Source organism: Mesorhizobium sp. P3_A8, from assembly GCF_056402995.1.
In genome coordinates this window covers 171713-399708 of record NZ_JBFUGI010000001.1, presented here as the reverse complement: position 1 = coordinate 399708, position 227996 = coordinate 171713, and the positions used below count along the sequence as shown (strand labels likewise).

The following is a 227996-nucleotide window of genomic DNA, read 5'->3' as shown; positions in this document are numbered from 1 at the left end:
TACCGATCGCCAAAAGACATCTCGGTCATTTGTTTGGCGGTAAGCTCGATCGCTTCAATTGGATAGCCGTTGAAAACGCTTGGCCGGTCCGTCAGGACCGAAATTCCGGCTCCGGGCGCGTAGTGCAGCAGTCGAAGCGCGCTGAACAGCGCCCCGCGAGCATAAAGCTCATCCTTGCCGAACGCGATGTACCCAAACCTGTCCTCACCCATAAGCGGTCTATATTGGCGGCCGGATTCTGCGTCAACTCAACTGGGCAATGCCTGACGGCGCAAAAGCATCGCTAGATATTCTCGGGCAGATAGACGTCGAACGGCAGGAAGGTCTGTCCCGGCGCATTCGCGGCGCCCGTCTCGATCGCATGGGCCATCAGGTCGACCAGTTCGCGGCAAAGGGCCGCCAGCGGCGTCGAGATCACCATCGTCAGGATGCCGTCGGCCAGGGCCGAACGCGAGACCGCGTTGATCTCGTTGCAGATCACGGCCGGCATCTCGGCCGGCTTGGCTTGCCGCAGCGCCGCGACCGCGCCTTCCATGCCGCCGCCGGCGACATAGCAGCCGACCAGATCCGGATGGCGGCCGAGAAGATCGAGCAGCGTGTCTTGCGTGATCTGGTTGGCCTCGAGATTGACCAGCGTCTCAAGCAAGGTGAAGTCCGGCGCCTGCTCGCGAAAGAAAGAGCGGAAGCCGATCTCGCGCAGCTCATGCCCATGGAAGCGGTGGCTGCCGACGAACAGGGCAACCTTGCCCGGCCGCTTTGCCGCCTTCGAGATCATCCAGGCCGCGGTGCGGCCGACCTTGCGGTTGTCGAGGCCGACATAGCCCTCGCGAATGCCGGCGGCGAAATCGGACAGCAGGGAAAACACCGGCAATCCCTTTGCCTTCATCTCTTCGACAGCGACAGTCAGTGTCGGGTGATCCGGCCCGACCAGGGCCACGGCCCGGCACTTGGCCGCCAGTTTGCGCGCGCGCTCGACGATCTCGTCGGGCGCCAGCGAGTCGGCAAAGTCGATGATGGCGACGCCGCGAAAACGCGGTGATCGCGACATGGCCAGTTCAAGCTCGCGGGCGAACTCGCTGTAGAAGACATAATTGCCCCTCAGCAGCAGGAAGCCGAGCCGATATTCCGGCAATTCATGGCGCATCCGCTGCTTGATCAGACCGGCGGCGTGGTAGCCGATCTCGGTCGCTGCCTCGTAGACGCGGCGCGCCGTATCCTCGCGCACCGGCAGGCGGCTGTTGAGCACGCGGTCCACCGTGGCAACACTGACGCCGGAGATGCGCGCCAAATCGGTAATCGTCGGCCGTTTCGCCATGCTCGCCTCAATACGGTGTTCGAGCCTTCCTACATCATTCTGATAGGAAATGATAGAAACTATCTTTGTGATGTTGAGTCTATCATTCGCTCGCGCTATTTCTGAGCCTCAAGGTGAAGGGCTAGCGGGCATTTGCTCTGGCTGATGCTCTTGCCGAGGGAGGCAATCATGTCCACAACGCCGTCCCGGCGTGACTACAGCCTGATCGGTCGCGACGCCAAGCTCGCCGTGGAAAACGGCCTGTCGGCCGCCGAGTGGTATCACACCGACATTCCCCGCAAGCAGATGAAGGAGCTGATGCAGCGCTCCGACGGGCCGGCGATGCGCGACACGGCGACCTGGATTGCCGCGCTGGTCGTCAGCGGCGCCGGTGGCGCCTTGTTGTGGGGCAGCTGGTGGTGCGTGCCGTTCTTCTTCGTCTATGGCGTCCTCTATGGTTCATCCACGGATTCGCGCTGGCATGAATGCGGCCACGGCACGGCGTTCCGGACGCAGTGGATGAATGATGCGGTCTATCAGATCGCCTGCTTCATGATCATGCGCAATCCGGTGACTTGGCGCTGGAGCCACACGCGCCATCACACCGACACCATCATCGTCGGCCGCGACCCGGAAATCTCGGTTATGCGGCCACCGGACCTGGTTCGCGCCGCACTCGGCTTTGTCGGCGTGCTCGATGCCTGGCATGCGATGTCGGACATGCTGCGCAACGCCGCCGGCAACATCAGCGCGGCCGAACAGACCTTTATTCCCGAGCAGGAACAGAAGAAGGCGATCCGCATTGCCCGCATCTGGACCGCGATCTATGCCGCAACCATCGCGCTGGCGCTGTACTTCGGCTCGTTCCTGCCCTTGATGCTGGTCGGCCTGCCCAGGCTCTACGGCGCCTGGCATCACGTCATGGTCGGCCTGCTGCAGCATGGCGGCCTCGCCGACAACGTCACCGATCATCGGCTGAACAGCCGCACCGTCTACATGAACCCGATCAGCCGCTTCATCTACTGGAACATGAACTATCATGTGGAGCATCACATGTTCCCGATGGTGCCGTATCATGCGCTGCCGAAGCTGCACGCGCTGATCAAGCATGATTTGCCGGCGCCGACGCCGTCGATCCTGGCCGGTTACCGCGAGATGATCCCGGCCTTCCTGCGCCAGCTGCGCAACGAGGATTATTTCCTCAAGCGCGAACTGCCGCCGACCGCCAGGCCGTACCGCGAGGAATTCCACAACGACGCCGTCGCCGCCGCGGCCGAATGATCGTGCCATCCGATCTAGACTCTTTGTTTCAACGAAATTTCCTAGGGAAAGCACTACGCACTTTTCCTGGAATCGCTTTTGGGGAGGACTGAATGAGCGACTGGGTCGAGGCCTGTGCCACCGGTGACATCGACGAAGAGGATGTGATGCGCTTCGATCATGGGGGGCGCACCTTCGCCATCTATCGCAGCCCGGACGACGAATTTTTCGCCACGGACGGGCTCTGCACGCATGAAAAGGTGCATCTTGCCGACGGCCTGGTGATGGACGACATCATCGAATGCCCCAAGCACAATGGCCGCTTCAACTACAAGACGGGTGACGCCCGCGGCGCGCCGGTCTGCGTCAACCTGAAAACCTATCCGGTCAAGGTCGACGCCGGCAAAGTCCTCGTTCAGATCGGGTGATGGATATGGCGCGGGGCGTGGTCATCATCGGTGCCGGCGAGTGCGGCGGGCGGGCAGCACTCGCGTTGCGCGATCTCGGTTATGACGGGCCGGTTACACTGGTCGGCGACGAGCCGCATCTGCCCTACGAACGGCCGCCACTGTCCAAGGACGCAATGATCAGCGATACGCCTGAAATCAAGGCGATCGCCAGCGACGAGATGCTGGCCGAAAAATCGATCCGGCATATCCATTCCGTCCAGGCCGTGGCGATCGATCGCGCGGCGCATACAGTGCGCCTTTCGGACGGTTCGATGCTGCCATACGACAAGCTCCTGCTGGCCACCGGCTCGACGCCGCGCAAACTGCCGATGCCCGGCCTCGGCGCGCGTTGCGTCTATCTCAGGACCTTCGCCGATGCGCTCGCCATTCGCGCCCATCTCAGCGCCGGCAACCGCATTGCCGTCATCGGTGGCGGCTTCATCGGTCTCGAACTTGCCGCCGCGGCCCGCAAGCTCGGCGCCGCCGTCACCGTCATCGAGGCACAGCCGCGCATCCTGATGCGCGGCGTTCCGGCCGAGATCGCCGAAATCATCCATGAGGCGCATGTCGCCGAAGGTGTAGATATCCTGTGCGGCGACGGCATCGCGTCCATCGCCGACGATGGCAGGCAAGTGCGCGTGGCCCTTGCCGACGGACGCGAAATATCAGCCGATCTCGCCATTATCGGCATCGGCGCCGTGCCGGTGACCGGGCTCGCGGCCGAAGCCGGCCTGACCATCGAAAATGGCATATCAGTCGATGCCGAACTGCGCAGCAGCGATCCCGACATCTTTGCCGCCGGCGACTGCTGCTCGTTCCCGCTCGCCGTCTATGGCGGCCGCCGCGTGCGACTGGAGGCCTGGCGCAATGCGCAGGAACAGGGTGCGCTGGCGGCAAAAAACATGCTCGGCGCCGGCGAGGCGCATGCAGCGGTGCCGTGGTTCTGGTCGGATCAGTATGGGTTGAGCCTGCAGATCGCCGGACTTTCCGACGAAGGCCGCAGCACGGTTCGCCGCGATCTCGGCGACGGCGCCTTCATCCTTTTCCATCTGGCTGAGGACGGCAGGCTGGTGGCGGCCAGCGGCATCGGCCCGGGCAATGCGGTCGCCCGCGACATCAGGCTGGCCGAAATGCTGATCGGCAAGCAGGCGAAGCCGGCGCCGGAAGCGTTGGGATCGCAGGCCGTGAAGCTGAAGTCGTTGCTGGCGGCCTGAGACCGTCCTGAGCTTGCCTAAAACAGCGCCTTCAGCTCCGACAATTTGTCGTTGACCAGCCAGCCGTAATAATTCTCTTCCGGCAGCTTTTCCGGCTCGCCGGCGGCGCGGCGCTTGTCGTTTTCCGCCTTCAGCGCATAGGCGCGCTGCTCCGGATTACCGACATTGTAGAGCGTGGCAGTCAGTCCTGGATTGCCGGAAATATCGAAGCCAGCGATGCTCTTGTAGGCATCGATCGATTTCCTGATCGTCGCGGCGACATAGGGCAAGGTCAGGTCCGGATCCATGATGGTCTTGTAGACCGAATTGGGGTCGCCGACATCGAGCTTCGGCAGGCCCGACACCTTGTGCACGAGATCGCTCATCTGCAGGGCGGTGAGAGGGTTCAACTGGCCAAGTCCAAAAGTCTGGCCGGCATAGTAAGGCTGAAAGAAGGTGGCGCCGAAACGGTCATCGGGAAAGCTTGTCCCGCCGACGGACTTGCCGCGAAACAAATGGTTCCACACCTGTTCACGGCATTCCCACAGATCATAGCTGTCGGACATTCCTGCGCATTTCTTGAATTCCGGCCGCTGCACGAAATCGGTGATGTCCTCTCCGTCATAGGCGAAGGACAGCTTGCTGGAGAGATACGAGATCGCCTTGACGTAGTAGGTTTGCAGCCGGTCATAGGCGTCGACATTGTAGGTGTGTTCGCCGACGATGGCGCCGACAATGTGCATGGGGTCGATGCCGTATGCGGACGCGGCCTTCTTGATCTTGGCACGCAGGTCGGCGTCGTTCTGCAGCAAGGCATAGACCTTGCGGTACTTCGCCTGGAAGGTGGTGTTGGTCGCCTGCGTGCGCCGGCTCGAGGCGCCGGGAATGTCGGGCTGCTCGGCATTGCGGTTGCCAGCCGGCACCAACGTCGCCGCATCGGCCGCGAACAGCGTCGCCGCCAGCGTCAAGCCGAGAATGACCAGGATGAGTTTTTTCATGCGCCCGCCGCCCAAGCAATTCCAGGAGAAGTGTGAAACGGTTTTCCGTCCGGAATTGCGTCAAACCAGAGATAGAGAATTGCCGCGCAAACTAGGTAAAGCTCTTGGTTGAGTCGAGAGCGCCCCTGCACACGGCAAGACGAAAGGTGGCCGGTTGGTACCATCCGGCCACACATCGAACTGTTTGCCGGAAATTGTTGCCTGAACCGGCGCCGGACCAGCCGGCGCCGTTCTTTAAAGGATAAATCGCGACAAATCTGTGTTTCGCGACAGATCGCCGACATGCTTTTCCACATAGGCGGCGTCGATGGTGACTGACGTACCGTTGCGGTCGGGTGCATCATACGAAATTTCGTCCAGCACCCGCTCCATCACCGTCTGCAGCCGCCTGGCGCCGATGTTCTCGACACTGGCATTGAGGTCGACGGCGATGCCGGCGAGCGAATCGATGGCATCGTCGGTGAAGGTCAGGTCGACGCCCTCGGTCTTCATCAGCGCGATATACTGCTTGATCAGGCTGGCTTCCGTCTCGGTCAGGATGCGGACGAAATCGTCCTTCTCCAGGGCACGCAGCTCGACGCGGATCGGCAGGCGGCCCTGCAATTCCGGCAACAGGTCGGACGGCTTCGACACATGGAAGGCGCCGGAAGCGATGAACAGGATGTGATCCGTCTTCAACGGCCCGTATTTGGTCGCCACCGTGGTGCCTTCGATCAGCGGCAGCAGGTCGCGCTGCACGCCTTCGCGAGAAACGCCGGCGCCCATGCCGCCTTCACGCGACGCGATCTTGTCGATCTCGTCGAGGAAGACGATGCCGTCATTCTCCGTCGCATCGAGTGCCCGGCGCACCACCTCGTCCTGGTCGAGCAGCTTGTCGGACTCGTCGTTGACCAGCAGCGCGTAGGATTCCTTGACGGTCGTCTTGCGCGACTTGGTCTTCTTGCCGCCCATCGCCTTCGACAGCATGTCGTTGATGTTGAGCACGCCGATATTGGCGCCCGGCATGCCGGGAATCTCGAAGCCGGGCATGCCGCCAGTGCCGGTGTCGGCCACTTCGATCTCGATTTCCTTGTCGTCGAGTTCGCCGTCGCGCAGCTTCTTGCGGAAACTATCACGCGTCGCCGGGCTCGCCGTCTTGCCGACCAGCGCTTCCAGCACGCGCTCCTCGGCGTTGATGTGGGCGCGTGCCTTGACGTCCTCGCGCATCTTTTCGCGCACCAGGCCGATGGCGATCTCGACCAGATCCCGGATGATCTGCTCGACGTCACGGCCGACATAGCCGACCTCGGTGAACTTGGTTGCCTCGACCTTGACGAAAGGCGCACCGGCCAGCCGCGCCAGACGGCGCGAAATCTCGGTCTTGCCGACGCCCGTCGGCCCGATCATCAGGATGTTCTTCGGCATCACCTCTTCGCGCATCTGGCCTTCCAGCTGCTGGCGGCGCCAGCGGTTGCGGAGCGCAATGGCGACGGCGCGCTTGGCGTCCTTCTGGCCGATGATGAAGCGGTCGAGTTCCGAAACTATTTCGCGGGGAGAAAATGTCGTCATAATCTAAATTCCACTTTGCCACTGCTTGATGGCCTCGAACGGATGCAGCAGCATGATCACGTTGAGTGTCAGATTGTCCCGGATGAGATAGCCGGTACCCAGTTCGAAAAGGATGGCGAGGCTGACGATCACCCATATAGGTAGCCTTCGCGCCATCACAAATCCCAGCACCATGGCCAGTGTGTCGGACACCGAATTGATGATGCTGTCGCCATAATAATCGAGCGAGATGGTGCCGGCACGGTAACGCTCGATGATGAACGGGCTGTTTTCGAGCAATTCCCAGCCGCCCTCGATGAGGACGGCGAATGCCAGCCGCAAGCCGACCGGCGAACGTGGGAACAGGAACTTCGCCAAGGCATAGAACAGGAAGCCGTGGATGATGTGCGAGAACGTGTACCAGTCGGCAATGTGCTGGGAATTCTCCGAACTGTTCACCACGCCATGCCAGAGTTTGACATAGCCGCAGGTACAGATCGGCGTCCGGCCCATGCCGTAGAGGGCCCCGGCCTGGAAGATGAGCAGGCCAAGGACGAGCAGAAGACCCATGCGCCAGCTGTCTTCATAGGCCGAGTAGCTGTCGTCGCTTGGTGTCGTCATCTGGTCAGTCCCCCTGATCCTCGTCGTCTTCGGCCGCATCGACGGCCATCAGCACAACGTCGCCATATTCCGATTGCCTGCGGTCGATAGGCCGAAAACCGGCCTTTTCATAGGCGCGGATGGCCCTGATATTGGCAGGATCCGGGTCGATGATGACACGCGGCACGCCTTCCTCGAACAGTTGCTCGACGAACTGGCGCACGATTGCCGAGCCATGGCCGATCCCGACCAGCTCCGGCCGGCCGATCGACAAATCGATGCCGAGCGTGCCGAACGGCTGGTCGGCATAGGGATGGTCGTCTTCCAGATGCGGGTCGTAGCTCTGCAGATAGGCGATCGGCTTGCCGTCGAGTTCGACGATCAGCGGCTCGACCGAAATCGAGTCGATATGATCGCGAATCTCGGCGATTTCCGTCTCCGGATCGTCCCACCACTGAGCCACTTCAGGCTCGGCCAGCCAGCCGGCGATCATCGGCAGGTCTTTTTCTGTGACCGGCCGAAAATCATAGAGCGCCGCCTGTTCAGGCGGCATCGAGCGTTTCGATGACAAAGTTGTTGTTGGTGTAGACGCAGATGTCGGACGCGATCTGCATCGCCTTGCGGGCGATCTCCTCGGCATCCTTGTCGGTGTCCATCAGCGCGCGCGCAGCCGCCAGTGCGTAATTGCCACCCGATCCGATGGCCATGACGCCAAATTCGGGTTCGAGCACGTCACCGGTGCCGGTCAGCGCCAGCGAGATCGACTTGTCAGCCACCAGCATCATCGCTTCCAGCCGGCGCAGATAGCGGTCGGTGCGCCAGTCCTTGGCGAGCTCGACGCAGGCGCGCGTCAGCTGGTCGGGATATTGTTCGAGCTTGGCTTCCAGCCGCTCCAGCAGCGTGAAGGCGTCGGCGGTGGCGCCGGCGAAACCGGCGATCACATTACCGCCCTTGCCGATGCGGCGCACCTTGCGGGCATTGCCCTTCATGATGGTCTGGCCAAGGCTGACCTGGCCGTCGCCGGCGATCACCACCTTGTTGCCCTTGCGCACCGTCACGATGGTCGTGGCGTGCATGGTCAGTTCATTTGACATTCCTGGCTCCGATTCGCGCGATCCCAAAGAGGCGATTGGCGCGGTACGAGTAACTTTGATCGGCCATATGTATGCATGGGACCAATGATTGCAAACCGCTCGATAGCGGCCGGGATGGCAACTGGCAATCGCCGGATCATGCTGCTAGAAGGCTTTCGTTTTCAAGCCGGTGAATGCTCGAAGCTCGTCGCTTGAGCTTTGAAACCCTGAGACAAGGACAAGGTCATGGCGCCCCGTTCCGCCGAAGCCAGCCGCAAGACCAAGGAAACCGACATCTCGGTGTCGGTCCATGTCGACGGTTCGGGCAAATCCGATATCGCCACCGGCGTCGGCTTCTTCGACCACATGCTGGACCAGCTCTCGCGCCATTCGCTGATCGACATGACGGTCAGGGCCAAGGGCGACCTGCATATCGACGACCATCACACGGTCGAGGACACCGGCATCGCGCTTGGCCAGGCGCTGACCAAGGCGCTGGGCGAACGGCGCGGCATCATGCGCTATGCCTCGATCGACCTTGCCATGGACGAGACGCTGACGCGCGCCGCGATCGATGTCTCCGGCCGGCCGTTCCTGGTCTGGAACGTGTCCTTCTCGTCGCCCAAGATCGGCACCTTCGACACCGAACTGGTACGGGAATTCTTCCAGGCGCTGGCCCAAAATGCCGGCATCACGCTGCACGTCACCAACCATTACGGGGCCAACAACCACCACATCGCTGAAACCTGCTTCAAGGCGGTGGCGCGCGCGCTGCGTGCAGCACTCGAGCACGACCCGCGCCAGCCGGACGCGGTTCCCTCCACCAAGGGTTCGTTGAAGGGATAGCGCCATGGCCGCCTATGTCGTGATGGAACCGCCCGGCCGCAGCGAAAAGGTCGACAAGACGGCCTTTGTCCGCGACGGCTTCACCTGGCTCGGCCTGCTGGTGCCGCCGCTATGGTTCGCCTGGCACCGGTTGTGGATCGAAGCCGGGATCGCCTTCGTTGTCATGGCCGCGCTTTCGATGCTTGGCGAAAACCTTGGCCTTGGATTGGCCGGTTCGCTGCTGTCGCTGCTCGTCTCGCTCTATGTCGGCCTGGAAGGGCAGGGGTTGCGGATTGCGGCCCTTCGCCGGCGCGGCTGGCACGAATGGGGCGTGGTTCAGGCCGGCTCGCTCGACGACGCCGACATGCGCTATGCCCTGGAGGTAGAGGGGCATGCGGAGGAGGCGCCGCCCGCGCCGCGCATCGTCCCCGATGCAGCCCTGGCCCGCCCGGCGCAGCCCGGCATGGCGCTGGGGCTGACCCACATCCCGGGACGGCCCTGACATGCGGGTAGCAATCATCGACTACGGCTCGGGCAATCTGCGCTCGGCCACCAAGGCTTTCGAACGCGCGGCACGCGAAGCCGGCATATCGGCTGAGATCGACCTGACGGCCGATGCCGATCGGGTGCGCACGGCCGACCGCATCGTCCTGCCCGGCGTCGGCGCCTATGCCGATTGTGCGGCCGGCCTGCGTGCCGTCGACGGCATGTGGGAAGCGGTCGAGGATGTCGCCATTGCCAAGGGCCGGCCTTTCCTAGGCATCTGCGTCGGCATGCAGCTGATGTCGCAGCGCGGCCTGGAAAAGACCGTCACCAACGGTTTTGGCTGGATTTCGGGCGACGTCAAGGAGATCACGCCGACCGATCCGGCGCTGAAGATCCCGCAGATAGGCTGGAATACGATCGAGCTTCGGCGCCAGCATCCGCTGTTTGCCGGCATTCCGACCGGCCCAGACGGGCTGCACGCCTATTTCGTCCATTCCTACCATCTTGACGCGACGAAGCCGGACGAGGTTTTGGCCGAAGCCGACTATGGCGGCCCGGTCACGGCGACGGTCGCCCGCGACAATCTCGTCGGCACGCAGTTCCATCCGGAGAAGAGCCAGGCGCTGGGTCTGGCGCTGATCACCAATTTCCTGAAGTGGAGGCCCTAAATCATGAGCAAGAAGGGCTACTGGATGGCGATGATCGATGTCCGCGATCCCGAGGTTTATAAGCAGTACATCGAGGCCAATGCGGTGGCGTTTGCAAAGTATGGCGCGAAGTTCGCGGTGCGGGCCGGGCGCCATGAGAATCCGGAAGGGCCGACCGGCAACCGGCATGTGCTGGTTGAGTTCGATTCCTACGACAGGGCGGTCGAATGCTATCATTCACCGGAATATCAGCACGCCTCGAAGTTCCGGCTTGCCGCCTCCACGGGCCATTTCGTCATCGTTGAAGGCGCCTGAACCGTGATCCTTTTTCCAGCCATCGACCTCAAAGACGGCCAATGCGTGCGCCTGAAGCACGGCGACATGGCGACAGCGACCATCTACAATGATGATCCCGCCGCGCAGGCAAAAGCCTTCGAGGACCAGGGTTTCGAATGGCTGCATGTCGTCGACCTCAACGGCGCCTTCAAGGGCCAGAGTGTCAACAGCGCGGCGGTCGGCGCCATTCTCAAGGCGACGAAGAACCCGGTGCAGCTCGGCGGCGGCATCCGCACGCTGGCGCAGATCGAGGACTGGCTCGACCGTGGCCTCGCCCGCGTCATCCTTGGCACGGTCGCGGTGCGCGATCCCGATCTGGTCAAGCAGGCCTGCAAGGCTTTTCCGGGCAAGGTGGCCGTCGGTATCGACGCCAAGGGCGGCAAGGTGGCGGTCGAAGGCTGGGCCGAGGCATCGAGCCTCGGCGTTATCGAACTGGCGAGGAAATTCGAGGGCGCCGGCGTTGCGGCCATCATCTACACCGACATCGATCGCGACGGCGTGCTGACCGGCATCAACTGGGACGCCACCATCGACCTCGCCGACGCCGTATCGATCCCGGTCATCGCTTCGGGCGGCCTGGCCTCGATCGCCGACATCGTGCGCATGACCATGCCCGACGCACAGAAGCTCGAAGGCGCCATCTCGGGCCGCGCGCTCTATGACGGCCGCATCGATCCGACTGAGGCGCTGGCGATCCTGCAGGGCCGGCCGGTGGCGGAGGCGAAATCGTGAAAATCACCATCATCCTCGCCTCCTATGACAGCGGCCACTATCACGGCGGCATGGGTCAGGGTCCGGATGCGCTGATTGCAGGCGGTCTCGTCGACGCCCTGACCATGGCTGGCCACGACGTCGCGGTTGAGGATATCGGCAGGGTCGGTCCCGAACAGGAGCGCGAGATTGCCACCGGCTTTGCCGTCTGCAACGCCGTCTCGGGCGAGGTCCGCATTGCCATCGACAGGGGGCGGTTCCCCATCGTGCTGGCCGGAAACTGCCTGACGTCAGCCGGCGCGGTCGCCGGCGAGGGCGCCGATGCGATCATCTGGGCCGACCAGCATGGCGATCTCAACACGCCCGAGACATCGGTATACGGCTTTCTTGATGGCATGGCGCTGGCGACCGTGCTTGGCCTGTGCTGGCCCCCGATGGCAGGGGCCATTCCCGGCTTCAAGCCGATCGATCCGTCGCGTTGCGTGCTCATCAATGCACGCGATCTCGATCCGGCCGAGGAACAGCTCCTCAAGACCTTGCCGATCATCCGCACCGAATGTCCCGGCGTGGGAGCAGCAACCGCAAAGCTGAAAGCCGTAGGCGCCAAAAGCGTGCACATGCATCTCGATCTCGACGTGCATGACCCCAAGGAATTGCAGGCCAACCGCTATGTCACGTCAGGCGGGCCGAGCCCCGAACAGTTGCGCGACGCGGCCTGTGCCATGGCGCTTGCGGTGCCGGTCGTCGGCATCACCGTTTCCGCCTACGATCCGGCCTTCGACGCGCAGTCCGATGTTCCACCGCTGGTCGGCCAGTTGCTCAACGATCTCATCGCCACGATAGAGGGCCGCTGATGCTGAAAGCCCGCGTCATCCCGTGCCTCGACGTCAAGGACGGCCGTGTCGTCAAGGGCGTCAATTTCGTCGATCTCATCGATGCCGGCGATCCGGTCGAGGCGGCCAAGGCCTATGACGCCGCCGGGGCCGACGAGCTCTGCTTTCTCGACATCACGGCCTCGTCCGACAACCGTGAAACCATCTTCGATGTCATCGCCCGCACCGCAGAACAGTGTTTCATGCCGCTGACCGTCGGCGGCGGCGTGCGCCAGGTCGCCGACATCAGAAAGCTGCTTTTGGCCGGCGCCGACAAGGTGTCGATCAACACGGCGGCGGTGAAGAATCCGGATTTCGTCGCCGAAGCCGCCGACAAGTTCGGCAACCAGTGCATCGTCGTCGCCATCGACGCCAAGAAGGTGTCCGGTGCCGGCGAGACCGACCGCTGGGAGATCTTCACCCATGGCGGACGCGAGAAGACCGGCATCGACGCTATCGAATTCGCCCGCAAAATGGTCGATCTCGGCGCCGGCGAGATCCTGCTGACCTCGATGGACCGCGACGGCACCAAGGCCGGCTACGACATCGCGCTCACCCGCGCGATCGCAGACGCGGTACGCGCCCCGGTCATCGCTTCTGGCGGTGTCGGCACGCTGGATCATCTGGTCGAAGGCATTCGCGACGGCCATGCCGGCGCCGTGCTGGCGGCCTCCATCTTCCATTTCGGCACCTACACCATAGCCCAGGCCAAGGCGCATATGGCCGAGGCCGGCCTGCCGATGCGGCTGGACTCCACGAATAATCGGTCCTAAACGGCGCCATGACCGAGTTTTCGCTGTCCGATCTGGAAAAAATCGTCCACGAGCGCGCCCATTCCGGTGATCCGGACTCTTGGACAGCGAAACTGTTCGCGCGCGGTATCGACAAGGCAGCCCAGAAGCTCGGTGAAGAGGCCGTCGAGACCGTGATTGCCGCCGTCAAGGGCGACACACAGGGCCTCGTTTCCGAAAGTGCCGATCTTATGTATCATTGGCTCGTCGTTCTCGGCCTCTCGGGTGTGCCGTTGAGCGATGTGCTCAAGGAGCTCGAAAGCCGCACCGGGCGTTCGGGCATCGCCGAGAAGGCGTCACGGCCCAAGGGCTGACCGCGAGGAAGGGCAGGTATCTCGATGGATCAGCTCGCGCCAACCGAGAAATATTCCCCCTTTCGTTTCTTCTCCGCCGAGCAATGGTCGCGATTCCGCGCCGACACGCCGCTGACGCTGAGCGATGACGAATTCCGCCGCCTGCGTTCGCTCAACGACCCGGTCGACCTCGAAGAGGTCAAGCGTATCTATCTGTCGCTGTCGCGGCTTCTGTCGGCCCATGTCGAGGCGAGCCAGCTTCTGTTCCGGCAGCGTCAGGCCTTCTTCAACGCCGTCGATATCGTCAAGACGCCGTTCATCATCGGCATCGCCGGCTCCGTCGCGGTCGGCAAGTCGACCACCGCGCGCGTGCTGAAGGAACTTCTGGCGCGCTGGCCGTCGAGCCCCAAGGTCGATCTCATCACCACCGACGGTTTTCTGCTGCCCAACGAGGTGCTGCGCCGCGAAAACCTGATGGAACGCAAGGGCTTTCCCGACAGCTACGATGTCGGCGCGCTGCTGCGTTTCCTCTCGGGCATCAAGTCGGCGCTGCCCGATGTCCGCGCGCCGGTCTACTCGCATCTCACCTATGACGTCATTCCCGGCGAGTTCGTCACCATCGACCGGCCCGATATCCTGATCTTCGAAGGCATCAATGTCCTGCAGCCAGGCAAGCTGCCGCAGGACGGCAAGATCGTGCCCTTCCTGTCCGATTTTTTCGACTTCGCCATTTACATCGATGCCGACGAGAAGCTGATCCACCAGTGGTATATCTCGCGCTTCATGCGGCTGCGCGAGACGGCCTTCCGCAATCCGGACTCCTTCTTCCACCGCTATTCGCAGCTGTCGGAGGATTCGGCGCGCGCCATAGCCGAAGGCCTGTGGACCAACATCAACCTGAAGAATTTGCGCGAAAACATCCTGCCGACGCGTGCCCGCGCCGACTTGATCCTGCGCAAGGGCGCCGACCACCTGATCGAGGAAGTAGCACTGCGCAAGCTCTGAGGCTCAGGCTACGTTCAACTGCCAGTTAGAACGCTCTTAACTGCCTGTTTGCTAGATATCCTGCTCGACTGCTGCTTTGGTGGTGAGGATAGCTGGCATGGGCGCGCCATTCGTTGCTTCCGACGAACCGGCCGGGTTGCGTTCCGTTACGGCCGCAACTGCCGTTCGGCTCGGCTGGCCTGTGGCCGCGACGCTGCTGATTGCAGCCTATGCGATCATTGTCTCGTTGCTTGTCATGCCCGGCAATGTCGACGTGTCCTGGCTGCTGACGATCGGCGAACGCGTTCTCGACGGCGAGCGCCTCTCGGTCGACATCATCGAGGTCAATCCGGCCTTTTCCGCCTGGCTCTATCTGCCTTTCGTGCTGCTCGAGCGGCTGACCGGGCTTTCGGCGGAATTCTGGGTTAGCATTGGCGTGACCGCGCTGGCGATTGCGTCGGTCTGGTTTTCAGCCCGCATTGCCGCGCGGGCGGACGAAACACTGAAACGGCATCTCTGGATGCTGCCGGCCGCGGTATTCTTCGTGCTTTTCCTGTTTCCGATCGATTTCGGCCAGCGTGAACAGATAGGTGTCATCGTCCTGCTGCCATGGCTCGCCCTGTTTTCCGCACGCGACAGGACTGTCGATTTCAGGGCCGGCAGCGTGGCCGAGCGGATCATCGCCGGCGTCGGCGCCGGTATCTTCGTCATGATCAAACCGCCCTACAGCGTGCTCGCCCTGGCGGTGCCGGCCCTGGTCATTGCGCTGCAGCGGCGCTCGCTGCGCCCGCTGTTTACGACGGAGAATGTGATCGGCGCCACGCTCACCGTCTCCTATCTGATCGCGCTCGCCGTCTTCATGCAGCCGTTCTTCACCGACGTCATGCCCTTGCTGCGTCAGGTTTATCTGCCGATGCGCATGCCTGTGATTGACGTGCTGATGCTGTGGCAGGTGACGATGTTCGTGGCCATGGCGGTCGCCACGCTGGCGATGGCGTCTCCCGGCCGCCCCAGTCGCGACGCCAGCACGATGCTGCTGGCCGGGGCTGCCTACGTTCCGGCTTTCGTCATCATGGGCAAGGGCTGGACCTATCAGGCACTACCTTTCCTGACGCTCGGCGTCCTGGCGCTGATGCTGCAATATGTCAGGCTGAAGCCGCTCCGAAGCTTGCCGCTGCCGGTTAAGGCCGGTGCGGCGCTCGGCCTGTTTTCGATCGTGCTTTTGACGGCGTTGCAGCAAGGCATGGCCTTCGCCCAGTCGCGCCGCGACCTGGATGCCGCGACAGCCGCGATCGTGCGCGCCGTCGATCATCCGACGATGATGTCGATCGCGTCGCAATTGCAGTTCAGCAATCCGCTCGCCCGCATGACCGGCGCCCGTTTCGTGGCACGCCAGCAATCGGGCTGGATGGTCAATGATGCGGGCATATTGATGGGGCTCGAACAGGACCCCGCGCGACGCCAGGATTTGGCCGCCCTCAGGGAAAGATACACAGCGTCGATCACGGGCGAACTTGCCGCGAAACGACCTGACATCATTGTCGATGATGGCACAAACGGACCGCGCGCGCCGGTGTTGCTGAACGTCAAGGACCAGCACCCCATGCCGCCCCTGCACGATGCGCCTGGCATTGCCGAGGTGCTGCGCAACTACCGCATCCTGCATCAGGATGCTTCGGGGACGGTGCTCATCCGCGCCGATATCGTCGCCCGCGAATAAGGCGCTTCCGGAGCGGCCGGTCCGTCACCCCTGGTGACAGACCGGCCGCATCCACATTTTCATGCCCGCACGGCGTCTCAGCCGTTGGCGAACGGCACGGCGACATAGATCTGGCCGCCGTCGCGTTCAACCAGCAGCAGCACCGATTTGCGGCCCGACTTGCTGGCCTGGGCGATCGCCTGGGTGACCTGTTTGGCGCTCTTCACCGGAACCTGGTTGACGGCGGCGATGATATCGCCCGGCTGGATGCCGGCGGCGGCCGCCGCCTTGTCAGGATTGACGCGCGCAACCACCGCGCCATGCTCGTTGGCGGCGAGGTTCATCTGCTGGCGAATGTCTGGCGTAATGTCCATCAAGCCGAGGCCGATCGCCGGTGCGCGCGAGCCCTGTTCGGCGCTCGGCATGTCGGAGTCGTCCGTCGATGCCGTCTTCACATCGTCGCTGTTTTGCCCGACATCGACGGAAATCTGCATGGCCTTGCCCTTGCGCCACACATCAAGCGGTTCCTTGGCGCCCGGCGCGACATCGGCGACGGCCCGCGACAGGTCCTTGGGGTCCTTCACGTCCTGCCCGGCGAAGCCGGTGATGACGTCACCGGTCTCGACGCCAGCGCTGGCCGCGGGCGAGCTGTCATTGACCTTCGAAACCAGCGCGCCGCCGGGATGATCGAGTCCGATGGCGCTCGCCACGTCAGGCGTTACCGGTTGGATCTCGACGCCGAGATAGCCGTATTGGATGGAACCGTCCTTCATCAGCTTGGCGACGACCTTTTGGGCCTGGTCGGACGGGATGGCGAAGCCGACGCCGACGCTGCCGCCATTGGGCGAATAGATCGCCGCGTTGATGCCGACGACGTTGCCGTTCACATCGACCAGCGGGCCGCCGGAGTTACCGTGGTTGATCGGCGCGTCGATCTGGATGAAATCGTCGAACGGTCCGCTGTGCAGGTCGCGGCCGCGCGCCGAAACGATGCCGGCTGTAACGGTGGTGCCGATGCCGAACGGATTGCCGATCGCCAGCACCTGGTCGCCGGTCATCAACTTGTCGGAGTCGCCCCATTTGACCGTCGGCAAGGGCTTGTCGGCTTTGATCTTGAGCACTGCAAGGTCGTTCTTGGCGTCGCGGCCGACAAGTTTGGCGGGAAGTTCGGTGCCGTCATCGAGCGTCACCTTGATCGAGGAAGCGCCGTCAACAACGTGGTTGTTGGTGACGATGGTGCCGTCCGCATCGACGATGAAGCCGGAACCGAGTGCCTCGGCGCGTTGCGCCTGTTGCGGCGGTGTCTGCGGAGCCGGCATGCCCTGGTCACCGAAGAACTGGCGGAAGTATTGATCGAACGGCGAGTTGCCGAGAGGCATCCCGTCATCGGCGCTTGACGGCTGCGCCTTCATGACGGTGGTAATCGTCACCACCGCCGGCTTGTCAGCGGCCACGATCGGCGCAAAGGAGCCGTTGGGAGCGGTGATACCGGCGACAGGGGTCTGGGTCGTCGCGACAACGTTGCTCACGCCTGCATTGCCGGCACTTTGAGCAAACGAAACGACGAAGGGGGAGACGATGAGGGCGGCGCCCAGCAATGCGGCGACGCGATGTCTGCGAAGGATGTTTGGGGATGACATGGTCGTTGTCCGTGCGAGACATTGGGTTCGGCGCCGTGGCCTTGGGAGGGGGAGCGGCCCATTCGGCGTACCGGCCGTCGCGGCTGCCTGTCTCGCTTCATGCAGCAGCCGTTCAGGTCGATGAAACCGGAATCTAGGGTACGGATGCGGGCAAATTAGGTTTTTTCGGTTATATTACAAAGATTTAATTCTTTGTGAGCCGATGAGCACCGACCGTCTTGCGATCGTTCCTGCCAGTGCACGGTCTTCGTGAAGGTCAGATATCGCCGGTCTCTCTGATGTAAGCCGTTGCAATCTCACGCATCCGTCTGCCGTCGAAGCTTGGGCCGTGGCCGCCATGGCCGATGCGGATCGGCAGGTCGAGCAGGCGCTGCATGGTGCTGACATAGGCGGCGCGGTCGGAGTCCGGCAGCGAGTCGATCAGCGTGTCGTCGTAGATGGCATCGCCGCTGAAAAACAGGCCGTCGGCCTCGTCGAACAGCGCGATCGAATCCGGCGAATGCCCGGGCAGATGCAGGACGCGGAATTGCCGGTCGCCGAGATCGATCGCGTCGCCCTCATCGAGGGTCCGTGTCAACGGTGCCGATGGGATCTTGTAGTCGGCCGACTTCCAGCCCGGCATTGGCAGTTTCGAAACGGCGCCTTCGAGATCATGGAACATGTAGGCGTAGGTCGTCGCTTCGTCCATGCTCTCGAACTGCGCCGCGCTCATCTTCGGCCCCGCCCGCCAGGGAAATTCGTGCAGCGAGCCGACATGGTCGAGATGGATATGGGTGGCCACCACCAGCAGCGGCTTGCCATCAGAAATCTCGATCTCCGGCGCCAGCGGACAGATGCCCATGCCGGTGTCGACCAAAAGGTCGGCGTCGCGGCCGCGCAGATGCCAGATGTTGGCGCGCACATAGTCATGCACGAACGGTTCGGTCAGCATCGTCGTCTTGTCGTCGACGATGCTCTTGCTGAACCAGTGAGCCTGCATCAGACGAACGGCTTCCCGACCTTGTATTGTTCCGGCACCAGCCGCTTGAGATAGGCCATGCCGGCCTCGGACAGCTGGTTGACGTCGGGCTTCATGAAATTGTCCGGCATGTGGCGGGTCTTGCCGGCAACGTTCTTCAGCGGCACCTTCTTCAGCACGGTCTTTGAGCCATCATATTGCAGCGCCACCGAGCCGCCGCCCTGTTCGGCGACAGAGACCGCGAAGGCGCCGGCATCGAATGCCTCCTGCGCATCGACGGCACTGATGGCGCCGATATACCCGCGCGGCATGTAGCCCAGCGCGTCGACGCGCGCCCGCTTGCCCGGCAGACCTTCGGCCAGCGCGCGTTCGAGTGCGGCCGGCAGATCGCTTCCCGACAATTTGACGTTGCCATGCGCGTCGCGCTCCAGCTTGTCCGGCGGCACCAGGCTTTCGACCAGCGCCTTGCCATCGGCGGTGCTCACCCCTTCCGACACGGCGACGATGCAGCGCTTGTGGCGGTCGAGCGTGGCGCGGACATCATCGATGAAGCCAGCCGCGGAGAACGGCCGCTCCGGCACGTAAACCAGGTGCGGCCCGCTGTCGGGGTCGAGTTGCCAGGCAGCGGCGGCGGCGGTCAGGAAGCCGGCATGCCGGCCCATGACGATACCGACATAGATGCCAGGCAGCGCACGGAAATCGAGATCGACGGACAGGAAGGCGCCGGCGACGAACTCGGCCGCCGAAATGAAGCCCGGCGTATGGTCGTTCTCCTCCAGATCATTGTCGATGGTTTTTGGCGCATGGACGAAAGCGATGGAGCCGCCGGCGGCATCGGTCAGGATCTGTTGCGTGCCCGACGTGTCGTTGCCGCCAATATAGATGAAGGCATCGGCACCGGCCTTCTTCAAGCCGTTGAGGATCACGTCGCAATAGGCGGCATCCGGCTTGTCACGGGTCGAACCAAGGGCTGCACTGGGCGTTCCGGCAATCAGCCGCAGCCGATCCTCGGGTATGGCGGAAAGGTCGACATAATTGCCGTCACGAATGCCGCGCACGCCATGGATGGAGCCCAGCACCTTGGCGCCGGGATGCCGCTTGCGGATCTCCAGCGTGGCGCCGACCACGGTCTGGTTGATGACGGCGGTCGGACCGCCGCCCTGCGCGATAACAAAAGTTCCAGCCATTCCTGACGTCTCCCGAGGCGATGGTTTTCAAGGCACCTTGGCCTGTCTTGCCGCATCGCGCAACGGGAGAAACGGGAGGATAAACGATCACATGACGACGACCGGGTTTTTCTTCGAAACGCGGCTATAGAGGTCGATGATGTCCTGGTTGATCAGGCGCACGCAGCCCGACGACATCGCCTGGCCGATGCTCCACCACTCCGGCGAGCCGTGGATGCGGTAGCCGGTGTCCTTGCCGTCCTGGTAGATGTAGAGCGCGCGGGCACCGAGCGGGTTGGTGAGGCCGCCGGGCTGGCCGCCTTGCCACTTCACCAGTTCAGGCTTGCGCTGGATCATCTCCGGCGGCGGCGTCCAGACCGGCCATTCCCTTCCATACTGGATGTTGGCACGGCCGGACCAGCGGAAGCCGTCCTTGCCGATGCCGACGCCGTAGCGGATGGCGTCGCCGCCCGGCTGGACGAGATAAAGCATGCGCTCCTTGAGATGGACGACGATGGTGCCAGGCGCCTCGCCCGTTGTGTCGACGACGATCTGGCGGCGGAATTCCGGCTTGACCTTGAGATAGGGCACTTCCGGCACGTTGAAGCCGTTGTCGGTCAATGCGGCATACATGACATCGGCGCTGGTGATGTTCTTGTCGACGCTGATCGCGGGCCGCATCGGCGGCACGGAACCGGTAACCGTATTGTCGAGTTGGAGCATCGGCATACCGCCGTCGCCCGAGGTCGAACAGCCGGCGGCGCTGAGCAGTGCCAGCGCGCCTGCCCCGGACAGGATGGCGCGGCGGGAAATATGATGATCGGTTTCGATTGCGTCGCCGTTTCGTGGCGGCGTCAGACCTTGCGGCAACTCACGCATATACCCAAACCCTACGCTGTCGGCGGGAAGCACGGTCCGGCCGGATAGCGGGCATTTTCATCATTCATGGTTGATAAAGCGTGAATGCCTTGCGCTACCTGCATTTGCGCGGTTCCTGGCGGCATCAGGCCGTGCTGGCTGACCGCCAGACGAGCGTTCCTGCACAAAAAGACCCAGGTCGGGTCATAATCCCGGCACCGGCCTCTCCTACCCATCGGGCGATCAGCGAGGGGCCTCCATGTGCAAGACGTTAAAAACCGACATCAAGCTTTTCGGGGCTGCCATTGTCGCGGCCGCATTGGTTCTCGGTGCCGATGTAAGCCTCGCCGATATAGTGAGCACGCTGAGCGGCGCGAACTGACGCCGACCTGCCTTTGGCGCAATTGATAGCGCGGCAACTCCAGGAAAGGCGTGTGGCGGTCTTCCGCCCGCATTGCGTAAAAACGAAAATCAGACCTCTTTACATTCTCCCGGGCTTCAGGATTTATCCTTTTCCTTAACCCAAGGGAGAACAGACATGTCCTTCGAAAACTGGGCCGCTTTCGCCGCCGCTTCGACCATCCTCCTCATCATTCCGGGTCCGACCATCCTGCTGGTCGTGTCCTATGCGCTGGGCCAGGGCTGGCGCACCGCCTTGCCGATGGCGGTTGGCGTGGCGCTCGGCGACTTCACCGCCATGACCTTGTCGATGCTCGGCATCGGCGCGCTGCTCGCGGCTTCGGCTGGTGTCTTCACCGTCCTGAAGCTGATCGGCGCCGGCTATCTGATCTATCTCGGCGTAAAGCTGTTCCGCGCCGGCGGCGCGCTGAAGGCAGAACCCCGCACCGATGCGGTGTCCTCGGTCAAGATGATGGCGCATGCCTGGCTGGTCACCGCACTCAACCCGAAAAGCATCACCTTCTTCGTCGCCTTCCTGCCGCAGTTCCTCGACCGGCATGCCGATTTCTGGACGCAGATGCTGATCTTCGAGACGACCTTCCTGGCGCTCGCCTTCGCCAACGCCTTCGGCTACGCGCTGATCGCGGCGCGCGCCCGCAATGTCGTGCGCAATCCCAAGGCGATCCGCATCTTCAACCGCACCGGCGGCACGCTGCTGGTCGGCGCCGGCATCGCCACGATGGCGATGCGCTCGGGCAATTAGGCGGCCTGTTTTATTCGACCATCCGAAAGCCGGCTTCCGGTTTTCGGATCGGTCTGGTTCACCACTTGACGCTGAAACCCAGATTGCCCTCAAGGATGCGTCGATTGTCGCCGCCGAGATTGGTGGTGTAGTCGCCGGTGGCAAAGATGCTGACCTTGTCCGTCACCTCAGCGACGATACCGCTGCCGAACTCGAACGAGGTCGATCGGCCCTCGGTCGAGATGTCGGTGGTGTCGAAGCTGACCGTGTTGGTGCCGCCGAAATCATGCCAGATATTGGCTTTGAGGTAGGGCTGCAGCGCCATGCCGTTGATCGTTGTCTCGCCCTGCAGCCGCGCGCCCAGTCGGCCGGTCACGCTGCTGTCGGTGCCGAAGGAGACCGACGAGAAGCGGTCGTTGGTATCGTCGAGCGACAGATGCTGCCAGACCAGTTGCGCCTGCGGCTCAAGCGTCCAACCCTGCGCCAGCGCAATGGGATAGCCGCCTTCCAGCGATGCGGTGACGCCGGTGCCGCCGACATCGATGCCGATGTCGCGTGACGACGTCGCATTGCCGCCGAAGAAGGTGGCCATCAGGACGCTGTCCAGGTACCAGCCGCCCTGGCCGATGCGGGTCCAGTAGCCGCCGACGCTGGTGCCGTTGATGTCGAGCTTGCCGACGGACAGATCGTTCTGTCCCAGCGCCTGGCCGCGCAAATCGCCCTTCATGCTGGCATAGGCGACGAACAGCCCGGCGCGATCGATTCCGCCCGCGGCGGTCTCGCGCCCGAGCAGGTCGAAGCCGGCCTGGAGACCGAACAGCGTGCCGTCGAAGGAGGGCGACACCGTTCCCGACCAGCCCATTTTGGCGTCCTGGCCAAAAATGCGGCCCCAGACCGGTGACATCTCGTTGTCCGACAGCAGGCTCTGTTCGCCGCGCCGCTCATGGAAGGTGCCGAGCGTCGTCATCGCCAGGTGCTCGGCCACCGGCGGCAAGGCCGAATAGATCGGCACCTCGATGCGGTAGAGCAGGATCTGCTCACCGGGCGCCGGGGTCGGCAAATCCGGCACGGCGGTCGGCACCACTGGTGGCGGTGGCGGCGGGTCCGCGGGTGGCGCCGGCGGTGGTGGTGGGGGCGGCTCGGGTTGCGGGTCACTGGCTTGTACCGGCGGTGTCGGGTCGACCGGCGGATTGTTGATGTCGCCCTCGGTCGGCACCGGCACTGGCGGCAGCTCGGACGGTGGCGGTGGTGGTGGCTCGGCCGCGGGCGGTTCAGGTTCCGGCTGCGGGGTGGGTTCCAGCGCTGGCGGAGCGGCTGCCGGCGTCGCCGGCGTATTCAGCGTCGAGCGCAGATACCAGTTCTCGTCGCTGCCGGCGCTGACGCCGCCCTTGAACAGGTAATATTCGAAGGCACCCGCCGCAACCGGCGCGTCCAAGGCGAAGGCGCTCGCGCTGGACGTGGCGCCGTTGGTCGCCTGCACGACCATGATACCGTCAGCGGTGGTCTGTGCGCCGGCGCCACCCACATTCACCACCGCAATGCCGGTCGATCCGGAGGCGGTCCCGCCCGACAGCACGAGCCGGTCGGAATCGGAGTTGTCGTCGCCAAGTTCGGTCTGGATGAGCAGCAACCCGCCAAGCCCGGTGTAATTGCCTGATATGGTCAGCCGGTCAGTGGCGCCGGTTGTGCCGTTGGTCAGGTCGATGCGGCCGGCGTTCATCACTTCGGCCATCTGGCCTGCCGTAAAGGCGCGGATCTCGGCGTTGAAGCCGCCACCGCCATAGAGCGTGCTGGCAGAGTCGACATTGAGCGTACCCGTGCCGGTGCCGCTGTCGCCGAGCACGAGATTGCCGTCCAGCGTCAGTTCGGTGTCGTTGTTGGCGTCGATGGTTTCCCAGTTCTGGACCCGGCTGATCCCGTCGAGCTTGACGTTGTCGAAGGTGAGCGTGTCGGTGCCCGCGCCGCCGGTGATCGCGTTGGTGTCGCCGAGATTGGCATTGGTGAGGTTGCTGAGCTTGGCGGTGTCGTTGTCGCCGCCGAGATCGACGGAACCATAGATAATGCCGCCGTCGTTCCAGACGAAATTGTCGGCGCCGAAGCTCATCAGCACATCGCCGCCGACCGTGCCACCGGTGATGGTCACGCTGTCATTGCCGCCGCTGACGCTGATGTTGCCGCCGATCGTGCCACCCGAGAGGATGATCGTGTCCTTGTCGAAACCGGTGACGAGGTTGCGGTCGATGGTGCCGCCGGACATGTTGAAATAATTCTGGTCGAGCTTCATGTTGACGCGGCCGATGCGCCCGCCCGTCATCACGGCGTTATCGCCATCGTCGAAGAAATCGACGATGCGCCCATCGGTCATAGTGAACGTGTCCAGCCCGTCGCCCTGGTTGAGCGAACCGACCTGGCCGCCGCTGATGTTGAAGTCGTCGATGCCGGCGCCCTGCTGGACATTGCCGGCGACCGTGCCGCCGCTGATGGTGAAGAAATCCGTGCCGCCGCCCTGGTCGACCGCGCCGGTGATGGTGCCGGACTGCATGTTGATGCGGTCGGTGCCGATGTCAAAGGTGACGTTGCCCGATATCTGCCCGGTGCCGCTGGCGGGAAAATTCAGCGTGTTGTCGCCGTTGGTATCAGTGAGGTTGCCGCCCGAATCGCCACTGTCGCAGGTGTAGAGGGTATTCCCCGCGGTCGGCCCCAGCACGCATGCAGCGAAGGCTGCAGAATCGGGCAGCAACGCAAGCGTTGTAGTTGCAAGAAAGCTAATAAGCCATGGATGGATTTGCCGAGGCTTTCGCTGCACAAAAGCAACGGATCCACCAATGTGCTCCGAACGGCTGTTCGGAAGCTGTATTTCAAAATGCCGCATCGCGTCCCCTCTCAGATCGCGATTACAAGCCCTTCGCCGCGCCGCAATGAAGCCACAATTCATTCGCTTTTACAAAGCCTAATCTACCTATCATGGTTGATGAACTGCAAAATCTACTGAATTAGAGGCGCGAAGCTGCACGGTTGGCGCGGCTGTGGCCCATGCGTTAAGATCGCTTTGGACCGAGGGGCAGCGAGCCCATGACCGGCCGATCGAGGGATTTTGCATGGCGATCAGGGATGGATTCGGCCTGGCATTTTCAGGCGCTACGGAAGCGGGGTTCACGCCCTACGGCCAGGCGGTGTGGGAATTGCAGTGCTTCGTCGGCGATCCCGTGGCCTCGGTCGACCGCGCCATCGCGGAAAATCCCGATTTTGTCATGGCTCATGTCTTCAAGGGCTATCTCTTCGGCCTTGCCACCGAGCGGGAGGCGACGGCCGTGGCCAGGGCCTGCCATGAGGCGGCGCTGCCGCTTGCCGCGACAAGTCGCGAGCAGGCGCATGTCTCGGCTCTTGGCCACCTCGCCAATGGGCGCTGGCATGACGCCGCCAGGATCCTTGAGGATATCGCCATCGAGACGCCACTCGACGCGGTGGCGCTGCAGGTCGGGCACCAGATCGACTTCTTCACCGGCAATGCCCGCATGCTGCGTGATCGCATCGCCCGCGCTTTGCCGTCCTGGCAAAGCGGCATGCCGGGCTACCATGCCATGCTCGGCATGCAGGCCTTCGGGCTGGAAGAGATGGGCGACTATATCAGGGCCGAGAAGTTGGGCCGCACGGCGGTCGAGATCGAGCCGCGAGACGGCTGGGCACAGCACGCGGTCGCCCATGTCATGGAAATGCAAAGCCGGCAAAAGGACGGCATTGCCTGGATGCGCGCCAATCCCGAGGCCTGGACAAGGGAAAGCTTCCTGCAGGTGCACAATTGGTGGCATTTGGCGCTGTTTCACTACGATCTCGGCGAGATCGACCAGGTGTTGGCGCTCTATGACGGGCCGATCTACGGCACGCCATCGGCGATGGCGCTGAACATGGTCGATGCGTCGGCGCTCCTGTGGCGGCTGCATCTCGGCGGCGTCGATGTCGGCGACCGCTGGACCGCGCTCGCTGCCAACTGGCCCAAGGCCGGAGCCGGCGACTACGCCTTCAACGATGCGCACGCGATGATGGCGTTTGTCGGCGCCGGGCTCGACGCTCCTGTCCACACCTTGCTCGAGGCGCAGCGCGAGGCGATGCACGGCAGCGGCGATAATGCGGCTTTCACCCGGGATGTCGGCCATCCCTTGACGCTGGCGATCAAGGCATTCGCCGAGGGCAGCTACGCCGAGGCCGTGCGCCTGATCAGGCCGATCCGCGCGATCGCCCATCGTTTCGGCGGCAGCCACGCACAGCGCGATGTCATCGACCTGACGCTGATCGAAGCAGCACTGCGGGCTGGAGACGGCGCGCTGGCCAGGGCGCTCACCGCCGAGCGTTCGATGGCGCGGCCGGACAGTCCGCTGTCGGCACTGTTTTCGCGACGCGCGGCCGATTTGTCAGAGAATTGACCGCAAGCCGATCTTGCCTTAAAAACTGGCTCGGCCAGATTTTTTCGAGATCCGAAAAAAATATTGGCATGGGAGGATAATATGTATCTCGGCCTCGACCTGGGCACGTCGGGCGTCAAGGCGCTGCTGATCGATGCCGGACAGATTGTTGTCGGCTCCGGCCATGGCTCGCTTGACGTTTCGCGGCCGCATCCCGGCTGGTCCGAACAGGACCCGTCCCACTGGATACGCGCATGCGAAGACGCGATCGCCGAATTGAAGGCCTCCCATCCCAAGCAGTTCGCGGCAGTGAAAGGCATCGGCCTGTCCGGCCAGATGCATGGCGCGACGTTGCTCGATGCGGCCGATCATGTGCTGCGACCCTGCATCCTGTGGAACGACACGCGCAGCTATGTCGAGGCGGCAGCGCTCGACGCCGATCCGCGCTTCCGCGCACTGACCGGCAACATCGTGTTTCCCGGCTTCACCGCACCGAAACTCGCCTGGGTGAAGAGCAACGAGTCCGCTGTCTTCGCCAAGGTGGCGAAGGTGCTGCTGCCCAAGGACTTCCTGCGGCTCTGGTTGACCGGCGAGCACATTTCGGAAATGTCCGATTCGGCCGGCACGTCCTGGCTCGATGTCGGCAAGCGCCGCTGGTCGCCGGATCTGCTCGCTGTCACCTCCCTTGACGAGAGCCAAATGCCGTCGCTGGTCGAGGGCACTGAGAAGGCTGGCGGGCTGCGCGGCGAGCTGGCGTCGAAATGGGGCGTCGAGGCCGGCATCCCGATTGCCGGTGGCGCCGGCGACAACGCGGCCTCGGCCTGCGGCATGGGCACGGTCGGCGCCGGCCATGCCTTTGTCTCGCTCGGCACCTCGGGCGTGGTGTTTGCCGCCAACGCGTCCTATCTGCCAAACCCGGCAAGTGCTGTCCACACCTTCTGCCATGCACTCCCCAACACCTGGCACCAGATGGGCGTCATCCTGTCGGCGACCGATTCGCTCAACTGGTTGTCGGAGATCACCGGCAAAGACGCAGGCGAGTTGACATCGGAACTCGGCGACACGCTGAAGGCGCCGACCGGCGTGTCCTTCCTGCCCTATCTCTCGGGCGAACGCACGCCGCACAATGATTCCGCCATTCGCGGCTCCTTCACCGGGCTGGCGCACGAATCGAGCCGCGCGGTGCTGACCCAGGCGGTGCTCGAAGGCGTCGCCTTCGCCTTCCGCGACAGCCTCGAAGCCCTCAAGACGGCCGGCACGACATTGACGCGGGTGACCGCGATCGGCGGCGGCTCGCGCTCGCGCTACTGGCTGAAATCGATCGCCACCGCGCTGCAGGTGCCGGTGGATATTCCCGCCGACGGCGATTTCGGCGCCGCCTTCGGGGCGGCCCGGCTCGGACTGATCGCGGCGACCGGTGCCGATCCGCTGGCCGTGTGCACGGCGCCGAGGACGGATGCCACGATCGACCCGGATGCTGGGCTTGGTGGGGCGTATGCGGACGCCTATCACCGCTACCGGGCGCTCTACCCGGCGATCAGGGGCGTTACGGCGTGAGTAAGTGCGAGGCACCCCCCTCTAGCCTGCCGGCCATCTCCCCCGCAAGGGGGGAGATCAGCAGCTCGGGCGCCTCGCTCATTGTTGCGGCGTCGGAGATTGGCGAAAGCCTGAGCCTCAGCCAATCTCCCCCCTTGCGGGGGAGATGGCCGGCAGGCCAGAGGGGGGTGCCTCGCACCTCCCTTACCCAGCTAACCTCATTGCGCCGGCACCTTGTCGAGGAAGCCGGTGACGCTCTTCAGGCGGCCGTTCTCGATGATGCCGATGTCGGTGCCTTCGATGACCGAAGGGACACCTTCCGGGCCGAGGTTCCAGGAGAAGCGGATCCTGTCGGCAAAGCCGTCCGGCGTGCCCTTCAGCGAGAAGCGAAAGCCGGCAAAGCGTTGCTGCACCCCATCGATGAGCGCGGCGACGCCTTCATGGCCATCGCCCTGCATGAGCGGATCGCGATAGCTGATGTCTTCGGTGAAGGTGGCCTTCAGCAATTCGGCGCGGCGGCCGGCATCGCTTTCGTTCCAGGCGGTGATGTAGCCCTCGGCGATTTTGTTGAGGTCGGTCATGGTCTGTCTCCTTCGTTGAGTGGCTTTGACACGATCCTTTTCACCCCACGGCAGACCGAAACCAATTACGCCTGAGGTAATCAGGGCGAACTATTCGAGAGAGGACAGAAATCATGAGCAGTGGATTTTTCGGCGACATCCAGAAGATCAAGTATGAGGGACCGGATTCGACCAATCCGCTGGCCTACCGGTTCTACAATCCAGACGAGGTGGTGGCCGGCAAGCGGCTGGAAGACCATCTGCGCTTCGCCGTCGCCTACTGGCATTCCTTCGCCTGGCCGGGCGGCGATCCGTTCGGCGGCCAGACCTTCGACCGTCCCTGGTTCCCCAAGGCCGGTGGCACCGACACGATGGAACTGGCGAAACTGAAGGCCGATGTCGCCTTCGAGATGTTCTCGCTGCTTGGCGCACCCTATTTCTGCTTCCACGACGCCGACGTGCGGCCCGAGGGCAAGGATTTTTCAGAAAGCTCTGCCCGTCTCGACGAGATCGCCGACTACTTTGCCGGCAAGATGAAGCAGACCGGCGTCAAGCTTTTGTGGGGCACGGCGAACCTGTTCTCCAATCGCCGCTTCATGTCGGGTGCCGCCACCAATCCCGATCCGGACGTCTTTGCCTATGCGGCGGCGACGGTGAAGAGCTGCATCGACGTCACCAAGCGGCTGAAGGGCGAGAACTATGTGCTGTGGGGCGGGCGCGAGGGTTACGAGACGCTGCTCAACACCGACCTTGGCCGCGAGCAGGAACAGGCCGGTCGCTTCCTCAGCCTCGTCGTCGACTACAAGCACAAGATCGGCTTCAAGGGCACCATCCTGATCGAGCCGAAGCCGCAGGAGCCGACAAAGCACCAGTACGACTACGACGTCGCCACCGTCTACGGCTTCCTCAAGCGCTTCGGCTTGGAGAAGGAAGTAAAACTCAATATCGAGCAGGGCCATGCCATCCTGGCCGGCCATTCCTTCGAGCACGAGCTGGCGCTGGCCAACGCGCTCGGCGTCTTCGGCTCGATCGACATGAACCGCAACGACTATCAGTCGGGCTGGGACACCGACCAGTTCCCCAACAATGTGCCGGAAATGGCGCTGGCCTACTACCAGGTCCTGCAGGCCGGCGGCTTCAAGACCGGCGGCACCAATTTCGACGCCAAGCTGCGCCGCCAGTCGCTCGACCCGCAGGACCTGCTGATCGGCCATATCGGCGGCATGGACTCTTGTGCACGTGGTCTCAAGGCCGCGGCTCGCATGGTGGAGGACAAGGCGTTGTCCGCGCCGCTGGCTGAGCGCTATGCCGGCTGGAATACGGCAGAGGGCAAGGCAATGCTGTCCGGCAAGCGCACGCTGGAAGACATCGCCGAGCGCGTGGTGAAGAAGAAGATCGAGCCGCAGCCACGCTCCGGCCGCCAGGAATTACTGGAGAACATCGTCAACCGCTACGTCTGAGGGCGGAAAGCCGATTCGTATTGCTCGAGGGGCGGCGGGGAACACTCCTCCCGCCCTGGAACGGCCTTGCGCCAAAGCGCTCATCCGGCGACATGGTTTGCCCTTTGCCGCCCCTCAATGACCTCGCTCTTGCCTTCAAACTGCCGTCACGTATCTCGTATAAGAGGGACCTTGTGGCGGGTGAAAAGGAAGGAGGCGAACCGATATGCAGCACGAACGCGAAATCGACGCCCTACTGTCATCCGGCGAGACCGGATCGATCATCGACCGGCTGATGGCGCTGCCGCGGCCGACCGACAATGTGAAGAACGAATGGGATCGCGCTGTCAGCAGCCGATTTGAAGTCCGTCTGGCAAGGCAGATGCGCTCGCAGATGGACGCCGGCAGCGATCGACAGAACGCCGCGTAATCCCCTGGAGCAATTCCAGGAAAAGTGTGAGCGGTTTTCCGTCCGGAATTGCGACAATACAATAGACTGATTATCCTCGGCGCAGCCTGACCGGGGCTTCGCCAAAAGCTCTTGAAAACGCTCTGCAAAATGCCGCGGCGGACGAGAATCCGGTCCGCCCGGCAATATCCGCCATGGCCACACGCGTGTCGACCACCAGCCGGCGCGCCGCCCCCAGCCGCAGCCTCAGATAATAGGCGCCTGGCGTCTCGCCGATCGACTTGCGAAAAATGCTTTCCAGGGTGCGCGCCGTCACGCCGGCACGCTTTGCTATGGCTTCTATGGTCAGCGGCTGGTCGACATGCGCTTCCATCAGCCGGATGGCCTGCGCCAGGCGCGGATCGTAGCCGTCGAGCCGGCCAAGCGAGACCAGCGGCTGCGCATCGGTCGCCACGCGCGCCTGATCGTAGATGAACGCGCTTGCCACATCCAGCGCCACCGCCATGCCGAGCCGGGTGCGGATCAGGTGCAGCATCAGGTCCAGGGTCGGCGACGCTCCGCCCGTGGTGAACACCGGCCCATCGATGATGTATCGATCGGGGCGTACGTCGACGCCTGGAAAGGCCGACGAAAAATCCTCCATGTCCTCCCAATGGGTGGTGGCGCTGCGCCCTTCCAGCAAGCCGGCGCGCGCCACCAGCCATGTGCCTGCCTCGACGCCGCCGCAGGCGCGGGCCGACCGTGCCGCCCGGCGCAGGCCGGCGAGCAAGGCAGACGTGGCATAGTTCTGCGTGCCGAAGCCCGCGACCACGACAAGGACATCGGTAGGCTCCGTCGCATCGAAACGGCCGTTGACCGCCACGGGCAGGCCGCATGTCGTGACCGGCGCCTCGCCGGTCACCGAAACCAGTTTGAAGTCGAACAGGGTTTCGCCGGCGATGCGGTTGGCCGCACGCAGCGGATCGACGGCGCATGCCACGCACATGATGGATGCTCCCGAAAACACCAGCATCGTCACCTTGAGCGGCGACTGCTCGGCGCGAAAGATTGTCGCTTTTTCGTTTTTTATCATGACGCCTTCGTAAAACGTAAAGCAGTCTCCCGCAAGTCGCGCAATGCTGTGCTCTCTGTTTGATTGGGAGGAGAATTCCATGCCGCTTGCGATGAACCGGGAGGTCTTCATTACCTGTGCCGTGACCGGGTCCGGCGGTTCGCAGGATCGCAGCCCGCATGTGCCGCGCTCGCCCAAGCAGATCGCTGATTCGGCCATCGACGCGGCCAAGGCCGGTGCTGCCATCGTCCATTGCCATGTGCGTGACCCCGAGACCGGCAAACCGCGCCGCGACGTGCATCTCTACCGCGAGGTCACCGAGCGTATCCGTGACGCGAACGTCGATGTCATCCTGAACCTCACCGCTGGCATGGGCGGCGACATGGTGTTCGGCTCGCCCGAGGCGCCGCTGCCGCTCAACGAAAAAGCCACCGACATGGGCGGCGCCACCAACCGCATGGAACATGTGCGCCAGTGCCTGCCGGAAATCTGCACGCTCGACTGCGGCACCATGAACTTCGCCGAAGCCGACTACGTCATGACCAACACGCCCGGCATGCTGCGCGCCATGGGCGGCATGATGACGGCGCTCGGCGTCAAGCCGGAGATCGAGGCCTTCGACACCGGCCATCTCTGGTTCGCCAAGCAGCTGGTCGAGGAAAAGGTGCTCAACCCCGATGCGCTGGTGCAGCTCTGCATGGGCGTGCCGTGGGGTGCGCCTGATGACCTCAACACCTTCATGGCCATGGTCAACAACGTGCCGTCGACCTGGAACTGGTCGGCTTTCGCCATCGGCCGCAACCAGATGGCCTATGCCGCGGCCGCGGTGCTGGCCGGCGGCAATGTCCGCGTTGGGCTTGAAGACAATCTCTGGCTCGACAAGGGCGTGCTGGCCACCAATGCGCAGCTGGTCGAGCGTGCCGCCAGCATCGTCACCAATCTCGGCGCCCGGATCCTGGGACCGGAAGAAGTGCGCAAGAAGCTCAACCTGACCAAGCGGGCGCCAATCGCAGCCGCGGCGTAAGGCAGGATCTGGCGATGGCTACAACCGTCAAGTTCACCGCGATGAAGGATGGCGACAAGGACGACTACGAGTTCCTGACCGCCCATGAAATCGACTATGCCGCCAAGACCGGCGATCGTCTGCTCGACGCCCTGGTCCAACTCGACGAGGGTCTTTCCGGTTACAAGATCACCCGGCTCGGCCATTCGCTGCAGGCAGCGACGCGTGCCTGGCGCGATGGCGCCGACACCGACTGGATCGCCTGCGCGCTGCTGCATGACATCGGCGACATTTACGCGCCCTACAATCACGACGAATACGCCGCTTCGATCCTGAAGCCGTTCGTGCGCGAGCAATGCACCTGGGTGGTGGAGAAGCACGGCGACTTCCAGCGCCTCTATTACGCCCATCATCTTGGCGGCAACCGCCATGCCCGCGACCGCTTCGCCGATCACGCCTATTTCGACGATTGCGACCAGTTTTGCGAACGCTGGGACCAGTCGAGCTTCGACCCCGACTATGAGACGCTGTCGATCGCGTTCTTCCGGCCCTTCGTGCTCGAAGTCTTTGCCCGCAAGGCCTACGACCCAGCAGTCATCCGCGCCGGCGAGCGCGTGCCTCTCCTAGATCCCACTTTAGCCAAGACAAGAACCGGAGCTTCCGCATGAGCATCATCAACAAGGCAGCCGCCATCGGCGGCGGTGTCATCGGCGCCGGCTGGGTGGCGCGCCTGCTGCTCAACGGCATCGACGTGTCGATCTTCGATCCCGATCCCGAGGCCTCGCGCAAGGTCTCGGAAGTGATGAAGGGCGCGCGCCGCGCCTACAAGCAGATGGTGCCCGGCGGGCTGCCGAAAGAGGGGAAGCTGACCTTCGCCAAAACCATCGCCGAGGCGGTGGCCGATGCCGATTTCATCCAGGAAAGCGTGCCGGAGCGGCTCGACCTCAAGCACAAGGTGCTGGCCGAGATCGACGCCCATGCCCCGGCCAACGCCATTGTCGGCTCATCCACATCAGGCATCAAGCCGACCGATATGCAGGTGGCGATGAAGAACCATCCCGAGCGGCTGGTCGTCGGCCACCCGTTCAATCCGGTCTATCTCCTGCCGCTGGTCGAGATCGTCGGCGGCGAGCAGACTTTCCCGGAAGCCATCGAGGTCGCCAAGGAGATCTACGCGTCGATCGGCATGAAGCCGGTCGTCATCCGCAAGGAGATCGAGGCCTTCGTCGGCGACCGTCTGCTTGAGGCGGCATGGCGCGAGGCGCTGTGGTTGATCAAGGACGGCATCTGCACGGTCGAGGAACTCGACGACATCATGCGCTATGGCTTCGGCCTGCGCTGGGCGCAGATGGGCATGTTCCAGGTCTATCGCGTCGCCGGCGGCGAGGCCGGCATGCGCCACTTCATGGCGCAGTTCGGGCCGTGCCTGAAATGGCCGTGGACCAAGCTGATGGATGTGCCGGAATTCAACGACGAACTGGTCGACCTGATCGCCACCCAGTCGGACGACCAGGCGCACGGCCTGTCGATCCGCGAGCTGGAAAAGATCCGCGACGACAACCTGGTCGCGATCATGGATGCGCTGTCGAAGCAGAACAAGGGCAAGGGCTGGGGTGCCGGCGCGCTGCACAAGAACTATACCAAGCAGCTCGCCAAGCTGGCGGCGAAGAAGCCGGCGGCCTCAAAGGCGGCCGAGACGGCCAAGGCTTCGAAGCCGGTGAAGAAGGCGGAAAAGCCGAAGAAAAAGAAGAAGGGCTGAGACCATGGATTTCGGTCTTTCGGAAGAGCAGAAGCTTATTATCGAGACAACGCGCGCGTTCGTCGAGAATGAGCTTTACCCGCATGAGCGCGAGGTCGAGCGCACCGGCGTGCTGCGCCGCGAGCTGATCGAAGAGATCAAGGCCAAGGCCATCGAGGCCGGGCTCTATGCCGCCAACATGCCGGCGGATGTCGGTGGCGCCGGCTTGGATACGGTGACCTGGCTGCTTTACGAAAAGGAGCTTGGCCGCGCCAACTATGCGCTGCATTGGACCTGCGTGGCGCGTCCCTCCAACATCCTGTTGGCCGGAACGCCGGAGCAGCGCGAAAAATATCTGTTCCCTTGCATCCGTGGCGAGAAATGGGACTGCCTGGCGATGACCGAGCCCGGCGCCGGCTCCGACCTGCGCGGCATGAAGGCGACCGCGGTGCAGGATGGCGACGATTGGGTGCTCAACGGCACCAAGCATTTCATCAGCCACGCCGATCTCGCCGATTTCGCCATCGTCTTCATGGCTTCCGGCGAGGAGGATTCGCCGCGCGGAAAACGCAAGAAGATCACCGCCTTCTTCGTCGACAAGGGCACCAAAGGTTTCACGGTGCGCGACGGCTACCGCAACGTCTCGCATCGCGGCTACACCAACGCCATCCTCGAATTCGACGACTGTCGCTTGCCCGCAAGCCAGGTACTCGGTGAAGTGCACAAGGGTTTCGACGTCGCCAATTCCTGGCTGGGTGCCACGCGCCTGCAGGTTGGCGCCACCTGCCTCGGCCGTGCCGAGCGGGCGCTTGGCCATGCCATAGAGTATTCCGCGCAACGCCAGCAGTTTGGCCAGCAGATCGGCAAGTTCCAGGGCGTATCGTTCAAGCTCGCCGACATGGCGACGGAACTGAAGGCCGCCGACCTGATGGTGTTCGAAGCCGGCTGGAAGTACGATCAGGGCACCGTTACCGATCAGGACATGGCCATGGCCAAGCTGAAGGCCACCGAAATGCTCGCTTTCGTCGCCGATGAGGCCATCCAGGTTCATGGCGGTATGGGGCTGATGGACGACCTGCCGCTGGAGCGCATCTGGCGCGACGCCCGCGTCGAGCGCATTTGGGAAGGCACTTCGGAGATTCAGCGACATATTATTTCGCGGGCGCTGCTGCGTCCGTTCGGCGCTTAGAGCATGATCGCCCAAAGTCGGGATTCGGCTTTGTCGGACAAACGAGATCGTTTGTCCTGGAGATGATGCTCAAACGAAAAGATGACCATGCATAAACTCGAACGTCTCCTGCGCCCGAAATCGATCGCCGTGTTCGGTGGCGTGCAAGCGGCCGCCGTCGTTGCGCAGTCGATCAAGATGGGTTTTGCCGGCGAAATCTGGCCGGTGCACCCGACCAAGGACGAGGTCGCCGGACGCAAGGCCTATCGTTCGGTCGCCGATCTGCCCGGCGCGCCGGATGCCGCCTTTGTCGGGGTCAACCGGCATCTGACGATCGAGGTGATCAAGGCGCTGGCCGAACGTGGCGCCGGCGGCGCCGTCTGCTTTGCCGCAGGCTTCCTCGAAACCGAGGCCTATGATGACGACGGCGAACGGCTGCAGGGTGAACTGGTCGCCGCCGCCGGCGAGATGCCGATCATCGGGCCGAACTGCTACGGCCTGATCAACTATGCCGACGGCGCGCTTTTGTGGCCCGACCAGCATGGCGGCATCAGGCTGGAAGAAGGCGGCAAGGGCGTTGCCATCATCACCCAGTCCTCCAATATCGCCATCAACATGACGATGCAGAAGCGCGGCCTGCCGATCGCTTTCCTGATGACGGCCGGCAACCAGGCGCAGACCGGCCTTTCCGAAATGGCGCTCGGCCTGATCGAGGACGATCGGGTGACATCGCTCGGCTTGCACATCGAAGCGTTTGACTCCGTAGCCGGCTTCGAACGGTTGGCCGCCAGGGCGCGCGAGCTGAAAAAACCGATCATCGCCATGAAGGTCGGGCGTTCCGAGCAGGCCAGGCAAGCAACCGTCTCGCATACCGCCTCGCTGGCAGGTTCGGATGCGGCCTCGGGTGCCTTCCTGAGGCGGCTCGGCATTGCGCGCGTCGATTCCATTCCTGCCTTCATCGAGGCTCTGAAGCTGCTGCACATCACCGGCCCGCTGCCCGGGTACAGACTGTCGTCGATGAGCTGTTCGGGCGGCGAGGCTTCCGTCATGGCCGACAGCGCCGAAGGGCGCTGGGTCAACTTCCCGGTTCTGACGGAAAAACACCGCGCCCATGTCAAATCGACGCTCGGGCCGCTGGTCGCGGTCGCCAACCCGCTCGACTACCACACCTTCATCTGGAACAACGAGCCGGCAATGACCGCCACCTTCACCGCCATGGTGTCGGGTGGCTTCGACCTCAACATGCTGGTGCTCGACTTTCCGCGCCCGGACCGCTGCTCGGTCACCGACTGGTGGGCGACGCTGCGCGCTTTCGAATCGGCGCTGAAGACCAACAAGGCGCATGGCGCGATCGTTTCCTCGCTGCCGGAAAACCTGCCCGAGGAATACACCGCCGAACTGATGGCGCGGGGCATGGTGCCTCTGTTCGGTATTTCCGAGGCGATGGATGCCGCAGGCGCAGCAGCCTTCATCGGCTGGGCGTGGGCTGAACCGCAGGCGCAGCCGATCGACACCTCTGCTTCCGGCGCTGCCGGCGGCGATCATGTCACGCCTGATGAGGCCGAGGCCAAGGCGAGGCTGATCAAGGCCGGGCTTCCGGTGCCGAAAGGCGAGCGCGCCGGCAATGCGGTCGAGGCTGTGATCTCGTCGATGGCGCTCGGCTTTCCCGTTGCCCTGAAGGCGCTGGGCGTCGCCCACAAATCCGAGGTCGGCGCTGTCAGGCTCAACCTCAAGGACGCCGAATCCGTCAGCACGGCGGCGCATGATCTGCTGCCGCTCGGCACTGGGCTCTATGTCGAGCGCATGGTGCGCGATGGCGTCGCCGAATTGATCGTCGGCTTCACCAGGGATCCGATGTTCGGCGCGGTGATGACGCTGGGCACTGGCGGCGTGCTGGTCGAATTGCTGCGCGACAGCGTCACCTTGATGCTGCCGGCGACACGCGACGATATCGAGGCCGCACTGCGCGGCCTCAAACTGTTCCCGTTGCTCGAAGGCTATCGCGGCAGGCCCAAGGCCGACGTTGCGGCCGCCATCGACGCCATCGCGGGCATCGCCGGATTCGTGCAGAAAAATGCCGGCGAGATCGAGGAACTCGACATCAACCCGCTGATCGTCTGCGTCGAAGGCAAGGGCGCCTGGATCGCCGACGCGCTGCTGGTGCTGGGAGAGAACAAGAATGTCTGACGTCATTTCGACCCGCCGGGAAGGCTCGATCCTCGAGGTCACGCTCGACCGACCCAAGGCCAATGCCATCGACCTCAAGACCTCGCGGCTGATGGGCGAGACTTTCAAGGCGTTCCGCGACGATCCGGAATTGCGTGTCGCAATCGTCAAGACATCAGGCGACAAGTTCTTCTGCGCCGGCTGGGACCTGAAGGCCGCTGCCGGCGGCGACGCGGTCGATGGCGACTATGGCGTCGGCGGCTTCGCCGGCCTGCAGGAACTGCGTGACCTCAACAAGCCGGTCATCGCTTGCGTCAATGGCATGGCTGTCGGCGGCGGCTTCGAACTGGCGCTGTCCTGCGACCTCATCTACGCCTCCGATCACTCTTCCTTCGCACTGCCCGAAATCCGCGCTGGCACGCTGGCCGACGCCGCGACGATCAAGCTGCCGAAGCGCATCCCCTATCATGTCGCCATGGACCTGCTGCTCACCGGCCGCTGGATGGATGTCGCCGAGGCGCATCGCTGGGGCCTGGTCAACGAAGTGCTGCCCAAGGAAAAGCTCGAGGACCGCGTTTGGGAGATCGCCCGCCTGCTCGCCAGCGGCCCGCCGCTGGTGTTTGCGGCGATCAAGGAGACGGCGCGGGTGGCCGAAGCGCTGACCTTCCAGGATGCCATGAACCGGGTGACGCGCCGCCAGTTGGCGACGGTCGATGCGCTCTACGGTTCCGAGGACAATATGGAAGGTTTCCGCGCTTTCGCCGAAAAGCGTGATCCGGTGTGGAAGGGGAAGTGATTCTGCGGAAATGATAGCGCGAAGCACCCCCCTCTGCCCTGCCGGGCATCTCCCCCGGAAGGGGGGAGATCGGATGTCATCTCTGCTTTCGCCAATCACCAGCGCCGCAAGAACAGCGCCGCGACCAAAGTTGCCAATCTCCCCCCTTGCGGGGGAGATGTCCGGTAGGACAGAGGGGGGTGCCTCGGCTCAACCTGTGCAGTCGGCGCAGCCAGCATGACCGACTACAAAACCCTCATCGACACCGAGACCTGGGCTTTCATCGAGCGCACCAATTCCTATTATCCGCCCGACACGATCGATTACACGATCACCCAGCAGCGCGCGATCTACGACCGCATGTGCCGGGAATTCTTTGCCGGCTACCCCGAAGGTGTCGCGGTCGAAACCTCTTCGATAGCAACGGCTACGCACAAAATCCCGATCCGCATCTACCGTACCGCCCCGCAACCTGCAGCAACGGTGCTCTACATCCATGGCGGCGGCTTCATTCTCGGCGGGCTGGACAGCCATGACGATGTCTGCGCCGAACTTTGCGCGCGTACCGGCTACGAAGTGGTCTCGGTCGATTACCGGCTGGCGCCGGGACATCTGCATCCGGCCGCCTTCGACGATGCGATGACCGCCTTCGAATGGGCTGCGTCCACCCGCGATCGCCCCATCCTGCTCTGCGGCGACAGCGCCGGCGGCAATCTCTGCGCCGCCGTCAGCCACGCCACGCGCGGCCACGCGAAACGGCCGGTTGGCCAGGTGCTGATCTATCCCGGCCTCGGCGGTGACCGCTCGAAGGGTTCCTATCTCACGCATGCCGAAGCGCCGATGCTGACCATGCGCGATCTCGAATTCTACAAGCATATCCGCACCGGCGGCGCCGACCGGACCGGCGATGTAACGCTGTCGCCGCTGGCCGACACCGATTTCGCCAATCTGCCGCCGACGGTGCTGATCACCGCCGAATGCGACCCGCTGTCGTCCGACGGCGAGACCTATCGCGACCGGGTCATCGCGGCGGGCGGGCGAGCCACCTGGTTCGAGGAGCCGGGTTTGGTGCATGGCTATCTCAGGGCCCGGCACACGGTCGGCCGCGCCCGCGAAAGTTTCACGCGGATCGTCGACGCAGCCGCTGCGCTCGGACGAGGCGCCTGGGTGTGGTGAGCATTTTCCCTGTCCTGTGAGTTGGACATGATCGGACAGGGATGCGCAATGCAGGTGCAATGCAGGCGGTGCAGACCACGCTGGGTTTGACCGACAGCAGGACATCACAGACATGACCAGGCTTCGAAGCGCGTTGGCGCTTCTTCTTTGCGCCGCGACGCTCAGCGCATGCGGCGATACGGACGATTATCGCGACCGCCCCTGGCGCGACCACCACTGGCGCGACCGCGACCACCGACCCGACAGGCCGTGGAGGCCGGACAGACCCTGGCGCCCCGACAGACCTGATAGGCCGGATCGCCCCGACAGGCCCGACTGGCCGGGCAGGCCAGATCGCCCGGACCGGCCTGATCGACCAGATAGACCAGACCAGCCCGATAGGCCGGACCGCCCCGATTGCGGCGGACCTGCAATTGACTGCGCGCCACGGCCGGACATGCAACCCGGCGGCCCCGACTGCGCTGGCGGCTCGGCGACGACGCCGTCGCCCGACTGTATCGAGCCGCGCCGGCGCCGGCATCTCTGATCGCGGGCAGGCATATATCTTAGGCCAAAACCTGCTCTCGAATTTCTATGCAGCCAGCGACTATGCAATTCCGGGCCGCCGTTTGACTGGCGGCCCGACCGACAAAGCGCTCCGCACCGGTGAATGGATCGTCCAGCCGGGGCTGGCTTACGCCGTCGATGGCAACGCGCTTCCGTCAAAGCCGCCACGGCGTGGACGAGGCAAGCGCCGGCCCTGATTGCACGACGCCGGCACTACCGCCATTCAGCGTCAACATGGCCTCGCGTATCGCGACCGCGGTTTCAGGGCGAACAGCTGTCATCGGCAAACGGACATCCGGGCTCAGCCCCAGCGCCAGGCTCAGCGCATATTTGACCGGCACGGGATTGCTCTCCAGTTCAAGCGCCGCGATCAGCGGCCGCAGGCGATGATGGACGGCCCGGGCGGTGTGGTGGTCGCCCTGCCGGCAGGCATCATGCATCTCGACGCACAGTCGCGGCGCAACGTTGGAGACCACCGAGATCGTCCCGCGCCCGCCCATCGTGTTGAAGCCGAACGCCGTCGCGTCATGGCCGGAGAGGCAGATGAAGCGACGCCTGAGCACGGGCGGAAGCGTGGATAGCCGGCTTACCTCGCCTGTGGCGTCCTTGATGCCGACGATGGTCGGAATCTGCGCCAGGCGCTCGATCGTCTCCTCCGACAGGTCGACGCCGGTTCGTGCCGGCACATTGTAGACGATGATCGGTATCCTGACCTTGGCTGCGACCGCCTCGAAGTGGCGAAAGATTCCTTCCTGGCTCGGCCTGTTGTAGTAGGGCGTCACGATGAGGGCGGCGTCGGCGCCAAAGGCTTCGGCGGCGGTCGAAAAGGCGATCGTCGTCTCGGTGCTGTTCGTGCCGGTGCCGGCGATAACTGGCACCCTGCCGGCCGCGATTTTCACGCACAGCGCAATGATGTCCAGGCGCTCCTCCCACGACAGGGTCGGCACCTCACCTGTGGTGCCGCACGGCACCAGCCCGTTGATCCCTTGTTCGATCTGCCAGCGCAACAGCGCGGTCAGCTGCTTCAGATCGACCTCGCCGTCGGTGAACGGCGTCACCAGCGCGGTCATCGCTCCGGTCAGGCGTATTCGGGCTTGTTCTGGTGTCATGGCAATCAGAGTCTCCTGAGTGAATTCTTGGATGCACCGTCTCTTCGAGATGCGAGGAAAGCAGGGCCGACAGAAATGCGGCAGCCAGATCCACATGGTCTGCTTCGATTGTGGCGGCCCGAGCCGTTTTCCCTACGGATGTGATTTGAATGGAACAGAGCCAGCGCACGCCGATCTTGCTGATGGCCGACACCGAACGCTCCGGTTTCGACGCAGCGACCAGCAGTAGGACGGCGTCTAGGATGGCGCCGACCTCCATCAGGCCGGCAAACCGGCGGCCTTGCCGGGACGATCTGTCGAGCGACAGGGCGCGTGCCGCCTCCCAAAGCTGGTGCTCAAGCAGCCTGCCGACATGCGGCAGCCGATCAAGCAATCCGGTGAGATCGGCGCTGTTTGGCCCAGCAATGTCGTTGGAGTTGTCCATGGCCAGATCGTTCCGACCAGCGCGGAACCGGGCGCGGCTCAGTTGAACAGGGAAAGCCGCACGCTTGCCGGCGCGAAGCGTATTGCACCGGCGCGATGGCCGCTTTCCATCGTGGCGAAACGCACAGCGGAATTCCTGTCGGCAAAAACGCCGCCGGTCTGGCCTTCTTCGTCACGCGCGATCCAGTGGCCTTCGCCATCGCGCCCGACGACGAAGCGGTGAAGGGCATTTCCGTCAGGAGGAATAGGGGAGCTTTGCATGGTCATCTCATGCCTTTCAGGAAAGCTGGGCAGCGATCGCGGCGGCGGCCACCAAGGCGCCGACGACCAGAAGCCACCATGTCGGTGTGAAGGGCGCGACCAGGCTGACCTGCGGGCGATTGCTGTTCGCCGCGCGCCTGATCTGTTCGACCTGCGACGCCGGCAAAGGGCGATGAGTGGGCAGATAAAGCCCGTCTGAGAGGAACATCGAAGACTTCCTTCTTTCCGCCGCCACGAGGTGGCGGCTGCCTGCAGCGGCTCAGCACCGGCTACACTCAGAAAGATAAAAGCATCGGCATTTGTATTCGAGGCGGGCGAAATCTGAAAAATATAAAAAAGTCATATGTTTATCGCCCGAGCGTATAGGAGCCCAGGCAACAGCGATGGCGTCGTTTCACGCCACCGAGCGTGCCACCGCCCGGCCGGCGCTACGGCCGGAAAAGATACAGCCACCAAGGAACGTGCCTTCCAGCGCCGCGTAGCCATGCACGCCGCCGCCACCGAAACCGGCCGCTTCGCCCACCGCATAGAGCCCCGGCACCGGCTGGCCATCGGCGCCCAGCACGCGGCTGTCGAGATCGGTCTGCAGGCCGCCCAGCGTCTTGCGGGTTAGGATGTTGAGCCGCACCGCGATCAGCGGGCCATTTGCCGGGTCGAGCATCTTGTGCGGCTTGGCCGTGCGGATGAGCTTGTCGCCCAGATAGGCACGGGCGCCGCGTAGCGCGGTGATCTGCATGTCCTTGGAGAACGGATTGTCGAGTTGTCTGTCGCGGGCGCGGATCTCGCGCTCCACCTGGGTGAGATCGAGCAGCGGCTCGCCGCCGGCCAGTGCATTCATGCGGGCAACCAGCTTCGAAAGGTCGGCTTCGACGATGAAATCCTCGCCCTTCTCCATGAAGGCTTTCACCGGTCCTGGGATGCCTGAGGTGGCGCGGCCGAGCACCTGGCGCCAGCTCTTGCCGGTCAGGTCCGGGTTCTGTTCGGAGCCCGACAGCGCGAATTCCTTCTGGATGATCTTCTTGGTCAGGATGAACCAGGAATAGTCGAAGCCGGTGCTCATGATGTGGCTGAGCGTGCCCAGTGTGTCGAAGCCGGGATAGAGCGGCACCGGCAGTCGCTTTCCGCGCGCGTCGAGCCACAGCGACGACGGGCCGGGCAGGATGCGGATCGCATGCTCGGTCCAGATCGGCGCCCAGTTCTTGATGCCTTCGACATAGTGCCACATGCGGTCGCGGTTGATGATCGAACCGCCGGCGGCTTCCGTGATCGCCAACATGCGGCCGTCGACATGGTCGGGCACGCCGGTGATCATGCGTTTTGGTGCGGCACCCAGCCGCTTGGGCCAGTTTTCCCGCACCAGCTGATGATTGGCGCCGATGCCGCCGGAAGCGACGATCACCGCTTGCGCATGAAGTTCGAAATCGCCGGCGACATCGCGCGAACTCTTGCGGCCGCGCTCGACCGTGCTCGGCTGCAATATATCGCCGCGCACGCCGGTCACGACAGCGCCTGTTCGCGTCAGTTCATTGACGCGGTGACGGAATTTGAAGCTGATCAGTCCACGCTTCTGCGCTTCGCGCACGCGCAGGACAAAGGGCTCGAGCACGCCGGGGCCGGTGCCCCAGGTGATATGGAAGCGTGGCACCGAATTGCCGTGGCCGATGGCATTGCCGCCGCCGCGCTCGGCCCAGCCGACGACGGGAAAGAATTTCAGGCCGCGCTGCAGCAGCCAGGACCGTTTCTCGCCGGCGGCGAAGCCGACATAGGCTTCCGCCCATTTGCGCGGCCAGAAATCTTCCGGCCGGTCGAAGGCGGCGGTGCCCATCCAGTCATCGAGCGCTAGGTCGTGCGAATCGCGGATGCGCATGCGCCGCTGCTCGGGAGAATCGACGAGGAAAAGCCCGCCGAACGACCAGAACGCCTGGCCGCCCAGCGACTGCTCCGGCTCCTGGTCGACGATGATGATCTTCTTGCCGGCCTCGGCAAGCTCGGCAGCGGCAACCAGCCCGGCAAGGCCGGCGCCGACAATGATCACGTCCGCGTCGTCAGCCATTTTTCCTCCCAGAATTAGCCGGCTATTTTATTGCAGAGAGTTAGACGGCTTCCCATCCGTCCTTGCCGCCGGCGCGGAAGATGGCGTCGATGACCTTCTGGTTGAGCACGGACTCCTCCAGCGTGAAGACACGTTCCTTGCCGCCCTGTGCGGCGCGCGCAAAAGTCTCGACCTCCAGCCGGTACTGCTGCGTGCCGGGGAAGCGGAACACTTGCGCTTCGGTGTGGTTCTGGTTGTGCAGTTCGACGCGGTGATGGTCGTAGAGCCCGGCATTGAAGGGCGAAAAGACCTCGATGAAACCCTCCTCGCCGTGGAACACCATCACCTGCCGCGCCGCCATTTGCGTCGACAGGTAGAAGGACAGTTCGAAGTCGCCGAAATCGGCGCGGATCGAGGAGTAGATGTCGGTGCCGAATTTCTTGTCGCGCTCGATCGTCGCCTGGACACGGATAGGTTCCTTGCCGGTCGAAAAGCGCGTCGACACGGTCGGGTAGACGCCGATATCGGGCAGCGCGCCGCCGCCAAGGTCGAGCTGGTTGCGCATGTTGTTGGGGTCGACATTGTAGTAGGAGAACGCGCCCTGCACATGGCGCAGCCGGCCGATGGCATCGCTGGCAATGAGGTCGCGCACCTTGATCCATTGCGGGTGGTAGATGACCATGAAGGCTTCGCAGACCAGCACTTTCCTGGCGTCGCGCAGCTTGATCAGTGGCGCGATGTCCTTGGCGTCGAGCGCGAGCGGCTTCTCGACCAGCACATGTTTTCCGGCTTCGATGGCTTTCGCCGTCCATTCGACATGCTGCGATGTCGGCAGCGGGATATAGACGCCGTCGACTTCTTTGGAAGCGAGCAGTTCCTCGTAGGATCCGAAGGCGTGGCGGGCGCCAAACCGCTCACCCAACGCCTTGGCCTTCGACAGGTCGCGGCTGGCGATCGCCGACAGCACGCCGTTCTCCGCCTCGACGATTGCCGGCAACAACTGCTCGCGGCCGATCTTGGCCGTCGACAACACACCCCATCGGAACATCGCACTCTCTCCATGTCGATTATATCAGACGAGGTTTGCCCGAAATCGATGGAAAAGCCAATGCGGAGTGCCGTAGCAAACTAACCCCGCTTGCCCGTCAGCGTCATGTCGAAGTCGACGATGTTGGAATAGAGCGGCGTGCCGACATCCATGCCGTAGCGCGACCGCAGCACCTTGCCGGTGACATGGAATTTTATCGCGCCGCCCTTCAACCCATCGAGCTCGGCGGTAAACTTTTCCGGAAACGTCTTGCCGCGCGCCGTCAGCCTACCGGTGACAAGGGCCGATGTGTCGCCGGTGCGGGTCACGCTGGTCGAGCGGAACTGGATCTCCGGGCTGTTGGCCGCATCGAACACCGCGTCGGAGCGCAGGAACGCATCGATGCGGCCCTGGCCGGTGCCGACGCTTTCCGGATAGATGGTGAGGTCGACCTTCGAGCGCCCGACATCGCCATTGTCGATACGGATCGTGCCCTTGAAGCGGGCAAAGGCGCCGTCGAAGCCGCCACCGCCGGCCTTGCCTATGGTGAAACGGATGCTGGAGCCTGCCGTACTGACCGTGTAGCTGCCGGCGGCGTCGTTCAACGCTACTGCCGCGGCTGCGGGCACGGCAAGGCATGCGGCAAAAGCCGCGAATCCAAGGATGCGCGCATGCATGGGATGGTTCCTTTCCTGGAGACAACGCTTTTCGCGTCCTTACCCACCAACGAGCGTGGTCGCCGGTCTATTCCCCACCTGACGAAGGCGTGATCATGCGTGCTAGCACGCTGTCGCGCAGCAGGAAGTGGTGGCGGAGCGCGGCGCCGACATGCAGCGCGACCAGCGCGATGCCGGCATAGGCGAGATACCAGTGCGCTGCCGCCCAGAAGCTTTCGGCGGCATCGGATTCGGTGAGCGGCAGATTGGGCATCACGAACAGGTTGAACGGCATGGTGGGGATTTCCAGCATCGAAACCGAAACCAGCACCCAGCCCGACAAGGGCAAGGCGATCTGGAAGGCATAAAGCGCCAGATGCGCGAGCGGCGCTGAACGCCGCTCCAGGGCGCCGACCGAAGCCGGCAGCGGCGGCGGCGCATTGCCGAGCCGCCAACCGATGCGCAGGATGATGAGGCCAAGCAGCAGAAAGCCCAGCGATTTGTGAAGCTGGATCAGCTCGAAGGCCATGCGCTGGCTGGTCAGTCGCACCATAATGAAGCCGAGGGCGAACTGGCCGATGAAGATGACGCCGATCAGCCAGTGGAGGAGGATCGTCGCCCAACCGTAGCGGGTTGGGGTGTTGGTGATTGAGGTCTTCATAACGCGTTAACGAACGCCGGGTCAGCTTTCGTCCAGCGCCCTTCACCCCTCCCAAGGGAGGGTGAGGCGCGCGCTCTACACACTCACCTTGAAGAAATCGACAAACGCCCTCAGCGCTGGCCGCATCTGGCGGTGGCTGGGATAATAAACGAAGAACCCGTCGAAGGAGGGGCACCAGTCCTCCAGCACGCGGATCAGCCTGCCGTCGGCGAGCGGGGCGCGGACATAAGGCTCGAAGACGAAGGCAAGCCCGGCGCCGTCGACCGCCGCCTGCGCGATCAGATGGTCCTCGTCGAGGATCAGCGGCCCTTGCGTGGCGATCTCGATCTCCTCGCCGCCCTTGGCGAATTCCCAGCGGTAGAGAATGCCACTGGAAAAGCGGAAGCGGATGCAGCGATGGTCGGCAAGGTCGCGCGGGTGGTGCGGCTTGGGGCGCTCGGCGAAATAGGATGGCGCGCCGACCACCGCGCCGCGAAGGTCCGGCCCGATACGCACCGCGATCATGTCGCGCTGCAGGCTCTCGCCGAGCCGCACGCCGGCATCGAAACCGCCTTCCACCACATCGGTGAAGCGGTCCTCGATGCCGATCTCCAGCACGATGTCGGGATAGGCCGCGGCAAAGGCGCCGAGCCGCGGCGTCAGCACCAGATGCGCTGCCGTGCGCGGCACGCTGAGCCTGAGATTCCCGGTCGGCCGGTCGCGCGACTCGACCGCCGTCTCCAGCGCCAGGTCGATCTCGGAAAGCGCCGGCCGCAATCGCTCCAACAGCTGTGCGCCTTCTTCCGTCGGCGCGACGCTGCGCGTGCTGCGTGCCAGCAGTCGCACACCAAGCCGCGCCTCCAGGCTGGACACGGCGTGGCTGACCGCCGACGGCGCGATGGCCAATTCCCTGGCCGCGCCGCGAAAGCTGCCACATTGGGCAACGGTTGCCAGTACCGCCAGTTGCGAGAGATGCGCACGATTCATTGATCTATTTCTTGGAACAGCCCGTGCTAAGATGAGCCTATTATCGAACACAAGGCAAGGCGCTATCTCCTCGGCATCACAACAAGGAGACGCGTGATGCAAACCCGCAAACTAGGACCTGAACTCGAAGTCTTCCCGGTCGGCCTCGGCTGCATGGGCATGAGTTTCGTTTATGGCGGCCAGCCGGAGGCAGAGGCGATCGCCACGCTGCACCGCGCCGTCGAGATCGGCGTCAACTTCTTCGACACGGCCGAAGTCTACGGCCCTTACGAGAACGAGATCCTGCTCGGCAAGGCACTGAAGTCGGTGCGCAACAAAGTGACGATTGCGACGAAATTCGGCTTCAAGATTTTGGAGGAAGGCACCGGCCTCGACCGCATGGCCGGCGTCGACAGCCGCCCCGAGCACGTCAAGGCGGTGGCCGAGGCCTCGCTGAAGCGGCTCGGCACCGATGTCATCGACCTCTACTACCAGCACCGCGTCGACCCCAACGTGCCGATCGAGGACACGGTCGGCGCCATGGCCGAACTGGTGCGCGAGGGCAAGGTGCGCGCGCTTGGCCTGTCGGAGGCAAGTGCCGCGACCATCCGCCGGGCGCATGCCGTGCATCCGATCGCGGCCGTGCAGAGCGAATACTCGCTGTGGAGCCGCGACCCGGAAGAAGACGTCTTCGCCGTCTGCCGCGAACTCGGCATCGGCTTCGTCCCTTATAGCCCGCTCGGCCGTGGCCTGCTGACGGGCACCATCGCCAAGCCCGAAACGCTTGACGATGGCGACTGGCGCCGCACCTTGCCGCGCTTCCAGGCCGAGGCCATGGAAGCCAACGCAAAGGTAATCAAGACGCTGGAAAAGCTGGCGACGGAGAAGGGCGTCACCTCGGCGCAGCTGGCGCTGGCCTGGGTGCTGCACCAGGGCGATTTCATCGTGCCGATCCCCGGTGCACGAAAAATCCGTCATCTCGAGCAGAACACGGCGGCGGCTGGGGTTGAGCTGAGTGCTGCCGAGGTTGCGGCGATTGGTGAGGCGCTGTCGCCGGATAAGGTGATGGGCAAGCGCTACACCGAGGAGTTGCTGGCGCTGGTGAACGGGTGAGCAGTGGTCGGCGCGAAGAAGGGGCGCTTCAGCGCCCCTTCTTCAATGCTGCGCGATGCGAATGATTTTAAAAGGTCGGCGCGAGGCACCCCCCTCTGTCCTGCCGGACATCTCCCCCGCAAGGGGGGAGATCGGATGTCGTGGCTGCTTTCGCCAATTGCCAACGTTGAAGAAAGATCGCCGCCGATGAAGCTGCCAATCTCCCTCCTTGCGGGGGAGATGTCCGGCAGGACAGAGGGGGGTGCCTCGCGCCGACATTTCGGCATTCCTACCACGGCACGACTGATAACCCCGGCCAGCACTCCTGCGCCCGCTTACCCTTCGCCTCATGAGTCCGCTGGTTGTCCATCACCCGGTTCGGCGTGATGCGAAACGAGAAGACATCATCCAGCCCGAACGGCGCCACCAGCTCCAACTGCCCGCCAGCGTCGTAGCGCACCCCAACGGCATGCGTCTTCGAGGCGAAATAACTGATGGATTGGCTTGAACTGGTGTAGCGCGGGCAGGGCTGTCCGAACTTCTGCGGATACCACAGATGCACCCGCGCCTGGTTGCGCACCTCCACCGGCAGGGTCAGCCCCTCGAAATGCTTTGCGGCCCGGCGGATGACAGCGTCCTCGGCCTCATAGGACAGGTCGCTGTCATCGAAATAGAACAGGTCGACATCCCTAATGCCGTAGCCCGACGGCTTCCCGATCAGATGGTTCCAGACGGAATTGTAGAGCGCGCCGGAAACCACCAGCCAGCCCGGAAGGTCGAGCGTACAGGCACGCGCCAGCGCTTCGCGAACCAGCGGGTCTGCCGACACGATGTCGAGAAACGCTTCGCGTTGTGCTTCGAACGGCAGCCCGGAATAGCGCAGATGGTCCATCGCCCTTTGGAGGACGATTCGCCATCTGCTCGCAAGCTACCCGCGCAGCACGCCACCCGTCTGCTTGCCGACATTCTCGACAATACGCTTGGCCAGCGCGTCGAAATCCTCGTCGGTCAGCGTCTTCTCGACCGGCTGGATCGACACTTCGATGGCGATCGATTTCTTGTCGGTGCCGAGCGACGCGCCTTCGAAGATGTCGAACACCGAAACCCCCGATATCAGCTTCTTGTCGGCGGCCAACGCCGCGCGCACCAGCGTGCCGGCCTCGACGGACTTGTCGACGACGAAGGCGAAGTCGCGTTTCACCGCCTGGAAGGCGGAGAGCTCCAGCTTCGGCTTGGTCTTGGTCGGCTTGGCCTTCGGCTCGGGCACGGCATCGACGAACACTTCGAAGCCGCAGAGCGGCCCGGAGACATCGAGCCCTTCCATTGTCTTCGGATGGAACTCGCCGAACGTGCCGAGCACGGTCTTCGGCCCGAGCTTGATCGTGCCGGAACGGCCGGGATGGTACCAGGCCGGGCCGCCTGCCTCGATCTGCAGCCGGTCGACTGGCGCGCCGCAGGCTTCCAGTGCCGCGATCGCATCGGCCTTGGCGTCGAACACGCCGACCGGGCCGGAATTGCCGGCCCAGTTGCGGCCGGAGCCGTCGAGCTTGGCGGTGCCGCGGCGCACGCCGGCGGCCACGCGCCGCTGCTGGTCGGCGCCGTCGCCCTCATAGGTGCCCGACACCTCGAACAGCGCCACGTCGCCAATGCCCTTGTCGGCATTGCGCTGCGCGGCGGCGATCAGCCCCGGCAGCAGCGACGGCCGCATGTCGGACATGTCGGCGGCGATCGGGTTGGCGAGCTTCAGTGCCGTCTGGCCGCCACCGAACAGTTCTGCGTGTTTGGCGGGGATGAACGACCAGGTGACGGCTTCCATCATGCCGCGCACGGCAAGCGCCCGCTTGGCTGTGCGGGTGCGGACCTGCAGCGTCGTCAGGATCTTGGAATTGACCGCATCATGCGCGCCGAGCGGCTGCGGGGCGATGTTGTCGACGCCGTGAATGCGCATCACTTCCTCGACCAGATCGGCCTTGCCGTCGACATCGGGCCGCCAGGACGGCACCGCCACATCGACGACATCGCCCGATCCCTGTGGCTTGAAGCCGAGGCGCGACAGGATGTCGAGGCTTTCTGCCTTCGGCACCTCGATGCCGGTCAGACGCGTCACTTCCGACAGCGGGAAGGAAACGATCTTGGGCTTGTGGTCGGCATAGCCGACGATCTCGGTCTCGGTCGGCTCACCGCCGCAGAAATCGAGCACCAGTTTCGTCGCCAACTCGACGCCGGGGACCATGAATTCAGGATCGACGCCGCGCTCGAAGCGATAGCGCGCATCGGTGATGATGCCGAGCGTGCGGCCGGTGCGGGCGGTGGTGATCGGGTCCCAAAGCGCCGATTCGATCAGCACATCCGTGGTGTTCTCGTCGCAGCCCGAATGTTCGCCGCCCATGACGCCGGCGATCGATTCGACGCCATTGTCGTCGGCGATGGCGCACATGTCCGGCGTCAGCGTGTATTCGCGGCCATCGAGCGCCAGCACCTTCTCGCCGTCGCGCGCGCGGCGCACGACGAGGTTGCCGGCAACCTTCTTGGCATCGAACACATGCAGCGGCCGGCCGCGGTCGAAGGTGACGTAGTTGGTGATGTCGACCAGCGCGCTGATCGGCCTCAGACCAATGGCGATCAACCTTTGCTGCAGCCATTTCGGCGACGGACCGTTCTTGACGCCGCGCACGAGGCGCAAGGCGAAACCGGGGCAAAGCTCCGGCGCCTCGATCGTCACCTTGACCGGCGTTTCGCCCTTGCCGGGGATCGCTTCGACCGCAGCGCTTTTCAGCGTGCCGAGCCCGCTTGCCGCCAGATCCCTGGCAATGCCGTAGACGCTGGTGGCATCGGGCCGGTTCGGCGTCAGATTGATCTCGATGACCGGATCGTCGAGATGCGCATAGGCGGCAAAGCTGGTGCCGACCGGCGCATCCTCAGGCAGGTCGATGATGCCATTGTGCTCGTCGGACAGTTCCAGCTCGCGCTCGGAACACATCATGCCATGGCTCTCTACGCCACGGATCTTGCCCACCGTCAGCGTCACATCGATGCCGGGCACATAGGCGCCGGGTGCGGCGAAGGCGCCGATCAGGCCCGCGCGGGCGTTGGGCGCTCCGCACACCACTTGAACAGGTGCTTTGCCGTCGCCGGTATCGACGGTCAGCACGCGCAGCCTGTCGGCATCGGGGTGCTGCACCGCCGTCAGCACCTTGGCGATGACGAAGGGTTTCAGGCTCGACTTGTCGTCGACATGCTCGACTTCGAGGCCGATCGACGTCAGCCGCTCGACGATCGCATTGAGCGAGGCGTCGGTCTCGAGATGATCCTTGAGCCAGGAGAGGGTGAATTTCATGGGACTGTTCCGTCTGGTCTTTTGACGCTTGATTTCAGATGTCTCGGCAGATCGTCGGACATATGCAGGAAAGGCAGCTGCTTGCTGACATAGGCATGCAGCGTCGGCGTGAAATCGGCCGGCGCGTCCATGGCGCCGAGCATGAAGTAAATGTCGTCCTCCAGCCGCTCATCGACATAGGCGATGGGCGAGCCGCAGACGCCGCAGAAGGAGCGCGTCACCGGGCCGTTCTCATACATCTTCAGCGCCTTGCCGGTGAACGCCACCTGGTCGACCAGGAAGCCGACAAAGGCCGATACCGGCGCGCCGCTCGCCCGCCGGCAATCGCCGCAATGACAATAGCTGATGTGATGCGGCTCGGCCGAAGCCTCGAACCGCACGACGCCGCAGCGGCAGCCGCCGATGTGGGGCGCAGTCATGCGCTCAACCCACCGAAGAGCGTCGGCATGGCGAGCGGCCGGAAGCGGTAATGCAACAGCTCGTTCATCGTCTCATACTTTCGCGTCATCTTGACTGAACACTTCGACCAGCTGGAAGCGTTCGCAAACCAGTTTCATGTCAGGCGAAAAGCCGCCATTGCGCTCGAAATAGGCGCGATGGGCTTCGTGCCAGTATTCATAGCTCAGATCACCCTCGCCCTCGTCATGGGCAAAGTCGGCATCAACCTCGTCGAAGCGCCGCACAATGGCCTCGACCGTTTCGATGACCGCCGCGCGCCTGCCGCTGCCGTCGAGCACGACATCGCGGCGTCCGACCTCCGGCACCGGCTCGGCGCCGCCGTAATCGCGCAACGCGCCGCAGGTCGCGGTCTTGCGCCTCGACAGCACCAGCGCCAGCAACTCGTCGGCGAGTCCCGGGCTGTCGCCAAAGCGGAAGGTCACCGCGTCCGCATAGGGATCGGCAGCTACGCTCACGCGCTCAGGCCTCCGAACAGCGTCGGCATGTCGAGTGGCCGGAAACCGTAATGCGACAGCCAGCGGACATCCGCGTCGAAGAAGGCGCGCAGGTCCGGCATGCCGTATTTCAGCATGGCGATGCGGTCGATGCCCATACCCCAGGCAAAGCCCTGATACTCATCGGGATCGAGCCCGCCGGCGCGCAGCACATTGGGGTGCACCATGCCGCAGCCGAGGATCTCCATCCAGTCGGAGCCTTCGCCGAAGCGCACTTCGCCGGGCCGCGAGCGGTCGCACTGGATGTCGACCTCGAGGCTTGGCTCGGTGAACGGGAAGAAGGATGGGCGGAAGCGCATCTTGACCGAGGGCACCTCGAAGAACGCCTTGCAGAACTCTTCCAGCACCCACTTCATATTGGCGACGTTGGCCGTCTTGTCGATCACCAGACCCTCGACCTGATGGAACATCGGCGAATGGGTGGCGTCCGAATCCTGGCGGTAGGTCTTGCCGGGAATAACGATGCGGATCGGCGGCTTCTGCTTCTCCATGGTGCGGATCTGCACGGGTGAGGTGTGGGTGCGCAAAAGCTTGCGCTCGCCCTTCTCGTCCGGCTGGAAGAAGAAGGTGTCGTGCATCTCGCGCGCTGGATGGCCTTCCGGGAAATTCAGCGCGGTGAAATTGTAATAGTCGGTCTCGATATCGGGACCTTCGGCGATGGCGAAGCCGAGATCGCCGAAGATCGCCGCGATCTCGTCGATGACCTGGCTGATCGGATGGATGCGGCCGCGTTCGGCCGGCGACTGCCGCACCGGCAGCGTCACGTCGACCTTTTCGGCGGCCAAGCGTGCGGCGATGGCCACGTCCTTCAATTCGGCCTTGCGGGCCGTCAGCGCCTCGGTGACGCGGTTCTTGAGGCCGTTGATGACAGGGCCCTTGATCTGGCGCTCCTCGGCGGTCATGGCACCAAGCGTCTTCAGCATCTCGGACACGGTGCCCTTCTTGCCGAAGGCAGCGATGCGCACGGCCTCGATGGCCGGCTCGTCGGCGGCCGATGCGATGTCGGCCAGAAGTGAGCTTTCAAGCGTATCCAGGCCGGTGGTTGCGTCGTTCACGGTCAAACTCGCTACGTTGGAAATCTGCGCTAACGTGAAGGTGGTCACGTTCAAGTTGGGTATTCAGGCATAAGAAAAACCCGCGCCAGCCGTGCCAGCGCGGGTTCCCCAAATCAGAATTGCGAATGCTTGGGAAGCGCTGGTCTTAGGCGACAGCGCTTTCAAAAGCGTTCGGCGTGGTGTTCTTCAGATATTCGAGCGCCACCTTGGCCTTGGCGACCAGGGCTGCGAAAGCCTGCGGCTCATGGATGGCCATATCCGACAGGATCTTGCGATCGATCTCGATGCCCGACTTGTTGAGCCCGTCGATGAAGCGGCCATAGGTCAGGCCATGCTCGTGCGTCGCGGCGTTGATGCGCTGGATCCACAGCGCGCGGAACGAGCGCTTGCGGTTCTTGCGGTCGCGATACGCGTACTGCATCGACTTTTCCACCGCCTGCTTGGCGATGCGGATGGTGTTCTTGCGACGGCCGTAGAAGCCTTTCGCGGCTTTCAGGACCTTCTTGTGCTTGGCGTGCGAGGTGACGCCTCTCTTTACGCGTGCCATGTCATGATCTCCTTAAAAGCAATTCCAGGTGCCTGGCGGCTTTCCGTTCCGAATTGCGTAAAACTAATGCGTGTCCGGACCGAATGCCTTAGAGGCCGTTCGGCAGAAAATTCTTGATGACCTTCTTGCCATCCGGTTCAGCCAGAACCATCGTGCCGCGGGCATTTCGAATGAACTTGTTGGAACGCTTGATCATGCCGTGACGCTTGCCGGCCGCAGCCGACAGGACTTTACCCGTACCTGTGATCTTGAACCGCTTCTTGGCGGCCGATTTGGTCTTCATCTTGGGCATTTTGCTACTCCGTCTAGTTGGCGCACTATCGCGCTTCTTGTTCGCTCCGGGCCGACCAAAGCCCGAAAAGCAAATGAAACCGCCACGGCATGCCCTGCCGGGCGGTTTTCTTGAACGGCGGTCCTATACGTCAAAGACGGCTGGTGCGCAACACCTCAGGCCGTGCGACGCTCTGTCCCCGGTCAGGGAAGCGTGAACCACACCGGCAGCATGCCCGACAGCTGCGCGCCGTCGATCAGTTCGAAAGCCGGCAGCGCGATCAGGAACACCAGCCCGTCGAGCAGCGTGGTGAGCAGCAGGCGCGGCTTGAAGCTGCCTGTATCGCCCTCCTGGTAGAGGGAGAGGTTCGGGAAAAAGCGCGGCACCCGCGCCAGATAGTCCGCATAGGGTGCGCCGAGCGCCTCCTTGAGAAATTTCTCTTCGCGCAAGATGACGATGTGGAAGGCCCCGGCGCAAAGCAGCGCAAACAGGATGATGCCCGAGAACGAGCCGATCTGGGCACCGACCCCGGCCGCCGCCACCGTCGAGAACACATAAAGGGGATTGCGGGTGATCGAATAGGGTCCGCCCGTCACCACCTCGGAGGATTTGCGCCCGCCTATATAGAGCGTCGCCCAGAGGCGGCCGACGATGCCAAGGAAGATCAACAGCACGCCGAACATCTCGATCGATTCATGCACCGGCGTGTCGGGCGGGAAGGTCGATTGGCCGAACAGCAGCGCCAAAAACAGCACCACTACGAGCACGGCAAGCACCAGTCGGCGCATCTGCTGGTAGTTACCCAGCCCGTATTTGACTTCATTGTCCAAGGGAATACCCGATCGTCGAAGAGCTTAGCCGGCGATCGCAGCTTTCGCCAAGAAACAGGCGTCCCGCCAATCGCCGGGACGGCCTGTAACACAATTCAGGCGGATTTAACGTGATGGCCACGCCTAACCTTATCGTGACCACGCCGTGATATCGCTGACGGCGCGCCTTAGCGCGGCGCCAGCACCATCATCATCTGGCGGCCTTCGAGCTTCGGCTCCGCCTCGACCTTGGCGATGGTCGCCACTTCCTCGCGCACCTTGTTCAGAAGCTGCATGCCGAGTTCCATATGCGCCATTTCGCGACCGCGGAAGCGCAGCGTCAGCTTGACCTTGTCGCCTTCCTCGAAGAAGCGGCGAACCGCCTTCATCTTGGTCTCGTAGTCATGGCTGTCGATGTTCGGGCGCATCTTGATCTCTTTGATCTCGATGACCTTCTGATTCTTGCGCGCCTCGGCTGCCTTCTTCTGGTTGGCGTATTTCAACTTGCCGAGATCGAGGATCTTTACGACGGGCGGTACCGCATTGGGCGATATTTCGACGAGATCGAGCCCGGCCTCTTCGGCGAGCAGCAATGCGTCGTTGATGGAAACATCGCCGCGGTTCTGGCCTTCGGCGTCGATAAGCTGGACCCGGGGAACCCGGATATCACGGTTGGAGCGCGGCCCATCCTTGGTCGGCGCCGCTGCTTTGAAAGGTCTGCGAATGGTCGTGGTCTCCTTGGCCGTTTCGTTCCGGGTTTTGTCGGTCTGATGTCTGGACGCGCCAATGTGGGGAGCGCGCGGGCGGAGTCAATAGCACAGCATTGACAGAAAATCACCCTGATCACTGTCCTGTACCAAACAAAGAAGCAGCACGAGCACTTTTCGCCACGCCTGTGGCTGTGCCACAAGAACACCGTGCCAAAAGAGGGGCCTGAGGAAAAGCCATGACCGCCACGCCCCCAACCTTTCTCGATGTCGATGGAGCGCGCATCGCGGTGCGCTATACCGCGGGTTCTACGCCCGGCATCGTCTGGCTGGGCGGCTACAAGTCGGACATGCTGGGCACGAAAGCGCAGACGCTGTCGGACTGGGCGGCGAAAGAGGGCCGCGCCTTCCTGCGTCATGACTATTCCGGCCACGGCGAATCCGGTGGCGTCTTTGCCGACGGCACGATTTCGAAATGGCTGTCGCAAAGCCTTGCCGTGTTCCGCCATTTCACCAAGGGCGATCAGATCCTGGTCGGTTCCTCGATGGGCGCCTGGATCGCGCTGCGCATGGTGCAGGAATTGCGCAAGGCGGGTGGCGCAAAAATCGTCGGCCTGGTGCTGCTGGCGCCGGCGCCGGATTTTACCTCTGAGCTGGTCGAACCGGTGCTGTCCGAAGCGCAGAAGCGCGACCTCGCTGAAAAAGGGTTCTTCGCCGAGCCGTCGAACTATTCCACGGAGCCTTACATCTACACCCGAGCCCTGATCGAGGACGGGCGCCACAACCGGGTGATGACGGGCCCGATCGACACGCATTGCCCGGTCCACATCCTGCAGGGCCTGGCCGATCCGGACGTGCCGTCGAGCCACGCTCTGAAACTGGTCAGCCTGCTGCCGGCCGACGATGTCACGCTGTCACTGATCCCGGACGGCGACCACCGCCTGTCGCGGCCACAGGATCTCGACATGCTGCTGCGGGCGGTCGGCGACATGGCCGGGCGGGGCAAGTGACGATGCGCCTCTCCATCCCGATCTCAGCCTTTGTCGCTGCCATCGTCGGCTTTGGCGGCACGCTGGCCATCGTCATTGCCGCCGCCCACGCGGTTGGTGCAACGCAAATCCAGACGGCGAGCTGGGTGACGACCATTTGCCTGGCCATGGCGATCGAGAGCCTGTGGCTGTCCTGGCGCACGAAAATGCCTGTCATCACCGCATGGTCGACGCCGGGCCTGGCGCTGATGGCGGCCTCGAGCGGCTTTTCGATCAATGAGGCCGTCGCCGCCTTCATCGTCACCGCCATCCTGTTGATCGCCACCGGCCTGTTTCGGCCGCTGACGCAGCTGATCTCCAGGATACCGCCCTCCGTCGCTTCTGGCATGCTGGCCGGCATTGTCGTCACCTTCGCCCTCAATGCGGTCAAGACCATTCCCGTCGACCCCTGGCTGATCCTGCCGCTGATCGCGGTGTTCTTCGTCATCCGCCTGTTCAACCCGGCGCTGTCGGTGCTGGCGGTGCTGATCGGCGGCGGTCTGGCCGCCTTCCTGACGGGCCGTGTCGGCGGCCTGCCGACACCCGAACTGTCGACGCTCACGCTGATTGCGCCCGATTTCACCGCCAAGGCGATGATTGGCCTGGCGCTACCGCTCTATCTCGTCACCATGGCCTCGCAGAACCTGTCGGGCCTCGCCGTGCTGCGCGCCGCCGGCTATCACCCGGAGCCCGGCCCGCTGATCGGCGTCACCGGCCTGTTTTCGCTGCTGTCGGCGCCGTTCGGTGGCTCGACCACCAATCTGGCGGCGATCTCGGCGGCTATCTGCACCGGACCCGACGTTCATCCCGACCCCGCCGAGCGCTGGAAGACCGGGCCGTTCTATGCGCTCGCCTATCTTATCTTCGCGATTTTCGGCGCTTCGCTGGTAGCGATCTTCGCCGTCCTGCCGCAGAGCCTGATCGTGCTGGTGGCGGGTCTTGCGCTGATGGCGTCGCTCGCCAACGCGCTGGCGATCGCGCTGAAGGACGAGGCCGACCGCATGGCCGCCACCGTCACCTTTGTTGTCACCGCCTCCGGCCTGACGCTGTTCGGCGTCGGCGCCGCATTCTGGGGCCTGATCGCCGGGCTGGTCGTGCTTTTCCTCGATATGCTCAAAAAGCGATAATCATTTCAGTCGCTTGTCCGGTTTTGGCGGACATTGTCTTGAATCGCCGTTTTTGCCTTCCCATTTCGATTCCACGCAGCCGGTTCTGGCTGTCTCCAACCGAAGGAATGGGAGAAAATGAACACATCTGCATTGATCCGCCCGGCCTGGACGCCGGCGACCATCGCGTTGATGGTGATCGGCTTCATGGTGTTCTGGCCGCTCGGCTTTGCCATGCTCGCCTATATCATCTGGGGCGACCGGCTCGACGGGTTCAAGCGGGACGTCAACCGCGCCACAGACGGCATCTTCGCCGGCTGCCGCCGCAGTTCCGACAAGGCCGCGCGCTGGGGCAATGGCTCCGCCCGCACCGGCAACGTCGCTTTCGACGACTGGCGCGAAAAGGAACTTGAGCGCCTGAACGAAGAGCGCCGCAAGCTCGACGAGATGCTGACGCAGTTCGACGAATACGCCCGCGAATTGCGCCGCGCCAAGGATCAGGACGAGTTCGATCGCTTCATGGCGAACCGCAACAAGTCGACTGCACCTGCGAAGAGCGATCCGAGCACCGGCACGACCCCCACCAAGCGTGGCAAAGGCTCGAACCTGCTTGACGACTGAGGCTTAGCGACGGGGCCAAGGTATGAGAACGGCGTCGCGCGAGCGGCGCCGTTTCTTTTTTGTTCTATTCGTTTTTCTCGAATCGCGTATCGTCCGGTCATGACCCTCGGATTTTTTCGCAATCTGACGAAGCCCAAGCCCACGCCCGTCGTGGAGCGAGAATATTGTGTCGCCGGCCGCACGTTGCCGCTCAAGATCGTCGAGAGCGCCCGGGCGCGGCGCCTGACGCTGCGCATCGATTCCGGCGGCCAGGGCCTGCGCATCACCGTGCCGCCGGGCTTGCGCCGGGGCGAGGTGGACAGGTTTCTCGACCGTCACCAGGACTGGCTGGAACAGCGCCTTGCCAAGGTGCCGACGCGCCCGCAAGTGCGGCCTGGCATCAAGATCCCGATACGCGGCGTCCCGCACCGCATCGTCCACGAACCGTCAAAGCGCGGCACCGTCACCGTGTCGCGCGACGAGCGCGGTCCGCTGCTGGTCGTGCATGGCGATCGCATCCATCTGCCGCGCCGCATCGCCGATTTCCTGAAGCGCGAGGCCAAGAAGGAAATCGAGAAGCTGGTGATCAAGCACACCGAGGCGCTCGGCAAGCGCGCCAAGGCGATCCGCTACAAGGACACGTCCAGCCGCTGGGGCTCCTGCACCTCGGAGGGCAATCTGTCCTTCTCCTGGCGCATCATGATGGCGCCGCAGCCCGTCATAAACTACCTCGTCGCGCATGAGGTGGCGCATCTCAAGGAGATGAATCACGGCCCGAAATTCTGGAAACTGTGCGAAAAACTCTGCCCCGACACCGACCGTTGCAAGGACTGGCTGAAGCGCAATGGCGGCGCGCTGCAGGCGATCGTGTTTGAGTAGTCAATCGTCGTTCGCAGCATTGAGTTCATCCGGCCGCAGCCCTTCATCGCCATGATGCGGCCACGGCAAAAAATTGCCGTCGAATTCATCGCCACCGAAATAATCCAGCGCGCGGTGCGCTTCGGCGCCGTTGAAGGCGGCCTTGTCCATCAGATGGGTGATGACCTCGCGCGCCTGGGCGATCTTCTGTCTGAGTTCGGCAACGGTTCTGTCGGCCATGATCTTTCTCCCGCCTGGCAAGCTGTCTATCCATAGGTAGCGCCTTTGGCGGTGCCGGCAAACATCATGCTTTTTCTCGACTCTTGGCGCGTTTCATGCCAATTCCCGCGCCATGGCGCTCGACATCAAGATCTGCGGCTTGAAGACCGACCAGGCAATGGCCGCGGCACTGGCCGGCGGTGCCAGCCATGTCGGCTTTATTTTCTTTGCGAAAAGCCCGCGTTACGTCGAGCCGGTGGAAGCCGGGCGTCTGCGCGAAGCGGCGCGCGGCAAGGCCTTGGCGGTTGCCGTCACCGTTGACGCCAGCGACGCCTTCCTGGATGAGATCATCGAAAAGATGCAGCCCGACATGCTGCAGCTGCACGGCTCGGAAGCACCTGAGCGCGTGGCCGAACTGAAAGCCCGCTATGGTCTGCCGGTGATGAAGGCGCTGCCGCTCGGCGAGGCCGCCGATCTCGACCGGATCAAGCCGTTCATCGGTGTCGCAGACCGGTTCCTGTTCGACGCCAAGCCGCCAAAGGGCTCAGTATTGCCGGGCGGCAATGGCGTCGCCTTCGACTGGCGCATCCTTGCCGGCCTTGACGCCGGCGTCGATTACATGCTTTCCGGTGGGCTCAACGCCGCCAACATCGGCGACGCCCTTCGGCTTGCCAACCCGCCCGGAATAGACATTTCCTCGGGCGTGGAAAGCGCGCCGGGCGTCAAGGATCCGGCGCTGATCGAACAGTTTTTCCGGGCCGTCCGGGCAGCACGCGACGACCGCGCCGCCTAAGGCCTTAAATGAGAGCATGTCCAGGAAAAGTGGGAACCGGTTTTCCGACAAGGACATGATCAGACATCAAGATGCAGGAGATCGGCGATGAACAAGCCGGCGACACCCAATTCCTTCCGCACCGGACCCGACGAGCAGGGCATGTTCGGCATTTTCGGCGGTCGTTTCGTCGCCGAAACGCTCATGCCTTTGATCCTCGACCTCGAGCGGAACTGGAACGAGGTCAAGAACGATCCGGACTTCAGGGCTGAGCTGACCGATCTTTCGACCCACTATGCCGGGCGGCCCTCAAAGCTCTATTTCGCCGAAGGCCTGACGAAGCATCTTCGTGAGGTTTCCTCGGCGAAGGGCCTCGGGGGCGGCGCAAAAGTCTATTTCAAGCGTGAGGACCTGAACCACACCGGGTCGCACAAGATCAACAACTGCCTCGGCCAGATCCTGCTCGCCAAGCGCATGGGCAAGAAGCGCATCATCGCCGAGACCGGCGCCGGCCAGCATGGCGTGGCATCCGCCACCGTCGCCGCCCGCTTCGGCTTTCCCTGCGTCGTCTATATGGGCGCCACCGACGTTGCCCGTCAGAGCCCGAACGTCTTCCGCATGAAGCTGCTCGGCGCCGAAGTGCGGCCGGTCACGGCCGGCCACGGCACGCTGAAGGACGCCATGAACGAGGCATTGCGCGACTGGGTAACCAATGTCGAGGACACCTATTATCTGATCGGCACTGCCGCCGGCCCGCATCCCTATCCGGAGCTGGTGCGCGATTTCCAGTCGGTCATCGGCATCGAGGCGCGCGCGCAGATTCTCGAGCAGGAAGGCCGGCTGCCTGACACCATCATTGCTGCTGTCGGCGGCGGCTCGAATGCCATCGGTCTGTTCCATCCCTTCCTTGACGACAAGGAGGTCAAGATCATCGGCATCGAAGCCGGCGGGCGCGGTCTCGACGGCATCGAGCATTGCGCCTCGATGAACGCCGGTGCGCCCGGCGTGCTGCACGGCAACCGCACCTATCTTCTGCAGAATGCTGACGGCCAGATCATGGACGGCCATTCGATTTCGGCCGGTCTCGACTATCCCGGCGTCGGCCCGGAGCATTCCTGGCTGCGCGACTCCGGCCGCGTCGAATATGTGCCGATCCTCGACGACGAGGCACTGGAAGCCTTCAAACTGACAACGCGCGTCGAAGGCATCATCCCGGCGCTGGAATCCGCACACGCCATCGCCCACGCGGTGAAGATCGTGCCTGAAATGGACAAGGACCAGATCGTCATCGTCAACCTGTCCGGCCGTGGCGACAAGGACGTGCACACGGTGGCCTCGATGCTGGGCATGGAGATCTAGGCCCTTTGGACAGTTTCGATTGGGAGTTGATTATGAGTAACATTCGTCCAAAGGGCCAGACATGGTGACCCGCATCGACCGCCGTATGGCGAAGCTGAAAAACGAAGGCCGCCCGGCGCTCGTCACCTATTTCATGGGCGGCGACCCCGACTATGACACCTCGCTGTCGATCATGAAGGCGCTGCCCCCGGCAGGCGCCGACATCATCGAGCTCGGCATGCCGTTTTCCGATCCGATGGCCGATGGCCCAGCGATCCAGGCTGCCGGCCTGCGCGCGCTGAAAGGCGGCCAGACGCTGGTCAAGACGCTGAAGATGGCGGCCGAATTCCGAACCAGCGACAATGAAACGCCGATCGTGCTGATGGGCTATTACAACCCGATCTACATCTACGGCGTCGACCGCTTCCTCAAGGATGCCATTGCCAGCGGCATCGATGGCCTGATCGTCGTCGACCTGCCACCGGAAATGGACGAGGAGCTCTGCATTCCGGCGCTGAAAGCCGGCATCAACTTCATCCGCCTGGCGACGCCGACCACCGACGACAAGCGTCTGCCGAAAGTGCTGCAGAACACGTCGGGCTTTGTCTACTACGTATCGATGACCGGCATCACCGGCTCGGCGCTGGCCGACACCGGCAAGGTCGCCGCCGCCGTCAAGCGCATCAAGGGCCACACCGACCTGCCGGTCTGCGTCGGCTTCGGCGTCAAGACCGCCGAGCAGGCGCGCGTGATCGGCGCCAATGCCGATGGCGTCGTCGTCGGCACCGCGATCGTCAATGCGGTCGCCAATGTGCTGGGGCCGAAGGGCGAAAAGACCGCCGACCCGGCCGAAGCCGTCGCCACCCTGGTCAGCGGCCTGGCGCAAGGCGTGCGCTCGGCTCGCCTTGCTGCTGCCGAATAGTTTCCCTACGTCTTTACCCAACTCTTCGTCAGGACAGGAGCCGAAGCGATGAACTGGATCACCAATTACGTTCGCCCGAAGATCAATTCGATGCTCGGCCGGCGCACCGACATGCCCGAGAATCTCTGGATCAAGGATCCTGAGACCGGCGAAATGGTGTTCCACAAGGATCTGGAATCCAACCAGTTCGTTATCCCGTCTTCCGGCCATCATATGAAGATCTCGGCCAAGGAGCGGCTGAAATTCTTCTTCGATGACGGCAAGTACGAGACCCTGGACAACCCCAAGGTCGTCCAGGATCCGCTGAAATTCCGCGACGAGAAGCGCTATGTCGACCGCCTGAAGGACGCCAAGGCGAAGACCGGCCTCGAAGACGCCATCATCAACGCGCTGGGCACCGTCGAGGGCCTGCCGGTGGTGGTGACGGTGCAGGATTTCGCCTTCATGGGCGGCTCGCTCGGCATGGCGGCCGGTGACGCCATCGTCCACGGTTTCGAAGCGGCCTTGCAGCGCAAGCGGCCGCTGATCCTGTTTGCCGCCTCCGGTGGCGCCCGCATGCAGGAAGGCATTTTGTCCCTCATGCAATTGCCACGCACCACGGTCGGTGTCGACCGGCTGAAGGAAGCCGGTCTGCCCTACATCGTCGTTCTGACCAACCCGACCACCGGCGGTGTCACCGCTTCCTACGCCATGCTGGGCGATGTGCACATCGCCGAGCCGGGCGCGCTGATCGGCTTTGCCGGGCCGCGCGTCATCGAACAGACCATCCGTGAGAAGCTGCCGGACGGCTTCCAGCGCTCCGAATATCTGATGGAGCACGGCATGGTCGACATGGTGGTGTCGCGGCTCGAGATGCGCGAAACGATCGCACGGCTGTTGAAGATGCTGCTCAAGATGCCGGTCGAGCAAAAGCCGCTGGAGCCGGAAATCCTGCCGCCGGCGGTGATCCCTGCCGAAGCCCGGCCGCAGGCCTGACGCGACACCAAGCGCCGCGACCGCGATTGCACGAGGGCGGTCGCGCGCTGTAGCCTTTTGATTGCCATGGCCATTCCGGGATTGATTCTGGTCCCCGGGCCATGCGCCGGGATTCTGTCATGACAACGCTTGCCGCCGACCGCGAAATCGAAGCCCTGATGGCGCTTCACCCGAAAGGCTTCGACCTTTCGCTCGACCGCATCACGCGGCTCCTGGAGCGGCTCGGCAATCCGCAGGACTTGCTGCCGCCCGTCATCCACATCGCCGGCACCAACGGCAAGGGCTCCTGCGCCGCCTTTTCGCGCGCACTGCTCGAAGCCTCCGGCCACCTTGTCCATGTCCACACCTCGCCGCATCTGGTAAACTGGCATGAGCGCTACCGGCTCGCCGCCGAGGGCGGCGGCAGGCTGGTCGACGACAAGGTATTCGCGGAAGCTATCGCCCGCGTCGCCAAGGCCAATGGCGGTCAGAAGATCACCGTTTTCGAAATCCTCTCCGCTGTCACCTTCATCCTGTTTTCCGAACATCCGGCCGCGGCCGCGATCATCGAGGTCGGTCTCGGCGGCCGTCTGGACGCCACCAATGTCATCGCCAGGCCGGCGGTGTCGGTGATCATGCCGGTGTCGCTCGACCACGAAGCCTATCTCGGCGACCGGGTCGAACTGATCGCCGTCGAAAAGGCGGGCATCATCAAGCGCGGCTGTCCGGTGGTGATCGGCGCCCAGGAAAGCGAGACGGCGCTGCAGGCGATCATCGAAACCGCCGAGAGGCTCGAGTGCCCGACCTTCGTCTACGGCCAGGATTTCCTCGCCTTCGAGGAAAACGGCCGCATGGTCTACCAGGACGAGGACGGCCTGATGGACCTGCCGCCACCGCGCCTGCCCGGACGCCACCAATTCGCCAATGCGGCCGCAGCGATCGCAGCCGTGAAGGCTGCCGGCTTCGAGATCAGCCATCGCGCCGCCGAGAAGGCAATGACCAATGTCGCGTGGCCCGGTCGCATGCAGAAGCTGTCGCAAGGCAGGCTGGTGGACCTAGCGCCCAAGGGTGCCGATATCTGGCTCGATGGCGGCCACAATCCGGGCGCCGGCGTGGTCATTGCCGAGGCATTGGCCGAGCAGGAGGAGAAGAACCCGCGTCCGCTGTTTCTCATCTCCGGCATGATCAACACCAAGGATCAGACCGGCTATTTTCGCGCCTTCAAGGGCTTGGTCCGGCATGTCTATACGGTGCCGGTGAGCACGAGCGAGGCCGGTGTGCCAAACGACGAACTGGCGATCCGTGCCACGGAAGCCGGGCTGACGGCCGAACCGGTGAGTTCCGTTGCAAGCGCGCTGATGCTGCTGCGCGACACCTGGGACGGTCCGCCGCCGCGCATCCTGATCAGCGGATCGCTCTATTTCGCCGGCGCGGTGCTGGCCGAGAACGGCACGCCGCCAACCTGAGGTGCGTGACGGCCAACAGGAGCCTGTGATGATCAAGGTAAGGCAGCTCGCCCATGTCTGCATTTTCGCGCATGATCTGGAAGCGACGCGAAGCTTCTACCGCGATGTGCTCGGGCTGGGCACGCGGTTCAATTTTCTACGCGACGACAGGATTTTTGGCTTCTACCTCGATTGCGGCGGCCGCAGCCATGTCGAAGTGTTCCAGAAGGATGCTGCCGCCTACAGCGAACTCAACCAGATCAACCATTTCTGCCTGGAAGTCGAAGACATCGACGCCGCGATCGCCCATATCAAGTCAAAGGGCATCGACGTGACCGCAAAGAAGCACGCCTGCGACGATACCTTTCAGGCCTGGATTCGCGATCCCAACGGCGTGAAGATCGAGCTGTTCGAGTACACCGAAAAAAGTGCGCAGTTCACCGGCGGTGATCGCATCGCCGACTGGTGACCGCATTCCAGGTCGCATCAGTCCGGGCACAGCTTAGGCGGATTACTTCAGCTCGATCTCGATAAAGGCGTATTCGCCTTCATTGGCGCTGATGACGTCGTGTTCGACGCCCTCCTTGCGGAAATAAGGCACGCCTTTCTTCATCTCGGCGAAGGTTTCGCCGTCCTTGGTTTCCAGCTTCAGCTTGCCGTCCATCAGCGGCACCACGACATAGTCGTGGCCATGGCGGTGCCAGCCGGTGTTGTCGCCCGGCTGGAAACGGTATTCGGTGACGATGACGCGCTCATTGTCGATGAAGACGGTGGCCTTGGCGGATCCGGTCATGTCGCTCTCCCTGTTTCTGCTTCCCAGCAGAGGATATGGCGTGTCCTTATGTGAGGGCCAGAGCGGGCCAGCAATGACGCCAACAAAAAGCCCGGCGCGAGGGCCGGGCTTTGTGATCAGGAATTCAGTTGGATCAGGCGAGGCTGCCGTTGATCCAGTGCGACAGCGCGGTCTTGGGCGCAGCACCTACCTTCATGTCGGCCACTTCGCCGCCCTTGAAGATCATCAGCGTCGGAATCGAGCGCACGCCGAACTGGGCGGCGAGCTCGGGATTCTCGTCGATGTTGAGCTTGGCGATCTTGACCTTGGCACCGAGCTCGGTGGCAATGTCCTCGAGCGCCGGCGCGATCATCTTGCACGGGCCACACCATTCAGCCCAGAAATCCACCACGACCGGTACGTTGGCGTTGAGCACGTCGGCCTGGAAATTGTTCTTGTCGACCTTGACGGTGGCACCCATGCGGAAATCCTTTCGAGAGTTCTTTGTCGCACCAAATGTGGTGGTTGTTACGCCCTTCTTCAAGCAGGTCTTGTGTCACGCTCCTGTGAGTCGGGCAAGGGCGTCATCCATGGCCCGGGCCGGCAGTTCAATCAGCCGTGGCGTTTCGGTAAACAGCAAGGCCGCCTTGACCTCGCGCCCGGGGTAAAGCGGCTGCAAGAGGGCGCGATAGAGTGCCAGCTGCAGCAGATAGGCCGGCGGAACCTCGGCCAGCGAGGCGGGCGCCGGCCGGTTGGTCTTGTAATCGACGATCGAAACCGTGTCCGCTGTCACAGCCAGCCGGTCGATCTTGCCGGAGATCGAGCGCTTTTTGCCCCTCACCTCCAGGCTGCCCATGATCGCCACCTCGGCGCGTGACGATGGCGCGAACAGCTGGCCGAGACGCGAGTCGGCAAGGATGGCGCTGACCGATGCCAGAGCCTTTTCCCGCTCTGACGCGGACCAATCTGCGCCGACCCGCGCCAGGTAGCGCTCAGCCGCGCCGTGGCGAAACTCGTCGGCAATGCCGGGCAACATCTGCAACAGTTTGTGCAAGGCGAGCCCGCGCAGCACGGCAAAGCCAGGCTCGGCGTCGGCGTCCAGCACTGGCGAAGCCTTGTCGACCACCGCTTCCTTGCCTTCGTCGATCAGCGCCGAGGCGCCGGATGGCGACAGCGGCCGCGGCAGGTCCTCAAAGGGCGGCAAGGGCCGGAACAGGGTCGCCGGCAACGGCCCGAAAGCATCGGCCTGCCGCGCCTGTTCACTGACGCCTGGGGCAACGGGCGGCAAGTTGGTGACATGGAAACGATGCACCGGCTCGCCGCCGGTGGGGTGCGGACGCTGCTCGCTTTCCGGCGCACCGATCAGCGCGCGGCTGACGATCGAATGCCAGGTGCCGGCGTTCGGCGCCCGTTTGCCATGATAGCCGCAGACGATCAGCCGGTCCTCGGCGCGGGTCATGCCGACATAGAGCAGCCGACGGTATTCGTCGTCGGCAAGTTCCCGTGCCCGCGCCGCCGCCGCCTTCGAAAAACCGTTGGCGACATCGCTGGCCGAACGCCAGAGATAACCCTTGCCGTCAAAGTTGCGGCCCGAGCCGCCGAAGGGCATCAGGCGCGGCAGGTGCTGGTCGCTGAATGGAGCGGAGCCGCCGTCGACCAGGAACACCACCGGCGCTTCCAACCCTTTGGCGGCATGCACGGTCATGACGCGAACCTCGTCGCGCGTCTGGTCCATCTCGCGCTTGATCTCGGGGCCGGCATTTTCCAGCGTCGACAGGAAGGCTTCCAGTCCGGGCAGGCCGGTCCGTTCCTCGGCCAGGCAGAAACTCAGGAACTCATCGAGAATATCGCCGGCTTCCGGCCCAAGCCTGGCGATCATTTTTCTGCGCACGCCGTCACGTGCCAGCAAGCCGGCATAGAATTCGAACACCGGCTTGAAGGCGGCCTCGTCAGCCCAGACGTCAAGCTGGGCGACGACCTTTGCGAGGGTTTCGTCGTCGGCGGCATGCTGGCGCAGCGACGCGGCCAGCGACACGCCGGGTGGCCTCTGCGCGGCGAGCGTGAACAGCGTCTCCTCCGGCAGGTCGAAGATCGGGCTGCGCAGCACGGCGGCCAGCGACAGATCGTCCTGCGGCTGGATCAGCAGATGGCCGAGCGCGATCAGGTCCTTGACCGCGATATGGCCCGGCAGGCTTAGCCGGTCGGCGCCGGCGACGGGGATTTGTCTATCCTTCAGACTACTAGACAAAGCATGCACGAAACGATCGCGTTTGCGAACCAGAACCAGAATATCGCCGGGGCGTAGCCTGCGTCCTTTGCCTTCGATAACTTCCCCGGTGCCAATCCATTTTTGGATTGTCGCCGCCACATTCTCGGCAACGCGCACCGCCGGTGCATGGGCATGGTCGATGGCCTGCGTCCAGTCGTCGGGCTCGTCCACCACATCGGCGCCGATCGACGGCCAGACCTCGACATAACCCGGCGCATCGGTGCGGATCGCCTTGTGGTTCAGCGGATCGGGATCGTGGCTGATGCCGCGCCGCACGATCGGATCGGCAAAGACGCGGTCGACGGCGGCGAGCACGTCGTCGGTCGAGCGGAACGACCAGGTCAGCTTGAGGTCGGCGAAGGAGGCCTCGGCATCGCGCACCCGGCCGGCGAACAACAGCCGGCTGTCGGCGAAGGAATCCGGGGCCGCACCCTGGAAGGAATAGATCGACTGCTTCTCGTCTCCAACGGCAAAGACCGTGCGGTGGACCCGGTCGCGTGCACCGAAGCCTGCGAAAAATTCCTCCGCCAGCCGCTTTACCACCTCCCATTGATCCGGGCTGGTGTCCTGCGCCTCGTCGAGCAGGATGTGATCGATGCCCTGGTCGAGCTTGTATTGCACCCAGGGGCCGGCATCGGGCCGCGCCAGAAGGTTGACGGTGCGGGTGATCAGATCGTTGAAGTCGAGAAAGCCGCGGCTGCGCTTCAGCACCTCGTAGCGGGCGATCAGCCAGTCGGCGATGGTCAGCGCGGCAGCCGTGCCTTCCAGCATGCGGAACAGCGCCAGGCGGTCGACGGTTTCGATGATGGCGTTCGCGGCCGAGAGGTAGCGCTCGGCCAGATCGGGCAGGCGATCGGTCAGGGCTTTCTTGAAGGCCTTTGACGGATCGTAGGGATCGCCATCGGTCTTGAGAAAAGCTCTGGCGAGCAGTTGCAGCCGGCGAACGGGATCGCTCTCGGCGAAAGCCTGGCGCGCATAGGGCAGGATGTTGTTCAGCACCGATCTGGCGTCGGTGGATTCCGCGGCCTGGGCAAAGCCGGCGAAATAGTCGGGCAGGAAGCCGGACAGTGGCCACACCGATGCCGCCAGCCCTTCAGCGGTTTGACCGGGGCGGAAATGGAATTCATCGAACAAGGGCTGGAAGCCGTCACGCCCGACCGCATCGAGGAACTGGCGCAGCCCGTCGCGCTTGCGCACGATCTCGCCGAGCAAGGCGTCGAGACCGGCTTCGCCGCCGCGTTCCAGCACAGTGGCGAAGGCTTCAGCCAGATCAGCGTTGCCGGCAGCCGTGCCCGAAATCATCTCGCGGCGCGCCGCGGCGAAGAGCGATGCCTCCATCTGGCTGTCGAGCATCTCGAAATGGGCCGGGATGTTGGCTTCCAGAGGGAACTGGTGGAGCACGGATTCGCAGAAGGCGTGGATGGTCTGAATCTTCAGCCCACCGGGCGTTTCCAGCGCCTCGGCGAACAGCCGCCGCGCCCGCCGCAAGGTGTCGCGGTCCGGTCGACGCCCCTCCAGCGCCTCGACTTTTGCCGAAAGCTCGGCGTCGCCGAGGACCGTCCAGTCCGACAGTGTGGAAAAGACCCGGTTCGACATGTTGGCGGCGGCAGCGCGCGTATAGGTCAGGCACAGGATTTTCGACGGGTCGGTGCCGTTGAGCAGCAGCCGGATGACGCGCTGCGCCAGCACATGGGTCTTGCCGGAGCCGGCATTGGCCGACACCCAGGCGGAATTCTGGGGATCGGCGGCGCGGGCCTGGCTGTTGGCGGTATCGCTCGGGATGGGATAGGCCTTCTTCATGCCTCCCCTCCCTCGTCACCGGCATCGCCGCCGGCCGACCATTCGAGCACGCGGGCGAGATGGTCGTAATCGCCATCGGTCTCGCCTTCGCGAAACGGCAGCGCGCGCGACAGATAGCCGGTCGCCGGGTCGGCATAGTGGATCAAGAGCTTTTCCAGCCGTGCCCAGGCCTCTTCGGCAAGATCGGCTGCGGTTCGCGGCTGGCGGTTGTGTTCAAGGATGGACTCTTCGAACACCTCGCCATTCGGCTTCAGCCGCACGAACGCCAGCTGCGACGGTTCGCGCACACCCAAATCCTTGAACGCACCACGCCGCAGCAGTGCGCCTTCCAGCGCCAGCTGCGGCGCCAGCAGCGTGTGCGCCTGCGCCTTGGAGGGCGAGGAACCGGTTTTGTAGTCCAAAATATCGGCCATGCCGCCGGCCAGCAGGTCGACACGGTCGGCATAACCGGACAGCGTCACGCCGGACTGGCCGACGGTGGTCTTCCCCGCTCGCTCCTCGGCATGCCGTTGGACCACCGCGTCGGCCCGGGTGCGCTCCCATTCGATGATGTTGGCAGCGAGTTTTTCGAAACGTGGCCACCATACCGCCTCGACATCGGCCGGAAGAGCGGCCTCGGCAAAACAGGTGCGACCGGCGGCAATGAGGCTGGTCAGCGCGTCCGGCGCGCGCGGGTCGGCCACGCGTGAGGAGAAAAGGTGAAGAATGGCGTGGAACAGTGTGCCGCGTTCGGCGGCACCGGGATCGCGAATGACCGGATCAAGCGCCATCAGGCCGAGGATCCGTCTGGCATAGACGGCGTAGGGATCACGGCGCAACGTTTCGATCTCGGTGACCGAGAAATGCGTTGGTCGCACCGACAGCGGCGGCTTCGGCTGCGGCCGCGGCGCGAAATCCTGCTTTGGGCCGGTATCGAGCGCGCGTGCCCAGGCGAGCAGCTCGTCGCCGCGCCGACGCAGGGCCACCGCCTGGTCGTTGCCGATGAAGGTCAATAGGCGCTGCAGCCAGCGCGACGGCACGGCGGGTGCATCGCCGGAACGCGCCGAGCGGGCCAGCACCACATGTCTCGCGCCCATCGCCATCTGGAAATCATGCGCGGCAAGGCCGATGCGCCGTTCGGGTGGTTCGAGGTCGATGCCGGTCTTCATCAGCCGTGACATGAAGCGGTCGCTCTCCGGCTTGCGCGGCCAGACACCTTCGTTGAGACCACCGATGACCAGCGTGTCGACATCCTGCAGCCGCGCTTCCAGCGCGCCCCAGATGGCGATGTTCCTGTCGGTGCCTTGTGCCGGCTTGACCGTCTCGGGCGCGATCAGCGCGTCCATCACATCTGGCCATTCGCTCGTCGCGAACGACAGCGAGGCCGAAGCCGCGACCAGCCCGCGCAGCAATTCGGCGAGCTTTTCGCCGGCGTCGCCGGCATAGAGGTCGCCCAGGCCGCCATCGGCGGATCGGCCGAGATTTTCGAGAGTCTCGACGCTGGCTTTGACCAGGGTGGCAAGGTCGGCGCCCGCCTGGCCGCGAAAGGCCGAAAGCGGCGCCAGCGCTTCTGTCAGGCGTGCAAGGAGGTTCTGCGAATTCTCTATGGAGCGCACGGTCAGCCGAGCAAACCAGAAGGGCGGCCGGCTGCCATCGCCTAGGGCTGTCAGTCGAGCCTCGAACAAGTCAGGCAGCGAAGCGATGTCGGGGCGACCGGTGCCGCCGCGCAGCGCCACCAGTTCGACAAGTTCCGCCGCATGGCGCACATCGGCCCTCTCCAGGCCAAGGCCAAGCAGGGGATGCTTAAGCAACGACAACAACCCGACCGGATCGCCCGGCCGGAACATAGCCTCCAGCGCCAGTCGGAGCAGACTGGCCGCCGGGCTGTTGGCGAGCGGCGTGCCGCCGGAATCGTCGGCAACGACGCCGAAGCGCTTGAGTTCGACCGAGACGCGCCGCGCCAGCGCCCGGTCCCCGGTGACGAGGGCGGCCCTTTGGCCCGGCTCTTCGACCGCCTGTTTGAGCGCGACGGCGATGGCGACGGCCTCATCACGCTCGCTCGCCGCTTCGAGCAGCGTCACGTCGGCAAAGGCGCCGGCAATATCGGACGCCGAAAACCCGTTGCGTGTTTCGGCCCATAGCTCAGTTGTTTCGGCCGGCCGCAGCGCTTCGCCGACAAGGGCGGCGCGTAGGGCCAGCCGCGGTTCCGCCGTGCCGATCTCTTCGACACCCGAGCGCAGCACGCCGATCTTGCCGATCAGCCTGGCCAGGCCATATTGCGGGTGGCCAAGCACGGCCGGCCGCGCGCCGGGTGCGACGAGCGCCTGGAAGGACGCTTCGTCCAGCGTCTGGTCGAGCCCGGGCAGCACGATGGCGCCGGCAGGCAAGCGGGCGATCGCGGCAAGCAGTTCAGCCGTGGCGGGTATCGAACCGGTCGATCCCGCGGCGATGACCGGCCCGGCCGGCGGATTGCGCCGCAGCCGCGCCGCCTCGGAGCGGATCAGTGCGCTGCGATGCGCGGCCGGGTTGGAGCGGTCGCTCTCGCTGAGGAATTTCGGCCAGGCATCGGTGACGATACCGAGGAATTCGAGCGTCACTTGCCACCATCCGGCAAGGCTGCCGGTCACCAGGTCCTTGAGCTTTGCCCAGTCGGTGCCTTCCGTCTCGATCTCATCCATCAGGCCGGCAAGATCGCGCGCCAGCCAGATCGCGTCGGCGGTGGAGGCGGGGATGACGATTTCCTCCGCGAAAAGCTTCGCCACATGCTCCGGCAGCCTGCGTTTCCAGGCGCGCACCAGCGGCGTCAGCAGCAACAGCCGTTCGGTTGCCGAGATCGGCGGCGCGAGATCGATTGCCGCCGATGGTTCGGCCTCGAACAGGGCTTCGTCCTCGTCGAACTCGCCGAGCGGACGGATGACCGGCAGGATCGCCGAACCGCCGCCGCCGCGTGCTCTCAGACTGTCGACGAAGACACCGCGCAAGGCGCGCGCGGCACGGCGCGTCGGCACATAGATGGTGACATCGGCCAGAGCGAGCGGGTCGCCGTCGAAACGAAATCCGGGAATCAGGCGGCCGGCAAGCAGCGCCTCGGCAAGCGTCGACAGGAACGGCGCTCCGGGGGGAATGGAAAAAACGCGGCTCGAGCCGCTCATTGCGCATTAGATCGCCGTGCGCCCGTTTGGGCGCACAAAGGACGATCTAACTCTTTGAATCTACGCATCGTGCTTTCCGAAAATCGATTCCGATTTTCGGGCCGATGCGGTGGTTAGCGCGCCTGCGACGGCTTCTTCCGCCAGCGGGATGGCATCGGGCGTGCCGACGGTGATCCAGTGGCCGTGCATCGGCATGCCGAACAGCCGGCCGGCGGCAATGGCTTTGTCGAAATAGGCGTTGAGCGAATGCGGTTCGGCCGGGGCATCCTTGAACAGGCGCGGATGGATGATCGCGGCGCCGGCATAGATCAGCCCAGCGGGATCGCCCTTTGAGCGCCGCAAGGCACCATCCGGCGCAACCAGGAAGTCGGTTGAGCCGCAGTGTCCGGTCGCCTGATGGAGATCCGCCAGCATCAGCAGAATATCCATTTTCGCGGCGTCCCATGCAAGGGCGAGGCGGCCAAGATTGAGCGGACCGTGGTCGATCCAGAAGGTGTCGGCATTGAGGATGTAGAAGGGCTGCTCGCCCAGTTCCGGCAGCGCCTTGACGATGCCGCCGGCCGAATCGAGCAGCCGGTCGCTTTCATCGGAAATGACGATCTTCGGTGCGCGGCGCGCCGCGACGTGGGCGACGATCTGTTGGGGAAGATAGTGGACATTGACCACAGCCTTGGCGACGCCGGCGGCGGCGAGGCTGTCGAGGCCCCAGTCGAGCAACGTCTTGCCGGCGATCCTGACCAGCGGCTTGGGGATGGTGTCGGTGATAGGCCGCATGCGCTTGCCAAGCCCGGCGGCGAGTACGATGGCAGTGTCCGGTCTTGCTGTCACAGCGTTCGTTCCTCAAGCAAGCCGTGCGCGCGATAGAAACCCCGCAGGCTGGCAAGCGCCGGGTGGGACAGCGCCCGGCGCAGATAGTCGCGGATGCGCGGCAGGTGCTTCAGATAACAAGGTTTGCCGTCGCGCTTTTCGAGCCGCACGAAAATGCCGAGGATCTTGGAATTGCGCTGTACGGCCATGATTGCGTAGGCTTCCAGAAAGCTTGCTTCGTCGAAAGCGCCGGCTGCATGACGCGCCGCTATATAGGCGTCGAGCGTCCGCTTTTCGATTTCGGGCGATAGGGTGACGCGGGCATCCATGGCCAGTGAAGCCACGTCATAGGCTGAAGGCCCGATCAGCGCATCCTGGAAATCGACGATGCCCAGCCGGTCATGCCCAGCGCGATTCTCGCGCCAGACAATGTTGGGCGAATGGAAGTCGCGCAGCATCAGCGTGTATTCGCTGCCATGCAGCCGGTCGAAAAGCGCGTTCCATTCCCTGGCATAGCCAGTGCGCAGATCGTCGCTGGCCGGGCCGCCCGATATCGCCGGCACATACCAGTCGACCAGCAGCTCGGCTTCGATCATCATCGCATCGCGGTCGAAGGGTGGCACCTCGTGGAAGCTGCCGGGTCCGGCTTGCAGGCGCTGCGGCCAGGTCTTGCCATGCATCATGGCCAGCAGCTCGGCCGCGGCCGCGTAGCGTTCGGCCAGCGGCTCGCCGTCCTTGCCGAGAAATCCTTCAGCACCGAGATGTTCGATCAGCAAAAAGCCCTGGTCCTGATCCTCGGCATGGATTTCCGGAACGCTGACACCACCGGCCTTCAAAGCCCGGTCGATGGCGACGAAGGCGGAGACCGACTGGGCGGTGTGGGCGATCACCGCATAGGGTTTGCCGTCGCGCACCGGTGGGCCGAGCACCAGCCGCGGCGAATTCATCAGCACGCGCGGCTCATGGCCGGCAAGCGTCACGATCTCATAGGAGCGGGCCGAGGCATCGCCGATGAAATGGCGCCGCCGCGCTTCGCCCCAGCCGGCATCTTCCAGAAAGCCGCGCATGGCCAGCGACCGCGCCGCGCGGTCGAAGGCCGCCCCCTGGCCGGACAGTCGCGCCAACCGGCCATCGCCATGCTGGAGAAGCTCGATCAAGAGCGTTGTCTTCGGCAGATAGCCCTCGGCACGCTCGGGCCATTCGACCAGGGCAGCACCTTGCGTCAGCGTTTCCTCGAAGCCAAGCTCGTCGATTTCGGCCGCCGAGGACAGGCGGTAGAGGTCGAAATGATGGACGGGGATGCGCGTGTCGTAGCTCTGCACCAAAGTGAAGGTCGGGCTTGGCACGTCGAGGCTGGTGTCGTCCGCAAGCGTTCGGATCAGGGCCCGTGCGAGAGTGGACTTGCCGGCGCCGAGATCGCCCTTGAGCGCCAGCACGTCGCCGGCGCGCAGAGACAGCGCCAGATCCTCGCCCAATCGCGCTGTCTGTGTCTCATCGGTGAGCAATCGCTCCAGCGCCAGGCCCGTCATCGAGCGCGCTACTCGGCTGCGGCGCGGATGCCCGGCATGTCGGGGAAGGTGCAGATGACGGTCGTGCCCTTGTCCTTGCCGGTTTCGATGCGAACGTGGCCGCCATGCAATTCGACAAAGCTCTTGACGATCGACAGGCCGAGGCCGGCACCGCGCCGGCGGCCGCCATTGGTACGCGGTTCGAAGCGGCGGAACACCGAATCCAGAACATCCGGCGGCATGCCGGGACCGTCGTCATGAACGGAAAATTCCACACCGTCCGCCAGATGGCGGCAGGCGAGACGGATGGTGCTGGCTTCCGGCGCGTAGTTGGCGGCGTTGCTGAGCAGATTGTAGAGGATCTGGCGGATACGGATTTCGTCGCCGTGGAACGTCTTCGGCGCAGCAGCTGCATCGACCTCGAGCCGGATCGAATGCTCCTGCAGCCGGTCGGCGACGAGTTCCGCAGCTGCCGCGATGGTGCGGTCGACATGCACCTCGGAAATGTCGAGCTGCATGATGCCGGCATCGACGGTCGCAAGGTCGAGTATATCGTTGACGATGGTGAGCAGGACCGAGGAGGACGAGCTGACATGCTCGACATACTCGCGCTGCTTTTGATTGAGCGGTCCGGTCGTCGGCACGGAAAGCAGTTCGGTGAAGCCGATGATGTTGGTCAGCGGCGAACGCAGTTCGTAGGACACGTGCTGGACGAAGTCGTTCTTGAGCTGGTCTGATTTTTCCAGCGCCTCGTTCTTGTCCTTCAGCGCGCGTTCGACATTCACGCTGTCGGTGACGTCGACGAAGGTCATCATCACTTGCCCGTTGGGCAGCGGAATCACGGCGTAGCGCAGCACGATGCCGTTGTTGAGCTCGGTCTGGCCATGGCGTTCGCGGCGCTCGTCGTCGAACCCGGTGATGGCGGCGACGAAGCCAGGCCAGGGGCTGTCGACCGCTTGTCGGTCGCTGAGATCACGGATCGTCGAGACGTGCACATTGGGTTTGGCAGCGTCGCCACTCAATCCCCAGAGCGTGGCAAAGGCCGGGTTCGACAGGCGGAGCCGACCATCGGGCCCGAACACCGCCACGCCTTCCGCGAGATTGTCGAGCGTCTCGCCCTGGACCCGCACCGCGGTGCGATAGCGGCTTTCCAGGTCCATCTTCTCGGTCAGGTTCTCGAACACCCAGGTGACGCCGCCCTTGGGCTGCGGGTTGGCGACGACGCGGATGGTCTTGCCGTCAGGCAGATGCCACCAATGTTCCTGCGATTCGACCGCGCGATAGGCGCCGAGCAGGCCTTCCTTCCAGCGGCGCCATTCGGGCTGCTCGGCGATCTTGCCTTCGCTACGCAGCCGGTCGAGCAAAAGCGCGTTGTCGGGCGCGCTGAGCAGGAAGCCGCTGTCCAGCCCCCACAGTTTCTGGAAGGCCTGGTTGAAGAAGCGGAGCTTCTCGTCGGTGTCGAAGATGGCGACGGCGGTGTTGAGCTGGTCGAGCGTGTCGGCGTGGCTGCGCACCGTGCGCTCATATTCGCCGCGAATGGTCTCGATGGCGCTGGTGTCGCAGGCAAGGCCGGCCGAGCCGTCGGCACCGGCGAAGTCGGTCACCGCGAACACCCGGCGGTCGCCTTCGATCACCGTGGAGAGCGACTGTTCGAAAACTGGATGCAGTTTGTGCTGAGCGCCGATCGCCTCGCGTGCCTGGCCGCCGAGGAATTCCTTGGCGTCGCGGACGGCGGCTTCGGCGCTTTCGGCTTCGACCGCGTCGGCATAGGCCCGGTTGACCCATTTCAGGCGTCCGTGCTCGTCGCGCAGCCATGCCGGCATCTTCAGCGCTTCGAGCAGCCCGATCATCGTGTCATGGTCGGCGGCCAGCCGCTGGTTGTCGATTTTCAGCCGGGCCTGGCTGCGCTGTGTCTCGGAAAGCGAGACAAACCGCACCAGTATATGCGCGGCGCTCTTGCGGCCATGCACCTCGAGCGGTGCGCCAGCCTGCGATTCGATGACCAGGTCGAACGGCCTGGACTTTTCGCGCAAGCCTGCAACGGCATGCTCAAGCGCCGCCGCCGAGCGCGGCATCAGCCAACGGCCGAAGGCGAGGAATGCCGCCCGCTCTTCCGGCGCGCCGCTTTCGACCGGCAATGTGCCGATGAGTTCGGGCTTCTTGTTTTCCGAGGCCCAGACGACCACACGCTGGTCGCGCAGATTGAGCAGCGCTTCCGAACGGCGCAGTGCCGCGTTGACGTCGGCGACACGGCTTCTCAGTTCGACATTCTCTGCCGAGGTGCGGCCCCTTTCGCGGATGAGAACGATGGCCGACAGCAATGCCGCGCCGGTCACGCCGACGAACACGGCAAGCTGCATGACTTCGACCGTGTTGATCGACAGCCCGGCGGTGGCGACAGTGGCGTTCTCGGCATGCGCCACAGCGCTGGCCAACGGACCGGCCAGCGCGGAGCTGGCCAGGAACAAGCCCGCGCGGGCACGCCATGAGAGGCGCCCGCCCTGGGTGGCCGAGCTTGCGGTCCCCGAATCGTCTTGGCCGCCGGAAACGGCCGATCCCGCTCCGTGCGGGTTTTGCCCCGGCATGTCTTGGTCCTCTCCGCCGCCTGAATGCAAGACCGCCCTGATACGCGCCTCTCTGATCCCCTCTCGGGCCGGAAGCGTCGCGAATCACCTGACAATAAACCCTCGCCGAATCGCCGTGAAGGCGATTGCGCGCAAAAATAAAGCCGGGCGAAAAGTCAATCGCCCGGCATCAATATCTGGTAGTAAATTTAGCTTTGGTTAATAGCGGTAGTGTTCCGGCTTGAACGGACCCTGCGGCGTGACGCCAATATAGGCGGCCTGTTCACCCGACAATTCGGTCAGACGGGCGCCGAGCTTGTCGAGGTGCAGGCGCGCGACCTTCTCGTCGAGATGCTTCGGCAGCACATAGACCTGGTTCTGGTACTGCTCGCCCTTGCTGAACAGCTCGATCTGGGCCAGCACCTGGTTGGTGAAGGACGCCGACATGACGAAGCTCGGATGGCCGGTGGCGTTGCCGAGATTGAGCAGGCGGCCTTCCGACAACAGGATCATCCGCTTGCCGTCCGGGAAGGTGATCATGTCGACCTGCGGCTTGACGTTGGTCCATTTCAGATTGCGCAGCGACGCCACCTGAATCTCGTTGTCGAAGTGGCCGATATTGCCGACGATCACCATGTCCTTCATCGACCGCATGTGGTCGAGGGTGACGACGTCCTTGTTGCCGGTGGTGGTAATGACGATGTCGGCGGTCGGAGCCGCGTCTTCCAGCGTGACGACTTCAAAGCCGTCCATCGCTGCCTGCAGGGCGCAGATCGGGTCGACCTCGGTGACCTTGACGCGGGCGCCGGCGCCCTTGAGCGAGGCCGACGAGCCCTTGCCGACGTCGCCGTAACCGCAGACGACCGCGACCTTGCCGGCCATCATCGTGTCGGTGCCGCGACGGATGCCGTCGACCAGCGATTCCTTGCAGCCATACTTGTTGTCGAACTTCGACTTGGTGACCGAGTCGTTGACGTTGATCGCCGGGAAGGGCAGCAGGCCCTTCTTCTGCAACTGGTAGAGCCGGTTGACGCCCGTGGTCGTCTCTTCGGTGACGCCGCGGATGGCAGCCTTCTGCTTGGTGAAGAAGCCGGGCGAAGCCTTCAGGCGCTTCTTGACCTGGGCATAGAAATATTCCTCTTCCTCGCTCTGCGGGTTGGACAGCACGTCCTCGCCGGCCTCGGCGCGGGCGCCGATCAGGATGTACATTGTGGCGTCGCCGCCATCGTCGAGGATCATGTTGGAGAGGCCGCCATCGGTCCACTGGAAGATGCGGTCGGTGTAGTCCCAATACTGCTCGAGGCTCTCACCCTTGACGGCAAAGACCGGAATGCCGGCTTCGGCGATCGCCGCCGCCGCATGGTCCTGCGTCGAGAAGATGTTGCAGGAGGCCCAGCGGATGTCGGCGCCGAGTTCCTTCAGCGTCTCGATCAGCACCGCGGTCTGAATGGTCATGTGCAGCGAGCCGGTGATGCGCGCGCCCTTCAGCGGCTTCTTGGTGCCGAATTCCTCGCGGCAGGCCATCAGGCCCGGCATTTCGGTTTCGGCGATATCCAGTTCCTTGCGGCCCCAGCCGGCAAGCGAGATGTCGGCGACCACATAGTCCTTGCTACCCGTCATGGCAGTGCTCCCTGCGATTTGATGTGCGTGCGAATTGTTTGCGGATGCGCCCGCGCCGGGAGGCGCGTCGAAGGGCGCGAATTGCCGGCCTGACTAGCAGATCGAGGCCGAGACGACAATGGGATATAAAGAAATCTTTATCCCTGCATGTCTCTCTGGCATGTTTTTGGCGGTGTGCGAGGTCAGCATTCCTCGCCGAAGCGGGAGGCGACAAGCTGCTCGAGCGCGTCCATGACCTCAAGCGCCTCCGGCCCGCTGGCGGTGACGCGGATCGAGTAGCCCGGGCTGGCGGCAAGCATCATCAGGCCCATGATCGAGGTGCCGCCGACCTTGACGCCGTCCTTCTCGACATGGACCGCGGCGTTGAAGCCGCTGGCGAGCTGTACGAACTTGGCCGAGGCGCGCGCATGCAGGCCGCGCTGGTTGACGATCGGAAACTCCCGGATGATCTGGTCTTTCTCCGGGGATAGCGCGTTCATTTGCTACTCAGAAGCTGGCTGGCGACATTGATGTATTTGCGGCCGGCGGCCTGCGCCTCGTCGAGCGCGGCCGCCATGTTGTCGCCTTTGCGGATCGAGGACAGCTTGATCAGCATCGGCAGGTTCATGCCGGCGATCACTTCGGTGCGGCCGGACTCCATCACCGAAATGGCAAGGTTCGACGGCGTGCCGCCGAACATGTCGGTCAGCACGATGACGCCCGTTCCGGTATCGACACGGGCGACCGCGTCGACGATGTCACGGCGACGCTGTTCCATATCGTCGTCGGCACCGATCGCCACGGTTTCGAAATTGTCTTGTGGCCCGACGACATGTTCGACGGCATGTCGGAACTCGGTGGCCAGTTGACCGTGCGTTACAAGCACGAGTCCGATCATTCTTTGGTGGCTCCCGTCATCGCCGCTTCACAGGCGCATTTTATGCTCGCCAGCCAATCCAGGCGGCGGGAGCGCTATCTTGTCGACGCGCGGCCCGTTGACAAGCCCAAAATTGCGCCGGCCCATGCCATTTTGACGCATTGCAACAAAAAAACCGGAGCGGATCATAGAAAAGGCACGATGGACAGCCGCGCCATCACGGCGGGCAGGGTCGCCTGGACATTGCGCTCGGCCAGATCGATCCGCGGTACCGCGCAGCCGGCGATCTCGTCGCTGGCGTCCTCCTGGAACCGTGCGATTTCGCCGGCCGGCAGCAGGCGTAAATGCAGGTCAACGACGCAGGCCGGTTCGAACGGCAGCTTCCGTGGCCCGAGCCCCGGCACCTCGGCGAGACCTTGTATGGTGGCCGGCGCGCGGCACACCAGCCGTCCCGCATGCGCCTCGACGAAAAGCTGATCATCGCCAACCAGCCGCGCAAACAATCCGCGCTGGCGGCCATGGTCGATCAGCGTCAGCGCCAGCGTCGTCTTGCCCGAACCGGATGCCCCGCTGACGAGAATGCCGCGTTCACCGATCAGGATTGCCGTTGCATGAATGTTTTCAGGCTGCACGGTCTGCAATCATGCTTCGGCCGGCAGCGTCACGACGAAGCGTGCGCCCTTGATCTCGCCGGGCTTGGTGCCGGGGATGTTTTCGGCGGTCAGTGTGCCGCCATGGGCCTCGACGATCTGCCTGGAGATCGAAAGGCCAAGGCCCGAATTCTGGCCGAACGCTTCGCCGGCCGGCCGGTCGGTGTAGAAGCGCTCGAAGATGCGGTCGATGTTGTCGGCGCGAATACCGGGACCATTGTCGTCGACGGTCAGGATGTTGAACTTGCCGGCGCGGGCCAGCGACAGGCTGATGTGGCCGTGGTCCTCGGGAACGAAGGAGCGGGCATTCTCGATCAAATTGGTGACGACCTGGCCGATGCGCAGGTCATGGCCCACGACGATATAGCCTTTGACGCCCTGCGGCAGCTTGGCGACCTTGAGCTCGATCTCGACCGCCTTCTTGTTGCGCGTGGCTTCACGCGACACGGCGACGAGGTCGGTGATGAATTTCTTCAGGTCCACCGTCCCGGCGTCCTCACGCGCGAGTTCGGCGTCGAGACGGGAGGCGTCGGAGATGTCGGTGATCAGCCGGTCCAGCCGCCGGACGTCGTGCTGGATGATCTCCATCAGCCGGCTGCGCGAATTGTCGTTCTTGGCCAGCGGCAAGGTTTCCACCGCACTGCGCAGCGAGGTCAGCGGGTTCTTCAACTCATGCGACACATCGGCGGCGAAGCTTTCGATCGCCTCGATGCGCGCGTAGAGGGCATTGGTCATGTCACGCACGGCGACCGACAGATTGCCGATCTCGTCCTGCCGGTCGGAAAAATCAGGGATTTCCTCGCGGCTCTTGACGCCGCGCCGCACACGCACCGCCGCCGCCGACAGCCGGCGCAGCGGATTGGCGATGGTCGAGGCCAAAAGCATCGACAGGATGGCGGTGACAAGTGCCGCGATGCCGAATACGCGCAGGATCGCCTTGCGCTCGGCGGCGACGATCTTGTCGATGTCGCCGCCTTCGGTCGACAGCATCAGCACGCCGAGAACGGCGCGGAAGCGCTGGATCGGCACCGCCACCGAAACGATCTGCTCGCCCTGTTCCGAGACGCGCACGATGGTCGACGGGCTGCCGGTCAGCGCCTTGACCACTTCCGGGAAAGCCGCGCCATTGCCGCCCGGTTGCTCACGATAGACCGGTAGGTCGGTGTTGCGGAAGAAGTCGAAGATGAATTTCTGGACACGCTCGACAAGGTCGGGCTCTTCCTCTTCGACGGGCGGCAGGTCGTAGCGCAGGATCTGGCCGCGCGAATAGAGATGACGCGAATCGAGCAGCAGATTGGCATCCCGATCATAGATGCGGGCCCGCGTCCGGGTCGGCGAGATCAGCCGCCGCAGCACCGGCGCGACACGCTCGGGGTTGATTGGAAAATCCAGATTGTCGAGCTGGTCAGAGCCAGGCCCAAGGCTCTCGCCGGCCTGCAGCTCAAGCAGCTTTTCCGGATCGATGCTGATCGAGTCGGTCTCGACCGTCGCCGATGCCGCGATCGCGCCGGCGATGATCTCGCCCTGCGTCATCAGGCTTTCGACGCGGGCGTCGATCAGCCCGTCGCGGAAGGTGTTGAGGTAGAGGATGCCGGTGACCAGGACAGCTAGGCCGGCAAGGTTGAGGAACAGGATGCGCCGCGTCAGGCTGGAAAAGATGTGGTGACCAAGGAAGCGGCGCATCGGCACCGTGATTTTCGAAACGAAGGACGGCATGATACGCGACGGCCGCCTGGCGGCGCCCGTCGGCCTGCTTCGTTGTGCTTCCACTGCCATCGAATAGCAGTCCCTGCTTAGTCTTCGGTTTGACGCATGTCGCAGCCCCTAGCCCCGGGACCGCGTTTGCTCGACATACATCAAATTACGCTTCGCGGAACCGGTATCCGACTCCGTAAAGGGTTTCGATCATCTCGAAGTCGTCGTCGACAGCCTTGAACTTCTTGCGCAACCGCTTGATGTGGCTGTCGATCGTGCGGTCATCGACATAGACCTGCTCATCATAGGCTGAATCCATCAGCGCATCACGGCTTTTTACGACACCGGGGCGCTGCGCCAGCGAATGCAGGATCAGGAATTCGGTGACGGTGAGCGTCACCGGTTCGCCTTTCCAGGTGCAGGTATGGCGTTCCTGGTCCATGACAAGCTGTCCGCGCTCGAGCGAGCGGGCCTGCTGGCTGGGCGCCTTTGCCGCAGCTTCGCGGGCACTGGCACGGCGCAGCACGGCGCGCACCCGCTCGACCAGCAGGCGCTGTGAGAACGGTTTGCGGATGAAATCATCGGCGCCCATCTTGAGGCCGAACAATTCATCGATCTCGTCGTCCTTGGAGGTCAGGAAGATCACCGGCAGGTCGGACTTCTGGCGCATCCGGCGCAAGAGCTCCATGCCGTCCATGCGCGGCATCTTGATGTCGAGAATGGCAAGATTCGGCGGACGTGCCGCCAGGCCTTCCAGCGCGGACGCACCATCCGTGTAGGTCTCGACGCGATATCCCTCGGATTCGAGGGCGATCGACACCGACGTCAGAATGTTGCGGTCGTCATCGACAAGCGCGATTGTTGCCATTTCAAGCGGCTCCCTCATGAGCTGTCCCTTCTTTCGTAGAGAAGGGGCTTTTGCAGGACAAATTAGGTACAAAATGTGGCATAGGCCTTGTCCGCTGTCACGCGCGGGGTGCCGCCGGCCACAATTCAACCTCGACATGGATTGGACGAACGAACATCGCCAATCCTTTGGGCAACCGTGAAACTTTTCGCATATATAAACGATTTAAACAACTTTCAAAATATTTAAATCGATTAATGATTTGATATCATTTGGCTTTTCTGGTTTTGACCATCTCAGCCTGCGCAGTGGGCGTGCCGGAAAGACGCCGGCAAAGATGCGGAAAATCGAAGAAGGGACACCAATGTCGGAAGTCGGCAAACGCAATCCTGCTTGCCCGATCGATCGTATCGGCCTGAAAACCACCGGCGTGGTACGCTACAATTTCGGTGCGGCCGCCCTTTACGAGGACTCGATCCGGCGCGGCGAGGCCCGGCTGACCGCACATGGCGCGCTGGTAGCCGAGACCGGCCAGCACACCGGCCGTTCGCCCAAGGACAAATTCGTCGTCCGCGACGCCGCCACCGAGGCGCATGTCTGGTGGGATAACAACAAGGCGATCTCGCCGGCCCAGTTCGAGACGCTGTTCGCCGATTTCCTTGCCCACGCTGCGGACAAGGATCTCTATGTTCAGGATCTGGTCGGCGGCGCTGATGCCGAGCTGAAACTGCCGACGCGCGTCATCACCGAGTTTGCCTGGCACTCGCTGTTCATCCGCAATCTGCTCATCCGTCCGGACAAAGCCGAGCTCGAGCAGTTCGTGCCCGAGATGACGATCATCGACTTGCCGTCCTTTCGCGCCCATCCTGCCCGCCATGGCAGCCGCACCGAAACCGTGATCGCCGTCGATCTCACCCGCAAGATCGTGCTGATCGGCGGCACCTCTTATGCCGGCGAGATGAAGAAGTCGGTGTTCACCATGCTCAACTATCTCCTGCCGCAGAAGGGCGTGATGCCGATGCACTGCTCGGCCAATGAGGGACCGGCCGGTGACGCCGCCGTCTTCTTCGGCCTGTCGGGCACCGGCAAGACGACGCTGTCGGCCGATCCGTCGCGCACGCTGATCGGCGACGACGAACATGGCTGGGGCCCGCACGGCATCTTCAACTTCGAAGGCGGCTGCTACGCCAAGACGATCAAGCTGTCGGCCGAAGCCGAGCCGGAGATCTTCGCCACCACGCAGCGTTTCGGCACGGTGCTGGAAAATGTCGTGCTCGACGCCGACGGTGTGCCGGACTTCAACGATGGCCGCCTGACCGAAAACACCCGCTGCGCCTACCCGCTCGACTTCATCCCCAACGCCTCGAAGACCGGGCGCGCCAGTCACCCCAGAAACATTATCATGCTGACCGCCGACGCTTTCGGCGTGATGCCGCCGATCGCGCGGCTGACCCCGGCGCAGGCGATGTACCATTTCCTCTCCGGCTACACGGCCAAGGTCGCCGGAACCGAAAAGGGCGTCACCGAGCCCGAAGCAACGTTCTCGACCTGCTTCGGCGCACCCTTCATGCCGCGCCATCCGTCGGAATACGGCAATCTGCTGCGCGAACTCATTGCCAGCCATGGCGCCGATTGCTGGCTGGTCAACACCGGCTGGACCGGCGGCGCCTATGGCACCGGCAAGCGCATGCCGATCAAGGCGACGCGCGCTTTGCTTGCCGCCGCACTCGACGGCTCGCTGAAGACAGGCGAATTCCGCACTGATGCCAATTTCGGCTTCAAGGTGCCGGTGGCCGTGCCTGGTGTCGACAACGCCATTCTCGATCCGCGCTCGACCTGGGCCGACAAGCCTGCCTATGACCGGCAAGCGGCAAGACTGGTCGGCATGTTCGCCGTCAATTTCGAGAAATTCGAGAGCCATGTGGACGCTGTCGTGCTCGGTGCGGCGCCGCGCATGCAGGAAGCGGCGGAGTAGTCGTCAAACCGCTTGTCATCATTGCCGCTCGGCACCAGTGAAGGCCCGGTCGCGATCGGGCCTTTTCTTTTTCACGCCGCCGCGCCATGACTGCGCCATGCCGATCGACGACGACATCATTATATCTGGCGAAGCCGTGATCCATCCGGGCGATCTGCACGAGGATTTCATCCGCTCGTCGGGTCCGGGCGGCCAGAACGTCAACAAGGTGGCGACCGCCGTGCAATTGCGCTTCGACGCGGCCAACGCGGCCGGCCTGTCGGAACGTGTGCGCGAGCGGACGATCAAGCTTGCCGGCCAGCGCGCCACCAAGGACGGCGTCATCGTCATCGAGGCCGGTCGCTTTCGCTCCCAGGAACAGAACCGGGCGGATGCCCGGGCAAGGCTCACGGCTCTGGTCGCCAAGGCCGCCGAACCGCCGCCACCGCCACGCAAGAAGACGCGTCCGTCGAAAGGCTCGGTGGAGCGGCGGCTGAAGAGCAAGGCAGGGCGCGGGACCATCAAGAAGCTGCGCGGCCGGGTAGAGGGCGATTAAGCACCACACCGATCGCGTGCTTGACCGAGTTTGACAAGAGCATTTGCGCGTCCAGCAGACGCGCAAACACCGCACGCCCTACCAGCTGCGCTTCAGCGAAGCCGTGATGTTGCGGCCCTGGCCCAAATAGCAATAGCCGCTGTTGCACACGATGGGACGCTCGTCGGCGATATTGCGGACGGCGAAGGCGGCGCTGACACCTTCATACGTCTTGTCGATGGCGCCGAAATCATAGGACGCCGAGGCGTCGAGATAGATCGCGGCATCATTCTTGGCGGTGTTGGTGGTGTCGGTGTAGGTCGCGCTCTGCAGCCTTGCACCCGCGCCGACCGAAAGGCCCGGCGCGGCACTGCCTTCGTCGAACTTGTAGTTGGCCCAGAGGCTCGCGACATGCTCGGGCGTGACGGCGGGAACCTTGCCGATCTCCGTCGAGTTGGGACCACCGCCCGTGATCTCGGCATGGTTGTAATTATAGGCGGCGATCACATCCAGCCCATCCGAGATGCCGGCACGCGCCTCGAGCTCAAAGCCGTTGCTGGTGACTTCGCCCAGCGCGCGGTACGTTCCCGCATTGGCATCGACCACGACTGGCTTGTTCTTCTCGACGAGATGATAGGCGACCGCCGACAGCAGGATGTCAGTCCCCGGGGGCTGATACTTGACCCCCAATTCGAACTGCTCGCCCTTCGTCGGCTGAAGAATGCCGCCCGACTCGGAACGGTTCGTTACCGGCTCGAACGAGGTCGCATAGCTTGCGAAGGGCGCAACGCCATTGTCGAACAGATAGAGGGCGCCTGCCTGCATGCTGAAAGCGTTCTTGTTCAAGCCCTCGGAACCGCCACCACCGTAGTCACGCGTCTGCTCGACCCAGGTCTGCCGGCCACCGAGCGTGAAGCGCCATCTGTCCAGCTCGACCTGATCCAGCGCATAAATGCCGGTCTGGCGCAGATCCGCATCGGACGTCGTGAAATTGTAGTCCGGCGTCGGTCCGGAAACACCGTAAGTCGGATTGGCTATGTCGAAATCGTAGGCAGGACCAACGGGACCTATCCCATAGCCGAAGGATGAAGTCAGGTTCGTATAGTCCAGGCCGAGAAGCACTGTATGAGCGAGCGCGCCGGTGTCGAACTTGGCTTCGACCTGGTTGTCGGCCTGGAATACGTTCATTTCGTCGCGGATAGAGTTCGCATAACGATGCGCGACCGTGCCCGTCCAACTGGCGACCGCAAGATAGCGCGACCTCAGGTCGAGGTGGGAATATCGAACGTTCTGGCGCACGGTGATGCCGTCGCCGAAATCGTGCTCGAACTTGTAGCCGATCTGCTGCTGCCGGATCTTCTGATAGTCGTAGTCTGGATCGCTTGCGCGCAGGGCGTGAACCTTTCCCAACGCGTCGGTGATTGCGCCGACATTGGTATCCGTCTCGTCGGCCTGCACCAGCCCGTAGATGGTGAAGGAGGTGGCGGCATCGGGGTTCCAGGTCAGCGACGGCTGCAGGAAATAGCGGTCGTCGGCGATGTCGAAATTGGTGTCGCCGTTCCGCGCCAAGCCGACGATCCGGTAGAGGAATTCGTCGCTGCCTTCCCTGACCGGCCCGCCGAAATCGAAGGCCGCTTGCGCCCTGTCCTTCGTGCCATAGAGCAACTGGACTTCGCGAATCCTGTCCTCGGTCGGCAGCTTGGGCACCTTGTTGACGATGCCCGCCGGTGTTCCCGCGCCGTAGAGGACCGATACCGGTCCCTTGATGACCTCGACGCGTTCGAGCGAATAGGGATCGGTGCGGAACGTGCCGTAATTGATGTAGGGCTGGCGCAGGCCGTCCTTGTAGTCGCCGAGCGTCGTGGCGTCGTAGCCCCTGATGTAGATCTGGTCGAAGCGCGGATCGAAGCCATAGGCGCCGGTGCTGACGCCCGCCGAATAGCGCACCGCCTCAATGATGTCCTGCGCGCCGCGCTCCTCGATCTCCTTGCGCGTCACCACCGAGACGGAGCGGGGCGTTTCGATGAGCGGCGTGTCCGTCTTGGTCGCACCGGAGCTGCGCTTGGCGGCCACCGTCTTGTCATCATCCCCGGACGTGACCCCGCCGCCCTTGCCGCTGACCGTGATCGGCTCGAGCGTGCCATCTTGTGGCTGGGTGGCGGCTTGCTGCGCTAGTGCTGGATGAGCACCGAGCAGCGTCACAAGGCACGTCGTGGCGAGCAATCCCCGGCACCAAACCCCGCCACCCCAGACCATGTTGGATCCCTCATTAAACGTCACGTCAATATGCCTCGCTCTTTGCCATTCGCTGCCAGCGACCTCTCCCTCTCGCCGGCATCAAAATTGTTGATTTAAACACTCAAGTTCAAAACTTGACTATGTAATTCATGTTTACTCGTCAACCGCGTTTCACCGGACCGGGGGGCGAATTCGCCATTCATCCCGACATCGGCAAGTGCGGTGATATTGGCGACGGCTTTCGGGTCGCCGTTTTCCCTTGATGGTGGCATCTTGCGGGCTCGAACTATCTCAAGGTGCGCGATCCCATGCTCGTTTTGCCCAACGGCGTCCGTCACATGCCGGCCTATCTCTCCCGCTCTGTTCAGGAGGCGCTGGTCGAGGCGGTGAGGAGCATCGTCCAGCAGGCGCCGCTGTTCGTGCCGGCCATGCCGCGCACCGGCAAGGAGATGAGCGTGCGCATGACCAATTGCGGCCCGCTCGGCTGGGTCACCGACAAGGAGCGCGGCTATCGCTACCAGCCGACGCATCCACTGACCGGAGAGCCATGGCCGCCGATCCCGGAGGGCTTGCTCGATCTTTGGCGGCAGGTGTCGGGCTATCCGAATCCGCCGCAGGCCTGCCTGATCAATTTCTACACGGCGGACGCCAAGATGGGCTTGCACCAGGATCGCGACGAGGCCGATCTCTCGGCACCCGTCGTCTCCGTCTCGCTGGGTGATGATTGCCTGTTCAGGGTCGGCCAGGCGACGCGCGAGGGCGCCACCAAGTCGTTCAGGCTGAAGAGCGGCGATGTTGTCGTGCTCGGCGGCGAGGGCCGCCTTGCCTTCCATGGCGTCGACCGCATTTACCCGTCGACTTCGGCACTGCTCAAGAACGGCGGCAGGATCAATCTGACGCTGCGGCGGGTGACGAAGCAGCACGAGAGCCCCGTATAGCCGATCTTAACGCCCATCCCTTATCAAGGCCGCCAGGGTCTTGGAAAACAGCACAATGGCACCGGTCAATCAGACTGCCCGCAATCGATCCGATTTCCGTTTCGCGGCCCTTGTGCTGTGCACCGGGATTTTGGTCGGCCTGCGCTACCACCTTGCTTTGTGGACCTTCGACGAGCACGGCTTCTCCGAACTCAGCGACCGGCTGCCCTACTGGGATTTCACCAATCTGTGGGCCGGTGGGCGCATGGCGCTCGACGGCCATGTCGCCTGGCTGTTCGACGTCGACACCTATCGCGCGGCCTTGCGGCAGATGTTCTCGCCCGATCTTCCCAATCAGGAATGGAGCTACCCGCCCAGCATCCTCATCTTCGGCGCGCCGCTGGCGCTGTTGCCGATCTTTGCCGCCTATTTCATCTGGACCTTCGGCACCGTCTTCTGCCTCTGGCTGGCGGTGCGGCCGCTGAAACTGGGCACGCTTGCCGAAGCAGCCATCTGTGTGTGTCCGGCCGTATTCGTCAACGCCATATTCGGTCAGAACGGCGCGTTGATCACCGCTCTCCTCATCGGTGGATTGGCCGTCGCGCCAAAGCGGCCGATCCTTGCCGGGCTGCTGTTCGGGTTGCTGACGGTCAAGCCGCATCTCGGTATTCTGGTCCCGTTCTGCCTGCTGGCCAGCGGCAACTGGCGCGCCATCGCCGCCGCCGCCCTGTCATCGGCCGCGCTGTTCATTTTGACCGGCGCCTCGCTCGGCTTCGACGTCTGGCACCTGTTCTGGACGCAAACCCGCCCCTTGATGACGGCGATACTGGAGGCGCCCTATCCGCAACCCTACCAGGCCAATGCCGCAACCATGTTCTTCCTGGCGCGCGCTTGCGGCGCGGGGCTGACAGTCGCCTATGCAATGCAGGCGGTTGCGACGATCGCCGCCATCGCCGCCGGCATCTGGATCTGGCTGCCCTGGCGGCAGGTCCAGCATGGCGAAAGAGTGGTTCTCACCGCGGTGCTGGCAACTGTTGCGACGCCTTATGGCTACAGCTACGACACGGTCGGTCTTGCCGTTGCTGTCGCCTACCTGTTCTCGACGCGCGCCAACGTGCCTCGGATTTTCCTGGCGCTGGTCTGGCTCTATCCTGCCATCGCTCATCTGGTGAACTTTGTCGGGCTTGGCATCGGCATCTTGGTGCCATTGTCCCTGTCGGCATGGATGCTTGCCCAGATCAGGGCCCGTGAACGCACGGACATTGTCTCGACGGCGGCCGGCAGTCAGGCATAGCCCAGAGCCGCGCGATATCTCAGCGCAACGGCGAAAATGTCGCCGAGATCAGATGGAAGGGCAGTGCGCCATAGGCGGCCACTGTCGCGTCGTCGTCCCATTGGCGGAATTGCCGGGAAGGTCGCGCCTCCAGCGTCACGGCGTGTCCTTGCCCGTCAAGCGTCACCTTGCCGCGAAAATGCAGCACCCGTTCGCCACCGGACCGGCTGATGGCCATGGCGCGCAGGCGCGCAATATGGTCGTCATCGGCATTGATCTCCATTTCGATGCGGCGGCGGACCGGTGGAACACTGATCCTGACCGTGATGTCCAGCATCATGTCGCCCGCCGTTCGTGGGCAAGGTATGGCCTGTGAGAACACAGGTGGCGGCAGCGTCTGCGACGGCTCGTTGCGGGCTGGCTTGCCACGCCAGGCCTTGGCCGCCGGCTCCTGCCGCAGCCGACCGCTCTTGCGCCTCAGCCGCAACTGCTTGGCAAGGCCGCGCGACAGCCAGACCAGCCTGCCGAAATCGGTCCGCGGCTTGGCCTGCAGCACCGCAGACCAGCGCGAGAGGCCGGTGCGGTCGGCCATGTCAAGCACACGCGCCAGCACCCTGTCCGGCGTCGTCACGCCTGTTTCAAGCGCCAGATAGGAGAGCGCCACCGCCGCGGCGACGGCAAGGCCGCGCCTGGCGACAACATCGAGGAACACATCCCAGTCCACATCGCCGCCGCGGATAGCCACCGCGCAATCGACCAGCCAGTCGCTGTGCGTGTGGGCGTCGAGCCCGCCATGCGCGATGGCAAGCGCGATGCGGTCGGCGGGCGATGGCACCAGCACGCCGACGCCGCTGAACTCGGCGGCATTCGCCCTTTGCCAGATGGCCAGGTCGTCTTCCTCGCTTCGCTGCGAACCGTCATAGGCGAGTTGGTGCAGGTCGATGTCGCCAAGATTGCCCATGAAGAAGTTCATCGAGCGCAACGACGCCAGTCTCGTCCGCAGATATTGCGGGCTGACGCCAGTGGCGATCTGCCAGTCGCCGTCGCGCAGCACGTCGAAGGCCGTTTGCATGTCCTGCGGCAGCACCAATATGTCGATGTCGTGCGCCACCCGGCCGCGCTGTGCCGAGGCGTTCAATGCGATGCGGCTGGCGCCCTTGATCAGCATCACCCGGCATCCGGCATTGGCCATCGCCTTTAGCGCCGGTTCGGCTTCGCGCATCGCCATGCGCGATTTGGTCCACAACATTTTCTGCAGGCCGACGAGGCGCGGATAAGCGGAATGGCCGGCGAGCTTCCTGCCGAACCTGTCGGAGATCGCGGCCAGCAGCCGGTGCTCGCGGAACGAGACGTGATCGATATCGTTCTCGTCCAGCCAGCGGCCGGCGCAAGCGGCAGCAACGTCCTCGTCGGGAAGAAGTGCGGCCTTGAGCAACTGGTCGAGCCCGCCCGTCGGCCATGACCAGCCATAGTCCGGGAAGCGACGCTCAATACGGCGAATATTCACCATCAGCTCGAGCCGGCCTTGTTCTGCGCCCGCCGCAGCATGGCGAGCCGCGCCACCTGGAGATAGCCGCGGTCGCGGGCCGCATCGCGTCCATAGGACAGGCTGCCCGGCCGGATGCGGCGCAGCGCCAGCGCCTCGTCCAGCATGTCGAGGGCAAGGCCCGCCTCGCGCGCCCGGGCGATCCAGTCGATCATTTCGCCCCGGCCGCCCGGCGGATCGACGATGGGTCCAACCGTGTCGGCGACCTCACGGCGGATCATCATGGTGGTCCGCGACCAGCCGGGCACGGCCTCGGCCTCGGGCGCGTCGGGCCGGTCGTTGCGGAAATTCCGCCAGTGACAGAAAACCCCCGCTGTCGCGAGACATCTGTCGAGATGCGCCAGCTGTCTCTCGATCTTGTCCGGCAGCCAGAGGTCGTCGGAATCGAGCGTCGCGATGAGCGGCGTCGACAGCGCGGCGATGCCCCTGGTCGTGGCGCTGCCAGGCCCGGCATTTGCCTGGCTCAGCAAGCGCACCGGCAGGTCCGTTCCGGCGATCGCCGAAGCGAGATCGTCGGTCGACCCATCGTCGACGATCACCACCAGTTCAGGTCGCACCGTTTGCGCCGCGACCGATAGCAGCGTCTCGGCGATGGTGCCGCTGGCGTTGAAGGCCGGGATGACGACGCCGTATCCGCTCATCACATGAACTGCCAGTCTGCGAGATCCTTGAGCTCGAAGATGCCTTCGATCCGCCGCAAGGTCGGGTCTGCCTTGCGGCGGATCATCGACTTGTAAATGGCGCGCATGAATTCACGCGACTGGACGTCGGTCTGTCGGGTCATGTTGCCGGGATGGCGTCTGTAGTAGAGGGCCACGGTCTCCGGTGTCACATATCTTGGTCCGCTTTCGAAGGTGCGCAACAGGTAGTCGGTGTCCTCCGCCTGATTGAAGGCTTCATCGAAGACACCGATACGCTCGACAAGCCGGCGTGTGAAAATCGCCGCCGACAAATGGATGCCGCGAACCGTGATGCTGCGGCTGCCAGCTGCGGGCTCCAGGCGCTCGTCATCGATCTTGTCGACCAGCATCATCCTTGAATAGGTGAGATCCAGATCTGGGTCGTTGCGGAAGAGCTCGATATCGGCCGCAAAGCGTCCGACCGGCGAAATGTCGTCCGAATCGAGGAAGGAGACAAGGTCGGTCTCCGCTTCGACCAGTCGCAGCCCGGTGTTGCGCGTCCGGGTCACGCCCAAATTGGATTGTTGAAACAAGCGGATGCAGGGGTTCTCCGCCATCATCGAGCGCACCGCTTCAGCCGATCCATCGGTCGAGCCGTCATCGATGACGATGATGTCGAGGTCGGCGGCGTCGCGCTGCCTGAGCAGCGAACGTAGCGCCGGCCCCACAAGGGTCTCGCGGTTATGGACCGGCATGATCACGCTCAGCCTCGGCATCACATCATCCGCCAATCGGTAAATGGGCTCTTCAGTTCGAAAATACCCTGAACCTCGCGCAACGACGGATCGGCCTTGCGCCGTCGCATCGACTTGTGGATTGCGCGCAAATGGTTGCGGACCCGGCTGTCATGTCCCTTGGTAATATTCCCGGCGTGGCGCCGGTAGTAGACCGCGACGGTATCAGGCAATTCGTAGTTCGGACCCGTTTCGAAAACCCGCAGCAGATAGTCTGTGTCCTCGGCCTGCTCGAACTCCTCGTCGAATTGGCCCGTGCGCTCGACAAGGCCCCTGCGGAACAGGGCGGTGCTCAGCGAAATTCCCCGAAGCGTCATGGTGTGGCTGTCGGGCGCGGGCTCCAGCCTCTCGTCGTCAATCCGGTCAGCCAATGTCATCAGCGAATAGGTCAACTCCAGGGTGGGGTCGGCGCCGAAAAGCGCGAGATCCGTTTTGAAGCGCCCGGCCAGCGAGATGTCGTCCGAATCCAGGAACGAAACGAATTCGGCGTCTGCGGGCAGCCTTCTCAGCCCGGCATTGCGTGTCCTGGCGACGCCCATATTCTCTTGCCGGAACAGGCGGATGCAGGGGTTCTCGACCATCATCGAACGCACCGCCTCCGCCGAACCGTCGGTCGAGCCATCGTCGATGACGATGATGTCGAGATCGGCGGCATCGCGCTGGCGCAGCAGCGAGCGCAAGGCCGGAACGACATAGCGTTCGCGGTTGTAGACCGGCATGATCACGCTCAACTTCACGAAGCAACCCGTGTTAGAAAATCCGCAACAGTACCGGCAATCTCCTCGGGACGCGTTCCCAGGGACAGGCGGTAGCTTGGCAGCAGGCGGGTGAGATCGCCGAAGAAGCGGAAACCGCTTTCACGTTCCCCCGGCATCTGCATGATGCCCGACGGTGCCAGTGCAATCATCGCGTCTCGACGCGACACCGGCACGATCGAACTCGTCTCGCCACCGCCGATATGTGGCACCACCAGTGCAACGATGTCCAGCGCCGCTGGTACCGGCCGTGGCGCGATGTCGGCAATGTGAAACGTGTGCTTGCCCTGCCAGTTCAAGGGGCTCTCGATCTTCAGCCGCTGCTTCAGCCCCAGCCGTGTGAACCCTTGCGGGTCCTGCTTCAGCGTCGAAAACAGCGGCCGCGCGGTCACGCCGCCCGCGAGATCGATCAGCACGTAGTCGTCGCCGACGCTGTCCAGCCCATTGAGCAGACCGGCGGCGACCGTGCCGGATTTCCCGGCGCCGCCCGCGCCGGCGAGCAGCACGCCCTTGCCATTGGCACCCAGCGTACCGGCATGGGTCAGCCGCATGCCGCGCGCCGCATAGTCCCAGTGCAGGAAGGCCCGCAGCGGCGCTGCCGGCTCCCAGGGCGGAAAGGCATCGGCCGCAGCCATCAGTTGCACGCCAACGCGGCGTTGCGGGTCGTAGACCTGCCAGAAATCCAGATCGTGAAAATAGTGGCCACGCAGCCCGGCCTCGGCGAGCCGTTCGGCAAAGCCGTATTCGGTGAAATGCGCGTCGCCCCACCGTGCCGGCTCAGGGATGCCGCAAATGCCAGGGTGCTCGATGAAGATGCGGCATGCCGACGGTTCGGCATCATCATGCGCGGCCTCCACGAAGGCGTTGCCAAGCGCCTCCGCAAGCATACCGGGACCGACATGCGCGGTCAGCTCCAGCCGGGGCAGGCGGACCGTCCGCGTGGCCGGATAGTGTGCGGCTTCTGCGGCGGTGATGAGATACCGGGCGTAATCCGGCAAGGTTTCGAGCGTGACGCGCGGCATCATGCGCCCCTATCTCTGATGCAGCCGGCTCGTCAGGAAGCCTGCTTGACCGCCGGCCAGCCGAGGGGTTCCTCGACCTCGTGGATGGGATCCACGATGATCAGGTCGGCGAGGTCGTCGTGAATGCTCACCTTGAGAGGCTCGTTCGTGGCGGCAAGCTCGGCAGCCAAATCGCCCGGCAGGGATTGCGCCGCCGCTTCTGAGCGCACCAGCAACCCCAGTTCGAGCAATTGCGAGATGAAGTGTTCGACTTCAGCCGCGCCGAGTGTCGAACCGCCGGCGGTAAGCCCGGTCAGGGCCTGGGCATCGACCCCGGACGACAGCGCCTGCCAGATCCTGCTGCCGGAATCGGAGAAGCCGAAATACTTGCCGTTCGCAAGGTTGAGCACCACGGCCTCGCCATCGAAGGATTCGAAGACGATGTCCCTGCTCGCAACCGCATAGGCGTTGCTATCACGCATCATTGTTGCCCCGCTTTGCAAATCCCGCCCCTCAAGCAGGATCGCTTCCACCGATAACGCCTGTAAACGCTCGGTTCTTCGTTGGCAAGGTAACCTGTGCTGGCAGGCAGCTGGCCATTTCCGGGACCAATCGAGGCACAGCTCGATTTTCAGTGCCCGCGAGGCGCGCTCTCGGTGAAGGTGTCCTTCATCGCGCGCAGGATGATGACGGCCGATGCGGCGCCCGGGTCCATGTGCCCGAGCGACCGCTCTCCCAGCCGCGCCGCCCGTCCGCGCGCCGCCACCATGGACCGCGTCGCGTTGGCGCCGGCTTCCGCGGCTTCGAGGATGCTGTTCCACATATCCAGGTCACCGGCATTGCGGGCCTGTGCGTTGAGCGCGGCTTCGGTGGCGGGGATCCACACGTCCAGCATGGTCTTGTCGCCGCGCTGCCCCTTGCCGCGTTCCATGATGCCGGCCGTCATCGCCTTGATGATCGCCGCCTGGTCGGCGAGCGAGAGGCATTCATCCTGCTTGAGCGCCTGTCCGGCCCTTCGGAATGCGGTCGCATAGAGCGGTCCGGTGGAGGCGCCGACGGCGTCGAGGAAGGCCGAGGCGGCGGCCGTGAAGATCTCCGAGGGAGGCGTGTCGTCGAGATTGAGTTTGGCCAGATAGGCATTCACGGCCATGAAGCCGAGCGACATGGTGATGCCGTGGTCGGCGTCGCCGATCGCGCCGTCCAGATCGGACAGTCGATCCTTTCCCGCCTCGATGGCGATCGATATGCGGTAGAACATCCTGCTCAGGCGTCGTGCGGCGTTGTCCGACATCATGGTCCTCCCAGTTCAAGCAGGATGCGGCCTTGGTCCGTAAGACGCATCTCTTGTTGTCCTCAACCGATCCGCAGCACGGCCGTATCGCAAGGATGGCGCAAAAGCTCCGACAGCTCATTGTCGAGATGCAGGATCGAAATGGATGCACCGACCATGTCGAGCGACGTGCAATAGTGGCCGACCCAGTTCGCCTCTATCTGGATGCTCTTGGCACTCAGCCGCTGTTCGACGCGCCGGAACAGGATGTAGAGTTCCATCAATGGCGTCGCGCCGAAGGAATTGATCAGCACCGCCACGCGGTCGCCCGCCGCCGGCTTCATTTCGGAGAAGATGCGGTCCATCACCCGGTCGGTGATCGCATCGGCGCTCATCATTTTTTCGCGGATGACGCCGGGTTCTCCATGGATGCCCATGCCGATCTCGATGTCGTCGGGGCCGATCTCGAAATTGTGGCGGCGGGTCTGCGGCATCGAGCAGGGCTCCAGCGCGACGCCCATGGTGAAGGTCCGCGCATTGGCCTTGCGTGTTACCGCTTCGCAGGCATCCAACGACAGGCCACGGTCGCAAGCGGCCCCGGCGATCTTGAACATGAAGAAGTTGCCGGCGACACCGCGGCGGCCATCCCTGTCCTCCAGCGGAGAGGAGGCGATATCATCCGTGGTCACCACGGTCCGCACCTCGATGCCCTTGTCCGCCGCCATCTCGGCCGCCATGTCGAAGTTCATGACGTCGCCGGCATAATTGCCGTAGACGAAAAGCACGCCCTCGCCGCCGGATGCCGCCTGGGTGCACTCGAGGATCGGCCCGGGAGGAGGCGAGGAAAAGATGTTGCCGACAGCCACGGCGTCGGCGAGGCCCTTGCCGACATAGCTGAGAAAACACGGCTCGTGCCCCGAGCCGCCGCCGATCACCAGCCCGACCTTGCCGGGCCTCGGCCCGGTGCGGGCGACCAGGGCACGGTTGGAACCCTTGATCGGCTTGATGTAGGCGGCATGGGCCTTGACCACGCCGTCGAGCATTTCCTCGACGACATCGTCGGGGTCGTTGAGGAATTTCTTGATATGGGTCCGGTAATTGCTGGGCAGGGCAATCGTGTTGTCGACCCTCGGGCGCTGCGACAGCTTCTGGTCGAGCTCCGTGACACCGTCGGCATTGAGGATGCCGCGGCCGGTGGCGGCGTCGGTGATCAGCACATTGACGTAGCCGCCGCGCAGGCTGGCCAGGATCGCCGGCACCTTGTCGAAGCCGCCGGCCACGGCGATGCGCAGGCCGATGGCCTTCAACATGTCCAGCGATATGCCGATCGTCCGATCGTCGAGTGGGCCGGCCACCGGATGGCCCTGGCCATCGATGAAACGGCCTGCGACGACGCCGACCGCGTTCCTGGCGAGATATTGCTGCAGCGAAACGGATTCGAAGAAGCCGCTGGTGTGGATCGTCGAGTTCGGACGCAGCGACGAGATGCCGAAGAGTGCCTTGTTGGCTTTGGCAAGCGCGTCGAACTGGCTTTGAATGAGCGGCTCGCGCAAAAGCATGTCGCGGACTTCGGCGGTGGAGACGACGGCGGGCGCCGTGATGTTGATCAGCCGCGCCTTGACCGCGCCGGCGATGGCCGACGCGCAGAGCTCCGGCGTATAGGCGAAGTTGGCGGCCGTTCCACCGGTGGCCTGGACAACGGTGACGTCCTGAAGGCCGGGCACCGATGCCTGCTCGCCGATCGCCAGCACCGTGCGTCCCCAGGCAACGGCAAGCGTGTCGCCGGATTTCAACAGCTTGGCCAGTGCCTGCGCCGCTGCCCCGCCGAGGCGGTCGATCAGCGGCCGTGCGTTGTCGTCGCTCGGCACCACCAGGCAGTCATGCAGGCCGAAATGGCGTTTGAGTTCCTGGGCGATCGAAAGCGAACTCAGCCGCGACGGTTCGAGCGAGATGTTGACGATGCCGCGGGCGCGGGCGTCGGCCAGATAGCTGTTCACCGTCGCCCGCGATATGCCCATGATCTCGGCGATGTCGCCTTGCGTCATGTGGTCTTCGTAGTAGAGCCAGCAGGCCCAGACATACGGATCGTCGCCGTAGCGCAAGGGGATGGGCTCGGCCGCCGCCTCGGTTCCGTTCTTGCGCGCCGATGATGTCTTGACGGTCATGCTGCCTGGTTTCCCCGAATCCAAGATCGATCGTCAAGATGAGCGCAAACGGGAGAACTCTCAATCTTGCCGCGATCGGCCATCTAGCGCGCTCCCGGCTGCAATGTCAGCCGGGAGCCTTTGCTCGGGAGGAGCATATTCATAAATCAATGGCTGGCGGTCGCGGGCGACCGCAGCTTCTGCTTGGCGCCGGACGCCAGGGTTGTCAGGATCAACGCGCAGGATGTCGCGCCGGCGTCGAGGACACCCACCGAACGTTCGCCGAGCCGGCTGGCGCGGCCGATCTTGGCCACGAGGTTCTTCGTGCTGTCACGGCCTTCGTCGGCGGCGGCGGCCATCGCGTCGAGCGCGTCCGCAAACGGCTTGCCGGCGGCGTTGGCGCTGTTGAAGGCCTCGACGGCCGGCACAAGCGAGTCGAGCAGGGTCTTGTCGCCGACCTTGGCCGACCCGATCGTCTGGATGCCTTCGAGGCCGCTGCCCAGCATGGCGCCGAAGGTCTCGGCGCCGATCGACGGGGAGGCTTCGATCGTTTCGGCGAACTGGGTGAACATGATGCCATAGAGCGGTCCCATGGAGCCGCCGATCTCGGTCATCAGCACGGTGCCGAGCGTATCGAAGGCCGAGGCCAGCGACATGTCGTTGCCCCTGATCCTGTCCGCCGCCATGCCGAAGCCCTTGGCCATGTTGACGCCGTGGTCGCCGTCACCGATCTTGCCGTCGATCTCGCTGAGATAGGCCCGGTTTTCGATGATCCGGTCGGCGAGCGAAAGCACGATGTCGCCCGCGGAAGCATTGTCAAACTGCTGCATCTGCCTGTTTCCTAAAGCCTTGCGGGACAATCGACATCGACGTCCAGCAGCCGTTTCAGCTCGGTGTCGAGCGCCATGACCGTGAGTGTGGCGCCGACCATTTCCAAGGAGGTGAAATAGTTGCCGACATAGGTCTTGTGGATGACCAGGCCGCGTCCGCGGATCTCGGCCTCGATGGTGTCGTTGAGGATGTAGAGTTCGTTGACCGGCGTCGCGCCGAGGCCGGACACCAGCACCGCCACTTCGGTTCCCGCCGCAAGCGCATGATCGTCGAGCACGATCTTGACCATATCTCGCGCAATGTCGGCCGCTGGCTTCAGCGGCTCGACCCGCACGCCCGGCTCGCCGTGGTGACCGATGCCGACCTCCATCGTGCCCGGCTCGATCAGGAAATTCGGATGCCCGACGGCAGGCAGCGTGCAGGGGCCAAGGCCAACACCGATCGAGCGGCAATTGTCGATCGCCCTTTGCGCCGTCGCTTGCACATCCTCGAGGCTTGCGCCTTCCGCCGCCAGCGCGCCGGCGCATTTCCACATGAAGATCTCGCCGGCGACGCCGCGACGCTTTTCGCGCTCGTCCGGTCCTGCCGAGCAGACGTCGTCATTGGCGACGACAGTGGCGATCTCGATGCCTTCCTTGGCGGCCAGCTTGATGGCCATCTTCACATTCATGTTGTCGCCGGCATAATTGCCGTAGAGGCAGACGACGCCTCTGCCGCCATTGGCCTCGCGCGCCGCGTCGAGGAAGCTCTTGGCCGTCGGCGAAGAGAACAGTTCGCCGACCGCGACCGCGTCCAGCATGTTGCGGCCGGTGTAGCCGATGAAGGCCGGCTCGTGACCGGAGCCGCCGCCGGTGATCACGCCGACCTTGTCGGCGACCGGGACATGGCGGGCCGCGATGACGCGCGGGTTGCTGCTGCCGAGCCTGATGATGTCGGCATGCGCCTTGACGAAGCCCTTGACCGTGTCCTCGACGACCTCGTCGGGATTGTTGATGAAACGCTGCATTGTTGCTCCCGCCGCTCAGATGATGGTGTAGCCGCCGTCGACCAAAAGGTCGGCGCCGTTGATCATGTCGGCGCCGTTCGAGGCCAGGAACACGGCAGCGGCGGCGATTTCCTGCGGGAAGGCGAAGCGGCCGGTCGGAATGCGCAGCTTCAGCGCCTCGCCGCGCGGCCCGTCCCAGGCCTTCTTGCCGAGCTCGGTCAGAACCACGGTCGGCGAGATCGTGTTGACCGTGATGCCGTGCCTGCCCCATTCGGCGGCAAGCGTCCTGGACAGGCCGATGACGCCGAATTTCGAGGCGCAATAGGCGGCGTGCTGGTCGATCGCCACGGTGCCGGCCTGCGAGGCCATGTTGATGATCTTGCCGCCCTTGCCGGCCTTGATCATGGCGCGCCCGGCAGCCTGCGAAATCAGGAACGTTCCCTTGAGATTGATGGCGATAGTCTTGTCCCAGGCGTCGAGGCTAAGTTCCTCGGCAGGAGCAAGCATGACGACGCCGGCGCTGTTGACGACGATGTCGATATCGCCGAATGCCGCCAGCGCCGAAGCGAACACGGCGTCCACGGATTGCGTGCTGGACACGTCGCACACGAAGGCCTTCGCGCCATTGCCGAGTTCGGCGGCTTTCGCCTGCGCAACCGCTTCATTGATATCGATCACCCCGACAATTGCGCCCTTTGCGGCGAATGCCGATGCGATGGCGCTGCCGATGCCCGACGCGCCGCCGGTGACCAGGGCGACCTTGCCGCCCAGCGAAAAATTGAGATCAACATCTATTGTTTCGGTCATGGTTCTCTTCTCGGCCTGACGGAATGCGGGGCGGGCCGCAAAGCCCACCCCGCGGCTGGATCACTTGCGCGTCGCAAGCAGCTTGTCGACATTGTCAGCCGTCACCGGCGTCCACGGTACATTGTAGAGCTTCTCCTTGCCGTCCTTCCAGGGCATGTCCTTGTAGGTCTCCCAGATGTCGGACTGCGGCTTGTAGTCACCCTTCTTGGCATTGAGGATGGCAAGATCGAGCGCACCTTGCGCCTGGGCGCGCGCATCCTGCAGGATCGAGGTCATGTCGCCGTTCTTGACGGCATGCAGCGCGTCGGTGATGCCGTCGATGCCGGCAATGGAGAAGCTCTTCACGTCAAGTTTGGCTGCCTTGATCGCCTCGATGGCGCCGAGCGCCATCTCGTCGTTCTGGCCGATCACGCCATTGATCTGGTTCGGGTGAGCGGTGAGCCAATTCTCCATCAGCGTCTGGGCCTCGGCGCGCGACCAGTTTGCCGTCTGGTCCTCGAGCACCTTGACGTCGGGGCATTCGGCCAGCGCCTTCTTATTGCCTTCCAGGCGCGAGATCTGCGCGGACTGGCCGACGGGACCTTCGAGGATGACCACATTGCCCTTGCAGCCGATCTTGTCGAGCACGGTCTTGGCTTCCATGTAGCCAGAGATCGTGTCGTCCGATCCGACATAGGAGGTCAGAAGATCGGAATGGACGCGGGTGTTCGAGCCGATGACCGGAATGCCGGCGTCGGCGGCGGCCTGCACGGCGGCAGCGCCCGCGTCGACGTCGATCGGCGCAAAGATGATCGCGTTGTATTTCTGCGTGACCATCGTCTTGAACTGGTCCTGCTGCACCAGCGCGTCATAACGGCCGTCGAACACCGTCAGTTCGACCTCGCCGCTCTTGACGGCGGGATGGTCCTGCAGCGCGGCCACCCAGATCTGCATGAACTCGGCATTCAGCCCGTAGGGCGCGGCGCCGATCTTGATCTTGTCCTGTGCCATGGCCGGCGCGGCCAGCAGTGCGGTCGCGGATGCGAGCGCGATCATCCATCTTTTCATTTCGTTACCTCCACCTTGAGTGAGCGACCGACATGGTTCGCCTTGCAGCGGACGCGCTGACGCGGGTCCGGTACCGGAAAGGGGCCTAGGCCCCGTAGTTTCGCTTCTGGTCGAGCATCACGGCGCCGACGATCAAGGCGCCCTTGAGGACCTGCTGGTAGTAGGATTGGATGCCCATCAGATCGAGGCCGTTGTTCATGACGCCGATGATCAGCGCGCCGATCAGCGTGCCGGTCACCCGGCCGACGCCTCCCGACAGGCTGGTTCCGCCAATCACCACCGCCGCGATCGCGTCGAGCTCATAGGCAATCCCGGCCTGGGGGAGCGCGGATCCGGTGCGGGCGCTGAGCAGCATCCCGGCGAAGCCGGCAAGGCCGCCGGAAATGATATAGACGAGGAACTGGATGCGGGTGATGTTGATGCCCGAGGTCCGGGCCGCGTGCGGGTTGCCGCCGACGGCATAGATGTAGCGGCCAAAACGCGTCCGGTTGAGGATCCACCACGACACGGCGAACACGACGGCAAGAATGAAGACCGGCGCGGGTATGCCGAAGACGTCGCCGGTGCCGATCCAGCGGAAAGCCGGCGTCAGCGCGGGAACCGGACGGCCGCCGCCATAGATGAGGGTCATGCCGCGCGCCGCCGAAAGCATGCCGAGCGTCGTCACGAAGGCCGGCACCGAGAAGCGCGACACGATGAGGCCCGAAATCGCGCCGCAGGCAATGCCGACCAGAAGGCCGATAGCGAGGCCCAAGGCAACCGGATAGGGCGCGCCGGCGATGCCGGCGGTCGCCGAAGTGGTCATGAAACTGGCGCTGACGATACCCGCGAGCGCGACGACGGAGCCGACCGAGAGATCGATGCCGCGGGTCAGGATGACGAAAGTCATGCCGATGGCCAGGACACCGTTGATCGATGTCTGCAGCAGCACGTTGGAGATGTTGCCGGCGGTCAGGAAGAACTCGTTGGAGACCGAGAGCACCGCCACCAGGATCAGGAAGGCAAGGAAGATGCCGTACTCCTGGATCAGCAGCCGGCGCTGCTCGGAACCGAGCCAGCCTTGCATCGTCTTCTTGTCGCCAACCGACATTCCTGGCTCCTTTGCCGCCGAACCCTGTTCAGGTCGATAGGTGGACGAGTGATTGCGCATCCGTTTCCTCCCGCCTGAAGATTCCGGCGCTTCTGCCGGCCCGCATCACCATGATCCGGTCCGAAATCCCGAGAACTTCATCGATCTCGGAAGAGATCATCACCACCGTGCCGCCGGCGGCGGCGAAGTCGCAGATGATCCGGTAAATTTCACGCTTGGCGCCGACATCGACGCCACGGGTAGGCTCGTCCAGCAGCAGCACCTTCGGGTTGCGCAGGAACCACTTGCCGAGCACCACCTTCTGCTGGTTGCCGCCTGACAGGCTGGAGACCGGCATGGTGTCGCGCGCCGCCTTGATCTGAAATCGCTCCCGCATCCGGCGGCTCGCTTCCGCCTCGCGCGGCCGGTCCATGGCAAAGGCCGGGCTCATCTCGGGCAGGCTGGCCATGCAGATGTTGGCGCGCACGGAATCGGAAAGATTGAGGCCGGTCAGCTTGCGATCCTCGGTGACCAGCGCCAGACCATGCGCCATCGCATCCGCTGGCTTCGAGATGGCGACCGGTTTTCCGTCGATGGCGATGGTTCCAGCCGAAGGCCTGTCGAGCCCGAACAGGCAATTGAAGATTTCCGTCCGCCCAGCCCCCATCAGCCCGTAAATGCCGAAGATCTCGCCCTTGCGGGCTGAAAAGGAGATGTCCTCGATCTTGTTCGGGCAGCTCAGCCCGGCAATTTCGAGTCCGATTTCCTCGGTCGGCGTGTTGGTCTTGACGTATTCCTCGGACAGCTCACGGCCGACGATCATGCGGATCAGGCCGGGCCGGTCGATCTCGGCAAGCGCCCCGCTACCGACATAGGAACCGTCCCGGAAGACCGTGTAGGAATCGGCGACCTGGAATATTTCCGACAGGCGGTGCGACACGTAGACGATGCCGCGGCCCTGTCTTTGCAGGCGGCCAATCGCGGCGAACAGATGCTGCGCCTCCCGCTCGCCGATCGCCGAGGTCGGCTCGTCCATGAAGATGACCTCGGCGTCGTGGCTGAGCGCCTTGGCGATCTCGACCAGCTGCATCTGCGCGACCGAGAGGTTCATCATGTACTGGGTGGCTCGAATGTCGAATTCGAGGTCGTCCAGAAGCTTCTGCGCGGCGCGGTTCATGGCACGGAAATCGATGCCGCCAAACCGCGCCTTGGGCTCGCGGCCGAGATAGATGTTCTCGGCGACCGTCATGTGGGGAACCGGGCTCAGTTCCTGCTCGATGATGGCGATCCCCGAGGCCAGCGCGTCGGCGGGGCTGGTGAATTCGACATCCTTGCCGCGACGGCGGATTGAGCCGGCATCGCGTTTTTGGATGCCCATCAGGATCTTCAGAAAGGTCGACTTGCCGGCGCCATTGCCGCCGCAGAGCGCGTGAACCGTGCCGGCGCGAAGCTGAAAGCGACCGTCGCGCAAGGCGGCGACGCCACCAAAGGACTTCTTCAGCCCTTCCACTTCGAGCAACAGCTCCACCATCGTCCTCCCATGACTTCGGCCATCCCTGTCGGATGCCGATCGGCACGTGATCTCCCGCCCAAATGCCGATGCTGACAATAGTCAAGTTGCAATCGACAAATGTCAAGTGATGCGCGAACTTTAAAATTTGGAAGCCGGAGGCGATGTGCGGGATTTCAAAAACCCTTGAGAAAACAAATGATTATCGCGGCCGCCCCAATTCGTCGCTTGCTCGACAAGGGACGGCGTTCACGGAATTGTTCCGCCGATGATTCACGGGGGAAGGGCCAGAAGGACCAAACCGCAAGCCACGCTGCGGCTCGTGCGGGACGGTCGGTTTAACGGAGAAGACTCTGCCGAAAACAGGTGGAGGGGCACGGCGCCACGGTGACGTCGTCCCATGTCCAGGACAGGCAACAAGGTCTAGCCTTCAGCGTAGGCGCCTGCCTCGTCGTCTCATCTGGTGCCGCCTTGCCACGCGGCATGGCGTTCGTCGTCGGAGCGGCCGAGGACCATGCCGCGCTAAGCCGCCCCGATATTGTCTACGCTTCGATTTCGAGAGCCGACAACGGCTTCGAGCAACAGGCGAGGATGAAGCCGTCATCGATTTCGTGATCGAGGATGCCGCCATTGTGGCTCATCTCGACGGCGCCGGAGACTTTCCTCACCTTGCAGGTTCCGCACAGGCCGAACTCGCAGGCCGCCGGAATCCGCACGCCCGAAGAGCGCGCGGTCTGCAGCACGGTCTGGCCGGCGACGCACTCCGCGTCGACGTCCGAAAGCGCGAAGCGGATCGGTGTTGCGGCTTCGACGGCAACGGCGACGCCGTCTTGCGTCGGTGCTGCGAACGGCGCCGGGACTTCCTCCACCGCGGGTGCGGCAAAGCTTTCCTGGTGGTACTTCGTCATGTCGAAGCCGGCGGCGTCCAGCATGCCGCGCACGGCGCGCATGAAGGGATCCGGACCGCAGCAGAAGATCTCGCGTTCACGGAAATCGGGCGCCAGCAGCGGCAGCCGGATGGCGTCGATGCGGCCCATATGGCCGTACCAGCCCTCGCGGCTCGACCGCTCCTCGATCATGAAGCCGAGCGATAGGCCCGGCATATGGCCGCCGAGCAGTTCGAGCTCCTTGCGGAAGATGATCTCTTCGGCGCGCCGCGCGCAGTTGACGAAGCCGACATCGGTCCATGGCGCGCAGTCATTCAGCCAGCGCAGCATCGACATCATCGGCGTCACGCCGGAGCCGGCCGAGATGAACAGATATTTGGCCGCCGGATGGCTGTGCAGCGAAAAGTCGCCCGCCGGCCCATAGGCCTTGACGTGCGAGCCGGGCTTCAGGTGATCGAACATCCAGCGCGTGCCGATGCTGCCTGCCTGCGCCTTCACCGTCACCGCGATCGAGAACGGCCGCGACGGCGAGGACGACAGCGTATAGGTGCGCATCAGCGGCCCGTCCGGTGTCGGCAGCTCCAGCGTCACGAACTGGCCCGGCTTGTAGCGGAACCAGGTCTGGTTGTCGGAGCGGAAGGTGAAGGTCCTGACGTCAGGCGCTTCGTCGCTGACGCCGATCACTTCCAGCACCTGCAGCCTGTCGTTCCAGGGCGCCATCTGGTCGAGATGGCGATAAAGGCCAAGATCCGTCATCGCGTTCATCCCTCAACCTCTCAAGCGACACTGCGCAGCGCCGGCCGGCCGCCATCGGCAAGGCGCGGACCGATGAAGCGGGCGTACCAGTCGACGAACTGGATCACGCCGCCCTCATGCAGCTCCGAATAGGGGCCGGGTTCATAGGCTGGCGACAGGATGCCGAAGGCGTTTTCCTCGACGATGCGGCGGTCCTGGTCGTTGGTCTCGGTCCAGACATGGGTGAGTTCGGCGAGATCGTAATCGACGCCCTCGACCGCATCCTTGTGGACCAGCCATTTGGTCGTCACCGCGGTTTCCGTGGCGCTGATCGGCAGCACGCGGAAGGTGACCGCATGGTCGATCAGGATATGATTCCAGGTCGTCGGGTAGTGATAGTGCATCAACGTGCCGATACGGTCGGCCGAGACGCTGTCGGACAGGTTCTTCTTCACCGCCCGCTTGCCGTTCATCGTGTAGCTGACTGCGTCACGCAGCAGCGGCGCGCGGGTGGCGCGGTACTGCCCGGCCGGGTCGATGCGGAACTTGCTCGGCAGGCCGGCTGCCTCGCATTTGGCCCAATGCGCCAGCATCTCCGGGTCGCTGTCGGCGCCTTGCACGCCGGTCACCGTCGGGGCTTCCGGGAAGGTCTTGCACAGCTCCGGGTGATTGCCGGCGCAATGGTAGCACTCGCGGTTGTTTTCCCAGACGAGCTTCCAGTTGCCCTTCTCGACGATCGTGCTCTCGAAGGCGATCTTTGCTTCGCCCAGGCGGTGCGGCTTGAGGTAGGGCTCGATCATCGCCCGCATCGGTGCGAAGTCGGCGGGCTCCTTGGCCAGGCAGATGAAGATGTAGCCGGCCACGCTCTCGCAGGCGACCGGCTTCAGGCCGAACTGGCTCTTGTCGAAGCCGTCGGCCATCTGGCGGGCAAACAGCAGCCTTCCGTCCAGCTCGTAGGTCCACTGGTGATAAGGGCAGACCAGCTTGGCGGCCATGCCCTTGTCGGTGTTGCAGACGCGGCTGCCGCGATGGCGGCAGGAATTGTGGAAGGCGTTGATCTCGCCCTGCTGATCGCGCACCAGCACGACCGGATAGTCGCCGATCTGTACGGTGATGAAGCTGCCGGGCTTCGGCAGTTCGCAATCATGGCCGATGAACAGCCAGTCGCGATACCAGATCAGCTCCATGTCCAGTTTGAAGAAATCGGGATCCGTGTAGAAGGGCTGCTCGAGCGAGAATCCGTCCCTGCGGCTGTTCAAGAGCCTCAGCATGTCGTTGCGCGTATCCATGTCCTGTCCTCTTCGTTCAAGGACTGAACTGGTGGTGATTGAGGAAGGATCGGGCGCAGGCCGGCGAAAGCCGGGCATGCACCATCCGCCTCTTGACCGCCCACCGCGATCAGTCGAGTCTAGAAATCTCGGGCTGGTTTCCGGGCTCTGGAGTTGTCCTTGCGGACCATCGCGACACCTTCCCAGGCTTTCGCCCAGTGGTCTCCCGTTGCGACTTGAACTCCACCACCGTTGCGGGGGCAGCGCCGGATTCTGACCGGCTTCCCAATTCTCCGCTCCATCGTCACGAAGCGGCACCTGAGATGTCATGATCTAATCACGACAGCGCTTGCGACATCGGCATGAAAGCGACATCGCATCCATGTGGCGCGACACGCATGCGCAATGATCGGTCAAGGACCGTGGTCACGGAAATCATCGTGGTGCCGGCTGTGCCGGCTATCAAAATCGACCCGAAACGGGGGCAAAAAGGGTTAACGGTTTCGAAAAGTGACTATTAGCACATTCTAAAATCGAACCGAACGGTTCGTTTCTGTTGACGGTGCGTGCAGGACGGTGTGAACGCTGAGCCTCCGATACAGTTGGTGATCGCAGTGCTGGTTTCAACTAACTTTTTGATATCAATAGGAAAAATGTTCGATCAAGAGGGCCTTGGTACAATTTCAAGTGGTGGATACTTGGTCCACACGGAACAACTTCGTGATTGGAAACGGCCAGCTGGCTTTCCCACATCGGGGCTGTCCGAACGACGCGATTTTAATCCCAAGACACGCCGCTAGACGGACGGAAAAAAATACTGGAGTACCCAAAATGAAAAAGATTGTTCTCACTGCCGCCGCCCTTCTGGCCATTTCCGGCAGCGCCTTCGCTGGTAGCGACAACTACGGTTCGAATGCCTCCCCGGCAGCTGCTGCTGTCGACAGCTCGCACACCGCTTCGATCAAGAAGTCGGAACCGGCTGCTCAGACGCCTGTCCAGGGTGCTGACCACAACCTCTTCGGCAACCACTAACAGCCGATCCCGGCCAACGGCGGGGTTTTTGTCCGCCGCTCTGGCCGACCTTAAGAAATTCAGGAGACTAACATGAACAAGTTCATCATTGCTGCCGTCGCCGTCCTGGCCATCTCCGGCAGCGCCTTTGCCGGCAGCGACAACTACGGCTCCAATGGCGCCAACCAGCCTGCCGTTGCTTCGACCGACAGCTCTTACACGGCTTCGATCAAGAAGTCGGAACCGGCTGCCCAGGCACCTGTTCAGGGTGCCGATCGTAATCTTTTCGGCCGCTAACAGCCGATTCCGGGAGCGGCGGTTTGCCCCGCTGCTCCCGTGAAACTCAAAATTCAGGAGACTTGAAATGAAGAAGATCATCCTTGCTGCCGCCGCCGTTCTGGCCATCTCCGGCAGCGCCTTCGCAGGCAGCGACAACTACGGCTCCAATGGCGCCAACCAGCCTGCCGCGACTTCGGTCGACAATTCGCGTACGGCTTCGATCCGCAACAGCGGCTCGCCCGTCTACAAGCTGCTCAATTCGTCGGGCGACGTGCAGAAGTCGATCCCTCAGAGCAGTGACCGGGACCTCTTCGGCAACCACTAACAGCCGAAGCTGACCTCCAAAAAAGAGCGGCGGGCCTGGCCCGCCGCTCTTTTTTATGTGCCTTGATTCAGCGGAGCTGTTCGCCTCAGGCCGCCTTTGCTTCCGGCTTTTGGAGCGCGAAGGAATGTCCGTCCGCATCGAAGATGTGCAGGTCTTCGCCATTGGCGCTAAGCCGCAATGTCGAGCCGCGCTTGACCTCGGCATTGCCGGGCAGCTTGGTCACCAGCGGCAGGTCGGCGCGGCCGATGTCGACGTAGACCAGCTGAACCTCGCCGAGTTGTTCGACATAATCGACCGTTCCCTCGAACAGATAATCCGCGCCGGTGGCGATGATCAGGTCCTCCGGCCGCACACCGAAGCTTACCGCCGCACCCTTCGCCGAGGCAGGTGTCGTGATCGGCACCGTGGCCTTGCGCCCGCCGACATGGCTGACCACGGTCGGGTTGCCGGTCTTGTCGATCGTCGCCGGCAGGATGTTCATGGCCGGAGAGCCGATGAACTGGGCGACGAACAGATTGCCGGGCTTCTTGTAGAGATCCATCGGCGTACCGACTTGCTCGATATGGCCGTCCTTCAACACCACGATGCGGTCGGCGAGCGTCATCGCCTCGACCTGGTCGTGGGTGACGTAGATCATGGTCGTGTTGGGCATCGATTCCTTAAGCTTGGCGATCTCGATACGCGTGGCGACACGCAGCGCGGCATCAAGGTTCGACAGCGGCTCGTCGAACAGGAACACTTTCGGATTGCGCACGATGGCGCGGCCGATGGCGACACGCTGGCGCTGCCCCCCCGACATCGCCTTGGGCAGCCGGTCGAGATATTTGGTCAGCTGCAGGATTTCCGCAGCCTGGCGCACGCGCCGGTCGATCTCGGCCTTGTTCTCCTTGCCGATCTTCATCGAGAACGCCATGTTGTCGTAGACGGTCATGTGCGGATAGAGCGCGTAGGACTGGAACACCATGGCGATGCCGCGCTTCGACGGCGGCACGTCATTGACCACTTCGCCGTCGATCTTGAGCTCACCGGCCGTGATTTCCTCGAGCCCGGCGATGGAGCGCAGCAAGGTCGACTTGCCGCAGCCCGACGGACCGACGAAGACGATGAACTCGCCCGATTTGATATCGAGGTCGATGCCATGGAGAATGTTGAGATTGCCGTACGACTTCTTCACTTGTCTCAGATTGACATCGGCCATTGGTTTCCTCCCAGTGATTTCCTCAAAGATTCAGTCGATGCGCCCGAACCAGGCGCCGTAGCCGCCAAGCTCGATCGAACCGGGGCTCGCTTGCCCGGAAAACCCGTGTCCCGGCAAAGGTTGCAGTGATCGGCTGCCAAGGTCAACCTTGGCCGGCTTGGCGCCGAGGTTGAAGACACAGACGATCTGCTCGTTGCCGGCCCGGCGCGTGAAGGCGACGGTGTCGCCCTCGCTTTCGATGAAGGTGATATCGCCCTTGGCCAGTGCCGGATGGGCACGGCGGAAGGTGAGGAAGCGCCGATAGTGCTCGAGCAGCGAAGCCTGGTCGCCCTGCTGGACATTGACCGCTTGCGCCAGATGCTTGGCCGGCACCGGCAACCAGGGCTTTGCCTGGGAGAAGCCACCATTCTTGGCGCTGCCATCCCACACCATGGGCGTGCGGCAGCCGTCGCGGCCCTTGAATTCCGGCCAGAAGCGGATGCCATAGGGATCCTGCAAATCCTCGAAGCGCAATTCAGCTTCGCCGAGCCCGAGCTCTTCGCCCTGGTAGAGGCAGACAGAGCCGCGCAGCGACATCAGCAATGCCGAGATGACCTTGAGATAGGCGATCGGATCGGCTTCGCTGGCGGCCCAGCGCGAGGCCGGACGCATCACGTCATGGTTGGAAAAGGCCCAGCACGACCAGCCGTCGCTGGCGACCTTGCCGAAGGCTTCCAGCACCGAGCGGACCTTGTCCGCGCTGATCTTTTCCGGCGCCAGGAAATCGAAGGAATAGCACATGTGCACGCGCTTGCCGCCGGCGGTATAGGCCGCCACGACTTCCAGCCCGCGCTGCGAATCGCCGACCTCGCCGACAGCGGCGGTCGCCGGATATTCGTCGAGCAGGGCGCGGAAGCGTTCGAGGAAGCCGAGGTTTTCCGGTCGGCTCTTGTCGTAGATATGGTCCTGGTAGTTGTAGGGATTGACCGCCGGGGCGGTCTGGTCGTTGCGCTCTTCCGGCGGCAGCGGCGGATTGTTCTCCAGGCCCTGGCTGTGGAAGTAGAAATTGATCGTGTCGAGGCGGAAGCCGTCAACGCCGCGTTCCAGCCAGAAGCGGGTGACGTCGAGCAGCGCGTCCTGGACTTCGCGGTTGTGGAAGTTGAGGTCCGGCTGCTCGGCCAGGAAATTGTGGAGATAGTATTGCTGGCGGCTGGTGTCCCACTGCCAGGCCGACCCACCGAAGATCGACAGCCAGTTGTTGGGCGGCGTGCCGTCGGGCCTTGCGTCCGCCCAGACATACCAGTCCGCCTTCGAATTGTTGCGGCTCGCCCGGCTCTCCTTGAACCATGGGTGGCTGTCGGCGGTGTGCGACAGCACTTCGTCGATCATCACTTTGAGACCCAACCGGTGCGCCTCTGCCGTCAGCGCGTCGAAATCGGCCAGCGTGCCGAACATCGGATCGACATCGCAATAGTCCGAGACGTCGTAGCCGAAATCCTTCATCGGCGACTTGAAGAAGGGCGAGATCCAGATGGCATCTGCGCCAAGCGAGGCGATGTAGGGCAGCCGCCCGATGATACCCTTGAGGTCGCCGATACCGTCGCCGTTCGAATCCTGATAGCTGCGCGGATAGATCTGGTAGATGACAGCGCCTCGCCACCAGTCGCGGTCGATGGCGAGGTCAGGGCTCGAACTGGCTTTCAAAGCGGATTGCATTGTCTCAGCCTCCTTTCACCGAACCGGCAAGCAGTCCGCGGACGAAATAGCGCTGCAGCGAGAAGAACACGATCAGCGGCACGATGATGGTCACGAAGGCCGATGTCGTCAGGATCTCCCAATCGCCGCCGCGCGAGCCAAGCAGTGCGTTGAGCTTGGCCGTCAGCACGATCTGGTCTGCTTCCGTACCAAGGAAAACCATCGCCACCAAGAGATCGTTCCATACCCACAGGAATTGGAAGATGGCGAAGGAGGCCAGCACCGGGAACGACAGCGGCAGCACGATCTTGACGAAGATCTCGAAATCGCTGGCGCCGTCGATGCGGGCCGATTCCATGATTTCGCGTGGCAGGCCGGCAATGTAGCTCCTGAGCAGGTAGATGGCGAAAGGCAGGCCGAAGCCGGTATGCGCCAGCCAGATGCCGAGATAGGTTTTCGATGGTACGCCGAAGAAAGTGCCGACGCCGTTGTAGAGTTTCAACAGCGGGATCAGCGACATCTGCAGCGGCACCACGAGGAGACCGATGATCACCGCGATCAGCAGCGCCCGGCCGGGAAAACGCATCCAGGCCAGTGCGTAGGCGGCAAAGGCCGCGATCAGGATCGGGATGACGGTCGCCGGAATGGTGACCGTCAGCGAGTTTATGAACGAGCGGCCGATGCCTTCCGAAAGCAGCACGGTATAGTAGTTGTCGGTGGTGAATTTCGGCGGTGCCGACGAGGCATAGTAGACGCGCTGGCCGCGATCGCCTTCGAACGCCTTGGGCGACACCATGACGAAGCTGCCATCGGCATTGACCTGCAGGGAGACGCCGTCACCGAGATCGGCCGAACTGCCGACGGGATACTGTGTTGGGGCCGCCGCCTTGACGCCGAAGGCGCTGATCGCGCGCTTGGCGCCGTCGCCGAAAATGTTGCCCTCGAGGACGAACTTGCCGTCTTTCTCTTTCTGCGCCGAGGCGGGCGGCAGCCGGCCGGCTTCGGTCTGGCTGGAACTGGAGAATGAGTTCCACCAGCCCGAAGCGACGATCTGGTCCTTGTCACGCAGCGACGAGACCAGGATGCCGAGTGTCGGAATGGTCCAGATGGCAACGAAGACCAGCACCGCGATGTGGACGCCGAAACGGCTGGCGAATGATTTTCCGGTCGCGACGGCCATCTCAATGTCCTCCCGTTTCTCTGTTGGCCTGGCGGATGTTCCAGACCATGATCGGAATGACCGCGATCATGATGATGATGGCTATCGTCGCGCCGCGGCCGAAATCACCGCCGCCGCGGAACATCCAGTCGAACATCAGATTGGCCAGCACCTGGCTGTTCCACTGGCCGTTGGTCATGGTCAGCACAATGTCGAACACCTTCAGCACCAGAATGGTGATGGTGGTCCACACCACGGCGATGGTGCCCCAGATCTGCGGCACCATGATCTTCCAGAAGATCTGGAACGGGTTGGCGCCGTCGATCACGGCGGCTTCCAGCGTCTCTTCCGGAATGCCGCGCAGTGCGGAGGACAGGATGACCATGGCAAAGCCGGTCTGGATCCAGATCAGGATGATCATCAGGAAGAAATTGTTCCAGAACGGCAGCGAGATCCACACCTGCGGCTGGCCGCCGAAATGCTGGATGATGGCGTTGAGCAGGCCGATCTGCACCTGGCCCTCGCCGCGATATTCGTAAATGAACTTCCAGATCACGCTGGCGCCGACAAAGGAGATGGCCAGCGGCAGGAAGATCAGGCTCTTGGCGATCGTGCCCCACCAGATCTTGTCGGTGAGCACGGCAATGATCAGGCCAAGGAAGGTGCAGGCGGCGGGCACCACAGCCAGCCACAGCACGTTGTTGAGGATAGAGTTGCGGAAGTCGCGGTCGCCGAAGGCCCATTGATAATTGGCCAGGCCGACGAAATTGATGCCGCCGCGATCGAGGAAGGAGAGCCGCAGCGTCTCGACCACGGGGTAGATGAGATAGATGGTCAGGATGATCATCGCCGGACCGACGAACAGCCACGGCCGCACAAGGCCCTGCCGGCGCAGATTGTCGATGGCGGCGGCGCCGGCGACGCCGCGCGATGGGAATATCAGGTCGACCAGCTTGTTGGCGCCCCAGAAATAGGCGACGCAGCCGCCGACGCCGACGATGATGACGAATATGGCCGAGAAAATCTGAGACGCCATGCATTCCTCCCCCTGCGCATGATCCGGCAAGGTTTGTATCCTTGGGGGTCAGGCGCCGATTCAGTTGTTTGAAGCGTGATCGGCCGCAAAATGTCTCGCGTGCGGATTGCGCTTCATGTCGATGCGCTCATGACGAAACGGGGCGGCGTGGGCCGCCGGCGGATCCGGGCCGTCAAGGTCCGGATCCAGGGCGAAGATGAAGCGGCCGCTCGGCGACCGAGCCGATCTGTTGCTTACTTGATCCCGTCCCAGCTCTTCTGGATGTCCGTGGCGACATCCTGGGCGGACTTGCCGCCGACCAGATCGATCATCCCGGTCCAGAACGAGCCGGCGCCGATCTTGCCCGGCATCAGGTCGGAACCGTCGAAGCGCACGGTCGTCGCTCCAACCAGGATCTCGCCCTGCTTCTTCAGCGCTTCGCTGCCATAGGCGTCCTTGTTGGCGCCCTTGAAGGGGGTGACGAAGCTTTTCTGCGCCATCCACAATTCATGCGCGAGCGGCATCTGCAGGAACTTGATGAATTCGCGCGATGGCTTGGAATCCTTGGTGATCATCACCAGCGTTCCGGCCACTTCCAGCGGCGTGCCGAGCTCCGGCTTGGAGGCGTAAGGCGGATAGTTGAAGAAGTCGGCATCCTGACCGAGCTTTACGCCCTCCGGGAAGAAGGAGGGGATGAACGACGCCTGATGGTGCATGTAGCACTTGGGCGGTACCGAGAAGAGGCCCTTCGGGCTGTCGCGGAAATCGGTCGCCGCGACTGCCTTGGCGCCGCCGTCCACCATCTTGTCGTTGGTGGCGATCTTGCCGAAAATGTCTATGGCATTGACCACGGCGGGATCGTTGAACGGGATCTCGTTCTTTACCCACTTGTCGTAAACCTCAGGCGGCTGCGTGCGCAGCATGATGTCCTCGACCCAGTCGGTCGCCGGCCAGCCGGTGGCGCCGCCGGAGCCAAGCCCGATGCACCAGGGCTTGCCGCCATCGGCGATGATCTTCTTTTCGAGCTCGGCCAGTTCCTCCTGGGTCTTGGGGACCTTGTAGCCGGCTTCCTCGAAATTGTCGGGCGAGTACCAGACCAGCCCCTTCACGTCGATCTTGTAGGGAAGCGCATAGAATCCCGGCTTGCCGTCCTTGCCTGCGAAGGTGCCGAGCTTGGCCCAGGAGTCACCGGCCGCGTAGTTCTCCTTGACCCATGCGGCGACGTCGTCGCCCAGCGGGGTCAGAACGCCCTTGGAGGCAAGATCCTGGATGAGACCCGGCTGCGGCAGGATGGCGATGTTGGGCGGGCTGCCGGCCTGGGTATCGATGACGATCTGCTGTTCGTAGTTCTCGGACGAGGAATATTTGATCTCGACGCCGGTGGCTTCGGCGAAATAATCGAGCACCGAACGGGCCAGCGCCTCGTCCTCGCCGCGCCATGGCCCGAAGATCGTCAGGGTCTCGCCCTTGAGATCGACTTTCTTGAGGTCTTCGTAATTTCCCCAGTTGAAGCGCTTGTCTTCGCCCGGCTTGAACTTCAGTTCAGCATACGCGGGCGCATTCAGGGCGAACGTGGCAAACGCAACACCCAGCAAAAGCATTTTCTTCATCGGTATTCCCTCCCAGTGGGTCACATACACCGGACGGAACCTCCATTCCGCCCGCCGACGCTGCAGGACTGTGACTCAGTCGCAAGGGAACCGCAACCTTTCGAAGAGTCTTCCAAAGCGCTTTGGCTTTTCCGATCACGCCATTGATTCACTCAAGAGTCAAGAGGGAACAGTGGCTAATCGATTTAAGCTTGCACATCTATAGTCAAAAAAGTGCGCCGCAACATGCTTTTGTGGCGATGCAACAGTAATTTTTGTTTCAAACACGCGCAAACCACGCTTATGGTTCGTACTGGTATGACCACGCCCTTGTGGCGCTTGGGTCGATTCAATTTAAAAGCGCTTTGAGGAATGGAGGCCTTTTGTGAACCTCAAGCAGCTCGCACATATGCTGGCGCTTTCGCAGACCACGGTAAGCCGGGCATTGAACGGCTATCCGGAGGTCAGCGAGGAAACGCGCCGGCGCGTCATGGACGCCGCCAAGCGCCATGGCTATCGTCCCAATCCGAGCGCGCGGCGGCTGGCGACCGGCAAATCCGGCATGATCGGCTATGTCCTGCCGACGGGTGCGGCCGTCGACATCGATCCGCATTTCGTCGAGTTCCTGTCCGGCCTCGGCGACTATGCCCGCTCGCACGAGCTAGACCTTGTGCTGTCGCCGGCCGATGCCGACGACCAGGAGACGACCTACCGGCGCATCGTCGCCAACCGGCAGGTCGATGCCGTCTATATCTCTTCACCGAGGCCGCAGGACAGTCGGGTGGCGCTGGTCAGCACGCTCGGCATTCCCTTCCTCGTCCATGGCCGCAGCGAAGGCCTCGATTTCGACTATCCCTATCTCGACATCGACAATGAGGGCGCCTTCCACGAGGCGGCGCGATTGCTGGTCCAGCTCGGCCACCAGCGGTTGGCGCTGATCAATGGTGACGACCGCGAGACCTTCGCCATCCATCGCGAGCGCGGCGTGCGCCGGGCGCTCGCCGCGAGCGGACTGACCCTGGGCGAACGCCATGTCTGCTCCTTGGCGATGACCGAAGAAAACGGCTATCGCGCCACCAGGCGTCTGCTGGAGGCGAGCGACGCGCCGACGGCGATCGCCTGCTCCAGCCTGATCATGGCGCTGGGCGTCGTGCGCGCGGTGCGCGACCTCGGCCTTACCATTCCCGGTGACCTCTCGCTGATCGCCCATGACGACGTCTTCCCCTGGCTGAAGCCGGAGAATTTTTCCGTGCCGCTGTCGACGACGCGCTCATCGATCCGTCTTGCCGGCGCCCGCGTTGCCGAACGGTTGGCGGCGCGGATTTCCGGACTGGAAGAGGGCGCCCGCGGCGAGGTCTGGCCGGTCGATCTGGTGGTCCGGGGATCGGTCGCCGGGGCCCCGGCTTAGGGGGCTAGGTCCAATCACAGTGAACGACCGGGTTTGGCCGAAGCGCACCTTCTAATGCGTGTCACTCAAACGTGACTTCGGTTTTGAAGCAGTGACGATGGCCTATTAACGCCGCATTAGCCCACCTGTCCCAACATTGGTCGATGAACACCAATCAGCCCAGCGCGGTCTTCGGCCGGCGCGGGCGCGAGAATCGCGCCCCGGCGGCTGCGGTTGACCGCACTGCAAGACCAACAAGACCAACGCGGCCAATCGGGCATATCGTGGCTCTGCTTGGCTTGACGGGCCTTTTGCTGACCGTCGTCGGTGCAATCTTCTGGACGTTGCCGGGCATTGGAAGGGCAAATGCGGAAGCCGCGCGGACAGAACAGAAAGTGGTCGACCTCATCAACCAGCCGATCACCCATCTGCCCCGCTCCGGGTCATTCACGGTGTTTTCGCCAGGCTGGTTCCACCAGGGCGCCATAAAGCCGGACTTCAACAATGTCGATATCCGCACCACACAGGAACTCACCTATGAGGGCTATGTCACTTCAGACCTGAACCCCACCGAAATGTTCCTCGGACGTGAGCTCGAATTCAATGCAATGACCAAATATTTCTACACCGACCGAACGCTGCCCAAAAAGCGGCTGTCCGGCCCGGAAATGGTCGAGATCAACGGTCTCTACCGCGTCATCGGCCACGACGAGCAGGCGGTATTGATGCGATGGTTGACGATAGCCTGTCTGGTTGTCGTCGGGCTTTGTCTTGGATTGGCGTTGCTTCTGCAAATCGGCCGAACCCGGCAGCTCCCGGCAGGCTGATCTATGCGGGATTGGGGGCCGGCGTGCTGGCAAGCCCGTTCCGTGCGGCTAACGAGCCGCTTGCTGTTTCTGTTACTACGAATGCCCCACCATGTGTTCGACAAGGCGATGTGCCTCTTCGGCGACCGCCAATATTGTGCCTGACTTGCGTGTGGAGGCAAAATCCAAACCGGCGAAGTAGATGCCTGGCCGTGGGGCCACGCCATCCGCATGGATGGGCTGTCCCGCCGGGTCGAGTACTCCGGGGAGACGTACCCAACTAAAATCGCCGCGAAAGCCGGTGCACCACACCACGGTTGTGATGCCGGACCCGGCAACATCGAGTGAACCGATAGTCGGGTTGGGCAGAGACGCCACGACAGTCTCCGCCGGATCGGGTTCCGCAACAGGGGCATCGATTCCGGAACGGCTGATATACTCGTCGATATGGCGTTTGACGTTGGCGGAGGCTTCATCCGCAAAGCGAACATGCGCTTCGAGATCGTCGGCGAACGAGAGACGACGACCATCCTCGACACCTGTGAGACGCCCGAGCAGCACGATACCTTTGGCGCCAAGCGCTTGCAGGCTTATCGTGTGTTCTGCCCCGAGCACACCCCGGGGCGGAATGCGTTTCGCAACTTGTATGATCTCCTCTCGACGCACGTCGAGAAACCCGCTTTCGACGAGCCAGATCATGATGTCGCGACCCCGGTAGCGCCGTGGCAGCCGTCCGACCTGGCCGGAGGCAAGGAAGACTGTTCGCCCTGCTTCCGCCAAGTCCTCCGCGATCTGACAGCCCGACTGGCCGCTTCCGACAACCAACACCGCTCCGTCGGCGAGACCGGCGGCGTTGCGGTAATCAGAAGCGTCGATCTGGCATAGGCTGGGCGTCAACGAAGCGGCCCAAACCGGGCGCACCGGACAATTCAGGTGACCACTTGCGATCACCACGTTCCGTGCCCGAACTGTGCCGCGCGAGGTGGTTAGCCGATACTCGCCCTTCTCGTGCCCGTCGGCCAGTTCGGTCACCACTGTCTCTGGTTCGACGGGCAGTTCGTTCCGCTTGGCGAAGTCCTCAAGGAGAGCGACGAACTGGTTGCGTGTTAGGGCGCCGAACGGATCTGAACCATCATAACGGTCGCCCGGCATGACGGTCTGCACGTTCGGCGTATTCATCCGGAACGAATCCCACCGTTGTGTAAGCCAGGTCTCTCCGATGCGACCCCGCTCCAACACGCTATGGCTTAGGCCTCGCTGTGCCAACGAATGGCTGACGCCCAGACCGGCCCAGCCGGCTCCGACGACCACCGCGTCAAGGACGTTGGCGTTGCTCGTCATTTGCCGCAGGCCCCGACGCCGGCGCCATTGTAGCGTTTGGAGGCGGGCGCTTTGCGCGGTGACCGCGCCGTCTTCGCCAGCGGCCCACCATCGAGATGGCGGTCAATGCCGCCTGAACCTAGCAACACGATCCGCATAGTCCCCTCCGGTAGGAGGGAAGATAACATCTCCGTCGCCTCGCGCCACGATCAAAATCCCGCAAAGGCGTGGCGGCTTCGGGGCAGCGGCATGCGTGAAAACAGAGGCGTCTAAGCCTCAGACTTACTCTTTCGCCGCCTCTGCCGCCTTGAGGTCCAGCAGCCCATAGCCGAAATCATTGTCGCGCCCTTTGGGGCCGAGATCCTTCGCCGTTGCCGCCAAGGCTTTCTCGATGTCGTCGGCCGAGCGGCCGGGCGAAGCATGGATGAGATTGGCGATGGCGCCGGATACGATCGCCGCGGCGAACGAGGTGCCGGTCACGACGTCAGAGCCGGGGCCGCTTGGCGCGACCATCTCGACGCCCGGCGCCGAAATGAAGACATAGGCGCCACGATTGGCCTGCGGCATCAGCCCATCCTTGGCGTCGGTGGCGGTCACCGCGATCACGCCGTCGAAGGCGGCCGGATAGCCATAGGGCGCCTTCGGGCCGTTATTGCCGGCAGCGGCCACCAGCACCATGCCGAGTGCCCGTGCATTGCGGCAGGCGGCGCCGAGCAAATCGTTCTTCGGCCCGACGAAGCTCATATTGATGATGCTGACATTCTGCTCCGCGGCCCAGTCGAGCGCCGACAGGATGACATCCATGGTCGACTTGCCTCCCTCGAAGGCGCGGGCGTGATAAATCCTGGCGCCCGGCGCCATGCCCTCCAGCGCGCCGACGCCGGCGATCAGCCCGTCGATCGAAGTGCCATGGTCGCGCTTTTCGATCGGCACGTCCGGCATGGCGTCGAACTGCGCGGCGATGACGCCGGCCAGCGCCGGGTTGGTGTCGTCGATGCCGGTATCGATGACGGCGACACGAACGTTTTCGCCGCTGGCCTGTTTGGCATCGAGCGCGATGCGATCGAAGGCATAGTTGACGATGCCGGCCGCCTGCTGCAGCGAATAGATGTGGTTGGGCTCGCGCCGCTGCGTGCGGCCATCGGCGGCAAGCTGCGCCAGCACGACGCCGACGGGGCGGCCGTCGGGAATGCCGAAGCGCACCAGCGTGGTGCCAAGCAGCCGGGACTGGCGCTGCGAGCGCACCTCGAGGCCGAAGGAGGCGGCGATCTGCTGCACGGCGCCGGCATCGCCATCAACGGTCACCAGCACCTCGTCGGGCACGAAATCACCGGTCACGGCGCGCGGCGGTTGAACGGCGATGAGATCGGTCGGCGAGACGATCGCGCCGCCGGCTGGCGGGCTGACCTGGTTGTTGCCGGGCGGCGGAGTCGGTTCCGGTCGTGGCGTCGGCACCGGTGCCGGGGGCGCGACCGGATTGGGGAAGAGGTCGACGATCAAAGCGGGAAGAAAGACGGCGCCGGCCTGGGCAGGCCCAGCACCGCCGGCCTTGTCGTTGGCGCCGCTGCCGTCCTTGGCGCAGTCGGCGCCAGCAGCGTTGGTGCCGTTGCGGCAGTCGATTTTCGTCTGGTCGCCATTGGCGGCGTTGGTCTGCGCCGACGCGGGCACGGCGGCGATTGTCATCGCCACTGCCAGGATCGCCGCAAATCGAAGGGCCGCCTCAGCCGCCATCAACCGGTTTCCTTCCCTCGATCACAGTCTCAGCGAAAGGCTGGGCGGCAATAAGGCCGAGCTGCTTGGTATAGTCGGCTGCGTTGGCGGCAGGGATGGCAAGCCGGAACACGCCGTCGGCGGTCGGTCCGCCGATGATTTTCAGCCCGTTGCTGCCGAGGAATGCAGAAATATCCGACATCTTCGCATCCGGTTTGAACTTGACCAGCGCGAACGGCAGTTTCGCCAGGTCGTCTTCCGCGCCGGCGATCTCGAAATCCTTGCCCTTGCCGCCGGGTTGCACCAAAGACTGCACCGCAATCAGCGCCAGCAGGACCGCGGCCGCCGCCCAGGCGACGCCGACCGGCACCGCCATGAAGCGGCCCCAGGCCTGCGCCAGCCAGGATGAGCCTGCCGGCTTGCGCGCAGGTCCGACCTCGGCGTCGAGCGCCTTGGCGAAGCGGCTGAGTGCATCGGCGGGCGGGCGGACTGCTTCATTGGCGGCCGATGTGCCGGAGAACTCGGCCTCGGCCTCGCCAAGGGCTGCCATTGCCGCCGGATCGGTCGCCAGCCATTCCTCGACGGCTTCGAGATCGGAGCCTTCCAGCGAGCCGTTCAGATAGAACGGCAGCAGCGTTTCCATTTCGTCGCGGCGCGACATTTTTTCAGCGGCGCTCATGGCCACCCCCTGTCGTAACCGGCGGCCTTGAGGGCCTCGCCGAGTTTCTTGCGGGCGTAGAACATCCGGGTCTTGACGGTCGCGACCGGGATGCCGAGCACCTCGCCGATCTCCGTCACCGACTGTCCGTGATAATAGGCAAGGTCGATCACCGTGCGGTGCTCTTCGGGCAAGGCGTCGATGAAGCGGCGCAAGGCGGCGGCCTTGTCCTCTTTCATCGTGACGACCTCCGGCGTATCGGCACCGTCGGGCACCGCGGCGGCGGCCTCGTCGTCGATCCAGTCTTCCTTTTTCTTGCGCAGCAGCGACAGCGCCTTGAACCGGGCGATGCCGAGCAGCCATGTCGAGACTTCGGAGCGTCCTTCGAAGCCCGGCGCCTGCCGCCACAGTTCGAGGAACACCTCGTTCGCGATATCGTCAGCCATCATTTCCGATCCCGTCTGGCGCGCCACGAAGCGGTAGACCCGCGCGTGGTGGCGCATGAACAGGAGCCGCACGGCGGCACGGTCGCCCTTCGCGACCCGGTCGACAAGCGCGCGATCGGTCTCCGTCGCTGCCGTCATGGCCGGTCGAGCCGCCTGGCTCCTGTCTGTTCTGTCGCTGATCGGTCCAAAAAGGTTCATCCTCCGCCAAGGAATTTTGGGAGGCTAACCGAAGAGCGCGGAGGTTGCCAGTGGCAGGGTCTTCCCTTCTCCCACAAGGGAAGAAGGGAAGGTCGCGCTCAGCTTAGGAAAGACTTCGCCTTCATCGTCGCCGGAATAGCCACGCCGAGCCGGCTCAGCACCGTCGGCGCCAGCTGCAACTGGTCGAGCAGCGTGTCGCCCTCCGGTCCCTTGCCGGGGCCGAAATAATACAGTGCGAAATCCTGCATCTCGTCATCATGGCCGCCATGGTGGCCGCGGTCGGTCTGGCCGTGATCGGCGGTGACCATCACCTCGTAGCCGGCTTCGATCCAGCTCGGCAGGAAAGCCGCCAGCATGCCGTCCATCGCATAGACGGCATGGTCCATCTCGTGACAGTCGTGGCCGAAGCGATGGCCCATCGAGTCCAGCGTGCAGGTGTGCAAGATGCCGTAGTCGATGCCGTGGCGTTTGGTCAGCATGGTCAGCGTCGCGAACAGGTCGACATCGCTCGGCGTCATCTGGTTGCGCAAATTGTAGCCGGTCATGGTGTGGAAGCGACCGTGCGTGATCGGCCCGCTTGGCTCGTCATATTCCATGTCCTCGACCAGGTCGAAGGGGTAGGAGCGGAAGAATTCCGACCAGTAGGAATGGGTGACCGCACCCGTCTTGCCGCCGGCCTTGCTGACTTCCGAAAATATATCCGGCTGGGTCACGCGGAAGCGGTTCTCGTTGGAGAGGATGCCGTGCACCTGCGGCGACACGCCGGTGTGGATCGAGGCATAGCAGCAGGCCGAGGTCGACGGCAGCACCGAGCGCATCTTCCAGACCCGTGCTTCGCCCGATTGCACCCAGCCCTCGAGATTGCCCATCAGCCGGCGCCAGTTCCGGTAGGGCACGCCATCGAGGATGATCAGCAGAAGCTTGGATTCGAGCGCCATGGGCTGCTCCATGATGTCTGGCAGTTGAAACGGGAACGCCGCATGCCGTTTCGGGCACACGGCGTTCTTACACGTGAATCACACAGGCAGGGTTCGACTAAGCGTTGAGCCAGCACTCGGCCAGCGCGTAGCCATCCATCATCTCGCCGATCGGGCTCTTGGCAAAGCCGCCGATCTTGTTGGTGGCGGCCGCGTCGATGAACTGGTTGAAGAATGGCACGATCAGGCCACCTTCGTCGCGCATCAGCACCGCCATGTCGTGGTAGATCGCCTTGCGCTTGGCCTGGTCGAGTTCGCCGCGCGCCGCAAGCAGCATCTTGTCGAATTCCGGCCGCTTGAAGCGGGTGTCGTTCCAGTCGGCGGTCGAGACGTAGCCGGTGGAATACATCTGGTCCTGCGTGGCGCGGCCGCCCCAGTAGGAGAGCGAGAAGGGCTTTTTGTTCCAGACTTCCGACCAGTAGCCGTCGCCCGGTTCGCGCTTGATCTCGATCTTGATGCCGGCCTTGGCGGCGCTCTGCTGGTAGAGCTGGGCGGCGTCGACGGCGCCGGGGAAGGCAACGTCGGAGGTGCGCAACAGAATGGAGCCGCTGTGGCCCGACTTCTTGTAGAGAGCCGCCGCCTTGTCCGGATCGAATTTGCGCTGTTCGATGTCGGTCGAAAACAGCGGGTAGGCTTCGTTGATCGGGAAGTCGTTGCCGACCGAGCCATAGCCACGCAGGATCTTCTCCAGCATCTCCTCGCGGTCCATGGCGAGCTTCAGCGCCATGCGCAGGTCGTTGCTGTCGAAGGGGGCGGTGTCGCAGAACATGTTGAACGGGTAATAGCCCTTGCCCGACACGTTCTCGATGGTGACGCCGGGGATGCGCTTGACCAGGTCGACAACCTTGGGCTCGACGCGGTTGATCATGTGCACCTGGCCGCCTTGCAGGGCTGCCAGTCGCGCCGTCGCGTCATTGATGACGACGATCTCGACCTGGTCGGCATGGCCCATCTTGTCGCCCTGCCAGTAATTGGCGAAGCGCTCGCCGCCATGGCGCACGCCCGGCTGGTTGACGGTGACCTTGTAGGGGCCGGCACTGATGCCGGCATTCGGGTTGTCCTTGCCGCCATTCGGCTGAATGACGAGGTGGTAGTCGGCCATCAGATAGGGGAAATCGGCGTCGGCATCGCCGAGCGTGACGATGACTTCCTTGCCGCTCGCCTTGACGCCCTTGATGTTCTTGAGAATGCCGAGCGCGCCGGATTTGGACTTTTCGTCGGCATGGCGCTCGATTGTGGCGGCGATGTCTTCGGCGGCAACGGTCTTGCCATTGTGGAACTCGATGCCGTCACGCACCTTGATCGTCCAGGTCTTGGCGTCCTTGGACGCGCCGATCTCCTGCGCGATCATATTGGTCAGGCTGTTGTCGGGCATCAGCCGGACCAGATATTCGCCCCACTGCTTGCCGAAGCTGTAGGTGACCTGGCTGAGGTTCAGTGCCGGGTCGAGGCTGTTGGTCGATTCACCGCCTTGCAGGCCGGCCTTGATGATGCCGCCCTTGACCGGCGTCTGTGCGAAGGCTTTCCCGGCCAGCGTCGTTGCCAGCGCCGCCGACACACCCAGTGCCGCCGTACGGCCAAGGAAGTCGCGGCGCGATATCCGGCCCTGGCCGGCGAGATCAGCGAGATGGTCGAGTTCAGTCTTCATGTCCTACCCCTTGTTGAAAACAACGTCACGAGCAGCGCCCGTCCGCAAGGACGTGTGGCGCTTTCGTGTTGCATCTGGATGACGGCAGCCGCCCCAGGCTAACGGCTCGGGTTATTCCTTGTCTGACGCAATTCCGGACGGTTCACACCTTTCCTGGAATTGGCTCAGTTCCCCGCGCTGGCCATACGCCGCCCCTTGATCGCCTTTTCCAGCCAGCCGATTTCCATCTCCGGGACCGATGACAGGAGAAGGTCGGTGTAGTCATCGAAGGGGGGCGTCAGCACCTTGCTTTTCGCGCCATAGCGCACCACCTCGCCGCGATACATCACCGCGATCGAATCGGCGATCGATTTCACCGTCGCCAGATCGTGGGTGATGAACAGATAGGCGACATTCTCCTCCTTCTGCAGCTCGAGCAGCAGCTTCAGGATGCCGTGCGCCACCAAGGGGTCGAGCGCCGAGGTCACCTCGTCGCAAATGATCAGCTTGGGTTTTGCCGCGAGCGAGCGGGCGATGCAGACGCGCTGCTTCTGGCCGCCGGAAAGCTCGGCCGGATAGCGGTCGGAAAAGCCCTTGCCCATCTCGATCTTGTCGAGCAGTTCGGCGACGCGTTTGTCGCGCTCCTTGCCGCGTATGCCGAAATAGAATTCGAGCGGCCGGCCGATGATGGTGCCGACGGTCTGGCGTGGGTTCATCGCCACGTCGGCCATCTGGTAGATCATCTGCAACTGCCGCAGATCTTCTTTCGGCCGGTCGGCAAGCTTGTTGGCCAGTGGACGGCCGTCAAAGGTGACGGTGCCTTCTTCCGGCGGCAGCAAACCTGTGATGGCGCGCGCCAGCGTCGACTTGCCGGAGCCGGACTCGCCGACGACGGCCAGCGTCTGGCCCGGAAAAATGTCGACCGAGACGTTCTTCAACACCTTGATGTGGCTGCGGCCGTAGGCGGCGGTGACGTTTTTGACCGACAGGAACGGCGTCGTGCCGGGCTTTTGCTCGGCATGTTCGATCTCGTGCACCGAGACCAGCGCGTTGGTGTATTCCTGGCGCGGTTCCTTGATGATCTGGCGGGTGCCACCCCATTCGACCAGCCTTCCGTGCCGCAGCACCATGATCTCATCGGAGACCTGGGCGACGACGGCAAGGTCGTGGGTGATGTAGAGCGCCGCCACATGTGTGTCGCGGATGGCGTCTTTGATCGCCGCCAGCACGTCGATCTGCGTCGTCACGTCGAGCGCCGTGGTCGGCTCGTCGAAGACGATCAGGTCCGGCTCGGAGCACAGCGCCATCGCCGTCATCACGCGCTGCAGCTGGCCGCCCGAGACCTGGTGTGGGAAGCGTTCGCCGATGGTTTCGGGATTGGGCAGGCTGAGCTTCTTGAACAGCGCGACGGCGCGTTTCTCGGCCTCCGCCCGTGTCGCCGTGCCGTGCAGCAGCGTGGCTTCCACCACCTGGTCCATCAGCCTGTGCGCCGGGTTGAAGGCGGCGGCTGCCGATTGCGCGACGTAGCAGACCTCGCGACCGCGCAACTTGCGAAAGCCCTCCTTGCCGCCCTTGAGGATGTCGCGGCCGTTGAGGATCACTTCGCCGCCCGTGATGCGCACGCCGCCGCGGCCATAACCCATCGACGACAGGCCGATGGTCGACTTGCCGGCGCCGGATTCGCCGATCAGGCCGAGCACCTTGCCCTTTTCCAGCGTCAGCGAGACGTCGTGCACCAGCACGATGTTCTTTGGCGCCTCGCCGGGCGGGTAGACGGTAGCCTCGATGCGCAGATTGCGGATGTCGAGCAGCAGGCCTTGCTTGGATTGTCCGGGCTTTGCTTTGCTGTCGGCCATCACCCGCGTCCTCCCTTAAGGCTTGTCGTACGGTTAAGCACCCAGTCCGCGACCAGATTGACCGAAATCGCCAGCATGGCGATCGCCGCCGCCGGGATGAGTGCTGCTCCTATGCCGAAGACGATGCCATCCTTGTTTTCCTTGACCATGCCACCCCAATCGGCATCCGGCGGTTGCACGCCAAGGCCGAGGAAGGACAGTGTCGACAGGAACAGAACCGCATAGATGAAGCGCAGGCCGAGTTCCGAGACCAGCGGCGACAGCGCATTGGGCAGGATCTCGCGGAAGATGATCCAGGCGCTGCCTTCGCCGCGCAGCTTGGCGGCTTCAACGTAATCCATGACGTTGATGTCGACGGCGACCGCGCGCGACAGGCGGTAGACGCGCGTCGAGTCGAGAATGCCCATCACCAGGATCAGCGTCACCAAATTGGTCGGCAGTACGGAGAGCACGACCAGGCCCATGATCAGTGTCGGGATCGACATCAGGAGATCGACCAGGCGCGACAGGATCGTGTCGAACCAGCCGCCGAACACCGCTGCCGAGAACCCCAGTATGGCGCCGAGCGAGAACGACAGCGCGGTGGCCAGCACCGCGATGAACAGAGTGATGCGGGCGCCGTAGATCATCCGCGACAGCAGATCGCGGCCGAGATTGTCGGTGCCCAGCCAATGCGCCGCCGACATCGGCTCCCAGACATCGCCGACGATCTCGGCGTTGTCATGCGGTGAGATCCAGGGCGCGAAGATCGCCGCCAGCACGAACAGTGCCGTCAGGATTATGCCGATCAGCGCGGGGATGGGGATGCGTTTGATATCGAGCATGCCCGCCCCCTATTTCGGATGTCGAAGACGCGGATTGGCGATGATCGCCGCTATGTCCGCGATGATGTTGAGACTGATGTAGACGGCGGCGAAGATCAGGCCGACGGCCTGCACCACCGGCACGTCGCGCTTGGTCACATGATCGACGAGATATTGTCCCATGCCGGGATAGACGAAGATCACCTCGACCACGACGACGCCGACGATGAGATAGGCGAGGTTGAGCATGACGACGTTGATGATCGGCGCGATGGCATTGGGGAATGCGTGCTTGCGGATGACGTTGAACGCCGACAGGCCTTTCAGTTCCGCCGTCTCGACATAGGCCGACTGCATGACATTGAGGATCGCCGCGCGCGTCATGCGCATCATGTGGGCGAGCACCACCAGCGTCAGTGCCGTCGCCGGCAGCGCGATCGCCTGCATCCGCTCACCGAACGGCATGCCGTCATAGACAGTCGAGATGCCGGGAAAGATCTGCCACTTCACGGCGAAGAAATAGACCAGCACATAGCCGATGAAGAATTCCGGGAACGAGGTCGAGGCGAGCGCCAGTCCGGAGATCAGCTTGTCGACCCAGCCATTGCGGTAGCGCACCGCGATCAGGCCGAGGATAATCGCCAGCGGCACCGCCACGATCGCCGCCCAGAAGGCGAGGAATAGCGTGTTCCACAGCCGGCCCTTGATCGAGGTGGCGATGTCCTGCCCGCTCGACATGGCTGTGCCGAGGTCGCCGGTCAATACGCCGCCGAGCCAGTGGAAATACCTGACATAGGCCGGATCATTCAGCCCGAGCTGCTCGCGCAGATTGGCGAGCGACTCCGGCGTCGCCGATTGTCCGAGAATGGCTTGCGCAACGTCGCCGGGCAGGATCTGGGTGCCGGCGAAGATCAGGACCGAAATGGCCAACAGAAGGAGGATGCCCAGCGCAATGCGCTGGGCGATTAGTTTCAGGATGGGTGAGGACATCTCTGCAAAGCCGGACTCAGGCCTGCAGCCAGCACTTCGCCAGGGCGTAACCGTTCATCAGTTCCTGATGCGGATCATCCACCCAGCCGTCGACCTTCGCACCGGTCGCGTCGATGAACTGGTTGAACATCGGCAGGATCAGACCGCCGTCGTCGCGCACCATGACAGCCATGTCGTGGTACATCTGCTTGCGCTTCGCCTCGTCGAGTTCGGCGCGCGCTGCCAGCACCATCTTGTCGAAATCCGGGCGCTTGAAACGCGTGTCGTTCCAGTCGGCGGTCGACAGATAGGCGGTCGAGTACATCTGGTCCTGCGTCGAGCGGCCGCCCCAATAGGAAGCGCAGAACGGCTGCTTGTTCCAGACCTCATTCCAGTAACCGTCGCCGGGCTCGCGCTTGAGCTCGATCTTGATGCCGGCCTTGGCCGCACTCTGCTGGAAGAGCTGGGAAGCATCGACCGCGCCCGGGAAGGCGACGTCCGAGGTCCGCAGCAGCACGGTGCCGTCATGGCCAGACTTCTTGTAGTGGAACTTGGCCTTGTCGGGATCATACTTGCGCTGCTCGATCTCAGTGAACAGCGGGTAGGCCGAGTTGATCGGGAAGTCGTTGCCGAGCGAACCGTAGCCGCGCAGCACCTTGGTCAGCATCTCTTCGCGGTCGATGGCGAGCTTCAGCGCCATGCGCAGATCGTTGTTGTCGAACGGCGCCGTGTTGCAATGCATGATGAAGACGTAGTGGCCCGGACCCGCGTGGTTGCGGATGGTCACGCCCGGCACGCGCTTGATCAGGTCGACGATCTTCGGCTCGACGCGGTTGATCATGTTGACCTGGCCGCCCTGCAGGGCCGCCGTGCGCGCCGTGGCGTCGTTGATGACGATGACCTCGATCTGGTCGGCATGGCCCATCTTGTCGCCCTGCCAGTAGTTGGCGAAACGCTCGCCGCCATGGCGCACGCCGGGCTCGTTGGTCTTGACCACATACGGGCCAGCCGAAATGCCGGCGTCGGGCTTGTCCTTGCCGCCGTTGGGCTGGACGATCAGGTGATAGTCACTGAGCAAATAGGGAAGGTCGGCATTGGCCTCCTTCAGCGTCAGCACGACTTCCTTGCCGTTGGCCTTGATGGTCTCGATGCCCTTCATGTAGCCGAGCGCACCGGATTTCGACTTCTCGTCGGAATGGCGTTCGAGCGTGGCGGCAACGTCCTCGGCGGTCACGGTCTTGCCGTTGTGGAATTCGACGCCGTCGCGGATTTTCAGCGTCCAGGTCTTGGCGTCTTTGGACGAGCCGATCTCCTCGGCGATGCGGTTCTCGAGCTTGCCGTCCGGCGAAAGCTCGACGATCATTTCGCCCCAGCATTTGCCGAAGGCGAACGGCACCTGCGTCATCATCAGCGCCGGATCGAGGCTGTTGGTGGATTCACCGCCGACCAGACCGGCCTTGATGGTGCCGCCCTTGACCGGGCCTGCCGCGCGCGCGGCACTTGAAAGCAGTGAGTTGGCGAAGGGTGCCGCGATGCCGAGCGCAGCCGCCCGGCCGAGAAAATCGCGACGGCTCAGCTTGCCCGCTGCAACACGCCGGCTAAGGAATTCGAGTTCATTCGACATTTTGAGTTCCTCACTCTGTTGGTTCGACTCTGCGGTCGATTTTCTTTGTTAATTCTCCCTGAATAATGAGGGTAAGCTAATGCCGTAAGCAAGACCGAATGCGACATGCCGTGGCGTAAATCGTACGTCGCATTTGGACCAACCTCTTCAGCGCTCAGACAAGCGCGCGTGGAATCTTTTCCTCGAAATTGCGCTCGAAGACGATTCTTTCACCCTCATAGGCCTCGATTCTGGCGCTGACGATGAAGTTTTGCGCGTCCGATCGCATCTCTGCCCATGTCTCGGTGCGCACCGACCATCCATTTCGCGACAGTGTCTGCGTCCAGTGTGTTTTTCCCGAGGCCGACAAGGGATTGTCGGGATGGATCGCCCAAGTCTCGCGGGCGATGCTGCCATGGCCCAGGCCGTGGTCGAGATCGCGCACTTCGCCGAAATCATCCGCTATGGAAAGCGTGACGAGTCCGGTCTTTTCGTCGCGATCGACATGGCGTTCGGAATTGGCGGGCCGAACCGTCTCGGTGGCCCAGGGCGTGGCACCTTCCGGTTCGGCGAACGTCGTTTCGTTGCCTTTCGCCAGCGGTCGCAGCGGCAAGGCCAGCGTCGCCGCCGACAAGGTCAGTTGTACCGGCTCCGGCGAGGGCCAGATGGCCGGCCAATAGGCGTTCGACACGGCAATGCGCAGGCGGTGGCCGGCCGGCACGCGGTAGGCGCATTGATCGAGCACCACGCGCGCCGATACGGTTTCATCAGGCACCAGCGCCCGCGGGAATTCGTGCGAGTCGCGATGCGTCAGGTTGAGCACGCCATAGGAGATCAGCTCCGAAGCGCCGTCGGGATGCACTTCGCACAGGCGCACCGCGATGTTGGCCTGCGGGCGATCGGAGGACAGCGTGACCTGAACTTCCGGCGCGCCGACAATGTCTATCGCCTCGGCGAGCTCCGGCTGGTCGAAACAGACCGACAGCGCATCATCGGGACGCTGGTCGCCGGGCAGTTCCGGACCGAAGGTGAACGGAAAATACTCGCCGCCGGCAAGGCCGCAGGTCTGCGGCGAGGCGACGATGGCCGGTTTGCTCCCCTTGGGCAGCAGATCGATCGTCTGGACCTTGATGGCGGGCGACGGCCATTGTTGCTCCGCCACCCAGCGGCCCGGCCGCTCCGGGTGCCAGCGGGCCGGACGCACGCTGTCCATCACATAGGCGCGGTATGCCGGATCGTCCTCGACGCCGGTCTCGGTGCCCTTCAGCCAGCGGTCCCACCAGCGTAGCGCCTCCTGCAGGAAGCCGATGGCCGGCTGAGGCCCGGCATAATGTGGGTATTTGTGGATCCAGGGGCCGACAATGCCCTTCACCGGCGCCTCGATGTTGGTGACGAGGTGCGAGATCGTGTTGCGGTAGCCGTCATGCCAGCCGCCGATCGACAGCACGGCCGCCTTGACGGCGGAAAAATCCTCGCAGATCGAACCGCGTTTCCAGTAGGCGTCGCGGTGCTGGTGGCTGAGCCAGAGCGGCAAAAGGAAGGACTGGTTCTCCAGCCGCGTCAGCCACAGATCACGCCAGCGGTTGTCGCCGGCGATCAGCGGATCCGGCGGCCGCGACGAATAGGACAGCATCGTCGATGCCCAGCCGAAATTCTCGATCAGCAGGCAGCCACCCTTGTAGTGGATGTCGTCGGCATAGCGGTCGACGGTCGAGCACAGGCTGATCACCGCCTTCAGCGCCGGCGGCTGCTTGGCCGCCACCTGCAGGCAGTTGAAGCCGCCCCAGGAAATGCCCATCATACCGACATTGCCGTTGCACCAGGGCTGGTTAGCTGCCCAGGCGATGACATCGCAGGCGTCTTGCAGTTCCTGCTCGGAATATTCGTCGTCCATCAGCCCTTCGGAATCGCCATTGCCGCGCATGTCGACGCGGATCGAGGCGTAGCCGTGCCCGGCGAAATAGGGATGGGTCAGCTGGTCGCGAAAGATGGTGCCGTCACGCTTGCGATAGGGCAGGTGCTCGAGGACGACAGGCACCGGATCGTCGCCGGCATCCTCAGGCATCCACACCCGCGCCGACAGCCGGCAGCCATCCGGCATGACGATGCCCATATCGGGGAATTCGATGACCTTGCGGGGAAATTCTGTGACGGTTTTCATGGCAGGCATAACGCCCCGCTGCGCGGCAACTTTCAATCGCCATTCGCGACTGGAGCAGCGAATTATGCGAGCTGTGCCGCTACCGCTTCATCCCCTCAGTTCAGCGGAATGTCGTTCTCGGCCTTGCTCGCCTGGTAGGCGCCGGACAATTCGTCGTAACGGGCCGAGATCTTGCCGATACGCGTCTCCAGCCGCTGACGGTCGGCCTCGGGCAGTGCTCGCACCAGTCGGCGGATGGAAAAGCTCTTCCAATAGGCATTCTCGGCATTGTAGCCGCCGGGATCGAGGGTGAAGACCTCTTTCAGGATTTTCAGATCGTGCGGGATGGCGAAACTGTCGCGCGAATCCTCATGGCTGAACAGATAGTAGAAATTGTCGAAGCCGGTCCAGGTGATCGCCGACAGGCAGAGCGAGCACGGCTCGTGCGTGGCGATGAAGATGGCGTCCTTGGTGTCGACACGTTCGGCTTTCGGCATTTCGTAAAAACGCTTCAGGCAGTGCACTTCGCCGTGCCAGAGCGGGTTCTCGATTTCGTTGTTGGTCTCGGCCAGCACCAGCGAGCGATCGTCCTTGCGCAGGATCGCGGCGCCGAACAGCTTGTTGCCGTGGGTGACGCCGTCCGCCGTCTTCGGCACGATGTCGTGCTCGATGACGTCGAGCAGGCGGTCGATCAGAGAAATGTCGGTCATTGGAAAGGGAACTCTTTAGGGAAGATGGATCTCGTAGGCGTGCGAGAAGTGGAATTCTTCGAGGTTGGAGCCGTCTCCGCCACGGTCGACGATCAGGAAATCCTGAGCCTCGCCGAGCGGCGTCAGCACGCCGTGCCAGAGATTGCGGGAATAATTGATGCCTTGTCCGGGCGCGGTGATGAACGCATGCGGCTCGCCCGGCCCCTCCTTGCCGTCATGGCAGACGACGACCAGGAATGGGCGCGGCGACAGCGGGATGAAAGCCTGGCTGCCGAAGGGGTGACGCTCGACCATGGTCAGTTTCAGCGGCAGTTCGTAAGGCGTGCCGCGCACCATCGAGATCAGCACGCGGCCGTTCGGCCCTGCGGCCTCGGCGGTGGCGAGATCGTGGTAGCGTTCGGCGCGCCCGCCATTGATCGGGTAGTGGTTGTCGCCGCCCATGTCGATGACATCGCCGAAGGGGGCAAAGGCCTCACGGGTCAGCGGTTGCGCGACGATGCGGGTCACCGCGCGCGACCGCCAATGCCCACCCCGCCAAGCTTGGCGTGCCGGTTGACGTCCTTGTAGAGCAGATAGCGGAATTTGCCGGGGCCGCCGGCATAGCAGGCCTGCGGGCAGAAGGCGCGCAGCCACATATAGTCGCCGGCCTCGACCTCGACCCAGTCCTGGTTGAGGCGATAGACCCCCTTGCCCTCCAGCACATAGAGCCCGTGCTCCATGACATGGGTCTCGGCGAAGGGAATGACGGCGCCCGGTTCGAGCGTGACGATGGTCATGTGCATGTCGTGGCGCAAATCGGCGGGATCGACGAACCGCGTCGTTGCCCAGCGGCCTTCGGTGCCTGGCATCGGCGTCGGCGCGATGTCCTGCTCGTTGGTGAAGAAGGCTTCAGGCGTGTCGAGACCGTCGACCGCCTCATAAGCCTTGCGAATCCAATGGAAGTGGACTGCGGCCTTGCTTTCGTTGCGAACGGTCCAGCCGCTGGACGGCGGCAGGAAGGCAAAGCCGCCCGGCCGCAAGACATGCTTCTTGCCGGCGAGCAGAACCGTCAGTTCGCCCTCGACCACGAAAAGGGCGCCCTCGGCGCCGGCATCGGGCTCCGGCCGCTCGCTGCCGCCGCCGGGCGCGACCTCGACGATGTATTGCGAGAAGGTCTCGGCAAAACCGGACAGCGGTCGCGACAGGATCCAGACGCGGGTCTTGTCCCAGAACGGCAAGGCGCTGGTGACGATGTCCTGCATCACGCCTCTGGGGATGACGGCATAGGCCTCGGTGAAGACGGCGCGTCCGGTCAACAGCTCGCTCTGGCCGGAATGGCCGCCATGCGGCGCATAATAGGTTCGCTCGGGCATCCTGATCGTATCCATGGGTTCAAACCTATTGCGGTAGCATGTCTTTGAGGCGAAGCAGCGCGATGCGCTCGACCTGTTTGCAGGCGGTCTCGAATTCGATGCCGCGGCTGTTGCCGATGCGCGCCTCGAATTCGGCGAGGATTTCCTCCTTCGTCTTGCCCTTCACCGCGATGATGAAGGGGAAGCCGAAGGTGGTGACGTAGGCGGCGTTGAGCTTGGAGAACAGTTCGCGTTCCTTGTCGGTCAGCGCGTCAAGGCCGGCGGAGGCCTGTTCCCGGGTCGATTCCGCCGTCAGCCGCCTGGCCTTGGCCAGCTTGCCGGCGAGGTCGGGATGGGCGTTGAGCACGCCCAGCCGCTCGGTCTCGCTGGCGGCGCGGAAAATGCGGCAAAGCGCATTGTGCAGGCCGCCTGCCGTATCGTGTGCCGGACCGAGTTCCAGCTCGTAGGCCCGCTCGGCAATCCAGGGCGAATGCTCGAACACGCCGCCGAAAGTGTGGACGAAGGTTTCGAATTCCATCTTCGACGGGCGCAGTGCCGCCGGTCTGTAGGGATGGTTCTCCTGCCAGTGCTTGGCTATGTCGATGCGCCGCGCCAGCCAGACCTTGTCGTGCGATCTGACATAGTCGACGAAGCGCTTCAGCGCCGCCACTCGGCCCGGCCGTCCGACGAGCCGGCAATGCAGGCCGATATTCATCATGCGCGGCCGCCCTGCCTGGCCCTCGGCATAGAGCGTGTCGAAACTGTCCTTGAGATAGGCAAAGAACTGGTCGCCCGAATTGAAGCCCTGCGGCGTGGCGAAGCGCATGTCGTTGGCGTCGAGCGTATAGGGGATGATGAGCTGCGTGCCGCCGCTGTGCTCGAACCAGTAGGGCAGTTCGTCGTCATAGGTGTCGGAGACGTAGTCGAAGCCGCCTTCTTCGGCGACCAGCCGCACCGTGTTGACCGATGTGCGGCCCGTATACCAGCCGTTGGGGCGCTGACCGGTCACCTCGTAATGCAGCTTGATCGCCGCTTCGAGGTCACGACGTTCATCTTCCGGCGCATGGTCGCGGTAATCGATCCACCGCAGCCCGTGCGAGGCGATTTCCCAGCCGGCATCCTGCATGGCCGCAACCTGGTCGGGTGAACGTGCCAGCGCAGTAGCAACGCCGTAGCAGGTCACCGGCACCTCGGCCTCGCTGAACAGGTGCAGCAGCCGCCAGAAGCCGGCCCGCGCGCCATACTCGTAGATCGATTCCATGTTCCAGTGGCGCTGACCCACCCAGGGTGCCGCGCCGACGATTTCAGACAGGAAGGCTTCAGACGCCTTGTCGCCGTGAAGGACGCAGTTCTCGCCGCCCTCTTCGTAATTGACGACGAACTGCACCGCGACATGCGCACCGCCAGGCCATTTCGGGTCCGGCGGGTTGGCTCCATAGCCGCGCATGTCTCTGATGTAACGCATTGTCCCTCCGGCCGGGCATCGCCCGAACTATGATCAGGATATCGAAAGGGTGCTTCTCGCATTCCCCCGAAAATTTTTGAAAGTGTTTTTGTCGCACTCCGCTCGACCGGGACTTATGCATCGCCTTTAATTGGCGCACAATTCATCACTATTGTTCTGATGTACCTGGATGGGAGGCGGCCAATGGCAGAAACGTCGAAAGCCGATGGCGGGCGCCTGACGACCCACGTGCTGGACACGGCGACCGGCAAGCCGGCGGCTGGGTTGTCGATCGTGCTTTATCACCTCGAGGGCGACGCGCGGACACATCTGAAGACCGTCGTCACCAATGCCGACGGCCGGTGCGACGCACCACTGCTCGCCGGAGCGGAATTCCGCACCGGCGAATACGAGCTGGTGTTCGCGGCCGGCGATTATCTGCGCGGCCAGGGCACAAAGCTGCCCGAGCCGGCCTTCCTCGACAGCGTGCCGATCCGCTTCGGCATGGCGGAGGCGGTGCACTATCATGTACCATTGCTGATCTCGCCCTATGGCTATTCGACCTACAGGGGGAGCTGAGGCATGGCCAAGATTTCCATCCGCAACGAGATCCGCTTTATCCTCAATGGCAGGGATGTTGCGTTGTCGTCGGTGGCGCCCGACGCGACCTTGCTCGACTGGCTGCGGCTAGACCGTTCGCTGCGCGGCACCAAGGAAGGCTGCGCCGAGGGCGATTGCGGCGCTTGCACGGTGCTCGTCGGCAAGCTCTCGGCTGGTGGCGTGGTCTATGAAAGCGTCAATGCCTGCATCCGCTTCCTCGGTTCGCTCGACGGCACCCATGTCGTGACGGTCGAGCATCTGCGCGGCGCGCCTGGCCAGTTGCACCCTGTGCAGCAGGCGATGGTCGATTTCCACGGCTCGCAATGCGGCTTCTGCACGCCGGGCTTCGTCATGTCGCTCTACGGCCTGTGGATGAAGTCGCCGGACCCGTCGAACGCGGCGATCGAAAAGGCTTTGCAAGGCAATCTCTGCCGCTGCACCGGCTATGAGGCGATCATGCGCGCCGCGCATGCCATCTCCAGCTACGGCAAGGCGGCGAAGGACCCGCTGGCCGCTGAGCGGAAAGCGATAACGGCAAGGCTCGAGGCCATGCATGACGGCGCGCGGGTCGAGATCGGTTCGGCCAAGGCGCGGCTCATCGTGCCGGCCAATGTCGACGATTTCGCCACCGTGCTCGACAAGGAACCCGGTGCCACCATCGTTGCCGGTTCGACCGATGTCGGCCTGTGGGTGACCAAGCACATGCGCGACATCTCGCCGGTGGTCTTCATCGGCAATCTCGACGGGCTGTGCACCATCTCGGAAGACAAGGGCGTCATCTCGATCGGCGCCGGCGTGACCTACACCGAAGCCTTCTCGATGCTCGCCAAACGCATCCCGTCGCTGGGGCCGTTGTTCGACCGCATCGGCGGCGAACAGGTGCGCAACATGGGCACCATCGGCGGCAACATCGCCAACGGCTCGCCGATCGGCGACACGCCGCCGCCCTTGATCGCACTCGGCGCCAGCCTGACGTTGCGCAAGGGCAAGAAGCGACGCACGATTCCGCTGGAAACCTTCTTCATTGCCTATGGCAAGCAGGACCGGCAGCCGGGCGAGTTCGTCGAGGCCGTGCACGTTCCCGTGCCGCCCAAGGACGCAAAGTTTGCCGTCTACAAGATCACCAAGCGCCGCGACGAGGACATTACCGCGGCCCTCGGCGCCTTTTTCCTGGTGCTGGCCAAGGACGGCACGGTCGCCGACGTGCGCATCGCCTATGGCGGCATGGCGGCGACACCGAAGCGGGCGTCTTCTGTCGAAAAGGCGCTGCTCGGCAAACCCTGGACCGAAGAGACGGTCGAGACGGCGATGGCCGAATACGCCAGGGATTTCACCCCGCTCACCGACATGCGGGCGTCAGCCGAATACCGGGCTCTGGCGGCGAAAAATCTGTTGCTGCGCTTCTTGGTCGAAACCACAGGCACAAAGGCGCCCTTCCAGGTGTCACGCAACGAGGCGGCATGATGAACAAGCACGCCACATCAAATCTCAAGGCCGAGAAGATCGTCGGCGGTGTCGCCACCGATCAGCGCCATGACTCCGCCCACAAGCATGTCAGCGGCACCGCCGTCTATATAGACGACATGCCGGAACCGGCAGGCACGCTGCATGTTGGCCTCGGCCTGTCGAAAATCGCACATGGCACGCTGAAGAGTGTCGACCTTTCGGCCGTGCGGACAGCCCCCGGCGTCGTCGATGTGCTTACCTATGCCGACGTGCCCGGCGAGAACGACGTCTCGCCCAGCAACATGCATGACGACCCGGTGCTGGCGGAAGGCAAGGTGCAGTTCTTCGGCCAGCCGATCTTCGCGGTCATCGCCGAGACGCGCGAGGCCGCACGGCGTGCGGCGCGCCTGGCCAAGATCGAATATGACGAGCTTCCCGCCATCCTCGGCATCTGGCCTCTGGACCCGCTCAAGGACAGGCTGGTCACCACGCCGCTGACCTTGCGGCGCGGCGACGCGGCTGCCGCGATCACTGCCGCGCCCCGTCGGGTAAAGGGGCGGATGAAGCTCGGCGGACAGGACCACTTCTACCTCGAGGGCCAGGTATCGTTGGCGGTGCCGGGCGAGGACGACGAGGTCACGGTCTATTGCTCGACCCAGGGGCCGAGCGAGACCCAGCACCTCGTTTCCCATGTGCTCGGCGTGCCGAGCCATGCGGTGACGGTCGAGGTTCGCCGCATGGGCGGCGGCTTCGGCGGCAAGGAAACGCAGGCCAACCAGTGCGCGGCAATCGCCGCGATTGCGGCCAAGAAGCACAAACGGGCGGTGAAGGTCAGGCTCGACCGCGACGAGGATATGACCGCCACCGGCAAGCGGCACGACTTCGCCATCGATTATGAGGTCGGCTTCGACAATGAGGGCAATATCCTCGGCGTCGACTTCATGTTCGCACTCAATGCCGGCTTCTCGGCCGACTTGTCCGGTCCGGTCGGCGACCGCGCGCTGTTCCACTGCGACAACGCCTATTTCTATCCGAACGTCCACGCCAAGTCGGCGCCGCTCTACACCAACACTGTTTCCAACACGGCCTTCCGCGGCTTCGGCGGTCCGCAAGGCATGATCGGCGCCGAGCGCGTCATCGACGAGGTCGCCTTCGCCGTCGGCAAGGACCCGCTCGAGATACGCAAGCTGAATTTCTACGACCCGATGGAGGCCATCGGCAGCCGTAATGTCACGCCCTACCATCAGAAGGTCGAGGACAACATCATCCAGCGCATCGTCGCCGAGCTCGAGGAAAGTGCCTCCTATGCGCGGCGTCGCCGAGAGATTTCGGCTTTCAACGCTAACAGCCGTTTCATCAAGCGTGGCTTGGCGCTGACGCCGGTGAAGTTCGGCATCTCCTTCACCAAGACCGAGTCCAATCAGGCCGGTGCGCTGGTGCATGTCTATGCCGATGGTTCCGTGCACATGAACCATGGCGGCACCGAAATGGGGCAGGGCCTGCACCTCAAGGTGGCGCAGGTCGTGGCCGAAGAATTCCAGATCGATCTCGAGCGGGTCAAGATCACCGCCACCACCACCGCCAAAGTGCCGAACACGGCGCCGACAGCGGCATCCTCCGGCGCCGACCTCAACGGCATGGCGGCGCAGAATGCCGCGCGCCAGATCCGCCAGCGGCTGACCGATTTCGCCGCCGAAAAGTATCAGATTCCGGTCGACCAGGTGGTGTTCCTGCCCAACCGCGTGCGTGTCGGCAACCAGGAGGTCAGCTTCAACGACCTGGTCAAACAGGCCTATATCGCGCGCGTCCAGCTTTCGGCCGCCGGTTTCTACAAGACGCCGAAAATCCATTGGGACCGCGGCAAGGGCCAGGGCCACGCCTTCTACTATTACGCCTATGGCGCGGCCTGCTCTGAAGTGTCTGTCGATACGCTGACCGGCGAATATGTCGTCGAGCGCGCCGATATCCTGCACGATTGCGGCCGCTCGCTGAACCGCGCGATCGACATCGGCCAGGTCGAGGGCGGCTTCATCCAGGGCATGGGCTGGCTGACGACGGAGGAACTGTGGTGGGACGACAAGGGCCGGCTGCGCACCCACGCGCCGTCGACCTACAAGATCCCGCTGGCGTCCGACCGCCCGAAGATTTTCAACGTGGCGCTGACCGACTGGTCGCAAGCCTACGAGCCGACCATCCATCGCTCCAAGGCGGTCGGCGAGCCGCCGTTGCCGCACGGCATGTCGGTGCTGCATGCGCTGTCGGATGCGGTGGCGAGCGTGGCCGATCACAAGATCTGCCCGCGCCTTGATGCGCCGGCGACGCCAGAACGCGTGCTGATGGCAATCGAGCGGCTGAAGCGGGAGGCCGCAAAACCGGCCTGATCGAGCCTAAACGTGCAAATCGCGCCTGAAAACGCTATATTTCTCGGGTGGGAATACAGACGATGAACTCGAAAGTGCAAAGCCTGAAAGCCTTTCTTGCCAGCGCCGGCCGGGTCGCCCTGGTCGAAGTGGCCGGCACCAAAGGCTCGACGCCGCGCGAGAAGGGCGCCTTCATGCTCGTCTCGCAAGCGGCGATCTTTGGCACGATCGGCGGCGGCCAGCTCGAGTACATGGCGATCGACAAGGCCCGGCAGATGGTGGCGCCATCCGGCCGGCTTGGGTCGGTCAACCGTCTTCAGTCGAGTTCCCGCATCGAGATCGATGAAGTCTGCGCCACGCTCGACGTGCCGCTCGGGCCGGAGATCGGCCAATGCTGTGGCGGGCGCGTCGAAGTCTTGATCCGCCTTGTCGATGCCGCGCTCGCTGCCGAACTGGTTGCCACGGCGGAAGCTGAAGAGGCGCATCTGCCGCATGTCTACATCTTCGGTGGCGGCCATGTCGGCCAGGCGCTGGCGTCGACGATTGCGCTGCTTCCGGTGCACGGCGTCGTCATCGAGACGCGGGCCGAGGCACTGGAAGGCATGCCGGAAACCGTCGAGACGCGTTTGACGCCAATGCCGGAAGCCGAGATTCGCAAAGCTCCGCCCGGCACCGCCTTCGCCATCCTGACCCACGACCATGCGCTGGATTTCCTGATCGTCACCGAAGCGCTGAAGCGCGACGATGCGGCCTATGTCGGCATGATCGGCTCTAAGACCAAAAAGGCGACCTTCAAGAACTGGTTCCTGAAGTCAGGGGACGGAACGGAAGCGGAATTTGCCCGTCTCGTCTCGCCGATCGGCGGCGATGCCGTCAAGGACAAGCGGCCGCCCGTCATCGCCGCACTTGCCGCCGCCGAGATCATGACGGCGCTGGTCGTTCACGCCGCTGCGTCAAATGCCGGCCATCAGGTCCAGCAGCACAAGGTGATGGCCGGTTAGCCAAGACTGCCCGTCGGCCTGTCCGTTTTCCAATCGCAGGAAAGATGCATTTGCGGTATCCACCCGGCATTGCTGCATGAGGTGAGGATAAATGAACGTTCTGAAAATCGCGGCTTTTTCGGATGGCAACACCGGCGGCAATCCTGCCGGGGTGTTGATCGGCGATGCCTTGCCCGATGCCGTCGAAATGCAGCGTCTGGCGGCAGAGGTTGGATTCTCGGAAACTGCCTTTGCCGCGCCGGATGGGGACGACTGGCGGGTGCGCTATTTCTCGCCGGAATCCGAAGTTCCCTTCTGCGGTCATGCCACTATCGCCTTGGGAGCCGCTCTTGTCGGGCAATTCGGCGATGGCATTTTCCCGCTGACCCTCAACCAGGCCAGCATCACCGTCGAAGGGTTCCGGGATGGGGCGAATGTCGCTGCCGCGTTGCAGTCGCCGCCGACACGCAGCAAGCCTGCTCCTCCGCAGTTGATCGCCGAGGCGCTGGCGCTGTTCGGCTATGCCGCGACCGATCTCGATCCAGCCATTCCGCCGGCGCTGATCCATGGCGGCGCCGACCACCTCGTGCTGGTCCTCAAATCGCGCGAGGCGCTGGCCGCCATGCGCTACGAGTTGAAAGCCGGGCAGGCCCTGATGCGGCGCGATGGGCTGGTGACGATCCTGCTCGCTTATGCCGAGACGCCGCAGCTTTTCCACACCCGCAACCCCTTTGCCTCCGGCGGCGTCTATGAGGATTCGGCGACAGGAGCTTCGACGGCTGCCTTCGCCGGCTATTTGCGTGACATTGGTTGGCCGCATGGCGGCGCGATCGATGTCGTGCAGGGTGAGGACATGGGCATGCGTTCGCGCCTGCACGCCGATATTGCGCCCGAGATCGGCAGCTCGATCAGGGTTTCGGGCACCGCGCGGATGATGGACTGAGCTAGCCGCGACCGGCCTCAGGCCGGCCGTTTCAAGCCCAGATGGTCGCGCAGCGTTCGGCCTTCATAATCCCGGCGGAACAGGCCGCGCCGCTGCAGCTCCGGCACAACCAGCGTCGCAAAGGCATCGAGTTCGCCAGGGAAGTAAGACGGCATGACATTGTAGCCGTCGGCCGCACCGCCCTCGAACCGCGCCTGCAATTCGTCGGCGACCTGCGCCGGCGTGCCGACGATGCGCCAATGGCCGCGCGCTCCGGCGAAGTGGCGGGCAAGCTGGCGGATGGAAAGGCCGTCGCGGCGCGATTGCTCGACGACCAGCGCCTGTCGGCTTTTCATCCCTTCGCTCTCCGGCAGTTCGGGCAGTGGCCCGTCGATCGGATAGCGTCCGAGATCGGAGATGCTGAGGTAGCTGGACAGCAGCGCCACGCCGACATCGTCGGGGATCAGCGCCTGCAACTCCTCATGCTTCTCGCGCGCTTCGGCCTCGGTTTCCGCTACCACGGGTGAAACGCCGGGCATGATCTTGATGTCGTCAGGCTCACGCCCATAGGTGGCCATGCGCCCTTTGAGATCGTCGTAAAAGGCCTTCGCTTCCTCGAATGTTTGCGCTGCTGTGAACACCACATCGGCGGTGCGGGCGGCAAGGTCGCGGCCGACATCCGAGGCACCGGCCTGGACCATGACCGGTGCGCCCTGCGGTGAACGCGGCAGGTCGAGCGGGTCCCGCACCGAAAAGCTCTGGCCATCATGGCCGGGAGCCCTGCCGTGCCAAAGATCAGTGACCACCTCGGCGAATTCGCGTGCCCGTTCATAGCGGTCGGCATGAGGCTTGAGCCCGGTCGCGCCGAAATTCGCGGCTTCGATGGGGCTGGCCGAGGTGACCAGGTTCCAACCGGCCCTGCCGCCGCTCAGATGGTCGAGTGACAGGAAAGTCCGCGCCAGCCCGTAAGGCTCGTTGTAGCTTGTCGAAGCAGTCGAAACGAGGCCGATGCAGCTGGTCTGCACCGCCAGCGCCGAAAGCAGGCTGATCGGCTCGAAGCCGATCGAACGCGAGGTCTGGCTGGCGATGCCGACATTGGCCTCGCGCAGACCGGCGGCGTCCTCGCAGAAGATCATGTCGAACTTGGCCGCTTCCGCCGTGTGCGCCAGCTGGATGTAATGGTCGATGTCGATGCCGGCGGTGACATGCGCCTTGGGATGCCGCCAGGCGGCAATGTGGTGGCCGGTCGCCCAAAGGAAGGCGCCGAGCTTCATCTGCGCGCTCATGACCCGCCATCCCCACTAAAGCCAAGACGGTCGCGTAGAGTCCTACCCGGGGATGCCTCCACGGGTCCGTGACGCCAGAGTTGCGGCAGCAGGCGTTTGACAAAATCCTCGAGGGCCGGGGGATGAGGCTGCACAGCCAGAACGACACCGTCGCAGCCAGATGAGAAGCACTGCGCTTCCAGACTGGCGTCATCAAGTTCCTGCCGCGCATCCATGACCGTCAGCACCTTTATCGACATCGGATCGCGCCCTGCTTCGCGCGCCCAGTGTCTGAGTTCATCGCAGGCCGCTTTCGCTTCCGGCGGTTCAAGCTCATTCAGCAGCACGACATCCGCGCGGCGGCTGGCGAAATCGAGGTCGGCCTTTCTCAGATCCGACAACAAGAGCAGTGGCCTGTCCTGCGGCGAGCGCGCGACATTGAGCGGCCCGCGCACCGAAAAGAATTCGCCGGTGTAATTCAGAGGGTGCATCTTGTCCGGATCGTGGAAGCGGCCGGCTGCCTTGTCGAACAGCAGCGCGTCCGGTTCCCAGCCGACCCACAATCCTCGCACGATATTGATGAACTCCTTGGCGCGGCGGCGAAAGTCGTCCTCCGAGAACCCTTTGGGCCGGCTGAAATTCGCTGCTTCGCGAGGGTTCTGCCTCATCGTCGCGTTCCAGCCGATGCGGCCGTGGCTGATGATATCGAGCGAAGCAAACCGGCGTGCCAGATTGTAGGGCTGATGCGCGAGCGTCGAGGCGCTGGCCACGAGCCCGATCCTGTCGGTGACGGTCGCCAGCGCCGCCAGCAGCGTTGTCGCTTCAAACGGGCTGCTCGATGGCTTATCGGCGGAGTCGGAAATGATGACCATGTCCACGCCAGCCGCTTCCGCCTTGCGCACGAAGCTGCTGATCTGGCTGAAATCCAGAGCGGGCTGTCCGTTGGTGGCAGCGATGTTGAGCGAAATGGCGAGATGCATGGCACCAACCTACGTTCGCCGCTGCGCAAGGCAAGCCCGGCGAATGGACCAGAAGGCCGGCACTTGCCGGCCAGTCCCGGTTGCCACCGGCCCTCACTTGCCGGCCAGAAGATCCTTGATCAGACGCTGGCAGCGCTCGGCCATGAAGTCGAGCAACAGCCGCACCTTTGGGTCCTGCAGCTTCTTGTGCGGATAGACGGCGGCGAATTGCACCGGCGTCGGCGGCGTGTTGGCTAGGATCACCTGCAGCCGCCTGTCGCGGATGAACGGCTCGACCTCGAAACGCGGCTTGTTGATGATGCCGCGCCCGGACAACGCCCAGCCGGTCAGCACGTCGCCGTCGTCGGTGTCGTAGGGCCCGTGCACCTCGAATTTCTGCGGACCGGTGGGGGTCTGCAATGTCCAGACATATTCGCGCGCGCCGGAATAGCGCAGCATCAGGCAGTCATGCTTCTTGCCGATCAGTTCCTGCGGCTCTATCGGTTCGCCGCGCGCTTCCAGATATTTTGGCGCAGCCACCAACACGCGCTCACATTCCATGATGCCGCGCATCCTGAGACTGGAATCCTCGATGATGCCGAGCTTGAAGGCTACGTCGATGCCTTCCTTCATGATATCGATATTGTGGTCCGAGAGCCTCAGCCGCACCTCGATATCTGGATACTTGTCGTGGAAATCGGGAATGCCCGAGGCGACCAGCCGACGGCCGAGGCCAAGCGGTGCGGTCACTTTGATAGTGCCGCGCGGCTGGCCGGATAATGCCGAGACCGCGGCTTCCGCTTCGGTGATCGCCTCCAGCACCTGCTTGGCGCCCGAGTAGAAAACCGTGCCATGCTCGGTCGGCATCAACTGCCGCGTGGTGCGGTTGAACAGCCTGACGCCCAGATGTTTTTCCAGTTCCTTGATGCGGTTGGAGGCGACCGCCGGCGAAATGCGCATGTCGCGGCCCGCCGCCGACAGATTGCCGAGTTCGACGACGCGAACGAAGACGGCGATGTTGTCGAGATAGGCCATGCGGTTCCGTGGCTTTCCTGAGCTCGCCTTCGGGCGGCTCCCTTCCTGCTGCGTGTGACCACCCTAGTATTTTCCATTTTTTTTTGAAAGTCATCGTACACCTCGCCTCTTTCCGTTTGCGTGCGACACCGTAAAGTCGCGTCATCGGCAGGGACGACTTCAATGATGGATTTCGCGATTTTCTGGGAATGGCTGAGCTTCGCCGTGCGCTGGCTGCACGTCATCACCGGCATCGCCTGGATCGGCTCGTCGTTCTATTTCGTCGCGCTCGATCTCGGCTTGCGCCAGCGGCCGGGCATGCCTGTCGGCGCCTTCGGCGAGGAATGGCAGGTGCATGGCGGCGGCTTCTACCACATCCAGAAATATCTGGTGGCGCCGGCCGAGATGCCCGAACACCTGACCTGGTTCAAATGGGAATCCTACGCCACCTGGCTGTCCGGCTTCGCCATGCTGTGCGTCGTCTACTACGCCGGCGCCGATCTGTTCCTGATCGATCCCAACGTGCTGCCGATGTCGGTGCCGGTCGGAATCCTTTTGTCGATGGCCACGATTGGCGTCGGCTGGGTGGTCTACGATCTGCTCTGCCGCTCGCCGCTTGGCAAAAGCGACACCGGCCTGATGCTGGTGCTCTATGGCGTGCTGGTGTTCATCGCCTGGGGGCTGACACATCTGTTCACCGGCCGCGCCGCCTTCCTGCATCTGGGCGCCATCACCGCCACGATCATGTCGGCCAATGTCTTCATGGTCATCATCCCCAACCAGAAGATCGTCGTCGCCGACCTGATTGCCGGCCGCAAGCCTGACCCGAAATACGGCAAGATCGCCAAGCAGCGCTCGCTTCACAACAATTATCTGACGCTGCCGGTGCTGTTCCTGATGCTGTCGAACCACTACCCCCTGGCGTTCGCCACGCAGTTCAACTGGGTCATCGCCTCGCTGGTGTTCATCATCGGCGTGCTGATCCGGCACTATTTCAACACCGTGCACAAGCGTGCAGGCAACCCGCACTGGACGTGGCTGGGCGCCCTGGTCCTGTTCATCATCATCATCTGGCTGTCGACGGTGCCGAAGGTGCTGACCGGGGAGTCCAAGGCGTCCGCCTCGGCGGACATCTATATCGCCTCCGCCCATTTCCCGGCGGTGCGCGACACCGTGCTCGGCCGCTGCTCCATGTGCCACACGGCAGAACCGGTCTATGAGGGTATCTACCACGCACCCAAGGGGGTGATGTTGGATAGCGACGCGGCAATCGCCAACCACGCCCGCGAGATCTATCTGCAGGCCGGCCGCAGCCACGCCATGCCGCCCGCCAATGTCAGCCAAATCACCGACAAGGAGCGGGCGCTGCTGGTGGCCTGGTTCGAAGGCGCGGGGAAATAGCATGACCTCGACACTTCTGCGCGGCCGCACGCTGTCCTTCGTGCGTTGGCCGCAAACCATCGACGACCATTCGGCCTGGCGCTACGAGGAGGATGGCGGCCTGCTGATCAGCGATGGCAGGATCGTTGCATCGGGCGCTTATAGCGATGTCGAAAAACAGGCCGGTGAGGGGACAAAAAAGATCGATCACCGGCCGCACCTGCTGTTGCCGGGCTTTATCGATACCCATGTGCATTTCCCGCAGATGCAGATCATCGCTTCCTACGGTGCCGAACTGCTCGACTGGCTGAACACCTACACTTTTCCTGAAGAGACGAAGTTCGCCAACGCGCAGCATGGCCGCCGTATCGCCAGGCTGTTCCTCGACGAAATGGTGCGCCACGGCACGACGACGGTGGTCGCCTACTGCTCCGTGCACAAGGCCTCCGCCGAAGCCTTTTTCGCGGAGTCGCATGATCGCAACATGCTCAACATCGCCGGCAAGGTGATGATGGACCGCAATGCGCCTGAAGGCGTGCTCGACACGCCGCAATCCGGCTATGACGACACGAAGGCGCTGATCGCGGAGTGGCACGGCAAGGGCCGCCAGCACTACGCCATCACGCCGCGCTTCGCCATCACCTCGTCGCCGGAGCAGATGGAGATGGCCGGTGCGCTCTGCCGCGAATATCCCGACCTGCACATGCAGACGCATCTCTCGGAAAACCACGCCGAGATCGCCTTCACGCAACAGCTTTACCCCTGGTCGCGCGACTACACCGATGTCTACGAACATTACGGGCTGCTGGGCAAAAAGAGCCTGTTCGGCCATTGCATCCATTTGTCGGAACGCGAGGCGGACGCGCTTTCGGAGAGTGGCTCGGTGGCGGTGTTCTGCCCGACCTCGAACCTGTTCCTCGGTTCCGGCCTGTTCGACTATCAGCGCTTTCGCCGCCGCGACAAGCCGCTGCGTATCGCCGCCGCCACCGATGTCGGCGGTGGCACCAACTATTCCATGCTGCGCACCATGGACGAAGGCTACAAGGTGATCGCGCTGAACGGCGAGAAGCTGAACCCGTTCCAGTCCTTCTGGCAGATCACGCGCGGCAATGCCGAGGCGCTCTCGGTGGCCGACAAGATCGGCACGCTGGAGGAAGGCACCGACGCCGACATCGTCGTGCTCGACGCCAGGGCAACACCGGCGATGCGGCTCAGGATGGAAACGGCGCAGACGCTGGCGCAGGAATTGTTTCTGCTGCAGACGCTTGGCGACGACCGCGCCGTGCGCGAGGTCTATGTCGCGGGGCGGGCCGCCAAGAGCGACATGATCGCAGGGTAGACCCCCCTCACCCGGATTGCCAACCGAATTGCGAAGGGCAATTCGGGGCAATCCGACCTCTCCCCGAGGGGAGAGGAGGGAGCCGGCACGAGCGCCAGTCTCTTCTCCCCAGCGGGGAGAAGGTGGCCGCGAAGCGGCCGGATGAGGGGGCGGTCTCGACGGGAGCTTGACCCGGCAGTCCTTGTCGTACAAACGACGTGTGACGATTTTCGGAGAAAGAAAATGGCCGCTGCGGACGACATCGCCCTGATCCGGAAACAGGAAGAGACGCTGGTCTTTCTCGCCTTCGATGAGGCCGTCGCCTTCAAGATCGGTTCAGCCATTCGCGACCGCGCAATCGCCGAAAACCTCCCCATCATCGTCGATATCAGGCTGTGGGACCGGCCGCTGTTCTATGCGGCCTTTCCGGGGTCGAACGCCTCCAATCCCGACTGGGCGCGGCGCAAGATCAATGTCGTCAGGCGGTTCCTCAGAAGCACCTATGGCATGGTGCTGGAACAGCAGCGCCCCGACCGCACTTTCAAGGTCGGCGAGGGGCTCGACATCTCGGACTATGTGCTCGCTGGCGGCGGTTTTCCGGTGACTGTCAAAGGCGCCGGCGTGATTGGCGTGATCGCCGTTTCCGGCCTGCCGGAACGTGAGGATCACGGCGTCGTGGTCGATGCGCTCTGCGATCATCTGGGCATCGACAAGCGTAGGCTGGCGCTGTCGTCGGAAGCTGAATGACCGTGCTCGACCCCAAGGCTTTCCTCATCTCCATCTTCAACGCCGCCGTGGCCGCCGCCGATCCGGAGCTAACCATCCGGGATCATTTGCCGGCGAAGCCGAAGGGCCGCACCATCGTCATCGGTGCCGGCAAGGGCTCGGCGCAGATGGCGGCGGCCTTCGAGAAGGTCTGGGACGGTCCGATCGAAGGGCTGGTCGTCACCCGCTATGGCTATGGTGCCAAATGCGAGCGCATCGAGATCATCGAGGCGGCGCATCCGGTGCCGGATGCCGCTGGCCTCGAGGCCTCGCGGCGCCTGCTGGCAAAAGTCCAGGGCCTCACCGAGGATGATCTGGTCGTGGCGTTGATTTCCGGTGGCGGCTCGGCGCTGCTGCCGTCGCCCGCCAGTAGCCTGACGCTGGCCGACGAGATCGCCGTCAACGAGGCGCTGCTTGCCTCCGGCGCGCCGATCGCGGCGATGAACACCATCCGCAAGCATGTCTCGACCATCAAGGGCGGCCGGCTGGCCGCAGCCGCTTGGCCGGCCAAGGTGGTGTCGCTGGTTGTGTCAGACATTCCCGGCGACAATCCGGCCCTTGTCGCCTCCGGGCCGACGGTCCCCGATACCGGCAGCCGCGAAGACGCATTGGCCTCGATATCAGCCTATGGCATGAAGCTGCCGGCCTCGGTGATGGCGCACATCAATTCGCCGGCGGCCGATGCGCCAGATCCCGACGATCAGCGCTTTTCGCGCAATGAGGTGCACCTGATCGCCTCGGCTGGGGTATCGTTGGAAGCAGCAGCGGGAGAAGCCCGGCGACAGGGGATCGAAGCCATCATCCTCTCCGATGCCATTGAAGGCGAAGCGCGTGAAGTCGGCGGCGTCCACGCCGCAATCGCGCGCGAAGTGGCGACCCGCAATCGTCCATTTTCGAAGCCGGTGTTGATCCTGTCCGGCGGCGAAACCACGGTGACCTTGCGGGCAAAAGGCAAGGGCGGCCGCAATTCGGAATTCCTGCTCGCCTTCGCCATCGGCATCAATGGCGTGCAATGTATTCACGCCCTGGCCGCCGACACGGACGGCATCGACGGTTCGGAAAACAATGCCGGCGCTTTTGCCGATGGCTCGACAGTGTCGCGCATGCGCGCGTCGGGTGTCGACGCAAAGGCCATGCTGGCGGGGAACAATGCCTGGACGGCGTTTAATGCGGTTGGCGATCTTTTCGTGCCTGGTCCGACCGGAACAAATGTCAACGACCTCAGGGCGATCCTTATCCGCTAGGCAAACAACTTACGCTGCCATCAGCCGCTTCACCTCTCTCATATCCCTTAGAAACCGTTGGCGTTCGGCTTCCTTCTCCGCGGGCTCATGGATGCGCAGGATGAAGGAGGGGTGGATGGTGATGAAAACCCTCAAACCATCCTCGCGCTCGATCACCTGGCCGCGCATTTTCGTCACTGGGATCGCCTTGCCCAGCAGCGACAGTGCCGCCGTGGCGCCGAGTGCCACCGCAAGGTCCGGCTTGATCAGCGCGAACTCCCGATCGATCCACCAGCGGCAGGCCTGGACCTCGCCGGCATTGGGCTTGGAATGGATGCGGCGCTTGCCGCGCGGCTCGAACTTGAAGTGCTTGACCGCATTGGTGACGTAGACCTTTTGTCTGTCGACCTCAGCGTCGGCCAGTATGGCGTCAAACACCTTGCCCGCCGGGCCGACGAAAGGTTTGCCGGCGAGATCCTCCTGATCACCCGGCTGTTCGCCGACGAAAATCACCTTGGCATTGTGAGGGCCTTCGCCGAATACGGTCTGGGTCGCATCGCGCCAAAGCGGGCAGCGGCGACAGCCTTTTGCGGCCTCGCGCAATTCGGAAATCGTACCGGCGTCGTCGTCTTGCGGCGACTTGGCCGGCTGCTTCGGCCAATGCCTGGCCTGCACCTTGGCGTGGTGCGGCGCCGGCGTCGTTGGTATCTTCGCAATCATGTCCTTGGCGGCCTTGTCAGCTCCTGCGATCAGTTCTGGAATGAGCGAGGCCTCGGGAAGGTTCCGCCAGTATTTCTTCGGCATTTCCTTCTGCATGGCCTTCACCTTCAGCCGTGCCGGGTTGAAGATATTCTCGAAATAGGTGCGCCACAGCGCCTCGGTGTCGTCTTGATCAGGCGCATCGCCCTTGGCGGCACCCGGCCCGATCGCCAGTCTTTCGCCATCCCAGTCGGCGGAGGCGTGCGGCGTCAGGATCGTCCAGCGCATGCCGGTGAAGCGCCTGACAAAGAAATCCGCATTGCGCTCGACAATGAAATGATCGGGCTCGAACCAGGCGACATAACGCTCCTCGTCGCCGTCGCCGATCTTCCGGAAGCGCACGAAGGCATGCATCTTGTGGCTGTCGCGCCGCACCGCTTTTTCCATCGCCTCGAGCCGCCTGGTGTCGGGATCCGATGCGATCGCCAGCAGCTTGGGTTCGCCGCGCAGTCGCCACAGCAATCGGTAGAGAAAAGCAAAGCGAGTGGGATCTGACTGGCAGAAGGCGGTTTCAGCGTGCTCGATAAAGTCGCGCGGCACCACGAGTTGCGCCCCCGCAGGCACGGCTGGCAAATCGCTCGGCGGTTGGTCGGAGCCGGCCGCGACATGCCAGCTGATGTCCTCGGGCTTGATCTCGTTCAATGCCAGCCGCCGTGCCGCGTCGCGCCAGCCTGAAAAGTCGGTCTCGCTGTCGAGCCGAACACTGTATCGGGCAAGGTTGAGCTCGGCCGATAGCATGGTCAAAACAGCGACAGCTGTTCGCAGGAGCGTACGATCGTGTTGCGCAAGCCCTGCTTGTCGGTGAGCGCTCCCGGCGACCAGCCCTCGGCGATGATGAACGGCCTGAGCTTGGCGATCGACTGGCAAATCCGCCCGACATCTTCGAGCCGCAGCCGCCGGTGGCGGCGTGTCTCCAGGATTTTCGCCACCACCTTGGTGCCGAGACCGGGGACGCGCAGCAGCGCCTCGCGGTCGGCGCGGTTAATGTCGACGGGAAACTGTCCCCTGTTGCGCAGCGCCCAGGCCAACTTCGGGTCGATGGCGAGGTCGAGCATGCCATCGCTGCTGCCGGCCAGGATTTCCGGCTGCGAGAATCCATAGAACCGCATCAGCCAGTCGGCTTGATAAAGCCGATGCTCGCGCATCAGCGGCGGCTTCCGCAGCGGCAGGGACGACGAGGAATCCGGTATCGGGCTGAAGGCGGAATAATAGACGCGCCGCAGATGGTAGCTGCCATAAAGCCGGGCGCTGGTGTGCAATATGCCGTCGTCGGAGGTCTTGTCGGCGCCGACGATCATCTGCGTCGACTGACCACCGGGCGCGAAGCGTTCGCGCTTTTTGGTCCTTAGCGTCGGCTCGGCCTTTTCTTCCATCTTCTGACGTAGCCTGGCCATGGAAAGCCGGATCGTCTCCGGCTTCTTTTCTGGCGCCAGCTTCTTCACGCCCTCGTCAGTTGGCAGCTCGACGTTGATCGACAGCCGGTCGGCGTAGAGACCGGCCTGCTCGACCAATTCCGCCGAGCTTTCCGGAATGGTTTTGAGATGGATATAGCCGGAGAACTTTTCCTCCAGCCGCAGCCGTCGCGCCACCTCGACCATTTCGCCCATGGTCTCATCAGGCGAGCGGATAACCCCCGAGGACAGGAACAGGCCTTCGATGTAATTGCGCCGATAGAAATCCATGGTCAGCTTCACCACCTCGTCGATGCTGAAGCGGGCACGCCGCACATTCGAGGACGAGCGGTTGATGCAATAGCTGCAATCGTAGATGCAGAAATTGGTGAGCAGGATTTTCAACAGCGAAATGCAGCGGCCGTCCGGCGCATAGGAATGGCATATGCCCATGCCTTCGGTGGAGCCGATGCCGCCGGATTTCAGCGAATCCTTTTTCGCCGAGCCTGACGAGGCGCAGGAAGCGTCATACTTGGCGGCGTCGGACAGGATTGCCAGCTTTTCACGGACGGTGAGAGCGCTCATAAGTTCATGATATGTTCTGAACGGCTGCCGCGCTACCTCATTTGACATAGGCGACGAAAAAAGTGATCGCCGCCTATGTCAGGTCGTCAAACCTCGTGCAGGTAGAGATGATAATCCAGTTCGCTGACCGTGCGTGCCACGCGCAGATATTCGGACTGTTTGATCGCCACGAAGGTGCGGTGCAGGTCCTCGCCAAGCGCGCCTTTCAGGAAGCTGGAGGCCTTGGCCGCTTCGATGGCAGCGCGCCAATCCGCCGGCATCGTTGTGCGGGTGACCGCTCCCTCATAGCCATTGCCCGTGGTCTCAGGACCGGGGTCGAGCCCTTCGTCGAGGCCTTTGATGATGCCCGCCAGCACCGTCGCCGCGATCAGATAGGGATTGGCGTCGACGCCCGACGGCCGATGCTCGATGCGCCGGTTCTTGGCATCGCCCGCCGGCACGCGCAACGCCACAGAACGGTTGTTGACGCCCCAGGTCGGCGCCACCGGCGCATAGGATTGCGAGACGAAGCGCCGCCAGGAATTGGCGTGCGGCGCAAACACCAGCATCGATTCCGCCATCGTCTGGATCAGGCCGCCAAGCCCTTGCAATAGGGGCAGCGACCAGCTCTCGCCACCGGCTTCGGCAAAGACGTTGCGGCCGGCCTTGTCCTGCAGCGAGACGTGGAAATGCATGCCCGAGCCAGCATATTTCTCGATCGGCTTGGCCATGAAGCAGGCGGTCACGCCATGGCGGCGCGCCTGTGCCCGCACCAGCCGCTTCAACATGACGAGGTCGTCTGCCGCCCGCATCACATCCTTGCGGTAGTTCAGCGTCAATTCGTACTGGCCCGGCGCATATTCGGAAATCACCGTCTCGGCCGGAATGCCTTGCGCCTTGGCCGCGGCGTAGATGTCGGAGAACAGCGGTTCCATGCCGTGCAGATGGTCGACGGAATAGACTTCCGTCTTGCCCGAAACCCGGCCATCGAGTACGGCGCGCGCCGGCTGCACCTTGCCATCGGCATCACGTTCATTGGCAAGCAGAAAAAATTCCAGCTCGAAGGCACCGGCCGGGTAAAGCCCCTTGGCCGCCAATATGTCGACCTGCCGGGCCAGCGCCAGCCGCGGATCCGACGACATGGGCTGGCCATCGAGATGATACATCGCCATCAGCACCTGGCCGCGTGCCGGGTTGGTGCCGTAGAGCGGCACCAGCGTGCCGGGGATCGGCCATGCCCTGAGATCGCCGTCGCCGGTGGTCCAGATCAGCCCGGTCTCGTGCACATCCTCGCCGGTGATGTCGAGGCCGAGGATCGAGATCGGCATATGCCGGCCGCCCTCGAAAATGCTTTTCAGCTCATGCCGGCGCACGATCTTGCCGCGGCCGACGCCATTGGCATCGGTCAGCACGATATCGAAGGCTTCGATCTCGGGATGGGCGTCGAGAAAGGCTTGCGCTTCGGTGGGCGAGGACCCCGAAGGTGAGGTCACGATGGCATTGTCCATGGCCGCTTGTCTCATGCCGCAAGCTTTGCCGCAACCGCAGCGAAGGCGCTGATCAGGCGGTTGACCTGGGCACCTGACGTCGCCGGCGAGATCAGCATCATATTGTGGAAGGGCGCGATCAGCACGCCGCGATTGACCAGCGCGACATGGATGGCGGCCTCCAGTTCCGGCGCATGCGCCGTCTCCGCCTCGGCGCCGTTGCGCAACGGGCCGGGTGCACAGATGAACTCGACGCGGGCGCCGACACGGGCGACATGCCAGGGCAGATTATAGCGCTCGATCACGCCGGTCAGTCCGGCATCCAGACGCTGCGCCAGATGGTCCATTCGGTCATAGTTCTCCGGCGTCATCACCTCTTCCAGCGTGGCGCGCATCGTCGCGAACTGCAGCGGGTTGGCCGACAGCGTCGTGCCCATGCCGGAATAGCCGGGCTCCTTGGTCCTGTTGTAGTCGGCGTAGCGCGAGGCGAGCTCATCGCTCATGCCCCAGACACTTGCCGGCACGCCACCGGCAATCGGCTTGCCCAGCACGAAGAGGTCCGGGTCGAGCCCGTATTTCCGGGTGTAACCGCCTGGCCCGGTCGAGATCGTGTGTGTCTCGTCGATCAGGAGCAGCGTGCCGGCTGCGCGGGTCAGCCGGCGCAGCGCGTCATGGAAGCCCGGATCGGCCAGCACCATGCAGGAATTGGTCAGCACCGGCTCGGCGATGACGCAGGCCACATCCCTGTCCTTGAGCGCTGCTTCCAGTGCGGCAACATCGTTGAACTCGATCACCTTGGCCGTGCGGGTCAGGTCGCGGAATTCGCCCGCCAGTCCCGGCCGGTTGACTGGCTTGCCGTCGATCAGCCGCACCATCGTCTCGTCGACCGAGCCGTGGTAGCAGCCGTTGAAGACGAGAATTTTTTCCCGCCCTGTGACGGCGCGGGCGATGCGCAACGCAAAGCGATTGGCGTCGGTCGCCGTCGTCGCGATCTGCCAGAACGGCAGGCCGAAGCGTTGTTGCAGCAACGGCCCGATGGCAAGCGCGTCTTCCGAGGGCAGCATATAGGTCAGGCCGCGTCCGGCCTGGCGGCGGATGGCGCGCGCCACCGGCGGCGGCGAATGGCCGAACATCGAGCCGGTGTCGCCGAGGCAGAAATCGTCGAGCCGGTTGCCGTCGATGTCGGTGATCGCAGCACCCCTGGCGCTGTCGACCAGGATTGGAAACGGCGTCGGCCAGTCGTTCATCCAGTGCATCGGCACGCCACCGAAGAAGCCGGGCAGACCGTTGCCGACCTTGGCTTGCGATTTAGGCCGTGCTGCGCGGAAGGCCGCCCCTTCGGTCTCGCGCAATTGCGCGATGCGGTCACGGCTGATGCCGCCGATGGTCTTTGAACTGTGGCTGCTGTGCATGGAAACCCCTCTCGTAGGTACCTCTTAGCCAATCCATGTCCGCAACCGCAATTGGCCGCGCGTCGGCCCTGCATTGGCTCAGCCCTTGGCAGCAGCGCTTGACCGGGCTGGCGAAGTCAGCGCCAATATGAGCGGGAATTTGAGGTGGGGGAACAAAAATGCGCATGATCATCTCTGCGGCAATGCTGCTGTCGACGGCCAGCACGGCCTTCGCCTCAGGCGGCATCTGGTGCAACGTCGACGATACGGCGGTGACATTCGACGTCGGCGCCGGCGTCACCAGAGGCATGGGCGGCCCGACCTTCAACTTTCGCGGCGATCTCGAAATCAAGGCGAGGCCGGTTGGCGATGGATTGCGCAAGACGGTGTTCGAGGATTCCAACCTGACCCAATACTGGCTGGACGACAAGGATCTGCGGCTGAACATCTACCGCGAATACGAGGCGGCAAGCACCTTCAATTCGGTCGAACTGACGATCCTGACCAAGGCCAGCGATGAAGGCGTCTATGATGGGCAGTACACGCTTGCCGTCTATGACAATGCCGCCGACACGGAAAAGGACGGTAAGCCGGCGGAGTTGACGGGCAAGGTGTCGTGCGGGGCTGAGTAGTCCGCTATTTCCAGGCTACGCCGTGATGTCGATGACGCCGCAGTCCCCGGCGGCGCTGCCGAAGGCGACGCGACGTTCTTCCTTGTCCCACATCATCGAGGTGATGGCGCCCTTGCCCGGCCTGCGCAACAGCACTTCCTTGGCGTCGGAAAAGCGCACAGCCATCACCATGCCGTCATCATAGCCGACGGCGACGACATCCTGGCTTGGGTGGCAGGCGACCGCCGTCACCATGGCGTTGCCGCGTGTGCCGAGTTCCAGCGGCGCCTTGCCCATCGGGCCGTCCTTGCCCGAGAACGGCCAGAGGATCGCCGCCGGCGCGCCGGAACTCGCCAGCCACTTGCCCTTCACGCTCCATGACAGGCTTTTGACCTTGCCGGGATAGCCGGTCATGCGCATGTGCTTGCCGTCCGCCAGTTTCCAGCCATGCAGCGCGTTTTCCTGCATGGTGGTGACGAGGAAGGCGCCCTCCGGCGAGAAGGTGATGCCGGTATGGGCGCCGGCCCATTCGAGCTCCACCGGCTTGCCATCGGCGGCCGGGAAATGCAGCGTCGCGCCATTGTAGCGGGCGACGCCAAAGCGCATGCCCTTGGGCGAAAACGCCAGCCCCTCGACCGAGCGCGGATGGACAAATTCCCTTGTCTTGCCATCGGCGAAACGCACGAAGGCGGTCTTGCCGGTCGCATAGGCGATGGCGCCTTGCGGCCCGGCGGCGACGCTGGTGATCCATTTCTTGCCGGCGCTTGCCAGTTCGGCGACTTCGCCGCCGGTTTTCACGGCAAACACCTTGCCGTCCTCGCCGCCGGTGATCAGGCGGTCGTTGGCTGCATCATGGAAAGCCGCGAGCAGCCCGTCATTGGCCTGCACCGTCTTGTGGCCATTGTCGAGCCGGTGGATGGCACCGTCGGCCAGCGCGAAATGCGGCACGTTGCCGAGGAAGACGGCGGCGACGCAATGGCCTTCGAGATCAAGCGGGGCGACGGTTGGCATGGGCTAGTTCAATTTCCTGCTTTTGGCGAACAGAGGTGAGTAGGTTTCCAGATAGGCTTCATGCATGACGACATAGAACTTCGTCCAAAAGTCCGAGATGTCGATGAAGTTGACGATGCGCTGATCGTCATCACCATCGAGGGAACCCCAGGAAACCACGATGTTCTCGCCGGACCTGGCCAGTGCGGGAGCAATGTCACCAAGACGAAAGAAGCGTCCTCTTTCTCTCGAAAAAAGTTGGATAACGTAAGGATAGTATTCTATCTCGGTCGCGAAATTGGCGCACAAGTCCGACCTACGCACTCGCTTTGTCATTGATTTGCCGGGCATCCGGCATGCAGTTCAGCCCAAGAGGGGATGGAGCTATCGGCCTTCGAGCCGACAGCCCCTTTTCCACACTACCTTGCTTGGCGTCAAGCCGCCTGGCAGGCGTCAAAACTCTTCTTCAGCCGCTCGGCATCGAGTTCGCGGCCGATGAACACCAGCCGGCTCTCATGTTTCTCGCCGTCCTTCCAGGCGCGCTGATGGTCGCCTTCGATGATCATGTGCACGCCCTGGATGACATAGCGCTCATCATCGCCCTTCAAGGCAATAATGCCTTTCAGCCGCAGGATGTTGGGGCCTTCCATCTGGGTGATCTTCTCGATCCACGGGAAGAACTTCTTCGGATCCATCTCGCCACCGCGCAGCGACACCGACTGCACCGTCACATCATGGATGTCGGAAGGATGCGCGTGATGGTGATGATCATGCCCGTCATGATCATGGTGGTCGTGGCCATCATGGTCGTGATGATCGTGGTCATGATGATCATGATCGTCATGCGCCTCGAGGAAATGCGGGTCGTTTTCCAGCGCCCGCGACAGGTCGAAGGCGCCGCGGTCGAGCACTTCCGACAGGGCAACACCGGCGCGCGTCGTGCGGTGGATCCTGGCCGCTGGGTTGATGGCGCGGATCGTCGCCTCGACCTTGGCCAGCTCTTCGGGGGTGACCAGATCGGTCTTGTTGAGCACGACGACGTCGGCAAAAGCGATCTGGTCCTCGGCTTCCTTGGAATCCTTGAGCCTGAGCGGCAGGTGCTTGGCGTCGACCAGCGCCACCACCGCATCGAGCCTGGTCTTTGAGCGCACGTCGTCATCCATGAAGAAGGTCTGCGCCACCGGCACCGGATCGGCGAGACCGGTGGTCTCGACCACGATGGCATCGAAACGGCCGGGCCGGCGCATCAGGCCCTCGACGACGCGGATCAGGTCGCCGCGCACCGTGCAGCAGACGCAGCCATTGTTCATCTCGTAGATTTCCTCGTCGGATTCCACGATCAGGTCGTTGTCGATGCCGATTTCGCCGAATTCATTGACGATGACCGCGTAACGCTTGCCGTGGTTTTCCGACAGGATGCGGTTGAGCAGCGTCGTCTTGCCGGCGCCGAGATAGCCGGTGAGAACGGTTACGGGGATCTGCGTCTGTGCGTCGCTCATGGCTTGCCTCGAAATGTCTGGGCCTTGAAAAACTCGGCCGCGAAAAGGGATTGTCGGCTCCATATAGGATGTGTGCCGGGCTTTTGCACGGGGCAAACCAATGGTCCAAAGCGGCCGGCTGGGTTTGTTCCGTGGTCATGGCGGCGGAAAGGATCGTCGGCCCGGCGATGGGACGACAGAACAGGGCACCTTGCCAGACGCTGCCCGTCGGCGCATTGCATCCGCATGGCGGTTCCTGTGAATCCGGCGCCGTCGAAACTCGTTTGTCATCTAACTGAAATAAACATCTGGCATTAGCCACGGCGGACACCGCAATGCTTGCCGGCAAAGCTGTTTGGAGCGCCGGAATCTTTTCGATCGTCGATTGCCAACCGGCCGGCTGCGTCTATGCTGTACGCACCGGTACGGCCGAAGAGGGATGACCATGGCCAAGGCGGACAAGACTGCAACAATGAGCCGGCTGCATTCGGCGGCAAGGCTGGCAAGAACCGCGCTGGCGGCCCGGCTTCTGGCGCACGGCTTCTATGCCGGCCAGGACCAGATCATGCTGGCGCTCGACCGCGAGGACGGCCAGACGCCGGGCAATCTTGCCGGCCGCCTCGGCGTGCGCCCGCCGACCATCACCAAGACCATCAACCGGCTGCAGGCGCAGGGTTTTCTGGAAAAGCGCGCCTCCGAGTCCGATGCCCGCCAGGCGCACATCTTCCTCACCGAGACCGGCCGCGAAACCATCCGCGCCATCGAGAAATCGGTGAAGAAGACCGAAAAGCAGGCGCTGAAGGGCCTCGACAAGAAGGACCAGAAGGCGCTGTTCAAGCTGCTCGCCCGCATCGAAGCCAACCTCTCCAATGAGGAACTGGTGTTGATGGACGACGACGCCGAGTCGGACGACTGATCGTAACGATCAGGCCGCTGCCGGGGCCGAGTCCCTAATCAGCGACGACCAGCGTCCCGGCGTCATGCCGAACGCCTTCTTGAATTGCCTGTTGAAGTGGCTCTGGTCGGTGAAGCCGGCCTCGACCGCGATCTGCGCCAGCGGTTCGCCGGCGGTGATCATCCGCCGCGCACGCTGAAGCCGGCGCATCACCAGGAAACGATGCGGGCTGGTCGAGAACGCAGCGCGGAAATGCCGTGACAGCGCGTAGCGGTCGAGCCCGGTGATGGCTTCCAGCTCGCCGGAGCGCACGGCGCGCATTGCGTTCTCCGTGAGATAGTCACGCGCCAGCGCGGCCGCCCGCCACGCCGTTCTGGCCATAGGCTTCGCCGGCTGGCCGGCATGCCGCGCCAGGCTTTGCATCAGTTGCGCCAGGAAGTCGTCGACGAACAGCTCGTCGAGTTCCTGCTCCAATGGTCCCAGCGCTGAAAGCAGCGTTGTGCAGAAAGTGTCATCCCTCACCACGGCATCCCTGACGAAGGGCAGCGATGCGCCGCCCAGGCAGTCCAGCATCAGCGACGGCTCGAGATAGAGCATCCTGTAGCGCAACCCGTCCTCGGTGCCGGCGCCGCCATCATGCAATTCGTCGGGATGCAGCACGATGATCTGGCCGGGCAGGCTTAGCCGCGTCGCGCCGCGGTAGCGAAAGGTCTGCACGCCTTGCAGCGTCACCCCGATCGCGTAGGTGTCATGGCGATGCAGATCGAAGGCGCTGCCGTGGAACCGCGCCTCGATCCGCTCCATCCCCACAGGGTCGGGAGCCGAGATGATGCAGTTTTCCGCTGCATCGGCGCACAAACGTCCAAGACCCTCGAAGGCCTGGCTGCCTACATCGTGCGACATCGTCTCCTTCAGCCCCGACATCGGGGCACAACCTCGAATGGTCCATTTTCTCATGTTCGATACGAAATTTGCAATCGTTCTGCGGGAAGACTTGCCCGTCTGGCAGAAACTCAACGTCACCGCTTTCCTGACCAGCGGCATCGTCGCGCAGTTTCCCGACATCATTGGCGAGCCCTATCGTGACCGCTCCGGCAATCTTTACAATCCGCTGTCGATCCAGCCGGTCATCGTGCTCTCGGCCGACCAGGCGACGCTCGCCACGATCCACCGGCGCGCGCTGGAGCGCGGCGTGACAACCTCGCTCTATGTCGAGGAGATGTTCTCGACCGGCTTCGACGCCGCCAACCGCGCCGTCTTCGCCGAGTTCGCGCCTGAAGACGCCAAGGTGGTCGGCATCGCGCTCCGTGCCGAGAAGAAGCTCGTCGACAAAATCACCAAGGGCGCCCGCATGCATGCATAGGGATCAATCGGCAGGCTGCCGCCGGTCGAGGCGGGCGGCGTACAGCGCCGCCAACAAGGCGAGTACCGCCGGTATCAGCATCATGACGAACAGCGCAGGGATCGAAACTGCCAGGAACAGGCCGGCGATGGACGCGATGAGTGCCCCGCCGCCGATCCGCATTGCGGCGGTCAGTCCCGCGGCGGTGCCAACCAGATCCGATCGTACCGACAAGGCGCCGCTGTTGGCGGCAGGCATGGTCAATCCATTACCGATGCCGATGAACAGGCAAGGTCCAAAGAAGGCCAGGACGTGAGTGATGCCAAAGCTTGACAGGACCAGACCGGCCAGCAGGCCGGCGCAGGTCAGGAGGCGCGCAAAAACAAGCATGGCAGCCAGCGAGGTCTTCGAGGCGTAACGCCCGGCCAGATAGCTGCCGAGAATGAAGCCGGTAGGGACCAATCCCATGTAAAGCCCGAGCTTGGCGCTTGACCCGCCGAGCGCGTTACCGACGGCCAATGGGGCTCCGCCCAGAAAGACATAAAGCACGCCCATCGAGGAGGCCATGCACAGTGTGTAGGCCCAAAACCGCGCCGAACTCAGGAGCAGCCTGTAGGAGGCAAGGTAATTCCTGTGCGATCTCGACAATGGAGTTCTTCTGATCTCGCGCGCGGATAGGGCGTAGGCGGCCATACCGAGGATCGCGAAGACAACGAAGCTTGACCGCCATCCGAACAGTTCGTCCAGTGACCCGCCAAACAGAGGACCGACCATGGGCGCGAGTGCCCAGCCCATGGCGAGATAACCAAATTTGCTGGCGGTTTCGCGTTCATCCGATGTCTCCTTGATGATGACCAGAGCGACGGAATAGCAGGGGCCGATGCACGCCTGCATCGCGCGAAACAGAAGGAAAATGCCGATATTGGGAGCCAGAGCGCAGCCAATGGACGCGATGACGAAGATCGAGAGAGATATCAAGACGACCGGCCGGCGCCCAAATCGGTCCGATATTGCGCCTCCGATGGCCTCGATGACGGCGGTGATGATCGCAAAGCCGGCGACCGACAGATTGACCAATGCGAAATCAGCCCGGAACGTTGCGGCAATGTTCGGCAGCGACGGCAAGATCATGTTCACCGGCAATACGGCAAGAGCCGAAAGCAGGATAAGGGTAATCAGTCGGGGTGGAGCAGCGGGTTCGGAGACTGTCGCTCTCCCGGATATGTCTGTGCCCGGGCTTCGGATGGGGTTATCGCTTGCCATGATCTCGCTCGCCTTGTCGGTGGGATTGAAGTCTGACGAGGCGGCCCAAATTCCGGGCATAAAAAAAGGCCCCGTCAGGAGCCTGCTTACTGCGCATGGGTGCTTCCGCCGGATGGTTACACCATCCTGCCCATGCGCTCCCTTACGACGATCAAAGCCATTGCGATGTTCATGACATCAGAGCTAGGCGGAAAGCCGGATGTCGTCAAGGCAGCAAGCTTTCGACGTTGATCGGCAACAGAGACCATGCATGTAGCCTGTCCTCACGCTTGGCCCGAGCGAGGGCAGCGGTTTGGGCCGCGAGACGAGGGCGGCTAAGCCTGCCGACGCGTCTTGTTGTGCCAGGCGCTTTTGGCTTGCCGGCAAGCGACAATTCCCGCAAAGGTGGGCTTCAGCCCAGCTTTCCCCCGGCCTGCAAGTGAATGCTTCCCAAAAATATCCAGAAAGCGCGACGCCGCCGGTGGCGATCCTGTGCATGCTGACCACCTATGTCTTCTTCACCTTCCTCGACACCTCAAGCAAATATCTCGTCCTAGCCGGCGTTTCCGCGCTGATCGTCGCCTGGGTGCGCTTTGCCGTGCATGTCGTGCTGGTCGGCACGCTGCTGCGCGGTTGGCGCCAACCGATGCGATTTCGCCCGGTTAACCTGCCGGCACATGTGCTGCGCGGTGTGTTCCTGTTTGGCTCGACCATGTGCAACATCATGGCGCTGCGCTCCCTGCAGCTGGCCGAGACGACATCGATCTATTTCTTCGGGCCGATGGTGATCACCGCACTTGCCGGCCCGCTGCTCGGCGAATGGGCCGGCTGGCGGCGCTGGCTGGCCATCCTGGCTGCTTTCGCCGGGGTTCTGATCATCACAAGGCCAGGCGTCGGCGTTTTCGGCATCGGCCATCTCTTCGCGCTCGGCTCGATGCTGTCGAACAGCTTCTACGTCATCATGACGCGCCGCATGTCGGCGACCGAGACCTCGGAAAGCTTGATCCTGTTCTCGGCGCTGGCGCCGGCGGTGCTGCTTTTGCCGATGCTGCCGTTTTCCTTCTCGTTGCCGCATGATGGTTGGCACTGGTTCGTGCTGCTTATGCTTGGCGTCTTCGGCGGTGTCGGGCATTGGCTGCTGGTGCAGGCCTATCGGCTGGCGACGACCACGGCATTGGCACCCTATCCCTATTCGCAGATGGTGTGGATGATCATTTCCGGCTGGATCGTCTTCAACCAGTTCCCCGACCGCTGGACGCTGGTCGGTGCCGCCATCATCGTTGCCAGCGGCCTCTATATCGTCCACCGCGAGCACCGGCTTCGGCTGCGGAGCCGCGCGGCATCCGATGTCGAGGCCGAGGCGCTGGCAAAAAAACTTTGATTTGCCCCCGATCGGTGGCATAACGCCGCCTTTAAACAGTTTAGGTCGGAATTCAGGTCGTTCGGGGAGCGCAAGGCGCTGGCACAAAAAATCAAGCTTTCGACGATCGCCGATGCACTCGGCGTGTCCACGGCCACCGTGTCACTGGCGCTGCGCGACAGCCCGCTGGTTGCCGGCTCGACGCGCGACCGCATCAAGGAACATGCGCGCGCCATCGGCTATATTTACAACCGCCGCGCCGCCAGCCTGCGTACCTCGCGTTCGGGCATTGTCGGTGTCGTCGTGCACGACATCATGAACCCGTTCTTCGCCGAGATCCTGCGCTCGATCGAAAGCGAACTCGACCGCAGCCGGCAGACCTTCATCCTGTCCAATCACTACGACCAGCTCGAGAAACAGCGCACCTTCATCGATACGCTGCTGCAGCTCGGCGCCGACGGTGTCATCATGTCGCCGGCCATCGGCACGCCGGCTTCCGACATCCTGATGGCCGAGGAGAACGGCCTGCCAGCGGTGCTGATCGCGCGCACCGTCGAGGGCGCCGACGTGCCGGTGTTTCGCGGCGACGACTCCTACGGAACAGGCCTCGCCACCAACCATCTCATCTCGCTTGGTCACAAGCGCATCGCCATGATCGGCGGCACCGACCAGACCTCGACCGGCCGCGACCGCTACCAGGGCTATGTCAACGCCATGGAAGCGGCCGGGCTCGAAGTCAGGCCGTCCTGGCGCATTGCCGGCCCGCGCACCAAGCAGGCGGGCTTCGAGGCCGCCGGGCAGTTCCTGGCGCTGAAGGACAAGCCGACCGCCGCCTGCTGCTGGAACGATCTTGTGGCTATCGGCCTGATGAATGGCATTGCCCGTGCCGGCCTGGTACCGGGCATCGACATCTCCGTCACCGGCTATGACGATCTCGAGGAGGCGGCGATCGCCACGCCGGCGCTGACCACCGTCTGGAACGGCCAGCGCGAGGTCGGCCGCCGCGCCGCCAGCGCGCTGCTCGACAAGCTCAACGGGCAGACGGTGCGGCCCTCGCAGGAACTGATCAAGCCGGAACTGCATGTCCGCCAGTCGACCGGCAAGCCGGTGGAGCGTGCATGACCAAGGCCGAACAACTGCAAGCCGTTGCCATTCTGGTGCCGGCGGACTTCAGCGACCATGCCGTCAGGCGTATCGACCGTACCTTCAACCAGGTCAGGATCGAACGCGCCGATCCGGCGCTGGTCACCGACGAGATGCGCCGCGCGGTGCGCGGCATTGCCTCTTTTGCCGGCATCAGCGCCGCGATGATGGATGCCTTGCCCAATCTCGAACTCATCGCCTCCTTCGGCGTCGGCTATGACTCGGTCGATGTCGGCCATGCCGCGGCGAAGAACATCATGGTCACCAACACGCCCGACGTGCTGACCGAGGAGGTCGCCGACACCGCGATCGGGCTGCTGATCAACACGATCCGTGACCTGCCGCGCGCGGAAAACTGGCTGCGCGATGGCAGCTGGGTGCGCATGGGCAACTATCCGCTGAGCCGGCTGACCTTGCGTGCGCGCCGTGTCGGCATTTTCGGCATGGGTCGCATCGGGCAGGCCATTGCCCGGCGGCTTGAGGCGTTTGGCCTGCCGGTCGCCTACCACAACCGGCGCCGTGTCGAAGGCCTTTCCTACCAGTACCACCCGACGCTGAAGGGCCTTGCTGAAGCGGTCGACACGCTGATTTCGGTAGCGCCGGGCGGGGCTTCGACGCAGAAGGCGGTCAATGCCGAGATTCTGTCGGCACTCGGCGCCAACGGCGTTTTCGTCAACATCGGCCGCGGCAGCACGGTCGATGAGGCCGCTCTTGCGGCAGCCCTTGCCGACGGCACCATCGCCGCCGCCGGGCTCGATGTCTTCGCCGACGAACCGAATGTGCCCAAGGCGCTGCTCGATGCGCCCAACACCTCGCTGTTGCCGCATGTCGGCTCGGCATCGGAGCACACGCGCCGCGCCATGGCCGATCTCTGCGTCGACAATCTGGTGTCATGGTTCACCGAGCGCCGACCGCTGACACCGGTGCCGGAGACAGCGCATGTGAAGGTCAGGACTTAGCAAGATTGGCCGAATAGGCCGCGAAACGTGGCCGATCTGCAACCATAGGTCGGAAATCGGGCGCTTCTGACACCTCTGTATCCTGATACGCGCTTGCTACGCGGCTGAAGCAAGGTAGTTTGCCGACAGTCAACGAGCGGGGCGCTACGTGAAGTTGGCTGAAGCAAGGTAGTTTGCCGACAGTCAACGAGCGGGGCGCTACGTGAAGTTTCTTCTTCTAGCATCGACAATGCTGGTCGTCGTTTCAGGCAGCGCTTTCGCTGCCGATTCGCTCGTCTCGGCTCCCGTTGCCTATGACTGGACAGGCGCCTATGTCGGCGCCCAGATCGGGTATGGCTGGGGAGATGTCGACAGCCATGATTCAGAGATAGGAAGCGGCGCTTCCGATTGGTCCGATTCGTGGAAATCCAACGGCGTGCTCGGTGGTATTCACCTCGGCTACAATCAGGCCTTCGATTCGTATGTTCTCGGCGTTGAAGGCGATATCGAGGGGTCGGGAGCGAGCGGTTCAGTGGATTCGGCGTTTGCTGGCACCATCAAGACCAAAATCGACGTTCAGGGTTCGCTGAGGGCTCGCCTTGGCTACGCAACCGGACCGGCCTTGCTCTACGCTACGGGTGGCCTGGCCGTAGCCCATTTCCACACCAATTACGATGACGGGGTAACAACCGACAATACATCCAACACCAAGGCGGGTTGGACCGTGGGCGCCGGCGTCGAATATGCCCTCTCGCCAAAATGGACGACCCGCGTTGAGTATCGCTACAGTGATTTCGGCACCTTCACCGATAATCCGGCGACCGACAGCGGCTACAATTATCCGACCGATGTAAAGACCCAGGCTGTCCGCGTCGGCTTCAGCTACAAGTTTTGATGTGAAGTAGTCGCGGCGGCTCATCGGGCACCGGAGCCATGTTGCTCCGTTCCCTGATTGCGGAATGCACGCCCTGTTCGTGGTGCCGATGGCAGTTTGCCATACTTATTAACGCCAGCTTAACCCTTTGAAATCATTCTTCATCCTGTCCGCGTGCATGGATGAAGAATGATGAGAGTGCTTTCCGCGTTAATCGCTGCCGCAGCCCTGGTTGGTGGCGTTCAGCTGTTTCATGACGGCAATGGCGAAAGCGTTGCCAAAGAGGCCACGCCGTCCAACGCTTACAGGCTGGTCGCCAATGGCGATGAGGCGGCCTGCGCGGTGAGCCGCGGGGCCGAAATTTCGGATGGCTTGTCCCGGCTTAACGTTGCTCCGGCATGCCGTCGTCTGCTGCCCGGCATAGAACGGGCAAAGTTTTGGCGCGAACAAAATGACGGCACGGTTGCCTTCAGCGCCAACGGCACCGATCCGATTGTCACCTTCAGCGTTGCCGACGGAGATGGCTACGAGTCCTACGCCCCGGCCACGCCCTTGCTGTCACTGGCGAGCGATCGGAAGGCTGGCGACTGACTATTCCGCGGCGGCCCGCGCACCGGCCTTCGCGACGGCATGAAGGCGCACCGCATCGCCGAAGGCGCGGAAAATCTTGGCCGAGTTGCTGTCCGATTTGACCCAGTATTCCGGGTGCCACTGGACGCCGACTGCGAAGGCGCGGGCGCCTTTGACCGAAACCGCTTCGACCGTGCCGTCCGTGGCGACAGCTTCGATCTCAAGCTTCGATCCCAGCCGGTCGATCGCCTGGCGATGCAAGGAATTGACCTTGATATCGCCGGCGCCGAACACGCCGGCCAGGCAGCTGCCTTGCTTGATCGAAATCGTCTGGTGGATGGCGAAGCGTTCGTCCTGTTTGTCGCTCACCGGCGCGCGGTGGTCGAGCGAACCTTCGCGCTCCTGGATCTCGGTGCCCAGCGTGCCGCCGAGCGCGACGTTCAATTCCTGGATGCCACGGCAAATGGCGAGCAGCGGCACGCCGCGCTCGATCGCCCGGCGGATCAGCGGCAGCGTGGTGGCATCACGCGCCGGGTCGTAGGGACCGTTGGCTTCGCTGGCATCGCCACCATAAAGCGAGGGGTGCACGTTGGATTTCGAGCCGGTGACCATGACGCCGTCGACAGAAGACAAAAGTTCGTCGAAGTCGAGCCTGTCGCCGAACGATGGCACCAGCAGTGGGAACACGCCGGCGCCGGTAATCGCTGCTTCCAGATATTGCTGCGGGGCGGCATGCCAGGTGTAGTTGTCGAACTGACGGACGTCGGTCGATATGGCGACGAGCGGTTGGTGCATTTTGGCTCTGTTTTCCATCGGGCAAGGGATGTCCTGCCTTCAAAATAGGCGATCTCCGGGCATTTTTCCATGCCAAGTTTCAGCGTGTCGCATGGGCCACGAAACCGCCTGTTAGACTATAGTTGCAGGGTCGCATGGCTTGGTTACCAAATCAGGCCGCCGTGCTGGACTAGACCTCTTGCCCGTGTATTGTTTCGGCCAACCGATGCGGGAGCCGAGGATTCCTGAAAATCGGTCTGTTGATCCAAAAGGGAGGAACTGCATGGATCGTCGTTCATTCATTCGCAAGGCCGGCGTAACCGGCGTCGGTGCCGCCGCCGCGGCGGCCACGCTTGCGGCACCAGCAATAGCCCAGTCAAATCCCAAGGTGACATGGCGGCTGGCGTCGTCCTTCCCGAAATCGCTCGACACCATCTATGGCGGCGCCGAGGTGTTCTCCAAGATGCTGTCGGAAGCCACCGACGGCAATTTCCAGATTCAGGTCTTTGCCGCCGGCGAGCTTGTCCCCGGCCTGCAGGCCGCCGACGCCACCACGGCCGGCACGGTCGAGGCCTGCCATACGGTGGCATATTATTACTGGGGCAAGGACCCGACATGGGCGCTCGGCGCGGCGGTTCCCTTTTCGCTCAACGCACGCGGCATGAATGCCTGGCACTACCATGGCGGCGGCATTGATCTGTTCAACGAGTTCCTCGCCACGCAAGGCTTGTTCGGCCTGCCGGGCGGCAACACCGGCGTGCAGATGGGCGGCTGGTTCCGCAAGGAGATCAACACGGTCGCCGACCTCTCGGGCCTCAAGATGCGCATCGGCGGCTTTGCCGGCAAGGTGGTGCAGAAGCTCGGCGTCGTGCCGCAGCAGATCGCCGGCGGCGACATCTATCCGGCGCTGGAAAAAGGCACGATCGACGCCGCCGAATGGGTCGGCCCCTATGACGACGAGAAGCTCGGCTTCTATAAGGTCGCGCCCTATTACTACTATCCAGGCTGGTGGGAGGGCGGTCCGACCGTCCATTTGATGTTCAACAAGGCGAAATACGACGAGCTTTCGCCGGCTTACAAATCGCTGTTGCGCACTGCCGCGCAAGCCACCGACGCCGACATGCTGCAGAAATACGATTATGTGAACCCCGCGGCGGTAAAGCGGCTGGTGGCCGGTGGCGCCAAACTGCGTCCGTTCAGCCAGGAGATCATGGCCGCCTGCTTCGAAAAGGCCAACGAGGTCTATGCCGAAATGGAGGCCTCTAATGCGCCGTTCAAGAAGATCTGGGAATCCATCAAGGGCTTCCGCAAGGAGCACTATCTCTGGGCACAGGTGGCCGAGTACAATTACGACACCTTCATGATGGTCCAGCAGCGCAACGGCAAGCTGTAAACCGTCCCGTCGCATTCATTGAGGAGACCCCGGGCGTACTCGTCCGGGGTCTCTCGTTTTCAGGTCGGCGAGGAGCCGACCTCGACCAGAATTCCGCCAGGCGCAATGCAATAGAAGGTCGTTGAGTTGAAGCCGCCGCGTGTCAGCTCCTCGACCTTGCCCGGCGCGACGCCTGCCTCAGTCAGTTCGGCCTGCTTGGCGTGCACAAGCTCTGGTTTGTCGAAGAAGAAGCCGACGTGAAAGCCGTCCGGGTAAGCGGCGGGTTCTCCCTTGCCTGGCATCATCAGGTTGAGGGCAAATCCATCGGCTCCGCGCAGGATCGCGAAGGCTTGCCTGCCGCGCATGGCGACGAGTTCGAAGCCGAAATGGCTGGTGAAGAAGCCGGCAAGAGCCGCGACTTCTGATGTGATGAGGTTGAGGTGGTTCAGTTTCATGGTCTTGGTCCTGTCACGGTTGAAACGCGGACAGGCTTAGCTGCAGACCGAGAACCGGCGGGACTGGCATCAGGAAATCCGGACATGACCCAACCGGCCCGCGGGCTTTCGCCTCGCTTGCCGGCCGCGGGTTCTCCCGCACGTTCATGCGGCGAACAGGCCTCCGCCAAGCATGATCCCCAGAAGTGGCGCCCGGTTTTCACGGGCAAACGGCTTCCGTTTGTCCAGAGATCATGCTCGAAAAGATAGGAATGGAAGAGACCGGACTACCGAACCGGCCATGTCTTTTTCGGCGCCGGCTGAATAGCCGATAGGCGGCGTGACGGCAAGCGGTCCCCAGCGCGGCTGGCTTTGACTCAAGCCCGGCCTGGCATCACCAGCACCTTGACCTCGCCGGGCGCCGGCGGATTGGCGATCACATCAGCCGCATCTTCGAGCGGCACCTGCCTGGAGATCAGCCGGTCGATCTCGATCGTGCCCGACGCGATAAGCTCGGCGGCGCGGCGATGCGTGTAGGGATTGAGGAAAGAGCCAACCACCTTCAATTCCCTGAACAGCAGGTCGAAGGGCTCGAATTCCGCCTTCACGCCTTGTGGCGTCACGCCGACGATGACGACCGTGCCGCCGGCCCTTGCCAGCCGCATCGACTGCTCGACGGTCTCGCGCACGCCGGCGCATTCGAACACCACGTCGGCGCCGCCCGGCATCAAGCCAGCTGGTCCGGCGACGGCATCGATGACATCGCCGGCGGTGGGGTCGACCGTCGCTGTCGCGCCAAGCTCCTCCGCAAGCGCGCGCCGCGAAGCCTGTCTGGTCGACAGGATGATGGTCGTGGCGCCGGCCAGCCGCGCCAGCTGTACGGTAAGCAGGCCGATCACGCCGCCGCCCAGCACGACCACCGAACTGCCAGGTCTGATCTCGGCCAGATCCACGCCATGCAGGCAGCAGCCAAGCGGCTCGCAGAATGCGCCATGCGTCGGCGGCAGATCGGCGGGCAGGATGAAAGCCTGTTTCTGCGGCAGTACGACATAGTCGGCAAAGCCGCCGTCGCGATGGATGCCGATTGCATTGAGATTGCGGCAGAGATTGACCCGGCCGGCATGGCAATGCGGGCAGCGCCCGCAGGCGATGTTGGGATCGCCGGTGACACGCTCGCCGACGGCAAAGCCGGAGACGGCGTTGCCGATCGCCTCGATGATGCCCGAAAACTCATGCCCGGGCGTCACTGGTGGCCTGCACGGGAACTCGCCATGGAAAAGGTGGCGGTCGGTGCCGCAGACGCCGCAGGCCTCGACACGGACCAGAATATCGTCCGGGCCGGGGACAGGTTTGTCGACCTCGCGCAGCGCAATGCTGCCCACCGCCTCCAGCCGCACTGCTTTCATGGCGTGGTCCCCATCAGTTGAAGCTCGGCGGCTGCGAGAGGTCTGGCGTCGGTGTCGCCGGCTTGGCTGGCGGCGCATCGCCGAAACTCGGCGGTTGCGACAGGTCCGGCGTGCCGGGCGCGGCCGGTGCGCCATTGGCAGGAGCCGTGCCACCAGCCGGTGGCGTGCCGAGCGGCGACAGGCCAGGCACTTCCGGCACCTTGTAGTCGATCGTGCCCGGATCGATCGCGGTGCCCTTGTAGCGCATCACCATTTGCGGGAAGGCGATGGTCAGTCCGATCATCACCACCTGGATCAGGACGAAGGGCACCGCGCCCCAATAGATCTGCCCGGTCGTCACCGGCGCGATCTGCTTGCCGGTCAGGCGGTCGAGATAGGGCACGCGGGCGGCCACCGAACGCAGGTAGAACAGGGCGAAGCCGAAGGGCGGGTGCATGAAGCTGGTCTGCATGTTGACGCCGAGCAGCACGCCGAACCAGATCAAATCGATGCCGAGCTTGTCGGCTGCCGGCGCCAGCAGCGGCACGATGATGAAGGCCAGTTCGAAGAAATCGAGGAAGAAGGCCAGGAAGAAGACGAGGATGTTGACGCCGATCAGGAAGCCGACTTCGCCGCCAGGCAGCGAGGTCAGCAAATGCTCGACCCAGATCTGGCCGTTGACGCCGTAGAAGGTGAGCGAGAACACGCGCGCGCCGATCAGGATGAACAGCACGAAGGACGACAGCCGCGTCGTCGAGGCCAGCGCCTGTTTGATCACGTCCAGCGACAGCCGGCCCTTTGCCGCGGCCATTGCCAGTGCGCCGACCGCGCCCATGGCGCCGCCTTCCGTTGGCGTGGCGATGCCGAGGAAGATGGTGCCCAGCACCAGGAAGATCAGCGCCAGCGGCGGGATCAGCACGATGACGACCTGCTGCGCCAGCCGTGACATCATGTTGATGTTCAGCCTTCTGTCGGCAATGGCGACGACGTAGATCAGGATCACGCCGACGCAGGCGCCAAGAATGTCGGCATTGTCGCCATGCGCCGGTGCCAGGTAGCGGTACGCGCCATAGGAGATGGCCATCGACACCGCCAGCGCCACCAGCAGCGAAATCACGCCATGGCCGAGCGTGCGCGCTTCGAGCGGCAGCGCCGGCACCATTTTCGGCCGGAAGATCGAGACGATGAGAATGTAAAGCGCATAGAGACCGGTCAGGACCAGGCCCGGGATCAACGCGCCGGCATACATGTCGCCGACCGAGCGGCCGAGCTGGTCGGCGAGCACGATCAGCACCAGCGAGGGTGGGATGATCTGGGCAAGCGTACCGGAGGCGGCGATGACGCCGGATGCCAGCCGGCGGTCATAGCCGTAGCGCAGCATGATCGGCAGTGAGATCAGCCCCATGGCGATCACGGACGCCGCCACCACACCTGTGGTCGCGGCCAACAATGCGCCGACGAAGATAACCGCATAGGCGAGGCCGCCACGGATAGGCCCGAACAGCTGGCCGATCGTGTCGAGCAGGTCCTCGGCCATGCCCGATCGTTCGAGCACGATGCCCATGAAGGTGAAGAATGGGATGGCCAGCAGCGTGTCGTTTGACATCACCCGGCTGCCGTAGAAATTGTCCGGAAGCGCGTAGAGCAGCGGCCAGGCGAGGTTGATCGCGCCGCCCGAATAGGGCGTCAAAAGCACGCCGATAAAGAAGAACATCAATCCGTTCGCGGCCAGCGAGAAGGCGACGGGATAGCCGATCAGCATGAACAGGATCAGCGAGGCGAACATGATCGGCGCCATGTTCTGGGCGATGAATTCCATCACGAGCGCACCTCGTCGGCGAGCGCCTTGGCTTCGAGCTCGGCCTGTTCGTGCACGGAGATGAAGGGGTTGGGGTCGTCCATGTCGCCGCGCATGATGGCGATCTTCTTGATGATTTCGGAAATGCCCTGCAGCGCCAGCAGGAAAAAGCCAACCAGCAGGATGGCCTTGGCCGGCCAGACGATCAGCCCGCCGGAATTGTTGGACATCTCGCCGCTGCGAATCGACAGCGACACATAGGGGACGAAATAGATGACCATCAGCGTCACGAACGGCATCAGGAAGAGGATATGGCCGAGAAGGTCGATCCAGTGCTGCACGCGGCGTGAAAACATACCGTAGACGATGTCGATGCGGATATGCTCGTTCTGCTTCAGCGTATAGGCGGCGGCCAGCATGAAGGCGGCGCCGAACAGATACCATTGCAGCTCCAGCCACGCATTCGACGAGATGTCGAAGATCTTGCGGATGACGGCGTTGCCGGCGCTCACCAGGATCGCCAGCAGGATCAGCCAGGACACCGATTTGCCAATGAATTCGTTGAGGCGGTCGATACCCCGCGATAGAGCGAGCGGCCCTTCCATGCAGTCCTCCCTTGTATAGCAAGCGTGCCGGCACCCCCCGTCGTCACGCCGCGTGGCCCAACGGTATGCCGCGCGTGGCTGGACGGGTCAACATCGATGGAGGCAGCAAAACGGGATCGGATGAAGAGTCGGGCCGGACAAGGGCGGTCTGCCCTCGCGTCATGCAACCAAAGTCTGATGACTCAGACGATCTTGCTGGTGTCGCGGCCGGCGCCGATCAAGATCAGCATGGCCACCAGCAACAGATACATCCAGGCGTCGCGCCATTCGACCGGGAAATAGCCGGCCCACAGTGATTCGGCCATGCCGAAGGCGGCGGCACCCAGGGCTGCCCGTGGCGGCGAGAGATAGCCGCCGACCGCCGTCACGAACAGGATCTTCAGACCGTAGACGAGGCCGGAACCAAAGCTGACATTGCCATAGTAAAGGCTTGCCATGACGCCGGCCAGGGCGGCGCAGAAGCCACCGAGCAGCACGGCATGCCGGAACACGCGGCGCACATCGACGCCGCACAGGGCCGCGGCGCGTGGGTCGTCGGAGACAGCGCGCCAGGATCGGCCGAAGTTCGAGCGGGCAAACCCCCGGGTGGCGAGTGCGACTGCCGCCAGCACCACCACGCAGTCGAGCACCTGGATCAGTGTCAGCGTCGCTTTGAAGCCGGCGCCTTCAGCGAAGACGATGGGCTGGGCAAGCATTGGCGGCAGCCACAGATCATGGGTATCGGCCGCGATGCGGCTTGATTCCGACAGGACGATCAGGATGCCCAGCGTCGTCACCACGATGGCATTAGGCGTGCGGTCGGCCAACGGTTCGAAGACGCTGCGCGACAGGACATGGCTGATCAGCGCGGCATAGAGCAATGCCGCGACGACGCCGAACAGCACCGACGCCAACAGCGTCAGCCACAGCACTTGGTAGCCGAAGGCGACGCTCAGGATCATGACCTGGCCGCAGAAGGCGAACAGCGCGCCATAGGCGAGGTTGGTGCGGTGCAGGATGCCGTTGGTCAGCACGTAGCCGAAGGCGAGCAGCGCATAAAGCGCGCCCGAATGCAGCCCGTTCAGCACCTGCTGGAAAAAGTAGAGCATGCAAAACCCCAGGAGCAGGTCGATCAAAACAGCGCGGCGGCTTTGGGACAACGACATGCGCAAGACAAGGCTGCGGTGACCGCGCCGATTGTGAAGGTTTGCATTCCAGAATCTAACTTGTCAAATGCGATTTATCGGTTAGATTTCTGACATGACGGTATCCTGGACCCCACACCGCTTCACCGGCGGTATGCTTGCGCTCGACACGGCCAACACCGTCGTGCTGCGCGGCGATCCGGAGAAAACATTCGACCGCTTCGACGATCCGGCCGAGATTGCCCGCTTCGCCGATGCGGCCACCGGCTTTCGCGCCGCCGAGCTTGGCGACAGGCGGCTTACGGTATCCTCGCCCACGGCAATCGCGCCCGTCGTGCTGTCGATCCGCGAGACGACCGACTGGCTGTTTCGCGGCGCGGTGTCGAAAGGCGCGGTCGCCACCGCTGACCTGCCCGAGTTCCTGCGCGCCTGTGCCGAGGGCCTGGCCGGCAGCCGGACCGAGATCCGCGCGCCGGGAAGGCCGTTCGGCGATCCCTCGGCGCCGATCGCCTTCGAGGCGGCGCTGGCGGTATCAGCCCTTTCACTGTTGCGCGACGACACCGTCGCGAGGCTCAGGATCTGTCCCAACTGCACCTGGCTGTTCGTCGACAGGAGCCGCAATTCCAGCCGCCTTTGGTGCGACATGGCGGTGTGCGGCAACCGTCAGAAGGCAAGTCGTCACTATCGCCGCCGCCGCCTGGCGGCCAATGAGGTCAAAGATGCTTAAAAGGTTTTCCCGTTCGATCGTTGTCGGCGCCGCATTGATTGCTGCTGCTGCGCTCGGCGCCTGCCGCGACACCGGCAAGGAAAGCGAAGGCAAGCTGTTCGAAATCTCCGGCAAGATATTCATCTTCAACTACCGTCTCGCCAGGGCAACCTATGTCGTGACATTGCGGCCCCTGCAGCCGATGGGGGAGGGCCAGGTCGCGGTCGCCAGCTTCCAGGATCCCGCCGGCGGCGCGCCGCTGGTGGTCGAGCAGAAGGTCTGGCCGAAGCTCGACAAGGTGACCCTGGAAAGCCCGGCGCTGACCTGCGTCGTCAAGAACAAGCCTTATGCCATCGCCATCAGCATCAAGGGCTCCGACGGTTCGGTCCTGCAGAAGATCGACACCACATTGATGTCGACGGAGGATCAGTCGGTGCTGCCCGACCGGCCGCTGGTCATCGACCAGCTCTACACGGCCAATCCCGACCTGGTCGGCCATCCCGACGGCAAGCTGCCGGGTGAGCCGAAGCCGGATTGCTCGAAAGCCATCTAGGCGCAGCGGCAACGGCTGAAATTTTCGTGCGTCGGGCAACGTCCGCAGGTCGGTTTCGTACCGGTTCGGGATGGCGGCGGACTGTTCGTTTCGCGTTGCCTGGCACCTGCGATTTTGTTTGACCTGCCTTGCAAGGGGAGAAAGGATGCGTCATCCGACTCCGACGTTGGCTGCCTGCCCCCGCGCGGCCTCCGCAGAGGAAATGCCTGATGACGCTGCATGATGTCGCGCTCGACGACAAGTTCGACCTCGGAAAGGAGCGCATCTTCCTGTCCGGCGCGCAGGCGGTCATCCGCATGCTCCTGATGCAGCGCGAGCGCGACCGCCGTGCTGGTCTGAACACGGCCGGCTTCGTCTCCGGCTATCGCGGCTCGCCGCTCGGCGGCCTCGACATGCAGCTGTGGAAGGCGAAGAAGCAGCTTGCCGGGGCCGACATCGTCTTCCAGCCGGGCCTCAACGAGGAGCTTGCCGCCACCGCCTGCTGGGGATCGCAGCAGACGGAATTGCTGGGCGAGGGTACCCATGACGGTGTCTTTTCGGTCTGGTACGGCAAGGGACCGGGCGTCGATCGTTCAGGCGACGTGTTCCGCCACGCCAATCTCGCCGGCTCGTCGAAGCATGGCGGCGTCCTTGCGCTCATGGGCGACGACCATATGGCCGAATCCTCGACCAATGCGCATGCCACCGAATTCCTGTTCGTCGACACCATGGTGCCGATCCTCAACCCGGCCGGTGTCCAGGAGATCATCGACTACGGCCTGTACGGCTTTGCCATGTCGCGTTTCGCCGGCACCTGGGCGGCGATCAAATGCGTCAAGGACAACATCGAATCGACGGCCTCGGTCGATGCCGCGCTCGAACGGCTCAACATTGTCGTGCCGGAATTCGACATGCCGCCGGGCGGCCTCAACATCCGCCACGAGATCGACATGCTCGGCCAGGAGGAGCGGCTGCACGAGTACAAGCGTGCCGCAGCCTCTGCCTTCATCCATGCCAACGGGCTGAACCACATCGTCTATTCCGGCGGTCGCAACCCGAAGCTCGGCATCATTACGCTGGGCAAGAGCTACCTCGATGTACGCCAGGCGCTGGAGGATATCGGTATCGACGAGGCGGCAGCCAACCGCATCGGCGTGCGGCTGTTCAAGGTCGGTTGCCCGTGGCCGCTCGACCTGCATCACATCGCCGACTTTGCCCGCGGCCTCGACACCATCGTCGTCGTCGAGGAGAAGCGCTCGCTGATCGAGGTGCAGCTGCGCGAAAGCCTCTACGGCACCGCCATGCAGCCGGTCATCGTCGGCAAGAAGGACGAGCGCGGCGACTGGCTATTCCCGGCCAAGGGCGCGCTCGACCCCAACGAGATCGCCATTGCCCTTGGCGAAAGGATCGTCAAAACCATCGGCCCGTCGGAGGATATCTCGGCGCGGGTGGGCAAGCTGCGCCAGTTTCAGGCGATGCTGGCGGATGCCACCGACATCGGTTCGCGCACGCCCTTCTTCTGTTCGGGTTGCCCGCACAATTCCTCGACCAAGGTGCCGGATGGCTCGATCGCCGCCGCTGGCATCGGCTGCCATTTCATGGCGCTTTGGATGGACCGCAACACGCTGGGCTTCACCGCCATGGGCGGCGAAGGCGCGCAATGGGTCGGCCAGGCGCCGTTCTCGAAGCGCGGTCACATCTTCCAGAATCTCGGTGACGGCACCTACAACCATTCCGGCACGCTGGCGATCCGCTTCGCCCTGTCGAGCGATGCCAACATCACCTACAAGATCCTTTACAACGACGCCGTGGCGATGACCGGCGGCCAGCCGCATGAGGGCGGCCTGACGGTGGACATGATCGCCAGGCAGGTGCGGGCCGAGGGCGTCGACCGCATCGCCATCGTCACCGACGAACCGGACAAATATGCTGGGAAGGCCGAATTCCCGTCCGGCGCCACCATCCACCACCGCGATGACCTCGATCTCGTCCAGCGCGAGCTGCGCGACGTCAAGGGCGTCTCGATCCTGCTCTACGACCAGACCTGTGCCGCCGAAAAGCGCCGGCGCCGCAAGCGCGGCACTTTTCCTGATCCCGACAAGCGCGTCTTCATCAACGAACTGGTCTGCGAAGGCTGCGGCGATTGCGGCGTGCAGTCGAACTGCGTCTCCATCCAGCCGGTCGAGACCGAATTCGGCCGCAAGCGCAAGATCGATCAGTCGAGCTGCAACAAGGATTTCTCCTGCGTCAACGGCTTCTGCCCGTCCTTCGTCACCGTGCACGGCGCCAAGATCCGCAAGGCTGAAGGCCTGGCCGGCAAGACCGATCCGCTCGATGGCGTGCCGACGCCTGCCGAATTCCCGCTCGGCGAGCAGGGCTGGGCGGCGATCATCGACGGCGTCGGCGGCACCGGCGTCGTCACCGTCGGTGCCGTGCTTGGCATGGCGGCCCATCTCGAGGACAAGGGCTGCGGCATGATCGACATGGCCGGCCTCGCCCAGAAGGGCGGCTCGGTGTTCACCCATGTCCGCATTGCCCGCACGCCGGACGATATCCACGCCATCCGCGTTTCGGCGGGGAAGGCCGATCTCGTGCTTGGCTGCGACCTCGTCGTGTCGGGTGCCAAGAAGGTGCTGACGGCAGTGCGCGAGGGCCACACCATCTTCCTCGCCAACACCGCCGAGATCATGCCTGGGGAGTTTGCCCGGTCGGCGGATTTCTCCTTGCCGATCGAACGCCTGAAGAAGGCGATCCGCACCGCCGCCGGCGACGACAAGGCGCATTTCTTCGACGCCACCCGCACCGCTACATCACTGTTCGGCAATTCGCTCGGCGCCAATATGTTCATGCTCGGCTTTGCCTTCCAGCATGGCGGGTTGCCGCTGTCGGCAGAAGCCGTTGAAAAGGCTATCGAATTGAACGGCGAAGCGGTGGCGATGAACATCGCCGCCTTCCGTTGGGGCCGCCGTGCGGCGCACGAACCGGATTTCGTGCGCGGCCTCGTCGCCCAGCCGGGCAAGGCGGGACAAACCGCCCCGGTCGCGCAGACGCTGGACGAGATCATTGCCCGCCGTGTCGCCTTCCTGACCGCCTATCAGAACGCCGCCTACGGCAAGCGCTATGCCGACAGGCTGGCGCTGCTGCGCACTGCCGAAGCCAAGGCCGTGCCCGGCTCGACCGCCGTGACCGAGGCGGCGGCCAGGAACCTGTTCAAGCTGATGGCGATCAAGGACGAATACGAGGTGGCGCGGCTCTATACCGACGGCTCCTTCGTCGCCGAGCTGGGCAAGCAGTTCCAAAGCTACGAGAAACTCGAATTTCATCTCGCGCCGCCGATCATGGGACGTCGCGGAAATGACGGAAGCCCTCGGAAATCGAGCTTCGGGCCCTGGATGATGAAGGGTTTTCGCCTGCTGGCGGCACTGAAGGGCCTGCGCGGCACCGTTTTCGACCTGTTCGGCTATGCCGCCGAACGACGCATGGAACGGCAGCTTTTGGCACAATATGAGGCGGATCTCGAGCTCGTCGCCAAGTCGCTGGCGCCTGATAGAGCTGATGCGGCGGTCGCTCTCGTCTCGGTCCCCGCGCTCATCCGTGGTTATGGCCATGTCCGGCAGGCCAGTGCTGAAAAGGCCGCGGGCGAGCGCTCCCGGTTGCTCCAGCGCCTCGCAAACGCACCGGTAGGGCCCGCACTTCAGGCCGCCGAGTGAAGGCCTTGTTTACCTGAAGCTCGATTTCCCGGCCGATCCTGCCTTTGCGCGCCTTCGGCAACCGAGCCGAAACCACTGTTCTAAGCCTTTCTTAAGGCGGATGTGGGATGACGAGGCCTAGCGTTGGGCCGACGACATGGGCAGAACAAAGACCGAAAACATCCCGGCGGATGTTTACATCCAGTTTGTGCGGTCGTTGTTCGACAACGCCCACATGCTGGTGATTGGCGGCGTCTGCTACTGGATCCTCGGATTCATGATCTACTTCCGCACGCACAATCCATTGTTCCTGGCTTTCTCTTTTACTCTGCTGTCCATCAGCCTTTTCCGCTACTTCGGCATTCGTGACTTCCGAAAGGCGGGCGGTGTAATAGCCAATGTTCAAGAGGCGCAACGGTGGGAGCGCAACTACATCCTCAAGGGCAGCCTGCAAGGCCTCGGGTTGGGCGCGCTGTGCTTCATATCGATCTATGTCTATCCCGATCCCTTTGCCGAACTGGCCGCGACGTCGCTGGCCATCGCAACCTTGGTGACGGTTGTCGGCCGGAACTACGGGTCTCCGATCATGGTGCGGATTTTTTCCGTGACCTTCATTGGTCCGGCGGCACTTGCACTCTTGCTGCGCATGGATGTCCCTTCGGTGGTCCTGGGCTTGATGATCATCCCGTTGACGTTCATCACGATCAACAGCGCCGACCACGTCCGCAACGTGCTTTTCTCGGCGGTCATCGGCCACAAGGAAGCGAGGAAGCTGGCGCACAGGTTCGATCGCGCCCTCAACACCATGTCGCACGGCCTTGTCATGCTCGGCCCCAACGGCCGCGTGGCGGTCGCCAATGCCGAAGCCGCCCATCTGATGTCGCTCAAGTCCGGGGATGCCCTGCTCGGGCGGTCTATTCACGGTCTTTTGATGCGCGGTGTCGCCGGTGGCATGCTGGCACCGAAGGATTGCCGCTACATCGAGGCCCAGCTGACGCGTGCCCTGCGCGAGGGTCGCGACCGCAAGGTTCTGGTGTCACTCGCCAATGGCCAGCACTACGAATTCTCGGCCCGCGAAGGCAGCCAGGAACTGGGCGTCATCACCTTCGAAGACGTGACGGCGCGTGTCGAGGCGGAAGACAAGATCCGCTTCATGGCGCGCTACGACAATCTCACCGGCCTGCCCAATCGCGCCTATTTCCATGAACTCATCGGCGAGGCGATGGCGTCCGGAGACCGCGACCGTCTCTGCGGTCTGGCCGTGCTCGACCTCGATGATTTCAAGAGTGTCAACGACACGCTCGGGCATCCGATCGGCGACGGGTTGATCTACGCGGTTGCCGAGCGGCTCGCCGCCGTTGCCGGGCAAGGCATCACCGTCAGCCGTTTCGGCGGCGACGAATTCATGGTCTTCTTCGACCGCATCGAGGATGAGAGCCATCTGACCACGCAGATCGACGGGATCTTTGCGGCACTGCAGGGCGAGGTGGACGTCGCCGGCCACGGGCTGCGCATCCAGGCCAGCGGCGGCGCGGTATTGGCACGGGTGGGGGACAGCGATGTCGACGCCATGATCGTCAAGGCGGATCTGGCGCTTTACAAGGCCAAGGAGCTTGGCAAGAACGGCTGGCGGCTGTTCGAGGCGGCAATGGACGCTGCGTTCCGCAACCGCCAGCTGATGAAGGCGGATCTGCGCAGCGCGGTGGAAAGCAAGAGCCTGCGGGTCGTTTATCAGCCGATCGTGTCGATGAGCACCATGCGCATCGCCAGCTGCGAGGCGCTGTGCCGTTGGGATCATCCCGACCTCGGACCGATTTCGCCCGGCATCTTCATTCCGCTCGCCGAGGAAATGGGCATCATTTCCGAGATCAGCAGCTTCGTGTTGCAGGCAGCCTGCACCGAATGCGCCAAATGGCCGGATCAGACCAGTGTCTCGGTCAACCTCTCAGCCAAGGATTTCCGCAACCGCGACGTCATCCAGAAGGTTCGCGATGCACTGGCCAGTTCCGGTCTCGCCGCCGCTCGGCTGGAGATCGAGGTCACTGAAACCGCGTTGCTCGACGATAAGTCGCTGACGCGGCAGTACATCGAGGAGTTGAAGCAGATTGGCGTTCGCATCGCGCTGGACGATTTCGGCACCGGTTATTCGAGCCTGAGCTACCTGCACAAGCTGCCGCTCGACAAGATCAAGATCGACCGCTCGTTCCTGATAGATGTCACCCAGAACCCGCGTTCGTTGGAACTGCTCAAGGGCATCGTCAACCTGTCGCGGCCACTGGGACTGTCAGTGACCGTCGAAGGCGTCGAGACCTTTGAGCAGCTCAAGATCCTGGCCTTGCAGGTCAAACCCGATCTCGTGCAAGGCTTCCTGTTCGGTGCCGCGCTCAGTGCATCGGGTATCGAAACGATGTCGAATGTCACCTGGCCCTTCGCCGCTGACCTGCGTCCCTCCGGCAAGCGGACAGCCCAATTGGTGCCGTGATTTCAAGCACTGCCAGGCGCGGGCTCCAAGATGACCCTCAGCCCACGTTGGCCCAGCTCACGCGCCTTTTTGTCGATTGAGGTGCCATGTGCCGGAGGCCATTACCCCCATCCTTCTCCGACGCTTTGTTCATTAGGGTATTCTAAGATAATCGTTCAGCCGTTAAGGTTAACATAAGGTAAATCAACAACATCTAAATTTCAGCTTGTGTCTCATTTTGACTCGAATAGCCTATGGATAGGCGGAATTTCGAGGACAGATAATGGAAGCTGCAAGGCCTGCAAGGGATGCGTCTGGCGTGGTCAGGGCAGCCGGGGATTCGGTGCTGAACCGATCGATGATGCAATTGCTGGAGCATGTCGATTATCGCCTTATCACCGGAGGCGAGGATTTGGAGGCGATTTACCGGCTTCGCTACAAATCCTATCTGCGCTCAGGCATGTGCGGCCCAATCGCCAGCGGGATGTTCGAGGATCGCTGGGACAATCTGCCCAATTCCTACCGGTTCGGTGTCTATTTCTACGGCGAATTGGTCAGCACGATCCGCTTCCACTACATTTCCAGAGAGCACCCGAATTCGCCCTCCGTCGATGCCTATCCGGAAATATTGCTCGAGCGACTTGCCCGCGGAGAAACCTTTATCGACGGAACCCGGTTTGCAACCGATCCCGACAGCGCGCCGGCACCCGGAGTGCTGCCGTTCCTGACACTCAGGCTTGCCATGGTGGCCTCGCTCTATTTTGGCCAGAACTCGGTGCTAACGCCGGTCAAGGTCGAGCATTCCAATTTTTATTCACGTTATTTCAATGCCGTACAGCGGACCGAGGCCAAGGAATTTCCGGGCGTTCTTACCCGGATCGCCCTGTTCGAAATCCCTGCCGGCGAAAATATGCACCAGACACTCGAACGGTTCCCATTCTTCAGGTCGACGCCGACGGAACAGCGGCTGATGTTCGCCAATCCGGCCATCAACCGACTGACACCCTTGTCCATCGTGCCGACAGCGAAATATTATCGCGCCGCTGCCTGAGGCTCGATTTTTGCAAAGCACCCGGAGCCTTACGGCCAGATCCGCGTTCTGGTGATTGCGGCGCGTCGCCGCTTCATACCAACTGATCTGCCAAAAGGACCCCGACATGCACATTTCCCAGCTCGCGCTGACGCCGCTTATCTCGCTGATCGCCGGCGTGCTGATCCTCGTCATGCCACGACTGCTGAACTACATCGTCGCGCTCTATCTGATCGTCGTTGGTCTGCTCGGGCTTTTCCCGCATCTCGCCGGCTGAAGCCGGCGCATTAACTGTCAGCCGGCGAAGAAGCGCAGCGCCGCGGCGACGATCGCCTCCGGCGCGTCTTCCTGCATCAGATGGCCGGAGCCCGGAACGAGCGTCAGGCCGCAATTCGGCAGCATGGCCGCGAGCTTTTGGCCGCTTTGCGGCGGTATCCAGCGATCTTCCTCCCCCCACAGCAGCGCGACTGGGCAGCGGAATTCGCCGTAGAGCGGTTCGACCTCGTCGGTGAAACGTTGATCCATCTGGGCGATCTGCCGATAGAAAGCCGGCTGGCCAACGGGTCCAGTCCATGGCGTGATATAGGGTTCCAGATCGCTGTCCGACAAAGATCGGGCCGCGGCGCCCGAGACATACGCTTTCAGGATTGCGACCTGTATGTAGTCCGGCATGCCGGCGAAGGCGGCCTCATGCTGACGGACATGCTGGACAAAGGGCGAACCCCACGGCCGCACCGCCACAGGGTCGATCAGCAGCAGCCTGTCATAGTCGCAGCCGTCGATGAGATGCGCGCGCAACGCCGTGGCGCCGCCGAAATCATGGGCAATGATCTTGGGTCGGTCGAGTTTCCAGAAGGCCAGCATCGCCGTCAGCGCCTTGTTCTGGATGCCCAGCGAAACGTCCTGGCCTTCCCGTTTGCCGGATCGCCCATACCCGGGAAGATCGTAGAAATACAGCATATGGTCGCGCGCCAGTTCCGGTGCGACGCGATGCCAGACATGCGAGGAGAACGGCGTACCGTGCACGAGCACGATCGGCGGGCCTGAGCCGGCGGTTCCCCATGCGATGGTCGTGCCGTTCCAGTCAAATGTCTGTGTGGGTATGATCATGGCGCTTCACCAACCGGCTGTTCGTCCGGCGACGATAATCCCCCGCGATGTCGTCCAGAACCGCCAAATTCTCACAGCAGCTTCAACGGAACTCACGCAGGACCCCCTGTGATCGCACCGCCAACAGGCTGGAGGTCGACCGGCAGTTTCAATTTTCCCTTGAGGCAGTTGTCGGCCCCAATGCGGCAATAGCGCCATTGCTCTCGGCCCGGCTTTTCGGTATGTGCCTGAAAGATGTCTTCGAAGGGGTATTCCTATGGCTGATCACTCGCCGACCGGTCCTGTCGAACTGGGCGCGAAGATGGACTATGCGGAGCATGACCGCACCTATTCGGGCTTTCTCGCGCTGGCCAAATACGGGTCGCTTTTCTGCGGCGCGCTGCTCATCGCGATGGCGTTTGGCTTCTTTGCGGCTGGTTTCTTCTCGGCGCTTATCCTGTTCGTCCTGATACTGGCCGTCGGCGCCTTCATTCTGCGATAGACCTTCCAAAACCCTGTTGCCATTGACGTCGCCGGATATTCCGGCCGACACTTTGCGCAAACAGGTTCCAGCCGAAAGGATCATGCGGTGGGACAGACGGTTTTCATCCCTCGTGAGCTTGATGCGAACGAGCCGCGCGTCGCGGCCTCGCCCGATACGGTCAAGCGGCTGGCGGGGCTGGGCCTCGACGTGATTGTCGAAACCGGCGCCGGCACAAGGTCGCGCATTCCCGACGAAGAGTTTGCCAAGGCAGGTGCTGCCATCGGCAAGGCTTCCGATGTCGCCAAGGCCGATGTCGTGCTGAAGGTCCGCCGGCCGACGGACGCCGAGCTGAAGAGCTACAAATCCGGCGCGGCGGTGATCGCCATCATGGATCCCTACGGCAATGATGCCGCAGTAGCGGCTCTGGCCAAGGCCGGGGTCACCGCGTTCTCGATGGAATTCATGCCGCGCATCACCCGCGCTCAATCGATGGACGTGCTGTCCAGCCAGGCAAACCTTGCCGGCTATCAGGCGGTGATCGACGGCGCTTCGGAATATGATCGCGCGCTGCCGATGATGATGACGGCGGCGGGCACGGTGCCGGCGGCGAAGGTTTTCATCATGGGTGTCGGCGTCGCCGGCCTGCAGGCGATCGCCACGGCACGCCGGCTCGGCGCGGTCGTCACAGCCACCGACGTGCGCCCCGCCGCCAAGGAACAGGTCGCCTCGCTCGGCGCAAAGTTCCTGGCCGTCGAGGACGACGAGTTCAAGGCCGCCGAAACCGCCGGCGGCTACGCCAAGGAAATGTCGAAGGAATACCAGGCAAAGCAGGCCGCACTGACCGCCGAGCACATCGCCAAGCAGGACATCGTCATCACCACGGCGCTGATTCCCGGCCGGCCAGCGCCGAAGCTGGTGTCGGCGGCGATGGTCGCCTCTATGAAGCCGGGTTCGGTGCTCATCGATCTGGCAGTAGAGCGTGGCGGCAATGTCGAGGGCGCTGAAGCCGGCAAGGTCGTCACCACGGCCAACAATGTGAAGATCGTCGGCCACCTCAACGTGCCTGGCCGTGTCGCCGCATCCGCCTCGCTGCTCTATGCCAGGAACCTGTTCGCTTTCCTCGAGACGCTGGTCGACAAGACCACCAAGACGCTTGCCATCAACCGCGAGGACGATCTGGTCAAGGCGACGATGCTGACCGATGGCGGCAAGGTCGTTCATCCCGCTTTCGCCAAGGCCGACCAGCAGCCGCATGTCGAACCGGCTGCGATCCCGGCCACGACGATGGTTGCCGATGCCTCTACTGCACCCAAGAAAGCTGCGACCAAGAAAACAGCCGCATCCAAGTCGCCCGCGTCCAAGTCGAAAGGCACAGCGTGATGGATCAGACCCTGCAGAAAGCCCTCGACCAACTCGACCAGGCAAGTGCTGCCGTCAGGCTTGCGGTGCAGAACCTGGCCAACGCCCCAGGCGGCGCCGATGCTGCGGGTGGTGCCGCGCACGCACTCTCCGGCGGCGCCATCGATCCCTTTATCTTCCAATTCGCCATCTTCGTGCTGGCGATCTTCGTCGGCTACTACGTCGTCTGGTCGGTGACCCCGGCTCTGCACACGCCGCTGATGGCGGTCACCAACGCCATCTCCTCGGTCATCGTCGTCGGTGCGCTGCTCGCTGTCGGCATCGCCGCTTCCGGTGTCGCCGCAGGCTTCGGCTTCGTCGCGCTGATGCTGGTTTCCGTCAACATCTTCGGCGGCTTCCTGGTCACCCAGCGCATGCTGGCCATGTACAAGAAGAAGGACAAGTAGAGCGCCATGAACGCCAACTTCGCGTCCTTCCTCTATCTGGTTTCCGGCGTCCTGTTCATCATGGCGCTGCGCGGCCTGTCGCATCCGACGACCAGCCGCCAGGGCAATATGTACGGCATGATCGGCATGGGCATCGCCATCGCCACCACGCTGGCGCTGGCGATCCCGTCGGTCCCGTCGGCCGGCCGCTACGGCCTGATCGTGCTTGGCCTCGCCATTGGCGGTAGCGTCGGCGCCGTCACCGCGCGCCGCATCGCCATGACCTCGATGCCGCAGCTGGTCGCCGCCTTCCACAGCCTCGTCGGCCTTGCCGCCGTCATGGTGGCGGCAGCGGCCATCTACGCGCCGGAAAGCTTCGGCATTGGCACGGCGGGCGACATCCATGCCCAGGCGCTGATCGAGATGAGCCTTGGCGTTGCCATCGGCGCCATCACCTTCACCGGCTCGGTCATCGCCTTCTTGAAGCTCGACGGCCGCATGTCGGGCAAGCCGATCATGATCGGCGGCCGCCACTTCATCAACGCAGCCCTTGGTATAGCCCTCATCGTGCTGATCGTTCTGCTGGTCACCACCGAGGCCAAGCTGGTGTTCTGGCTGATCGTCGCCGCCTCGCTGGCGCTCGGCATCCTGCTGATCATCCCGATCGGCGGCGCCGACATGCCGGTCGTCGTCTCCATGCTCAACTCCTACTCCGGTTGGGCAGCGGCTGCCCTCGGCTTCACGCTTGGCAATCTGGCTCTGATCATCACCGGCGCGCTGGTCGGCTCGTCCGGCGCGATCCTGTCCTACATCATGTGCAAGGGCATGAACCGAAGCTTCATCTCGGTCATCCTCGGCGGCTTCGGTGGAGAGACCGCTGCTGCGGCCGATGACGGCATCGAGCGCACGGTCAAGCAGGGTTCGGCCGATGACGCCGCCTATCTGATGATGAACGCGCAGAAGGTCATCATCGTGCCCGGCTACGGCATGGCGGTTGCGCAGGCGCAGCACGCGCTGCGTGAAATGGCCGACAAGCTCAAGGCCAATGGCGTCGATGTGAAGTACGCGATCCATCCTGTCGCCGGCCGCATGCCTGGCCACATGAACGTGCTGCTGGCCGAAGCCAACGTGCCCTATGACGAAGTGTTCGAGCTCGAGGACATCAACTCCGAATTCGCGCAGGCCGACGTCGCCTATGTCATCGGCGCCAACGATGTCACCAACCCTTCGGCCCGTGACGACAAGTCCTCGCCGATCTACGGCATGCCGATCCTCGACGTCGACAAGGCCCGTACCTGCCTGTTCGTCAAGCGCTCGCTCGGCTCCGGCTATGCCGGCATCGACAACACGCTGTTCTACAAGGACGGCACCATGATGCTGCTCGGCGACGCCAAGAAGATGACCGAGGAAATCGTCAAGGCCATGGATCACTGATCCGGCCGAAGGGCGGAAGTATCACCATCCAAATGAAAGAGCCCGGCTTCGAAGCCGGGCTCTTTCATTTCTGGGGCGATGCCGGTTCAGCGGGTGCTCAGGAAAACCGCTTCCTCTTCGTCGCGCTGCCTGCCGCCGAGAGCGGCCGCGGCACTGGCGATGAAGGCGCCGATGACCAGCGACAAGGCTCCGAGCAGGGCAAAGGTCGCGCTGCCCTTCCGGGCGGTATCGGCAGCCTGCTTGGCCTTGACCTTGGCGTCCTCGACCTTGGCGACCAGGGCATCGACACGCGCCTTGGCGTCGGCCTCGGAAAGGCCGGTACGGGCGGCAACCAGTTGCGACAGATAGGTCTTGTCGTCGGCCGAAATCTCGCCCGACGCCGCACTGGCGATCAGGATACGCGAAGCCTGACCAACCGCGGCGGCATTGCCGTCCGGACCAGCCGCCGCGAGCTTGCTCGGATCGGCAGGGCGGAACAGTGAATCCACCAGATAGGAGGTCGCATTATCGGCCGATACGCCTCCGGCATTTGACGAGGCTCCGGCCGACGCACCCATGGCGGCACCCGACGCTACGGTGGAGACAGCCTGCACGCCTGTACCAAGTGCTGCGGAAAGCGCTGAACCCAGGACGCCGACGACAATCAGCGTTGCCAACGCCCAGGCAAGGAAGCCATGAGCGGTGTCGCGGAAATACACTTCGTCAGTGTGGATCCCGACCCATTTGGTGCGCAGGCGTCCGGCAAGGTAACCGCCGACGCCGGAGGACAGCCATTGCACGATGACCAGCCAGATGGCGGTCGACACCGCGAAGGTGGTGATCGACGCGCCGGACCCTGACCATGGCGAAACCATGCTGAGCCCAAGCCCTGAGCCGAGCAGCATGAGGATGAAGGTCAGCGTCGAGGCCGCGAAGGCGCCGGCGATGATCGGCCCCCAACTGACGGCTGTGGCGGATGATTCTTCTGAAGCGGACAGGTCGATAGCCGATACGGTGGGCTGCATCAAAGCCCCCTACCGTACGAAAAGCATGATGAGGATGATGATCGGTATCGGAATACCGAGCAACCAGAGCAAAATGCCACGTCCCATGAAAAGCCTCCTGTGAGAAATTGTGATCGATGTGGTCACAATGTCCCGAGGGGGCTTCTGTTCCTGCAGGCTACAAAATGATTTTGTTTGCCGGCGATGGAACAATTCGGAGCGCCGCTTCGCGTCACTGCCTCGAGCGATGATGTTGTTGTGATTTGACCCATGGGTCGAGTCGGGCAAAAGCGGAAAGCCGGGGCTGTCTCTGCCTTGTGGTTCACAAATCGGGCTGGACCCGACCCGTCAGCCCGACAGATTTTCTTCGAGGCCCCTGGCTGAGTAGGAAGACAAATGACTCCAAGGAAATTCCAGGAGAAGCAAAAAGCAAAAGCCCAGCGGATTTCGGCCCCAACCGGCGGCTCGCGCTCAGCAATTTTCGCCAGCCTGGTCTTGCTCTCTGGTCTGTTCACCGGAGCCTTGACCCCGGCGGCTACAGCCGGTCCGGCGATTGGCGCGACATCGGTCAGTCCAGTTGCTGAAGACCTCGCGCATTCCCCCGTGGGCTTCGAAGCCGTTCGCGTTCCAAATGGTAGCGAACCGCCGCTGGCCGCCGGTATCTGGTACCCGACCTCGGCCGAGCCGCGCGATGTGCCGCTGGAAAGCTTCACCCAGCGCGTCGCGCCTTCCGGCCCGGTAAAAGGCAGTGCGCTGCCGCTTGTCGTGATCTCGCATGGCGGCGGCGGATCCTACGCCGGGCATTATGATACGGCGATCGCACTGGCGAGTGCTGGGTTCATCGTCGCCGCGGTCAGCCATGCCGGCGATACCTACGACGACCAGAGCAAGGTGCTGATGCCGTGGCGCCGGCCTGCCCAGCTAAGCCGGCTGATCGATTTCATGCTGAAGGACTGGCAAGGACATGCCGACATCGATCCGCAGCGCATCGGCGCCTTCGGATTCTCGAATGGCGGCTTCACCGTGCTCGTCGAAGCGGGCGGAATACCCGACCTCGGCAAGATCGACTCATACTGCGCGGCAAATCCCCAGCACGATCTTTGCACCGCGCTTGCGAAAGCCGGGGTCCATTCCGTTGCAGAAGCCGTCCAACCACCGTCCGGGGCGTGGAAGCCTGATCGGCGAATCCGCGCCGTCGCAGCCGCCGCGCCGGCGTTCGGCTTCACCTTTGACCGCGCCGGCCTTGCTTCGGTTCAGATCCCGGTGCTGCTATGGCGCGCGGCCAACGACCAGCATCAGCCCGACCCCTGGTATGAAGAACAAATCCGTTCAGCGCTGCCTCGACCACCGGAGTACCGTGTCGAACCCGTGGCGGGTCACTATGCGTTCTTGCCGCCATGCAGCGCGCAAATGCGCCGTGCTGCCCCCGAGATTTGCATCGATGCACCCGGCTTCGATCGGGCCGCGTTCCATCAGCGTCTGAACGCCGCCCTGGCAAGCTTTTTCAGCGCAGCACTACAGCCTTAGAGCGTGTCGCTTCGAAACGGAATCAGGCGCTGCGCTTTAAGCTCTTGTAGGCATCTCGTTCGCCCAAAACCGTTGCGCAGTTTTGGGCGACATGCCTCAGATATCCAGATTGGCGACCGACAATGCGTTGTCCTGGATGAATTCGCGCCGTGGCTCGACCTCGTCGCCCATCAGCCGCGAGAACAGGCTGTCGGCATCGGTCGCATCGTTGACCTTGACCTGCAGCAGCGAACGCACATTCGGGTCGAGCGTGGTTTCCCACAGCTGTTCGGCATTCATCTCGCCGAGACCCTTGTAGCGCTGCATGGTCAGCCCCTTGCGGCCGGTCGCAAAGACGGCGTTGAGCAGCGCCAGCGGCCCCGAGACGGTTTCGGCCACATCCTTGCGGCGCAGCACCGGCGGTTCGCCATAGACCTCTGTCAGGCGCGGCGCATAGCGGTCGAGCTGGCGCGCATCGGCCGAATTGATCAGCCCCATGTCGAGATGGGCGTATTCCTTGACGCTGCGCACGGTGCGCTCGAAGACATAGCCTCCGCTGCCGTCATTCGAGGTCGACATGTGGCCGGTCCAGCCGCGCTCGGTGTCCTCGGCGATGATGTCGAGGCGTCGCGCAATCCGCTCCGCCATGGCGTTGGCGCCGCCAAGATCGTTGAAGACGTCGGGGTTGAGCCCGCCGGCGATCGCCGCTTGCTCGACCACGCCTCTGTTGTAGCGCGTGTGCAGGCCGTTGATGAGCTGGCGCACAGCCAGCGCGTCTTCGACGGCACCGCGCAGATCCTGTCCGATCCGCACCTCGCCCGAACCGAGCGAAAGCGACGCCTCTTCCAGCCCCGAGCCGATCAGGAACTCCTCGAACGCGCTCTCGTCCTTGATGTATTGCGAGCTCTTACCGCGCGTCACTTTGTAGAGCGGCGGCTGGGCGATGTAGAGATGGCCGCGCTCGATCAGCTCCGGCATTTGCCGGAAGAAGAAGGTGAGCAGCAAGGTGCGGATATGGGCGCCGTCGACGTCGGCGTCGGTCATCAGGATGATCTTGTGGTAGCGCAGCTTGTCGGCGTTGAATTCGTCCTTGCCGATCGAGGTGCCCAGTGCGGTGATCAGCGTGCCGATCATCTCGGAGCCGAGCATGCGGTCGAAGCGGGCACGTTCGACATTGAGGATCTTGCCGCGCAGCGGCAGGATCGCCTGGTTCTGGCGCGAACGGCCGCCCTTGGCCGAGCCGCCGGCCGAGTCACCCTCGACGATGAAGATTTCGGATTTCGCAGGGTCGCGTTCTTGGCAGTCGGCCAGCTTCCCGGGCAGCGAAGTGACGCCGAGCGAGCTCTTGCGGGTGATGTCGCGCGCCTTGCGCGCCGCTTCGCGCGCGGCGGCCGCCTGGATGACCTTGTCGATGACCACCTTGCCTTCGGACGGGTGTTCCTCGAGCCAGGTGCCGAGCGCCTCGTTGACGAGACCTTCGACCACGGGGCGCACCTCGGACGAGACCAGCTTGTCCTTGGTCTGCGAGGAGAATTTCGGGTCGGGAACCTTGACCGACAGCACCGCCGTCAGCCCCTCGCGGCAATCGTCGCCGATCAGCGCCACCTTTTCCTTCTTGGTCAGGCCCGAGGATTCACCATAACCGGTGATCTGGCGCGTCAGCGCGCCACGGAAACCGGCGAGGTGGGTGCCGCCATCGCGCTGCGGGATGTTGTTGGTGAAGGCCAGCACGTTCTCGTGGTAGCTGTCGTTCCACCACATCGCCACTTCGACGGTGATGCCGTCTCGCTCGGCCTTGATGGCGATCGGCTTGTCGATCAGCGGCTTCTTGACCCGGTCGAGATATTTGACGAACTCTTCCAGGCCGCCATCATAGTGCAACTCATGCCGCACGATGTCGGCGTGGCGGGCGTCGGTCAGAATGATGCGGACGCCGGAATTGAGGAAGGCGAGCTCGCGCAGCCGGTGCTCCAGCGTGCCGAAGTCGAATTCGACCATGGTGAAGGTCTCGGACGACGGAAAGAAGGTGATCTGGCTGCCGCTGCGGCCCTCATAGGTGCCTGGCTGCTTGTTCTGCTCATAGCTGCCCGTCGCCTTCAGCGGTGCGTCGGCATTGCCGTGCGTGAAGCTCATCTCGAAGATCTGGCCGTTGCGGCGGATCTTCAGCTTCAGCCACGCCGAAAGGGCGTTGACCACCGAGACGCCGACGCCATGCAGGCCGCCCGACACCTTGTAGGAGTTCTGGTCGAATTTGCCGCCGGCATGCAACTGCGTCATGATCACTTCGGCCGCGGAAATGCCTTCGCCAGTGTGGATATCGGTCGGAATGCCGCGGCCATTGTCGATCACCGTCACCGAACCATCGGGGTTGAGCGTCACGGTGACGAGGTCGGCGTGGCCGGCCAGGGCCTCATCGATGGCGTTGTCGACCACCTCATAGACCATGTGATGCAGGCCTGAACCGTCGTCGGTGTCGCCGATATACATGCCGGGGCGTTTGCGGACGGCGTCCAACCCCTTCAAAACCTTGATGGAATCGGCGCCGTATTCGGCTTCGGCGCCGTTGGTGTTCTCGGTCTGGTCGCTCATGAAAACCTATTGTCTAGATGCCGCTTGTACAGCGCGAAAAATCGGCCCCGAATCGCGCGTCTGATATCGTGTAGATATAGGCGCTAAAGGCGGTTTTTCCAAGGTTTGCGGGCATTTCCGGCCCAAATCCCGAGCCGGCAGCCGGCTATTTTCTTCGAGCGTTGAGTTTGGCGAGAAGGCCGCGCAAATATTTGATCATGGATTTGTCTCTGGGCGCCAGCCGACCCGTGCGGTCGAGCTCCAGTGTCAGGTTCAGCGCCTTCGTTAGCACCGCCCTCGGATCCTTGGCCACATACGCATAGTTGATGTAGGCCTGCACCAGATCAAATTGCCAGATCGCATTGTTCGGATCGGACTGGGCCAGCTTCTGGCGGATGGCGAGGCTGGCTTCGAAAGCCTTCTTGGAGCCCTCGAAATGGCGCTGCTTGGTCTCCAGCATGCCGATTTCCGACAGAGTGATCGACAGGTCGCGCTGCCAGTCCGAATTGCCTGGATCGAGCTTCGCCAGCCGGTCGGCAATGGCAAGACTGTCCTGGTAATTTTGCAGTGCGTCGCCGACATTGCCCTGGGCATCAAGCACACCGGCAACCTTTTCCAGACAGACCGACAGGTCGCGCTGCCATTCGGTGTTGCCGGGGTCATCAGCGGCAAGTTCACGCGTCACGGCCAGTGCTTGCTGATAGGAAGCCAGCGCTGCCGGCCAGTTTTCCTGGTCGTTGAGCGCGTTGCCGATCTTGGCGTAACTGATCGACAGGTCGCGCTTCAAGTCGGTATCGCCGGGGTCGCGACGCACCAGGTCTTCGGCGATCGTCTGGCTCTTGGCATAGGCCACGAGCGCACCGGCGGGGTCGCCGCGCAGGCGCAGTACGTCACCGAGCCTGTCATGGCTGACAGCGACAGCGCGCTGACGCTCCGGGTCACCGGGTTTGTCCTCGGCCAGCACCAGCCGAATTCTCAAGCTCTCTTCAAAGGCCGTCTGGGCGCCGTCCAACTGGCCGGCGGTACGGGCAAGGTCGCCGATTTCATCATAGGTTATGGTCAGGTCTCGCAGCACATAGGCGCTGTTCGGCTCGGCATCGGCCAATTTCTGCTTGATCGACAGGCTTTGCTGATAGGCCTGGGCCGCCGCAGCCACATCGCCTTGCGTCGCCAGCACGTTGCCGATCTTGTCATGGGCCATGGCAAGGTCGCCCAGCCAATCTTTCTTGTCCGGCACGCCTGCGGTCAGGTCCTGCAGCATGTCCCTGGCCGCCTCATAGTTCTCCAGCGAGGTCGGCAGGTCGCCTTGCGCCATCTCAGTGTTGGCGAGCTTGATATGGCTGATAGCGAGATCGCGCTTGACGCTGGTGTCGGTTTCCTGACGCGACCGCTGCTCGAGATTGGCCACCAGCGCGGTAAAGGCGCGGCTGGCCGCCTCGACCTTGCCGACCGTCGTATAGAGAATACCGAGTTCCTCCAGCGTGCGGCTCTGGCGGTCGGCCTGTTCCAGGTTCAGCGAGGTCTGCCCGGCCTCGCCATACAGCGCCAGCACCGATTCATAGCCCTTGATGGCCGCCGCATAGTTGAGGTCGGCGCGCGCCGCGCCCGCCGACAGGAACAGTGTTGCGGCCTGCGACAGCGTGCGGTCGACGAAATTCACCTTCAGCGCCTTGCGCGATACCTCGTCGATATCGGCCGCTTCCGCCAGCTTCGCCTGCGCCGCGCCGAAGGCGCCCAGGGCCAGCTGCTCCTCGGCCTGCCGGCGCAGTTCCGTCACACGCGGATCGTCGGCAGCCAGCGTCTTCATCTCGGCGCGCACCTTGACGAAGGCGTCCGCCGCCTCGCGCAGCCGGGCATTCAGGCTATCCGCCGACAGATGGCTGGTGTCGGAACTGATCAGCGCGCCATAGAGCGGCGCCAGCGGCATGTCGGCGTCGCTGGCGATCTGCTCGACCTCGCCGCGCATTTCCGGTGTCACATCGGCCATCGCCAGCAGCAGCCGTTCGCGCTCCGGCAATTGCTCCTTGGCGGCGGCGGCAAAGAACAGTTTCGGCAGGCCGCTCTCGACATAGGGCAGCTGCTTGCCGCGCGACAGGTCGTAAACCTCCTGCTGCACCAGCGTCAGCACCGAGCGGATTTCCAGCCCGTCTGTGCCGAGATATTTGGTCAGCGCCGTTGTGAAAGGCGAGTTCTGGCCGGTGCCGTCAGCGGCCGTCTCGCCGGGTGCGGCCGAAAAGGCGAACAGGATGTTTTCCGCCCGCCCGATGCGGCCAAGGCCTGGCTTGACCTTGTCGGCGACATCCTTGGCCAGCGAAGTCGCGCCGCGTCCGTCGCCGCTGCCTCCCGAGAAGGGGTCACTGCGGCAGGCGTCGAGCACGATCAGTCCGACCTTGGCGGTGGCGGCCACCGCAGCGCGCACCTCTTCCAGCGGCAGGCTGGTCTTGTCCAGCGCATCGAGCGAGGAGGCGTCCGCATCGACCGGCAGCAGCCGGTTGTCGCCTGATATCTCAACGCCATGGCCGGAGAAATAGACCAGCGCCACATCGGCGCCCTTGGCGTCTTCGCGAAAATCGTCGAGCGCGCGCCGCATGCGTCTGAGATCGCGGTTGGTCTCAAGCACAACCTCGAAGCCGAGCTTCTTCAGTGCCGCTTCCATCGCCTCGCCGTCGTGGATGGGATTGGCCAGTGGCCGCATCAGCCGGTAGTCGTCTTCGGCCATGACCAATGCCACGCGCCGCTCAGCCGCCGCCGCGGCGGTGGTCGCAATCATCAGCAGCAAGGCAAACAGCAAGCGCAAGTCGAACCGCCCCCGGCTCAGTTCATTTGCCGACAATTCCACCTCTTTATGGCGCGAGCAAGCCGGGGACCCGGCTACAACCGGCTCCTTCAGGCAGCGCGCATCGGTTTCAACGCTTCGCTCCAGCGCAACAGCTCGTCCAGCATGGTCCTGGCGCCACCGGTCACCTGTTCGCTGGCGCTGAAGGCGCCGTTCTCATCGAGCAGTTTCTGGTACATCGGCAGCGCGACGCCTTCAGAGATCGGCATGACACCCACCGCGGTCAGCAGCGGCTTCAGCGCCTGCGCCGCGCGCAGGCCGCCGGAGACGCCGCCATAGCTGAAAATTGCGGCCGGCTTGTACTTCCATTCGCGCGAGAGATAGTCGATCGCGTTGACGATCGCGGGTGCGGCGAAATAATTATACTCCGGCGCGACGAAGACGAAGGCGTCGGCCGCGTCGATTGCCTTCGACCAGGCCTTGGTGTGGTCCTTTTGATAGTTGCCAAGCCTCGGATGATGCGGCTCGTCCAGCACCGGCAGTTTGAACGCTGCGATGTCGGTCAGCACCGGCTCGAATTTCCCGTGCTCGCGCGCGAATGTCTCCAGCCACTCGGCAAAAACCGGGCCGGCGCGGCCGGGCCGGGTGCTGCCGATGATGATGTTCAACTGGTGCTTCAAGTCTGGCTCCTTCGTCAGGCGGTATCTGTTGGTGACTGTGACTACGGCAGAGTGTCCCGGCGGACAAGGCGGGACGCCTGACGGAGCGGTCACGATCGGATGAACAGACTGTCTGTCTTCGCGGGTTCTGCTGTCGTGGTTTGGTCTGCCGTTCGGTCACATGGACGTCCGAGGTGCCAGCCACTACATTGATGCAACAGCGGAGCACTTCATGGACATTCAGCCCGCCCCCTTTGTTCCCCCCGCACCGAAGCCGCGCACGACGCCGCCTTCGACGCTGGAGATGATCCGCATCGTCTACCGCAATCCGCTCGAACTGTGGGGGGAGCATACCTACAACGAGCCGTGGATTTCTGCGAATGGGGTTGGTGGCCATCTGATCGTCGCCAACGATCCCGGCCTCATCCGCCATGTGCTGGTCGACAACGCCAAGAACTACAAGATGGCGACGGTACGCCAGAAGATCCTGCGGCCGATCCTGCGCGATGGTCTGCTGACCGCCGAGGGCGAGGTCTGGAAGCGGTCGCGCAAGGCGATGGCGCCGGTGTTCACGCCGCGCCACATCTTCGGCTTCGCCCAGCCGATGCTGAAACGCACCAAGGAGTTCGTCGCCCGCTACGAAGCGGGCGGCATATCCGACATCGCCCATGACATGACGCTGCTCACCTACGACATCCTCGCCGAGACGCTGTTCTCCGGTGAGATCGCGGGCGAACCGGGTAGTTTCGCCAATGAGATCGACCGCCTGTTCGAGACCATGGGCCGTGTCGACCCGCTCGACCTGTTGCGCGCGCCCGACTGGCTGCCGCGGCTCACCCGCATCCGCGGCCGCAAGACCATGGCCTATTTCCGCAAGATCGTCACCGATACGGTCAAGATGCGCGAAGAGCGGGTCAGGCTTGACCCCGATGGCGTGCCGCAGGATTTCCTGACGCTGCTGCTCAAGGCAGAAGGTCCCGACGGGCTGACGCGCGCCGAGGTCGAAGACAACATCATCACCTTCATCGGCGCCGGCCATGAGACCACCGCGCGGGCGCTGGGCTGGACGCTCTATTGCCTGGCCGAATCGCCATGGGAGCGCAACCGGGTCGAGCAGGAGATCGACCAGGTGCTGGCGCGCGAGCCGGATCCGACGAAGTGGCTGGACGCGATGCCATTGACCCGCGCCGCTTTCGACGAGGCGCTCCGGCTCTATCCGCCGGCACCGTCGATCAACCGCGAGCCGATCGAGGCGGAGATGTGGAAGGACCTTTATATCCCCAAGCACGCCGCCGTGCTGGTCATGCCGTGGGTCGTCCACCGCCACAGGAAATTATGGGACCGGCCGGATGCCTATCTGCCGGAACGGTTCCATCCGGGGAACCGTGAGAAGATCGACCGCTTCCAGTATCTGCCGTTCGGCGCGGGGCCGCGCGTCTGCATCGGCGCCAGTTTCGCCATGCAGGAGGCGATCATTGCGCTCGCCATCCTGCTGTCGCGCTTCCGCTTCGATACGACCGCTGAAACGAAACCCTGGCCGGTGCAGAAACTGACGACACAGCCGCAAGGCGGGTTGCCGATGCAGGTCACACCTCGCTAGGCGCGCTGATATTCAGGTGATGCCGGTCTGCGAACGATGGCTTCCTGCGCTTCCGGTGCTCACGTACTTGAGTACGCTCCGCTCCGGTTCTCGTAACCCACCATTCTCGACACGGCCTGACCTGAATCTCAACACGTCTAGGGTTTACGCCGCGGGCTTGCGCTGCTGGAACTGGCCGGCGGCGCGGAAGCGCCAGAGGTAGCTGGGCAGGATCGTCGCGATCGATTGCGGCTGGATGCCAAGCCCGGCGAGTGTCCGGTTGGCCTTGGTGGCGGCCTCCGAAACGATGTTGTGCTCGCGCAGCTGCATCACCTGGTCCTTGGTCAGCAGCGGATTGGGCAACAGGCCGAGGATCGAAGCCTGGATGTTGGCCACCCACCACGGCACCGGTACAAGCAGGCGCTTGCGCTCGATGACAGTGAGCAGTTCCTCCATGCACTCCTTGAAGGTGAGCACGTTGGGGCCGCCAAGCTCGTAGGTCTGGCCGCCACCGATCTTGCCGTCGACCGAGCGCGCCACCGCCTCGGCGACATCGCCGACATAGACCGGCTGGAACTTGGTCTGGCCGCCGCCGATCAGCGGCAGCACCGGTGAATAGCGCGCCATGTTGGCGAAGCGGTTGAAGAACTCGTCCTCGGGTCCGAAATTGATCGACGGCCGGAAGATCACCGCGTCGGCGATCGTCTCCAGCACGGCCTTCTCGCCAAGCGCCTTGGTGCGTGCGTAATTCGATTCGGAGTCCGCATCGGCACCGAGCGCCGAAATATGGGTGAGGCCGGCACCGACCGAGCGCGCGGCCTCGGCAACGGCGCGGGCGCCGAATTCGTGCACTGTGTTGAATTTCTGCCGACCGGTCTCATGCAGGATGGCAACAAGGTTGACGACGTGGTCGGCGCCTTGCACGGCACGGTCGACCGACCAGCGCATGCGCACATTGGCCTGCACCGGTTGGATTTGGCCGACATTGCCGAGCGGCTGCAGATGGCCGGCAAGATCGGGCCGCCGGCAGGCGACCCGGATGCGATAACCGCGCTTGGCCAGCGCGCGCACGACATGGCGGCCGACAAAGCCTGATCCGCCAAAGACGACGACGAGCTTTGGGGTCTGCAGGATTTCGGTCATGGCTGGCTCCGGCGCACGTTCCAGATGGCTTGGCTGAAGCCGTTTCATAGTCGGTTTTGCGCCAAAGGCAAAGGGTGACGCGTCGTCGCTGCCACCCCCCTCGAAAGCTTGTTAGAATGCCTTGCCGATGCGGGCGTCAACCGAGTGCCGGTTGCCGCCGCGAATGACGAAGAACAGCAGAATCGCCGCCCACAAAAGCGACTTTTCGGCCCCTGAAAAACCCTGGCCCATGGTCACCCAGTGGAACCAGACGGTGACCAGCAGCACGAATAGGCCGGCAAAAGCGGCCGGGCGCGTCAAAAACCCGAGGGCGATCAAAATGCCGCCGAAAAACTCGGTGCAGGCCAGAAGCAGCGACCAGAAGGCGCCGGGATAGAAGCCGAGGCCTTCGACCATCTCGGCGGCGCCGAAAGGATTGGTGATCTTCTGCGAGCCATGGATGGTGAGGAACGCGCCGGCGACGATGCGCAGCAGGGTTTCGCCGGCGTCATGCAGCGACGAATACAGGCGGCCGAGTGCGGGAATGATCAGTCTGCCGCGGGAAGCGTCGGTGGTTACGGACATCGTAGCTCCTGTGTTGTGAACATCCCCGCAAACGCCCGATGGCTTCCATCAAGTCAAGTTAACAAAAGTTAACTTTCACAATCATGTTTATACAATGCGCAAAACGAACGCAGAAAACCCCGCCGAAGCGGGGTTTTCCGGGTGAGGTTCATGTCGAAACCAGGGTCCAACGAGGCGGCCTGACCTGAGACGGTATCAGCGTGGCGTGAAGCAAGTACGCCCGCCCCAGCCCTGGACGCATCCGACAGAAGACACCGACCGGGCAAACCCGACCCGGACAGCTATTCGTCGTCGTGACGCGCGGTAAGGTTCACCGAGTCGCGGAAAAAATCTCTTCAGGCGGAATAGCGCTCGGCGAATTCGGAAATGCGCTGCACCACCGCCTTGGGCGCGGTGATACCGCGTGCCTGTGCCTTCTCGGCGGCTTCGGCTCGGGCACGGCCCGGCACATGCACGCCGTAGCGGCGGCGCAGACGGTCGAGCTGGTCCTTCATCCGCTGTTCGAAATCCGGATCGAGCAGCTTGGGCTCGACAGCAAGCACGAACAGGCCGGTCCCGGGGCTGTCCGGGCCGCCGCTGAACCACGGCGCATCGAGCGACCAGTTGGCGCCCGACAGGCCGGCCGCCAGCACTTCGACCATCAGTGCGATGTTGGCGCCGCGCTGGCCGCCGAAGGCAAGCATGGCACCCTTCATGGCGGCCCCGGGATCGGTGGTCGGGTTGCCGCTGGCGTCCAGCGCCCAGCCTTCGGGGATTTTCTTGCCGTCCTCGGCCGCTTTGCGGATGTTGACGAAGGCGGTGGCGCTCGACGACTGGTCGATGACCAGCGGCGCGCCGTCGGCGGCGGGGGCGGCAAACGACATCGGGTTGGTGCAATAGACCGGCTTGACCGAGCCCGAGCCGGCCAGCACGGCCGGACCGTTGGTGGCGGCGAACGATACCAGCCCCTGTGCCGCCAGCCTTCCGGTGAAATAGCCGAGCGCACCGCACGTATAGGCGTTCTTCTGCGAGAAGATGGCGACGCCGAACAGCTTTGCCGCCTTGGCGAGGTCGTCGATCGTCCGGTCGAAGCCGATATGCGCCAGCCCGCCGCGTGCGTCGGAGAGATAGACGGCCAGCGCCGGCCTTGTGATCACCGGATCGGCATTGCCGTCGATGCGGCCGGCCTCGAGGGCCTCGAGATAATCGATGAAATGCGACAGCCCGACGGTCGAAAGCCCTTCCGCCTCGGCTGCTATGATCGAGGCGGTCAGCGATTGCGCCGCTTCCTCATTGGCGCCGGCGCCGAGTGCCGCCATCCGGCACAATCCTCTTGCCTGGTCGAGACTGAGTTGCATCATGGCCGTCCTGCGATTTCTGTCATTGGTTGGTTGGGTCTAACAGCACATGAGGCGGCGTTTGTGTTGAAAATCGTCCGCAACTGCAAGAAAAACGGCGGACACGTCCGCCGTTGCAAGTCCGCGCTATGAGCCTGGCGACTCCAGGCCAATTCCAGGAAAAGCTTCAGCCGATCTTGTTTGGGATTCGCGCTTCGATCCTGCTGAAGGCGAAGACCAGGATGCCGGTGATCGTCATGTAGATCAACGCCAGCAGCAGCAAGGGTTCGTAGGTGAGGTAGGTGTCCTGCCGCACCTTGGACGAGACGGCGAAGATGTCGATGACGCTGATGGTCGCCACCAGCGGCGTCGACTTCAGCTGCAGCACGGTTTCGCCGGTCAGCGTCGGCAGCGCCCGGTAGATGGCCTGCGGCAGCCAGATGCGCCGGAATGCCTTCCAGCGGCTCATGCCGAAGGCGCGCGCGGCCTCGAGTTGCCCTTTGGGCACGCCGGCGAAGGCGCCGCGCATCACCTCGCCCTCGTAACCGGCGAAGGACAAGGTCAGTGCCAGGACACCATAAGGCCAGGCTTGCCTGAGATACGGCCACATCCAGGACTCGCGAATCCACGGATATTGCGGAAACAAGGAGCCCAAGCCGTAATAGAGCAGCCACAACTGGATCAGCAGTGGCGTGCCCCGGATGACGGTACAGAAGACCTTGGCGGGTGCCGCGAACCAGAACGAGCCTGTCGCCTGCGCCAACCCCAAGGGCACGGCGAGCAGGAAACCCAGCACGCAGGTGACGGCCAGGATCCACAGTGAGCGCCAGATGCCGAGCAGGCCCATCTCGTAATATTGCGGCAGCCAGTCCCAGCGCATGAAGAATATGGCGCCCAGAACCAGCCCCAGCGCGATCAGGATCAGCACGATGCGGTGCGGCTGCAGCCACAGCGACGTTCGCGCGACAACGTTGATGATGGCCGCTTCGTTGGCCATCAGCGCGCTTCCTTGAGCGAAGGCATGCCGCGCCGCGACCAGCCCTCGACACGGCCGATCAGGAAGTTGGAAAGCAGCGACAGCAGCAGGTACAGCACGCCTGCGGCGAAGAAGAAGGTGAAATAGGCTTTGGTCACGCCCGCGGCCTGCCGTGTTGCCAGCGCCAGTTCATAGAAACCGACGACCGCCAGCAGGGCGGTGTCCTTGGTGGCGATCAGCCAAAGATTGGCGAGGCCCGGTATGGCAAACGGCAGCATGGCCGGCAGAGTGATGCGCCGCAGCATCAGGCCAGGCGACATGCCATAGGCACGGGCGGCTTCGATCTGGCCCTGCGGAATGGCCAGGATCGCGCCGCGTATGACTTCTGTCGAATAGGCGCCCTGGACGAAACCGAGCACGGCAATGCCGGCGGCAAGTCCGCTGATGTCGATGCGCTGATAGCCCATTGCCGCAAGCGCCTGGTTGATCAGGTCGGTTCCGGCATAATAGAGCAGCAGGATCAGCACCAGTTCGGGGACGGCGCGCACGATGGTGGTGTAGACGGCCAGCAGATCGCGCACCACCGGGCCGCCATAGAGCTTGCCATAGGCGCCGCCGGTACCGATCAGGAGACCAAGGCAGGTCGCGCCGAGCGCAATTTCGATCGAGTGGAGCAGCCCGAGCAGCAGGGTTCCGCCCCAGCCCGGCGGATAGGGCGAGAGAAGGTCGATGATGCCGGCCGCCGAGGCCGAAAGGAATGCGTCGATCAGCTTTGCCCCCGGATTGCTGGCGTCAGCCGCTGGCCATTTTCGTCAGCGAAAAGCGTGCTTGGACAGGTTCAGGCGAAACCGCACGGCGCACGATGCGCCGCGCGGTCACAAGCCCAGGCTTGCCGATCAGTTCGACTGCGCGCCGCCGCCGCCGTAAATGTCGAAATCGAAGTATTTCTTCGAGATCTCGTCATATTTGCCGTTGGACCGGATCGCCTTGATGCCGGCGTTGATCTTTGCCTTCAGGTCGGTGTCCTCCTTGCGCACGCCGGCGCCGACGCCCGGTCCAAGCACCTCGTCGTCCGGAGCCACCATGCCCTTCAGGTCGCAGCAGGCCTTGCCCTGGTCGGACTTGAGGAACTCGCCAAGCGCGATGGAATCGGCCTGCACCGCGTCGAGGCGGCCGGCGGCAAGGTCGTTGTTGGCTTCGTCCTGGGTCTGGTATTCCTTGATCTCGGAAGCCGTGGCGCCGAAGTGCTTCTTGGCGTAGACGGCGTGCACGGTCGACACCTGGACGCCGATGACCTTGCCCTTGAGGTCGTCGGGCCCGGGGCCGAATTTCTGGTCCTTCGGTCCGATGATCGCCGTCGGCGTGTTATAATATTTGTCCGAGAAGTCGATCGTCTTCTCGCGTTCGGCGGTGATCGACATCGACGAGACGATGAGGTCGATCTTCTTGGTGGTCAGCGCCGGGATGATGCCGTCCCAGGCAACAGGCGTGATGACGCAGTCGAGCTTCTCCTCGGCGCATACGGCGTCGATGAAGTCGATTTCCCAGCCGACCCACTTGCCCGAAGCGTCCGGCGAGGTGAAGGGCGGATAGGGTTCGGCGGCGACGCCGATCTTGACCGGATCGGCCTTGGCCACGCCCATGGCGGCGACGCCGAGCAGCAGCGCTGCGGCGAATGTCTTCAGAACAGTCTTCATTTCAAAACTCCCAGTTTGTTGTTGGTTCCCGGTTTTCTTCCGTCTCGGCCTGTCCCTAGCCGATGTTGCGGATGAACTGCTTCAGCCTTTCGGATTTCGGCGCGCCGAAGATCTGCTCCGGCGGGCCCTCTTCCTCGACCAGCCCGTTGTAGAGATAGACGACATGGGTCGCGACCTCGCGGGCGAACTTCATTTCGTGGGTGACCAGCACCATGGTGCGGCCCTCGCGCGCCAGGTCGCCGATCACCTTCAGCACCTCGCCGACCAGTTCCGGGTCGAGCGCCGAGGTCGGCTCGTCGAACAGCATGACGCGCGGATTGATGGCGAGCGCGCGGGCAATCGCGGCGCGCTGCTGCTGGCCGCCGGACAGATAGGCGGGATAGACGTCGCGCTTTTCGGCAAGCCCGACGCGCACCAGCAGCTTTTCGGCCTGGGCAATCGCCTCGTCGCGCTTCACGCCGAGCACATGCACGGGAACCTCGATGACGTTCTCGAGCAGCGTCATGTGGCTCCACAGGTTGAAATTCTGGAACACCATGCCGAGCTTGGAACGGATGCGCTCGATCTGCCTTCGGTCGGCGGGAATGGTGTGGCCGTGGCTATCGGCCTTCAGTTTGATCTCTTCGCCGTTGACGCGGATGATGCCGCTGGTCGGGTTTTCCAGGCAGTTGATGCAGCGCAGCAGCGTCGATTTACCTGAACCCGAGCCGCCGATGATGGCGATCACCTCGCCGTCGCGCGCCGACAGCGACACGCCCTTCAGCACATGCAACTGGCCGAATTTCTTGTGAAGGTTTTCGACATGGATGGCTTCGGCGGCGCCGTCCTGCGCCTTGCCGGATTGGGATGCGGCAGCTTCCACCGCGCTCACCGGGTGACCTCTGTATGGGAGGCGGCAGTTCGTCGAACGTCCATTCGGCTAATCAACATATACGCTGTACTGCCCCGCTCCAGACTTCAGCATGGACCCAACGGCGCGAGCCCGTCAATCCCACTCATTACGGCACTTGCGAGCTTGTTGTGCAAGTGTATAAATAGGCTTCCATGAAATTTTCTCGGTTTTTTTCAGCTAAAAAAGGGCTTCGATGAGCGCTTTCGGATCACAGTCCATGGCGGCGCCGCTGCGGCGCGTGCTGATGCGGTCGGCAGCCAACGCCATGCGCAACGCCGACAGGGCTGCCTGGCACTATGGCCCAGGATTCAATCCGGCGAAAGCAGCATCGCAGCACGCGCTCCTTGCTGAACTGGTGGCGGCTTCCGGCGCCGAAATCGAATGGATCGAGGACAAGGCCGATGGACTTTCGGATTCGGTGTTCACGCACGACCCATCGCTGATGACCGACCGCGGCGCGCTGATTCTGTCCATGGGCAAGCCCTTGCGCGCAAGCGAACCCTCGCTGCATGAGGAAACCTATAGAAGGCTGGGCATTCCGATCCTCGGCCGCGTCGAGGCTCCTGGCCAAGTCGAAGGTGGTGATTGTGTATGGTTGGATGCCCGCACGCTGGTGATCGGCCGCGGTGTCCGCTCCAACCAGGAAGGCATTCAGCAGGTTTCCAATCTGCTGACGCCGCTGGGCGTTTCCGTCTACGGCTTTGACCTGCCGCTGTGGCAGGGCGAAGAGGCCTGCCTGCATCTGATGTCGGTGATCAGCCCGTTGGCCGACGACCTCGCACTGGTCTATTCGCCGCTTTTGCCGGCCGCGTTCTACCAGATGCTGAAGGCGCGTAACATCCGGCTGGTCGAAGGCGATGCCGAAGAGTTCGCGGCTTCCAACGGCCTCAGCCTGAACGTGCTGCCGACCAGCCCACATAAGGTCATTGCCGTTGCAGGCTTTCCAAAGACCAAAGCCGCGATGGAAGCCGCCGGCTGCACGGTCGAAATTTTCGAGGCCGATGCGCTCTGCATCGCCTGCGAGGGTGGGCCGACATGCCTGACGCGGCCGATCCTGCGCCAATGAATGCGCCATCCCGCCGCAGGTTCCGTCGCGAGGGCGAGGAGCGGCGGCGGCAAGATCTGATCGAGGCAACTCTGGACAGCGTGGCGGAACATGGCCTGCAGGGCGCCACATTGCGCACCATCGCGTTGCGCGCCGGTGTCACCGCCGGGCTCATCCGGCACTATTTCCCGGGCAAGGAAGAATTGCTGCAGGGAGCCTATGCAGCGCTCATGGGCCGCATGACCGAGCAGGCGAAAGCGGCGTTGGTCATGGAAGATGCCTCTCCGCGCCAGCGCCTTGCGGCCTTCGTCACCGCCAACCTCAACGTGCCGATCATCGACGCGCGGGTGTTTTCGCTCTGGGCAACCTTCATCGGCCGCGCCGGTGCGGATCCGAGCCTGGCTCGCGCCCACCGCGAAGGCTACCTTGGCTTTCGCAATGAGGTGGAAGCGGTCGTGGCCGAGGTGCTCGCCGCCGAACGGCGTACGCCAGACGCAAGCCAATTGCGCCACCACGCCATTGCGATCAATGCGATCATCGACGGGCTCTGGATCGAAGGCTGCCTGGCCGGCGAGATGTTCTCCCCCGGCGAATTGGCGGCGATTGGCATCAAGACTGTCGAGGCCGAACTGGGCCTCGCGCCGCTACAGCAATTCCAGGAAAAGTGACATGCGGTTTTCCCACAGGGATTGCGTTGAAAACAAAGGGACCGAGCCGATCATTGTTCCGAACAGTGATCGGCTCTAAGGGAGGAAAAACCAATGGCAACACTCGGCGAAGCCCTCATCACGCTGCTCGAAGCCCATGGCGTCGACACCGTTTTCGGCATTCCGGGCGTGCACACGGTCGAGCTCTACCGTGGCCTGGCACGCTCGAAAATCCGCCATGTCACGCCGCGCCACGAACAGGGCGCCGGCTTCATGGCCGACGGCTATGCCCGCGCCAGCGGCAAGCCCGGCGTCGCCTTCGTCATCACCGGGCCGGGGCTGACCAACACCATCACCGCCATGGGCCAGGCACGCGCCGATTCGGTGCCGATGCTGGTCATATCGGGCGTCAACGCCATGCCGACGCTGGGCAAGGGGCTGGGCTTCCTGCATGAATTGCCGGACCAGCGCGGCATGATGGAAAAGGTGGCGCTGCTGTCGCGGCGCGTCACCGAGGCCAGCGAATTGCCGGGTGCATTGGCGCAGGCCTTCGCCCTGTTTTCATCCTCGCGGCCCGGCCCGGTGCATATCGAGATCCCGACCGATGTCATGGTCAAGCCGGCTGGCGGTATCGTTGCGCTGCTGAGCAACGCGGCACCGCCGGCGCCGGACGGTGCGGCAATTGAAAGCGCAGCCGAACTCATCGCCACTGCCCGCCGTCCGCTGATCCTGGCCGGCGGTGGCGCCAAGCGTGCCGAAGCGTCCTTGCGGCGCCTGGCCGAGAGATTGGGCGCGCCGGTCGTCGAGACCACCAATGCGCGCGGCCTGCTGCACCGCCACACGCTCTGCGTGCCGGCAAGTCCGAGCCTGAAGGCGGTCCGCGCGCTGATGGCCGAGGCCGATCTGGTGATTGCCGCCGGCACCGAATTCGGCCCGACCGACTATGACGGCTATGGCGATGGTGGTTTTGTGCTGCCTTCCAACCTGATCCGCATCGACATCGGCGCCGACCAGATCGCGCGCCGCCCGGTGACGGTTGGCATCCAGGCCGACTGCGCCGAGGCAATCGAAGCCCTGCTCGCCGCCATCGGCTCCGCTCATGTGGCCGCGCCAGACGGCGAGGCGCGCGCCGCCGCGTCGCGGAAAGCGGCGATCGCCGAGCTGAGCCCGGCCTATCTGGCACAGGTGCATGCCGTGGAAATGATCCGCGACACGCTGCCGGGCGCGATCATCGTCGGCGACTCGACGCAGCCGATCTACGCCGCGAACCTCTACTATGATCACGACCGGCCGGCCGGCTGGTTCAATGCCGCCACCGGCTTCGGCGCGCTTGGCTACGGCCCGCCGGCGGCGATCGGCGCGGCGCTTGCCATGCCCGACGTGCCGGTCGTCTGCCTGACCGGCGACGGCGGCTTCCAGTTCACGTTGCCGGAACTGGGTGTCGCGCTTGATTCCGACGCGCCGGTCATTTTCGTGGTCTGGAACAACAGGGGCTATCGCGAGATCGAGACCTCGATGCTCGATGTCGGCGTCGAACCCGTCGGGGTCTCGCCGGCGCCGCCGGATTTCTGCAAGCTGGCCGAAGCCTATGGTATCGGCGCCGAACGGCTGGCCGATATCGGCGCCTTGCCACAGGCGCTGAAGCGCGCCCGGGCAACCGGCTTGCCCTGCGTCATCGAAATCACGGTCGATTGAAGCCTTCAGGCCGGCGTTGATTTTCCAACCTGCATCGGATCTTTCGCCGGCTCGGCTGTTGTACCGCAACAGCCGCATGGCTGACGGCATTGCCATTATATGCGTCCTGACGCATGCAAAGACGCGACAGCTGCCATGTCGAGATATCAATTGAGTGATCGCCCGAAAGGCGCGACGCTCTGCGTCGGGCGGCACAGCAAGCGACATAATCATAAAAATACGACAGGAGCGGTCCAGGATGACGGAAACACTTCAAGGCAGGCATATCGTTGTGACCGGTGGAACCGGCGCGCTCGGCGGTGCGGTGGTTGGCCGGCTGCTGGAGCAGGGCGCGATCTGCCACGTGCCGAACGCGCACGCAGCGGCACCCCAGCATTTTCCTTTCGCCGCGCACGAGAACGTCAAGCTGGCGCACAATGTGGACCTGTCGGACTCCGCCAAGGTTGAAGGTTTCTATGCTCAGGTTCCTGCCTTGTGGGGATCGATCCATCTTGCCGGCGGCTTCGCCATGGCGCCGGTGGAAAAGATCGAATCGGCATCCTTTGCCGAGATGATGGACACCAACGCCCGCACCACCTTCCTGTGCAGCCGTGCGGCCGTTCGCTCGATGCTGGCGTCGGGCACATCAGGCCGCATCGTCAATGTCACCGCGCGCGCCGGGCTCGACCCCAGGCGCGGCGCCGGCATGGTCGCCTACACGGCCAGCAAGGCGGCGGTGGCGGCCATGACGGTGGCGATGGCCGAAGAACTCAAGGCCAAGGGCATCCTGGTCAATGCCGTGGCCCCGTCGACGCTCGACACGCCGGCAAACCGCGCCGACATGCCTGATGCCGATTTCACCAAATGGGTGAGCCTGGAAGCAGCGGCCGAGGCAATCGCCTATCTCGCTTCGCCGGCCAACCAGGCGATGAGCGGAACGCTGGTGCCGCTCTACAGCCGGGCCTGAGATACGTTTCAACCCTGAGCTTTCGTGGCAGGCCTGGTAGGGCCTGCCGCCGGCCAATATCAGAAACGCATCGCGACTATGCGAGGTTAGAGGCGCCCGCCTCCACGACCTCGACCGTGTCGCCGATGGAGATTGTGCCGGCGTTGTTTGGAATCGCATTCTGGCCGAAGATGATACCGCCTTTGGCGGAGCGGTGGAGTCTACCAAGTGTCTGCAACGGCTCGCGCGGGTCCGGTTGCTCGCCGCTATACGGATCGCGGGTGGTGATGACACAGCGCGCGCAGGGCTTTGCGATCCGCAACTCGACAGAGCCGATGCGGATCGTCTTCCAATTGTCTTCCGGCCACACGCCCGCTGCGTCGAGGACGATGTTTGGCCGAAACCGCGCCATCTCGATGGGCTTGGCGAGATGGCTGTTCAGATGGTCCAGCGAGCCCGTCGTGGTCACCAGCAGCGGAAAGCCATCGGCAAAGCCGACGTAGTCGCCATGCTGGCCGAATTCCGGGTCAACCGGCCGGCTTCGCGGATCGTCGAAAAAGACGAGATCGGCGGGCCGGTCAAGAACCGCGGATAGATAGGCGCCGGCGGCTGGATGGCATGGCCGCGCGATAACCATATCCTTCCAGACCTTGACCTGGCGGAGCGCGCTGCCTGGGCTTGGCGCCTCGACGGCGTGCGAGCCATGCCTGTCATGTTTCAACAGGATGCCGGTGCCGTGATGCTCGACATCGATCGTCGTCATTGCCGGGATCTGTCGAATGGTGAGGAAGTGTCCATCCTTGTCGACGACCATCCAGCGGCGGTCCCTAGCCATGCCCATGGCTTCGATGTCAGCGCTCTCCACGGCATGGCCGCGTAGGCTCTTGACCGGATAGCGATAGAGTTCGACGACCTTCATGCCCAATGCTTCTCTGTTGCCCGAAGGGGCGTGAGTTCCCGTGTTTCATGCCGGCCGTGTTTCATGCCGGCAAACGACATGAGCCCGAGCCTACAGCCGCAAGTGTGAAATTGAAGGGCGTGCACCGTCTTTGTCTTGTGCCAACCGCGTCGTGAGACCATCGGCGCCCAGCTCCCAACTGAGCATGAAAAAACCCGCGAGCCTTGCGGCTCGCGGGTTTGCTTGTTCAGTCCGCGCGCGTCGCGCGCGCGCGCGGCGGCCTTAGCTGCCCTGCTTCTTCAGCGCGGCACCCAGGATGTCGCCCAGCGAAGCGCCGGAGTCGGTCGAGCCGTACTGGGCGACCGCTTCCTTCTCTTCGGCGATTTCCAGCGCCTTGATCGAGACCTGCAGCTTGCGGGTCTTCTTGTCGAAGGCGATGACGCGGGCGTCGACCTTCTGGCCGACGGTGAAGCGCTCGGGGCGCTGCTCGTCGCGGTCGCGGCTGAGGTCGGAACGCTTGATGAAGGTCTCGATGCCGCTGTCGACCAGCCGCACTTCCAGACCGCCATCCTTGACGCCGATGACTTCACAGGTGACGACGGCGTTCTTGCGCAGTTCGCCCGAAGTCGCCGCTTCACCGACCGTATCCTTGGCCAGCTGCTTGATGCCGAGCGAGATTCGCTCCTTCTCGATGTCGACGTCGAGCACCTGCGCCTTGACCATGTCGCCGCGATTGTACTCTTCGATGACCTGCTCGCCCGGACGGGTCCAGTCGAGGTCGGAGAGGTGCACCATGCCGTCCACGTCGCCTTCCAGGCCGATGAACAGGCCGAACTCGGTCTTGTTCTTGACCTCGCCCTCGACCTGGCTGCCGACCGGATGGCTGCGCGCGAACGCTTCCCAAGGATTCTCAAGCGTCTGCTTGAGGCCGAGCGAGATGCGGCGCTTGGCCGGATCGACCTCGAGCACGACAACGTCGACTTCCTGCGTCGTCGACAGGATCTTGCCGGGATGCACGTTCTTCTTGGTCCACGACATTTCCGAAACGTGGATGAGGCCTTCGATGCCCGGCTCCAGCTCGACGAACGCGCCGTAGTCGGTGATGTTGGTGACGGTACCCTTGATCTTCTTGCCGATCGGGAACTTGGTGCCGATCTCGGACCACGGATCGCTCTCGAGCTGCTTCATGCCGAGCGAGATGCGGTGGGTTTCCTGGTTGATGCGGATGATCTGCACCTTGACCGTCTGACCGATGTTGAGGATTTCGGTCGGATGGTTGACGCGGCGCCATGCCATGTCGGTGACATGCAGCAGGCCGTCGATGCCACCGAGGTCGACGAACGCACCGTAATCGGTGATGTTCTTGACGACGCCTTCGACAACCTGACCTTCTTCGAGGTTCTGCACGATTTCCGAACGCTGTTCGGCGCGGCTCTCCTCGAGCACGGTGCGGCGCGACACCACGATGTTGCCGCGGCGGCGGTCCATCTTGAGGATCTCGAAGGGCTGCGGGTTGTGCATCAGCGGGGAGACGTCGCGGATTGGGCGGATATCGACCTGGCTGCGCGGCAGGAAGGCCACGGCGCCGTCGAGGTCGACGGTGAAGCCGCCCTTGACCTGGTTGAAGATAACGCCTTCGACGCGCTCACCCTTGGTGAACTTCTCTTCGAGACGGACCCAGCTCTCTTCGCGGCGGGCCTTTTCACGGGAAAGCATCGCTTCGCCAAGCGCGTTCTCGATGCGCTCGACATAGACTTCGACGGTGTCACCGACCTTGAGGGTGGTGTCCTTGCCCTTGACGCCGAATTCCTTCAGCGGCACGCGGCCTTCGACCTTGAGGCCGACGTCGATGATGGCCATGTCTTTTTCAATGGCGGTGATGATGCCCTTGACGACCTGACCTTCGCCGGAATGGCCGGCGGTAAAAGATTCTTCGAGCAGGCTCGCGAAATCATCGCGAGTGGGATTTGCAGCTGACATATTTTCTCCTGGAGTGCCCCGCATCTCGAGCGGGACTGGCGCCGTGGGTTAGCGTTGCGTTGGCCTGCCGGCGTTCCGGGCTAAAAAAGCCCTGGGCCGCTTTTAAGCGGCAATTCCGGCGCATGAAGAATGCTGGCAGGCTGGTTCGTGCCCGATATGGGTATTTTCTTCGCTTCCGGCAACGGAAACGCGGGAGAAAACCCGGATCAGGCCTTGTCTCTCCTGGCCATGACCTCGTCGATGATCGCCATGGCCGCGAGAAACGCGGCTTCTATAGCCATTTCGCTGGTATCAAGCAAGTGCGCGTCGGCGGCCGGCTTCAAGGGCGAGTCGGCGCGGCCCATGTCGCGCTCGTCACGGCGCACGATATCGGCGAGGATTTCAGCGAAATTGGCGGTGCCGCCGATGCTTTCGATCTCCGCCAGCCGGCGCCTTGCCCGCACCTCCGCACTCGCTGTCACGTAGAGTTTGATGTCGGCATCGGGGCATACGACAGTGCCGATGTCACGACCGTCCAGCACCGCGCCCGGCGGCGTCTTGGCAAACTCGCGCTGCTTTTCGACGAGGATGCGCCGCACGGTCGGATACACCGCGACTTTCGAGGCGGCCTCGCCGACCGCATGCGCCGACAGCACCGCACGGTCGAGCTTTGCCATATCGACCTGGCGCGCTGCGGTCTCGGCCGCCGAGACATTGTCGAGCGGCAGCGCGTGCTGGATCAGGGCATAGGCGACCGCCCGATAGGTGAGGCCGGTGTCGAGCAGATTCAGTCGGTAGTGGTCGGCGAGCCGCCGGGCCAGCGTGCCTTTGCCGGCACCGGCGGGACCGTCAATGGCCAAAATCATGCCGCTGCCCGGTCATCTTCGACTGCGGCCAAGATCGCAGTCCCCAACTTCTCTAGAAACACCAATGAGCCCAAGACATCATCTCGATCGATGGGATAACTTTGAGGTGTTGCAAATTGTGGGTCAAGGTCGGCTTCGTGAGCTATGCGATTCCTTAAGGAGACTATTAGCCCGAGACGAACCTTTATTGCATCGTCACCTTCTCCAAAATGCGTCGCGATCGATGGCCATGGCGCATTCATTATGGACCTTAACCCTTCCGATATCTTTGAAGGCGCAACAAAACTCTTATAGCTATTAGACTCGCGAACATGGCCTCTGACCCCTCTCGCAAGTTCATTCAATGGGAGTCCAAATAAATTGACAGGCGCGGTGACTCCAAAAATGGGAGAAGAGCGGTAGACTCTGTATTCTATTTCCTGAAGTATCACCTGATGCACCAAATGATCGAGCGCACTTACACCTAATACGATTGCCGACCTAAGCATGTCCGTAGCGTCGAGCGCGGCCGGAGCCGCCGCAGCTAGATAGTCATAAAGTGAGCAAAGAGTACGCCCTCGATCGAGTGCGTACTTAAAATGAATCGAAAGCTGGCTTCGGTATGGCACTATGGTTCCAAGAACGAAGCAATTTTCTTTGCGCCACCCTTATAAATGGCATCGAAGTGGTCTCTATTTTGCAGCTGAACGTCGGCCACAATTCCTCTAGCCTCGATATCCTGCTTAGTTAGCGCGAAAACCGGTTTCTGAAGATTCTGGGCTATCGCGATCAGGCTGTTAAAATCCGGTATTTCCATCAGGAAACTGTCCAACTTAGCGTTGGCTGCAACATAGCGGTCGTTCTTCTCAAGCATCCCTGCTTGCCTGAGTGATGGAATTAGTATGTCGGCCTTAACAGATGCCAGTTCGTCGAACCATTTCTGATAGGCTTGGGTGGGCTTTGGTTCTCCCCCGCCTCTTGAGCGCTTGCGATAATTTTGAACTATGGAGCCTACATATTTAGGAGTAAGTTCCGGCCATGGATATGCTGCTTCCTTCAAAATTTGCTGTTGGGACGCGGATTTGGACCATGCCATCCACCTAGGAAGGACTCGCGCAAGGGAGCGTAGCGCCATTGCCGAGAAAAAGTCTGGCGCCATCGGTATAACGAAATATTCACTGGTGGTAAGAAGGTTTTGATTAATTGCACCTAAGCTTGGAGACATATCCACGATAATAATGTCAGCAGATATACTCTCGGCAGTTATTTGAAGGAGATACCTGAGTGATCCCGGTATATTTTGCATGACTGTCAGGCTGGCAGATAACTCGTGAGCAATCGCCAGAGAGCTTTCATTCTCCGAAAAGGCAACGTGACCGGGTAGTATAAATAGGCCAGGTCTGTTTGGAACTTGATGTGTCTTTACAGGTTTTAATGCAACGGGACGGCCGTCAAAAGCTGGGGAGAGGCCATGACGGATATTTTTCGGTTCTTCGTTTCCACTGCTCTCATACGGATAGTCGTTATCATGATTATACTTTAAAACAAGGCCAGTTAAATTGCACTGAGGATCGCAATCTACCATCAAAACGCGAAGCCCTAGCTCAGCGAGCTTCCAGCTCACATGAAAAACGCTGGTAGTTTTGGAGACGCCGCCCTTGTGATTAAAAAACGCTATTTGCGTCGTCATATTTTCTCCCCCAAAAATCAAAAAATAAACTAGATCGAAAGTAGACGATCAGTCCGCGCTATTCAATCTCCGCGCCCAGCCCCGTCATCAGCCCCATGAACTCTGGAAAGCTGGTTGCGATCATGGCGGCGTCGTCGATGGTTACCGGCTTTTCCGTCGCCAGTCCCATCACCAGAAAGCTCATGGCGATGCGGTGGTCGAGATGGGTCTGGACGACGGTGCTCTGTCCATTGGGATGCTGGCCCAGCCCCTTGCCGCCGGGCTTGCCGCGCACGGCCAGCGATGCCTCGCCCTCTGTACAGCCGACGCCGTTGAGCTTCAGCCCGTTGGCGACGGCCGACAGCCGGTCGGATTCCTTCACCCGCAGCTCTTCCAGCCCCTGCATCAGCGTCTCGCCTTCGGCAAAGCTCGCGGCGACGGCCAGCACCGGGTATTCGTCGATCATCGACGGCGCCCGCTCGGGCGGCACGGTGACACCCTTGAGCTCGGAATAACGCACGCGCAGGTCGGCGACATCCTCGCCGCCGGCATTGCGCGGGTTCAAGATGTCGATCTGGCCGCCCATTTCCTGCAACGTCAGAAGCAGCCCGGTGCGGGTCGGGTTCATCAGCACATTTTCGATGACAATGTCGGAACCCGGCACGATCAGCGCGGCGACCAGCGGGAAGCCGGCCGAGGACGGGTCGCCCGGCACGGCGATCGTCTGGCCGGTGAGTTTGCCCTGGCCCTCGATGAAGATGTGGCGCACGCCGCGCTCGTCGGTCTCGACCGACAGGTTGGCGCCGAAGCCTTTCAGCATCTTTTCTGTATGGTCGCGTGTCATCACCGGCTCGATGACGGTGGTGATTCCCGGCGTGTTGAGGCCGGCGAGCAGCACCGCCGACTTCACCTGTGCCGAGGCCATCGGCACGCGGTAGGTGATCGGGGCGGCGTGCTTGGGGCCGTGCAGCGTGATCGGCATGCGGTCGCCGGGCGTCGCCTTCAGCACCTGCACGCCCATCTGGCGCAAGGGTTCGAGTACGCGGCCCATCGGCCGGCCCGACAGCGAGGCGTCGCCGATGAAGGTGGTTTCCATGTCGTAGGTGCCGACCAGCCCCATGGTGAGGCGCGAGCCGGTGCCGGCATTGCCGAAGTCGAGCGGACCTTCCGGCTGCAGCAGGGCGCCATTGCCAGTGCCGCGGATGACCCACTCGGTGCCGCGCTTCTCTATATGCGCGCCCATCGCCTTCATGGCGGCAGCCGTGCGCATCACGTCCTCGCCTTCGAGCAGGCCGGTGACGCGGGTTTCGCCGGAGGCGAGACCGCCGAACATCATGGAGCGGTGTGAGATCGACTTGTCGCCCGGCACGCGTGCCGTGCCGGAAAGGGCTGACGATTTACGGGCGGTGGCCGGCTTGGAGGCGGCGGCGTGAGACATGGAATTTCCCTGGACGGATTGCCGGCGGGCCGGCGCTTTTCATTTGTTGCGGCGGTCTCGTATCACGGCGGGGCGAAATGGTCATCCCCATGGTCGTCACTTGACGCGAGGCCTTTCAATGCATGGTTTTGTGACGCCGGCTTTTCGCTTTGACAGCGCTGCAAACTGTGGTTAAGGGGACCACTCTTTTATTGACGAGGCTCGCCGTGGCAAAAAACGAACTTGGCACAAAACGCATCGACCCGGAAACGGGCCGAAAATTCTATGACCTGAACAAGGATCCGATCGTCTCGCCCTATACCAACAAGACCTATCCGCGTTCCTATTTCGAAGAAGGCAAGATCGCCGCCATCGAAGAGGAAGAGGAAGTGGCCGAGAAGGAAGTGGACAGCGAGGAAGAGGAAGGCGTCGAGGTCGTGTCGCTCGAAGAGGCCGACGAGGACGTCAAGGGTGACGACCTGCCGGATCTCGGCGACGACGAGGACGATGTCGACCTGGGCGACGACGAGGATGACACCTTCCTTGCCGACGAAGAGGAAGAAGACGACGACGTTGCCGACATGATCGGCGTCGGCGACGACGACGACGAGGTCTGATCGGCCTTTGGCGAAAGGCGTTTGCCGGCTTTCGCAACGTTGGAATAAAAAGCCGGTGTTCAGGCTTGATATTGATGAAGGGCGGGGTTAGAAGCCGCCTGCACTAACGGCGCGGTGTTCCAACCCGCGCTGATCTCTTCGCCGGAAACGGCGCCGGCTGACTGCCGGAAGTGGGGCCATAGCTCAGTTGGGAGAGCGCTTGAATGGCATTCAAGAGGTCGTCGGTTCGATCCCGATTGGCTCCACCAAACAGTCCTCTTCCGTTTTGCAACGTCAAGCGCCGCTACGAAGTCGGCTTGGAACCAAGGCTGACGTAACGGCGGCGCGGCGTGTCTGTTAACCAGCCCGGGTTCGGGCTGTTTCTGTGTCCGGCAGCTTTCCCGCCTATTCCGAAGTCCCCGACCAGGTGTTGAAGCGCTCGCTGAGCTCTTCCAGATGGTCGAGCCAGAAGGCGCGGGCCTCCTCGCTGCCGATATGCAGGCCGGTCTTGAGGTTGTCGCCGGCCGGCAGCAGGGCGATGCGCTCGGGCTTGATGAACTTGTCGGCGCCGTTGATCGTCGTGCCGTAGGCGAAGATGTTGGTGAAGTCGGCCTGCCGCTTGGGGTCGGAAGCGTATTTGATGAATTGGTGGGCGAGATCGATGTAGGGCGACTTGGCGGGAATGGCCCAGGCGTCGACATCATACTGGGTGTTCTGCCAGACGATGCCGAAATGCTTGCCCTCGTCCAGCGCGGCGGAAACCCGGCCATTATAGGCGAGCGCCATGGCGACGTCGCCCGAAGCCAGCCACTGCGTCGGCTGCGCGCCGGCCTTCCACCACTGAATCTGCGGCTTGATGGTGTCGAGCTTGGCGAAGGCGCGATCGATGCCTGCCGGCGTCGACAGCACCTTGTAGACATCGGCGGGCGCCACACCATCGGCCATCAGGGCAAATTCGAGATTGATCTTCGGCCCCCGGCGCATGGCGCGCTTGCCCGGCCATTTCTGAAGATCGAAGAAGTCCTGCACCGTCGCCGGGCCTTCCTTCACGCTGTCCTTGTTGTAGGCGATGACGATCGACCAGGCCGTGGTGCCGACGCCGCATTCCGAAACCGCGTAGGGCACGAAATCCTTCTTGTCGCCGATCTTCGACCAGTCGAGCGGTGCAAAAATGCCTTCCTCGCAGCCGCGCACCAGCTCGGCGGTCTCGACCTGGACCACATCCCAGGGCACGACGCCGGTGTCCTGCATGGCCTTGAACGGCGCCCAGCCACCTTCATAGACGTCATCGAGAACTTTGATGCCTTTCTCCATGCCGAAAGGCGTGAAATAGATGTTGCGCTTGGCGTCCTGCACCGCACCGCCCCATGCCGTCACGGTGAAGTCGCGCGCCTGCGCCAGCCCTTGCGCGCCGATGCCGAGCACGGCCGCCAGCAGCACACTCCCGATAATGCCCTTCATGCCGATCCCCCTATGTTGCCAAGCCTTCAGTCGCCCTGGATTTGATAGCGCATAGCGGCTGAAACAGCGTGACGATTTTTGGGATGATATTCGCGCCAGCCGATCATGGATATGTGCGCCCCAGACCGCGCATGGCGCGTCGCCGCAGCAGCTCGAACAACGCCACAAAGACCAGTGTGGAGACGACCAGCAAGGCGGCGACCGCGACGATCGACGGTTCGAGCTGGTCGCGCAGGCCGGCAAAGAGCTGGCGCGGCAGCGTGAACTGCGCCGGCGAGGCGACGAACAGCGCCACAACGACCTCGTCGAAGGAGGTGATGAAGGCAAAGACGGCTCCAGACAGAACCCCCGGCGCGATGATCGGCAGGGTGATCATGCGAAAGGTGGTCAGCGGCGTCGCGCCGCAGCTCTGCGAGGCGCGCAGCAGCTGGCGGTCAAAGGCGCGCAGCGTGGCCATCACGGTGACCACCACGAAAGGAGCGCCAAGCATGGTGTGCGCCAGGATCAGGCCCGTGAAGGTGCCTGACATACCGATGCGGGCATAGAGAAAGTAGACGCCGAGCGCGATGATGATCGGCGGAACGACCAATGGCGACATGAAGATCGCGATCACGATCCCACGCCCCGGAAACTTCGCCAGCATCAGCCCGCAGGCGGCCATGGTGCCCAGCACCGTGGCGAGGATGGTCGCGGCACTGGCCACGATCAGGCTGTTCTTCAGCGCCGTGAGCCATGGAAACGGTTGCAGCACCTGTTCATACCAGCGCAGCGACAGCCCCGGCAGCGGATAGCTGAGGAACGTGCCCGAGCTGAACGAGATCGGGATGATGGCGACGATCGGCAGCACCAGGAAGGCGCAGGTCAGCAACACCAAGAGGCGCAGCACGATGCCGCCGAACCGCTGCTGCCAGGTCAGGAAACCAGGCGAGGCGTTGACGGTCCTCATATCGGCAGACCGCGCGCTCGAAACAGTCTGGCGAATATGACATAGCTGAGCAGCGTCGAGACGAGCAGCAATGTCGCGACCGCGCTCGCCATGCCCCAATTGCCGATCTCAAGCGCGAACTCGGTCACCAGCGAGCTCAGCATCTGGTCGCCGGCGCCGCCGACCAGCACCGGCGTGGTGTAGTAGCCGAGCGACAGGATGAAGACGAGCAGGGCGCCGGCGCCGAGCCCGGGCAGCGATTGCGGCAGGTAGACGCCGAGGAAAGCCGACAGCGGCGTCGCGCCAAGCGAGCTGGCGGCTCGCATATGCAGCGCCGGTATCGTCCTCATCACGCTGTAGAGCGGCAGCACCAGGAACGGCAGCAGCACATGCACCATGACGACATAGACGCCGAAGCGGTCGAAGATGAGCTGGAGCGGCTGGTCGACGACGCCAAGCCGGACGAGCAGGCTGTTGATGATGCCGTTCTTCTGCAGCATGACGATCCAGGCGGCCGTCCGCACCAGCACGGAAACCAGGAATGGCAGCAGCACCGCCGCGAGCACCAGGCGCCTGGCGAGCGGCCGGCAATGCGCGGCGTAAAAAGCCAGGGGATAGCCGATGGCGACGCAAAGCAGCGTGACGACGAGGCTGATCCAGAAAGTGCGCGTGAGATAGGTGATGTAGACCGCGCGATCGGGTGGCACGCCAATGATGCTGCCATCCCATTCCCGTTCGAGATCGAGCACCTGCAGCAGATAGCGCGGCGTCAATGCGGCTGAGGCCGAGCGCATGGCGCGCCAGGTGGCGAGATCGTCCCAGCGCGGATCGACGGCCGCGAAGGCCGCCCGGTAAGGCGGGGTCAATGTCTCGGCCTTGCGCGCGGTCTGCATCACCAGGCTGCGAAAGCCCGGTATCTCCTGGTTGAGCCGCGTTGCGATTCCGGCGACGGTTTTCGCCGCATAGCCCCGAGCCAGGTCGTCGGCGAGCGCGGCATAGGCGGTCTCCGCGGGCAGGGCGTCGCCAGTCCAGCCGGCCAGTGCCGCGGTCGTTCGCGGCAGTGCCGTGCGCATCTCCGGGCTCCAAACCGAAAACAGCAGCATCGAGGCGATCGGCAGCACGAAGATCACCAGCAGGAAAACAAGCAGTGGAGTCACCAGTGCGAAGGCGCGCAGCTGGCGCCGCCGCTCGGCACGGCGCAGGCCGGCGCGAAGGTCGGCCATCGGCGCCGCGTTGGTGGTCGTCATTGTCTTGCGTCCAGCACACGGGCACTGCCCGCTGCCCAGCTCAGTGCAACGCGTGCGCCGGCTGAAAACCGCTCCGGCCCCGCGATCGTCGTCCATGCCATGAAGCCGGTGCGGCCATCGACCTCGATTTCGTAGCGCAGATGATCGCCATGGTAGATCGTCGAGCGCACGGTTGCCGGTATAGAGCCGGTTCCGCCTGTGTCGAATTGGCTGAGAATTGTCCGTTCCGGCCGCACCGCGACGTTGACATGCATGCCGGGCCTGGCAGCGATCGCATTGATGGCTTGCACGGTGACGCCGCAGTCGAGTTCGACCATGCACCCGTCCTTGTCTTCGCGTACCGTGCCGGGGAAATTGTTCATCTCGCCAATGAAGTTGGCGACGAAGGAGGAGTTCGGCATTTCGTAGATCTGCTCGGGCGTGCCGAACTGCCGGATCACACCTTTGTCGAGCACCGCGATCCTGTCCGACAGGGTCAGGGCCTCCGACTGGTCGTGCGTGACATAGAGAACCGTCACGCCGAGTGCGGCATGAAGATGTTTGATCTCGATCTGCATCTCTTCGCGCAATTGCTTGTCCAGCGCCCCGAGCGGCTCGTCCATCAGCACGATCTCCGGCTTGAAGACGAGCGCGCGGGCGAGCGCCACGCGTTGCTGCTGGCCGCCGGAAAGCTGCGCCGGCAGCCGTTCGCCGAAGCCGTCGAGGTGGATCATGCCCAGAGCCTCGTCGACCCGCCGTGCGATCTCTGCCTTGGCCATGCCGCGTTGCAGCAGCGGATAGCCGATGTTGCGGCGCACGTTCATATGCGGAAACAGCGCGTAGCTTTGGAACACGATCCCCATGTTGCGCCGATAAGCCGGGACGCGGTCGAGCGGCCGGCCGTCGAGCAGCAACTCACCGCCGGTCGGGCTCTCAAACCCGGCCAGCATCATCAGCAGCGTCGTTTTGCCCGAGCCGGAGGGCCCAAGCAGCGTCAGGAACTCGCCGCGACCGATGTCGAGGTTGAGGTTTTCGACGACGTTGGCCAGCCCATCATAGGTCTTGCTGATGTTGCGGAATTCGACGATCGGTGCAGGCGCGGCATCGTGGGCTTGGTGTGCCAAGGCATCCTGGGGCGGCCGCTGTCCGGCATCCAAATGGCCAGCAAGGGCCGAAGGCTGCTCGTTCATGATCCCCCTCTGGAACGAAGTCGCTGCGGATGTTGCCGGTCCAGGTTGAAATAGCAAGCTGTTGACCAGCTGGCGCCGTCAACTTGTCGGTGCGGAGCGGCGGTGCTTAGTTGCGCGAGGGTTCGGGCAGAGGGCGTGACGGTGATCAAGCGATTCGAATGGCTGGGGGAGCGTCAACCCCGATTGGCCAGCATGAAGGCCAACGCCGAGCTTTCGCCAAAACATCGGCTCGTGCTGGCATTGGCGCGGCTGGCGATCACGCTTCGGCATCCGCAGCTTGTCGCGCGCTTTACGAGGAAGCTGGGCTATCTGCCCAATCCCGCCGCGCCGCAGCGGTACAATGAGTGCATGCTCTGGCGCAGGCTGATCGACCACAACCCGTTGTTTGTTACGCTGTCGGACAAGCTTGCAGCGAAGGATTACATCAACAAGGTCTGCCCCGATCTGCCGGTGCCCAAAACCTTGTGGCGCGGCCATGATCCCGATGAAATTCCGTCCGCGCTGCTTGCGGGTGATGTGATCGTCAAGGCCAACCATGGCTGCGACATGAATATCGTCATCTCAAACGGCCAGCCGGATCGCACCACCATCATTGAAGCCGCGAGGGGGTGGCTCGGCAAACGCCAGGGACGCTACAACAGCGAATGGGGCTATTGGCCGATCGTGCCGGAAATACTGGTCGAGGAGTTGCTGCCGCTCGCCGGCGGCGAGATCGCCACCGAGATCAAGGTTCAGGTCTGTAGCGGTGTCGTCTGCCACGTCAGGGCCGAGGACAAGAAGATCCTGATGTCGCACCTGTTTGACCCCGACGGCAATCCGTTGCCGGGCCGCGATATCGATTATCCCAGAGAGGACCAGGCGCTCGCAGTGACGCCGCGCCTGCTCGAACTCATTCGCCAGGCAGCCACGATCGCCCCGCGCATTGCCGGCGATCTCGATTATGTCCGCGTCGATTTCCTGGTCACCAATGAGCGGCTGTTTGCCGGCGAGGTCACCGTCTACACGGCGGGTGGCTATTCCACCTGGAGCAATCCCGCCATCATGGCTGGCATCGAGCAGCACTGGCGGCTCGAGCACGCTGGTTTCCTGCGGCGGCGCCACACCGGCTTCACCAGGCTCTACGCCGAGGCGCTTCTGGCAAAATGCGGCGCTTCAGCGCCATTTCCCGTGGAAGAGGTACCTTTGCAAAGTTTGCCGGGCTGAACCCGCTCATCACCACTCGGCGAAGGAGCCGTCCTTGTGGCGCCAGATCGGGTTGCGCCAGCGGTGGCCTTCCTTGGCTCGCTCCTTGACGTACTCTTCGTCGATTTCGACACCCAGTCCCGGCCCATCGGGAATGGCGACATAGCCATCTTCGTAACGGAAGACATCCTTGTTGGCGGCGTAGTCGAGCAGGTCGTTGGCGGCGTTGTAGTGGATGCCGAGGCTCTGCTCCTGGATGAAGCAATTGTAGCTCACGGCGTCGAGCTGCAGGCAGGCGGCGAGTGCGATCGGTCCGAGCGGGCAGTGCGGCGCGACCGCAATGTCATAGGCCTCGGCCATTGCCGCGATCTTGCGGCATTCGGTGATGCCGCCGGCATGCGACAGATCGGGCTGGATGATGTCGACCGCGCCTTGCTCGAACACCGACTTGAAATCCCAGCGGCTGTAAAGCCGTTCGCCAAGCGCGATCGGCGTCGAGCCAAGGGCGGCGATCTCCTTCAGCGCCTCGCGGTTTTCGCTGAGCACCGGTTCCTCAATGAACATCAGGCGGTAGGGCTCGAGCTCCTTGACTAGAATGCGCGCCATCGGCCGGTGCACGCGGCCGTGGAAATCGACGGCGATGCCGATATTGGGGCCGACCGCCTCGCGCACCATCGCGACACGCTCGATCGCGGCATCGATCTTGTCGTGGCTGTCGACGATCTGTAGTTCTTCGGTGCCGTTCATCTTGAGCGCCAGGAAGCCTCGCGAAACCACCTCCTTGGCGCCCGCCGCCACTTCCGCCGGCCGGTCGCCGCCGATCCAGGAATAGACCTTGATGGTGTCGCGCAATTTGCCGCCGAGCAGCTCGTGCACCGGCACACCGAGCGCCTTGCCCTTGATGTCCCACAGCGCCTGGTCGATGCCGGCGATGGCGCTCATCAGGATCGGGCCGCCGCGGTAGAAGCCGCCGCGATGCATCACCGTCCAGTGGTCCTCGATCAGGCGAGGGTCCTTGCCGATGAGATAATCGCCAAGCTCCTTGACCGCTGCCTCGACAGTCAGCGCTCGGCCTTCCACTACCGGCTCGCCCCAGCCGGTGACGCCGGCATCGGTCTCGATCTTCAGGAACAGCCAGCGCGGCGGAACGATGTAGGTGGTGAGCGAAATGATTTTCATGCTGGTCTCAGTTGTTCTTGAGTTTCTTGGCGCTGACGAGGTCGCGCGCCGCAAGGTCGAGAATCCGGTTTGCAGCACCTCGTGCCGCTTCTGCATCGCGCATGCGCAGCGCCTCTACCACCTCACGGTGCGCCGCCACCGCTTCCATGCGCCGGTCGAGTGAAATCACCGCTGTTGCCTCCAGCGAGAATTTCAGCCCGGTGTCGATCAGATTGCCGATCTGGCGAAAGATCGGGTTGTGGCTCGCGGCATAGACGATCTGGTGAAAGGCGATGTCGCTGCGCGAGAAGGCGGCGAGATCCTCGCCGGCGCCGGCCATCCCACGCCACGCCGCTTCGAGATTGGCGATCTCCTGCAGGGTCGCTCTCGTGGCGGCAAGCTCGGCGACCAGAGGCTCGATGGCGCGGCGCGTTTCGAGGATGGCGTCGAACAGCTTGTCGTCGAGCGCATGCGGCGCGTGCCAGGCCAGCACTTGCGGATCGATGATGTTCCAGTCGTCCTCATTGCAGACGATGGTGCCGACGCGCGGCCGCGACAGCACCAGCCCCTTGGCGGCCAGCACCTTCAGCGCCTCGCGGATGACGGTGCGACTGACGCCATATTCGACGCCGAGTTCGTTTTCGGTCGGCAAGGAGGAGCCGGCCGGATAGCGGCCGGAAAAGATGTCGGAAGCGATTGCCTTGGTCACATCGGGCATGACGCGCGGGCGGCGGGTGGCCGTGTCTCCTGAAGCCTTCTTAGAAGTTTCGGTCACCTCAGCCCTCCTCCAAGGCGGCGAACCCGCTGATTTCGCACAACCGGCCCGGCCTTACCGGATGCGAATGATTTGCGCCAGCGATCCCTGCTCAGAGCATGTATCTTAATTATCATACCAGATCAATTGACGAGTATGATAAAAGCGAATACAGACTCCGGCATCCGGGCTGAGCGCCCGGCCATCGCTGGGAGGTAATCATGCGACTTTTGAAGACCGCGCTCGTCGCGGGCGCACTTGCCGTGCTGTCCGTCACGACCATCGCTGCATATGCTCAGGACACCAAGATCGGTTTCATCGTCAAGCAGCCCGAGGAGCCGTGGTTCCAGGACGAATGGAAGTTCGCCGACCAGGCCGCCAAGGAAAAGGGTTTTACCCTGGTCAAGATCGGCGCCGAGGACGGTGAGAAGCTGATGTCGGCGATCGACAATCTCGGCGCCCAGGGCGCGCAGGGCTTCATCGTCTGCACGCCTGACGTCAAGCTTGGCCCCGGCATCGTCGCCAAGGCCGCCGCCAACAACCTCAAGCTGATGACCGTCGACGACCGCCTGGTCGGCGCCGACGGCAAGGCGCTCGAAGACGTGCCGCATATGGGCATTTCGGCGACCAAGATCGGTGAGGCCGTCGGCCAGGCGATCGTCGACGAAATGAAGGCACGCGGCTGGAAGGCCGACGAGGTCGGCGCCATTCGGGTCTCCTATGACCAGCTGCCGACCGCCGTCGACCGTGTCGAGGGCGCCATTTCGGTGCTGAAGGCGAACGGCTTCAAGGCCGAAAACATTTTTGACGCGCCGCAGGCCAAGACCGACACCGAGGCTGCGCTCAATGCCGCAACGGTTGTGCTCAACGCCCATGCCGACATCAAGAAGTGGGTCTCCCTCGGTCTCAATGACGAGGCGGTTCTGGGCGCAGTGCGCGCTTCCGAAAGCGTCGGCATTCCGGCCGAAAACGTGATCGGCGTCGGCATTGGCGGCGCGGACTCGGCGATCAACGAGTTCAAGAAGCCGACCGCCACCGGCTTCGTCGGCACGGTGATCATCTCGCCAAAGCGCCATGGCTACGAGACGGCGCTCAACATGTATGACTGGGTCGCCAACAACAAGGAACCGGCGAAGCTGACCTTGACCTCCGGTGCGCTGGCCAAGCGCGACGACTACCAGAAGGTCCGCCAGGGCCTCGGCATCGAATAATCCTCCCTGTACAACAGGCGGCAGCTCATCCCGCCGCCTGTTTGTCATGGCTCAACAAGGGCCGCACCAGAAGGATCGACGTCGGTGTCCTTTCTCGACTTCTCGCACATCACCAAGACCTATCCGGGCGTCAAGGCGCTGTCGGACGTCTCGTTCGGCGTCGACAAGGGCGCCGTGCATGGCCTGATGGGTGAGAACGGCGCCGGCAAATCCACCCTGATCAAGATCCTGTCGGGCGACCAGCATGCCGACGAAGGCGAGATCCGCATCGACGGCAAGGTCCAGGCCTATTCATCGACCCGGGATGCCTTTGACAATGGCGTCATCGTCATTCACCAGGAATTGCAGCTCGTCCCTGAGCTCACCGTTGCCGAAAATCTCAGCCTCGGCCGCTTCCCCGCCAGCGCCGGCATCATCGCCGGCCGCCGGATGCTGGACGACGTTGGCGCCAAGCTGAAATCGGCCGGCATCGACATCGACATCCGCCGCAAGGTCAAGACGCTGTCCATCGGCGAACGCCAGATGGTCGAGATCGCCAAGGCGATCATGCTCGACGCGCGTGTCATCGCCCTGGATGAGCCGACCTCGTCGCTGTCCTCGCGCGAAAGCGAAATCCTGTTTGCCCTGATCGACCGCCTGCGCGGCGAGGGCAAGGTGATCATCTATGTCTCGCATCGGCTGGACGAGGTGTTCCGGCTCTGCGACAGCCTGACCGTGCTGCGTGACGGCAAGCTCGCGGCGCACCATGCATCGCTGAAAGGCGTCACTCGCGACCAGGTCGTCGCCGAAATGGTCGGCCGCGAAATCTCCGACATCTGGGGTTTTCGCCCCCGCAAATCAGGCGATGTCAGGCTGAAGGTCGAAGGCCTCTCCGGCGCAAAGTTGAAGACGCCGGCCAGCTTCGAGGCGAGGGCGGGCGAGATCGTCGGTTTCTTCGGCCTGATCGGCGCCGGGCGCTCGGAGCTGATGCGGCTGGTCTTCGGCGCCGACCCGCGCTCGGGCGGCACCATCACCGTCGACGGCAAGATCGTTCGTGCCACTGATCCCCATGACGCGATCCGCGCCGGCATCGTGCTGTGTTCGGAAGACCGCAAGCACGACGGCATCATCCAGGGTCGCTCGATCGAGGAGAACATCAATATCTCGTCGCGGCGTCATCACACCCGCTTCGGTGTGCTCAACCGCGCCAGCGAGATCGCCACGGCGGAAACCTTCATCAAGAAGCTCAAGGTTCGCACGCCTTCGCGCAAGCAGGACATCATCAACCTCTCCGGCGGCAACCAGCAGAAGGTCATCCTGGGCCGCTGGCTGTCGGAGCAGGGCGTACGCGTCCTCATCGTCGACGAGCCGACGCGCGGCATCGATGTCGGCGCCAAAGCCGAAATCTACGAACTGCTCTACCAACTCGCCGAAGACGGCATGGCGATCGTCGTCGTCTCGTCCGAACTGCCGGAGGTGATGGGCATCTGCGACCGCATCCTGGTGATGTGCGGCGGACGCGTCAGCGCCGAACTTGACCGGGACCAGTTCGCCGAAAGAGCGATCCTGGCCGCAGCCCTTCCCGACCAGAAAACCCCCGACGCGATCGCATCCTGAGGATTTTGCCATGACCGACCAGTTGAAGAAGCTCCTGCTCGGCGAACAGGGTCTCGTCGTCATCTTCATCGTCGCCTTCGCGCTGGTGTCGCTCCTGGTGCCGAACTTCCTGACCGACCGCAACATGCTTGGCCTGCTGCAATCGGTGGTCACCGTTGGCATCGTCGCCTGCACCATGATGTTCTGCCTGGCCGCCCGCGACTTCGACCTGTCGGTCGGCTCGATCGTCGCCTTTGCCGGCATGGTCGCGGTGATGGCGTCGAATTATACCGGTTCGATTCTGCTCGGCCTCCTGGCCGCGATCGCCTGTGGCGCCTTTGTCGGCTTCATCAATGGCGTCGTCATCGCCAAATTCCGCATCAACGCGCTGATCACGACATTAGCCACCATGCAGATCGTGCGTGGGTTTGCGCTGATTGCCTCCGACGGCCGCGCTGTCGGCATAAACAGCCCGGATTTCTACCAGTTGGCGCTTTCCAAACTGCTCGGCATCCCGACGCCGGTCTGGGTGCTCGCCATCCTGTTTTGCATTTTCGGCTTCGTGCTCAACCGCACCGTCTTCGGCAAGAACACGCTGGCCATCGGCGGCAATCCCGAAGCGTCGCGGCTGGCCGGCGTCAATGTCGACAGGACGCGCATCTGGATCTTCGCGCTGCAGGGCGTCGTCTGCGGCATCGCCGGCATCCTGCTTGCTTCGCGCATCACGTCCGGCCAGCCCAACGCGGCGGTCGGGCTCGAGCTCTCGGTCATCTCGGCCTGCGTGCTCGGCGGCGTCTCGCTCGCTGGCGGCCGCGCCACCATGTCGGGCGTCATCGTCGGCGTGCTGATCATGGGCATTGCCGAAAATGCCATGAACCTGCTCAACATCCCGGCCTTCTACCAGTACATCGTGCGCGGCGTGATCCTGCTGCTCGCCGTGCTGCTCGACAATCTGCGCTCGTCGGCACTCGGCCGCCGTTGATCCGTATTCCAGGGGAGTGACAGCGATGGCTGAGCGTCTGTCCGGCAAACGCATCTTTCTGACCGGTGCCGCGCAAGGCATCGGGCTGGCCATCGCCGAGGCCTGTCTGGCCGAAGGGGCAAGGCTGTTTCTGGTTGATCAGGATGGTGAGCTTCTGAACAAGACCGTTGCCGG

208 protein-coding genes, 1 tRNA gene and 1 riboswitch (2 of these 210 running past the window's edge) are annotated in these 227996 nt (G+C 63.3%); of the genes, 86 read left to right on the top strand and 123 right to left on the bottom strand.

Features of this window, described 5'->3' with window-relative positions; translation table 11 throughout:
* A protein-coding gene (locus AC1DX4_RS01805; RefSeq protein WP_477218681.1) for a hypothetical protein crosses the window boundary here: on the bottom strand, positions 1-212 show its start. Its footprint begins 580 nt before the window's first position; only the first 212 of its 792 coding nucleotides appear in the window; it begins with the start codon at positions 210-212; its stop codon lies off the left edge, out of view.
* A 71-nt stretch (positions 213-283) separates the two neighbouring features.
* Positions 284-1315, bottom strand: a complete 1032-nt coding sequence (locus AC1DX4_RS01800; protein WP_477218680.1) for a LacI family DNA-binding transcriptional regulator — start codon at positions 1313-1315, stop codon at positions 284-286.
* A 168-nt stretch (positions 1316-1483) separates the two neighbouring features.
* On the opposite strand from AC1DX4_RS01800, the gene AC1DX4_RS01795 reads away from it, so the two are divergent.
* From AC1DX4_RS01795 to AC1DX4_RS01785, 3 genes are all read left to right on the top strand, one after another.
* On the top strand, positions 1484-2575 hold the full coding sequence (locus AC1DX4_RS01795) for a fatty acid desaturase family protein (RefSeq protein WP_477218679.1): 1092 nt from the start codon (positions 1484-1486) through the stop codon (positions 2573-2575).
* Between the two features lie 92 nt (positions 2576-2667).
* Complete coding sequence (locus AC1DX4_RS01790) at positions 2668-2982, top strand: Rieske (2Fe-2S) protein (RefSeq protein ID WP_477218678.1); 315 nt, start codon at positions 2668-2670, stop codon at positions 2980-2982.
* A gap of 5 nt (positions 2983-2987) precedes the next feature.
* Positions 2988-4217, top strand: a complete 1230-nt coding sequence (locus tag AC1DX4_RS01785; protein ID WP_477218677.1) for an NAD(P)/FAD-dependent oxidoreductase — start codon at positions 2988-2990, stop codon at positions 4215-4217.
* A 17-nt stretch (positions 4218-4234) separates the two neighbouring features.
* On the opposite strand, the gene AC1DX4_RS01780 is transcribed toward AC1DX4_RS01785, so the two are convergent.
* From AC1DX4_RS01780 to hslV, 5 genes are all read right to left on the bottom strand, one after another.
* Complete coding sequence (locus AC1DX4_RS01780) at positions 4235-5194, bottom strand: DUF1402 family protein (protein WP_477218676.1); 960 nt, start codon at positions 5192-5194, stop codon at positions 4235-4237.
* Positions 5195-5428: 234 nt separating this feature from the next.
* Positions 5429-6742 (bottom strand): ATP-dependent protease ATPase subunit HslU, encoded by a 1314-nt coding sequence (gene hslU, locus AC1DX4_RS01775; RefSeq protein ID WP_477218675.1) that lies wholly within the window; start codon positions 6740-6742, stop codon positions 5429-5431.
* Positions 6743-6745: 3 nt separating this feature from the next.
* Entirely contained in the window at positions 6746-7342 is a 597-nt protein-coding gene (locus tag AC1DX4_RS01770) for a DUF2585 domain-containing protein (protein WP_477218674.1), read from the bottom strand.
* 4 nt (positions 7343-7346) lie between these two features.
* Entirely contained in the window at positions 7347-7874 is a 528-nt protein-coding gene (locus AC1DX4_RS01765) for a GNAT family N-acetyltransferase (RefSeq protein ID WP_477218673.1), read from the bottom strand.
* Positions 7864-8415, bottom strand: coding sequence for an ATP-dependent protease subunit HslV (gene hslV / locus AC1DX4_RS01760; RefSeq protein ID WP_027040709.1), 552 nt, complete (start codon positions 8413-8415; stop codon positions 7864-7866). The genes AC1DX4_RS01765 and hslV overlap by 11 nt, the downstream gene beginning before the upstream one ends.
* A 225-nt stretch (positions 8416-8640) precedes the next feature.
* Between hslV and hisB the strand changes: the two genes are divergently transcribed.
* From hisB to AC1DX4_RS01710, 10 genes are all read left to right on the top strand, one after another.
* Entirely contained in the window at positions 8641-9240 is a 600-nt protein-coding gene (gene hisB / locus AC1DX4_RS01755) for an imidazoleglycerol-phosphate dehydratase HisB (protein ID WP_027040708.1), read from the top strand.
* A 4-nt stretch (positions 9241-9244) separates the two neighbouring features.
* Positions 9245-9721, top strand: coding sequence for a DUF2628 domain-containing protein (locus AC1DX4_RS01750; RefSeq protein ID WP_477218672.1), 477 nt, complete (start codon positions 9245-9247; stop codon positions 9719-9721).
* Between the two features lies 1 nt (position 9722).
* Positions 9723-10373: an imidazole glycerol phosphate synthase subunit HisH gene (hisH, locus tag AC1DX4_RS01745; protein WP_477218671.1), complete on the top strand. Its 651-nt coding sequence runs from the start codon at positions 9723-9725 to the stop codon at positions 10371-10373.
* A gap of 3 nt (positions 10374-10376) precedes the next feature.
* On the top strand, positions 10377-10667 hold the full coding sequence (locus tag AC1DX4_RS01740) for a DUF1330 domain-containing protein (protein ID WP_477218670.1): 291 nt from the start codon (positions 10377-10379) through the stop codon (positions 10665-10667).
* A gap of 3 nt (positions 10668-10670) precedes the next feature.
* The gene (hisA, locus tag AC1DX4_RS01735; protein ID WP_477218669.1) at positions 10671-11420 is read left to right on the top strand and encodes a 1-(5-phosphoribosyl)-5-[(5-phosphoribosylamino)methylideneamino]imidazole-4-carboxamide isomerase; all 750 of its coding nucleotides are present in this window, start codon (positions 10671-10673) and stop codon (positions 11418-11420) included.
* Positions 11417-12253, top strand: a complete 837-nt coding sequence (locus tag AC1DX4_RS01730) for an arginase family protein (RefSeq protein WP_477218668.1) — start codon at positions 11417-11419, stop codon at positions 12251-12253. The genes hisA and AC1DX4_RS01730 overlap by 4 nt, the downstream gene beginning before the upstream one ends.
* Positions 12250-13044 (top strand): imidazole glycerol phosphate synthase subunit HisF, encoded by a 795-nt coding sequence (hisF, locus tag AC1DX4_RS01725; protein ID WP_477219100.1) that lies wholly within the window; start codon positions 12250-12252, stop codon positions 13042-13044. Before AC1DX4_RS01730 ends, hisF begins: the two co-directional genes overlap by 4 nt.
* An 8-nt stretch (positions 13045-13052) precedes the next feature.
* A complete protein-coding gene (locus AC1DX4_RS01720) occupies positions 13053-13376 on the top strand; it encodes a phosphoribosyl-ATP diphosphatase (protein WP_477218667.1) in 324 nt (107 codons plus the stop codon).
* Positions 13377-13400: 24 nt separating this feature from the next.
* Complete coding sequence (coaA, locus tag AC1DX4_RS01715; protein WP_477218666.1) at positions 13401-14360, top strand: type I pantothenate kinase; 960 nt, start codon at positions 13401-13403, stop codon at positions 14358-14360.
* Positions 14361-14457: 97 nt separating this feature from the next.
* Positions 14458-16059: a hypothetical protein gene (locus tag AC1DX4_RS01710; protein WP_477218665.1), complete on the top strand. Its 1602-nt coding sequence runs from the start codon at positions 14458-14460 to the stop codon at positions 16057-16059.
* Positions 16060-16136: 77 nt separating this feature from the next.
* Here AC1DX4_RS01710 and AC1DX4_RS01705 read toward each other — a convergent pair whose 3' ends face one another.
* From AC1DX4_RS01705 to AC1DX4_RS01690, 4 genes are all read right to left on the bottom strand, one after another.
* Positions 16137-17678, bottom strand: a complete 1542-nt coding sequence (locus tag AC1DX4_RS01705) for a DegQ family serine endoprotease (protein WP_477218664.1) — start codon at positions 17676-17678, stop codon at positions 16137-16139.
* Positions 17679-17934: 256 nt separating this feature from the next.
* Entirely contained in the window at positions 17935-18657 is a 723-nt protein-coding gene (locus tag AC1DX4_RS01700) for an MBL fold metallo-hydrolase (protein WP_477218663.1), read from the bottom strand.
* Positions 18657-19823: a diphosphate--fructose-6-phosphate 1-phosphotransferase gene (locus AC1DX4_RS01695; protein ID WP_477218662.1), complete on the bottom strand. Its 1167-nt coding sequence runs from the start codon at positions 19821-19823 to the stop codon at positions 18657-18659. Before AC1DX4_RS01695 ends, AC1DX4_RS01700 begins: the two co-directional genes overlap by 1 nt.
* An 87-nt stretch (positions 19824-19910) precedes the next feature.
* Positions 19911-20681, bottom strand: a complete 771-nt coding sequence (locus AC1DX4_RS01690) for a L,D-transpeptidase (protein ID WP_477218661.1) — start codon at positions 20679-20681, stop codon at positions 19911-19913.
* Positions 20682-21198: 517 nt separating this feature from the next.
* On the opposite strand from AC1DX4_RS01690, the gene AC1DX4_RS01685 reads away from it, so the two are divergent.
* The gene (locus AC1DX4_RS01685; RefSeq protein ID WP_477218660.1) at positions 21199-21822 is read left to right on the top strand and encodes a LysE family translocator; all 624 of its coding nucleotides are present in this window, start codon (positions 21199-21201) and stop codon (positions 21820-21822) included.
* Between the two features lie 58 nt (positions 21823-21880).
* Here AC1DX4_RS01685 and AC1DX4_RS01680 read toward each other — a convergent pair whose 3' ends face one another.
* Positions 21881-24673 (bottom strand): autotransporter family protein, encoded by a 2793-nt coding sequence (locus AC1DX4_RS01680; protein ID WP_477218659.1) that lies wholly within the window; start codon positions 24671-24673, stop codon positions 21881-21883.
* 226 nt (positions 24674-24899) lie between these two features.
* Between AC1DX4_RS01680 and AC1DX4_RS01675 the strand changes: the two genes are divergently transcribed.
* Both AC1DX4_RS01675 and xylB read left to right on the top strand, forming a co-directional pair.
* Positions 24900-26222: a tetratricopeptide repeat protein gene (locus tag AC1DX4_RS01675; RefSeq protein ID WP_477218658.1), complete on the top strand. Its 1323-nt coding sequence runs from the start codon at positions 24900-24902 to the stop codon at positions 26220-26222.
* An 81-nt stretch (positions 26223-26303) separates the two neighbouring features.
* Entirely contained in the window at positions 26304-27758 is a 1455-nt protein-coding gene (gene xylB / locus AC1DX4_RS01670) for a xylulokinase (protein WP_477218657.1), read from the top strand.
* Between the two features lie 197 nt (positions 27759-27955).
* Here xylB and AC1DX4_RS01665 read toward each other — a convergent pair whose 3' ends face one another.
* Complete coding sequence (locus AC1DX4_RS01665) at positions 27956-28318, bottom strand: nuclear transport factor 2 family protein (protein ID WP_477218656.1); 363 nt, start codon at positions 28316-28318, stop codon at positions 27956-27958.
* Between the two features lie 113 nt (positions 28319-28431).
* Here AC1DX4_RS01665 and xylA point away from each other — a divergent pair, with 113 nt between their 5' ends.
* Together xylA and AC1DX4_RS01655 are read left to right on the top strand one after the other, a co-directional pair.
* Positions 28432-29757 carry a xylose isomerase gene (gene xylA / locus AC1DX4_RS01660; protein ID WP_477218655.1) on the top strand — a complete coding sequence of 442 codons (1326 nt, stop codon included), beginning with the start codon at positions 28432-28434 and terminating at the stop codon, positions 29755-29757.
* Between the two features lie 205 nt (positions 29758-29962).
* Complete coding sequence (locus AC1DX4_RS01655) at positions 29963-30166, top strand: hypothetical protein (protein ID WP_475454560.1); 204 nt, start codon at positions 29963-29965, stop codon at positions 30164-30166.
* 70 nt (positions 30167-30236) lie between these two features.
* On the opposite strand, the gene AC1DX4_RS01650 is transcribed toward AC1DX4_RS01655, so the two are convergent.
* Entirely contained in the window at positions 30237-31217 is a 981-nt protein-coding gene (locus AC1DX4_RS01650) for a GlxA family transcriptional regulator (RefSeq protein ID WP_477218654.1), read from the bottom strand.
* Between the two features lie 79 nt (positions 31218-31296).
* Here AC1DX4_RS01650 and bcoG point away from each other — a divergent pair, with 79 nt between their 5' ends.
* The 7 genes from bcoG (at position 31297) to AC1DX4_RS01615 (ending at position 39222) form a co-directional block, all read left to right on the top strand.
* Positions 31297-32220: a 3-dehydrocarnitine:acetyl-CoA trimethylamine transferase BcoG gene (gene bcoG / locus AC1DX4_RS01645; protein WP_477218653.1), complete on the top strand. Its 924-nt coding sequence runs from the start codon at positions 31297-31299 to the stop codon at positions 32218-32220.
* Between the two features lie 14 nt (positions 32221-32234).
* On the top strand, positions 32235-32867 hold the full coding sequence (locus AC1DX4_RS01640; RefSeq protein ID WP_477218652.1) for an HD domain-containing protein: 633 nt from the start codon (positions 32235-32237) through the stop codon (positions 32865-32867).
* Positions 32864-33958 carry a carnitine 3-dehydrogenase gene (locus AC1DX4_RS01635; protein WP_477218651.1) on the top strand — a complete coding sequence of 365 codons (1095 nt, stop codon included), beginning with the start codon at positions 32864-32866 and terminating at the stop codon, positions 33956-33958. Before AC1DX4_RS01640 ends, AC1DX4_RS01635 begins: the two co-directional genes overlap by 4 nt.
* Before the next feature lie 4 nt (positions 33959-33962).
* Positions 33963-35126 (top strand): acyl-CoA dehydrogenase family protein, encoded by a 1164-nt coding sequence (locus AC1DX4_RS01630; RefSeq protein WP_477218650.1) that lies wholly within the window; start codon positions 33963-33965, stop codon positions 35124-35126.
* Positions 35127-35213: 87 nt separating this feature from the next.
* Positions 35214-37292, top strand: a complete 2079-nt coding sequence (locus AC1DX4_RS01625) for an acetate--CoA ligase family protein (RefSeq protein ID WP_477218649.1) — start codon at positions 35214-35216, stop codon at positions 37290-37292.
* Complete coding sequence (locus AC1DX4_RS01620) at positions 37285-38067, top strand: carnitinyl-CoA dehydratase (RefSeq protein ID WP_183464839.1); 783 nt, start codon at positions 37285-37287, stop codon at positions 38065-38067. Before AC1DX4_RS01625 ends, AC1DX4_RS01620 begins: the two co-directional genes overlap by 8 nt.
* A 216-nt stretch (positions 38068-38283) precedes the next feature.
* Entirely contained in the window at positions 38284-39222 is a 939-nt protein-coding gene (locus AC1DX4_RS01615; protein ID WP_477218648.1) for an alpha/beta hydrolase, read from the top strand.
* Between the two features lie 701 nt (positions 39223-39923).
* Here AC1DX4_RS01615 and dapA read toward each other — a convergent pair.
* The 8 genes from dapA to AC1DX4_RS01575 form a co-directional block, all read right to left on the bottom strand.
* A complete protein-coding gene (dapA, locus tag AC1DX4_RS01610) occupies positions 39924-40877 on the bottom strand; it encodes a 4-hydroxy-tetrahydrodipicolinate synthase (protein ID WP_477218647.1) in 954 nt (317 codons plus the stop codon).
* Positions 40878-41339: 462 nt separating this feature from the next.
* Complete coding sequence (locus tag AC1DX4_RS01605) at positions 41340-41561, bottom strand: hypothetical protein (RefSeq protein ID WP_051429750.1); 222 nt, start codon at positions 41559-41561, stop codon at positions 41340-41342.
* A gap of 16 nt (positions 41562-41577) precedes the next feature.
* Positions 41578-41769, bottom strand: a complete 192-nt coding sequence (locus AC1DX4_RS01600) for a hypothetical protein (protein ID WP_477218646.1) — start codon at positions 41767-41769, stop codon at positions 41578-41580.
* A 186-nt stretch (positions 41770-41955) separates the two neighbouring features.
* On the bottom strand, positions 41956-43614 hold the full coding sequence (locus tag AC1DX4_RS01595) for an FAD-binding dehydrogenase (protein WP_477218645.1): 1659 nt from the start codon (positions 43612-43614) through the stop codon (positions 41956-41958).
* 40 nt (positions 43615-43654) lie between these two features.
* Positions 43655-44641, bottom strand: coding sequence for a Gfo/Idh/MocA family protein (locus AC1DX4_RS01590; RefSeq protein ID WP_477218644.1), 987 nt, complete (start codon positions 44639-44641; stop codon positions 43655-43657).
* 80 nt (positions 44642-44721) lie between these two features.
* A complete protein-coding gene (locus tag AC1DX4_RS01585) occupies positions 44722-45297 on the bottom strand; it encodes a YceI family protein (protein ID WP_477218643.1) in 576 nt (191 codons plus the stop codon).
* Positions 45298-45364: 67 nt separating this feature from the next.
* Positions 45365-45937 carry a cytochrome b gene (locus AC1DX4_RS01580; RefSeq protein WP_477218642.1) on the bottom strand — a complete coding sequence of 191 codons (573 nt, stop codon included), beginning with the start codon at positions 45935-45937 and terminating at the stop codon, positions 45365-45367.
* 75 nt (positions 45938-46012) lie between these two features.
* Positions 46013-46903 carry a LysR family transcriptional regulator gene (locus AC1DX4_RS01575; protein ID WP_477218641.1) on the bottom strand — a complete coding sequence of 297 codons (891 nt, stop codon included), beginning with the start codon at positions 46901-46903 and terminating at the stop codon, positions 46013-46015.
* 96 nt (positions 46904-46999) lie between these two features.
* Between AC1DX4_RS01575 and AC1DX4_RS01570 the strand changes: the two genes are divergently transcribed.
* Positions 47000-47995: an aldo/keto reductase gene (locus tag AC1DX4_RS01570; RefSeq protein WP_477218640.1), complete on the top strand. Its 996-nt coding sequence runs from the start codon at positions 47000-47002 to the stop codon at positions 47993-47995.
* A gap of 268 nt (positions 47996-48263) precedes the next feature.
* On the opposite strand, the gene AC1DX4_RS01565 is transcribed toward AC1DX4_RS01570, so the two are convergent.
* The 9 genes from AC1DX4_RS01565 to infC all read right to left on the bottom strand — a co-directional run bounded on the left by AC1DX4_RS01565 (position 48264) and on the right by infC (position 55671).
* Positions 48264-48866 carry a nucleotidyltransferase family protein gene (locus tag AC1DX4_RS01565; RefSeq protein ID WP_477218639.1) on the bottom strand — a complete coding sequence of 201 codons (603 nt, stop codon included), beginning with the start codon at positions 48864-48866 and terminating at the stop codon, positions 48264-48266.
* A gap of 36 nt (positions 48867-48902) precedes the next feature.
* Positions 48903-51311 (bottom strand): phenylalanine--tRNA ligase subunit beta, encoded by a 2409-nt coding sequence (gene pheT / locus AC1DX4_RS01560; RefSeq protein ID WP_477218638.1) that lies wholly within the window; start codon positions 51309-51311, stop codon positions 48903-48905.
* Positions 51308-51730 carry a GFA family protein gene (locus tag AC1DX4_RS01555; RefSeq protein WP_477218637.1) on the bottom strand — a complete coding sequence of 141 codons (423 nt, stop codon included), beginning with the start codon at positions 51728-51730 and terminating at the stop codon, positions 51308-51310. Before AC1DX4_RS01555 ends, pheT begins: the two co-directional genes overlap by 4 nt.
* 72 nt (positions 51731-51802) lie before the next feature.
* A complete protein-coding gene (locus AC1DX4_RS01550; protein ID WP_477218636.1) occupies positions 51803-52225 on the bottom strand; it encodes an ASCH domain-containing protein in 423 nt (140 codons plus the stop codon).
* Positions 52222-53319, bottom strand: coding sequence for a phenylalanine--tRNA ligase subunit alpha (pheS, locus tag AC1DX4_RS01545; protein ID WP_475454523.1), 1098 nt, complete (start codon positions 53317-53319; stop codon positions 52222-52224). Before pheS ends, AC1DX4_RS01550 begins: the two co-directional genes overlap by 4 nt.
* Before the next feature lie 145 nt (positions 53320-53464).
* Positions 53465-53866 carry a 50S ribosomal protein L20 gene (gene rplT, locus AC1DX4_RS01540; RefSeq protein WP_023672281.1) on the bottom strand — a complete coding sequence of 134 codons (402 nt, stop codon included), beginning with the start codon at positions 53864-53866 and terminating at the stop codon, positions 53465-53467.
* Between the two features lie 88 nt (positions 53867-53954).
* A complete protein-coding gene (gene rpmI, locus AC1DX4_RS01535) occupies positions 53955-54158 on the bottom strand; it encodes a 50S ribosomal protein L35 (RefSeq protein WP_006201248.1) in 204 nt (67 codons plus the stop codon).
* Between the two features lie 182 nt (positions 54159-54340).
* A complete protein-coding gene (locus AC1DX4_RS01530) occupies positions 54341-54967 on the bottom strand; it encodes a methyltransferase family protein (RefSeq protein ID WP_477218635.1) in 627 nt (208 codons plus the stop codon).
* Positions 54968-55134: 167 nt separating this feature from the next.
* Positions 55135-55671: a translation initiation factor IF-3 gene (infC, locus tag AC1DX4_RS01525; RefSeq protein ID WP_010912915.1), complete on the bottom strand. Its 537-nt coding sequence runs from the start codon at positions 55669-55671 to the stop codon at positions 55135-55137.
* A gap of 221 nt (positions 55672-55892) precedes the next feature.
* Here infC and AC1DX4_RS01520 point away from each other — a divergent pair, with 221 nt between their 5' ends.
* The 4 genes from AC1DX4_RS01520 (at position 55893) to AC1DX4_RS01505 (ending at position 59266) form a co-directional block, all read left to right on the top strand.
* Positions 55893-56663 (top strand): alpha/beta hydrolase, encoded by a 771-nt coding sequence (locus AC1DX4_RS01520; RefSeq protein WP_477218634.1) that lies wholly within the window; start codon positions 55893-55895, stop codon positions 56661-56663.
* A 2-nt stretch (positions 56664-56665) separates the two neighbouring features.
* Complete coding sequence (locus tag AC1DX4_RS01515) at positions 56666-57808, top strand: benzoate/H(+) symporter BenE family transporter (protein WP_477218633.1); 1143 nt, start codon at positions 56666-56668, stop codon at positions 57806-57808.
* Between the two features lie 117 nt (positions 57809-57925).
* Positions 57926-58408 (top strand): DUF2852 domain-containing protein, encoded by a 483-nt coding sequence (locus AC1DX4_RS01510; RefSeq protein WP_477218632.1) that lies wholly within the window; start codon positions 57926-57928, stop codon positions 58406-58408.
* A 99-nt stretch (positions 58409-58507) separates the two neighbouring features.
* Positions 58508-59266: a M48 family metallopeptidase gene (locus tag AC1DX4_RS01505; RefSeq protein ID WP_027040667.1), complete on the top strand. Its 759-nt coding sequence runs from the start codon at positions 58508-58510 to the stop codon at positions 59264-59266.
* Here AC1DX4_RS01505 and AC1DX4_RS01500 read toward each other — a convergent pair whose 3' ends face one another.
* Complete coding sequence (locus AC1DX4_RS01500) at positions 59267-59485, bottom strand: hypothetical protein (RefSeq protein ID WP_477218631.1); 219 nt, start codon at positions 59483-59485, stop codon at positions 59267-59269.
* Positions 59486-59597: 112 nt separating this feature from the next.
* Between AC1DX4_RS01500 and AC1DX4_RS01495 the strand changes: the two genes are divergently transcribed.
* The 6 genes from AC1DX4_RS01495 to AC1DX4_RS01470 all read left to right on the top strand — a co-directional run bounded on the left by AC1DX4_RS01495 (position 59598) and on the right by AC1DX4_RS01470 (position 65364).
* The gene (locus AC1DX4_RS01495) at positions 59598-60257 is read left to right on the top strand and encodes a phosphoribosylanthranilate isomerase (protein WP_477218630.1); all 660 of its coding nucleotides are present in this window, start codon (positions 59598-59600) and stop codon (positions 60255-60257) included.
* 87 nt (positions 60258-60344) lie between these two features.
* Positions 60345-61595, top strand: coding sequence for a tryptophan synthase subunit beta (gene trpB / locus AC1DX4_RS01490; RefSeq protein WP_477218629.1), 1251 nt, complete (start codon positions 60345-60347; stop codon positions 61593-61595).
* 61 nt (positions 61596-61656) lie between these two features.
* A complete protein-coding gene (trpA, locus tag AC1DX4_RS01485) occupies positions 61657-62496 on the top strand; it encodes a tryptophan synthase subunit alpha (RefSeq protein ID WP_477218628.1) in 840 nt (279 codons plus the stop codon).
* A gap of 48 nt (positions 62497-62544) precedes the next feature.
* Positions 62545-63471 (top strand): acetyl-CoA carboxylase, carboxyltransferase subunit beta, encoded by a 927-nt coding sequence (accD, locus tag AC1DX4_RS01480; protein WP_477218627.1) that lies wholly within the window; start codon positions 62545-62547, stop codon positions 63469-63471.
* A gap of 119 nt (positions 63472-63590) precedes the next feature.
* Complete coding sequence (locus AC1DX4_RS01475; protein ID WP_477218626.1) at positions 63591-64916, top strand: bifunctional folylpolyglutamate synthase/dihydrofolate synthase; 1326 nt, start codon at positions 63591-63593, stop codon at positions 64914-64916.
* Between the two features lie 28 nt (positions 64917-64944).
* Positions 64945-65364, top strand: a complete 420-nt coding sequence (locus AC1DX4_RS01470) for a VOC family protein (protein ID WP_477218625.1) — start codon at positions 64945-64947, stop codon at positions 65362-65364.
* Positions 65365-65406: 42 nt separating this feature from the next.
* On the opposite strand, the gene AC1DX4_RS01465 is transcribed toward AC1DX4_RS01470, so the two are convergent.
* From AC1DX4_RS01465 to AC1DX4_RS01405, 13 genes are all read right to left on the bottom strand, one after another.
* Positions 65407-65688, bottom strand: a complete 282-nt coding sequence (locus tag AC1DX4_RS01465) for a cupin domain-containing protein (protein ID WP_056569023.1) — start codon at positions 65686-65688, stop codon at positions 65407-65409.
* Positions 65689-65821: 133 nt separating this feature from the next.
* On the bottom strand, positions 65822-66148 hold the full coding sequence (gene trxA / locus AC1DX4_RS01460) for a thioredoxin (protein ID WP_172220777.1): 327 nt from the start codon (positions 66146-66148) through the stop codon (positions 65822-65824).
* A gap of 75 nt (positions 66149-66223) precedes the next feature.
* Positions 66224-69736, bottom strand: a complete 3513-nt coding sequence (addA, locus tag AC1DX4_RS01455; RefSeq protein ID WP_477218624.1) for a double-strand break repair helicase AddA — start codon at positions 69734-69736, stop codon at positions 66224-66226.
* Positions 69733-72867, bottom strand: a complete 3135-nt coding sequence (addB, locus tag AC1DX4_RS01450; RefSeq protein WP_477218623.1) for a double-strand break repair protein AddB — start codon at positions 72865-72867, stop codon at positions 69733-69735. The genes addA and addB overlap by 4 nt, the downstream gene beginning before the upstream one ends.
* Before the next feature lie 60 nt (positions 72868-72927).
* On the bottom strand, positions 72928-73695 hold the full coding sequence (locus AC1DX4_RS01445) for a nucleotidyltransferase family protein (protein WP_477218622.1): 768 nt from the start codon (positions 73693-73695) through the stop codon (positions 72928-72930).
* On the bottom strand, positions 73692-75203 hold the full coding sequence (gene tsaE, locus AC1DX4_RS01440; protein WP_477218621.1) for a tRNA (adenosine(37)-N6)-threonylcarbamoyltransferase complex ATPase subunit type 1 TsaE: 1512 nt from the start codon (positions 75201-75203) through the stop codon (positions 73692-73694). Before tsaE ends, AC1DX4_RS01445 begins: the two co-directional genes overlap by 4 nt.
* An 8-nt stretch (positions 75204-75211) precedes the next feature.
* Positions 75212-77767, bottom strand: a complete 2556-nt coding sequence (locus AC1DX4_RS01435; RefSeq protein WP_477218620.1) for a sensor histidine kinase — start codon at positions 77765-77767, stop codon at positions 75212-75214.
* Positions 77768-77965: 198 nt separating this feature from the next.
* Positions 77966-79366, bottom strand: a complete 1401-nt coding sequence (ahcY, locus tag AC1DX4_RS01430; RefSeq protein WP_477218619.1) for an adenosylhomocysteinase — start codon at positions 79364-79366, stop codon at positions 77966-77968.
* Between the two features lie 182 nt (positions 79367-79548).
* A complete protein-coding gene (locus AC1DX4_RS01425) occupies positions 79549-79845 on the bottom strand; it encodes an HPr family phosphocarrier protein (protein ID WP_477218618.1) in 297 nt (98 codons plus the stop codon).
* Positions 79842-80243 (bottom strand): PTS sugar transporter subunit IIA, encoded by a 402-nt coding sequence (locus AC1DX4_RS01420; RefSeq protein WP_027032585.1) that lies wholly within the window; start codon positions 80241-80243, stop codon positions 79842-79844. The genes AC1DX4_RS01425 and AC1DX4_RS01420 overlap by 4 nt, the downstream gene beginning before the upstream one ends.
* 164 nt (positions 80244-80407) lie before the next feature.
* Positions 80408-80854, bottom strand: a complete 447-nt coding sequence (locus tag AC1DX4_RS01415; protein WP_477219099.1) for an HPr kinase/phosphorylase — start codon at positions 80852-80854, stop codon at positions 80408-80410.
* 9 nt (positions 80855-80863) lie between these two features.
* The gene (locus AC1DX4_RS01410) at positions 80864-82648 is read right to left on the bottom strand and encodes a stimulus-sensing domain-containing protein (protein ID WP_477218617.1); all 1785 of its coding nucleotides are present in this window, start codon (positions 82646-82648) and stop codon (positions 80864-80866) included.
* Positions 82649-82733: 85 nt separating this feature from the next.
* Entirely contained in the window at positions 82734-83435 is a 702-nt protein-coding gene (locus tag AC1DX4_RS01405) for a response regulator transcription factor (RefSeq protein WP_010912942.1), read from the bottom strand.
* Between the two features lie 343 nt (positions 83436-83778).
* On the opposite strand from AC1DX4_RS01405, the gene AC1DX4_RS01400 reads away from it, so the two are divergent.
* Together AC1DX4_RS01400 and arfB are read left to right on the top strand one after the other, a co-directional pair.
* A complete protein-coding gene (locus tag AC1DX4_RS01400; protein ID WP_477218616.1) occupies positions 83779-85389 on the top strand; it encodes a phosphoenolpyruvate carboxykinase in 1611 nt (536 codons plus the stop codon).
* 97 nt (positions 85390-85486) lie between these two features.
* Positions 85487-85924, top strand: coding sequence for an alternative ribosome rescue aminoacyl-tRNA hydrolase ArfB (gene arfB, locus AC1DX4_RS01395; protein WP_477218615.1), 438 nt, complete (start codon positions 85487-85489; stop codon positions 85922-85924).
* A 78-nt stretch (positions 85925-86002) separates the two neighbouring features.
* On the opposite strand, the gene AC1DX4_RS01390 is transcribed toward arfB, so the two are convergent.
* Positions 86003-88159 (bottom strand): TonB-dependent siderophore receptor, encoded by a 2157-nt coding sequence (locus tag AC1DX4_RS01390; RefSeq protein WP_477219098.1) that lies wholly within the window; start codon positions 88157-88159, stop codon positions 86003-86005.
* 290 nt (positions 88160-88449) lie between these two features.
* On the opposite strand from AC1DX4_RS01390, the gene AC1DX4_RS01385 reads away from it, so the two are divergent.
* Together AC1DX4_RS01385 and AC1DX4_RS01380 are read left to right on the top strand one after the other, a co-directional pair.
* A complete protein-coding gene (locus tag AC1DX4_RS01385) occupies positions 88450-89079 on the top strand; it encodes an alpha-ketoglutarate-dependent dioxygenase AlkB family protein (RefSeq protein ID WP_477218614.1) in 630 nt (209 codons plus the stop codon).
* 55 nt (positions 89080-89134) lie between these two features.
* Positions 89135-90352, top strand: coding sequence for a glycosyltransferase family 87 protein (locus tag AC1DX4_RS01380; RefSeq protein WP_477218613.1), 1218 nt, complete (start codon positions 89135-89137; stop codon positions 90350-90352).
* A 19-nt stretch (positions 90353-90371) separates the two neighbouring features.
* On the opposite strand, the gene AC1DX4_RS01375 is transcribed toward AC1DX4_RS01380, so the two are convergent.
* From AC1DX4_RS01375 to AC1DX4_RS01300, 16 genes are all read right to left on the bottom strand, one after another.
* A complete protein-coding gene (locus AC1DX4_RS01375) occupies positions 90372-91841 on the bottom strand; it encodes a nucleotidyltransferase family protein (protein ID WP_477218612.1) in 1470 nt (489 codons plus the stop codon).
* Complete coding sequence (locus AC1DX4_RS01370; RefSeq protein WP_477218611.1) at positions 91841-92518, bottom strand: glycosyltransferase family 2 protein; 678 nt, start codon at positions 92516-92518, stop codon at positions 91841-91843. The genes AC1DX4_RS01375 and AC1DX4_RS01370 overlap by 1 nt, the downstream gene beginning before the upstream one ends.
* Entirely contained in the window at positions 92518-93273 is a 756-nt protein-coding gene (locus AC1DX4_RS01365; protein WP_477218610.1) for a glycosyltransferase family 2 protein, read from the bottom strand. The genes AC1DX4_RS01370 and AC1DX4_RS01365 overlap by 1 nt, the downstream gene beginning before the upstream one ends.
* Positions 93273-94028 (bottom strand): glycosyltransferase family 2 protein, encoded by a 756-nt coding sequence (locus AC1DX4_RS01360; protein ID WP_477218609.1) that lies wholly within the window; start codon positions 94026-94028, stop codon positions 93273-93275. Before AC1DX4_RS01360 ends, AC1DX4_RS01365 begins: the two co-directional genes overlap by 1 nt.
* The gene (locus tag AC1DX4_RS01355) at positions 94025-95071 is read right to left on the bottom strand and encodes a serine kinase (protein ID WP_477218608.1); all 1047 of its coding nucleotides are present in this window, start codon (positions 95069-95071) and stop codon (positions 94025-94027) included. Before AC1DX4_RS01355 ends, AC1DX4_RS01360 begins: the two co-directional genes overlap by 4 nt.
* Positions 95072-95100: 29 nt before the next feature.
* Entirely contained in the window at positions 95101-95580 is a 480-nt protein-coding gene (locus AC1DX4_RS01350) for a PqqD family peptide modification chaperone (RefSeq protein ID WP_477218607.1), read from the bottom strand.
* Positions 95581-95678: 98 nt separating this feature from the next.
* Positions 95679-96338 (bottom strand): dihydroxyacetone kinase subunit DhaL, encoded by a 660-nt coding sequence (gene dhaL / locus AC1DX4_RS01345; protein WP_477218606.1) that lies wholly within the window; start codon positions 96336-96338, stop codon positions 95679-95681.
* Between the two features lie 62 nt (positions 96339-96400).
* On the bottom strand, positions 96401-98482 hold the full coding sequence (locus AC1DX4_RS01340; RefSeq protein ID WP_477218605.1) for a bifunctional sugar-binding transcriptional regulator/dihydroxyacetone kinase subunit DhaK: 2082 nt from the start codon (positions 98480-98482) through the stop codon (positions 96401-96403).
* 146 nt (positions 98483-98628) lie between these two features.
* A complete protein-coding gene (gene dhaL, locus AC1DX4_RS01335) occupies positions 98629-99291 on the bottom strand; it encodes a dihydroxyacetone kinase subunit DhaL (protein ID WP_477218604.1) in 663 nt (220 codons plus the stop codon).
* A gap of 11 nt (positions 99292-99302) precedes the next feature.
* Complete coding sequence (locus tag AC1DX4_RS01330; RefSeq protein ID WP_477218603.1) at positions 99303-100298, bottom strand: dihydroxyacetone kinase subunit DhaK; 996 nt, start codon at positions 100296-100298, stop codon at positions 99303-99305.
* A gap of 15 nt (positions 100299-100313) precedes the next feature.
* Complete coding sequence (locus tag AC1DX4_RS01325; protein ID WP_477218602.1) at positions 100314-101084, bottom strand: SDR family oxidoreductase; 771 nt, start codon at positions 101082-101084, stop codon at positions 100314-100316.
* A 60-nt stretch (positions 101085-101144) separates the two neighbouring features.
* A complete protein-coding gene (locus AC1DX4_RS01320; RefSeq protein ID WP_477218601.1) occupies positions 101145-102131 on the bottom strand; it encodes a substrate-binding domain-containing protein in 987 nt (328 codons plus the stop codon).
* Between the two features lie 85 nt (positions 102132-102216).
* Entirely contained in the window at positions 102217-103221 is a 1005-nt protein-coding gene (locus AC1DX4_RS01315) for an ABC transporter permease (protein ID WP_477218600.1), read from the bottom strand.
* 28 nt (positions 103222-103249) lie between these two features.
* The gene (locus AC1DX4_RS01310; RefSeq protein ID WP_477219097.1) at positions 103250-104728 is read right to left on the bottom strand and encodes a sugar ABC transporter ATP-binding protein; all 1479 of its coding nucleotides are present in this window, start codon (positions 104726-104728) and stop codon (positions 103250-103252) included.
* Positions 104729-105252: 524 nt separating this feature from the next.
* Positions 105253-106353: an FAD-binding oxidoreductase gene (locus tag AC1DX4_RS01305; RefSeq protein WP_477218599.1), complete on the bottom strand. Its 1101-nt coding sequence runs from the start codon at positions 106351-106353 to the stop codon at positions 105253-105255.
* Between the two features lie 20 nt (positions 106354-106373).
* A complete protein-coding gene (locus AC1DX4_RS01300; RefSeq protein WP_477218598.1) occupies positions 106374-107621 on the bottom strand; it encodes an aromatic ring-hydroxylating oxygenase subunit alpha in 1248 nt (415 codons plus the stop codon).
* A gap of 114 nt (positions 107622-107735) precedes the next feature.
* Positions 107736-107937: riboswitch (cobalamin riboswitch) on the bottom strand.
* Positions 107938-108431: 494 nt separating this feature from the next.
* Here AC1DX4_RS01300 and AC1DX4_RS01295 point away from each other — a divergent pair.
* From AC1DX4_RS01295 to AC1DX4_RS01285, 3 genes are all read left to right on the top strand, one after another.
* Positions 108432-108632 carry a DUF680 domain-containing protein gene (locus AC1DX4_RS01295; protein ID WP_477218597.1) on the top strand — a complete coding sequence of 67 codons (201 nt, stop codon included), beginning with the start codon at positions 108432-108434 and terminating at the stop codon, positions 108630-108632.
* A 72-nt stretch (positions 108633-108704) separates the two neighbouring features.
* Positions 108705-108908 (top strand): DUF680 domain-containing protein, encoded by a 204-nt coding sequence (locus AC1DX4_RS01290; protein WP_477218596.1) that lies wholly within the window; start codon positions 108705-108707, stop codon positions 108906-108908.
* Between the two features lie 67 nt (positions 108909-108975).
* A complete protein-coding gene (locus AC1DX4_RS01285; protein WP_477218595.1) occupies positions 108976-109215 on the top strand; it encodes a DUF680 domain-containing protein in 240 nt (79 codons plus the stop codon).
* 85 nt (positions 109216-109300) lie between these two features.
* Here the strand turns inward: AC1DX4_RS01285 and AC1DX4_RS01280 are convergent, their stop codons facing one another.
* From AC1DX4_RS01280 to AC1DX4_RS01260, 5 genes are all read right to left on the bottom strand, one after another.
* Complete coding sequence (locus tag AC1DX4_RS01280) at positions 109301-110413, bottom strand: ABC transporter ATP-binding protein (protein ID WP_477218594.1); 1113 nt, start codon at positions 110411-110413, stop codon at positions 109301-109303.
* 30 nt (positions 110414-110443) lie between these two features.
* On the bottom strand, positions 110444-112108 hold the full coding sequence (gene bglA / locus AC1DX4_RS01275; RefSeq protein WP_477218593.1) for a beta-galactosidase BglA: 1665 nt from the start codon (positions 112106-112108) through the stop codon (positions 110444-110446).
* A 4-nt stretch (positions 112109-112112) separates the two neighbouring features.
* On the bottom strand, positions 112113-113267 hold the full coding sequence (locus AC1DX4_RS01270; RefSeq protein ID WP_477218592.1) for a carbohydrate ABC transporter permease: 1155 nt from the start codon (positions 113265-113267) through the stop codon (positions 112113-112115).
* A gap of 1 nt (position 113268) precedes the next feature.
* Positions 113269-114282, bottom strand: a complete 1014-nt coding sequence (locus AC1DX4_RS01265; RefSeq protein ID WP_477218591.1) for a carbohydrate ABC transporter permease — start codon at positions 114280-114282, stop codon at positions 113269-113271.
* A gap of 233 nt (positions 114283-114515) precedes the next feature.
* Positions 114516-115871, bottom strand: coding sequence for an ABC transporter substrate-binding protein (locus AC1DX4_RS01260; protein ID WP_477218590.1), 1356 nt, complete (start codon positions 115869-115871; stop codon positions 114516-114518).
* 364 nt (positions 115872-116235) lie between these two features.
* Here AC1DX4_RS01260 and AC1DX4_RS01255 point away from each other — a divergent pair, with 364 nt between their 5' ends.
* Together AC1DX4_RS01255 and AC1DX4_RS01250 are read left to right on the top strand one after the other, a co-directional pair.
* Complete coding sequence (locus tag AC1DX4_RS01255) at positions 116236-117258, top strand: substrate-binding domain-containing protein (RefSeq protein WP_477218589.1); 1023 nt, start codon at positions 116236-116238, stop codon at positions 117256-117258.
* Positions 117259-117521: 263 nt separating this feature from the next.
* A complete protein-coding gene (locus AC1DX4_RS01250) occupies positions 117522-118064 on the top strand; it encodes a hypothetical protein (protein ID WP_477218588.1) in 543 nt (180 codons plus the stop codon).
* Positions 118065-118139: 75 nt separating this feature from the next.
* Here AC1DX4_RS01250 and AC1DX4_RS01245 read toward each other — a convergent pair whose 3' ends face one another.
* From AC1DX4_RS01245 to puuE, 15 genes are all read right to left on the bottom strand, one after another.
* The gene (locus AC1DX4_RS01245) at positions 118140-119384 is read right to left on the bottom strand and encodes a flavin-containing monooxygenase (RefSeq protein ID WP_477218587.1); all 1245 of its coding nucleotides are present in this window, start codon (positions 119382-119384) and stop codon (positions 118140-118142) included.
* 261 nt (positions 119385-119645) lie between these two features.
* The gene (locus AC1DX4_RS01240) at positions 119646-121094 is read right to left on the bottom strand and encodes a S8 family serine peptidase (protein WP_477218586.1); all 1449 of its coding nucleotides are present in this window, start codon (positions 121092-121094) and stop codon (positions 119646-119648) included.
* A complete protein-coding gene (locus tag AC1DX4_RS01235; protein ID WP_477218585.1) occupies positions 121084-121752 on the bottom strand; it encodes an anti-sigma factor in 669 nt (222 codons plus the stop codon). The genes AC1DX4_RS01240 and AC1DX4_RS01235 overlap by 11 nt, the downstream gene beginning before the upstream one ends.
* Positions 121749-122315, bottom strand: coding sequence for a sigma-70 family RNA polymerase sigma factor (locus AC1DX4_RS01230; protein WP_027040618.1), 567 nt, complete (start codon positions 122313-122315; stop codon positions 121749-121751). Before AC1DX4_RS01230 ends, AC1DX4_RS01235 begins: the two co-directional genes overlap by 4 nt.
* Positions 122316-122473: 158 nt before the next feature.
* Positions 122474-123313, bottom strand: coding sequence for an alkaline phosphatase family protein (locus AC1DX4_RS01225; protein WP_477218584.1), 840 nt, complete (start codon positions 123311-123313; stop codon positions 122474-122476).
* A gap of 97 nt (positions 123314-123410) precedes the next feature.
* Entirely contained in the window at positions 123411-125000 is a 1590-nt protein-coding gene (locus AC1DX4_RS01220) for an ABC transporter substrate-binding protein (protein WP_477218583.1), read from the bottom strand.
* 164 nt (positions 125001-125164) lie between these two features.
* Positions 125165-126835 carry an ABC transporter ATP-binding protein gene (locus AC1DX4_RS01215; protein ID WP_477218582.1) on the bottom strand — a complete coding sequence of 557 codons (1671 nt, stop codon included), beginning with the start codon at positions 126833-126835 and terminating at the stop codon, positions 125165-125167.
* Positions 126835-127659: an ABC transporter permease gene (locus AC1DX4_RS01210; RefSeq protein WP_477218581.1), complete on the bottom strand. Its 825-nt coding sequence runs from the start codon at positions 127657-127659 to the stop codon at positions 126835-126837. The genes AC1DX4_RS01215 and AC1DX4_RS01210 overlap by 1 nt, the downstream gene beginning before the upstream one ends.
* 9 nt (positions 127660-127668) lie before the next feature.
* Entirely contained in the window at positions 127669-128628 is a 960-nt protein-coding gene (locus AC1DX4_RS01205) for an ABC transporter permease (protein ID WP_475454415.1), read from the bottom strand.
* A gap of 16 nt (positions 128629-128644) precedes the next feature.
* Entirely contained in the window at positions 128645-130231 is a 1587-nt protein-coding gene (locus AC1DX4_RS01200) for an ABC transporter substrate-binding protein (RefSeq protein ID WP_477218580.1), read from the bottom strand.
* Positions 130232-130385: 154 nt separating this feature from the next.
* Entirely contained in the window at positions 130386-132371 is a 1986-nt protein-coding gene (locus tag AC1DX4_RS01195; RefSeq protein ID WP_477218579.1) for a CocE/NonD family hydrolase, read from the bottom strand.
* 95 nt (positions 132372-132466) lie between these two features.
* On the bottom strand, positions 132467-133060 hold the full coding sequence (locus AC1DX4_RS01190) for a nucleoside deaminase (RefSeq protein WP_477218578.1): 594 nt from the start codon (positions 133058-133060) through the stop codon (positions 132467-132469).
* Positions 133061-133075: 15 nt separating this feature from the next.
* Positions 133076-133567, bottom strand: a complete 492-nt coding sequence (locus tag AC1DX4_RS01185; protein ID WP_477218577.1) for an ureidoglycolate lyase — start codon at positions 133565-133567, stop codon at positions 133076-133078.
* On the bottom strand, positions 133564-134427 hold the full coding sequence (locus AC1DX4_RS01180) for a bifunctional allantoicase/(S)-ureidoglycine aminohydrolase (RefSeq protein ID WP_477218576.1): 864 nt from the start codon (positions 134425-134427) through the stop codon (positions 133564-133566). Before AC1DX4_RS01180 ends, AC1DX4_RS01185 begins: the two co-directional genes overlap by 4 nt.
* 10 nt (positions 134428-134437) lie before the next feature.
* Positions 134438-135856 carry an allantoinase PuuE gene (gene puuE, locus AC1DX4_RS01175; RefSeq protein WP_477218575.1) on the bottom strand — a complete coding sequence of 473 codons (1419 nt, stop codon included), beginning with the start codon at positions 135854-135856 and terminating at the stop codon, positions 134438-134440.
* A gap of 183 nt (positions 135857-136039) precedes the next feature.
* Here puuE and uraH point away from each other — a divergent pair, with 183 nt between their 5' ends.
* From uraH to AC1DX4_RS01150, 5 genes are all read left to right on the top strand, one after another.
* A complete protein-coding gene (gene uraH, locus AC1DX4_RS01170; protein ID WP_477218574.1) occupies positions 136040-136414 on the top strand; it encodes a hydroxyisourate hydrolase in 375 nt (124 codons plus the stop codon).
* Between the two features lie 3 nt (positions 136415-136417).
* A complete protein-coding gene (gene xdhA / locus AC1DX4_RS01165; RefSeq protein ID WP_477218573.1) occupies positions 136418-137899 on the top strand; it encodes a xanthine dehydrogenase small subunit in 1482 nt (493 codons plus the stop codon).
* Entirely contained in the window at positions 137899-140262 is a 2364-nt protein-coding gene (xdhB, locus tag AC1DX4_RS01160) for a xanthine dehydrogenase molybdopterin binding subunit (RefSeq protein WP_477219096.1), read from the top strand. The genes xdhA and xdhB overlap by 1 nt, the downstream gene beginning before the upstream one ends.
* 62 nt (positions 140263-140324) lie before the next feature.
* Entirely contained in the window at positions 140325-141242 is a 918-nt protein-coding gene (gene xdhC, locus AC1DX4_RS01155) for a xanthine dehydrogenase accessory protein XdhC (protein ID WP_477218572.1), read from the top strand.
* A 91-nt stretch (positions 141243-141333) separates the two neighbouring features.
* Complete coding sequence (locus tag AC1DX4_RS01150) at positions 141334-142164, top strand: PhzF family phenazine biosynthesis protein (protein WP_477218571.1); 831 nt, start codon at positions 141334-141336, stop codon at positions 142162-142164.
* A 17-nt stretch (positions 142165-142181) separates the two neighbouring features.
* Here AC1DX4_RS01150 and AC1DX4_RS01145 read toward each other — a convergent pair whose 3' ends face one another.
* From AC1DX4_RS01145 to AC1DX4_RS01135, 3 genes are all read right to left on the bottom strand, one after another.
* On the bottom strand, positions 142182-143429 hold the full coding sequence (locus tag AC1DX4_RS01145; protein ID WP_477218570.1) for an LLM class flavin-dependent oxidoreductase: 1248 nt from the start codon (positions 143427-143429) through the stop codon (positions 142182-142184).
* Positions 143426-144388, bottom strand: a complete 963-nt coding sequence (locus tag AC1DX4_RS01140) for an LLM class flavin-dependent oxidoreductase (protein ID WP_477218569.1) — start codon at positions 144386-144388, stop codon at positions 143426-143428. Before AC1DX4_RS01140 ends, AC1DX4_RS01145 begins: the two co-directional genes overlap by 4 nt.
* Positions 144389-144481: 93 nt before the next feature.
* On the bottom strand, positions 144482-145402 hold the full coding sequence (locus tag AC1DX4_RS01135; protein ID WP_477218568.1) for a LysR family transcriptional regulator: 921 nt from the start codon (positions 145400-145402) through the stop codon (positions 144482-144484).
* 162 nt (positions 145403-145564) lie between these two features.
* Between AC1DX4_RS01135 and AC1DX4_RS01130 the strand changes: the two genes are divergently transcribed.
* From AC1DX4_RS01130 to AC1DX4_RS01115, 4 genes are all read left to right on the top strand, one after another.
* Positions 145565-146782: a urate hydroxylase PuuD gene (locus tag AC1DX4_RS01130; RefSeq protein WP_477218567.1), complete on the top strand. Its 1218-nt coding sequence runs from the start codon at positions 145565-145567 to the stop codon at positions 146780-146782.
* Between the two features lies 1 nt (position 146783).
* Complete coding sequence (gene guaD, locus AC1DX4_RS01125) at positions 146784-148100, top strand: guanine deaminase (protein WP_477218566.1); 1317 nt, start codon at positions 146784-146786, stop codon at positions 148098-148100.
* Between the two features lie 222 nt (positions 148101-148322).
* Complete coding sequence (locus AC1DX4_RS01120; RefSeq protein ID WP_477218565.1) at positions 148323-148826, top strand: heme-degrading domain-containing protein; 504 nt, start codon at positions 148323-148325, stop codon at positions 148824-148826.
* Entirely contained in the window at positions 148823-150088 is a 1266-nt protein-coding gene (locus AC1DX4_RS01115) for a glycerate kinase type-2 family protein (RefSeq protein ID WP_477218564.1), read from the top strand. The genes AC1DX4_RS01120 and AC1DX4_RS01115 overlap by 4 nt, the downstream gene beginning before the upstream one ends.
* A 9-nt stretch (positions 150089-150097) precedes the next feature.
* Here AC1DX4_RS01115 and AC1DX4_RS01110 read toward each other — a convergent pair whose 3' ends face one another.
* The 4 genes from AC1DX4_RS01110 to AC1DX4_RS01095 form a co-directional block, all read right to left on the bottom strand.
* The gene (locus tag AC1DX4_RS01110) at positions 150098-151564 is read right to left on the bottom strand and encodes a UdgX family uracil-DNA binding protein (protein ID WP_477219095.1); all 1467 of its coding nucleotides are present in this window, start codon (positions 151562-151564) and stop codon (positions 150098-150100) included.
* 2 nt (positions 151565-151566) lie between these two features.
* Positions 151567-152802, bottom strand: coding sequence for a putative DNA modification/repair radical SAM protein (locus AC1DX4_RS01105; RefSeq protein WP_477218563.1), 1236 nt, complete (start codon positions 152800-152802; stop codon positions 151567-151569).
* Between the two features lie 86 nt (positions 152803-152888).
* Positions 152889-154289, bottom strand: coding sequence for a glutamine synthetase family protein (locus tag AC1DX4_RS01100; protein ID WP_477218562.1), 1401 nt, complete (start codon positions 154287-154289; stop codon positions 152889-152891).
* A gap of 11 nt (positions 154290-154300) precedes the next feature.
* Positions 154301-155680, bottom strand: a complete 1380-nt coding sequence (locus AC1DX4_RS01095) for an aspartate aminotransferase family protein (protein ID WP_477218561.1) — start codon at positions 155678-155680, stop codon at positions 154301-154303.
* A gap of 158 nt (positions 155681-155838) precedes the next feature.
* Between AC1DX4_RS01095 and AC1DX4_RS01090 the strand changes: the two genes are divergently transcribed.
* The gene (locus AC1DX4_RS01090; RefSeq protein WP_477218560.1) at positions 155839-156291 is read left to right on the top strand and encodes a hypothetical protein; all 453 of its coding nucleotides are present in this window, start codon (positions 155839-155841) and stop codon (positions 156289-156291) included.
* A gap of 15 nt (positions 156292-156306) precedes the next feature.
* Here the strand turns inward: AC1DX4_RS01090 and AC1DX4_RS01085 are convergent, their stop codons facing one another.
* From AC1DX4_RS01085 to AC1DX4_RS01075, 3 genes are all read right to left on the bottom strand, one after another.
* On the bottom strand, positions 156307-157281 hold the full coding sequence (locus tag AC1DX4_RS01085) for a WD40 repeat domain-containing protein (protein WP_477218559.1): 975 nt from the start codon (positions 157279-157281) through the stop codon (positions 156307-156309).
* Positions 157282-157284: 3 nt separating this feature from the next.
* Positions 157285-157440, bottom strand: a complete 156-nt coding sequence (locus tag AC1DX4_RS01080; RefSeq protein WP_477218558.1) for a hypothetical protein — start codon at positions 157438-157440, stop codon at positions 157285-157287.
* Positions 157441-157694: 254 nt separating this feature from the next.
* Complete coding sequence (locus tag AC1DX4_RS01075; protein ID WP_477218557.1) at positions 157695-158759, bottom strand: CobW family GTP-binding protein; 1065 nt, start codon at positions 158757-158759, stop codon at positions 157695-157697.
* Between the two features lie 424 nt (positions 158760-159183).
* Here AC1DX4_RS01075 and AC1DX4_RS01070 point away from each other — a divergent pair, with 424 nt between their 5' ends.
* The gene (locus AC1DX4_RS01070; RefSeq protein ID WP_027040586.1) at positions 159184-159654 is read left to right on the top strand and encodes a MarR family transcriptional regulator; all 471 of its coding nucleotides are present in this window, start codon (positions 159184-159186) and stop codon (positions 159652-159654) included.
* Between the two features lie 9 nt (positions 159655-159663).
* On the opposite strand, the gene AC1DX4_RS01065 is transcribed toward AC1DX4_RS01070, so the two are convergent.
* The gene (locus tag AC1DX4_RS01065; RefSeq protein WP_477218556.1) at positions 159664-160536 is read right to left on the bottom strand and encodes an AraC family transcriptional regulator; all 873 of its coding nucleotides are present in this window, start codon (positions 160534-160536) and stop codon (positions 159664-159666) included.
* A gap of 52 nt (positions 160537-160588) precedes the next feature.
* On the opposite strand from AC1DX4_RS01065, the gene AC1DX4_RS01060 reads away from it, so the two are divergent.
* Positions 160589-160996, top strand: coding sequence for a DUF2000 family protein (locus tag AC1DX4_RS01060; RefSeq protein WP_477219094.1), 408 nt, complete (start codon positions 160589-160591; stop codon positions 160994-160996).
* A gap of 3 nt (positions 160997-160999) precedes the next feature.
* On the opposite strand, the gene AC1DX4_RS01055 is transcribed toward AC1DX4_RS01060, so the two are convergent.
* Complete coding sequence (locus AC1DX4_RS01055) at positions 161000-162238, bottom strand: MFS transporter (protein WP_477218555.1); 1239 nt, start codon at positions 162236-162238, stop codon at positions 161000-161002.
* Positions 162239-162713: 475 nt separating this feature from the next.
* On the opposite strand from AC1DX4_RS01055, the gene AC1DX4_RS01050 reads away from it, so the two are divergent.
* The 5 genes from AC1DX4_RS01050 (at position 162714) to AC1DX4_RS01030 (ending at position 167123) form a co-directional block, all read left to right on the top strand.
* Positions 162714-163598, top strand: a complete 885-nt coding sequence (locus AC1DX4_RS01050) for a DMT family transporter (RefSeq protein ID WP_477218554.1) — start codon at positions 162714-162716, stop codon at positions 163596-163598.
* Positions 163599-163676: 78 nt separating this feature from the next.
* Positions 163677-164699, top strand: a complete 1023-nt coding sequence (locus AC1DX4_RS01045) for a LacI family DNA-binding transcriptional regulator (protein WP_081850252.1) — start codon at positions 163677-163679, stop codon at positions 164697-164699.
* Entirely contained in the window at positions 164696-165679 is a 984-nt protein-coding gene (locus tag AC1DX4_RS01040; RefSeq protein WP_477218553.1) for a 2-hydroxyacid dehydrogenase, read from the top strand. The genes AC1DX4_RS01045 and AC1DX4_RS01040 overlap by 4 nt, the downstream gene beginning before the upstream one ends.
* A gap of 229 nt (positions 165680-165908) precedes the next feature.
* Positions 165909-166553 carry an outer membrane protein gene (locus AC1DX4_RS01035; RefSeq protein ID WP_477218552.1) on the top strand — a complete coding sequence of 215 codons (645 nt, stop codon included), beginning with the start codon at positions 165909-165911 and terminating at the stop codon, positions 166551-166553.
* 171 nt (positions 166554-166724) lie between these two features.
* A complete protein-coding gene (locus AC1DX4_RS01030; protein ID WP_477219093.1) occupies positions 166725-167123 on the top strand; it encodes a hypothetical protein in 399 nt (132 codons plus the stop codon).
* On the opposite strand, the gene AC1DX4_RS01025 is transcribed toward AC1DX4_RS01030, so the two are convergent.
* Positions 167124-167897 (bottom strand): gamma-glutamyl-gamma-aminobutyrate hydrolase family protein, encoded by a 774-nt coding sequence (locus tag AC1DX4_RS01025; RefSeq protein WP_477218551.1) that lies wholly within the window; start codon positions 167895-167897, stop codon positions 167124-167126.
* A gap of 262 nt (positions 167898-168159) precedes the next feature.
* Here AC1DX4_RS01025 and AC1DX4_RS01020 point away from each other — a divergent pair, with 262 nt between their 5' ends.
* Positions 168160-169269, top strand: coding sequence for a TRAP transporter substrate-binding protein (locus AC1DX4_RS01020; protein WP_477218550.1), 1110 nt, complete (start codon positions 168160-168162; stop codon positions 169267-169269).
* A 59-nt stretch (positions 169270-169328) separates the two neighbouring features.
* On the opposite strand, the gene AC1DX4_RS01015 is transcribed toward AC1DX4_RS01020, so the two are convergent.
* The 5 genes from AC1DX4_RS01015 to AC1DX4_RS00995 form a co-directional block, all read right to left on the bottom strand.
* Complete coding sequence (locus AC1DX4_RS01015; protein WP_477218549.1) at positions 169329-169703, bottom strand: VOC family protein; 375 nt, start codon at positions 169701-169703, stop codon at positions 169329-169331.
* Between the two features lie 356 nt (positions 169704-170059).
* Complete coding sequence (locus tag AC1DX4_RS01010; protein ID WP_477218548.1) at positions 170060-171088, bottom strand: zinc-dependent alcohol dehydrogenase family protein; 1029 nt, start codon at positions 171086-171088, stop codon at positions 170060-170062.
* A 13-nt stretch (positions 171089-171101) separates the two neighbouring features.
* Positions 171102-172886, bottom strand: coding sequence for a TRAP transporter large permease (locus AC1DX4_RS01005; RefSeq protein WP_477218547.1), 1785 nt, complete (start codon positions 172884-172886; stop codon positions 171102-171104).
* Entirely contained in the window at positions 172886-173470 is a 585-nt protein-coding gene (locus AC1DX4_RS01000) for a TRAP transporter small permease subunit (RefSeq protein WP_477218546.1), read from the bottom strand. The genes AC1DX4_RS01005 and AC1DX4_RS01000 overlap by 1 nt, the downstream gene beginning before the upstream one ends.
* A 182-nt stretch (positions 173471-173652) precedes the next feature.
* Entirely contained in the window at positions 173653-174558 is a 906-nt protein-coding gene (locus AC1DX4_RS00995; protein ID WP_477218545.1) for a branched-chain amino acid ABC transporter permease, read from the bottom strand.
* Between the two features lie 151 nt (positions 174559-174709).
* Between AC1DX4_RS00995 and AC1DX4_RS00990 the strand changes: the two genes are divergently transcribed.
* The 6 genes from AC1DX4_RS00990 (at position 174710) to AC1DX4_RS00965 (ending at position 183289) form a co-directional block, all read left to right on the top strand.
* On the top strand, positions 174710-175321 hold the full coding sequence (locus tag AC1DX4_RS00990; protein WP_477218544.1) for a CGNR zinc finger domain-containing protein: 612 nt from the start codon (positions 174710-174712) through the stop codon (positions 175319-175321).
* Positions 175314-175853, top strand: coding sequence for a hypothetical protein (locus tag AC1DX4_RS00985; protein ID WP_477218543.1), 540 nt, complete (start codon positions 175314-175316; stop codon positions 175851-175853). Before AC1DX4_RS00990 ends, AC1DX4_RS00985 begins: the two co-directional genes overlap by 8 nt.
* A 209-nt stretch (positions 175854-176062) precedes the next feature.
* Complete coding sequence (locus AC1DX4_RS00980; RefSeq protein WP_477218542.1) at positions 176063-179542, top strand: indolepyruvate ferredoxin oxidoreductase family protein; 3480 nt, start codon at positions 176063-176065, stop codon at positions 179540-179542.
* A gap of 136 nt (positions 179543-179678) precedes the next feature.
* Positions 179679-182003, top strand: coding sequence for a putative bifunctional diguanylate cyclase/phosphodiesterase (locus tag AC1DX4_RS00975; RefSeq protein WP_477218541.1), 2325 nt, complete (start codon positions 179679-179681; stop codon positions 182001-182003).
* Between the two features lie 262 nt (positions 182004-182265).
* On the top strand, positions 182266-183033 hold the full coding sequence (locus tag AC1DX4_RS00970; protein WP_477218540.1) for an N-acyl amino acid synthase FeeM domain-containing protein: 768 nt from the start codon (positions 182266-182268) through the stop codon (positions 183031-183033).
* A 106-nt stretch (positions 183034-183139) separates the two neighbouring features.
* The gene (locus tag AC1DX4_RS00965) at positions 183140-183289 is read left to right on the top strand and encodes a DUF3096 domain-containing protein (protein WP_080680904.1); all 150 of its coding nucleotides are present in this window, start codon (positions 183140-183142) and stop codon (positions 183287-183289) included.
* Positions 183290-183306: 17 nt separating this feature from the next.
* Here AC1DX4_RS00965 and AC1DX4_RS00960 read toward each other — a convergent pair whose 3' ends face one another.
* Positions 183307-184122, bottom strand: a complete 816-nt coding sequence (locus AC1DX4_RS00960) for an alpha/beta fold hydrolase (RefSeq protein WP_477218539.1) — start codon at positions 184120-184122, stop codon at positions 183307-183309.
* 256 nt (positions 184123-184378) lie between these two features.
* Between AC1DX4_RS00960 and AC1DX4_RS00955 the strand changes: the two genes are divergently transcribed.
* From AC1DX4_RS00955 to AC1DX4_RS00940, 4 genes are all read left to right on the top strand, one after another.
* Complete coding sequence (locus tag AC1DX4_RS00955; RefSeq protein ID WP_477218538.1) at positions 184379-184603, top strand: aa3-type cytochrome c oxidase subunit IV; 225 nt, start codon at positions 184379-184381, stop codon at positions 184601-184603.
* Positions 184604-184690: 87 nt separating this feature from the next.
* On the top strand, positions 184691-185965 hold the full coding sequence (locus AC1DX4_RS00950; protein WP_477218537.1) for a Re/Si-specific NAD(P)(+) transhydrogenase subunit alpha: 1275 nt from the start codon (positions 184691-184693) through the stop codon (positions 185963-185965).
* A complete protein-coding gene (locus AC1DX4_RS00945) occupies positions 185965-186390 on the top strand; it encodes a proton-translocating transhydrogenase family protein (protein ID WP_477218536.1) in 426 nt (141 codons plus the stop codon). Before AC1DX4_RS00950 ends, AC1DX4_RS00945 begins: the two co-directional genes overlap by 1 nt.
* 6 nt (positions 186391-186396) lie before the next feature.
* Positions 186397-187803, top strand: a complete 1407-nt coding sequence (locus AC1DX4_RS00940; RefSeq protein ID WP_477218535.1) for an NAD(P)(+) transhydrogenase (Re/Si-specific) subunit beta — start codon at positions 186397-186399, stop codon at positions 187801-187803.
* Positions 187804-187889: 86 nt separating this feature from the next.
* Here the strand turns inward: AC1DX4_RS00940 and AC1DX4_RS00935 are convergent, their stop codons facing one another.
* Positions 187890-188807: a hypothetical protein gene (locus AC1DX4_RS00935; protein WP_477218534.1), complete on the bottom strand. Its 918-nt coding sequence runs from the start codon at positions 188805-188807 to the stop codon at positions 187890-187892.
* A 582-nt stretch (positions 188808-189389) separates the two neighbouring features.
* Between AC1DX4_RS00935 and AC1DX4_RS00930 the strand changes: the two genes are divergently transcribed.
* On the top strand, positions 189390-190313 hold the full coding sequence (locus AC1DX4_RS00930) for an alpha/beta hydrolase family protein (protein ID WP_477218533.1): 924 nt from the start codon (positions 189390-189392) through the stop codon (positions 190311-190313).
* 96 nt (positions 190314-190409) lie between these two features.
* On the opposite strand, the gene gyrB is transcribed toward AC1DX4_RS00930, so the two are convergent.
* The 3 genes from gyrB to AC1DX4_RS00915 all read right to left on the bottom strand — a co-directional run bounded on the left by gyrB (position 190410) and on the right by AC1DX4_RS00915 (position 196316).
* On the bottom strand, positions 190410-192881 hold the full coding sequence (gene gyrB / locus AC1DX4_RS00925) for a DNA topoisomerase (ATP-hydrolyzing) subunit B (RefSeq protein ID WP_477218532.1): 2472 nt from the start codon (positions 192879-192881) through the stop codon (positions 190410-190412).
* Positions 192882-193026: 145 nt separating this feature from the next.
* Positions 193027-195657 (bottom strand): caspase family protein, encoded by a 2631-nt coding sequence (locus tag AC1DX4_RS00920; protein WP_477218531.1) that lies wholly within the window; start codon positions 195655-195657, stop codon positions 193027-193029.
* A gap of 89 nt (positions 195658-195746) precedes the next feature.
* On the bottom strand, positions 195747-196316 hold the full coding sequence (locus AC1DX4_RS00915) for an NADPH-dependent FMN reductase (protein WP_477218530.1): 570 nt from the start codon (positions 196314-196316) through the stop codon (positions 195747-195749).
* Between the two features lie 211 nt (positions 196317-196527).
* Here AC1DX4_RS00915 and AC1DX4_RS00910 point away from each other — a divergent pair, with 211 nt between their 5' ends.
* Positions 196528-197895, top strand: coding sequence for a cytochrome P450 (locus AC1DX4_RS00910; protein WP_477218529.1), 1368 nt, complete (start codon positions 196528-196530; stop codon positions 197893-197895).
* A 144-nt stretch (positions 197896-198039) separates the two neighbouring features.
* Here AC1DX4_RS00910 and AC1DX4_RS00905 read toward each other — a convergent pair whose 3' ends face one another.
* The 7 genes from AC1DX4_RS00905 to AC1DX4_RS00875 all read right to left on the bottom strand — a co-directional run bounded on the left by AC1DX4_RS00905 (position 198040) and on the right by AC1DX4_RS00875 (position 204441).
* On the bottom strand, positions 198040-199017 hold the full coding sequence (locus AC1DX4_RS00905; protein ID WP_477218528.1) for a complex I NDUFA9 subunit family protein: 978 nt from the start codon (positions 199015-199017) through the stop codon (positions 198040-198042).
* Between the two features lie 111 nt (positions 199018-199128).
* Positions 199129-199581, bottom strand: coding sequence for a DoxX family protein (locus AC1DX4_RS00900; protein WP_477218527.1), 453 nt, complete (start codon positions 199579-199581; stop codon positions 199129-199131).
* A 335-nt stretch (positions 199582-199916) separates the two neighbouring features.
* Positions 199917-200918, bottom strand: coding sequence for an Ldh family oxidoreductase (locus AC1DX4_RS00895; RefSeq protein ID WP_477219092.1), 1002 nt, complete (start codon positions 200916-200918; stop codon positions 199917-199919).
* Positions 200919-201084: 166 nt separating this feature from the next.
* The gene (locus AC1DX4_RS00890) at positions 201085-201894 is read right to left on the bottom strand and encodes an ABC transporter permease (RefSeq protein ID WP_477218526.1); all 810 of its coding nucleotides are present in this window, start codon (positions 201892-201894) and stop codon (positions 201085-201087) included.
* Positions 201894-202607, bottom strand: coding sequence for an ABC transporter permease (locus tag AC1DX4_RS00885; RefSeq protein WP_477219091.1), 714 nt, complete (start codon positions 202605-202607; stop codon positions 201894-201896). Before AC1DX4_RS00885 ends, AC1DX4_RS00890 begins: the two co-directional genes overlap by 1 nt.
* 162 nt (positions 202608-202769) lie before the next feature.
* A complete protein-coding gene (locus tag AC1DX4_RS00880; protein WP_464612627.1) occupies positions 202770-203570 on the bottom strand; it encodes a transporter substrate-binding domain-containing protein in 801 nt (266 codons plus the stop codon).
* 55 nt (positions 203571-203625) lie between these two features.
* The gene (locus tag AC1DX4_RS00875; RefSeq protein ID WP_477218525.1) at positions 203626-204441 is read right to left on the bottom strand and encodes an ABC transporter ATP-binding protein; all 816 of its coding nucleotides are present in this window, start codon (positions 204439-204441) and stop codon (positions 203626-203628) included.
* Between the two features lie 214 nt (positions 204442-204655).
* Here AC1DX4_RS00875 and AC1DX4_RS00870 point away from each other — a divergent pair, with 214 nt between their 5' ends.
* The 4 genes from AC1DX4_RS00870 to AC1DX4_RS00855 all read left to right on the top strand — a co-directional run bounded on the left by AC1DX4_RS00870 (position 204656) and on the right by AC1DX4_RS00855 (position 208795).
* On the top strand, positions 204656-205528 hold the full coding sequence (locus AC1DX4_RS00870) for a dimethylarginine dimethylaminohydrolase family protein (RefSeq protein WP_477218524.1): 873 nt from the start codon (positions 204656-204658) through the stop codon (positions 205526-205528).
* Positions 205525-206175: a TetR family transcriptional regulator C-terminal domain-containing protein gene (locus tag AC1DX4_RS00865; RefSeq protein WP_477218523.1), complete on the top strand. Its 651-nt coding sequence runs from the start codon at positions 205525-205527 to the stop codon at positions 206173-206175. The genes AC1DX4_RS00870 and AC1DX4_RS00865 overlap by 4 nt, the downstream gene beginning before the upstream one ends.
* A gap of 93 nt (positions 206176-206268) precedes the next feature.
* On the top strand, positions 206269-207849 hold the full coding sequence (locus AC1DX4_RS00860; protein WP_477218522.1) for a 5-guanidino-2-oxopentanoate decarboxylase: 1581 nt from the start codon (positions 206269-206271) through the stop codon (positions 207847-207849).
* A 238-nt stretch (positions 207850-208087) separates the two neighbouring features.
* On the top strand, positions 208088-208795 hold the full coding sequence (locus AC1DX4_RS00855; protein ID WP_477218521.1) for an SDR family NAD(P)-dependent oxidoreductase: 708 nt from the start codon (positions 208088-208090) through the stop codon (positions 208793-208795).
* A gap of 76 nt (positions 208796-208871) precedes the next feature.
* Here the strand turns inward: AC1DX4_RS00855 and AC1DX4_RS00850 are convergent, their stop codons facing one another.
* From AC1DX4_RS00850 to aroA, 5 genes are all read right to left on the bottom strand, one after another.
* Positions 208872-209693 carry an MOSC domain-containing protein gene (locus AC1DX4_RS00850; RefSeq protein WP_477218520.1) on the bottom strand — a complete coding sequence of 274 codons (822 nt, stop codon included), beginning with the start codon at positions 209691-209693 and terminating at the stop codon, positions 208872-208874.
* 261 nt (positions 209694-209954) lie between these two features.
* A complete protein-coding gene (gene rpsA / locus AC1DX4_RS00845; protein ID WP_477218519.1) occupies positions 209955-211652 on the bottom strand; it encodes a 30S ribosomal protein S1 in 1698 nt (565 codons plus the stop codon).
* Positions 211653-211858: 206 nt separating this feature from the next.
* Complete coding sequence (gene cmk, locus AC1DX4_RS00840) at positions 211859-212497, bottom strand: (d)CMP kinase (RefSeq protein WP_477218518.1); 639 nt, start codon at positions 212495-212497, stop codon at positions 211859-211861.
* Positions 212498-213104: 607 nt separating this feature from the next.
* The gene (locus tag AC1DX4_RS00835) at positions 213105-214166 is read right to left on the bottom strand and encodes a ParA family protein (protein ID WP_477218517.1); all 1062 of its coding nucleotides are present in this window, start codon (positions 214164-214166) and stop codon (positions 213105-213107) included.
* Positions 214167-214224: 58 nt separating this feature from the next.
* Positions 214225-215583, bottom strand: coding sequence for a 3-phosphoshikimate 1-carboxyvinyltransferase (aroA, locus tag AC1DX4_RS00830; RefSeq protein ID WP_477218516.1), 1359 nt, complete (start codon positions 215581-215583; stop codon positions 214225-214227).
* 206 nt (positions 215584-215789) lie between these two features.
* Here aroA and AC1DX4_RS00825 point away from each other — a divergent pair, with 206 nt between their 5' ends.
* Both AC1DX4_RS00825 and AC1DX4_RS00820 read left to right on the top strand, forming a co-directional pair.
* Positions 215790-216179 (top strand): TIGR02300 family protein, encoded by a 390-nt coding sequence (locus AC1DX4_RS00825; RefSeq protein WP_477218515.1) that lies wholly within the window; start codon positions 215790-215792, stop codon positions 216177-216179.
* A 172-nt stretch (positions 216180-216351) separates the two neighbouring features.
* Positions 216352-216427 (top strand) — tRNA-Ala (locus AC1DX4_RS00820).
* 136 nt (positions 216428-216563) lie between these two features.
* Here AC1DX4_RS00820 and AC1DX4_RS00815 read toward each other — a convergent pair.
* The 4 genes from AC1DX4_RS00815 to AC1DX4_RS00800 all read right to left on the bottom strand — a co-directional run bounded on the left by AC1DX4_RS00815 (position 216564) and on the right by AC1DX4_RS00800 (position 220894).
* Complete coding sequence (locus AC1DX4_RS00815; protein WP_477218514.1) at positions 216564-217619, bottom strand: ABC transporter substrate-binding protein; 1056 nt, start codon at positions 217617-217619, stop codon at positions 216564-216566.
* Between the two features lie 103 nt (positions 217620-217722).
* On the bottom strand, positions 217723-218565 hold the full coding sequence (locus tag AC1DX4_RS00810) for an ABC transporter permease (RefSeq protein ID WP_477218513.1): 843 nt from the start codon (positions 218563-218565) through the stop codon (positions 217723-217725).
* Positions 218562-219791, bottom strand: coding sequence for an ABC transporter permease (locus AC1DX4_RS00805; RefSeq protein ID WP_477218512.1), 1230 nt, complete (start codon positions 219789-219791; stop codon positions 218562-218564). The genes AC1DX4_RS00810 and AC1DX4_RS00805 overlap by 4 nt, the downstream gene beginning before the upstream one ends.
* A complete protein-coding gene (locus AC1DX4_RS00800; RefSeq protein WP_477218511.1) occupies positions 219788-220894 on the bottom strand; it encodes an ABC transporter ATP-binding protein in 1107 nt (368 codons plus the stop codon). Before AC1DX4_RS00800 ends, AC1DX4_RS00805 begins: the two co-directional genes overlap by 4 nt.
* Positions 220895-221152: 258 nt before the next feature.
* Here AC1DX4_RS00800 and AC1DX4_RS00795 point away from each other — a divergent pair, with 258 nt between their 5' ends.
* On the top strand, positions 221153-222163 hold the full coding sequence (locus AC1DX4_RS00795; protein ID WP_477219090.1) for an ATP-grasp fold amidoligase family protein: 1011 nt from the start codon (positions 221153-221155) through the stop codon (positions 222161-222163).
* A gap of 9 nt (positions 222164-222172) precedes the next feature.
* On the opposite strand, the gene dgoD is transcribed toward AC1DX4_RS00795, so the two are convergent.
* Positions 222173-223321, bottom strand: a complete 1149-nt coding sequence (gene dgoD, locus AC1DX4_RS00790) for a galactonate dehydratase (RefSeq protein WP_477218510.1) — start codon at positions 223319-223321, stop codon at positions 222173-222175.
* Between the two features lie 7 nt (positions 223322-223328).
* Positions 223329-224018 (bottom strand): FadR/GntR family transcriptional regulator, encoded by a 690-nt coding sequence (locus AC1DX4_RS00785; RefSeq protein WP_477219089.1) that lies wholly within the window; start codon positions 224016-224018, stop codon positions 223329-223331.
* A 257-nt stretch (positions 224019-224275) separates the two neighbouring features.
* On the opposite strand from AC1DX4_RS00785, the gene AC1DX4_RS00780 reads away from it, so the two are divergent.
* From AC1DX4_RS00780 to AC1DX4_RS00765, 4 genes are all read left to right on the top strand, one after another.
* Positions 224276-225265, top strand: a complete 990-nt coding sequence (locus AC1DX4_RS00780; protein ID WP_477218509.1) for an arabinose ABC transporter substrate-binding protein — start codon at positions 224276-224278, stop codon at positions 225263-225265.
* An 84-nt stretch (positions 225266-225349) separates the two neighbouring features.
* A complete protein-coding gene (gene araG / locus AC1DX4_RS00775; protein ID WP_477218508.1) occupies positions 225350-226861 on the top strand; it encodes an L-arabinose ABC transporter ATP-binding protein AraG in 1512 nt (503 codons plus the stop codon).
* A gap of 10 nt (positions 226862-226871) precedes the next feature.
* Positions 226872-227822: an L-arabinose ABC transporter permease AraH gene (araH, locus tag AC1DX4_RS00770; RefSeq protein WP_477218507.1), complete on the top strand. Its 951-nt coding sequence runs from the start codon at positions 226872-226874 to the stop codon at positions 227820-227822.
* A gap of 25 nt (positions 227823-227847) precedes the next feature.
* Positions 227848-227996 carry the beginning of an SDR family oxidoreductase gene (locus AC1DX4_RS00765; protein WP_477218506.1) on the top strand. It continues 631 nt past the right edge of the window, so the window shows 149 of its 780 coding nt (coding positions 1-149); the start codon lies at positions 227848-227850; its stop codon lies beyond the right edge, outside the window.

Excerpts from the sequence above, each read along its gene's own strand:
- AC1DX4_RS01085 (WP_477218559.1), bottom strand. The coding sequence starts at position 157,281 with ATGCCAACCGTCGCCCCGCTTGATCTCGAAGGCCATTGCGTCGCCGCC.
- AC1DX4_RS01095 (WP_477218561.1), bottom strand. The coding sequence starts at position 155,680 with ATGCACAGCAGCCACAGTTCAAAGACCATCGGCGGCATCAGCCGTGAC.
- AC1DX4_RS01555 (WP_477218637.1), bottom strand. The coding sequence starts at position 51,730 with ATGACTGCGCCCCACATCGGCGGCTGCCGCTGCGGCGTCGTGCGGTTC.
- AC1DX4_RS01690 (WP_477218661.1), bottom strand. The coding sequence starts at position 20,681 with ATGCGTGAGTTGCCGCAAGGTCTGACGCCGCCACGAAACGGCGACGCA.
- AC1DX4_RS01425 (WP_477218618.1), bottom strand. The coding sequence starts at position 79,845 with ATGAACGCGCTATCCCCGGAGAAAGACCAGATCATCCGGGAGTTTCCG.
- AC1DX4_RS01580 (WP_477218642.1), bottom strand. The coding sequence starts at position 45,937 with ATGAAGACCTCAATCACCAACACCCCAACCCGCTACGGTTGGGCGACG.
- xdhC (WP_477218572.1), top strand. The coding sequence starts at position 140,325 with ATGAACTCGAAAGTGCAAAGCCTGAAAGCCTTTCTTGCCAGCGCCGGC.
- AC1DX4_RS01470 (WP_477218625.1), top strand. The coding sequence starts at position 64,945 with ATGATCAAGGTAAGGCAGCTCGCCCATGTCTGCATTTTCGCGCATGAT.
- AC1DX4_RS01765 (WP_477218673.1), bottom strand. The coding sequence starts at position 7,874 with ATGCCGCCTGAACAGGCGGCGCTCTATGATTTTCGGCCGGTCACAGAA.
- AC1DX4_RS00905 (WP_477218528.1), bottom strand. The coding sequence starts at position 199,017 with ATGACCGAAATCCTGCAGACCCCAAAGCTCGTCGTCGTCTTTGGCGGA.
- ahcY (WP_477218619.1), bottom strand. The coding sequence starts at position 79,366 with ATGACGGGTAGCAAGGACTATGTGGTCGCCGACATCTCGCTTGCCGGC.
- dhaL (WP_477218606.1), bottom strand. The coding sequence starts at position 96,338 with ATGTCGGACAACGCCGCACGACGCCTGAGCAGGATGTTCTACCGCATA.
- AC1DX4_RS01695 (WP_477218662.1), bottom strand. The coding sequence starts at position 19,823 with ATGGCTGGAACTTTTGTTATCGCGCAGGGCGGCGGTCCGACCGCCGTC.
- AC1DX4_RS01355 (WP_477218608.1), bottom strand. The coding sequence starts at position 95,071 with ATGATGCCGCGCGTCACGCTCGAAACCTTGCCGGATTACGCCCGGTAT.
- AC1DX4_RS01200 (WP_477218580.1), bottom strand. The coding sequence starts at position 130,231 with ATGTCGAATGAACTCGAATTCCTTAGCCGGCGTGTTGCAGCGGGCAAG.
- AC1DX4_RS01650 (WP_477218654.1), bottom strand. The coding sequence starts at position 31,217 with ATGATAAAAAACGAAAAAGCGACAATCTTTCGCGCCGAGCAGTCGCCG.
- AC1DX4_RS01680 (WP_477218659.1), bottom strand. The coding sequence starts at position 24,673 with ATGCGGCATTTTGAAATACAGCTTCCGAACAGCCGTTCGGAGCACATT.
- aroA (WP_477218516.1), bottom strand. The coding sequence starts at position 215,583 with ATGTCTCACGCCGCCGCCTCCAAGCCGGCCACCGCCCGTAAATCGTCA.
- AC1DX4_RS01410 (WP_477218617.1), bottom strand. The coding sequence starts at position 82,648 with ATGGCAGTGGAAGCACAACGAAGCAGGCCGACGGGCGCCGCCAGGCGG.
- AC1DX4_RS01565 (WP_477218639.1), bottom strand. The coding sequence starts at position 48,866 with ATGGACCATCTGCGCTATTCCGGGCTGCCGTTCGAAGCACAACGCGAA.
- AC1DX4_RS01235 (WP_477218585.1), bottom strand. The coding sequence starts at position 121,752 with ATGAGCGCCGCTGAAAAAATGTCGCGCCGCGACGAAATGGAAACGCTG.
- AC1DX4_RS01740 (WP_477218670.1), top strand. The coding sequence starts at position 10,377 with ATGAGCAAGAAGGGCTACTGGATGGCGATGATCGATGTCCGCGATCCC.
- AC1DX4_RS00910 (WP_477218529.1), top strand. The coding sequence starts at position 196,528 with ATGGACATTCAGCCCGCCCCCTTTGTTCCCCCCGCACCGAAGCCGCGC.
- AC1DX4_RS01000 (WP_477218546.1), bottom strand. The coding sequence starts at position 173,470 with ATGGAAGGGCCGCTCGCTCTATCGCGGGGTATCGACCGCCTCAACGAA.
- AC1DX4_RS01785 (WP_477218677.1), top strand. The coding sequence starts at position 2,988 with ATGGCGCGGGGCGTGGTCATCATCGGTGCCGGCGAGTGCGGCGGGCGG.
- AC1DX4_RS00995 (WP_477218545.1), bottom strand. The coding sequence starts at position 174,558 with ATGCTCTACTTTTTCCAGCAGGTGCTGAACGGGCTGCATTCGGGCGCG.
- AC1DX4_RS01615 (WP_477218648.1), top strand. The coding sequence starts at position 38,284 with ATGACCGACTACAAAACCCTCATCGACACCGAGACCTGGGCTTTCATC.
- bcoG (WP_477218653.1), top strand. The coding sequence starts at position 31,297 with ATGCCGCTTGCGATGAACCGGGAGGTCTTCATTACCTGTGCCGTGACC.
- AC1DX4_RS01135 (WP_477218568.1), bottom strand. The coding sequence starts at position 145,402 with ATGGCCTATCTCGACAACATCGCCGTCTTCGTTCGCGTCGTCGAACTC.
- AC1DX4_RS00890 (WP_477218526.1), bottom strand. The coding sequence starts at position 201,894 with ATGGCCAACGAAGCGGCCATCATCAACGTTGTCGCGCGAACGTCGCTG.
- AC1DX4_RS01625 (WP_477218649.1), top strand. The coding sequence starts at position 35,214 with ATGCATAAACTCGAACGTCTCCTGCGCCCGAAATCGATCGCCGTGTTC.
- trxA (WP_172220777.1), bottom strand. The coding sequence starts at position 66,148 with ATGGGTGCCACCGTCAAGGTCGACAAGAACAATTTCCAGGCCGACGTG.
- AC1DX4_RS00940 (WP_477218535.1), top strand. The coding sequence starts at position 186,397 with ATGAACGCCAACTTCGCGTCCTTCCTCTATCTGGTTTCCGGCGTCCTG.
- AC1DX4_RS01090 (WP_477218560.1), top strand. The coding sequence starts at position 155,839 with ATGCGCATGATCATCTCTGCGGCAATGCTGCTGTCGACGGCCAGCACG.
- AC1DX4_RS01590 (WP_477218644.1), bottom strand. The coding sequence starts at position 44,641 with ATGTTCCGATGGGGTGTGTTGTCGACGGCCAAGATCGGCCGCGAGCAG.
- AC1DX4_RS01055 (WP_477218555.1), bottom strand. The coding sequence starts at position 162,238 with ATGGCAAGCGATAACCCCATCCGAAGCCCGGGCACAGACATATCCGGG.
- AC1DX4_RS01195 (WP_477218579.1), bottom strand. The coding sequence starts at position 132,371 with ATGAAAACCGTCACAGAATTTCCCCGCAAGGTCATCGAATTCCCCGAT.
- AC1DX4_RS00835 (WP_477218517.1), bottom strand. The coding sequence starts at position 214,166 with ATGACGACGCAAATAGCGTTTTTTAATCACAAGGGCGGCGTCTCCAAA.
- AC1DX4_RS01685 (WP_477218660.1), top strand. The coding sequence starts at position 21,199 with ATGTCCTTCGAAAACTGGGCCGCTTTCGCCGCCGCTTCGACCATCCTC.
- arfB (WP_477218615.1), top strand. The coding sequence starts at position 85,487 with ATGCCGATCGACGACGACATCATTATATCTGGCGAAGCCGTGATCCAT.
- AC1DX4_RS01465 (WP_056569023.1), bottom strand. The coding sequence starts at position 65,688 with ATGACCGGATCCGCCAAGGCCACCGTCTTCATCGACAATGAGCGCGTC.
- AC1DX4_RS00850 (WP_477218520.1), bottom strand. The coding sequence starts at position 209,693 with ATGAAGGTCGTCGAACTCTATCGCTATCCGGTCAAGAGCCTACGCGGC.
- AC1DX4_RS00935 (WP_477218534.1), bottom strand. The coding sequence starts at position 188,807 with ATGCAGCCCACCGTATCGGCTATCGACCTGTCCGCTTCAGAAGAATCA.
- AC1DX4_RS01635 (WP_477218651.1), top strand. The coding sequence starts at position 32,864 with ATGAGCATCATCAACAAGGCAGCCGCCATCGGCGGCGGTGTCATCGGC.
- AC1DX4_RS01110 (WP_477219095.1), bottom strand. The coding sequence starts at position 151,564 with ATGCTATCGGCCGAGCTCAACCTTGCCCGATACAGTGTTCGGCTCGAC.
- xylB (WP_477218657.1), top strand. The coding sequence starts at position 26,304 with ATGTATCTCGGCCTCGACCTGGGCACGTCGGGCGTCAAGGCGCTGCTG.
- AC1DX4_RS00880 (WP_464612627.1), bottom strand. The coding sequence starts at position 203,570 with ATGAAGACTGTTCTGAAGACATTCGCCGCAGCGCTGCTGCTCGGCGTC.
- gyrB (WP_477218532.1), bottom strand. The coding sequence starts at position 192,881 with ATGAGCGACCAGACCGAGAACACCAACGGCGCCGAAGCCGAATACGGC.
- AC1DX4_RS01340 (WP_477218605.1), bottom strand. The coding sequence starts at position 98,482 with ATGACCGTCAAGACATCATCGGCGCGCAAGAACGGAACCGAGGCGGCG.
- AC1DX4_RS01385 (WP_477218614.1), top strand. The coding sequence starts at position 88,450 with ATGCTCGTTTTGCCCAACGGCGTCCGTCACATGCCGGCCTATCTCTCC.
- AC1DX4_RS01665 (WP_477218656.1), bottom strand. The coding sequence starts at position 28,318 with ATGACCGACCTCAACAAAATCGCCGAGGGCTACATCACCGCCTGGAAC.
- AC1DX4_RS00895 (WP_477219092.1), bottom strand. The coding sequence starts at position 200,918 with ATGCAACTCAGTCTCGACCAGGCAAGAGGATTGTGCCGGATGGCGGCA.
- AC1DX4_RS00985 (WP_477218543.1), top strand. The coding sequence starts at position 175,314 with ATGCTTAAAAGGTTTTCCCGTTCGATCGTTGTCGGCGCCGCATTGATT.
- AC1DX4_RS01505 (WP_027040667.1), top strand. The coding sequence starts at position 58,508 with ATGACCCTCGGATTTTTTCGCAATCTGACGAAGCCCAAGCCCACGCCC.
- AC1DX4_RS01475 (WP_477218626.1), top strand. The coding sequence starts at position 63,591 with ATGACAACGCTTGCCGCCGACCGCGAAATCGAAGCCCTGATGGCGCTT.
- AC1DX4_RS01240 (WP_477218586.1), bottom strand. The coding sequence starts at position 121,094 with ATGGCGGCTGAGGCGGCCCTTCGATTTGCGGCGATCCTGGCAGTGGCG.
- AC1DX4_RS01770 (WP_477218674.1), bottom strand. The coding sequence starts at position 7,342 with ATGACGACACCAAGCGACGACAGCTACTCGGCCTATGAAGACAGCTGG.
- AC1DX4_RS01700 (WP_477218663.1), bottom strand. The coding sequence starts at position 18,657 with ATGCAGGCTCACTGGTTCAGCAAGAGCATCGTCGACGACAAGACGACG.
- guaD (WP_477218566.1), top strand. The coding sequence starts at position 146,784 with ATGACCTCGACACTTCTGCGCGGCCGCACGCTGTCCTTCGTGCGTTGG.
- AC1DX4_RS01105 (WP_477218563.1), bottom strand. The coding sequence starts at position 152,802 with ATGAGCGCTCTCACCGTCCGTGAAAAGCTGGCAATCCTGTCCGACGCC.
- AC1DX4_RS01570 (WP_477218640.1), top strand. The coding sequence starts at position 47,000 with ATGCAAACCCGCAAACTAGGACCTGAACTCGAAGTCTTCCCGGTCGGC.
- AC1DX4_RS01295 (WP_477218597.1), top strand. The coding sequence starts at position 108,432 with ATGAAAAAGATTGTTCTCACTGCCGCCGCCCTTCTGGCCATTTCCGGC.
- rplT (WP_023672281.1), bottom strand. The coding sequence starts at position 53,866 with ATGGCACGCGTAAAGAGAGGCGTCACCTCGCACGCCAAGCACAAGAAG.
- AC1DX4_RS00980 (WP_477218542.1), top strand. The coding sequence starts at position 176,063 with ATGACGCTGCATGATGTCGCGCTCGACGACAAGTTCGACCTCGGAAAG.
- AC1DX4_RS01320 (WP_477218601.1), bottom strand. The coding sequence starts at position 102,131 with ATGAAAAGATGGATGATCGCGCTCGCATCCGCGACCGCACTGCTGGCC.
- AC1DX4_RS01620 (WP_183464839.1), top strand. The coding sequence starts at position 37,285 with ATGTCTGACGTCATTTCGACCCGCCGGGAAGGCTCGATCCTCGAGGTC.
- AC1DX4_RS01630 (WP_477218650.1), top strand. The coding sequence starts at position 33,963 with ATGGATTTCGGTCTTTCGGAAGAGCAGAAGCTTATTATCGAGACAACG.
- araH (WP_477218507.1), top strand. The coding sequence starts at position 226,872 with ATGACCGACCAGTTGAAGAAGCTCCTGCTCGGCGAACAGGGTCTCGTC.
- AC1DX4_RS01265 (WP_477218591.1), bottom strand. The coding sequence starts at position 114,282 with ATGGCGTCTCAGATTTTCTCGGCCATATTCGTCATCATCGTCGGCGTC.
- AC1DX4_RS01595 (WP_477218645.1), bottom strand. The coding sequence starts at position 43,614 with ATGGCTGACGACGCGGACGTGATCATTGTCGGCGCCGGCCTTGCCGGG.
- AC1DX4_RS01180 (WP_477218576.1), bottom strand. The coding sequence starts at position 134,427 with ATGGATACGATCAGGATGCCCGAGCGAACCTATTATGCGCCGCATGGC.
- AC1DX4_RS01365 (WP_477218610.1), bottom strand. The coding sequence starts at position 93,273 with ATGCCGAGGCTGAGCGTGATCATGCCGGTCCATAACCGCGAGACCCTT.
- AC1DX4_RS01245 (WP_477218587.1), bottom strand. The coding sequence starts at position 119,384 with ATGACGAGCAACGCCAACGTCCTTGACGCGGTGGTCGTCGGAGCCGGC.
- puuE (WP_477218575.1), bottom strand. The coding sequence starts at position 135,856 with ATGCGTTACATCAGAGACATGCGCGGCTATGGAGCCAACCCGCCGGAC.
- xylA (WP_477218655.1), top strand. The coding sequence starts at position 28,432 with ATGAGCAGTGGATTTTTCGGCGACATCCAGAAGATCAAGTATGAGGGA.
- rpsA (WP_477218519.1), bottom strand. The coding sequence starts at position 211,652 with ATGTCAGCTGCAAATCCCACTCGCGATGATTTCGCGAGCCTGCTCGAA.
- AC1DX4_RS01655 (WP_475454560.1), top strand. The coding sequence starts at position 29,963 with ATGCAGCACGAACGCGAAATCGACGCCCTACTGTCATCCGGCGAGACC.
- AC1DX4_RS01215 (WP_477218582.1), bottom strand. The coding sequence starts at position 126,835 with ATGGCCGACAGCAAAGCAAAGCCCGGACAATCCAAGCAAGGCCTGCTG.
- AC1DX4_RS00855 (WP_477218521.1), top strand. The coding sequence starts at position 208,088 with ATGACGGAAACACTTCAAGGCAGGCATATCGTTGTGACCGGTGGAACC.
- AC1DX4_RS01040 (WP_477218553.1), top strand. The coding sequence starts at position 164,696 with ATGACCAAGGCCGAACAACTGCAAGCCGTTGCCATTCTGGTGCCGGCG.
- coaA (WP_477218666.1), top strand. The coding sequence starts at position 13,401 with ATGGATCAGCTCGCGCCAACCGAGAAATATTCCCCCTTTCGTTTCTTC.
- AC1DX4_RS01020 (WP_477218550.1), top strand. The coding sequence starts at position 168,160 with ATGGATCGTCGTTCATTCATTCGCAAGGCCGGCGTAACCGGCGTCGGT.
- AC1DX4_RS01140 (WP_477218569.1), bottom strand. The coding sequence starts at position 144,388 with ATGCATCTCGCCATTTCGCTCAACATCGCTGCCACCAACGGACAGCCC.
- AC1DX4_RS01005 (WP_477218547.1), bottom strand. The coding sequence starts at position 172,886 with ATGGAATTCATCGCCCAGAACATGGCGCCGATCATGTTCGCCTCGCTG.
- AC1DX4_RS01025 (WP_477218551.1), bottom strand. The coding sequence starts at position 167,897 with ATGCACCAACCGCTCGTCGCCATATCGACCGACGTCCGTCAGTTCGAC.
- hisB (WP_027040708.1), top strand. The coding sequence starts at position 8,641 with ATGGCGCCCCGTTCCGCCGAAGCCAGCCGCAAGACCAAGGAAACCGAC.
- AC1DX4_RS01290 (WP_477218596.1), top strand. The coding sequence starts at position 108,705 with ATGAACAAGTTCATCATTGCTGCCGTCGCCGTCCTGGCCATCTCCGGC.
- AC1DX4_RS00975 (WP_477218541.1), top strand. The coding sequence starts at position 179,679 with ATGGGCAGAACAAAGACCGAAAACATCCCGGCGGATGTTTACATCCAG.
- uraH (WP_477218574.1), top strand. The coding sequence starts at position 136,040 with ATGGCAGAAACGTCGAAAGCCGATGGCGGGCGCCTGACGACCCACGTG.
- AC1DX4_RS01060 (WP_477219094.1), top strand. The coding sequence starts at position 160,589 with ATGTTCGATACGAAATTTGCAATCGTTCTGCGGGAAGACTTGCCCGTC.
- AC1DX4_RS01575 (WP_477218641.1), bottom strand. The coding sequence starts at position 46,903 with ATGAATCGTGCGCATCTCTCGCAACTGGCGGTACTGGCAACCGTTGCC.
- hisH (WP_477218671.1), top strand. The coding sequence starts at position 9,723 with ATGCGGGTAGCAATCATCGACTACGGCTCGGGCAATCTGCGCTCGGCC.
- AC1DX4_RS01300 (WP_477218598.1), bottom strand. The coding sequence starts at position 107,621 with ATGGATACGCGCAACGACATGCTGAGGCTCTTGAACAGCCGCAGGGAC.
- dgoD (WP_477218510.1), bottom strand. The coding sequence starts at position 223,321 with ATGAAAATCATTTCGCTCACCACCTACATCGTTCCGCCGCGCTGGCTG.
- pheT (WP_477218638.1), bottom strand. The coding sequence starts at position 51,311 with ATGAAATTCACCCTCTCCTGGCTCAAGGATCATCTCGAGACCGACGCC.
- xdhB (WP_477219096.1), top strand. The coding sequence starts at position 137,899 with ATGAACAAGCACGCCACATCAAATCTCAAGGCCGAGAAGATCGTCGGC.
- AC1DX4_RS01435 (WP_477218620.1), bottom strand. The coding sequence starts at position 77,767 with ATGCCGGGGCAAAACCCGCACGGAGCGGGATCGGCCGTTTCCGGCGGC.
- AC1DX4_RS00860 (WP_477218522.1), top strand. The coding sequence starts at position 206,269 with ATGGCAACACTCGGCGAAGCCCTCATCACGCTGCTCGAAGCCCATGGC.
- AC1DX4_RS01150 (WP_477218571.1), top strand. The coding sequence starts at position 141,334 with ATGAACGTTCTGAAAATCGCGGCTTTTTCGGATGGCAACACCGGCGGC.
- AC1DX4_RS01720 (WP_477218667.1), top strand. The coding sequence starts at position 13,053 with ATGACCGAGTTTTCGCTGTCCGATCTGGAAAAAATCGTCCACGAGCGC.
- AC1DX4_RS01750 (WP_477218672.1), top strand. The coding sequence starts at position 9,245 with ATGGCCGCCTATGTCGTGATGGAACCGCCCGGCCGCAGCGAAAAGGTC.
- accD (WP_477218627.1), top strand. The coding sequence starts at position 62,545 with ATGAACTGGATCACCAATTACGTTCGCCCGAAGATCAATTCGATGCTC.
- AC1DX4_RS01225 (WP_477218584.1), bottom strand. The coding sequence starts at position 123,313 with ATGGCGCTCGAATCCAAGCTTCTGCTGATCATCCTCGATGGCGTGCCC.
- AC1DX4_RS01050 (WP_477218554.1), top strand. The coding sequence starts at position 162,714 with ATGCTGACCACCTATGTCTTCTTCACCTTCCTCGACACCTCAAGCAAA.
- AC1DX4_RS01130 (WP_477218567.1), top strand. The coding sequence starts at position 145,565 with ATGATGGATTTCGCGATTTTCTGGGAATGGCTGAGCTTCGCCGTGCGC.
- AC1DX4_RS01285 (WP_477218595.1), top strand. The coding sequence starts at position 108,976 with ATGAAGAAGATCATCCTTGCTGCCGCCGCCGTTCTGGCCATCTCCGGC.
- AC1DX4_RS01010 (WP_477218548.1), bottom strand. The coding sequence starts at position 171,088 with ATGAAAGCAGTGCGGCTGGAGGCGGTGGGCAGCATTGCGCTGCGCGAG.
- AC1DX4_RS01380 (WP_477218613.1), top strand. The coding sequence starts at position 89,135 with ATGGCACCGGTCAATCAGACTGCCCGCAATCGATCCGATTTCCGTTTC.
- AC1DX4_RS01315 (WP_477218600.1), bottom strand. The coding sequence starts at position 103,221 with ATGTCGGTTGGCGACAAGAAGACGATGCAAGGCTGGCTCGGTTCCGAG.
- AC1DX4_RS01500 (WP_477218631.1), bottom strand. The coding sequence starts at position 59,485 with ATGGCCGACAGAACCGTTGCCGAACTCAGACAGAAGATCGCCCAGGCG.
- AC1DX4_RS01795 (WP_477218679.1), top strand. The coding sequence starts at position 1,484 with ATGTCCACAACGCCGTCCCGGCGTGACTACAGCCTGATCGGTCGCGAC.
- xdhA (WP_477218573.1), top strand. The coding sequence starts at position 136,418 with ATGGCCAAGATTTCCATCCGCAACGAGATCCGCTTTATCCTCAATGGC.
- AC1DX4_RS01780 (WP_477218676.1), bottom strand. The coding sequence starts at position 5,194 with ATGAAAAAACTCATCCTGGTCATTCTCGGCTTGACGCTGGCGGCGACG.
- AC1DX4_RS00945 (WP_477218536.1), top strand. The coding sequence starts at position 185,965 with ATGGATCAGACCCTGCAGAAAGCCCTCGACCAACTCGACCAGGCAAGT.
- AC1DX4_RS00990 (WP_477218544.1), top strand. The coding sequence starts at position 174,710 with ATGACGGTATCCTGGACCCCACACCGCTTCACCGGCGGTATGCTTGCG.
- rpmI (WP_006201248.1), bottom strand. The coding sequence starts at position 54,158 with ATGCCCAAGATGAAGACCAAATCGGCCGCCAAGAAGCGGTTCAAGATC.
- AC1DX4_RS01790 (WP_477218678.1), top strand. The coding sequence starts at position 2,668 with ATGAGCGACTGGGTCGAGGCCTGTGCCACCGGTGACATCGACGAAGAG.
- AC1DX4_RS01400 (WP_477218616.1), top strand. The coding sequence starts at position 83,779 with ATGTCGGAAGTCGGCAAACGCAATCCTGCTTGCCCGATCGATCGTATC.
- AC1DX4_RS00810 (WP_477218513.1), bottom strand. The coding sequence starts at position 218,565 with ATGAGGACCGTCAACGCCTCGCCTGGTTTCCTGACCTGGCAGCAGCGG.
- trpB (WP_477218629.1), top strand. The coding sequence starts at position 60,345 with ATGAACAAGCCGGCGACACCCAATTCCTTCCGCACCGGACCCGACGAG.
- cmk (WP_477218518.1), bottom strand. The coding sequence starts at position 212,497 with ATGATTTTGGCCATTGACGGTCCCGCCGGTGCCGGCAAAGGCACGCTG.
- AC1DX4_RS01675 (WP_477218658.1), top strand. The coding sequence starts at position 24,900 with ATGGCGATCAGGGATGGATTCGGCCTGGCATTTTCAGGCGCTACGGAA.
- AC1DX4_RS01640 (WP_477218652.1), top strand. The coding sequence starts at position 32,235 with ATGGCTACAACCGTCAAGTTCACCGCGATGAAGGATGGCGACAAGGAC.
- AC1DX4_RS00900 (WP_477218527.1), bottom strand. The coding sequence starts at position 199,581 with ATGTCCGTAACCACCGACGCTTCCCGCGGCAGACTGATCATTCCCGCA.
- AC1DX4_RS01015 (WP_477218549.1), bottom strand. The coding sequence starts at position 169,703 with ATGAAACTGAACCACCTCAACCTCATCACATCAGAAGTCGCGGCTCTT.
- AC1DX4_RS01030 (WP_477219093.1), top strand. The coding sequence starts at position 166,725 with ATGAGAGTGCTTTCCGCGTTAATCGCTGCCGCAGCCCTGGTTGGTGGC.
- addB (WP_477218623.1), bottom strand. The coding sequence starts at position 72,867 with ATGAGCGGCTCGAGCCGCGTTTTTTCCATTCCCCCCGGAGCGCCGTTC.
- AC1DX4_RS00815 (WP_477218514.1), bottom strand. The coding sequence starts at position 217,619 with ATGAAGGGCATTATCGGGAGTGTGCTGCTGGCGGCCGTGCTCGGCATC.
- AC1DX4_RS01325 (WP_477218602.1), bottom strand. The coding sequence starts at position 101,084 with ATGACCGAAACAATAGATGTTGATCTCAATTTTTCGCTGGGCGGCAAG.
- AC1DX4_RS01075 (WP_477218557.1), bottom strand. The coding sequence starts at position 158,759 with ATGAGCGACGCACAGACGCAGATCCCCGTAACCGTTCTCACCGGCTAT.
- AC1DX4_RS01260 (WP_477218590.1), bottom strand. The coding sequence starts at position 115,871 with ATGAAGAAAATGCTTTTGCTGGGTGTTGCGTTTGCCACGTTCGCCCTG.
- AC1DX4_RS01190 (WP_477218578.1), bottom strand. The coding sequence starts at position 133,060 with ATGACCGACATTTCTCTGATCGACCGCCTGCTCGACGTCATCGAGCAC.
- AC1DX4_RS01270 (WP_477218592.1), bottom strand. The coding sequence starts at position 113,267 with ATGGCCGTCGCGACCGGAAAATCATTCGCCAGCCGTTTCGGCGTCCAC.
- AC1DX4_RS01705 (WP_477218664.1), bottom strand. The coding sequence starts at position 17,678 with ATGTCATCCCCAAACATCCTTCGCAGACATCGCGTCGCCGCATTGCTG.
- AC1DX4_RS01115 (WP_477218564.1), top strand. The coding sequence starts at position 148,823 with ATGACCGTGCTCGACCCCAAGGCTTTCCTCATCTCCATCTTCAACGCC.
- trpA (WP_477218628.1), top strand. The coding sequence starts at position 61,657 with ATGGTGACCCGCATCGACCGCCGTATGGCGAAGCTGAAAAACGAAGGC.
- AC1DX4_RS01605 (WP_051429750.1), bottom strand. The coding sequence starts at position 41,561 with ATGCAAAGCTCCCCTATTCCTCCTGACGGAAATGCCCTTCACCGCTTC.
- AC1DX4_RS00805 (WP_477218512.1), bottom strand. The coding sequence starts at position 219,791 with ATGACGACCACCAACGCGGCGCCGATGGCCGACCTTCGCGCCGGCCTG.
- AC1DX4_RS00870 (WP_477218524.1), top strand. The coding sequence starts at position 204,656 with ATGAGCGCTTTCGGATCACAGTCCATGGCGGCGCCGCTGCGGCGCGTG.
- AC1DX4_RS01390 (WP_477219098.1), bottom strand. The coding sequence starts at position 88,159 with ATGGTCTGGGGTGGCGGGGTTTGGTGCCGGGGATTGCTCGCCACGACG.
- AC1DX4_RS01585 (WP_477218643.1), bottom strand. The coding sequence starts at position 45,297 with ATGCATGCGCGCATCCTTGGATTCGCGGCTTTTGCCGCATGCCTTGCC.
- AC1DX4_RS00955 (WP_477218538.1), top strand. The coding sequence starts at position 184,379 with ATGGCTGATCACTCGCCGACCGGTCCTGTCGAACTGGGCGCGAAGATG.
- AC1DX4_RS01710 (WP_477218665.1), top strand. The coding sequence starts at position 14,458 with ATGGGCGCGCCATTCGTTGCTTCCGACGAACCGGCCGGGTTGCGTTCC.
- AC1DX4_RS01520 (WP_477218634.1), top strand. The coding sequence starts at position 55,893 with ATGACCGCCACGCCCCCAACCTTTCTCGATGTCGATGGAGCGCGCATC.
- dapA (WP_477218647.1), bottom strand. The coding sequence starts at position 40,877 with ATGACACCAGAACAAGCCCGAATACGCCTGACCGGAGCGATGACCGCG.
- AC1DX4_RS00970 (WP_477218540.1), top strand. The coding sequence starts at position 182,266 with ATGGAAGCTGCAAGGCCTGCAAGGGATGCGTCTGGCGTGGTCAGGGCA.
- AC1DX4_RS01220 (WP_477218583.1), bottom strand. The coding sequence starts at position 125,000 with ATGAAGACTGAACTCGACCATCTCGCTGATCTCGCCGGCCAGGGCCGG.
- AC1DX4_RS01210 (WP_477218581.1), bottom strand. The coding sequence starts at position 127,659 with ATGCTCGATATCAAACGCATCCCCATCCCCGCGCTGATCGGCATAATC.
- AC1DX4_RS01375 (WP_477218612.1), bottom strand. The coding sequence starts at position 91,841 with ATGGTGAATATTCGCCGTATTGAGCGTCGCTTCCCGGACTATGGCTGG.
- AC1DX4_RS01065 (WP_477218556.1), bottom strand. The coding sequence starts at position 160,536 with ATGTCGCACGATGTAGGCAGCCAGGCCTTCGAGGGTCTTGGACGTTTG.
- AC1DX4_RS01280 (WP_477218594.1), bottom strand. The coding sequence starts at position 110,413 with ATGGCCGATGTCAATCTGAGACAAGTGAAGAAGTCGTACGGCAATCTC.
- AC1DX4_RS01205 (WP_475454415.1), bottom strand. The coding sequence starts at position 128,628 with ATGTCCTCACCCATCCTGAAACTAATCGCCCAGCGCATTGCGCTGGGC.
- addA (WP_477218624.1), bottom strand. The coding sequence starts at position 69,736 with ATGAAGAAGGCCTATCCCATCCCGAGCGATACCGCCAACAGCCAGGCC.
- bglA (WP_477218593.1), bottom strand. The coding sequence starts at position 112,108 with ATGCAATCCGCTTTGAAAGCCAGTTCGAGCCCTGACCTCGCCATCGAC.
- AC1DX4_RS01330 (WP_477218603.1), bottom strand. The coding sequence starts at position 100,298 with ATGCAGCGTTTCATCAACAATCCCGACGAGGTCGTCGAGGACACGGTC.
- AC1DX4_RS01515 (WP_477218633.1), top strand. The coding sequence starts at position 56,666 with ATGCGCCTCTCCATCCCGATCTCAGCCTTTGTCGCTGCCATCGTCGGC.
- AC1DX4_RS00965 (WP_080680904.1), top strand. The coding sequence starts at position 183,140 with ATGCACATTTCCCAGCTCGCGCTGACGCCGCTTATCTCGCTGATCGCC.
- AC1DX4_RS01420 (WP_027032585.1), bottom strand. The coding sequence starts at position 80,243 with ATGATCGGACTCGTGCTTGTAACGCACGGTCAACTGGCCACCGAGTTC.
- AC1DX4_RS01305 (WP_477218599.1), bottom strand. The coding sequence starts at position 106,353 with ATGACGGATCTTGGCCTTTATCGCCATCTCGACCAGATGGCGCCCTGG.
- AC1DX4_RS00865 (WP_477218523.1), top strand. The coding sequence starts at position 205,525 with ATGAATGCGCCATCCCGCCGCAGGTTCCGTCGCGAGGGCGAGGAGCGG.
- AC1DX4_RS01600 (WP_477218646.1), bottom strand. The coding sequence starts at position 41,769 with ATGTTCCTCTCAGACGGGCTTTATCTGCCCACTCATCGCCCTTTGCCG.
- AC1DX4_RS01405 (WP_010912942.1), bottom strand. The coding sequence starts at position 83,435 with ATGGCAACAATCGCGCTTGTCGATGACGACCGCAACATTCTGACGTCG.
- hslU (WP_477218675.1), bottom strand. The coding sequence starts at position 6,742 with ATGACGACATTTTCTCCCCGCGAAATAGTTTCGGAACTCGACCGCTTC.
- AC1DX4_RS01800 (WP_477218680.1), bottom strand. The coding sequence starts at position 1,315 with ATGGCGAAACGGCCGACGATTACCGATTTGGCGCGCATCTCCGGCGTC.
- AC1DX4_RS00780 (WP_477218509.1), top strand. The coding sequence starts at position 224,276 with ATGCGACTTTTGAAGACCGCGCTCGTCGCGGGCGCACTTGCCGTGCTG.
- AC1DX4_RS01145 (WP_477218570.1), bottom strand. The coding sequence starts at position 143,429 with ATGAGCGCGCAGATGAAGCTCGGCGCCTTCCTTTGGGCGACCGGCCAC.
- AC1DX4_RS00795 (WP_477219090.1), top strand. The coding sequence starts at position 221,153 with ATGAAGGCCAACGCCGAGCTTTCGCCAAAACATCGGCTCGTGCTGGCA.
- AC1DX4_RS01070 (WP_027040586.1), top strand. The coding sequence starts at position 159,184 with ATGGCCAAGGCGGACAAGACTGCAACAATGAGCCGGCTGCATTCGGCG.
- AC1DX4_RS00785 (WP_477219089.1), bottom strand. The coding sequence starts at position 224,018 with ATGCCCGATGTGACCAAGGCAATCGCTTCCGACATCTTTTCCGGCCGC.
- AC1DX4_RS01035 (WP_477218552.1), top strand. The coding sequence starts at position 165,909 with ATGCTGGTCGTCGTTTCAGGCAGCGCTTTCGCTGCCGATTCGCTCGTC.
- hslV (WP_027040709.1), bottom strand. The coding sequence starts at position 8,415 with ATGTCAAATGAACTGACCATGCACGCCACGACCATCGTGACGGTGCGC.
- AC1DX4_RS01495 (WP_477218630.1), top strand. The coding sequence starts at position 59,598 with ATGGCGCTCGACATCAAGATCTGCGGCTTGAAGACCGACCAGGCAATG.
- AC1DX4_RS01230 (WP_027040618.1), bottom strand. The coding sequence starts at position 122,315 with ATGACGGCAGCGACGGAGACCGATCGCGCGCTTGTCGACCGGGTCGCG.
- AC1DX4_RS01510 (WP_477218632.1), top strand. The coding sequence starts at position 57,926 with ATGAACACATCTGCATTGATCCGCCCGGCCTGGACGCCGGCGACCATC.
- AC1DX4_RS00960 (WP_477218539.1), bottom strand. The coding sequence starts at position 184,122 with ATGATCATACCCACACAGACATTTGACTGGAACGGCACGACCATCGCA.
- AC1DX4_RS01120 (WP_477218565.1), top strand. The coding sequence starts at position 148,323 with ATGGCCGCTGCGGACGACATCGCCCTGATCCGGAAACAGGAAGAGACG.
- AC1DX4_RS01370 (WP_477218611.1), bottom strand. The coding sequence starts at position 92,518 with ATGAGCGGATACGGCGTCGTCATCCCGGCCTTCAACGCCAGCGGCACC.
- dhaL (WP_477218604.1), bottom strand. The coding sequence starts at position 99,291 with ATGCAGCAGTTTGACAATGCTTCCGCGGGCGACATCGTGCTTTCGCTC.
- AC1DX4_RS01100 (WP_477218562.1), bottom strand. The coding sequence starts at position 154,289 with ATGGACAATGCCATCGTGACCTCACCTTCGGGGTCCTCGCCCACCGAA.
- tsaE (WP_477218621.1), bottom strand. The coding sequence starts at position 75,203 with ATGACGGGCCTGGCGCTGGAGCGATTGCTCACCGATGAGACACAGACA.